Annotated in this window: 203 protein-coding genes, 5 tRNA genes, 1 pseudogene, 2 riboswitches and 2 other annotated features (2 of these 213 cut by a window edge); of the genes and pseudogenes, 79 read left to right on the top strand and 130 right to left on the bottom strand. The window is 40.7% G+C overall.

Features of this window, described 5'->3' with window-relative positions; translation table 11 throughout:
- From CGICJO_RS05765 to CGICJO_RS05740, 6 genes are all read right to left on the bottom strand, one after another.
- A protein-coding gene (locus tag CGICJO_RS05765; protein WP_486499961.1) for a D-alanyl-D-alanine carboxypeptidase family protein crosses the window boundary here: on the bottom strand, positions 1 to 86 show its start. It extends 1,249 nt beyond the left edge of the window; only the first 86 of its 1,335 coding nucleotides appear in the window; the start codon lies at positions 84 to 86; the stop codon falls past the left edge of the window.
- A gap of 290 nt (positions 87 to 376) precedes the next feature.
- Positions 377 to 2,416, bottom strand: coding sequence for an ATP-dependent DNA helicase RecG (gene recG, locus CGICJO_RS05760; RefSeq protein WP_486499960.1), 2,040 nt, complete (start codon positions 2,414 to 2,416; stop codon positions 377 to 379).
- 80 nt (positions 2,417 to 2,496) lie between these two features.
- A complete protein-coding gene (locus CGICJO_RS05755; protein WP_087378977.1) occupies positions 2,497 to 4,158 on the bottom strand; it encodes a DAK2 domain-containing protein in 1,662 nt (553 codons plus the stop codon).
- Positions 4,159 to 4,410: 252 nt separating this feature from the next.
- Positions 4,411 to 5,187: a TIGR00282 family metallophosphoesterase gene (locus tag CGICJO_RS05750; protein WP_087378979.1), complete on the bottom strand. Its 777-nt coding sequence runs from the start codon at positions 5,185 to 5,187 to the stop codon at positions 4,411 to 4,413.
- A gap of 243 nt (positions 5,188 to 5,430) precedes the next feature.
- Positions 5,431 to 6,612 carry a sporulation protein YqfD gene (locus tag CGICJO_RS05745; RefSeq protein ID WP_486499959.1) on the bottom strand — a complete coding sequence of 394 codons (1,182 nt, stop codon included), beginning with the start codon at positions 6,610 to 6,612 and terminating at the stop codon, positions 5,431 to 5,433.
- 10 nt (positions 6,613 to 6,622) lie between these two features.
- The gene (locus CGICJO_RS05740) at positions 6,623 to 6,880 is read right to left on the bottom strand and encodes a YabP/YqfC family sporulation protein (protein ID WP_087378983.1); all 258 of its coding nucleotides are present in this window, start codon (positions 6,878 to 6,880) and stop codon (positions 6,623 to 6,625) included.
- A gap of 78 nt (positions 6,881 to 6,958) precedes the next feature.
- Here CGICJO_RS05740 and CGICJO_RS05735 point away from each other — a divergent pair, with 78 nt between their 5' ends.
- From CGICJO_RS05735 to CGICJO_RS05725, 3 genes are all read left to right on the top strand, one after another.
- A complete protein-coding gene (locus CGICJO_RS05735; protein ID WP_486499958.1) occupies positions 6,959 to 8,188 on the top strand; it encodes a hypothetical protein in 1,230 nt (409 codons plus the stop codon).
- 4 nt (positions 8,189 to 8,192) lie between these two features.
- On the top strand, positions 8,193 to 10,028 hold the full coding sequence (asnB, locus tag CGICJO_RS05730) for an asparagine synthase (glutamine-hydrolyzing) (RefSeq protein ID WP_486499957.1): 1,836 nt from the start codon (positions 8,193 to 8,195) through the stop codon (positions 10,026 to 10,028).
- Positions 10,029 to 10,092: 64 nt separating this feature from the next.
- The gene (locus tag CGICJO_RS05725; RefSeq protein ID WP_486499956.1) at positions 10,093 to 10,599 is read left to right on the top strand and encodes a phosphatase PAP2 family protein; all 507 of its coding nucleotides are present in this window, start codon (positions 10,093 to 10,095) and stop codon (positions 10,597 to 10,599) included.
- Here the strand turns inward: CGICJO_RS05725 and CGICJO_RS05720 are convergent.
- Entirely contained in the window at positions 10,571 to 11,308 is a 738-nt protein-coding gene (locus CGICJO_RS05720; protein ID WP_486499955.1) for a tRNA threonylcarbamoyladenosine dehydratase, read from the bottom strand. The genes CGICJO_RS05725 and CGICJO_RS05720 overlap by 29 nt on opposite strands.
- 195 nt (positions 11,309 to 11,503) lie before the next feature.
- Between CGICJO_RS05720 and CGICJO_RS05715 the strand changes: the two genes are divergently transcribed.
- Complete coding sequence (locus CGICJO_RS05715) at positions 11,504 to 12,442, top strand: LysR family transcriptional regulator (RefSeq protein ID WP_486499954.1); 939 nt, start codon at positions 11,504 to 11,506, stop codon at positions 12,440 to 12,442.
- Positions 12,443 to 12,632: 190 nt separating this feature from the next.
- On the top strand, positions 12,633 to 14,975 hold the full coding sequence (locus CGICJO_RS05710) for a cation-translocating P-type ATPase (protein ID WP_486499953.1): 2,343 nt from the start codon (positions 12,633 to 12,635) through the stop codon (positions 14,973 to 14,975).
- Between the two features lie 56 nt (positions 14,976 to 15,031).
- Here the strand turns inward: CGICJO_RS05710 and CGICJO_RS05705 are convergent, their stop codons facing one another.
- From CGICJO_RS05705 to CGICJO_RS05660, 10 genes are all read right to left on the bottom strand, one after another.
- Entirely contained in the window at positions 15,032 to 15,547 is a 516-nt protein-coding gene (locus CGICJO_RS05705; RefSeq protein ID WP_486499952.1) for an HdeD family acid-resistance protein, read from the bottom strand.
- Positions 15,548 to 15,736: 189 nt separating this feature from the next.
- Positions 15,737 to 16,609: a metallophosphoesterase gene (locus tag CGICJO_RS05700; protein ID WP_486499951.1), complete on the bottom strand. Its 873-nt coding sequence runs from the start codon at positions 16,607 to 16,609 to the stop codon at positions 15,737 to 15,739.
- Between the two features lie 39 nt (positions 16,610 to 16,648).
- The gene (gene purD / locus CGICJO_RS05695) at positions 16,649 to 17,923 is read right to left on the bottom strand and encodes a phosphoribosylamine--glycine ligase (RefSeq protein WP_486499950.1); all 1,275 of its coding nucleotides are present in this window, start codon (positions 17,921 to 17,923) and stop codon (positions 16,649 to 16,651) included.
- 15 nt (positions 17,924 to 17,938) lie between these two features.
- Entirely contained in the window at positions 17,939 to 19,117 is a 1,179-nt protein-coding gene (locus CGICJO_RS05690; RefSeq protein WP_486499949.1) for a phosphoribosylaminoimidazolecarboxamide formyltransferase, read from the bottom strand.
- A gap of 32 nt (positions 19,118 to 19,149) precedes the next feature.
- The gene (locus CGICJO_RS05685) at positions 19,150 to 19,866 is read right to left on the bottom strand and encodes an IMP cyclohydrolase (protein ID WP_486499948.1); all 717 of its coding nucleotides are present in this window, start codon (positions 19,864 to 19,866) and stop codon (positions 19,150 to 19,152) included.
- A 14-nt stretch (positions 19,867 to 19,880) separates the two neighbouring features.
- On the bottom strand, positions 19,881 to 20,507 hold the full coding sequence (gene purN, locus CGICJO_RS05680; protein ID WP_486499947.1) for a phosphoribosylglycinamide formyltransferase: 627 nt from the start codon (positions 20,505 to 20,507) through the stop codon (positions 19,881 to 19,883).
- Positions 20,507 to 21,541, bottom strand: coding sequence for a phosphoribosylformylglycinamidine cyclo-ligase (gene purM / locus CGICJO_RS05675; RefSeq protein WP_087376449.1), 1,035 nt, complete (start codon positions 21,539 to 21,541; stop codon positions 20,507 to 20,509). The genes purN and purM overlap by 1 nt, the downstream gene beginning before the upstream one ends.
- 56 nt (positions 21,542 to 21,597) lie before the next feature.
- On the bottom strand, positions 21,598 to 22,095 hold the full coding sequence (gene purE / locus CGICJO_RS05670) for a 5-(carboxyamino)imidazole ribonucleotide mutase (protein WP_087376448.1): 498 nt from the start codon (positions 22,093 to 22,095) through the stop codon (positions 21,598 to 21,600).
- Positions 22,096 to 22,290: 195 nt separating this feature from the next.
- Positions 22,291 to 23,196, bottom strand: a complete 906-nt coding sequence (locus CGICJO_RS05665; RefSeq protein ID WP_087376466.1) for an SPFH domain-containing protein — start codon at positions 23,194 to 23,196, stop codon at positions 22,291 to 22,293.
- 65 nt (positions 23,197 to 23,261) lie between these two features.
- Positions 23,262 to 23,693 carry an NfeD family protein gene (locus CGICJO_RS05660; protein WP_087376447.1) on the bottom strand — a complete coding sequence of 144 codons (432 nt, stop codon included), beginning with the start codon at positions 23,691 to 23,693 and terminating at the stop codon, positions 23,262 to 23,264.
- A gap of 133 nt (positions 23,694 to 23,826) precedes the next feature.
- Here CGICJO_RS05660 and CGICJO_RS05655 point away from each other — a divergent pair, with 133 nt between their 5' ends.
- Positions 23,827 to 24,435, top strand: a complete 609-nt coding sequence (locus CGICJO_RS05655; protein ID WP_158096200.1) for a DUF4364 family protein — start codon at positions 23,827 to 23,829, stop codon at positions 24,433 to 24,435.
- 3 nt (positions 24,436 to 24,438) lie between these two features.
- Here the strand turns inward: CGICJO_RS05655 and CGICJO_RS05650 are convergent, their stop codons facing one another.
- Together CGICJO_RS05650 and secG are read right to left on the bottom strand one after the other, a co-directional pair.
- Positions 24,439 to 24,702, bottom strand: coding sequence for a pro-sigmaK processing inhibitor BofA family protein (locus CGICJO_RS05650; protein WP_087376445.1), 264 nt, complete (start codon positions 24,700 to 24,702; stop codon positions 24,439 to 24,441).
- An 86-nt stretch (positions 24,703 to 24,788) separates the two neighbouring features.
- Positions 24,789 to 25,037 (bottom strand): preprotein translocase subunit SecG, encoded by a 249-nt coding sequence (gene secG, locus CGICJO_RS05645; protein WP_486499946.1) that lies wholly within the window; start codon positions 25,035 to 25,037, stop codon positions 24,789 to 24,791.
- Positions 25,038 to 25,381: 344 nt separating this feature from the next.
- Between secG and CGICJO_RS05640 the strand changes: the two genes are divergently transcribed.
- Entirely contained in the window at positions 25,382 to 25,843 is a 462-nt protein-coding gene (locus CGICJO_RS05640; protein ID WP_486499945.1) for a hypothetical protein, read from the top strand.
- 66 nt (positions 25,844 to 25,909) lie between these two features.
- Here CGICJO_RS05640 and CGICJO_RS05635 read toward each other — a convergent pair whose 3' ends face one another.
- From CGICJO_RS05635 to purC, 11 genes are all read right to left on the bottom strand, one after another.
- Entirely contained in the window at positions 25,910 to 28,162 is a 2,253-nt protein-coding gene (locus tag CGICJO_RS05635; RefSeq protein ID WP_486499944.1) for a DNA gyrase subunit A, read from the bottom strand.
- Between the two features lie 458 nt (positions 28,163 to 28,620).
- Positions 28,621 to 30,609: a DNA gyrase/topoisomerase IV subunit B gene (locus tag CGICJO_RS05630; RefSeq protein ID WP_486499943.1), complete on the bottom strand. Its 1,989-nt coding sequence runs from the start codon at positions 30,607 to 30,609 to the stop codon at positions 28,621 to 28,623.
- A gap of 194 nt (positions 30,610 to 30,803) precedes the next feature.
- Positions 30,804 to 32,786, bottom strand: a complete 1,983-nt coding sequence (gene uvrB, locus CGICJO_RS05625; protein WP_486499942.1) for an excinuclease ABC subunit UvrB — start codon at positions 32,784 to 32,786, stop codon at positions 30,804 to 30,806.
- A gap of 221 nt (positions 32,787 to 33,007) precedes the next feature.
- Positions 33,008 to 33,685 (bottom strand): hypothetical protein, encoded by a 678-nt coding sequence (locus CGICJO_RS05620; RefSeq protein WP_087376440.1) that lies wholly within the window; start codon positions 33,683 to 33,685, stop codon positions 33,008 to 33,010.
- Positions 33,686 to 33,766: 81 nt separating this feature from the next.
- The gene (locus CGICJO_RS05615; protein WP_486499941.1) at positions 33,767 to 34,348 is read right to left on the bottom strand and encodes a hypothetical protein; all 582 of its coding nucleotides are present in this window, start codon (positions 34,346 to 34,348) and stop codon (positions 33,767 to 33,769) included.
- A 2-nt stretch (positions 34,349 to 34,350) separates the two neighbouring features.
- Positions 34,351 to 34,914, bottom strand: coding sequence for an RNA polymerase sigma factor (locus CGICJO_RS05610; RefSeq protein WP_087376438.1), 564 nt, complete (start codon positions 34,912 to 34,914; stop codon positions 34,351 to 34,353).
- A gap of 344 nt (positions 34,915 to 35,258) precedes the next feature.
- Positions 35,259 to 35,891: a uracil phosphoribosyltransferase gene (upp, locus tag CGICJO_RS05605; RefSeq protein ID WP_486499940.1), complete on the bottom strand. Its 633-nt coding sequence runs from the start codon at positions 35,889 to 35,891 to the stop codon at positions 35,259 to 35,261.
- 39 nt (positions 35,892 to 35,930) lie between these two features.
- A complete protein-coding gene (rpiB, locus tag CGICJO_RS05600) occupies positions 35,931 to 36,386 on the bottom strand; it encodes a ribose 5-phosphate isomerase B (protein WP_486499939.1) in 456 nt (151 codons plus the stop codon).
- A 55-nt stretch (positions 36,387 to 36,441) separates the two neighbouring features.
- The gene (locus tag CGICJO_RS05595) at positions 36,442 to 37,719 is read right to left on the bottom strand and encodes an adenylosuccinate synthase (RefSeq protein ID WP_087376435.1); all 1,278 of its coding nucleotides are present in this window, start codon (positions 37,717 to 37,719) and stop codon (positions 36,442 to 36,444) included.
- A gap of 62 nt (positions 37,720 to 37,781) precedes the next feature.
- Positions 37,782 to 39,218, bottom strand: a complete 1,437-nt coding sequence (gene purB, locus CGICJO_RS05590; RefSeq protein WP_486499938.1) for an adenylosuccinate lyase — start codon at positions 39,216 to 39,218, stop codon at positions 37,782 to 37,784.
- A gap of 167 nt (positions 39,219 to 39,385) precedes the next feature.
- A complete protein-coding gene (gene purC / locus CGICJO_RS05585; RefSeq protein WP_087376433.1) occupies positions 39,386 to 40,090 on the bottom strand; it encodes a phosphoribosylaminoimidazolesuccinocarboxamide synthase in 705 nt (234 codons plus the stop codon).
- A 239-nt stretch (positions 40,091 to 40,329) separates the two neighbouring features.
- Here purC and CGICJO_RS05580 point away from each other — a divergent pair.
- Together CGICJO_RS05580 and CGICJO_RS05575 are read left to right on the top strand one after the other, a co-directional pair.
- Positions 40,330 to 40,416: transfer RNA gene (locus CGICJO_RS05580), tRNA-Leu, on the top strand.
- Positions 40,417 to 40,523: 107 nt separating this feature from the next.
- Positions 40,524 to 40,847: a hypothetical protein gene (locus CGICJO_RS05575; RefSeq protein ID WP_486499937.1), complete on the top strand. Its 324-nt coding sequence runs from the start codon at positions 40,524 to 40,526 to the stop codon at positions 40,845 to 40,847.
- Positions 40,848 to 41,035: 188 nt separating this feature from the next.
- Here CGICJO_RS05575 and CGICJO_RS05570 read toward each other — a convergent pair whose 3' ends face one another.
- The 3 genes from CGICJO_RS05570 to CGICJO_RS05560 are packed head-to-tail and all read right to left on the bottom strand — an operon-like array spanning position 41,036 to position 45,041.
- Entirely contained in the window at positions 41,036 to 42,223 is a 1,188-nt protein-coding gene (locus CGICJO_RS05570) for a DHHW family protein (RefSeq protein WP_486499936.1), read from the bottom strand.
- Positions 42,224 to 42,254: 31 nt separating this feature from the next.
- A complete protein-coding gene (locus tag CGICJO_RS05565) occupies positions 42,255 to 43,658 on the bottom strand; it encodes a DHHW family protein (protein WP_486499935.1) in 1,404 nt (467 codons plus the stop codon).
- 18 nt (positions 43,659 to 43,676) lie between these two features.
- Positions 43,677 to 45,041: an MBOAT family O-acyltransferase gene (locus CGICJO_RS05560; protein WP_486499934.1), complete on the bottom strand. Its 1,365-nt coding sequence runs from the start codon at positions 45,039 to 45,041 to the stop codon at positions 43,677 to 43,679.
- Between the two features lie 537 nt (positions 45,042 to 45,578).
- Between CGICJO_RS05560 and CGICJO_RS05555 the strand changes: the two genes are divergently transcribed.
- Positions 45,579 to 46,406, top strand: a complete 828-nt coding sequence (locus CGICJO_RS05555; protein ID WP_486499933.1) for a glycosyltransferase family 8 protein — start codon at positions 45,579 to 45,581, stop codon at positions 46,404 to 46,406.
- Here the strand turns inward: CGICJO_RS05555 and CGICJO_RS05550 are convergent.
- From CGICJO_RS05550 to CGICJO_RS05520, 7 genes are all read right to left on the bottom strand, one after another.
- Positions 46,386 to 46,802: a MerR family transcriptional regulator gene (locus CGICJO_RS05550; protein WP_087376427.1), complete on the bottom strand. Its 417-nt coding sequence runs from the start codon at positions 46,800 to 46,802 to the stop codon at positions 46,386 to 46,388. The two genes, CGICJO_RS05555 and CGICJO_RS05550, sit on opposite strands and share 21 nt — an antisense overlap.
- 119 nt (positions 46,803 to 46,921) lie before the next feature.
- Positions 46,922 to 48,805, bottom strand: a complete 1,884-nt coding sequence (locus tag CGICJO_RS05545; protein WP_486499932.1) for a YgiQ family radical SAM protein — start codon at positions 48,803 to 48,805, stop codon at positions 46,922 to 46,924.
- 93 nt (positions 48,806 to 48,898) lie between these two features.
- Entirely contained in the window at positions 48,899 to 51,661 is a 2,763-nt protein-coding gene (locus tag CGICJO_RS05540; protein WP_486499931.1) for an FtsK/SpoIIIE family DNA translocase, read from the bottom strand.
- 59 nt (positions 51,662 to 51,720) lie between these two features.
- On the bottom strand, positions 51,721 to 52,674 hold the full coding sequence (locus CGICJO_RS05535; protein WP_486499930.1) for an undecaprenyl-diphosphate phosphatase: 954 nt from the start codon (positions 52,672 to 52,674) through the stop codon (positions 51,721 to 51,723).
- 59 nt (positions 52,675 to 52,733) lie between these two features.
- Positions 52,734 to 53,528: a ClpP family protease gene (locus CGICJO_RS05530; RefSeq protein WP_486499929.1), complete on the bottom strand. Its 795-nt coding sequence runs from the start codon at positions 53,526 to 53,528 to the stop codon at positions 52,734 to 52,736.
- 197 nt (positions 53,529 to 53,725) lie between these two features.
- Positions 53,726 to 55,009, bottom strand: a complete 1,284-nt coding sequence (locus CGICJO_RS05525) for an HlyC/CorC family transporter (protein ID WP_242968229.1) — start codon at positions 55,007 to 55,009, stop codon at positions 53,726 to 53,728.
- A gap of 49 nt (positions 55,010 to 55,058) precedes the next feature.
- Positions 55,059 to 55,277, bottom strand: coding sequence for a DUF896 domain-containing protein (locus CGICJO_RS05520; RefSeq protein WP_087376423.1), 219 nt, complete (start codon positions 55,275 to 55,277; stop codon positions 55,059 to 55,061).
- 296 nt (positions 55,278 to 55,573) lie between these two features.
- On the opposite strand from CGICJO_RS05520, the gene ectB reads away from it, so the two are divergent.
- Positions 55,574 to 56,845: a diaminobutyrate--2-oxoglutarate transaminase gene (ectB, locus tag CGICJO_RS05515; RefSeq protein WP_486499928.1), complete on the top strand. Its 1,272-nt coding sequence runs from the start codon at positions 55,574 to 55,576 to the stop codon at positions 56,843 to 56,845.
- A gap of 179 nt (positions 56,846 to 57,024) precedes the next feature.
- On the opposite strand, the gene nrdD is transcribed toward ectB, so the two are convergent.
- Complete coding sequence (gene nrdD, locus CGICJO_RS05510) at positions 57,025 to 57,318, bottom strand: anaerobic ribonucleoside-triphosphate reductase (protein WP_087376422.1); 294 nt, start codon at positions 57,316 to 57,318, stop codon at positions 57,025 to 57,027.
- Between the two features lie 229 nt (positions 57,319 to 57,547).
- Positions 57,548 to 57,789 (top strand) — a binding site (T-box leader).
- A gap of 73 nt (positions 57,790 to 57,862) precedes the next feature.
- Between nrdD and asnS the strand changes: the two genes are divergently transcribed.
- The 12 genes from asnS to CGICJO_RS05450 all read left to right on the top strand — a co-directional run bounded on the left by asnS (position 57,863) and on the right by CGICJO_RS05450 (position 70,422).
- Entirely contained in the window at positions 57,863 to 59,233 is a 1,371-nt protein-coding gene (asnS, locus tag CGICJO_RS05505) for an asparagine--tRNA ligase (protein WP_486499927.1), read from the top strand.
- Positions 59,234 to 59,265: 32 nt separating this feature from the next.
- Positions 59,266 to 60,273: an aspartate--ammonia ligase gene (gene asnA / locus CGICJO_RS05500; protein ID WP_486499926.1), complete on the top strand. Its 1,008-nt coding sequence runs from the start codon at positions 59,266 to 59,268 to the stop codon at positions 60,271 to 60,273.
- Positions 60,274 to 60,389: 116 nt separating this feature from the next.
- Positions 60,390 to 60,488, top strand: a riboswitch (purine riboswitch).
- A 78-nt stretch (positions 60,489 to 60,566) separates the two neighbouring features.
- Positions 60,567 to 61,919 (top strand): uracil-xanthine permease family protein, encoded by a 1,353-nt coding sequence (locus tag CGICJO_RS05495; RefSeq protein ID WP_486499925.1) that lies wholly within the window; start codon positions 60,567 to 60,569, stop codon positions 61,917 to 61,919.
- 203 nt (positions 61,920 to 62,122) lie between these two features.
- Entirely contained in the window at positions 62,123 to 63,202 is a 1,080-nt protein-coding gene (locus CGICJO_RS05490; protein WP_486499924.1) for an ABC transporter substrate-binding protein, read from the top strand.
- A 45-nt stretch (positions 63,203 to 63,247) separates the two neighbouring features.
- Positions 63,248 to 64,246, top strand: coding sequence for a FecCD family ABC transporter permease (locus CGICJO_RS05485; protein ID WP_087376417.1), 999 nt, complete (start codon positions 63,248 to 63,250; stop codon positions 64,244 to 64,246).
- On the top strand, positions 64,243 to 65,007 hold the full coding sequence (locus CGICJO_RS05480) for an ABC transporter ATP-binding protein (protein WP_486499923.1): 765 nt from the start codon (positions 64,243 to 64,245) through the stop codon (positions 65,005 to 65,007). Before CGICJO_RS05485 ends, CGICJO_RS05480 begins: the two co-directional genes overlap by 4 nt.
- Positions 65,008 to 65,081: 74 nt before the next feature.
- The gene (locus CGICJO_RS05475; protein WP_486499922.1) at positions 65,082 to 65,873 is read left to right on the top strand and encodes an FAD binding domain-containing protein; all 792 of its coding nucleotides are present in this window, start codon (positions 65,082 to 65,084) and stop codon (positions 65,871 to 65,873) included.
- On the top strand, positions 65,870 to 66,334 hold the full coding sequence (locus tag CGICJO_RS05470) for a (2Fe-2S)-binding protein (RefSeq protein ID WP_486499921.1): 465 nt from the start codon (positions 65,870 to 65,872) through the stop codon (positions 66,332 to 66,334). Before CGICJO_RS05475 ends, CGICJO_RS05470 begins: the two co-directional genes overlap by 4 nt.
- The gene (locus CGICJO_RS05465) at positions 66,334 to 68,619 is read left to right on the top strand and encodes a xanthine dehydrogenase family protein molybdopterin-binding subunit (RefSeq protein WP_486499920.1); all 2,286 of its coding nucleotides are present in this window, start codon (positions 66,334 to 66,336) and stop codon (positions 68,617 to 68,619) included. The genes CGICJO_RS05470 and CGICJO_RS05465 overlap by 1 nt, the downstream gene beginning before the upstream one ends.
- Positions 68,619 to 69,176 (top strand): nucleotidyltransferase family protein, encoded by a 558-nt coding sequence (locus CGICJO_RS05460; protein WP_486499919.1) that lies wholly within the window; start codon positions 68,619 to 68,621, stop codon positions 69,174 to 69,176. Before CGICJO_RS05465 ends, CGICJO_RS05460 begins: the two co-directional genes overlap by 1 nt.
- 85 nt (positions 69,177 to 69,261) lie before the next feature.
- Positions 69,262 to 69,711 (top strand): YybH family protein, encoded by a 450-nt coding sequence (locus tag CGICJO_RS05455; protein WP_158096198.1) that lies wholly within the window; start codon positions 69,262 to 69,264, stop codon positions 69,709 to 69,711.
- A 231-nt stretch (positions 69,712 to 69,942) separates the two neighbouring features.
- A complete protein-coding gene (locus CGICJO_RS05450) occupies positions 69,943 to 70,422 on the top strand; it encodes a hypothetical protein (protein WP_486499918.1) in 480 nt (159 codons plus the stop codon).
- A 131-nt stretch (positions 70,423 to 70,553) separates the two neighbouring features.
- Here CGICJO_RS05450 and CGICJO_RS05445 read toward each other — a convergent pair whose 3' ends face one another.
- Complete coding sequence (locus tag CGICJO_RS05445) at positions 70,554 to 71,909, bottom strand: leucine-rich repeat protein (RefSeq protein WP_486499917.1); 1,356 nt, start codon at positions 71,907 to 71,909, stop codon at positions 70,554 to 70,556.
- 190 nt (positions 71,910 to 72,099) lie between these two features.
- A complete protein-coding gene (locus tag CGICJO_RS05440) occupies positions 72,100 to 73,653 on the bottom strand; it encodes a transglutaminase domain-containing protein (RefSeq protein WP_486499916.1) in 1,554 nt (517 codons plus the stop codon).
- A 288-nt stretch (positions 73,654 to 73,941) separates the two neighbouring features.
- Here CGICJO_RS05440 and CGICJO_RS05435 point away from each other — a divergent pair, with 288 nt between their 5' ends.
- From CGICJO_RS05435 to CGICJO_RS05425, 3 genes are all read left to right on the top strand, one after another.
- On the top strand, positions 73,942 to 74,526 hold the full coding sequence (locus CGICJO_RS05435) for a helix-turn-helix domain-containing protein (protein WP_087376407.1): 585 nt from the start codon (positions 73,942 to 73,944) through the stop codon (positions 74,524 to 74,526).
- A 36-nt stretch (positions 74,527 to 74,562) separates the two neighbouring features.
- Positions 74,563 to 76,206, top strand: a complete 1,644-nt coding sequence (locus CGICJO_RS05430; RefSeq protein WP_486499915.1) for an AMP-binding protein — start codon at positions 74,563 to 74,565, stop codon at positions 76,204 to 76,206.
- Between the two features lie 71 nt (positions 76,207 to 76,277).
- Complete coding sequence (locus CGICJO_RS05425) at positions 76,278 to 76,595, top strand: helix-turn-helix domain-containing protein (protein WP_486499914.1); 318 nt, start codon at positions 76,278 to 76,280, stop codon at positions 76,593 to 76,595.
- A 53-nt stretch (positions 76,596 to 76,648) separates the two neighbouring features.
- Here the strand turns inward: CGICJO_RS05425 and CGICJO_RS05420 are convergent, their stop codons facing one another.
- The 8 genes from CGICJO_RS05420 to CGICJO_RS05385 all read right to left on the bottom strand — a co-directional run bounded on the left by CGICJO_RS05420 (position 76,649) and on the right by CGICJO_RS05385 (position 85,327).
- Positions 76,649 to 76,987 carry a helix-turn-helix domain-containing protein gene (locus tag CGICJO_RS05420; protein ID WP_486499913.1) on the bottom strand — a complete coding sequence of 113 codons (339 nt, stop codon included), beginning with the start codon at positions 76,985 to 76,987 and terminating at the stop codon, positions 76,649 to 76,651.
- Positions 76,988 to 77,136: 149 nt separating this feature from the next.
- The gene (locus CGICJO_RS05415) at positions 77,137 to 78,585 is read right to left on the bottom strand and encodes a glycoside hydrolase family 1 protein (protein ID WP_486499912.1); all 1,449 of its coding nucleotides are present in this window, start codon (positions 78,583 to 78,585) and stop codon (positions 77,137 to 77,139) included.
- 26 nt (positions 78,586 to 78,611) lie between these two features.
- A complete protein-coding gene (locus CGICJO_RS05410) occupies positions 78,612 to 80,483 on the bottom strand; it encodes a PTS transporter subunit EIIC (protein ID WP_486499911.1) in 1,872 nt (623 codons plus the stop codon).
- Between the two features lie 252 nt (positions 80,484 to 80,735).
- On the bottom strand, positions 80,736 to 81,569 hold the full coding sequence (gene licT / locus CGICJO_RS05405) for a BglG family transcription antiterminator LicT (RefSeq protein WP_486499910.1): 834 nt from the start codon (positions 81,567 to 81,569) through the stop codon (positions 80,736 to 80,738).
- 229 nt (positions 81,570 to 81,798) lie between these two features.
- The gene (locus CGICJO_RS05400; RefSeq protein WP_486499909.1) at positions 81,799 to 83,406 is read right to left on the bottom strand and encodes a hypothetical protein; all 1,608 of its coding nucleotides are present in this window, start codon (positions 83,404 to 83,406) and stop codon (positions 81,799 to 81,801) included.
- Positions 83,407 to 83,443: 37 nt separating this feature from the next.
- The gene (gene ispF, locus CGICJO_RS05395) at positions 83,444 to 83,917 is read right to left on the bottom strand and encodes a 2-C-methyl-D-erythritol 2,4-cyclodiphosphate synthase (protein WP_087376461.1); all 474 of its coding nucleotides are present in this window, start codon (positions 83,915 to 83,917) and stop codon (positions 83,444 to 83,446) included.
- 10 nt (positions 83,918 to 83,927) lie between these two features.
- Positions 83,928 to 84,635, bottom strand: a complete 708-nt coding sequence (ispD, locus tag CGICJO_RS05390; protein ID WP_486499908.1) for a 2-C-methyl-D-erythritol 4-phosphate cytidylyltransferase — start codon at positions 84,633 to 84,635, stop codon at positions 83,928 to 83,930.
- Positions 84,636 to 84,661: 26 nt separating this feature from the next.
- Positions 84,662 to 85,327, bottom strand: a complete 666-nt coding sequence (locus CGICJO_RS05385) for a zinc ribbon domain-containing protein (RefSeq protein WP_486499907.1) — start codon at positions 85,325 to 85,327, stop codon at positions 84,662 to 84,664.
- Between the two features lie 352 nt (positions 85,328 to 85,679).
- On the opposite strand from CGICJO_RS05385, the gene CGICJO_RS05380 reads away from it, so the two are divergent.
- Positions 85,680 to 85,892 carry a hypothetical protein gene (locus tag CGICJO_RS05380; RefSeq protein WP_486499906.1) on the top strand — a complete coding sequence of 71 codons (213 nt, stop codon included), beginning with the start codon at positions 85,680 to 85,682 and terminating at the stop codon, positions 85,890 to 85,892.
- 69 nt (positions 85,893 to 85,961) lie between these two features.
- Here CGICJO_RS05380 and CGICJO_RS05375 read toward each other — a convergent pair whose 3' ends face one another.
- From CGICJO_RS05375 to CGICJO_RS05345, 7 genes are all read right to left on the bottom strand, one after another.
- Positions 85,962 to 87,623 carry a sensor histidine kinase gene (locus CGICJO_RS05375; RefSeq protein ID WP_486499905.1) on the bottom strand — a complete coding sequence of 554 codons (1,662 nt, stop codon included), beginning with the start codon at positions 87,621 to 87,623 and terminating at the stop codon, positions 85,962 to 85,964.
- Positions 87,616 to 88,308, bottom strand: coding sequence for a winged helix-turn-helix domain-containing protein (locus CGICJO_RS05370; protein WP_486499904.1), 693 nt, complete (start codon positions 88,306 to 88,308; stop codon positions 87,616 to 87,618). The genes CGICJO_RS05375 and CGICJO_RS05370 overlap by 8 nt, the downstream gene beginning before the upstream one ends.
- Positions 88,309 to 88,422: 114 nt before the next feature.
- Positions 88,423 to 89,073: a phosphate signaling complex protein PhoU gene (phoU, locus tag CGICJO_RS05365; RefSeq protein ID WP_087376391.1), complete on the bottom strand. Its 651-nt coding sequence runs from the start codon at positions 89,071 to 89,073 to the stop codon at positions 88,423 to 88,425.
- Complete coding sequence (gene pstB, locus CGICJO_RS05360; protein ID WP_486499996.1) at positions 89,073 to 89,822, bottom strand: phosphate ABC transporter ATP-binding protein PstB; 750 nt, start codon at positions 89,820 to 89,822, stop codon at positions 89,073 to 89,075. The genes phoU and pstB overlap by 1 nt, the downstream gene beginning before the upstream one ends.
- A gap of 102 nt (positions 89,823 to 89,924) precedes the next feature.
- Positions 89,925 to 90,719, bottom strand: a complete 795-nt coding sequence (gene pstA, locus CGICJO_RS05355; protein WP_087376459.1) for a phosphate ABC transporter permease PstA — start codon at positions 90,717 to 90,719, stop codon at positions 89,925 to 89,927.
- 71 nt (positions 90,720 to 90,790) lie between these two features.
- Positions 90,791 to 91,648, bottom strand: coding sequence for a phosphate ABC transporter permease subunit PstC (pstC, locus tag CGICJO_RS05350; RefSeq protein WP_486499903.1), 858 nt, complete (start codon positions 91,646 to 91,648; stop codon positions 90,791 to 90,793).
- 134 nt (positions 91,649 to 91,782) lie between these two features.
- Positions 91,783 to 92,691, bottom strand: a complete 909-nt coding sequence (locus CGICJO_RS05345; RefSeq protein WP_486499902.1) for a substrate-binding domain-containing protein — start codon at positions 92,689 to 92,691, stop codon at positions 91,783 to 91,785.
- Between the two features lie 304 nt (positions 92,692 to 92,995).
- On the opposite strand from CGICJO_RS05345, the gene CGICJO_RS05340 reads away from it, so the two are divergent.
- From CGICJO_RS05340 to CGICJO_RS05320, 5 genes are all read left to right on the top strand, one after another.
- Positions 92,996 to 93,370: a GntR family transcriptional regulator gene (locus CGICJO_RS05340; RefSeq protein ID WP_486499995.1), complete on the top strand. Its 375-nt coding sequence runs from the start codon at positions 92,996 to 92,998 to the stop codon at positions 93,368 to 93,370.
- 1 nt (position 93,371) lies between these two features.
- The gene (locus CGICJO_RS05335) at positions 93,372 to 94,211 is read left to right on the top strand and encodes an ABC transporter ATP-binding protein (RefSeq protein WP_486499901.1); all 840 of its coding nucleotides are present in this window, start codon (positions 93,372 to 93,374) and stop codon (positions 94,209 to 94,211) included.
- Between the two features lie 5 nt (positions 94,212 to 94,216).
- Entirely contained in the window at positions 94,217 to 94,846 is a 630-nt protein-coding gene (locus tag CGICJO_RS05330) for an ABC-2 transporter permease (RefSeq protein ID WP_486499900.1), read from the top strand.
- Positions 94,847 to 94,870: 24 nt separating this feature from the next.
- On the top strand, positions 94,871 to 95,554 hold the full coding sequence (locus tag CGICJO_RS05325) for an ABC-2 transporter permease (protein ID WP_486499899.1): 684 nt from the start codon (positions 94,871 to 94,873) through the stop codon (positions 95,552 to 95,554).
- A gap of 101 nt (positions 95,555 to 95,655) precedes the next feature.
- Positions 95,656 to 96,231, top strand: coding sequence for a xanthine phosphoribosyltransferase (locus CGICJO_RS05320; RefSeq protein ID WP_087376385.1), 576 nt, complete (start codon positions 95,656 to 95,658; stop codon positions 96,229 to 96,231).
- Between the two features lie 197 nt (positions 96,232 to 96,428).
- On the opposite strand, the gene CGICJO_RS05315 is transcribed toward CGICJO_RS05320, so the two are convergent.
- The 3 genes from CGICJO_RS05315 to gap all read right to left on the bottom strand — a co-directional run bounded on the left by CGICJO_RS05315 (position 96,429) and on the right by gap (position 97,784).
- A tRNA-Val gene (locus CGICJO_RS05315) sits at positions 96,429 to 96,504 on the bottom strand.
- A gap of 5 nt (positions 96,505 to 96,509) precedes the next feature.
- Positions 96,510 to 96,596 (bottom strand) — tRNA-Leu (locus tag CGICJO_RS05310).
- 177 nt (positions 96,597 to 96,773) lie between these two features.
- Positions 96,774 to 97,784 carry a type I glyceraldehyde-3-phosphate dehydrogenase gene (gene gap, locus CGICJO_RS05305; RefSeq protein ID WP_087376384.1) on the bottom strand — a complete coding sequence of 337 codons (1,011 nt, stop codon included), beginning with the start codon at positions 97,782 to 97,784 and terminating at the stop codon, positions 96,774 to 96,776.
- Positions 97,785 to 98,712: 928 nt separating this feature from the next.
- Here gap and rny point away from each other — a divergent pair.
- A complete protein-coding gene (rny, locus tag CGICJO_RS05300) occupies positions 98,713 to 100,266 on the top strand; it encodes a ribonuclease Y (protein WP_087376383.1) in 1,554 nt (517 codons plus the stop codon).
- 189 nt (positions 100,267 to 100,455) lie between these two features.
- On the opposite strand, the gene CGICJO_RS05295 is transcribed toward rny, so the two are convergent.
- Positions 100,456 to 105,342, bottom strand: coding sequence for a glycosyl hydrolase family 95 catalytic domain-containing protein (locus tag CGICJO_RS05295; RefSeq protein WP_486499898.1), 4,887 nt, complete (start codon positions 105,340 to 105,342; stop codon positions 100,456 to 100,458).
- Between the two features lie 734 nt (positions 105,343 to 106,076).
- Here CGICJO_RS05295 and CGICJO_RS05290 point away from each other — a divergent pair.
- Positions 106,077 to 107,324, top strand: a complete 1,248-nt coding sequence (locus CGICJO_RS05290; RefSeq protein WP_486499897.1) for a leucine-rich repeat protein — start codon at positions 106,077 to 106,079, stop codon at positions 107,322 to 107,324.
- 353 nt (positions 107,325 to 107,677) lie between these two features.
- Positions 107,678 to 108,349: a response regulator transcription factor gene (locus tag CGICJO_RS05285; protein ID WP_087376380.1), complete on the top strand. Its 672-nt coding sequence runs from the start codon at positions 107,678 to 107,680 to the stop codon at positions 108,347 to 108,349.
- Between the two features lie 166 nt (positions 108,350 to 108,515).
- On the opposite strand, the gene CGICJO_RS05280 is transcribed toward CGICJO_RS05285, so the two are convergent.
- The 12 genes from CGICJO_RS05280 to CGICJO_RS05225 form a co-directional block, all read right to left on the bottom strand.
- Positions 108,516 to 109,001 carry a GNAT family N-acetyltransferase gene (locus CGICJO_RS05280; RefSeq protein WP_486499896.1) on the bottom strand — a complete coding sequence of 162 codons (486 nt, stop codon included), beginning with the start codon at positions 108,999 to 109,001 and terminating at the stop codon, positions 108,516 to 108,518.
- 98 nt (positions 109,002 to 109,099) lie between these two features.
- Positions 109,100 to 109,561, bottom strand: a complete 462-nt coding sequence (locus tag CGICJO_RS05275) for an ATP synthase subunit B family protein (protein ID WP_486499895.1) — start codon at positions 109,559 to 109,561, stop codon at positions 109,100 to 109,102.
- Complete coding sequence (gene coaD, locus CGICJO_RS05270; RefSeq protein ID WP_087376377.1) at positions 109,551 to 110,054, bottom strand: pantetheine-phosphate adenylyltransferase; 504 nt, start codon at positions 110,052 to 110,054, stop codon at positions 109,551 to 109,553. Before coaD ends, CGICJO_RS05275 begins: the two co-directional genes overlap by 11 nt.
- 34 nt (positions 110,055 to 110,088) lie before the next feature.
- On the bottom strand, positions 110,089 to 110,643 hold the full coding sequence (gene rsmD / locus CGICJO_RS05265; RefSeq protein ID WP_087376376.1) for a 16S rRNA (guanine(966)-N(2))-methyltransferase RsmD: 555 nt from the start codon (positions 110,641 to 110,643) through the stop codon (positions 110,089 to 110,091).
- A gap of 102 nt (positions 110,644 to 110,745) precedes the next feature.
- A complete protein-coding gene (gene uvrC, locus CGICJO_RS05260; RefSeq protein WP_486499894.1) occupies positions 110,746 to 112,590 on the bottom strand; it encodes an excinuclease ABC subunit UvrC in 1,845 nt (614 codons plus the stop codon).
- Between the two features lie 85 nt (positions 112,591 to 112,675).
- Positions 112,676 to 112,939: an HPr family phosphocarrier protein gene (locus CGICJO_RS05255; protein WP_087376374.1), complete on the bottom strand. Its 264-nt coding sequence runs from the start codon at positions 112,937 to 112,939 to the stop codon at positions 112,676 to 112,678.
- Between the two features lie 252 nt (positions 112,940 to 113,191).
- On the bottom strand, positions 113,192 to 113,956 hold the full coding sequence (gene trmD, locus CGICJO_RS05250) for a tRNA (guanosine(37)-N1)-methyltransferase TrmD (RefSeq protein WP_087376373.1): 765 nt from the start codon (positions 113,954 to 113,956) through the stop codon (positions 113,192 to 113,194).
- Positions 113,946 to 114,458 (bottom strand): ribosome maturation factor RimM, encoded by a 513-nt coding sequence (gene rimM, locus CGICJO_RS05245; RefSeq protein WP_486499893.1) that lies wholly within the window; start codon positions 114,456 to 114,458, stop codon positions 113,946 to 113,948. Before rimM ends, trmD begins: the two co-directional genes overlap by 11 nt.
- A 95-nt stretch (positions 114,459 to 114,553) precedes the next feature.
- Complete coding sequence (locus CGICJO_RS05240; RefSeq protein ID WP_087376372.1) at positions 114,554 to 114,787, bottom strand: KH domain-containing protein; 234 nt, start codon at positions 114,785 to 114,787, stop codon at positions 114,554 to 114,556.
- Between the two features lie 39 nt (positions 114,788 to 114,826).
- Positions 114,827 to 115,069, bottom strand: a complete 243-nt coding sequence (gene rpsP / locus CGICJO_RS05235; protein ID WP_087376371.1) for a 30S ribosomal protein S16 — start codon at positions 115,067 to 115,069, stop codon at positions 114,827 to 114,829.
- Between the two features lie 86 nt (positions 115,070 to 115,155).
- A complete protein-coding gene (gene ffh / locus CGICJO_RS05230) occupies positions 115,156 to 116,541 on the bottom strand; it encodes a signal recognition particle protein (RefSeq protein ID WP_486499892.1) in 1,386 nt (461 codons plus the stop codon).
- Between the two features lie 35 nt (positions 116,542 to 116,576).
- Positions 116,577 to 116,930, bottom strand: a complete 354-nt coding sequence (locus tag CGICJO_RS05225; protein ID WP_087376369.1) for a sigma factor-like helix-turn-helix DNA-binding protein — start codon at positions 116,928 to 116,930, stop codon at positions 116,577 to 116,579.
- A 422-nt stretch (positions 116,931 to 117,352) separates the two neighbouring features.
- Between CGICJO_RS05225 and CGICJO_RS05220 the strand changes: the two genes are divergently transcribed.
- The 7 genes from CGICJO_RS05220 (at position 117,353) to CGICJO_RS05190 (ending at position 123,770) form a co-directional block, all read left to right on the top strand.
- Positions 117,353 to 118,297 carry a PhoH family protein gene (locus CGICJO_RS05220; RefSeq protein ID WP_486499994.1) on the top strand — a complete coding sequence of 315 codons (945 nt, stop codon included), beginning with the start codon at positions 117,353 to 117,355 and terminating at the stop codon, positions 118,295 to 118,297.
- Positions 118,284 to 118,787, top strand: coding sequence for an rRNA maturation RNase YbeY (gene ybeY / locus CGICJO_RS05215; RefSeq protein WP_087376368.1), 504 nt, complete (start codon positions 118,284 to 118,286; stop codon positions 118,785 to 118,787). Before CGICJO_RS05220 ends, ybeY begins: the two co-directional genes overlap by 14 nt.
- 15 nt (positions 118,788 to 118,802) lie before the next feature.
- Positions 118,803 to 119,303, top strand: coding sequence for a diacylglycerol kinase family protein (locus CGICJO_RS05210; protein ID WP_486499891.1), 501 nt, complete (start codon positions 118,803 to 118,805; stop codon positions 119,301 to 119,303).
- A 155-nt stretch (positions 119,304 to 119,458) separates the two neighbouring features.
- Positions 119,459 to 120,364 carry a GTPase Era gene (gene era / locus CGICJO_RS05205; RefSeq protein WP_486499890.1) on the top strand — a complete coding sequence of 302 codons (906 nt, stop codon included), beginning with the start codon at positions 119,459 to 119,461 and terminating at the stop codon, positions 120,362 to 120,364.
- A gap of 118 nt (positions 120,365 to 120,482) precedes the next feature.
- Complete coding sequence (locus CGICJO_RS05200) at positions 120,483 to 120,668, top strand: hypothetical protein (RefSeq protein ID WP_158096196.1); 186 nt, start codon at positions 120,483 to 120,485, stop codon at positions 120,666 to 120,668.
- A complete protein-coding gene (gene recO / locus CGICJO_RS05195; RefSeq protein WP_486499889.1) occupies positions 120,610 to 121,392 on the top strand; it encodes a DNA repair protein RecO in 783 nt (260 codons plus the stop codon). Before CGICJO_RS05200 ends, recO begins: the two co-directional genes overlap by 59 nt.
- A gap of 17 nt (positions 121,393 to 121,409) precedes the next feature.
- Positions 121,410 to 123,770 (top strand): endonuclease MutS2, encoded by a 2,361-nt coding sequence (locus CGICJO_RS05190; RefSeq protein ID WP_486499888.1) that lies wholly within the window; start codon positions 121,410 to 121,412, stop codon positions 123,768 to 123,770.
- A 46-nt stretch (positions 123,771 to 123,816) separates the two neighbouring features.
- Here CGICJO_RS05190 and CGICJO_RS05185 read toward each other — a convergent pair whose 3' ends face one another.
- From CGICJO_RS05185 to trmB, 16 genes are all read right to left on the bottom strand, one after another.
- Complete coding sequence (locus CGICJO_RS05185; protein WP_486499887.1) at positions 123,817 to 125,385, bottom strand: dockerin type I domain-containing protein; 1,569 nt, start codon at positions 125,383 to 125,385, stop codon at positions 123,817 to 123,819.
- Positions 125,386 to 125,607: 222 nt separating this feature from the next.
- Positions 125,608 to 127,023 (bottom strand): DUF5808 domain-containing protein, encoded by a 1,416-nt coding sequence (locus CGICJO_RS05180; protein ID WP_486499886.1) that lies wholly within the window; start codon positions 127,021 to 127,023, stop codon positions 125,608 to 125,610.
- A 3-nt stretch (positions 127,024 to 127,026) separates the two neighbouring features.
- Entirely contained in the window at positions 127,027 to 127,398 is a 372-nt protein-coding gene (locus tag CGICJO_RS05175) for a GntR family transcriptional regulator (protein ID WP_486499885.1), read from the bottom strand.
- 119 nt (positions 127,399 to 127,517) lie between these two features.
- Positions 127,518 to 128,339, bottom strand: coding sequence for a polysaccharide deacetylase family protein (locus tag CGICJO_RS05170; protein ID WP_486499884.1), 822 nt, complete (start codon positions 128,337 to 128,339; stop codon positions 127,518 to 127,520).
- A 61-nt stretch (positions 128,340 to 128,400) separates the two neighbouring features.
- Positions 128,401 to 129,807: a cysteine--tRNA ligase gene (gene cysS, locus CGICJO_RS05165; RefSeq protein ID WP_486499883.1), complete on the bottom strand. Its 1,407-nt coding sequence runs from the start codon at positions 129,805 to 129,807 to the stop codon at positions 128,401 to 128,403.
- Positions 129,804 to 130,439, bottom strand: coding sequence for a serine O-acetyltransferase (gene cysE, locus CGICJO_RS05160; protein ID WP_087376358.1), 636 nt, complete (start codon positions 130,437 to 130,439; stop codon positions 129,804 to 129,806). Before cysE ends, cysS begins: the two co-directional genes overlap by 4 nt.
- Positions 130,440 to 130,563: 124 nt before the next feature.
- Positions 130,564 to 130,799, bottom strand: a binding site (T-box leader).
- A 63-nt stretch (positions 130,800 to 130,862) separates the two neighbouring features.
- Positions 130,863 to 131,456, bottom strand: coding sequence for a CDP-diacylglycerol--glycerol-3-phosphate 3-phosphatidyltransferase (pgsA, locus tag CGICJO_RS05155; RefSeq protein WP_486499882.1), 594 nt, complete (start codon positions 131,454 to 131,456; stop codon positions 130,863 to 130,865).
- A gap of 32 nt (positions 131,457 to 131,488) precedes the next feature.
- The gene (gene rimO, locus CGICJO_RS05150; RefSeq protein ID WP_486499881.1) at positions 131,489 to 132,820 is read right to left on the bottom strand and encodes a 30S ribosomal protein S12 methylthiotransferase RimO; all 1,332 of its coding nucleotides are present in this window, start codon (positions 132,818 to 132,820) and stop codon (positions 131,489 to 131,491) included.
- A 29-nt stretch (positions 132,821 to 132,849) separates the two neighbouring features.
- Complete coding sequence (locus CGICJO_RS05145; protein ID WP_087376355.1) at positions 132,850 to 133,479, bottom strand: regulatory protein RecX; 630 nt, start codon at positions 133,477 to 133,479, stop codon at positions 132,850 to 132,852.
- Positions 133,479 to 134,576 (bottom strand): recombinase RecA, encoded by a 1,098-nt coding sequence (recA, locus tag CGICJO_RS05140; protein ID WP_143256351.1) that lies wholly within the window; start codon positions 134,574 to 134,576, stop codon positions 133,479 to 133,481. The genes CGICJO_RS05145 and recA overlap by 1 nt, the downstream gene beginning before the upstream one ends.
- 140 nt (positions 134,577 to 134,716) lie before the next feature.
- Positions 134,717 to 135,571, bottom strand: coding sequence for a peptide chain release factor N(5)-glutamine methyltransferase (prmC, locus tag CGICJO_RS05135; protein ID WP_486499880.1), 855 nt, complete (start codon positions 135,569 to 135,571; stop codon positions 134,717 to 134,719).
- 19 nt (positions 135,572 to 135,590) lie between these two features.
- Entirely contained in the window at positions 135,591 to 136,586 is a 996-nt protein-coding gene (locus CGICJO_RS05130; protein ID WP_486499879.1) for a DUF1385 domain-containing protein, read from the bottom strand.
- A 108-nt stretch (positions 136,587 to 136,694) separates the two neighbouring features.
- On the bottom strand, positions 136,695 to 138,134 hold the full coding sequence (locus CGICJO_RS05125) for an ATP-binding protein (protein ID WP_486499878.1): 1,440 nt from the start codon (positions 138,132 to 138,134) through the stop codon (positions 136,695 to 136,697).
- Positions 138,135 to 138,180: 46 nt separating this feature from the next.
- The gene (locus CGICJO_RS05120; RefSeq protein ID WP_087376455.1) at positions 138,181 to 138,882 is read right to left on the bottom strand and encodes a response regulator transcription factor; all 702 of its coding nucleotides are present in this window, start codon (positions 138,880 to 138,882) and stop codon (positions 138,181 to 138,183) included.
- 50 nt (positions 138,883 to 138,932) lie between these two features.
- Positions 138,933 to 140,300, bottom strand: a complete 1,368-nt coding sequence (locus tag CGICJO_RS05115; RefSeq protein WP_486499877.1) for a hypothetical protein — start codon at positions 140,298 to 140,300, stop codon at positions 138,933 to 138,935.
- A 26-nt stretch (positions 140,301 to 140,326) separates the two neighbouring features.
- Positions 140,327 to 141,046 carry a tRNA (guanosine(46)-N7)-methyltransferase TrmB gene (gene trmB / locus CGICJO_RS05110; RefSeq protein ID WP_486499876.1) on the bottom strand — a complete coding sequence of 240 codons (720 nt, stop codon included), beginning with the start codon at positions 141,044 to 141,046 and terminating at the stop codon, positions 140,327 to 140,329.
- Between the two features lie 265 nt (positions 141,047 to 141,311).
- A riboswitch (SAM riboswitch) is annotated at positions 141,312 to 141,408 on the top strand.
- A 95-nt stretch (positions 141,409 to 141,503) separates the two neighbouring features.
- On the opposite strand from trmB, the gene metK reads away from it, so the two are divergent.
- Both metK and CGICJO_RS05100 read left to right on the top strand, forming a co-directional pair.
- Positions 141,504 to 142,685 (top strand): methionine adenosyltransferase, encoded by a 1,182-nt coding sequence (gene metK / locus CGICJO_RS05105; RefSeq protein WP_486499875.1) that lies wholly within the window; start codon positions 141,504 to 141,506, stop codon positions 142,683 to 142,685.
- 237 nt (positions 142,686 to 142,922) lie between these two features.
- Positions 142,923 to 145,544, top strand: a complete 2,622-nt coding sequence (locus tag CGICJO_RS05100) for a cation-translocating P-type ATPase (protein ID WP_486499874.1) — start codon at positions 142,923 to 142,925, stop codon at positions 145,542 to 145,544.
- A 45-nt stretch (positions 145,545 to 145,589) separates the two neighbouring features.
- On the opposite strand, the gene CGICJO_RS05095 is transcribed toward CGICJO_RS05100, so the two are convergent.
- A complete protein-coding gene (locus CGICJO_RS05095) occupies positions 145,590 to 147,131 on the bottom strand; it encodes a helix-turn-helix domain-containing protein (RefSeq protein WP_486499873.1) in 1,542 nt (513 codons plus the stop codon).
- Positions 147,132 to 147,512: 381 nt separating this feature from the next.
- Between CGICJO_RS05095 and CGICJO_RS05090 the strand changes: the two genes are divergently transcribed.
- The 9 genes from CGICJO_RS05090 (at position 147,513) to CGICJO_RS05050 (ending at position 154,286) form a co-directional block, all read left to right on the top strand.
- On the top strand, positions 147,513 to 147,950 hold the full coding sequence (locus CGICJO_RS05090; RefSeq protein ID WP_486499872.1) for a hypothetical protein: 438 nt from the start codon (positions 147,513 to 147,515) through the stop codon (positions 147,948 to 147,950).
- Positions 147,943 to 148,575: a zinc metalloprotease gene (locus tag CGICJO_RS05085; protein ID WP_486499871.1), complete on the top strand. Its 633-nt coding sequence runs from the start codon at positions 147,943 to 147,945 to the stop codon at positions 148,573 to 148,575. The genes CGICJO_RS05090 and CGICJO_RS05085 overlap by 8 nt, the downstream gene beginning before the upstream one ends.
- A 117-nt stretch (positions 148,576 to 148,692) precedes the next feature.
- Complete coding sequence (locus CGICJO_RS05080; RefSeq protein WP_486499870.1) at positions 148,693 to 150,555, top strand: TIGR03960 family B12-binding radical SAM protein; 1,863 nt, start codon at positions 148,693 to 148,695, stop codon at positions 150,553 to 150,555.
- Positions 150,539 to 151,189: a TIGR03936 family radical SAM-associated protein gene (locus CGICJO_RS05075; RefSeq protein ID WP_486499993.1), complete on the top strand. Its 651-nt coding sequence runs from the start codon at positions 150,539 to 150,541 to the stop codon at positions 151,187 to 151,189. Before CGICJO_RS05080 ends, CGICJO_RS05075 begins: the two co-directional genes overlap by 17 nt.
- The gene (locus tag CGICJO_RS05070; protein WP_486499869.1) at positions 151,182 to 151,904 is read left to right on the top strand and encodes a YjjG family noncanonical pyrimidine nucleotidase; all 723 of its coding nucleotides are present in this window, start codon (positions 151,182 to 151,184) and stop codon (positions 151,902 to 151,904) included. The genes CGICJO_RS05075 and CGICJO_RS05070 overlap by 8 nt, the downstream gene beginning before the upstream one ends.
- A gap of 55 nt (positions 151,905 to 151,959) precedes the next feature.
- Positions 151,960 to 152,043: transfer RNA gene (locus CGICJO_RS05065), tRNA-Leu, on the top strand.
- A 56-nt stretch (positions 152,044 to 152,099) separates the two neighbouring features.
- Entirely contained in the window at positions 152,100 to 152,600 is a 501-nt protein-coding gene (locus CGICJO_RS05060; protein ID WP_087376340.1) for an HD domain-containing protein, read from the top strand.
- 11 nt (positions 152,601 to 152,611) lie between these two features.
- On the top strand, positions 152,612 to 153,115 hold the full coding sequence (locus tag CGICJO_RS05055; protein ID WP_486499868.1) for an HD domain-containing protein: 504 nt from the start codon (positions 152,612 to 152,614) through the stop codon (positions 153,113 to 153,115).
- A gap of 94 nt (positions 153,116 to 153,209) precedes the next feature.
- Positions 153,210 to 154,286 (top strand): hypothetical protein, encoded by a 1,077-nt coding sequence (locus tag CGICJO_RS05050; protein WP_486499867.1) that lies wholly within the window; start codon positions 153,210 to 153,212, stop codon positions 154,284 to 154,286.
- Between the two features lie 41 nt (positions 154,287 to 154,327).
- Here the strand turns inward: CGICJO_RS05050 and CGICJO_RS05045 are convergent, their stop codons facing one another.
- The 5 genes from CGICJO_RS05045 to murC form a co-directional block, all read right to left on the bottom strand.
- Positions 154,328 to 155,176, bottom strand: coding sequence for a hypothetical protein (locus CGICJO_RS05045; RefSeq protein WP_486499866.1), 849 nt, complete (start codon positions 155,174 to 155,176; stop codon positions 154,328 to 154,330).
- A 31-nt stretch (positions 155,177 to 155,207) separates the two neighbouring features.
- Positions 155,208 to 158,162: a protein kinase domain-containing protein gene (locus CGICJO_RS05040; RefSeq protein WP_486499865.1), complete on the bottom strand. Its 2,955-nt coding sequence runs from the start codon at positions 158,160 to 158,162 to the stop codon at positions 155,208 to 155,210.
- A 190-nt stretch (positions 158,163 to 158,352) separates the two neighbouring features.
- Positions 158,353 to 159,513 (bottom strand): hypothetical protein, encoded by a 1,161-nt coding sequence (locus tag CGICJO_RS05035; RefSeq protein WP_486499864.1) that lies wholly within the window; start codon positions 159,511 to 159,513, stop codon positions 158,353 to 158,355.
- A gap of 615 nt (positions 159,514 to 160,128) precedes the next feature.
- Positions 160,129 to 161,997: a S1C family serine protease gene (locus CGICJO_RS05030; protein WP_486499863.1), complete on the bottom strand. Its 1,869-nt coding sequence runs from the start codon at positions 161,995 to 161,997 to the stop codon at positions 160,129 to 160,131.
- 191 nt (positions 161,998 to 162,188) lie between these two features.
- Positions 162,189 to 163,568, bottom strand: coding sequence for a UDP-N-acetylmuramate--L-alanine ligase (gene murC / locus CGICJO_RS05025; protein WP_486499862.1), 1,380 nt, complete (start codon positions 163,566 to 163,568; stop codon positions 162,189 to 162,191).
- A 277-nt stretch (positions 163,569 to 163,845) separates the two neighbouring features.
- On the opposite strand from murC, the gene rlmD reads away from it, so the two are divergent.
- Positions 163,846 to 165,216 (top strand): 23S rRNA (uracil(1939)-C(5))-methyltransferase RlmD, encoded by a 1,371-nt coding sequence (rlmD, locus tag CGICJO_RS05020; protein ID WP_486499861.1) that lies wholly within the window; start codon positions 163,846 to 163,848, stop codon positions 165,214 to 165,216.
- A 999-nt stretch (positions 165,217 to 166,215) separates the two neighbouring features.
- On the opposite strand, the gene CGICJO_RS05015 is transcribed toward rlmD, so the two are convergent.
- The 13 genes from CGICJO_RS05015 to CGICJO_RS04955 form a co-directional block, all read right to left on the bottom strand.
- Complete coding sequence (locus tag CGICJO_RS05015) at positions 166,216 to 166,758, bottom strand: hypothetical protein (RefSeq protein WP_486499860.1); 543 nt, start codon at positions 166,756 to 166,758, stop codon at positions 166,216 to 166,218.
- A gap of 157 nt (positions 166,759 to 166,915) precedes the next feature.
- Entirely contained in the window at positions 166,916 to 168,007 is a 1,092-nt protein-coding gene (locus CGICJO_RS05010) for a hypothetical protein (RefSeq protein WP_087378832.1), read from the bottom strand.
- A gap of 109 nt (positions 168,008 to 168,116) precedes the next feature.
- Entirely contained in the window at positions 168,117 to 168,524 is a 408-nt protein-coding gene (locus CGICJO_RS05005) for a hypothetical protein (RefSeq protein ID WP_087378830.1), read from the bottom strand.
- 91 nt (positions 168,525 to 168,615) lie between these two features.
- Positions 168,616 to 169,020, bottom strand: coding sequence for a hypothetical protein (locus tag CGICJO_RS05000; protein WP_087378828.1), 405 nt, complete (start codon positions 169,018 to 169,020; stop codon positions 168,616 to 168,618).
- A gap of 64 nt (positions 169,021 to 169,084) precedes the next feature.
- Positions 169,085 to 169,654: a DUF6935 domain-containing protein gene (locus CGICJO_RS04995; RefSeq protein ID WP_486499859.1), complete on the bottom strand. Its 570-nt coding sequence runs from the start codon at positions 169,652 to 169,654 to the stop codon at positions 169,085 to 169,087.
- A gap of 51 nt (positions 169,655 to 169,705) precedes the next feature.
- A complete protein-coding gene (locus tag CGICJO_RS04990; protein ID WP_486499858.1) occupies positions 169,706 to 170,518 on the bottom strand; it encodes a TPM domain-containing protein in 813 nt (270 codons plus the stop codon).
- A gap of 13 nt (positions 170,519 to 170,531) precedes the next feature.
- A complete protein-coding gene (locus CGICJO_RS04985) occupies positions 170,532 to 171,626 on the bottom strand; it encodes a TFIIB-type zinc ribbon-containing protein (RefSeq protein ID WP_486499857.1) in 1,095 nt (364 codons plus the stop codon).
- Positions 171,627 to 171,720: 94 nt separating this feature from the next.
- Positions 171,721 to 172,581, bottom strand: a complete 861-nt coding sequence (locus CGICJO_RS04980; RefSeq protein WP_486499856.1) for a DUF4428 domain-containing protein — start codon at positions 172,579 to 172,581, stop codon at positions 171,721 to 171,723.
- Between the two features lie 62 nt (positions 172,582 to 172,643).
- A complete protein-coding gene (locus CGICJO_RS04975) occupies positions 172,644 to 174,065 on the bottom strand; it encodes an SPFH domain-containing protein (protein WP_486499855.1) in 1,422 nt (473 codons plus the stop codon).
- A 66-nt stretch (positions 174,066 to 174,131) separates the two neighbouring features.
- A complete protein-coding gene (locus tag CGICJO_RS04970; RefSeq protein WP_486499854.1) occupies positions 174,132 to 174,410 on the bottom strand; it encodes a hypothetical protein in 279 nt (92 codons plus the stop codon).
- 18 nt (positions 174,411 to 174,428) lie between these two features.
- Positions 174,429 to 175,316: a hypothetical protein gene (locus tag CGICJO_RS04965; protein ID WP_087378815.1), complete on the bottom strand. Its 888-nt coding sequence runs from the start codon at positions 175,314 to 175,316 to the stop codon at positions 174,429 to 174,431.
- Between the two features lie 189 nt (positions 175,317 to 175,505).
- Entirely contained in the window at positions 175,506 to 175,781 is a 276-nt protein-coding gene (locus CGICJO_RS04960; RefSeq protein WP_486499853.1) for a zinc ribbon domain-containing protein, read from the bottom strand.
- A gap of 5 nt (positions 175,782 to 175,786) precedes the next feature.
- Complete coding sequence (locus CGICJO_RS04955) at positions 175,787 to 176,152, bottom strand: hypothetical protein (RefSeq protein ID WP_486499852.1); 366 nt, start codon at positions 176,150 to 176,152, stop codon at positions 175,787 to 175,789.
- Positions 176,153 to 176,575: 423 nt separating this feature from the next.
- Here CGICJO_RS04955 and CGICJO_RS04950 point away from each other — a divergent pair, with 423 nt between their 5' ends.
- From CGICJO_RS04950 to CGICJO_RS04910, 9 genes are all read left to right on the top strand, one after another.
- Entirely contained in the window at positions 176,576 to 177,925 is a 1,350-nt protein-coding gene (locus tag CGICJO_RS04950) for an ABC transporter substrate-binding protein (protein ID WP_087378809.1), read from the top strand.
- A gap of 12 nt (positions 177,926 to 177,937) precedes the next feature.
- Positions 177,938 to 179,584 carry a LuxR C-terminal-related transcriptional regulator gene (locus CGICJO_RS04945; RefSeq protein WP_486499851.1) on the top strand — a complete coding sequence of 549 codons (1,647 nt, stop codon included), beginning with the start codon at positions 177,938 to 177,940 and terminating at the stop codon, positions 179,582 to 179,584.
- A 159-nt stretch (positions 179,585 to 179,743) separates the two neighbouring features.
- A complete protein-coding gene (locus tag CGICJO_RS04940; protein WP_158096278.1) occupies positions 179,744 to 179,911 on the top strand; it encodes a hypothetical protein in 168 nt (55 codons plus the stop codon).
- 97 nt (positions 179,912 to 180,008) lie between these two features.
- Complete coding sequence (locus CGICJO_RS04935; RefSeq protein WP_486499850.1) at positions 180,009 to 181,124, top strand: hypothetical protein; 1,116 nt, start codon at positions 180,009 to 180,011, stop codon at positions 181,122 to 181,124.
- Between the two features lie 33 nt (positions 181,125 to 181,157).
- Positions 181,158 to 183,071, top strand: coding sequence for a sigma-70 family RNA polymerase sigma factor (locus tag CGICJO_RS04930; RefSeq protein ID WP_486499849.1), 1,914 nt, complete (start codon positions 181,158 to 181,160; stop codon positions 183,069 to 183,071).
- Between the two features lie 121 nt (positions 183,072 to 183,192).
- Complete coding sequence (locus CGICJO_RS04925; RefSeq protein ID WP_486499848.1) at positions 183,193 to 183,381, top strand: hypothetical protein; 189 nt, start codon at positions 183,193 to 183,195, stop codon at positions 183,379 to 183,381.
- A gap of 49 nt (positions 183,382 to 183,430) precedes the next feature.
- A complete protein-coding gene (locus tag CGICJO_RS04920) occupies positions 183,431 to 184,441 on the top strand; it encodes a macro domain-containing protein (protein ID WP_486499847.1) in 1,011 nt (336 codons plus the stop codon).
- Positions 184,442 to 184,521: 80 nt separating this feature from the next.
- Positions 184,522 to 185,175 (top strand): vWA domain-containing protein, encoded by a 654-nt coding sequence (locus CGICJO_RS04915; RefSeq protein ID WP_486499846.1) that lies wholly within the window; start codon positions 184,522 to 184,524, stop codon positions 185,173 to 185,175.
- Positions 185,172 to 186,026: an ADP-ribosylglycohydrolase family protein gene (locus CGICJO_RS04910; RefSeq protein ID WP_486499845.1), complete on the top strand. Its 855-nt coding sequence runs from the start codon at positions 185,172 to 185,174 to the stop codon at positions 186,024 to 186,026. The genes CGICJO_RS04915 and CGICJO_RS04910 overlap by 4 nt, the downstream gene beginning before the upstream one ends.
- Before the next feature lie 135 nt (positions 186,027 to 186,161).
- Here the strand turns inward: CGICJO_RS04910 and tnpA are convergent.
- Positions 186,162 to 186,596: pseudogene (gene tnpA / locus CGICJO_RS04905) on the bottom strand (IS200/IS605 family transposase).
- 559 nt (positions 186,597 to 187,155) lie between these two features.
- Between tnpA and CGICJO_RS04900 the strand changes: the two are divergent.
- Together CGICJO_RS04900 and CGICJO_RS04895 are read left to right on the top strand one after the other, a co-directional pair.
- Positions 187,156 to 188,103 carry a GDSL-type esterase/lipase family protein gene (locus CGICJO_RS04900; protein ID WP_486499844.1) on the top strand — a complete coding sequence of 316 codons (948 nt, stop codon included), beginning with the start codon at positions 187,156 to 187,158 and terminating at the stop codon, positions 188,101 to 188,103.
- A gap of 40 nt (positions 188,104 to 188,143) precedes the next feature.
- A complete protein-coding gene (locus CGICJO_RS04895; RefSeq protein WP_158096251.1) occupies positions 188,144 to 188,611 on the top strand; it encodes a DUF4358 domain-containing protein in 468 nt (155 codons plus the stop codon).
- Positions 188,612 to 188,666: 55 nt separating this feature from the next.
- On the opposite strand, the gene CGICJO_RS04890 is transcribed toward CGICJO_RS04895, so the two are convergent.
- Genes CGICJO_RS04890 through CGICJO_RS04875 form a run of 4 tightly spaced genes read right to left on the bottom strand, consistent with a single transcriptional unit; the run spans position 188,667 to position 192,298 of the window.
- The gene (locus tag CGICJO_RS04890; protein WP_486499843.1) at positions 188,667 to 189,500 is read right to left on the bottom strand and encodes a deoxyribonuclease IV; all 834 of its coding nucleotides are present in this window, start codon (positions 189,498 to 189,500) and stop codon (positions 188,667 to 188,669) included.
- 24 nt (positions 189,501 to 189,524) lie between these two features.
- Positions 189,525 to 190,457: a cysteine synthase A gene (gene cysK / locus CGICJO_RS04885; protein ID WP_087377982.1), complete on the bottom strand. Its 933-nt coding sequence runs from the start codon at positions 190,455 to 190,457 to the stop codon at positions 189,525 to 189,527.
- Positions 190,458 to 190,501: 44 nt separating this feature from the next.
- Positions 190,502 to 191,182, bottom strand: a complete 681-nt coding sequence (gene sfsA, locus CGICJO_RS04880; RefSeq protein ID WP_486499842.1) for a DNA/RNA nuclease SfsA — start codon at positions 191,180 to 191,182, stop codon at positions 190,502 to 190,504.
- Between the two features lie 3 nt (positions 191,183 to 191,185).
- On the bottom strand, positions 191,186 to 192,298 hold the full coding sequence (locus CGICJO_RS04875; protein WP_486499841.1) for an endonuclease/exonuclease/phosphatase family protein: 1,113 nt from the start codon (positions 192,296 to 192,298) through the stop codon (positions 191,186 to 191,188).
- A gap of 244 nt (positions 192,299 to 192,542) precedes the next feature.
- Between CGICJO_RS04875 and CGICJO_RS04870 the strand changes: the two genes are divergently transcribed.
- The 5 genes from CGICJO_RS04870 to CGICJO_RS04850 all read left to right on the top strand — a co-directional run bounded on the left by CGICJO_RS04870 (position 192,543) and on the right by CGICJO_RS04850 (position 198,455).
- Positions 192,543 to 192,791 (top strand): (2Fe-2S) ferredoxin domain-containing protein, encoded by a 249-nt coding sequence (locus CGICJO_RS04870; protein WP_087377976.1) that lies wholly within the window; start codon positions 192,543 to 192,545, stop codon positions 192,789 to 192,791.
- Between the two features lie 63 nt (positions 192,792 to 192,854).
- A complete protein-coding gene (locus CGICJO_RS04865; protein WP_486499840.1) occupies positions 192,855 to 194,528 on the top strand; it encodes a [Fe-Fe] hydrogenase large subunit C-terminal domain-containing protein in 1,674 nt (557 codons plus the stop codon).
- Positions 194,521 to 195,693 (top strand): SpoIIE family protein phosphatase, encoded by a 1,173-nt coding sequence (locus tag CGICJO_RS04860; RefSeq protein ID WP_087377972.1) that lies wholly within the window; start codon positions 194,521 to 194,523, stop codon positions 195,691 to 195,693. Before CGICJO_RS04865 ends, CGICJO_RS04860 begins: the two co-directional genes overlap by 8 nt.
- A 290-nt stretch (positions 195,694 to 195,983) precedes the next feature.
- On the top strand, positions 195,984 to 197,420 hold the full coding sequence (locus CGICJO_RS04855) for a 4Fe-4S dicluster domain-containing protein (RefSeq protein ID WP_486499839.1): 1,437 nt from the start codon (positions 195,984 to 195,986) through the stop codon (positions 197,418 to 197,420).
- A 198-nt stretch (positions 197,421 to 197,618) separates the two neighbouring features.
- Complete coding sequence (locus tag CGICJO_RS04850) at positions 197,619 to 198,455, top strand: HAD family hydrolase (protein ID WP_486499838.1); 837 nt, start codon at positions 197,619 to 197,621, stop codon at positions 198,453 to 198,455.
- A gap of 50 nt (positions 198,456 to 198,505) precedes the next feature.
- Here the strand turns inward: CGICJO_RS04850 and CGICJO_RS04845 are convergent.
- Positions 198,506 to 198,595, bottom strand: a tRNA-Ser gene (locus tag CGICJO_RS04845).
- 158 nt (positions 198,596 to 198,753) lie between these two features.
- Between CGICJO_RS04845 and CGICJO_RS04840 the strand changes: the two genes are divergently transcribed.
- The gene (locus CGICJO_RS04840) at positions 198,754 to 199,686 is read left to right on the top strand and encodes a magnesium transporter CorA family protein (protein WP_486499837.1); all 933 of its coding nucleotides are present in this window, start codon (positions 198,754 to 198,756) and stop codon (positions 199,684 to 199,686) included.
- 43 nt (positions 199,687 to 199,729) lie between these two features.
- Here the strand turns inward: CGICJO_RS04840 and CGICJO_RS04835 are convergent, their stop codons facing one another.
- Both CGICJO_RS04835 and CGICJO_RS04830 read right to left on the bottom strand, forming a co-directional pair.
- The gene (locus CGICJO_RS04835; RefSeq protein ID WP_486499836.1) at positions 199,730 to 200,041 is read right to left on the bottom strand and encodes a rhodanese-like domain-containing protein; all 312 of its coding nucleotides are present in this window, start codon (positions 200,039 to 200,041) and stop codon (positions 199,730 to 199,732) included.
- 120 nt (positions 200,042 to 200,161) lie between these two features.
- Positions 200,162 to 201,472 (bottom strand): glycosyltransferase family 2 protein, encoded by a 1,311-nt coding sequence (locus CGICJO_RS04830; protein ID WP_087377963.1) that lies wholly within the window; start codon positions 201,470 to 201,472, stop codon positions 200,162 to 200,164.
- A gap of 215 nt (positions 201,473 to 201,687) precedes the next feature.
- Here CGICJO_RS04830 and CGICJO_RS04825 point away from each other — a divergent pair, with 215 nt between their 5' ends.
- From CGICJO_RS04825 to CGICJO_RS04815, 3 genes are read left to right on the top strand one after another with little or no spacing between them, the layout of a single operon-like run.
- Positions 201,688 to 202,395 (top strand): response regulator transcription factor, encoded by a 708-nt coding sequence (locus CGICJO_RS04825; RefSeq protein ID WP_486499835.1) that lies wholly within the window; start codon positions 201,688 to 201,690, stop codon positions 202,393 to 202,395.
- Positions 202,392 to 204,488 carry a sensor histidine kinase gene (locus CGICJO_RS04820; protein ID WP_486499834.1) on the top strand — a complete coding sequence of 699 codons (2,097 nt, stop codon included), beginning with the start codon at positions 202,392 to 202,394 and terminating at the stop codon, positions 204,486 to 204,488. Before CGICJO_RS04825 ends, CGICJO_RS04820 begins: the two co-directional genes overlap by 4 nt.
- A 27-nt stretch (positions 204,489 to 204,515) precedes the next feature.
- Positions 204,516 to 204,797, top strand: coding sequence for a DUF6506 family protein (locus CGICJO_RS04815; RefSeq protein WP_486499833.1), 282 nt, complete (start codon positions 204,516 to 204,518; stop codon positions 204,795 to 204,797).
- Positions 204,798 to 204,884: 87 nt separating this feature from the next.
- On the opposite strand, the gene CGICJO_RS04810 is transcribed toward CGICJO_RS04815, so the two are convergent.
- From CGICJO_RS04810 to CGICJO_RS04780, 7 genes are all read right to left on the bottom strand, one after another.
- A complete protein-coding gene (locus CGICJO_RS04810; RefSeq protein WP_486499832.1) occupies positions 204,885 to 206,837 on the bottom strand; it encodes a beta-galactosidase in 1,953 nt (650 codons plus the stop codon).
- Positions 206,838 to 207,192: 355 nt separating this feature from the next.
- The gene (locus tag CGICJO_RS04805) at positions 207,193 to 208,227 is read right to left on the bottom strand and encodes a LacI family DNA-binding transcriptional regulator (RefSeq protein ID WP_087377955.1); all 1,035 of its coding nucleotides are present in this window, start codon (positions 208,225 to 208,227) and stop codon (positions 207,193 to 207,195) included.
- Positions 208,228 to 208,326: 99 nt separating this feature from the next.
- Positions 208,327 to 210,078, bottom strand: a complete 1,752-nt coding sequence (locus CGICJO_RS04800) for an Rqc2 family fibronectin-binding protein (RefSeq protein ID WP_486499831.1) — start codon at positions 210,076 to 210,078, stop codon at positions 208,327 to 208,329.
- 328 nt (positions 210,079 to 210,406) lie between these two features.
- The gene (gene rlmH / locus CGICJO_RS04795) at positions 210,407 to 210,889 is read right to left on the bottom strand and encodes a 23S rRNA (pseudouridine(1915)-N(3))-methyltransferase RlmH (RefSeq protein ID WP_087377951.1); all 483 of its coding nucleotides are present in this window, start codon (positions 210,887 to 210,889) and stop codon (positions 210,407 to 210,409) included.
- Between the two features lie 13 nt (positions 210,890 to 210,902).
- Positions 210,903 to 211,736, bottom strand: a complete 834-nt coding sequence (locus CGICJO_RS04790) for an MBL fold metallo-hydrolase (RefSeq protein WP_486499830.1) — start codon at positions 211,734 to 211,736, stop codon at positions 210,903 to 210,905.
- Positions 211,737 to 211,984: 248 nt separating this feature from the next.
- The gene (murA, locus tag CGICJO_RS04785; RefSeq protein ID WP_486499829.1) at positions 211,985 to 213,274 is read right to left on the bottom strand and encodes a UDP-N-acetylglucosamine 1-carboxyvinyltransferase; all 1,290 of its coding nucleotides are present in this window, start codon (positions 213,272 to 213,274) and stop codon (positions 211,985 to 211,987) included.
- Between the two features lie 308 nt (positions 213,275 to 213,582).
- Positions 213,583 to 215,118, bottom strand: coding sequence for a YifB family Mg chelatase-like AAA ATPase (locus CGICJO_RS04780; RefSeq protein ID WP_486499828.1), 1,536 nt, complete (start codon positions 215,116 to 215,118; stop codon positions 213,583 to 213,585).
- Between the two features lie 187 nt (positions 215,119 to 215,305).
- On the opposite strand from CGICJO_RS04780, the gene CGICJO_RS04775 reads away from it, so the two are divergent.
- Complete coding sequence (locus CGICJO_RS04775; protein WP_486499827.1) at positions 215,306 to 215,887, top strand: sigma-70 family RNA polymerase sigma factor; 582 nt, start codon at positions 215,306 to 215,308, stop codon at positions 215,885 to 215,887.
- A gap of 288 nt (positions 215,888 to 216,175) precedes the next feature.
- Here CGICJO_RS04775 and CGICJO_RS04770 read toward each other — a convergent pair whose 3' ends face one another.
- From CGICJO_RS04770 to ilvB, 4 genes are all read right to left on the bottom strand, one after another.
- Positions 216,176 to 219,097: a lectin like domain-containing protein gene (locus CGICJO_RS04770; protein ID WP_486499826.1), complete on the bottom strand. Its 2,922-nt coding sequence runs from the start codon at positions 219,095 to 219,097 to the stop codon at positions 216,176 to 216,178.
- A 530-nt stretch (positions 219,098 to 219,627) separates the two neighbouring features.
- The gene (gene ilvC, locus CGICJO_RS04765) at positions 219,628 to 220,620 is read right to left on the bottom strand and encodes a ketol-acid reductoisomerase (RefSeq protein ID WP_486499825.1); all 993 of its coding nucleotides are present in this window, start codon (positions 220,618 to 220,620) and stop codon (positions 219,628 to 219,630) included.
- A gap of 59 nt (positions 220,621 to 220,679) precedes the next feature.
- Positions 220,680 to 221,174 (bottom strand): acetolactate synthase small subunit, encoded by a 495-nt coding sequence (gene ilvN / locus CGICJO_RS04760; protein ID WP_486499824.1) that lies wholly within the window; start codon positions 221,172 to 221,174, stop codon positions 220,680 to 220,682.
- A gap of 12 nt (positions 221,175 to 221,186) precedes the next feature.
- Positions 221,187 to 222,809 carry a biosynthetic-type acetolactate synthase large subunit gene (gene ilvB / locus CGICJO_RS04755; protein ID WP_486499823.1) on the bottom strand — a complete coding sequence of 541 codons (1,623 nt, stop codon included), beginning with the start codon at positions 222,807 to 222,809 and terminating at the stop codon, positions 221,187 to 221,189.
- 328 nt (positions 222,810 to 223,137) lie between these two features.
- On the opposite strand from ilvB, the gene CGICJO_RS04750 reads away from it, so the two are divergent.
- The 4 genes from CGICJO_RS04750 to CGICJO_RS04735 all read left to right on the top strand — a co-directional run bounded on the left by CGICJO_RS04750 (position 223,138) and on the right by CGICJO_RS04735 (position 228,299).
- Complete coding sequence (locus tag CGICJO_RS04750; protein WP_486499822.1) at positions 223,138 to 223,524, top strand: NusG domain II-containing protein; 387 nt, start codon at positions 223,138 to 223,140, stop codon at positions 223,522 to 223,524.
- 11 nt (positions 223,525 to 223,535) lie between these two features.
- Entirely contained in the window at positions 223,536 to 224,072 is a 537-nt protein-coding gene (locus CGICJO_RS04745; RefSeq protein WP_486499821.1) for a Gx transporter family protein, read from the top strand.
- A 128-nt stretch (positions 224,073 to 224,200) separates the two neighbouring features.
- Entirely contained in the window at positions 224,201 to 226,432 is a 2,232-nt protein-coding gene (locus CGICJO_RS04740) for an ABC transporter ATP-binding protein (protein WP_486499820.1), read from the top strand.
- Complete coding sequence (locus CGICJO_RS04735) at positions 226,425 to 228,299, top strand: ABC transporter ATP-binding protein (protein WP_486499819.1); 1,875 nt, start codon at positions 226,425 to 226,427, stop codon at positions 228,297 to 228,299. The genes CGICJO_RS04740 and CGICJO_RS04735 overlap by 8 nt, the downstream gene beginning before the upstream one ends.
- Before the next feature lie 268 nt (positions 228,300 to 228,567).
- Here the strand turns inward: CGICJO_RS04735 and CGICJO_RS04730 are convergent, their stop codons facing one another.
- Entirely contained in the window at positions 228,568 to 229,959 is a 1,392-nt protein-coding gene (locus CGICJO_RS04730; protein ID WP_486499818.1) for a dockerin type I domain-containing protein, read from the bottom strand.
- Positions 229,960 to 230,203: 244 nt separating this feature from the next.
- Positions 230,204 to 230,686: the 3' portion of a phosphate propanoyltransferase gene (pduL, locus tag CGICJO_RS04725; protein WP_087377924.1), read on the bottom strand. Its footprint extends 84 nt past the window's final position; 483 of the gene's 567 nt are visible here — the last part of the coding sequence; its start codon lies off the right edge, out of view; the stop codon is at positions 230,204 to 230,206.

Raw genomic sequence — 230,686 nt, 5'->3', positions numbered from 1 at the left:
TATGCTGATACAGACATAAAAGTGCTGCAAAACAACACTGTCAGTATCATGACACAGAAAAATAAACACAGCAATCTTTTCTTCATTTTTTCCTCCTGTTGATAATCTATACACAATTATCATATTATGTCTGTTTGAAAACACTAACATGTCAGAGAAACGGAAAACATAAAACCATAAACACATTACTCTTTCGCACAAACAAATTGTCTGTGACAATCATGCATGATAATTTTTTAACTTTAATTTTCATCCATAGTATTTATCATACAATAATCGTTACTTAATTTCAACAACAATATTTCGATTTTAACCTTTAGTTATCTAAAAAACTGTTTATCAAAGTTAAACCATGTTACCCAATTATATTAAAATATCAGTTAAAATCTATATCCTCAGCTCTTTTCAAAAACCTGTTAACCTGAGTTTTTAAACCCCTGTAAGATTTTTCCGAAAGCAGATTATTTTTTTGTATAAAATCAGAACATTCTTGAGCCTGCAAAAGGATATCCATGTTTTTAAGGCCGGCAATGGTAATTTCTGGAAGTCCGTGCTGGCGGCGTCCGAAAAAGTCGCCGGGACCTCTCAGCTTTAAATCCTCCTCGGCAATTCCAAAACCATCATGCATTGTTTTCATTGTGTTAAGCCTTTTGCCCGCATTTTCGGAAGAGCTGTCGGAAACAATTATGCAGTAGGATTTTACATTTCCTCTTCCCACTCGCCCTCTGAGCTGATGAAGCTGTGAAAGTCCAAACCTTTCGCCGTTTTCAATCATAATCACATTGGCATTGGGAACATCCACTCCAACCTCTATAACCGTTGTGGAAACAAGTACGGAAATCTTTCCCGAAACAAAGTCAGCCATAACGCTTTCCTTGTCGGCGGCTTTCATCTTGCCGTGAAGCACACCAACAGAAATATCGGAAAATTCCCCAAGCATCAAATCCTGGGCAAAGGTTTCCACTGAAGCCACATTCTCGGTTTCGCTGTCCTCCACAAAAGGACATACAATATAACATTGATGACCCTCTGCAATCTGCTGTTTTAAAAATCCGTAGGCACGTTTTCTCTTTGAGCTGTCTATAACAAGCGTTTCCACCTTTTGTCTGCCGGGAGGCATTGTTCTTATCTCTGAAATATCCAAATCTCCGTAAATTATCAAAGACAGGGTTCTAGGTATAGGCGTTGCGCTCATTACCAGCACATGGGGGTCATTTCCTTTTGAATTGAGGGCTGCTCTCTGAGAAACACCGAAGCGGTGCTGTTCGTCTGTAACCGCAAGTCCCAGATTTTTAAATACTGTTTTATCCGTAAGCAATGCATGAGTTCCCACAGCTATATCAACTTCACCGGAGGCGATTTTTTCACGGACAATATTTTTTTGCTTTACAGTCATTGCTCCCGTGAGAATTTCAACGCTGATATCCGTGTTCTCAAAAATCTTTCTAAGGGTATTAAAATGCTGTCTTGCCAAAATTTCCGTAGGCGCCATAAAGGCAACCTGCATACCGTTTTTTATGGCAGTGTGGGCAACTGCGGCGGCAACCGCTGTTTTACCTGAACCAACGTCGCCCTGTACAAGTCTGTTCATAGGCTGAGTGTTTTTCAGCATATCAGAAATACAGTCCCTGCACGCCTTTTCCTGGTCGTCGGTCATAGAAAAGGACAAGAGCTTTTTATACTCCTCAAGATAGCTCTTTTCTGTGACTATAGCGGTTTCCCTGCGCTTTTTCTCTCTGATAACAGAAAGACCCAGCATTAAAACCAAAAGCTCTTCAAAGGACGCTCTGTTTCTCGCCTTAGAGAGATTTTCCTGAGTATCGGGAAAATGTATAGTTCTGATTGTAAAACCCAAATCAGCTAAATCATACTTTTCTCTGATTTCCAAAGGTATAGGGTCGTTGATTTTTTCAGGAAGCATTTCAAGAGCCTTCTTAACCGCCTTTTCAACAGTGAGATTTGAAAGTCCTGCGGTTAAGTGATACACGGGGTTCAGTTCACGTGTATCTGCAGTTTTATAAAACATAGGCGATACCATTTGCAGATGACCGCCGTTTCTTTCAACCTTCCCGGAAAAATAATATTCCTCGCCGTAGCTCAACATACCTGAAATAAACCTGTTGTTAAAAAAAACAAGCTTTAAACTTCCGCTTTGGTCAAAGACACTTACACGGCTTATAGTTCTTCCTCCTGTAATTCTTGTTGTCACAACAGGAGAACATACAGTGGCTTTGATAAGGCATTTGTCCAGACCCTCAGCCCTGCTTATTTCAACCTCTTCACCACGGAAGCTGTAATCCCTGGGGAAAAAATAGATAAGCTCGCCTATAGAGGTTACTTTAAGCTTTCTGAAAAGCTCACCTTTTTTAGGGCCTATCCCTTTTAATTTTTCAATTGGAATTTCAAACAGACTCAAAAAAACACCTCCTTCAAACAATTTAAAAACAACGGGGTGATGCTATCATCACCCCGAATAAATACGCTATTTTACGGTTATTATTCAACACCGAGAATGAAGTAGTAAACAGGCTGGTCGCCCTTTACCATTGTAACGTCGATATGTGGGAACTTATTTCTTACAAGCTCCTCAGCCTCGGCAGCTTCCTCTTCTGTTATTCCCTGACCCCATATTATGGTGATGAAAGAAGTACTCTTTGTAACCATTGATTTTGTCAGCTTGTAAAGAGCCTTAACAGGTGTTTTCTCGCTGATTGTCAGCTTGCCGTTTTCAAGGGCAATTATGTCGCCCTCTTTAATCTTCTTTCCGCCGAATTCAGAATCTCTTGCGGCAAAAGTAACGGAACCGGAGCTTACACCGTATGCAGCGTCCATTATTACCTCTCTGTTGCTCTCAGGACTCATTTCAGGGTCAAAGGAAAGCATAGCCGTAAGACCCTGTGGAATTGTTCTTGTAGGCAAAACAATTACCTTTCTGTCGGTAACAATAGCAGCAGTCTGCTCAGCAGCCATAATAATGTTTTTATTGTTTGGAAGTACAAAAACATTCTTAGCAGGTGTAGCCATTACTGCCTCGTAAATGTCGTCAGTGCTTGGGTTCATGCTCTGACCGCCGCTTACTACATTCTGACATCCCAAATCCTTGAAAAGCTCTACAACACCGTCGCCGGCTGCAACAGCCACGAAGCCGTACTCCTCTGTAGGCTCTGCCGGTTCAAAGGCCGGTTTCTCCTCTGCCTGAGCTTTTTTCTTGTCGTTTTCTTCTTTGGCAGCCTTATGCTGTTCTTTCATATTTTCAACCTTAACAGTCAAGAGAGAACCGAACTCAAGACCCTTCTTGAGAGCGTCTCCCGGCTGTTCAGTGTGAACGTGTACCTTAATAATCTCGTCGTCGTCAACAACCACAACGCAGTCGCCTATTGTTTCAAGGAAGAGTCTAAGCTCGTTAGGCTCTGTCTTAACATCAGGGTTTCTGCCCACAATAAACTCTGTGCAGTATGTGAAAGTGATGTCGTCATCAAACTCTGCGGCGGCGCTTCTGAACTCGTCAACCTCTTCTGTCTTAACCTCGTCACCATTGTATTCGATAACTTTTCCGTCTGCAAATACAGAAAGCATACCGTCAAAAATCACGCACAAACCCTTGCCGCCGGCGTCAACAACACCTGCTTTTTTCAAAACAGGCAAAAGTTCAGGAGTTGTATCCAATGCGTCGTAAGCTGCTGCGCAAACCTCTTTCCAAACATAAACCACGTCACGGCTTTCCATAGCGGCTGTAAGACCCTTTTCATAAGCAACTCTTGCAACTGTGAGGATTGTGCCCTCGGTAGGTTTCATAACAGCTTTGTAAGCGGCGTCAACGCCAAGTCCCAGAGCCTTTACAAGGTCAAGTCCGTCGGCTTCCTCTTTTCCCTCAAGGCCTTTTGCAAAGCCTCTGAAAATCAGGGAAAGGATAACGCCTGAATTTCCTCTTGCTCCTCTAAGCATAGAGGAAGCAGTCTTAGCACTGACTTCTCCGACGGTAGAAAATTCCTTTTTCTCAAGCTCCGTCTTTGCAGCGGTTATGGTCATAGACATATTTGTTCCTGTATCGCCGTCAGGAACAGGGAAAATATTCAGATCGTTTATCTGAATTTTCTGCAAGCAAATATTGTTTGCACCTGATATAACCGCATTTTTCAGCATACGACTGTTTATCATACAAAACACTTCCTTCTACATTTAATTTTGCCATATCTAATCCGCCGGGCGGATATTTTTTTAATCAATTAAGCGTCCACTTTCACGGACATACAAGTTTTTTAACATACAAACCAATGTAAATAATTTTTTTCTTAAAATTTACAAAAGCATATATCTTCTATATTATAACATATTCCCTAACTAATTCAATAGTTTTCAATTCTTAATAAACAAATATAACTCAATTTATTTTTGTGGAAAATAACCACCTTAATCACGAACAGATAAATGCTCGGCGGATATGCATTTTCCTGTTTTTTCGTCGATTTCAAACAACACACAGTCCATTCTGCAATCGCCCTGAGCCAAATCAAATCTTGCAGGCATACCGCTTCTGAACTTTTCAATAATGATTTCAGGCTTTACGCCCAAAATAGATTGAATGGTTCCTGTCATTCCAACGTCGGTGATGTAGCCTGTGCCTTTTGGCAAAACCTGAGCGTCCGCAGTCTGAACATGGGTATGAGTTCCGAAAACCGCAGAAACCTTTCCGTCAAGATAAAATCCCATAGCCCTTTTTTCGCTGGTGGTTTCACCGTGAAAATCAACTATTATAACCCTTCCGCACTCCTGTTTTAAAAGATTATCCATAGTTTCAAAAGGACATCTGAGCGTGTTCTCCATATGGCTGTTTCCCATAATATTTATAACCGTTACAATAGTTCTTCCCATATCCACATGAGTAATTCCCTTTCCCGGTGCAGAGACAGGGGGAAAATTTGCAGGTCTTACAATATACGGTTCGTTTTCAATCATTTCATAGGCTTCTTTTCGTCTGAAGCTGTGATTTCCAAGGGTAATAACATCTACGCCGCTGGTAAAAAGATGCTGTGCAGACACGGGAGTTATACCGTTTCCGTCGGCGGAATTTTCCCCGTTGCATATAACAAGGTCAACGCCGTGAAGCTTTTTTACAGAGTGAAGATGCTTTCTCAAAAAGTTACATCCGACGCTTCCCACAACGTCGCCTATGCATAGTATTCTCATAAGATTTATTCCCCTTTAAATTCCTTATCAGATTTTATTTATTATTATATCATATTTTACCTTTCATTCAAAGAAAAAGCATATCTAAATTTTTATTTTACAAAACGACGGCGCAATATTCTATTTCCCGACAAAAACTTTTTCTTTATAATATTTCCCCGCAAAGTATTTTCACTTCTTAAACCAAAAAACATTTCCGTATTTTTTATCCTTTGATAAATCATTTCCCGACAGATATTTACATTACTGCTCAATCTCCAAAGGCGATGTCAAAGCTATATCCTCAATGCAGGAATAGGCGTTTTTTCTCACAGCTTTTCCCTCTTCACTGCTTTCATAGACATTTCTGCCTGTAATTACAGCGTCCTGCATTTGAAAGGTTTCGTACAAAGCTTCCTTTATCTCCAAGGCTTTATCAATCATCTCGTCGGTTCGTTCAACCTGAGTTTTTTCATAGACATAATTTTTTTCACTTATAAGACTTACCGGAAGAGAAACGCCGTTTAGTACAAGGCAGTTTTCTTCAAGCACCCTGTAATAATTTATTCCGTCAATCTGATTAAGGGTGACGGGAAAATCAGCTCCGTAAAAGGATATTCCCAGACGGCTTACAGCCTCTTCCCTTGAGGTTATAAGCCCGATATTTTTATCTGCGGAAAACTCCGTAATCTCGGTGGTTTGAGCGGTTATTTTTGACTGAGCTCTTACAAACCGTGTTTCCTGACCCTCAATCTCTATGGCTGAGCTTACCAAAAGCTCCCCCTCCAGAACAGACTGGCCCAGTGTTACAAGGTTTGTACCGTCACGGGTTTCCATAGCTATTATGAAGCCGTCCTTCTCCGCCACAATGTTTGCAGGTGTTGAAATATCCGGTTTATTTTTCTCCTGCCCCTCTTTTACAATAACGTCAACATTGCTTCCGTATATGTTTATTGCAGACCAGGTTATCATGGGATATTTGTGGGAAAGCTGGCGTTTTGCCCACTGCACATCTATTGAGGAAGACCAAGCACCTTCATAAACCCCGCAGTCTTTCAGCAAAGTTCGTATTTCATTTTCGCTGATATTTGAAACACCCTCCACGTCTATTGTCCACACGAAAGAAGACATGAAGAATATCATTATAAAAAACACAGCCGCACCAACTAAAAGTCCGGCTCGGTTTTTATTTTTATGTATAAAAAAAGGCAGACCGTGTCTTTTTAAAACCTTTAACCTGACGCCTGTTTTTCTTGCCTTTGTTCTGCATCGTTTGTAATCGCCTACGTACATCTTTCCGGTAACTTTGCCGCCTGATGATTTCTGCGACCAGATTTTAACACCGGATTTAAAAGCGGAATTTAGAAACCTTTCTGGGTATTTTCCCGACACTGAAAAATCCACATAACCTCTTATCATTCTTAAAATCATAAGCTCGCTAAACATTTCAAACACCTCAGTAAGTAAACTGAACATCGTTAATAAAGCCGCCTATTTCCAGCGTGGTGGTATTAAGGCTTTTAAGCTCCAAGTTTTTCCCGAAAAAGCTTACAATAAGACTTCCTGTATTCACTCTTATAACGTCCTCGCCGTATTCGGCAACACCTTTGCATCCGTAAATTACGGCGTTTCTGTTTCCGGTAAACTCAATTACCGGCTGTCTGCAATCAAAATCCCTCAAAAATCCGCCTCCGTCTTTGTTTCTCTTATTCATAAAACCATCCCTTGCTCACATAAAATTCATTATCAAATCTGCGCAACAGGGCGCATATAAATAAATCGGTGATACTAAATGATATATGTAAACGGGAAAAATAATAAAACCATACAAGGTGAAAAAAACGAATATTTACAACAGACAAAGGTTAAAAAAAGCCATGGAAAGCTTTTGGCAATGGCTCTATCCCTTTTATTCTTTTTACTGCTTTTGATGTTTCCCGCCCAATCCTCAAAGGGAACTTTACAGGGAATAAATCTGTGTATCGAAACACTTTTACCCTCCCTGTTTCCCTTTATGTTTGTAAGCGCCCTGTTTTCCTCATCGGTAAGCACAAAAAACAGCCATAATAAACTCGACGGCTTTTTTCAGAAGCTTTTAGGAATTGATTTTTCCTGTGTGCAATCTCTGCTTTTAGCCGCTTTCGGAGGTTATCCCGTGGGAGCGGTGACGGTAAACAATCTCTACAAAAAAGGCGTCCTTACGGAAAAGCAGTCCCGGCTTATGATATACATAGCTTTCGGAAGCGGAATGGGATTTCTTGTATCCTATACGGGAGCTAACTTGCTTTCCTCCCGTGAAACAGGAGTTTTGCTGTTTTCAGCTCAGTTAATCACAATTTTGTTTATGGTTCTTTTATCACGAATTTTTTTAAGACCACTGGGAAAACAGATTAAAGCTGAAAAAAATTTTACTTTTCCCGAACACAATGAAAAAAATCACAGTAATATAGACAGGGAAGAAAAAAGTCTGTTTTCCCTGATTTTTCAGTCCGCTTTAACCGCAGGGAAATCAGCTTTCCGCATGTGCCTTATAGTGGTTTTATTTTCCGCAGTATCGGGAATAATCCTGCCTCTTCTGTCATATAACAGTTTTTTAAGGGATAATTTTTTAGCTCTGTGGGAGGTAAGCGCCGGAGTAAAGAATTTTGCAAACTCTGCGCCCCTATGGTTTTTGGGGTTCATAACAGGCTTTGGGGGAATCTGCGTCCACTTGCAGGTTTACTTCGCCGCAAAGGACATAAGCTTCTCAAAATCACTGTTTTTTATTTTCAGAGTGATGCAGGGATTTATAAACGGCTGTGTAATCTATGTTTTGACAATGTTCTTCCCTGTTTTTGAAAACACAGCCGGTGTTTTTTCCTCGGTTACGGAAAAACCTCTGCCGGAGGATGCAGAAAACCCGTTAAAATTTATCATTCTCATCTTTGTTTGTTTCTGCTTTTTATTTTCTTTGGGGCAGAAATTTTGTGAACCAAAACACATAACACAATTAAAAGAAAAACTCAATTTCAGCAGGAGGTAAAATTATGTGCGGAATTGCAGGCTGGCTTGACAGCGAAATAGATTTTTACACAAAAGGAAAAGAAATTGCCGCTGTGTCAAGGACTTTAAAATCACGAGGTCCTGACCAGAAAGGGGAATATATAGGCAGAGGCTTTGCCCTGATACACAGAAGGCTTGCCATTATCGACATAGAAAAAGGCCGCCAGCCCATGACCTTTTCATATCACGGAAGAAAATACACCATAGTGTACAACGGCGAACTTTACAACACCGAGGAAATACGAAAAGAGCTTGTCTATGCAGGCTTTCAGTTTTCAGGACACAGCGACACGGAAGCGGTTCTGAAAGCGTATATCCACTGGGGCAGCGACGTTGTGACAAAGCTCAACGGCATTTTTGCCTTTGGAATTTATGAGGAGAGAGAAAAAACTCTTTTCCTCTGCCGTGACAGAATAGGCGTAAAGCCCCTGTTTTTCTCAGACTACGAAAAAGGCTTTGTTTTCGCTTCGGAGATAAAGGCTATATTTGCCACGGGAGCGGTAAAACCTCAGATTGATGAAAACGGACTTAACGAAATATTTTTCTTAGGTCCTGCACGAACCTGCGGCAACGGAGTTTTCAAAAATATAGAGGAGCTTAAGCCTGGAGAATACGCATTCCTCAAAAAGGGAAAGCTTACAAGAAAAACATATTTCAAACTCCGTGCCAGACCTCACACCCACAGCCCTGAGGAAACGGAAGAAAACGTCCGCTATCTTTTGCAGGACGCTATAAAGCGCCAGCTTGTCACAGATAAACCCATGTGCTTTTTCCTTTCGGGAGGTTTGGACAGCAGTATAATTGTCAAAACCGCTTCCGACTACTACAAGGAACAAGGCAAGGGAAAAATTTCCACATACAGTGTTGAATACGAGGACAACAGAAAATATTTTCAAAAGAGCCTTTTCCAGCCCACAGCCGACTTTGAATACATCGGCATGATGAGCCGTGAAGCCGACACTCTCCACCGTGAAATAATTCTTTCCAACAAAGATTTGGCGGAAGCTTTGGAGGACGCAGTATACGCAAGGGATTTGCCGGGCATGGCGGATGTGGACTCCTCCCTTTTGCTGTTCTGCAAAAAGGTCAGGGAAAATTTTGACGTAGCTTTATCAGGAGAATGTGCCGATGAGCTTTTCGGAGGCTACCCCTGGTATCACAACAAAGAAATCCTTTTCGAGGACTGTTTCCCCTGGTCAAAAGACCCGTCAATAAGACGAAGCATCCTGAAAAAAGACGTTCTGCCAAAGGGCGAGGAATACGCAAGGGAAAAGTATCTTGAAACAATAAATTCAGTCGAAAAGCTGAAAACCGACTCTCCGCTTGAAAGCCGAATGAGGGAAATGTTCGCCCTGAATTTCTACTGGTTCATGCAGTGTCTTTTGGACAGAAAAGACCGCTGTTCCATGTACAGCGGTTTGGAGGTTCGTGTTCCTTTCTGCGACTACAGAATTGTTGAATACGCCTTTAACATGCCATGGGAAATAAAGGCTTTAAGAGGAAGAGAAAAAGGAATTGTCCGCAAAGCCTTTGAAAAGCTTCTGCCGGAAGAAATCGTCTGGAGAAAGAAAAGCCCATACCCAAAAACCCACAACCCTGAGTATATGGAGCTTGTTTCAAAAATGGCAGTAAAAGCCTTGGACAGCGGTTCTCCTATTTCCAAGCTTTTGGACCGTGAGGGCGTCATGTCAATAATAGAAAATCCAGATAAGATTTCTTCACCTTGGTACGGACAGCTCATGCGTGCTCCTCAGATTCTTGCATATATAGCTGAACTGGAAATGTGGTACGAAAAATACCAGCCGGAAATTCTCATATAAAAAAATCCCTTGTTATGCTTTCAATAAAATGTTAAAATCAAAGCATAACAAAGGGGATGATATCTTGAAAAGCTTCTATCAGAAAATCCACAAGTTTTTTTCTAAAGGAATACAGTTTAAAATTCTGAAATTCATATATAAAAAAATTCCCATGTTTATGGCGGCTTCATACCTGCTTTTGCTCGGTTTTCTCGCCATAACATGGGATATAAAAATTATTCTTGCAGTGATCATACCGGCGTTTATCTTTCTTTCCGTCACTGTATTCAGAAAGCTTTTTAACTTTCAAAGACCATACGAAAAAATGGACTTGCCGCCGCTGATTTCCAAAGATAAAAAGGGAGAAACCTTTCCCAGCCGCCACTGCGCCAGCGCCTTTGCAATATCCGGAGCATTTTTCTACACAAATATTTATCTGGGAATTTTTTACACCATTTTAGCCCTGCTTGTAGCTTTGAGCAGGATTTTTGCAGGTGTACATTTTGTCCGTGACGTGCTTGCCGCCGCTTTGTATTCCTGCGCTTTGTCCTCTCTTTATTTTATTATTCCTTATTTTCTGCCTCTGCAATAATATCCTTTACAATTTCGCCGCCCATAATAAGTCCCATTACCGACGGAACAAAAGCAAAGCTTCCCGGGATTGCCTTTTTGCTTTCGCTGTCGATTATTGGGTCAATGGGCGTTTTCGCCTCTTCCGTGGAGTAAACCACCTTTACGTTTTTTATTCCACGTTTTTTAAGCTCTCTGCGCATAACCCTTGCCAAAGGACACACGGAGGTTTTGCTTATATCGCTTACTTTAAAGGCTGTTGGGTCAAGCTTATTTCCGGCGCCCATTGCGGATATTATTTTTACCCCGGCTTTTTTACACCTTGTAATAAGCTCAATCTTTGCGCTGACAGTGTCCACGGCGTCCGCTACATAATCGTATACCGACAAATCTATACTGTCCGCAGTTTCCGGCAGATAAAAAATCCTGTGTGGGTTTATTACCACATAAGGGTTTATTTTTTTAGCCCTTTTTTCCATCGCTTCAACCTTAGGAATTCCCACTGTTTCACAGTCGGCTATAATCTGACGGTTTATATTTGAAACGGACACAACGTCCTTGTCGAAAATATCTATAGTTCCCACTCCGCTTCTCACAAGAGCTTCAACCACATATCCGCCTACTCCGCCCACACCGAACACGGCAACACGGGAGGAATAAAGCTTTTCCATGGCGTTTTGTCCCACGGTCATTTCACATCTTGAGAAAATTTCCTTTTTCTGAAAATCCATATTACCAGCCTTTCTGATTTTTCATATTCTTTGTTTATTTTATAGTAAGGTATAAAAAAAATCAATACCGCTCAATATTCACAAAACCATTGACAGACTTACAAATAATTTGTATTATATTTGTAAGTCATTAAATTTCGAACAACGATTGAATGTAAACATTTAAGATTGTAATTATTGAACGGAGGTTTTTAAGTGAATGTAACTTACTTTAAATATGCATTGGAAGTTGAAAAAACCGCCTCAATAACTCAGGCGGCAAACAATCTCTACATGGGACAGCCTAATCTTACAAAAGCGATTAAAAAGCTTGAAGCCTCTGTGGGCTTTGCAATATTCAAGCGCACACAGCACGGCGTATATCCCACAAAAAAGGGTACAGAGTTTTTAAGCTATGCCAGAAACATCATTTCTCTTATTGACGAAATGGAAGCCCTTTATTCACAAAACAACTCCAACATGGTAAACTTTAATATCTGTGTTCCAAGAGCAAGCTACATAACCTACACCTTTTCCAAATTTATAAACGAGCTTGTAAAGAAAAAAGAATTGAATGTAGATTTCAGGGAAACAGGTTCAACGGAAATTATCAACAACGTGGCTTCCGGCGAGTATAATCTGGGAATTATCAGATACAGCAACAGGCACGAAAAATATTTTAAGAGCATAATGGCTGACAAAAGTCTTCAGCGCAAACAGCTTTGGGAGTTTGAGTACCTTGTGCTGATGTCAGAGGAAAACCCACTTGCCAAGTCAAAGGAAATCCGACTTGAGGATTTGGAGCTGTTCACAGAAATAACCCACGGTGATTTTTCTGTTCCCTCTGTAAATCACACACAGCTTTACAAAAACGACTCACAGCCGAAAAACCAAAGCAGAATTTACATATATGAAAGAGGAAGCCAGTTTGACCTTTTAAACGGAGTTCCAACCACATATATGTGGGTATCTCCCCTGCCTGCGGAAATTCTAAAGGAACATAAGCTGGTTCAAAGAAGATGCGTAAATGTAGGCGATATGTGCAAGGATATACTTATCCACAGAACCGACTATAAGCTCAGCAAAACTGAAAAAAGCTTTTTTGACTGCCTTAACCAAACCATAGAAGAACTTTCGGCAGAAACATATATTTAATTTTGAACTATACAGAACCAAGCAAAGGGTAACATGGATTGTTTCCCTGTTTGGTTCTGTTTTTTTATATTTTTAAAATGTATATTTGTACTAATTAACATAATACAATCACATTTTCATCACATAAGTTTTGTAATATTCAAACAGATATTCAATTCCTTTTTTCTTATATAATTGGACGGTGATTTAATTGGAAGTAAATCTCAAAGGTCTTTCCTCCCGGGAGGTGGAAAGCCGTGAAAAAAAGGGTCTTGTCAATTACGATACAGATGTCAAAACAAAATCAATAAAACGAATACTGACGGAAAATATCTTTTCCCTTTTCAATATTATAAACTTTATCCTTGCCGCCGCTATTATTATGGCAGGCTCCTATAAAAATGTGCTGTTTATGGGCATAATAATATGCAACACACTTATAGGAATTATTCAGGCGATACGCTCAAAGCTTACGGTTGACAAGCTTTCCATTATGGTTTCCAGCCAAGTAACGGTAATGCGTGACGGCACTGAAAAAGAAATAGGAATAAATCAAATTGTTCTTGACGACATTATAATTCTTAAAAGAGGAAACCAAATACCCTCAGACAGTATTTTGCTTGAGGGCAATGTAAGCGTAAATGAAAGCCTTTTGACCGGCGAGTCCGACCTTGTATCAAAAAAAGCCGGAGATATGCTGTTTTCAGGAAGCTTTATCTCCTCGGGCGAATGTGTGGCAAAGGTCGTCCACGTTGGAAAAGACAATTACGCCACTAAAATTAACAACAGCGCCAAATACATTAAAAAGGTCAAATCGGAAATTATGACCACCCTCAACAAAATAATCAAGTTTGTTTCTTTCGTAATTTTTCCGGTGGGAGCCTTGCTTTTCTGCAATCAGTATTTCCGTGGCGGGGTTGAATTTAACGACGCAATAGTCAGCACCGTTGCCGCCCTTATAGGAATGATTCCCGAGGGACTTGTGCTTTTGACAAGTACGGTTCTTGCGGTGGCTGTTATCCGTCTTTCAAAATACAAAGTTTTGGTTCAGGAGCTTTACTGTATTGAAAACCTGGCGAGGGTTGACGTGCTGTGCCTTGACAAAACAGGAACTATAACCAACGAGGAAATGGAAATCGAGAAAATACATATCCTCGGCAACACTTCAAAAGAAAAGCTGGACTTTGCGTTAAGCTCAATCGCCAAGTACACAGACGATGACAACGCCACAATAATGGCTTTTATAAATTACTACAAAGACAAAAATATAAACGCCCAAAAGCCCCAGCGTTTCATAAGCTTTTCTTCCGAGAAAAAATGGTCGGGCGCAGTTTTGTCGGACGGAACAGCTATAGTTATGGGCGCAGGAGAATTTATTCTCAAAGACCGATATTCCCTTATTTCAAATGAGATTGAAAAAATCGGCGGAATATACAGGGTTATCACCGTAGCCACCGCCAAAGGCTTTGACGACGATGGCAATATTATCGGTGAGCCTGAGCCGATAGCTTTGGTTCTTATTATGGACAAAATAAGACCGGAAGCACCTCAGACAATAAAATACTTTACCGAGCAGGGCGTAACCTTAAAGGTTATTTCCGGCGACAATGTAAAAACCGTTTCCAACATTGCCAAGGCCGCAGGTATTCCCAACGCCGAAATGGCGATTGACGCCACAACCCTTGAAACCGACGAGGACATAGACAACGCTGTTGAAAAATATTCTGTATTCGGAAGAGTAACACCTCATCAGAAGCTAAAATTCGTAAAAGCTTTACAGCACCACAAACACACAGTGGCAATGACCGGCGACGGCGTAAACGATGTTTTGGCTTTGAAAGAGGCTGACTGTTCCGTGGCGATGGCTTCGGGAAGCGACGCCGCAAGAAATGTGGCACAGCTTGTGCTTATAAACAATGATTTTTCAGCCATGCCCCGTGTAGTTGCCGAGGGTCGCCGCTCTATCAATAATATTCAGCGAAGCGCATCCCTGTTTTTTGTGAAAACACTTTTCTCAATGGTTTTAAGCGTAATGTTTATTTTTGTAAATATTCGCTATCCCTTTGAGCCAATTCAAATGTCGCTATTCGGAGCTTTTGCAATAGGAATACCCTCATTTGTGCTGGCGCTTGAACCAAACAAAGAGCGAGTTACAGGAAACTTTCTTTTAAACATTCTGTCACGTGCAATCCCCGGAGCTGTGACAATAATCTTAAACATAATATTCCTGTGTATTGCTTCTGAGGTCTGGCATATAACGGACGAACAGATTTCCACAATCGCCACCATAGTGACCTCATTTACGGGAGTAATTCTCATAATACGAATCTGTATCCCCTTTAATCCTATAAGAACCGCCCTTGTGGCTTTCATAGTGTCGGGACTTGTGATAGGAATGACTGTATTTTCAAATCTGTTTAATATAGTTCCATTCACCACCACAACTTTGACTATTACCGTTTCGCTGATTGTGGTTTCATTTGTAGTATTTAATCTCCTGTATAATTTTGTGGGAAGCAAGCTTGACCAGCGTTACAAAAAGAAATACTTATAAAATTAAGGCTGTCACCTAAATTTTGTGACAGCCTTTTTAAGTAACGTAATATTCAATTAGAACCTATCTCTGTTTACGGCAATAACAATCATGTTTACACCCTGCATAATGAGGTTGAAAGCTATTATGTAACCAACGGAAATCATTGTAAGGAAAGGATGTCCGAAAGCCAAGAATCCACCGATTACTGAAATAACTCCGCAGATAATAGAAATCACGCCTGCGCCTGTAGAAATCTCCTTTTTCTTCCAGCCCGCAACAATCTGGAAAATACCATAAAGAATCAAAGCGCCGCCGATCAGGTAAACCATCATCATATCTGTAAGGAATCTCAAAATTCCGCTGAACAAAAGGAGAATACCTGCCAACACAATCAATGCACCTAAAACAATTTTACCTGTGTCCTTCTTTGGCTGTGAAGCAACACCGTCAGCAATCGACTCAACACCGTTTACAATTATAAGTACCGCAATAACCCAGGATATTCCGAGAAATACTCCAAGCGGAACACAAAAAGCGTAAACTCCCAACAGTGCAGTTATCACTCCTAATACAATACCCGCAATTTTCATTATACCACTCTCTTTCTGTTTTTACTTGCTATATATAGCGATATGTAAATTATAACATCGCTTTTCCAAAAGTCAATAAAAATTTTTAAAATATTTTTAAATATTCTTTTTTTAGCATTTACAAACATCAAAATATATGAAGGTGTTTTACAAAAAATAAAGGAGCAGAAATCTGCTCCTTTATGTTATTTATTGTTCATTCGGTACTAAATCCACTGTTACAATTTCCGGAGGATTGTTGACACGGAAAAAATATCCGGTATCCCCAAGTCCTGCCGAAACCACAAGTTTAAAGCCGTCAAAATCGTAAATACCCTTGTCGTATTTCGGAAAAAGTCCCTGGGACGGCGCAATCACACCGCCTATAAATGGAAGTCTCACAAGACCTCCGTGGGCATGTCCCGAAAGCATAAGATCAAACTTGTAGTTTAAAAACTCCTTGCATTTGACCTTATAGCGGCTCTTTGCATATTCAGGGTAATGACACAAAAGTATTTTATAGTCATCTCCCTGACAGAATTTATTTAACAGCTTTATTTCTTCCTGTATCTCAGGCGAATTTATGCCGTTTTCCGATAATTCTTCATACCAGCTAAGACCCAAAAATTTCAGCTTTGAGCCTTTCACCTCAAGGCAGGCGATTTCATTGTCCAAAATCACCGTACCCGTTCTTTTGATTTCCCTCAGTATCTCATCGTTGTAATCTTTCAGGTAGTCCAGTTCATGGTTTCCCAAGGCGTAGTACACCGGAGCGGTTTTCACAACCTCCTCCAAAAGATGAGTTATAGGCGTGTAATCCTTATTTCCTCGCCTGCACATATCACCTGTCACAACCACCACATCCGGGTTTTGCTCAGAAATCTTTTTGGTAAGCTCCCCGTTAAACTCCCCGAACTCCTTTAAATGCAAATCACTCAGGTGAACAATCCTTATCTTTTTCTTTATTCTTTTGTCACTGACAACATAATTGCTCAACGTAATTTTCTGCATTGCAAAATAATTGTACACACAATAAATCATCGCCAAAACAAAGACGATAACAACCGCTGTTGCAAATTTCAATTACAAATCCTCTTTTCAATGGGAATTTGGAAAAGGAAATCAAACAATAACAGGACAAGTTCCGATGTCTTTTCTGTAATGTGCGCCCTCGAAGCTTATTTTTTCAACAGCCTCATAAGCTTTTTTCAGTGCGCCCTCAAGGGTGTCGTCAACTGCGGTAACGCCCAATACTCGTCCGCCGTTTGTGTAGAATTTGCCGTTTTCCAGTTTTGTGCCCGCATGGTAAACTATTGCACCTTCTACCCCGCCTTTCTCATCAAGGCCGCTCATCTCTATACCCTTTTTGTAGCTTTCAGGATATCCGCCGCTTGCCATAACAACACATGCAGCTGCTCCCTTTTTCCACTTAATATCAAGGTCGCCAAGTGTTCCGTCGATAACGGCTTCACAGATATCAACCAAATCGGTTTCAAGGCGTGGAAGCACAACCTGAGTTTCAGGGTCGCCGAAACGTGCGTTGTACTCTATAACCTTCGGACCCTTTGGTGTGAGCATAAGGCCGAAATAAAGACATCCCTTAAAGGTTCTGCCCTCTTTGTTCATAGCTTCGATTGTAGGTTCAAAGATTGTCTTTCTGCAAATCTCAGCCATTTCATCTGTGTAGTATGGGTTCGGGCTGATTGTGCCCATTCCGCCTGTGTTAAGACCCTTGTCGCCGTCCAAGGCTCTCTTGTGGTCCTTTGAACTTACCATAGGCTTTACACACTTTCCGTCTGTAAATGAAAGAACGGAAACCTCTGGGCCTGTGAGAAATTCCTCGATAACTACACGGCTGCCTGACTCGCCAAATTTCTTATCATCCATTATTGAATGGATTGCAGCCTTTGCGTCCTCAACTGTCTGGCAGATAAGCACGCCTTTACCCAAAGCAAGACCGTCGGCTTTTACTACAACAGGAGCCATATTGTTGTTTACAACATAATCAAGGGCGTCCTTTGAGTTGTCGAAAACCTGATAATCAGCTGTTGGAATACCGTATTTCTTCATAAGATTTTTAGAGAAAACCTTTGAAGCCTCGATTTCTGCCGCAGCCTTCTTAGGACCGAAAGCTCTTATGCCCTCAGCCTCCAAAGCGTCCACCATACCTGCGGCAAGCGGGTCGTCAGGAGCTACAAAAACCAAATCTATTTTATTTTCCTTTGAAAAATTCACAACGCCCTCAATGTCCATTGCGGAGATATTAACGTTCTCAGCGTCGCAGGCGATACCGCCGTTGCCGGGAGCGCAGTAGATTTTCTCTACCTTTGGACTTTCAAGAAGCTTTTTGATAAGGGCATGTTCTCTTCCGCCGGAACCTATCATCAATATTTTCATACAGCGCACCTCGTATCAGTGATGGAACAGACGAATTCCTGTAAAGCACATAACCATGTTGTACTTGTTGCAGGTATCTATTACGTTGTCATCTCTTATAGAGCCGCCCGGCTGTGCGATAAACTCAACGCCTGAACGCTTTGCTCTCTCGATGTTGTCGCCAAATGGGAAGAATGCGTCAGAGCCCAAGGAAACACCCTTGAGTGTCTTGAGCCATTCTTTTTTCTCTTCTCTTGAAAGAGGCTCTGGCTTTGTTTTGAAGAACTGCTGCCATGTTCCCTCTGCCAATACATCCTCGTAATCGTCGGAGATATAAACGTCGATTGTGTTGTCACGGTCAGGACGTCTGATATCGTCAACGAAAGGAAGATTTAATACCTTCGGATGCTGTCTGAGGTACCAGATATCAGCCTTGTTTCCTGCAAGTCTTGTGCAGTGGATTCTTGACTGCTGACCTGCGCCAACGCCGATAGCCTGTCCGTCCTTTGCATAGCAAACGGAGTTGGACTGTGTATATTTAAGTGTGATAAGAGCTATAAGCAAATCTCTCTTTGCTTCCTCTGTAAACTCTTTGTTCTCTGTAACAATGTTCTGCATAAGCATTGCTTCGTTTATAAGAAGCTCGTTTCTTCCCTGCTGGAAAGTAACGCCGAAAACATCCTTATGCTCTACAGCGGCAGGCTTGTAGTTAGGGTCAATCTTTACAACATTGTATCTGCCTCCTCTCTTTGACTTGAGGATTTCCAAAGCTTCCTCAGTGTAGTCAGGGGCGATAATTCCGTCGGAAACCTCTCTTTTAAGGAGAGTTGCAACGGAAGCGTCACAGGTGTCGGAAAGTGCAACCCAGTCGCCGTAAGAGGACATTCTGTCTGCGCCTCTTGCCTTTGCGTATGCGCAGGCGATTGGAGAAAGCTCCAAATCGTCAACAAAGTAAATCTTTTTAAGAGTGTCGGAAAGCTCTGTGGCAACAGCGGCGCCGGCAGGGCTTACATGCTTAAAGGATGCGGCGGCAGGAAGTCCTGTTGCCTCTTTAAGCTCGCAGACAAGCTGCCAGCTGTTGAAAGCGTCCAAAAAGTTGATATAACCCGGATTGCCGTTTAAAACCTCGATTGGAAGGTCAGAACCGTCTTTCATAAAGATTTTTGATGGCTTCTGGTTCGGGTTACAGCCGTATTTTAAAAGCAAATCGTTCATTTCACTATCCCCTTACTTCATCAAACTATATATTATACATTCTTATTTATAATTCTTGACTCAAAGCATCCTGTTTCAATATCGATGTATCTTACAAACAGTGATACCTTATTTTCCTCGTTCAAAGCGTTCCAAATTTTATTTGCAAAGCTGTCGATATCGTCGTTGCCGATTTCAACAAGAACAGGCTCGCCCTCGAAGCTTGGGAGAGGATTTCCGTCGCTCATGTATGTGTGGATAAGTCTGCCCTCGCCTGCCAAAGGAGCTGAATAGCTGAATGTGTATCTCTCGCAGCAGTCAGGATTGCCGTTTGCGCTCTTGAGAATTGACATAGCATAGTTCATCTTGCCGCCCTCTGCCTTTACAATACCGGAAATTCTCGGTGTGTAGTTTGGTGCGTCCGGCTCAAACTCACGTGTTCTCAATGACTGCTCAAATGTCATCTGCTGATTCATAAGCTCGTAGATTGTGTCGGTCTGGTCACCGTTTGTAACGATAGTCTTGTTTCCGAGAACTCTAACCGGCGCATAAATGATAAGAGAAGGGTCAACAAGCTTGCTCTCGTCAAAAGCCTGTGTGCGGATACCGTCTTTCTCCTCAACAAAAATTCTGTTTCTGCTGTTCTCGCTTCTGCCCATGATGAAATAAGCGATTACAGCCTTTTTTCCGTCTGCGCTTTTACCGAGCATAATTCCTCTGCCCGGATATGGATTAACACTCAAATATTTTTCTGCTGAAACGGGTTTCATTTGTTGTTTCCTCCTCAATCTTTAATTATTGTTCTGCTGCCCTGCACCGAAATTTTTTCACTGCAAAAGAGTGATACCGCCTTTGGAAGTATCTTCCACTCAGCCTGCTCCATAACCTTTCTCTGTAAAGTTTCCGCAGTATCGTCGTCGGAAATCTCCACAGCCTTTTGAAGAATTATAGGGCCGCCGTCGCAAATCTCGTTTACAAAATGCACGGTAGCTCCTGTCACCTTAACTCCCCTTGCAAGGGCGGCTTCGTGGACTTTAAGTCCGTAAAAGCCTGCTCCGCAAAAGCTTGGAATAAGGGACGGGTGTATATTTATCATTCTGTTTTCAAACTGTTTTATAACCTTGTCGCCAAGAATTGTCATAAATCCGGCAAGCACAACCAAATCCGCCTTTTTCTCCAAAAGCAGAGCGGTCAGCGCCTCGTCATAGGAATCAAGGCTTTCATAATCCTTGCGTCTGATAACGGCGTAATCTATGTTGTGTTTCTTTGCTCTTTCAATGGCGTAAGCATTTGGGTTTGAAGAAACAACGCAGGAAATTCTGCCGTTTTCGATTTCTCCTCTTTCGGAAGCGTCAATAAGCGCCTGAAGGTTTGTACCTCCTCCGGATACCAAAACCACAATATTTTTCATTACTCAAGCACCACTCCGTCGCTGCCCTCGGCAACCTCACCGAGAATAACTGCAGTTTCACCGATGTTGTTAAGTATCTCTATAGCCTTGTCAGCCTGACATGCAGGAACAGCGGCAATCATACCGATACCCATATTAAATGTGTTGAACATATCTCTTTCAGGGATGTTGCCAACTCTCTGAATTACCTTAAAGATAGGAAGTACAGGAACTGCGTCCTTCTTAATTCTTGCTGTAAGTCCCTCTTTCATCATTCTCGGAATGTTCTCATAGAAGCCGCCGCCTGTGATGTGGGAAATAGCCTTAACGTCGATATTTTCGATAAGGTTCAAAACAGCCTTAACATAAATCTTTGTAGGTGTGAGCAAGGTCTCGCCCAAAGGCTTTGAAAGCTCCTCGTAAGTGTTGTGAATTGTTTCCTCGTTGATGTCGAAAACCTTTCTTACAAGGGAGAAACCGTTGGAGTGAACACCGGAAGAAGCAATACCGATAAGCACATCGCCCTTTTCGAGTCTGCTTCCGTCGATAATCTTTTTCTTGTCAACCATACCAACGCAGAAACCTGCAACGTCGTATTCGTCAACAGGATAAAATCCCGGCATCTCAGCGGTTTCGCCGCCTACCAAAGCGCAGCCTGACTGAACGCAGCCATCTGCAATACCTGAAACGATCTCTGCAACTCTCTCAGGAACATTCTTTCCAACTGCCACATAGTCAAGGAAGAACAAAGGCTTTGCGCCGCAGCATACAACGTCGTTTACGCACATAGCAACAGCGTCGATACCGATAGTATCATGCTTGTTGAGAAGGAAAGCAAGCTTAAGCTTTGTACCTACACCGTCAGTACCGCTTACGAGAATAGGCTCTTCCATTCCTGCGATATCCGGCTTAAAAAGACCGCCGAAACCGCCGATACCTGAAACAACGCCATCAGTTGTTGTTCTTGCCACATGCTTTTTCATAAGCTCAACAGCTTTATATCCGGCAGTTACGTCAACGCCTGCCGCCTTATAGCTTTCAGAAAAACTCTTCATCCGAAACACTCCTGTATTTTATTTTTTATATTAGTTGAGTATATACTGTTTACAAATTATAACTGAGCAACCTTTTCCTGCAAAGCCTCGTCCTTTGCCAGAACTTCCTGCTCCATTGTCTTTTTCATGTTTTCAAGCTTTGAAGCCAATTCATCGTCGCTTAAAGCCAGCATCTGAACTGCCAGAATACCTGCGTTTCCTGCTCCGTCAACTGCAACAGTTGCAACAGGGATACCTGTAGGCATCTGAACTGTGGCAAGCAAAGCGTCCAAACCGTCAAAGTTTGCTGATTTTACCGGAATTCCGATAACCGGAAGAGTTGTATGTGCTGCAAGCACGCCTGCAAGGTGAGCAGCCATTCCTGCTGCTGCGATTATAACGCCGAAGCCGTTTTCCTTTGCCTTTGAAGCAAATTCAGCCGCCTGGAAAGGTGTGCGGTGTGCGCTCATTACGTGAACCTCATAGGGAACACCAAATTCCTTTAACTTCTTAACGGCTTTTGAAACAACACCGAAATCGCTGTCGCTTCCCATGATTACTGCAACTTTTCTCATGTCAATCTCTCCTTTGTTTTAATCCGCAAAAATGTAGGCTCTTAAAGCAAAAGGCTACGGTAAACCGTAGCCTGAGCATACAACATTACTTGTATTTTATTATAAGTGAAAACAGATTAAAATTCAATAGATATACCTGTGAAAAATGATTTTTTCCTATATATTGGGTATATTTCCTTTAAAAAACCTATTTTTTTACTTTGAAACAGGTGCGTCGCTGTTCCAAACCTCTTTAAGAGATGTGGCAAGTCCGGCAATACCCTGAATTTCTGACGGAATAATAATCTTTGTAGCTTTTCCGTCTGCTGCTTTCTGGAAAGCCTCAAGGCTCTTAAGTGTGATAACCTTGTCTGTAGGATTAGCCTCGTTGAGCATTCTAAGAGCGTCTGCATAAGCCTTCTGAACAGTCAAAATAGCTTCAGCCTCACCGGCTGCCTCTCTTATCTTTGACTCCTTAATAGCGTCTGCCTTGAGGATTGCAGATTCTTTCATACCTTCTGCAACAAGAATCTGGCTTCTCTTTTCACCCTCTGCGTCGAGAATTCTTGCACGTCTTTCACGTTCAGCCTTCATCTGCTTTTCCATAGCGTCCTGAATTTCTCTTGGCGGAAGAATGTTTTTAAGCTCAACACGGATAACCTTAATACCCCATGCGTCTGTAGCCTCGTCAAGGATAATTCTTATCTTGTCGTTTATGGTATCTCTTGATGTCAAAGTGCTGTCAAGCTCCAAATCGCCTATGATGTTTCTAAGTGTTGTGGCGGTGAGATTTTCAATAGCGCTTATAGGTCTTTCAACACCGTAGCAGTAAAGCTTAGGGTCTGTAATTTCAAAATACACAACTGTGTCAATCTGCATTGTTACGTTATCTCTTGTGATAACCGGCTGAGGCGGGAAGTCCACAACCTGCTCTTTAAGGGTAACATTTTGATGAACCCTGTCTACAATCGGTATTTTTATGTGCAAACCTGTTCCCCATGTGGTGTAGTATGCGCCGAGACGCTCTATTACATAGGCGTGTGCCTGAGGAACAATTCTGATGTTTCTTACAACTACGATTATAACTATAAGTACAATAATTGCCGGAACCAAAAATCCCATCATGTTTGGCAATACCTCTTCAAAAAATTCCATATTAGTACTCCTCTCATTAAAGGCTTTAAGCCTTAGATTTTTTCTACAATAAGTTTGACCCCTTCAATGGAAATAACCTTTACGCTGCTGTTTTTCGGGATAACCTTTCCGTCAACGGAACGTGCTGTCCAAACCTTTCCTCCTACAGTTACGGCGCCCTGGCTCATTCTGTTGTCTATGTCGCTGGTGACAACCGCAGTTTTTCCCACTGTAGAGTCAAGATTTGTTTTAACTCTCCCGAATTTTGTAATTTTTTTCACGAAAGGTCTTGTTGCCAAAAGACTTGCAAAGGAAACAATCAAGAAAACCGCTATCTGTATAAATACATTATCTGTAAAAATACAGCTTACAGCCGCCGCCAAACCACCTATAACAAACCATACAGACACAAGCTGTGCGGTGGATGCTTCGATTATTCCCATAACAAGAGCTATTGCAATCCATATATAAGGCATATACTCCATAAAAGCGCCTCCCTTCTTAATGCATAAGATATCACAAACCTTAAAAATAGTCAAGTAATTTAAAAATAACCTACACAAAAGGAAAATTTTGTGTTATAATTATAAACATAGTAAAGCTAAAGAGGTTATGTATATGGCGCAAAATAATATTTTTGACACATTTGACGAGGGAATAATCCCCGGCGGTATGAGAACAAAAACAGAGATCAAAATGCTCATCTGTTATATTTTCCGTGCGGTCAAAAAGCCCTTGAGCAAAGAGCTGGTGGTAAGCGCAATTTTAGAAAAAGCTCTCGCCAATTATTTTGAAACCTGCTCCTGCTTTGACGATCTTGTAAAGCTGGGAAATCTTAAAAAAAGTGAAAAAGGAGAAAAGCTTTTCGAGCTTACAAAGGACGGCATGATGATTGCCGACCAGCTTGAAAACAATCTCGCCTATTCGGTTAAGGAAAAGGCATACGCCTGCACATTAGAGCTTTTGGAAAAGCAGAGAATAGAAAAGGAAAACAAAGTTACAATAACACAGACCGAAAACGGATGTTATGTAAACTGCTCCATATCCGGCGGCGATATGAACCTTATGAATTTCCAGCTTTATGTTCCGGACATCAACCAGGCTCGTCTTGTAAGAAAAAATTTCCACAAAAGCCCTGAAACCGTCTACAAGGTTATGGTTGCCCTTATGACCAGAAACAAAGACCTTATTGACGAAGCTTTAAGCAACATAGGAAGCCTTTTGTAAAATTCAAACTATTATAAACTGCATTACGCACAAAAGTATTGTGCCGGGAATTCCCCCAACACCGGATATTATAAGTGACCAACAGCTTATGGGTAGGTTTATACCTGTATAAGCCGAGGTAAGGTTTACCGCAAACAAGGAAGCCACTCCAAAAAGCACGTACATAAATCCGGTTTTAAGGGGTTTTTTCTTTAGAAATAAAGCGTTGATTATTCCGAATAAAACCACGGTGCAAAGCAAAATCATAATTACAACAGCAGTGTTCATACACTCGCCCCCATACGCAAAAAAATAAACCGCCGGTAAACCCGACGGTTAATTTTATGCTTTTATTAAGGCAATAATGCTTGTGATTATTTTGCAAAGAACATGAAGATGTTAAGTGCAATAACAAAAACAACGAAGCCGATTGCAATAATCTTTGTCCAGCGTGAAAGGAAAGCGTCGATTGAACGAGCCTTATTCTTAGAGAAGAAAGAATCTGCGCCGCCTGTAACAACACCGATACCCTGCTGGTTGCCCTCCTGGAGAATGATTACGATAATCATAATAATTGCAAAAACAATAAGAAGAGCGCCTAATGCGATTTCCAAACCTGACATTTATTTTCGTCCTTTCAATTCATATTATCTTTGCGGAAATATCTCCGAAATCCCACAAAGCATATTTCTACATTCATACATCGTATTTTACCATATCATAGATGTAAATTCAAGCATTTTTTAATATTTTATCCTAAAAAAGATTTCCCGAAAACATTTTAGTCACATATAACAATCTTGATATCAAAAATTGTAAACCCACACAAACACTTTATTTATTTTTAAACAAAAATACATAGATTTTTTTGTTTCCATAATTCACAAAACATATTGATTTAAGTTAAAGTAAATGATATAATTATAAAAACAAACAATATTATTATAAGTATTAGGGGGTGTCTTTTATGGCTATAACTGTTAAACAACCTACCGCATACAAAACGGCAGTATTTTTTTTCTATCTTTTTATAATTTCGGGTTCTTTGCTTGTATTTAACATCACAGATTGGTATGAATATGTTCCGCCGGAGGCACATTTCAGCTTTCACCTGGCAGCTTTATTCTATACTCTGCTGATAGTACTTTTCTACTTCATGTACCACTGCAAAATCTCAAAATATGCTTTTGACAAAGATGAACATACAACCATTCCGAAACTCATTATGTACGACTCCAATGCCTCAAAAGACGCTTTAGACAATGATAAAAAGATATCTGTTCCCATATTCATATTATTCTGTGTCTGTGCATCTGCGATTTACATTCTCGCAATGGTACTAAAACAAAACAATATTTTAAATCTGTTAGAAATACTGGTTTTGATATTATCCGGTATTTTTGGATACATAGCCAGACATGCAAAATGACAGACAACACTAAATAAAACTTGCGCCTGCGTCCTTTACGGATGCAGGCGTTCTTTTTTAGTAAATTTATTTTTCACCGTCGGAAACCAGGGAAAGCTGTTCCCCCTGTTCCTCCGCTGTGGGTATTGCTCCCATTGAGGGGATTGTCTTTATTTTGAAACGCTTTTCGTTTTTAAATGTTCCGGCTTCATACTTTTTAACGGACATAAGTCTGTGACCCTTTTTCTGCTTCATAACCGCAACGCCCTGTGTGGTTCTTGAGGTTTTAAGGGCAATATCTGCGGTATTCACTATAAGCAGTCTGCCTGAGGAGGACTCCAAAAGCATTTCTCCCTCTTCCGTGAAAAACTCCATATCAGCAAGAGGCGCTTTGTCACTGTAGGCGTTTGCAAGCTTTTTTCTGTTGGTCTTTGTGGCATAGCTTTCAAGGGGAACCTTTCCAAGCTTGCCGTTTTCATAGCCGAAAATCAAAAATCCCTTGTAATCCTTTGTTACAACCATCTTGACAGCGGTTTCACCCTCGTCCATGGAAAGCTTTGCAGGGATATACTCGCCCAAAACGCTTGCCTTTGTATCGCCGAAGTCGTTGGCTTTCGCCTTATAAACCTGACATTTATTTGTAAAGAACAAAAGGTCACAGCCGTTTGTTCCCTCTATAACCTCGGAAACCTCGTCGCCCTCTTTAAGCTTCTGCTCTCCGCTCATTCTCAGAGAAAGGGGGGTTATTTTTTTGAAATATCCCTCTTTTGTAAAGAAGAAGTTTACCGCATAGTCCGGTATTTCCTCAGCATCTTCCACATAATTTGTTTCGTCCTCATAGATTATAAGGCTCTTTCTTGGCTTGCCGTACTTATCCGCAACCTCTTTAAGCTCTTTAACGATTATGTTTTTAATCTTTGTCTTGCTTTTGAGAATTGACTCAAGCTCAGCAATCTCCTTTTCAAGGTCTTCAATCTCTTTGGTTCTCTTCAAAATGTACTCACGGTTCAAATGGCGAAGCTTGATTTCCGCCACATATTCCGCCTGAATTTGGTCGATACCGAACCCAATCATAAGGTTTGGCACAACCTCGTTTTCTTCCTCTGTTTCTCTTACAATTTTTATGGCCTTGTCGATATCAAGAAGAATTACTTCAAGACCTTTCAAAAGGTGAAGCTTATCTGTTTTCTTTCCAAGCTCAAAATATGTGCGTCGTCTTATACATTCCATACGGAAAGCCGTCCACTCGTTAAGCAAATCCTTAACGCCCAGCACACGTGGAACTCCGCCGATAAGCACATTGAAGTTACAGGAAAAGCTGTCCTCCAGGGTTGTAAATCTGAAAAGCTTTGCCATAAGCTTATCAGGGTCAACTCCCCTTTTCAAATCAATGGTGATTTTTAAGCCCTCTCGTCCTGTTTCGTCACGTATATCAGAAATTTCCTTAGCTTTTCCGCCCTTTACCAAATCTATAACCTTTTCGATTATAGCTTCACAGGTAGTTGTCGGCGGTATCGCTGTTATATCGATACAGTTTGCGCTTTTGTCATACTCATATTTTGATCTTACCTTGATACTTCCCTTACCGGTTCTGTAGATATCATCTATAGCCTTTTCGTTATAAATAATCTGTCCTGCGCCTATAAAGTCAGGAGCCGGCAATGTGGATTTTATATCGTGGTCAGGGTCTTTTATGAGGGCGGCAGTGGTTTCACAGATTTCTCTAAGGTTAAAAGAACAAATACTTGAAGCCATACCAACCGCAATACCCGTATTTGCATTTACCAAAACAGACGGGAATGTTGCAGGCAAAAGGGTAGGCTCTTTCATTGTATTGTCGTAGTTGTCCATGAAGTCAACTGCGTCCTTATCTATATCACGGAAAAGCTCGTTGCATATCACATCAAGCTTTGCCTCTGTATATCTCGAAGCCGCCCATGCCATATCACGGCTGTAAAATTTACCGAAGTTACCCTTTGAATCCACATACGGATGAAGCAGAGCCTCATAACCACGGGACAGTCGCACCATAGTATCATAAATAGCCGCATCACCGTGGGGATTTAATTTCATTGTTGCGCCCACAATATTTGCGGACTTGGTTCTTGCTCCTGTAAGCAAGCCCATTTTATACATTGTATACAGCAGTTTTCTATGTGAAGGCTTAAAGCCGTCTATTTCCGGAATTGCACGGGACAAAATAACGCTCATAGCGTAGGGCATATAGTTTTCCTGAATTGTAGAAACAATTTTCTGTTCCACAACCATACCTGCGCCCTCAATAATACCCTTTATACGTTCCGTATTTTCTTTATTTGAACTTCTTTTTCGTGAAGCCAACTTACCTTCCTCCTATTTTTCTTTTATAGAAATATCTCGTAGGGGCGGATTATATATCCGCCCGGTAATACAATGGCAGATAATAAAATTACGCCTGTTTATGGAGATGATGTTAAATACTAAATCAAACCTAAACCATATTTTAAATTTGTGAATATGGTTCATCTTATTATGAAATTCATCATTATAAACGAACTTATTTTTATAATAACACTCACTGCGACAGGGCGGATATATAATCCGCCCCTACGGCAGTATAACAATCTTACTTCAAAATATTTCCTGCAAAATACACCTAAATGTAAGAATAGCCATCCAACCGCCAAAACAAACCTTTACCCGCCGCACAAACGAACACTAACCTCTAAAGGGAAGTCTTCCAAGGCGGAACTAAAATAACCGCCGCATAACGAACGGTAACCTCCAAAAGGAAGTCTTCCAAGGCGGATATAAAATAATCAGCTTACGTCGAGCTCGTCGATGTATTCGTTGCCGTGTTCTACTATAAATTCTTTTCTGCCCTGTAGGTTGTCGCCAAGAAGAATGTCGAAAATTTCCGCTGTCTTTTCCACATCGTCGGGCATAACCTTTATAAGTCGTCTGGTAGCAGGGTTCATGGTGGTAAGGCTCATCATGTCCGCTTCGTTTTCACCAAGTCCCTTGCTTCGCTGAACGGTGAATTTTTCCTTGCCTATCTGATTGAGATACTTTTCCTTTTCAGCCTCAGTATAGGCAAAATAAATTTGATTTTTTGTGGTTATCTCGTAAAGAGGTGACTCTGCAATAAACACTTTTCCCTCTTTAATAAGGGTCGGGGTAAGACGGTAAAGCATGGTAAGCACCAGAGTTCTTATCTGGAAACCGTCCACGTCCGCATCGGTGCAGATTATAACCTTGTTCCACCTTAAAAGATTTATATCAAACACAGAAAGGTTCTTGTTTGACTTTGTCTTTACTTCTACGCCGCAGCCCAAAACCTTCAGCAAATCGGTTATAATGTCGTTTTTGAAAATTTTATCGTAATCCGCTTTCAAGCAGTTCAATATTTTACCTCTGATTGGGATTATAGCCTGGAAATCAGGGTTTCTCGCCTGCTTACATGCGCCAAGAGCCGAGTCACCCTCAACTATGAATAGCTCTCTTTCCTTTACATCCTTGCTTCGGCAGTCAACAAACTTCGCCACACGGTTTGTTATGTCCATGTTGCTGGTGAGGTTTTTCTTTATGTTAAGCCTTGTTTTTTCCGCATTTTCACGGCTTCTCTTATTGATAAGCACCTGGTTGCAGACCTTTTCAGCTTCCAAAGGATTTTCAATAAAATAAATTTCAAGCTGGTGGCGCAGAAACTCCACCAAAGCATCCTGTATGCCCTTATTTGTAATAGCCTTTTTGGTCTGGTTCTCGTAAGAGGTCATTGTGGAAAAGGATGATATAACAATAACCAAACAGTCCTCAACATCGGTAAAATTTATCTTGCTTTCGCTTTTGTTGTACTTGCCGTTTTGCTTCAAAAAGCTGTCAATCTGATATACAAAAGCGTTTTTTACCGCCTTTTCAGGCGCACCGCCGTATTCAAGCCAGCTGGAATTGTGATAGTATTCACTGCAAGCCACACGGTTTGAAAAAGCGCAGGCAACATTTGCCTTGAATTTGTATTCAGGCTTGTCGTCACGGTCACGGACGCTTCTTTCAGTCTGCCAGTTCTGTACAGATGATATACCGTCGTCGCCAACAAGCTCTTTAACATGGTCTAAAATACCGTTTTCATAATTAAAGTTAGTTTCCTCGAAAGACTTGCCTTTCTGCTCTCTGAAAATAAAATTTATTCCCGCATTGACAATGGCCTGTCTTTTCATTACATCGAGAAAATACTCGCTTTTAACATCTATATCAGTAAAAACATCAAGGTCAGGCTTCCATTTTATTTTAGTACCTGTGTCCTTTTTGTTGTATGTTTCCTTTTTAAGACCGCCGATATTCTCACCCTTTTCAAAGTGCAGAGTGTAGCGCATACCGTCACGTCTTATATCTACATCCATATATTCGGAAGCAAACTGGGTTGAGCAAAGACCCAATCCGTTAAGTCCAAGGGAAAACTCGTAGTTTTCACCCTCGTTATTGTTGTATTTACCGCCTGCGTACATTTCGCAGAAAACCAGCTCCCAGTTGTAACGCTGTTCGTTGTTGTTAAAGTCAACAGGAATACCTCTTCCGTGGTCTTCAACCTCAAAAGAGCCGTCGCTGTATTTGGTAACTACTATTTCCTTACCGTAACCCTCTCTTGCCTCGTCTATGGAGTTTGAAAGTATTTCAAAAACAGAATGCTGACAGCCCTCAATACCGTCAGAGCCAAAAATAACCGCAGGTCTTTTTCTGACCTTATCGGCGCCTTTTAAGGCTGTAATACTATCATTGCCGTATTCGGCATTCACCTTTTTCTTCGCCATACTTACCTTCCTTATTTTTTAATTCCGACTTGCAAAGCTTTCTTCTAAAAATAAACTTCATTTCAAGTCGGGCGAAACGTATTTTTTATTCCGACCTGCATGGGTTGATCTTACAAATTAGGTTCATAACAGGTCGGGCGAGACCTTTTCCTTATTATTGGGAATGGTTCGCTCTCGATTAACTTATTTATAATTTATTTCTTCTTTCCTTTTTTATCGGAAATTCCCTGTAATTTCATTATCTTATCTCTCAGATATGCGGCGTGTTCAAATTCAAGCATTTTTGCCGCATCCTTCATCTCTCTTGTAAGCTCGTCAATAAGCTTTTGTTTTTCAGCCTTTGAAAGCTTACCAAACTTCTTCTCGGTTGTTTCTCCCTTTGAAGAAATTTCAAGCACATCTGAAACCTTTTTAACTATTGTTTTCGGAACAATTCCATGTTCCTCGTTATATTTATTCTGAATTTCACGGCGGCGGTTTGTCTCTCTTATGGCGTTTGCCATAGAGTCGGTAACACTGTCGGCGTACATTATAACCTCACCGTGAGCGTTTCTCGCCGCACGTCCTATAATCTGAATAAGTGACCTTTCACTTCTCAAAAATCCCTCTTTGTCTGCGTCAAGGATTGCAACCAGAGAAACCTCCGGGATATCCAGACCCTCTCTCAAAAGGTTAATTCCCACCAAAACGTCGAACTCACCCAAACGCAAATCACGGACAATCTCCATTCGTTCCACCGTATCTATATCGTGGTGCATATACCTTACCTTTATGCCCATGGTTTCAAAATATGCGGTCAAATCCTCCGCCATTTTTTTGGTGAGAGTGGTCACAAGCACTCTTTCCTTTTTCTCCGTTCTCATGTTTATCTCGGAGATAAGGTCGTCAATCTGACCCTCAACAGGACGCACGGAAATAAGCGGATCCAAAAGTCCTGTGGGTCTGATAATCTGTTCAGCAATAACAGAGCTTTTTTCCTTTTCCAAATCTCCCGGAGTTGCGCTGACAAACACAACCTGATTTATTCTGTCGTAAAACTCCTGAAAGTTCAAAGGTCTGTTGTCAAAAGCCGATGGCAGGCGGAAACCGTACTCCACAAGGCTTTCCTTTCTCGCTCTGTCACCTGCATACATTCCCCTTACCTGAGGCAATGTAACATGGGACTCGTCCACAAACAACAAAAAGTCCTTTGGAAAGTGGTCTAAAAGGGTAAAGGGAGCAGAACCCGGCTCTCTGCCGGAAAGCACTCTTGAATAGTTTTCAATTCCTGTGCAGAAGCCTATTTCCATAAGCATTTCAATATCGTATCTTGTTCTCTGCTCTATTCTCTGAGCCTCCAAAAGCTTTCCCTGTTTTCTGAAAAATTCCAGACGCTCCTCCAGCTCTCTTTCCAGCTCTTTTACAGCCGTCTGCATTTTTTCCTTTGATACAATATAATGGGAAGCCGGATAAATTGCGGCGTGCTTCAAAACCGAGATAAGCTCTCCGGTCAGAGGATTTATCTCGCTTATTCTGTCTATCTCATCCCCGAAAAACTCCACACGGATTATTTTATCTCCGGACGAGGCGGGAAAAATCTCCAGCACATCCCCACGTACACGAAACTTATTTCTCACAAAGTTTATGTCGTTTCTCTCATACTGGATTTCCACAAGTTTTTTTATAATTTCGTCACGGCTTTTTTCCATACCTGGACGCAGAGAAATAACCATGTTTCGGTAATCAATAGGGTCGCCCAAGCTGTAAATACAGGAAACCGAAGAAACGATGATAACGTCACGTCTTTCCGCCAGAGCAAGTGTGGCGCTGTGGCGAAGCTTGTCTATCTCATCGTTTATAGAGCTGTCCTTTTCTATATATGTGTCCGTGTTGGCAATATATGCCTCCGGCTGGTAATAGTCGTAGTAGGAAACAAAATATTCAACAGCATTTTCCGGAAAAAACTCCTTGAACTCTGAACAAAGCTGAGCCGCCAAAGTCTTGTTGTGGGCAAGCACCAGTGTAGGGCGGTTAACTTTTTCAATAATATTAGCCATTGTAAATGTTTTACCGGAACCCGTAACTCCCAGCAAGGTCTGTTCCTTGTGTCCATTATTTATGCTTTCCACAAGTTTATCTATAGCCGCCGGCTGGTCGCCGGTTGGTTTATAAGGTGAATGAAGTTTAAAATCGCCCATATTCGCACCTCTTTTTATAGTTTAGGAACAATAGTTCGTTTATTTCTATAATACACCCCAAAAAAGACATTGTCAATGTTTTAGTATATCACAAACAATAGTATTTTACAAACTTTTATTTTTTATGAAACTTCTTGAAGGACAGTTGATTTATAAAAGAAAAAACGGCAGGATTGATTCTGCCGTTTTTATATTTAATAAATTGTAAATAAATTACAGAATTAAATATAACTTTTAATATATAATTCTGTATGCTGAGTACCGCTTCCTAAATAAATCTGGGTTCCATTAACATAAGAAAAATAGTCTCCCTCACCGGTCCATAATAATGTTCTGCCACTATCAATATGTTGAACTGTTGGAGATGGTGCTAAAAACCAAATTGGTTGATACATATTAGATGAACATGCAGCATGAACTACACTTCCCCATATAGTATTACCATAAAAATCTTTTATAGTGTAGGCCTCTGCAATTGCAGTTGCATAGTTAATAGCTCTCCTTGCTACTATTGTATTATTTGACATTATTGAATTTTTTACTAAACCATCCTTATTAACCACATTTTCTTCAACATTTTTCATAATACTTAACGCTTCCTGTGTTTCTTTTTCAAACTCAGGCATTTTTATCTCTGCTATATAACGTAAATATTGTTCTAAATCATTAAGCTCTGAAGAAGATAATTTCTGTGGAATAGTCTTTGGAATCCCATAATATTCTAACTCGCTATCAGATAATATATGAAAGTTTGTTCCATATTCATTATTAATATCATTCAGAAGTAAACTAAGTTGGTCATCATTATTTGCAGCTATCTCTTCTGCAACAACACTAGACGAAAACATAAAAAAACACATTAATACAGTTAATATTTTTATCATTTTACTTTTTTTCATAAACAATCACCTTTCGTAATATCATAATTAAAACTTATTCTTCTATACTATCACCTTCATTTCATATCTTAAAATAAAAACCTATCTCTTCAAATTCACATAATATTTATCACCTTCCTTATTTATTATAAGATGAATTTCATATAATATGTCCTTCTCAAAACCAGAAACAAAGAAAGATTGCTCGATTGGCGTGTTATCGTATTCGTTAGGTACATAAAATATGTAATTTTGTGTGCTGTCGTCTGCCATTTTCAATATTTCTTCCTCAATTCCGTCATAATCACCTTCCGAAACAATTGCGACCGCTGACGGAACATTTTTATCCGGTTTATCATAAGAAAAAACAAAACCTTTCACTCCTGATTTTGTTTCAAAAAGGTCAATCGGTATTTTTTTATCTATTTCCATATCAATTGCCTGCACTTCCCCTTTTTCACTTTCTCCGTAAACTTTTAAAGAAAAAGGCAAGCTATGATTTTGAGTATTAAAAAACGACGCACAACCCAATATTGCAGATAAAAATACTAAACAGACAGCTATTTTCACGATTTTATTTTTTAGCAGCTTATCTGACCTTCTAACTGTTTTATGGAAAATTGCGTCAGAAATGAAAATATCATCAATATAATTCAATGATTCAAGAATTTTGATTTCTCCCATGCTCAATATCCCCTCTCTTTCAAATAAGCCTTTAGCCTTTTTCTTGTATGAAAAAGCATTGATTTAACCTTGCTTTGACTGAAACCGTATTTTTCCGAAATGCTCTGTATTGAGTCCAAAAACCAATATCGTCTTATAAAAACATTCCTTTGGGTTTCTTTTTCTTCTTTTAAAAACTCACTGATGATACTGCCCAGCTCTTTATTTTCTATTGTTTCAGTTACATTTTCAGATGAGATTATATTTTCCAGCTCTGACAACGCTGTCACAAGTTCCGGAGAACGCTTTTTTGCGTTATTATAGTCAAGTTTTTTCAATGAGAGATTTCGAGTTAGTTTACATATAAAAGCAGAGAAATTAAGAGGCTTTACCGGCGGTATAGTGTTCCACAAATTCATATACGTATCGCTTACACACTCTTTTACATCCTCTTTATCATTCAAAATATTTTTTGCCACTGAATAGCAAAGCTGACCGTATTTTTTATCGGTTTCATCAATAGCTTTTTCGTCACGCTGAAAATACAAATCAATTATTTTTACATCCTCCACATCATCACCCCTCATCAAGCGACAATCCCCTTACATCTATTAAGTACGTTTTTTCAGCAAAAGGTTGCTCCCCAGAGGACTCTGTCCTCCGAACCTCCTGCCAAAGGAACGGTGGTCCCTTTGGAATCCCGGGTTTACTCACATACAGGTCTTACTTAGAAAATAAGTTCATCATACTTTGGTGTTCTATACTATTTTTACATCAAAGCTAACTGTAGCATAACCATTCCAATTTTCAAATCAAAACGTCTCGCCTGCCGTGTAATCAATCCCCATTTCTATATGTTCCCCCTGCACGGCAGATATAAAAAATAAAACGGCAGGGGTAAGCTGCCGTTTTTTATTTATGGATTAAAAAATTATTTAGTTCCGAAAATTCTGTCGCCTGCGTCGCCGAGACCCGGGAGAATATAGCAGTTCTTGTCAAGTCCCTCGTCCTTTGCTGCGCAGTAAACCTGAACGTCAGGATGAGCTGAAGTCAAAGCTCTGATTCCCTCAGGAGCTGCCAAAATGCAGAGGAATTTTATTGACCTTGGCTTGCTCTGCTTGATGATGGAAATTGCGTCAACTGCGCTTCCGCCTGTTGCAAGCATTGGGTCAAGTACAAAAACATCTCTCTCTGAAATATCAGAGGGCAGTTTTTTGTAATATTCAACCGGCTGATGTGTTGTTTCGTCTCTGTAAAGGCCGATATGTCCAACCTTAGCAGCAGGAACCATGCTGAGCATTGCGTCAAGCATTCCGCAGCCTGCTCTGAGAATAGGAACAAATGCAAGCTTTCTGCCTGCAATTACCTTTGAAGTTGTAGAAGCCATAGGTGTTTCGATTTCAACCTCTTTTAAAGGCAAATCCCTTGTAGCCTCGTAACACATAAGCATGGAAACCTCTGAAACAAGCTCTCTGAAAAGCTTGCTGCCGGTATTTTTGTCCCTCATAAATGTAAGTTTATGCTGTATAAGTGGATGGTCAAAAACAGTAACCTGATTTTCCATAAATTCACGTCTTCTTTCTGTCAAAACTTGAATGATAACTTAATCTTTATCCTCAAAAGTACCGTTTTCGATTTCAGTTATCATGTTAACTCTGTTTTCGTGTCTTCCGCCATCGAAATCAGTGGTGAGGAAAATTTCCGCAAGTCTTACAGCCATATCGGATGAAATTACTCTGCCGCCCATGCAAAGAACATTTGCATTGTTATGACGTCTTGTCATCTCTGCGCAGAATTCATCGCTTACAACAGCTGCTCTAATCCCCTTAACCTTGTTTGCCGCCATAGAAATACCTATGCCTGTGCCGCAGCAAAGAATACCAAGCTCGCACTCGCCGCTTGAAACAGCCTTTCCTACCTTATAAGCGTACAAAGGATAATCTACGCTTTCCTCGCTGAAACAGCCAAAATATTTGTATTCAATGCCCTTTTCGTCAAGATACTTTCTAACTGCGGACAAAATTCCGTAACCGCCGTGGTCACACCCTAATGCTATCATCTTTACCTCCGTCGGCTTACAGCCGAAAATTAAATCAAAATTTAAAATAACAAAATTATCTGTAGATTATGTGGTCTCTTGAAGGACCGTTGGAAACCATACCGATTTTAATGCCGATTTCCTTTTCTGCAAACTCAATGTAGTTTCTGCAGTTCTCCGGCAAATCCTCATACTTCTTAATATTTGAAATATCACATTTCCAGCCCGGAAGAACCTTCAAAACAGGCTTGCATCTCTTAAGCTTTGTTGTTGATGGGAAATAGTCGATAACCTTTCCGTCAAGCTCGTAGCCAACGCAAACAGGGATTTCATCAAGATAACCCAAAACGTCGAGAACTGTAAATGCAACTGTTGTTGTACCCTGAACACGGCAGCCGTATCTTGTTGCCACAAGGTCAAGCCAGCCCATTCTTCTTGGTCTGCCTGTAGTTGCGCCGTACTCGCCGCCGTCGCCGCCTCTTCTTCTAAGCTCGTCTGCTTCTTCGCCGAAAATTTCGCTTACAAACTCGCCTGCGCCTACTGCGCTGGAATAAGCCTTAACAACAGTTACAACCTCTTTAATCTCGTAAGGAGGAATACCTGCGCCTACTGCACCGTAGCCTGCGATTGTGTTTGAAGATGTAACCATCGGATAAATACCGAAGTCTGTATCTTTAAGTGCGCCCAGCTGACCCTCAAGCAAAATGTTTTTGCCTGCTTTTACAGCCTCGTAAACAATGCTGAATGTATCTGCAACATAAGGAGCCAAAGCTTCCTTATACTCCATAAGCTTGTTGAAAATCTCGTCAACTGTGATTTCAGGCTTGTTGTAGAGATTTCTCAAGGTAGCGTTTTTGATTTCAAGAGCGTGAACAATCTTTGCCTTGAGGCTGTCCACATCGTCAAAAAGCTCGTTAACCTGGAAACCAATCTTTGAATATTTATCTGAATAGAAAGGAGCGATACCGCTTTTTGTAGAACCGAAAGAATTTTTACCAAGTCTTTCCTCTTCATAGCAGTCGAAAGCCACATGATAAGGCATAACAATCTGTGCTCTGTCGGAAACAACGATATTTGGCTTCGGAACTCCTCTCTCCTCCAAGGATTTCATTTCTTTAACAAAATTCTCCACGCTGAAAGCAACGCCGTTGCCGATAATATTTAAAATATGCTGGTGGAAAACACCGGATGGAAGCTGATGAAGTGCAAACTTACCGTAATTGTTGATTATGGTATGACCTGCGTTGCTTCCTCCCTGGAAACGAATAACAATGTCGCTTTCCTGAGCTAAAACATCGGTAATTTTACCTTTGCCCTCGTCGCCCCAGTTAGCGCCAACAATAGCTTTTACCATTTTTTCTGCTCCTTAACAATATATTTTTCTTTATCTTTTGGATTAAATAAAATCCTTATAACTTACACGTTAATTTCTGCTTTCTCAAGCTCAACATCGCTGTACTTTGCAAGAGCAGGCTCTACTACATCTCTCAAGAATTCCTCTGTCTGCTCTTTTGCTCTGCCTGTATACTTTTCAGGCTGCAAAATACTTTCAAGTTCTTCCAATGTTACGCCGAAAGCGGGGTCAGCGGCAATTCTCTCAAGAAGGTCGTTTTCTCCGCCCTCTTCCTTGATTACCTTAGAAGCTGCCATTGAATGAACTCTTATTCTCTCATGGAGAACCTGACGGTCTGCGCCTCTGTACTTAACTGCGTCCATCATAATATTTTCTGTAGCCATAAACGGAAGCTCTTTTCTAAGACGCTGTTCGATAACCTTTGGATATACAACCAAACCGTCTGCTACGTTTGCATAGAGATTCAAAATTGCGTCAACTGCAAGGAAAGCCTCAGGGACGCTCAGTCTCTTGTTTGCGCTGTCATCCAAGGTTCTCTCAAACCACTGTGTGGCTGTTGTAAATGCTCCGTTTAAAACGTCAACCATTACATATCTTGAAAGTGAGCCGATTCTCTCGCTTCTCATTGGGTTTCTCTTGTAAGCCATAGCAGATGAACCTATCTGATTTTTCTCGAACGGCTCTTCAATTTCCTTGAGGTGCTGCAAAAGTCTTATGTCGTTTGAGAACTTTGCTGCGCTCTGTGCTATTGAACTTAAAACATTGAGAATCTGTGTGTCAAGCTTTCTTGAATATGTCTGACCTGAAACAGGGAAGCAGCCCTGATATCCCATCTTCTCTGCTATCTTCTTGTCAAGAGCCTTAACCTTTTCGTGGTCGCCCTCGAAAAGCTCCAAAAAGCTTGCCTGTGTACCTGTTGTTCCCTTGGAACCCAAAAGCTTAGCCTTTGAAAGCTGATATTCAACATCTTCCAAGTCCATCATAAGTTCCTGAATCCACAGAGAAGCTCTTTTTCCCACGGTTGTAGGCTGTGCAGGCTGGAAATGAGTGAAAGCCAAAGTTGGCAGAGCCTTGTACTTGTCAGCAAAAGCAGAAAGCTCTCTGATAACATTTACAAGCTTATTTCTAACAAGCTTCAAAGCCTCAGTCATAATGATTATATCTGTGTTATCGCCAACATAGCAGGAAGTTGCGCCCAAGTGGATAATACCCTTTGCGTTTGGGCACTGAACACCGTAAGCGTATACGTGGCTCATAACATCGTGGCGGACAAGCTTTTCTCTTTCCTCGGCAACCTCATAGTTTATGTCGTCCTTGTGAGCCTTGAGCTCATCAATCTGCTCCTGTGTTACAGGCAGACCAAGCTCCATTTCAGCTTCTGCAAGGGCAATCCAAAGTCTTCTCCATGTGCGGAATTTCATATCCGGTGAAAAAAGATATTTCATTTCCTTGTCGGCATATCTTGAGGACAAGGGTGATTCATAGGTATCTCTGGCCATTTTTACTCCTCCGTAATTTTCAAAACTCTGTGATGAAAGGCTATAAGTTAAATAAAATTCACATTAGATTGAAATTATTCAAAAATTTATAAAACCTTAATTAACAAGTACAAGCGGCAAGTTAAAAACTTTGCCGCCTGCCTTTACAGACAAATCGTCCGATAATATTATAAACCAAGTCTTCTCATCATTTCGGCATAAGCCTCTTCAACGCCGCCCATATCTCTGCGGAAACGGTCCTTGTCGAGCTTCTCGCCTGTGTTGATATCCCAGAAACGGCATGTGTCAGGTGAAATCTCGTCAGCAAGAAGGATTTCGCCGTGGAATCTGCCGAACTCAAGCTTAAAGTCGATAAGGTCAACATTGCACTCTTTGAAGAACTGAACCATGTAGTCGTTTACCTTCAAAGCCATCTCAGCAATCTTGTCAACCTCTTCCTTAGTTGCAAGCTCAGCTGCCAGAATGTGATACTCGTTAACGATTGGGTCGCCCAAATCGTCGTTCTTGTAGCAGAACTCAAGAACAGTAGTCTTCATAGGTGTGCCCTCAGGAAGACCAAGTCTTTTTGAAAGGCTGCCTGCAGCCTTATTTCTAACGATAACCTCAAGAGGAACAATTTCAACCTTCTTAACAACTGTTTCTCTGTCGTTGAGCTCCTCAACGAAATGTGTCTTTACTCCAACCTCTTCCAGTTTCTGGAACATGAAGTTGCTCATTCTGTTGTTAACAACGCCTTTGCCAACGATAGTGCCTTTTTTGAGGCCGTTGAAAGCTGTTGCATCGTCCTTGTAGGAAACTATGCAGTAGTCAGGGTTGTCAGTTGCATAAACTTTCTTTGCTTTACCTTCGTAAATCATTTCTGCTTTATTCATTACAATTCCTCCTAAAGCTATAGCGGCATAATAGTACGCCGAACTTCATATGTTTCTGCCATACAGTTAACATTATAATATAAATCCCAATTTAAAGCAAGACATAAAGGCATAATAAATGTCAAATTTTTTAAAAGCGACGGGATTAACAGTAAAAATGAAAAAAATACGGTAAAAAAGAAAATTAACACTTGATTTTTTGAAAACAATGTTGTATAATAACAGCTGTTACACGACATGCCGGTGTGATGGAATTGGCAGACGTAGTGGACTCAAAATCCACCGGTAGCGATACCGTGCCGGTTCGAGTCCGGCCACCGGCACCAAACTGGAGTGACATTTTGTTACTCCAGTTTTTTATTTTACGAGTTTCTATAGTTTTGTACGGTTTGTCTAAAAAATAACATGTAATTTATTCGAAAGGAGTATTTAAATGAGTAAAGATAGTTCATTCAACGCTGTTAAAGATTTTATAGGAGAAAGAGAACGTTATTATGGTAAAGTTGACACAACAGTAATAACCACAGAAGGTGTTTATATCTATAATGACATTGAAATTCAAATACATTACGATATTCCGTATATGCAAATGAAACTTGATATTCTGTGGGAAGAAGATACTTCACAACCATTTTATAAATCTTTGGGACTCCATGGTACATACAATACAAATTACCAAAATTTTATTTTTTTTAATAACAGTCTTCAATGGGAAGATGGGGATAACAAAATTATAATTAAGAAGATTTCAAATTAGAAAAACATTTAAAAACCTGTTATCCTGTTATATATTATATTTTTATTTTCTTGATATTCATCTTATTAACTCTTCCAATACCGACAAACTTTTAATGCTTGTCGATTTCTTAAAGTTTTCTATAATTATACCAAACTATAACAAAAAAGCTGTGCTGAAAATTAAAATTCAACACAGCTTTTTATTTATCAGTTAAACATGTCGCTCATAAGCTCCGAAGCGCTTGTATTTGTCATAGCGTCGGAATTATTTATGAAGATAACATCATTTACATTGTTTTCTGTTACAAGCTTATACACGCTGTTTTCATATTCCGGATAATCGTAAAAATATCTGTAGTCAACAATGTATATATGCTCGTAGTGGTCTGCAAGGAAAGGAATAAATGCATTTCCGTAGGACTCCTTTATAACCACGCAGGACTCGCCGTTATCCACATTAGGATTGTCAATCTGGGCGTAAATCTCATCGCCTGCTGCAAAACAGCTGTAATATGAGGAATTATCCCAGCCTGTAACATCCATTATAATATTCCACTGAATTTCCTCAAGGTTTTCATTCACATACATCATGTCGTTGGTGGTCTTTGGAATATATGCTGTCAAGGTATCGGGATTTTCAGCCAAAGCTTCCACTTTGTCGCTTTCATAGTAAAAGCTTCCTACAAAGTCTGTAAACTCAATGGTTTCATAATCTTCCAAAGGAGTAGGTTCTATTCCCTTAGCGTTGCAGTACTGAACATAGGCATAATATGCGCCTAAAGCTGTCCAGTGGTGGTCTGTTCTGAAATAGATATACTCGCTGTTGTGATTTTTCAGTGTGCTGAAAACATCAACTGTCTTTATATTGCTGTTTGTTTCGCTGATACCGGAATATATGTAGTCTATTGCGTCACCCTGATTGCTTATGCCCATTGCTTCCTGACTTTCATCGTCCAGCATAATTCCCACGCTGGTAGGCACAAGTATGTCATATACATCTGCAATGCCGTCAAGCTTTTTCTGGGCTTTGTCAATCATTTCAACATACACATCGGCTGCGCTTTCACTGAAATAGTATGCGCCGAAGCCTGTATCTCCTGCCACATAAACGCTTCCTGCCGCCTCGGGCACAACATGAAGAGAGCCGTCCGGAAGTGATTCCTCAGTGTTTTCCTCTGTGGTTTCGGCGGTGGTTGAAGTCTGGTTATTGTCATTCCCCTGGCTGTCTTTATCGCCGAAAATTATTTCAGGATAAAAAGCCACAACCACACCGGCTATAATTATAATAGTTAAAATAGTTATGATTGCCGGAAGAAAATTTCTTTTTTTCTTTTCAGGCTTTACAGGAGCTTCCTCACTGTAACGTCTGTTTCCATTATTTTTAATTTCACTCATAATACTTCTCCTCTGTGAAATTTAAAATCATCTAGTTGAACATATCGCTCATAAGCTCTGCGGCGTTGGGGTTTGTCATTGCGTCAGCGTTGTTGATGAAAATAACGTCATCTACATCATTTTCTGTAACAAGCTGATATACGCTGTTGTTGTAATCCGGATACTTATAGAAATAACGATAGTCAACAATATAAATGTGTTCGTAATGGTCTGCAAGGAAAGGAATAAATGCGTTTCCGTAAGACTCCTTAATAACAACACAGGACTGTCCGTTGTTTACATTAGGATTATCAATCTGGGCATAAATCTCGTCACCTGCGGCAAAACAGCTGTAAAGTGAAGCTCTGTCCCATCCGGTAACGTCCATAATGATATTCCACTGAATAGTAGAAAGGTCTGAGCCTATATAGTACATATCATTTGTAGTCTTTGGATAATATGCGGTAACTGTATCAGGATTTCCCAAAAGTGACGGAGCCTGGTTACTGCTGGAGTAGAATGTACCTACAAATCCCGGGAATTCTATTGTTTCATATTCATCCAAAGGAGTAGGCTCAATTCCCTTAGCGTTGCAGAACTGAACATAGGTATAGTATGCTCCCAAAGCTGTCCAGTGGTGGTCAGTTCTGAAATAGATATACTCACTGTTGTGATTTTTTAGTGTATCATATGCATTTACTGTGGTGATATTATCATTTACACTGTTGATGCTTGAGTAAATATAGTCAATGGCTTTTCCCTGATTGCTGGAACCGATTGCCTCCTGAGCATTCTCATCAAGCATAATTCCAACACTGGTAGGAACAAGGATATCGTAGACATTTGCCACACCGTCAAGCTTTTTCTGAGCCTTATCAATCATATTGACATAGGCGTTTGCACCGTCGGTGCTGAAATAGTAAAGACCAAAAGCCGTATCGCCTGTTACATAGACATTTCCGGAAGCCTCCGGTATATCATGTATTGCGCCGTCAGGAAGCTGCTCTTCTGTAGTTTCTTCTGTTGCCGCTTCTGTTGTGGCTTCTGTTGTAGCTTCCGTGGTTTCATCAGATGAAGGAACCACCGGTGTATCAGGAATATCATCACCGGTTTTGTCGGAGTTTCCCACAAGCTGTTCGCTTTGCAGTCCATAAAGTCCTTTAACTGCTGAATTGGCGGTAAGCAAAGCTTCTCTGAAAGGGAAGGTGTCGGCATACCATGTTGAAATCCCGTTAAAGTATGTTCCGTCAATAAAACTCTGCCAGGTAAATTCCGGGAAAGTTGTAAGTGTTCTTTTTTCTATTGTGGAAACTGTTGGTCTTAAAGGAATTATTATACCCAAAACAGCCACAAGGAACAAAACACCGAAGAAAACATCCCTTTTAATTTTAAGATAGGATTTAAAAGCCTTTTTTCTTTTCATATCCTGTTTACTTATTTTCGGATTATTATTCACAATATCGCCTCCCTTTCTTTAAAACTGGAAGTAAAGGAACGGGTTGTAGCTGTTGCCTACAAGAGCCATTGTTGAAAGAATAAGCATAGCAACAGGAGCTACTATCTCATATCCGTAAACAAGATACGGAACTGCATTCCTTTGTTTGTACCACTTTATAACTCCTCTTCTTATAATTGCAAAGATTGGAGTTACTGCCAATACAGCAAAAATCAGGAAGAAAATATTATTTCTGAAGGTAAGACCTACCTGAAGTCCGCTGAATCCGTTTCCGTTAAGTCCGAACATTCCCTTTAACGCTGTGCCGAGGCAGTTGAAGTCCTCGAACTTAAACAAAATCCATCCGAAATATATAACCACAAGGGCGTACAGATGGCTGACAATTCCGGGAAGTGTCTTGAATTTTTCCAAAAGGAAATTCTTTTCCAAAACAAGGAATACGAAAAAGTAAAGTCCCCAGAGAATGTAGTTCCAGCTTGCGCCGTGCCACATACCTGTCAAAAACCACACAACAAAAAGGTTGAAAACAAGTCTGCTCTTAGAGCATCTGCTTCCGCCCAGCGGAATATAAACATAATCTCTGAAGAATGTGCTCAAGGAAATATGCCATCTTCTCCAGAAGTCGGTAACAGAATTTGCAAGGTAAGGATAATTAAAGTTTTCCTTATAATGGAAACCAACCATAAGTCCCATACCTATCGCCATATCCGAATAGGCTGAAAAGTCAAGATAAATCTGCAAAGCAAAGCAGAATACACCCAGCCAAATTCCCATTGCAGGGATTTTTGCAAGAGCAGCTGCGTCACTTGTAATCAAGAATGTATCGGCAACAACTGCGCATCCATTGGCAAGTATAGCTTTTTTTGCAAGGCCTATGCAGAAACGCTTGATACCACGGTCAACCTCTTTTTGTAAAACAATTCGGTTTGAGATATCGTGTTCAACGTCCTTGTATCTTACTATAGGGCCTGCGATACACTGGTGGAAAAGACTGGCGTACAAAAGCAGAAGCCAGAATTTTTTCTGAGGAAGAACTTCTTTTCTGTAAACGTCAACAACATAAGAAAGAAGCTGGAATGTGTAAAAGGAAATACCTATAGGCAGAGCAATTTCCGGAATAACCTCGGGTATACCGGTAAGAGCCTTAAAGCTGCCGAGCATAAATCCGGCATACTTAAACACGCCCAAAAGCCCCAGCATAATCACACATTCTATGACCAAAAACAACTTTTCGTGTTCCCTGTAAGTGTGTATACACAACGCCATTATGTAACTTACAAAGGTCATCGACACAAGCAGCAGCAGATACTGCGGACCGCCCCATGAATAGAAAATCAAAGAAAATACAAGCATTACTATGTTCTTTGATTTAATATCACGCATCCTTGAATAAATCAAGAGATTCAGCGCGAGAAAAAAGTAGATAAAAAACAAACTTGAAAATACCATACATACGCTCCTAACAATAATTTTACCTCTTTTTTAATTCTTAAACAGAAAAAAATTAAAATACACTTGCCAAGTTCATTATATAATGAGGACTTTCTAAATTCAACAATATTATCAAAATTGTTACCATAAGCGACGAAACTGTTTCGATTGTTACAACATATGACATGTTAAATAAATAAAGCGCATAAAGAAAAAAATCGGATACAAAACTGTTGTCCGATTTATATTTTTATTTCTGTTTATATTAAAAAATTTCAATATATTTTTTCAGTATAAACCATATAATGATGTATTTTTACAATATTCTCCAAATAAAAATATATTTCTATTTTTTAAGGAAATATTATACATAAAAGCAAAATTGTCTATTGTTTTTTTCCCATTTTTGCAATAAAATTTCTCAATAACAGTAGTGATTACCTTTTTCAAAAAGGCAGCAATACAATCAAAAAATAAAGGGGAGATATTTTGCAACCGATAAATATACTGGTAACTTTAGATGAAAACTATATGCCTCAGCTCAGTGTAATGCTAACCTCTTTGTATATAAACAATCCGGGCGAGAAATTCAACATATACCTTATTCACCGAGGCATTTCAAAAAATCGTCTTTCCGGAACTGAAAAGACAATGGAGAAATTCGGTTATGGATTTTTCCCTATTTTAGTAGACGAGAAATATTTTCAGGACATACCAACAGGCAAGCTCTATCCTCAGGAAATGTACTACCGCCTTTGCGCTCAAAAACTTCTCCCTGAGGACCTTGATAAGATAATTTATCTTGACCCTGATCTGCTTATTATAAATCCTCTCCGTCCCCTTTGGGATATGGATATGGGCGGCAATATTTTCGCAGCCGCCGCTCATACAGGAAAAACCGATATATCAAACAGCGTAAACAAACTTAGACTGGGGACAGCAACCAAATACTACAACTCCGGCGTACTTCTGATAAATCTTCCTATGGCAAGAAGAGAAGTAAATCCCGAAGAGATTTTCAGATTTGCCAAGACCCACAGCCGTGAGCTTATACTTCCCGACCAGGATATTTTAAACGTCCTTTACGGAAATAAAATTCTGGAAATCAACGATTTTATCTGGAATTACGATGCAAGAAACTACAGCAGTTATCTTTTCCGAAGCGGAGGAACAGCGGACGCTGACTGGGTTATGAGAAACACCGCAATACTTCATTTCTGCGGAAAATCAAAACCCTGGAAAGATGTGTACCGCCACAGATTCGGACTGCTTTATAAACACTATATGCAGATTGCCTTAAGACTTTTCACAAATTGAGGTTTCACCATCTGCAAAACCGTTTCTAAGTTTATTTTCGGCGGTAACAACTATTCCGTCGTAATTATTTATTTTTACATCCAGCCTTTCAATACACTTTTGTATTTTTTCAAGCTGCTCAACAAGCTTTTGACGCTGTTCTATCAGGATATTTTTTCTTTCATCTTTTGTTGCATCCCCCTGCTGGAACAGCTTGACATATTCCGCCAAAGCCTCTACCTGTACGCCGGCATCTCTCATGCACCTTATAAACTCAACCCAACCACAATCCTCGGAGGAATAATCCCTTATACCTCCCGGGGTTCTGCGGACAGGCGGAATAAGTCCTATTTTTTCATAATAGCGGAGAGTGTCGGCACTTATATTGTATTTTTCGCTGACTTGGGCAATCGTCATAAAGAAAACCTCCATCCTTTTTTTAATTTATGATAACACTTGAAGATAACTCCAAGTCAATAGTCTCCCAAACATTTTAGAAAAACAACCTCGGAATAATATTCCGGGGTTGTTTTTTTCTATCTTTTCTTTTTGTTTGATAATTTTTTATTTTTGGAAAGCTTACTCTTTCCGCTGTTTCTGTTCTTTTGCTGATTATTTTGTACAAAAGACCTATCGGGAGTTACAAGGCAGTTTTTGCCAGTTCCTATCAAATCGGTTCTTCCGGCAATTCTAAGAGCTTTTATTACAAGGGCTTTGTTCTTCGGGTTAAAATACTGGAGCAAAGCTCTCTGCATCGCCTTTTCCTCGGGAGTTTTCGGAACATAAACAGGCTCTAATGTGTAGGGGTCAAGCTCTGTGTAAAACATACAGGTTGAAATTGTTCCCGGCGTTGGATAAAAATCCTGAACCTGTTCGGGATGTATTTTTTCCCTTTTCAAAAACAGAGCCAGCTCCACAGCGTCTTTCATTGTAGAGCCTGGGTGAGAACTCATGAGATAAGGAACCAAATATTGTTCCTTGCCTATCTTTTTGGTTGTCCTGTAAAATTCATCCTGGAATTTTTTGTAAACCTCAATATGAGGCTTGCCCATCTTGTCCAAAACCGCCGCCGAACAATGCTCGGGAGCCACTTTAAGCTGACCACTTATGTGATGAGCTACCAGCTCTCTGAAAAACTCACGGCTTTCATCCTCCATAAGATAGTCAAATCTTATTCCGCTTCTTATAAATACCTTTTTAATTTTCGGCAAAGACCTCAGCTTTCTCAGCATTTCAATATATTCGGTATGTGAAACCTGAAGATTTTTACAAGGTGTAGGAGCAAGACATTTCTTGTTTTTACAAAGACCTGCTTTTTCCTGCAATTTACAGGAAGGCAGGCGGAAATTTGCTGTAGGGCCGCCCACATCGTGTATATAGCCCTTAAAGCGCGGGTTTTCAGTAAGTCTTTTCGCCTCGTCAATAACGCTTTCCATACTTCTTACAGTTATAGCTCTTCCCTGATGGAATGCTATGGAGCAGAAATTACATGCGCCGAAGCACCCACGGTTGTGGGTTATGGAAAACTCAACCTCCTGAATACCCGGAACGCCGCCCACGGCCTCATAGGACGGATGATAATATCTTTCATAAGGAAGTGAATAAACCCTGTCCAGCTCCTCTGTAGTAAGAGGCGTCATAGGCGGATTTTGTATAAGAATTTTTTTACCGTGACGCTGAATTACCACACGTCCCCTTACAGCGTCGGACTCCTCAAGCTCTTTTCTTGCGGCTATGGCGTAGTCCTTTTTATTTTCCTTTACCCTTTCATAGGATGGCAAGTCCACCGCCGGGCCCGGAGTGTAGTCCTTTGTGTCCACAGCATAGCATATGCCCCTTATGTCGTAAAGGCTTTCAATGGGAAAACCTCTGTTTAATCTGTCGGCTATTTCAACAGTTTGCTTTTCGCCCATTCCGTAGGACAAAATATCAGCGCCGCTGTCAAAAAGAATAGATGGGCGCACAGCGTCATCCCAGTAGTCATAATGGGCAAATCTTCTCAGAGAAGCCTCAAGACCGCCGATTATAACCGGAGAGTCGGGGTATATTGACTTAATTTTCTGTGAATAAACAATAACCGCCCTGTCCGGACGCTTGCCGGCCTTTCCGCCTGCTGTGTATGCGTCGTCGCTTCTCTTTCTTTTGGCGGCGGTGTAGTGGGCAACCATGCTGTCGATGTTTCCTGAAGAAACCATGAAACCCAGTCGTGGCTGTCCGAACTGTTTAAAATCCATGTCGCTGTTTACGTTTGGCTGAGGAAGAACAGCCACTTTGTAACCCTCAGCTTCCAAAACTCTGGATATAATAGCAGTACCGAAAGAGGGGTGGTCAACATAGCTGTCGCCTGTAACAACTACAAAGTCAACGCCGTCCCAGCCTCTTTCTCTCATTTCTTTTCCATTTATAGGTAAAAAAGCCATTCTAAACCTCCGCAGCAGTCTGTTTCGTTTTTTCCATTATATCATATCTTTTAAGAAAACTAAAGCCTTACATATAAAAGGAAGAGAAAAGCCTTACGACGTTTCCTCTTCCTCGTTGTTTACGGCTCCGCTTTCGGGAGCTCTGTCAAATCTCAAATTGCTTCGTTCCAGCCACTGATTATATGTCATTAGAACCTCTCTGGGCTTTGAACCCTGATAAGGGCCTACAACTCCCATCTGTTCCATTTCGTCTATCATTCGTCCGGCTCTGGCATATCCCACTTTCAGTCTTCTCTGAAGCATAGAGGTTGAAGCCTGACCGGCTTCAAGAACACATTTAATCGCTTCCTCTATCATTGAATCGTGGTCGTCGTCACTTTCCGAATCAACCGTCTCAGAGGATTTACCCTTGGAGTTTATCTCTTCGGCGGCAATTCTTCTTATTTTCTCTTCGATTTCTGTGTTATACGCCGCTTTATGCATCTTCTTGGTGTAGGCTGTTACCCTGTCGATTTCGTCGTCGGAAGCAAAACAGCACTGCACACGTATTGGCTTTGCCGCACCTACAGGCATATAGAGCAGGTCGCCCTTACCTATAAGCTTTTCTGCGCCGCCCATATCCAGAATTGTTCTTGAGTCGGTATTTGAACCAACCTTCAAGGCAATTCTTGATGGAATGTTGGACTTGATAACACCTGTGATAACGTTTACTGTCGGTCTTTGTGTGGCGATTACCAAGTGCATACCTGCGGCTCTTGCCATCTGTGCAAGTCGGCATACAGACTCTTCAACCTCGCCGGGAGCAGCCATCATAAGGTCGGCGAACTCGTCAATGGCGATAACTATCTGAGGGAATTTTTCCTTTGGAACGGGCAGACCGTTTACTTCCATTGGACGTTCTTCCTCGTCAGTGCTGTTTTCCTCCATAAACTTGATGTTTGCTTCTACAAGCTTATTAAAGGAATATATGTCCTTGCACTCAAACTCTGAAAATACCTTGTATCTCTGGAGCATTTCGGAAACCGCCCAGTTAAGTGCGCCGGCGGCTTTTTTGGCGTCTGCCACAACCGGAATAAGCAGGTGTGGAACTCCCTTATACTTTGAAAATTCAACCATCTTCGGGTCGATAAGTATAAGCTTTACCTGGTCTGGAGTAGCTTTATAAAGTATACTCAAAAGCAGTGCGTTTACGCATACAGACTTACCGGAACCGGTTGTACCTGCAATAAGCAGGTGGGGCATTTTTGCCAAATCAAGGGTTACAATATCTCCGGTGATATCTCTTCCCAGCACACAGGTGAGCTTGCTTTTGCCCTTTCTGAACTGGTCGGAGTCGATAAGCTCACGTATTGAAACCATGTTTACAACCTTGTTCGGAACCTCTATACCCACAGCTGCTTTGCCTGGAACAGGAGCTTCAATTCTTACTCCGTCTGCGGCAAGGTTTAGTGCTATATCGTCGGCAAGGTTTGTTATTTTACTTATTTTAACGCCGGGAGCCGGTGACAGCTCGTATCTGGTTACTGATGGTCCACGGCATATATTCACGATTTCAGCCTTTACTCCGAAGCTTTCCAAGGTGGAAATAAGCTTTTTGGCGTTGCCCTGAAGCTCCTCCATTGCACCCAAATCGTTTGAGGATGCGGGAGGCTTCAAAAGCTGAACAGGTGGAAGCTTATATTCTACAGTCTGATGAGCTTCACTTTCCTCCTGACTATTTAGAACGGCGGTCTTGCTGACCCCTGCAAAAGGGTTTTCTATACCGTCCGCCAAAGGCTGGGAACTGTCTGTGTTAAAGGTTTCATCCTTCTGTTTTTTTCTGGTGATTTCTTTTGCTATATCGGAAACATTTGTCCTTTTGTTTCCCTTTCTCACTGCTTCAACCAGCTGAGAACCCAGATTTCCGCTGTTGTCCCTCTGTGTTTTCTGCGGAGCTTTTCCCTGAGATGACATTCCATCCACAGGAATATCTATGCTTCCAACTCTTTGGTCAACAGGCATATACGGATTATTTGTATACTGAGGTTGAGTTTCCTCATAATATTCGTCGTTATATCCGTATTCATCCTCATACTGAATATCCGGCGGATAATCGCTGTAATACAGGTCTTCTTCCTGCTGTCTTTCAATAGCCTTTTTCTGACGGTGCTTTTCCTTGGCTTCCTTTGCCATATCAAAGGTTTTGCCCACAACAGCATTTGACTTTTTGCCGGCTTTCTTTACAGCTCTTCCCACATCAGAAATTGAGCTCTCGGTGATTAGCATAATCAAGACAACCAAAGCAAGCACATATATGAGAATTGTGGGAACATAACCCATGTTTTGAAGCATGGGATATCCCAAAAGTCCGCTGAGAATACCGCCTCTGCATGTAAATATTGTAGCTGAGGAAGCTGACTGCATGTAAAGGTTTTTCATAGCTGTGAAAAATCCCGTTTCCAAAAACTGTTCCGAACTGAACAGATAGAAAAAGCAGTCCAGCACAAACACAATACCGGCAACAAGCCACATTTTCATGCTTCCTTTAAAAAGCGTTCTTTCCTTTGTGGTTATGTATGCCATGTATCCGAGAAACGCCGGAAGTCCTATGGACGCCACTCCGAATATACCGAAAAGAACACTCCTGAAAAATCCCCATACAAGACCGCCCTGTATCAGCAAAAGCATAGCTGATACAACACAGGCGGCAGCATATAAAATAGCCTTTACTCTGGGGCTCATGCCCTCTCTTTGGGACTGATTTTTTGTATTTTTTCTTTTAGAAGTTTGGGTCTTTGAAGCCGTTCTGCCTTTTGAAGAATTTCTGGAAGATGCGGAGCTTTTTGATTTTCCGCTTGTTTTTTTAGTCGCTGCCAATCCCCTCACCTCCGATTTTTTATTCCTGTCTTTTAATTATTTAAATTAAACACCAGGCTTTAAACGATTGGCATACCGGTAAACACGTTTACACCGGTGGATATTTCAATAATACTTATTATAATTACAGCAATACCTACAATAGCTGTGTATGCAATAAACACAATCATCTTGTCTGTTTTAAGAAGCCACTTAAAGAGAACTATTGAGAGATATCCCACAATAGCTGCGGCCAGCATTCCGGCAATAATTGCACCAACGCTTACATTTCCTGTAAGTCCGCCATCTGCACCCAAAGCGTCTTTAAGCTCCAATACAGCAGCTGCAAGGATTGAAGGAATTGCAAGAACAAAGGTGTAATCAAGCATTTTCTGCTTGTTAAGTCCTCTCATCTCACCTGCGGCAAGTGTTGAACCTGAACGTGAAAGTCCGGGGAATACAGCTGCACAGCACTGAGTAAGACCAACAACTATTGCGTCGCCCACTTTAAGTCTGCGTCTGCCTGCGCCGTCTGCACGAAGCTTTCCGGCTTTCTTGTATCTGAGAGTTGTTTTCTTGTTTTTAATATCTCCCAAAGTGAGAAGAACTGAGGTTGCAAGAAGTGCAAAACCTACAATTATAAAATACTTTTGACCTGTCCAGATATCTGCAAGGTCTTTTCCGTTGACTCCGGCAAAAGGAATCGGAACAAACAGCAAGAACAGAGGCAAAAGACCGATTATGAGCATCATAATCATGTTGCGCTCTTCGTTCATCTGTGACCACTTAAACTTGCCTGTGAATACATCCTTTACAAGTGCGAAAAACTCCTTGATAAGTCTCCAGATAAGCTTGTGGTAAAACACGCATACCGCAAACAAAGTACCGATATGCAGCATTACGTTAAAGAAAAGATTATTGTCGGTAACTCCCAAAATATGCTGAGTTATGGAGAGATGACCGCTGCTGGATACTGGCAGAAATTCTGTTAATCCCTGCACGATACCGTTGATAATCGCTTCAAAAATTGACATTATGTACCTCCGTTGTGACTGCCGCACAAAGGACTTTCCCTTATGCGGCATTTCTGACCTTAATTGTTTTCTTTTTCCTGCTTTGATTTTCTTTTTGTCCTTGAGCTTCCTTTTCCTATCATGGAATAAAGGCACTCCATAGCATCGCTGACGCTTCCCACGCTGTCTATAAGACCTTCTTCCACAGCGTCCTCGCCCTCAAGAATTGTTCCCACATCCATCACAAGCTCTCCAGTATTCAGCACAAGCTCGCTGTATCTTTCCTTTGAAATATTGGAATTTCGGCAGACAAAGTTATTTATCCTGTCCTGCATTCTCTTGAAATACTCAAAGGACTGGGACACTCCCAGGGTTATCCCGTTTGTCCTTACGGGATGCACGGTCATGGAAGCGCTTCTTGCGATAAAGCTCTTTTTAGCCGCCACAGCCAAAGGGATTCCGATTGAGTGTCCGCCTCCCAAAACAATAGAAACCGTGGGTTTTTTCATTCCGGAGATAACCTCTGCAATGGCAAGACCCGCCTCCACATCTCCCCCCACGGTGTTTATAAGTATCAAAAGTCCGTCAACATTCTGATCCTCCTCCACCGCTACAAGCTGAGGAATAACGTGTTCGTATTTTGTAGTTTTGTTCTGAGCAGGCAATATAAAATGACCTTCTATCTCCCCGATAATCGTAAGACACCTTATATTTTTCCCCTTGTGACTGGCAGCTATCATGCCGCAGTCCTCCATTGGAGCCGGCTGGGGACTGTTTTCCTCTTCCTCCTGAGCCTGTTCCACCGGATTTTCCTCTTCGGAAAACGCCTGTCGGAGCTTTTTGCTCTTTGTATTTTTCTTTTCAGCTTTTGCCATTTGAAAACACCTCCGAGAAAATTATTCCCGAAAAAAGCCTCAAAATGCATAGCTTTAAATTTGATTATAACATTATTGCAACACTTGTTCAACTGTTTTTTAGTCTTTATTTTAAGCATTTTCACATTGGAAATTTTTACCCTAAAAAATAAAAAGGACGCACAAAAATGCACGTCCTCTATGAAAATTTTTAGTTTTTATTTTTGTTCTTCAGCAGGTTCTTCCTTATCTGAATAGCCAACAAGAAGAGTAATAATTCTCTGGTCCTCTATTTCCATAACGGTAATCTTCAGGTCGTCAATCTCCAAAGAATCTCCCGCCTTTGGAATTTCACCCTTTTTATCAAGGAAAAATCCGCCTATTGTTATACTGTCCGTATCAAGATTTCTTGTGCTTACACCGAACAGTCCGAACACCTCTTCCAACGGCATGTCGCCGCTTACCTTGTAGGTTCCGTCCTCGATTTTTGTGAAGAGCTTTTCTTCCTCCTCGTCCTCGTCCCAGATTTCTCCAACGATTTCCTCAAGCAAATCCTCCATTGTGATAAGTCCCAATGTTCCGCCGTACTCGTCGATTACTATTGCCATATGGTGCTTGTTTTTTCTAAATTCGGTAAGGATATCGGAAAGACGCTGGTTCTTGTAAACAAACTGGGCAGGCTGAATAAGCTTTTTAATATTTGGCTTTACGCTCATAGCCATTTCCTCAAGGAAATCTCTGCTGTGGATTATACCTATTATATTATCGTAATTTCCCTGATATACCGGTATTCTTGAAAAACGCTCCTCAAGGATTGTCTTTTTCATTGTTTCATAATCGCTGTCTATGTCAACTGCGGTCATGTCAACTCTCGGTGTGAGGATTTCAAAGGCTGTCTTTTCGTCAAAGTCCAAGGCTGACTGCACAAGCTCTTTTTCCTGCTGTTCCAGAACACCCTCTTCCTCAATACTATTTATTATGTATTTAAGCTCATCTTCTGTAACAGATGGTGCGTCGTTCTTTATTCTCAGCATCTTTATAACTATACTTTTCAGTCCTATAAAGAACAGCGCAATAGGATAAAGAACAAACATAAATACTCTGAGTATTCCGGCTGTATAAAGGGCAATAGTTTCACTGCTCTCTTTTCCTATACATTTAGGTATAATCTCGCCGAATGTCAAAACCAAAAATGTGGTTGCGCCGGTAGCGATAGCCGCACCCATGTCGCCCCAGATATTCATACACAAAACTGTGGCAAGTGAAGAACCGCCCAGGTTTACTATGTTGTTTCCTATAAGAATAGTGGTAATAGTCTTGTCATAGTTGTCGCAGATATAAAGAGCGGTCTTGGCACGCTTTGCCTTTTTACTGCCGCTGTCTGCATAGCTTTTAAGTCTTACCTGATTTACTGTAGAAAAAGCTGTTTCTGTACCCGAAAAAAATGCGGAAAACAATATACAAATGAATATAACAATACCCATTATTGCGTTTTCGTTCAAAAAAATCACCTCAAATTATCTTTCTATAAATAATATTCTGCCCCATCAATTATAAATCTTTTTTTCTGTTAAACTCCTTAAAAGGAATAACCTTGCCGTCGGGAGTTTTTACACTTACCGAATCAAGCTGCTTGTCGAAATTCTCACGAAAGTTTTTGAGATAAACCGCATAGAGAGCCTTTTGCTCATCCTGCTCTTCTTTTGTAAGCCCCTGTTCTCTTTTCTTTTTTGCAAGTTCGTTAATTCTCTTGAGTAAATCGTCCTGCATATAATTTTCTCCTGCTCCTAAAATAAGATATTTATACAGCGCACATGCTTTTTTATCAATATTGTTTATGTTTTTAAGTATGCAAATGATGTCATACCCTCTAAGCACTGTATGAATGTATTCTACCACAAATCATTTGAAATTGATAGATATTATGCATAATTTTTTAAACTTTCCAGCCTTAATATTTTATTAAGGAATAGTCCTGTTTTTGTTGACTTCATTAACAGGTAATTGTATAATGGCAAATGAATGAAAACTTGTATATGTATAGTTATCAGAAAGGAAGTATCGGTTTGAATACTTTAGCATTTGAAAAATACGAGTCCGAAGTCCGTTCATACTGCAGACATTTCCCTACTGTTTTCACTAAATCAAAGGGAGCTTTCTTCTTCGATGAGGACGGAAATAAATATATAGACTTTTTCTGCGGAGCAGGTGCTGTAAACTACGGCCACAACAACGATTATATAAAGGAAAAAGTTCTCGACTATATAGCAAACGACGGTATAACTCATTCACTTGATATGTATACCACAGCTAAAAGAGATTTTATAGAATATTTCGAGGAAAATGTTTTGAAGCCAAGAGATTTGGACTACAAAATCATGTTCCCGGGTCCTACAGGCACAAACGCTGTTGAAGCCGCTTTGAAGCTTGCAAGAAAGTACACAAAGCGCAGAACTGTTTGGGCTCTCATGGGCGCATTCCACGGAATGACATTGGGTGCTTTGGCTCTCACCACTGACAAAGCCTCAAGAAGAGGCGCAGGCGTTCCCCTTGACTCAAATGTAGTTCACATTCCTGCACCTTATATGTTCCCTGAGCTTGACACAATCAAGTACATGGAAACACTTCTCACCGACGACCATTCAGGCGTTGAAAAACCGGCCGCTTTTGTTATTGAAACAATTCAGGCAGAGGGCGGAATTCAGGTATTCGATGTTGAATGGCTGAAAAGAGTGAGAGAATTCTGCACAAAGCACGAAATTCTCCTTATAGTTGACGATATTCAGGTTGGCTGCGCAAGAAGCGGAACCTTCTTCTCCTTTGAACGTGCCGGAATTAAGCCTGACATCTTTACACTTTCAAAATCAATCGGCGGCTACGGCTTCCCTCTTGCTTTGACTTTGTTCAAGCCTGAGCTTGACGTATTCTCACCGGGCGAGCACAATGGAACATTCAGAGGAAATCAGATTGCCTTTATCACTGCAAAAGCAGGTCTTGAATACATGCTGAGCCATAACATCGAAGCAGAAACAAGAAGAAAAGGCGAAATCGAAAAAGAATTTATTGAAAAAGAAATTCTTCCTCTTGACAGCAGAATTAAAATGCGTGGCATAGGACTTATATGGGGAATTGATTTCTCCGAAATTCCTGTAAAGGGCTTTGCCGATAAGGTTCAGGATTACGCTTTTGCCCATAAGCTCATAATCGAGGGCGCAGGCAGAAAGAACGCTGTTTTGAAAACAATGCCTCCTCTTATTATCGAGGACGAAACACTTCTTGAGGGTCTCGGCATTTTAAGAGACGCAATCAAAGAGGTTCTCAAAGAAGAAAACAAATAATAAATACATCTGTTTTCTTAAATATACCATAAAAAATTAACGCCCCGAGTTTTCGAGGCGTTGTTTTTATTAAGGAAGTTTTAATGAAAGCGTTATTAAAGAAAAAAAGCCTTGATTTTTATCAAGACTTTTGCCGGATATCTATTATGTTAAGGATAGTGTTTAACTAAGGAAAAATTTTAAGCGATTTCTTCCATTGAGCAGGAGCAGCCCAAGCTGTGCTTTACACGGTCGTTTACTTCTGCTTTCTTTGCATTGTTGAAACGGTCAACAGTTCCTACAAGATAGCCTGTAATTCTTCTGATTCTCTCAAAAGGAACAGGGTCATACTCATATCTCATATCAACAAACTCGCCGTCAACTTTAAGTTCTACAGATTTTATATATTTATCAGGATGATTTGCTTTAAGCTGTTCAACGTATACATTTATCTCTTCCTGGGAAAGATTTCCGCCTACTACATTTATATTCATAAGTTAACCTCCATTACTAAATATTGTGTTTCTCTTTGAGTGCACACATATTTTAGCACCATATATAGTAAAAGTCAATAGTGATTACTGATTTTCAAAAAATATTTTTTTATCCTTAAAAATCACATCAAATACTTGACATAAGTTTTTATAAAGCATATAATGATTAAGTAATCTGCGCTTTGTAAAGTCATTTTGCAGAGCTGATAATAAAAATTTAACAAAAGCCTTAAATGCTATGATGAAGAGAAGTAGCAAAAGAATTCGCTTACAGTGAGTACGGGACAGTGTGAACCGTACAGCAGAGCTTTCGTGAATAACACTTCGGAGCAGCTATCTGAACAGGAATATCCCCAAGTAGGTGATGCCGTTGACTGTGCGTTAAACAGGATGCTTTTTTATGAAGCTTAGAGTGACCGGTTTTCCGGTAATATAGGTGGTACCACGGGTTTACAGCTGCTCGTCCTATTTTTAGGGCGAACAGCTTTTTTTATTAAAATCTATTAACCTTTAAAATAAAACAAGCAATACAAGGAGAAAACTTATGAAACACATCGACATTAAAGACATTCAGACAAAAGCTGAATATGTAGACACAGACGTCACAGTATGCGGCTGGGTAAGAACTTCCAGAGATTCAAAAAACATGGCTTTTCTCGAGATGAACGACGGAACAAGCCTTAAACATCTTCAAATCGTAATCGACAAGTCAGCCCTTGACAATTACGACTTTGCTTTAAAGCTTGGAACTGCTTTAAAGGTAACAGGTACAGTAGTTCCTGCAAGACAGGGCAGTGTTGAGATAAACGCTAAGGAAATCACACTTTTGGGCGACTGTCCGGCAGATTATCCTTTGCAGAAAAAACGCCACACCCTTGAATTTTTGAGAACTATGCCTCACCTCAGAGTAAGAACCAACACATTTAACGCTGTTTTGAGAGTGCGTTCTGTTATGGCTGCTTCAATCCACAAGTATTTTCAGGACAGAAACTATGTATATATCAACACACCTCTTCTCACAGGAAGCGACTGCGAGGGCGCAGGTGAAGTATTCAAGGTAACTACAATCGGTTATTCCGACCAGTACAAATCAGAAGAGGAATACTACAGCAACGACTTTTTCGGCAAGAAAGCAGGTCTGAGCGTTTCAGGTCAGCTTGAGGGCGAGGTTGCCGCAATGGCAATGGGCAAAATCTACACATTCGGTCCAAGCTTCAGAGCTGAAAACAGCAACACACCAAGACACGTTGCAGAGTTCTGGCACATTGAGCCTGAAGTTGCTTTTGCAGAGCTTGACGACATAATCGAAATTGCCGAGGACATGATAAAATATATAGTAAGAGACGTTATGGAAAAATGCCCTCAGGAGCTTGCTTTCTTCAACCAGCATTTTGAAAAGGGTCTTATCGACAAGCTTCAGCACCTTTTGGACAGCGAGTTTGAAATTCTCGATTACACAAAGGCTATCGAAATCCTCAAGGACGCAAAGAAAGAGTTTGTATACCCTGTTGAGTGGGGCTGCGACCTCCAGACAGAGCATGAAAGATACATCACAGAGGAAGTATTCAACAAGCCTGTATTTATCACAAACTATCCTAAGGACATCAAGTCTTTCTATATGAAGCAAAATCCGGACGGAAAGACAGTTGCCGCAACAGACCTTCTTGTTCCCGGCGTAGGCGAAATCATCGGATGCAGTGAAAGAGAAGCTGACTATGACAAGCTGGTTGAGGCAATGAAAACAAGAAACATGAACATGGATGAATATGCAGATTACCTTGAGCTCAGAAAGTTCGGCTCTGTTCCGCACAGCGGCTTCGGTCTTGGCTTTGAAAGAATTATCATGTATGTAACAGGTATGAGCAACATCCGTGACGTAATTCTTTACCCGAGAACAGTAGGAAGCATCAGATAAGGCTTTCTAACACTACGAAAGGATAAGAAAACATGAAAAATCTTATAATTCCGGAGAACTACTCCTCACCGCTTACTTTGAGAGAAACTCAAAGTGCGGTAAAATACATCAAAGATACTTTCCAGAAAAAGCTTATCGCAGGACTTAATCTTGACAGAATTACCGCTCCCCTTATTGTTTTCAGCGACAGCGGAATAAACGACGACCTCAACGGAGTTGAGCGCAAGGTTTCTTTCTCAATGAAAGAAATCGACGGCACTGCCGAGGTTGTACAGTCCTTGGCAAAATGGAAAAGAATGGCTCTCCACCGTTACGGATACCAAAACGGCGAGGGTATTTACACAGATATGAACGCCTTAAGACGTGACGACGATGTTGACAACACACATTCAATCTTTGTTGACCAGTGGGACTGGGAAAGAGTTCTCACAAGAGAGGACAGAAACACAGATTTTCTGAAAAAGACAGTTGAAACAATCGCACATGCAGTTGTTGACACTTTCTATGAGGTAAAAGCAAAGTATCCTAAAATCCAGGGGGACTTCAACAGAGATGTATTCTTTATAACATCTCAGGAGCTTGAGGATATGTATCCTGACATGACCTCAAAGGAAAGAGAAAACGCAATCACAAAAGAGCACGGCACTGTGTTTATTTCTCAGATTGGCTCTGTTCTTAAAAGCGGCAAAAAGCACGACGGAAGAGCACCTGACTACGACGACTGGAGCTTAAACGGCGACCTGTTCTTCTGGCACAATGCATTAAACGCTTCCCTTGAAATTTCTTCAATGGGAATAAGAGTTGACGCTCAGTCACTTATGAAGCAGCTTGAAATCTGCGACGCTACAGAGAGAACAAAATTTGAATATCATAAGATGATTTTAAACGACGAACTTCCGCTTACAATAGGCGGCGGTATCGGACAGTCAAGACTTTGTATGCTTATGCTTGACAAAGCTCACATCGGCGAAGTACAGGTTTCCCTGTGGCCTGCCGATATGGTTGAAAAATGCAGAGAGGGCAACATTATTTTACTGTGATTTTTTGTCAAAACATGACATATGTAAAGAAAATTTCCGGGATTTTCGTACAATAATACGAAAATTCATAAAGCCGTCACTTTTTGGAGTTAATGCCTTTAAAACTCCGCTAAAGTATGTTAAAATTTAAAAAAATGCGTATATTTCAGCATAATGGGCTGTAAGTCTCTACCCTTTATCCGTAATAAAGGACTACGCAGGAATAACGGCAGACGTCATTTTAAAAATGGCGTCTGTTTCCCTGCCTGCCTCATATTATGCCGAAAAACGCAAATAATATGAGGAGTTTTTTTATGTCAAATCAAGTAAGCAACATTTACAAGCTTGACGGAAGAGTACCTCTGTCAAGGGCAATTCCTTTGGGAATTCAGCACGTTCTTGCAATGTTTCTGGGCAATGTTTCCCCTCTGCTCATTGTCTGCGGTCTTATTGAGATGGACCCGGCTATGAAAACAATGCTTATTCAGAACGCAATGTTCATTGCAGGTATCACAACCCTTATTCAGCTTTATCCAATCTGGAAAGTCGGATGCAGACTTCCTGTAGTAATGGGTACAAGCTCCGGATTTATCGGAACCTGCAAAGCCATAGGTGTAAACTACGGCTACGGCGCAATTTTGGGAGCTTCCCTCATAGGCGCAATTTTTGAAATTTTCTTAGGTTTCTTCATCAAGCCTTTGAAAAAGCTTTTTCCTCCGGTTGTTACAAGCCTTGTTATCATGTCAATCGGTCTTTCACTGCTTCCTGTAGGCGTTAATTATTTCGCAGGCGGCTCAGGCAGCGCAGATTACGGCAACTGGAAACACCTTTTGGTAGGTACAGTTGTTGTTCTTACAATCGTTTTCTTTAAGCAGTTTACAAAGGGATTTTTGAGTGTTTCCTCAATCCTTATCGGTATTATCGTTGGATATATCCTTGCAATCTGCCTTGGAATGGTTGATTTTACTCAGGTTACAGAGGCAAGCTGGATAAGCCTTCCACACCTTATGCCGGTAGCTATGGACTTTAACTGGCAGGCAATCGTTGCAATGCTCATCATGTTCGTGGCAACTGCCGTTGAAACTGTCGGCGACATTTCAGGTATCGCCAACGGCGGACTTGACAGAGAAGCAACCGACAAGGAGCTTTCCGGCGGCGTAATCGCTGACGGTTTCGGAAGCCTTTTGGCTGCTGTGTTCGGTGTTCTTCCAAACACATCATTCAGCCAGAACGTAGGTCTTGTAGCTGTTACAAAGGTTGTAAACAGATTCTGCATTATGACCGGTGCAGTTTTCCTCATTCTCTGCGGATTTATTCCAAAGCTTTCCGCTATTCTCTCAGTAATGCCTCAGTCAGTTTTGGGCGGCGCAGCTGTAATCATGTTCGCTATGATTTTGGTTAGCGGTATGCGTTCACTCCAGAGAGAGAAGCTCACAGGCAGAAACGAAATCATCATTTCCCTTGCTCTCGGCTTGGGCGTTGGTATCGGTATGGTTCCTGAGTCACTTAGTCTTATGCCTGAATGGGTTAGCCAGATTTTCGCACAGAACGGAATTATCATGACTTTCGTAATCGCTACCGTATTCAATCTTATTCTTCCAAAGGACAAAGAAACAGACGACGAAAAGGTTTCAAAGGTTGTCCGTGAGGAATACAAAGACAAATAAGAATATTTGAGTCCTTAACGACAGGATTCCCGGGGCTGTCTTCAATGCCGGGCGTGTTTAGCCCACATTGAAAGACAGCCCTTTTGATTTGACATTTTTCACATAAATAAAACCTTAATATATAATAAAAAACACATTAAGCTATCGACAAGGCTTACGCCTTTTTGATAAAATAAAAATAAAAAAGAAAGGAAAAATTCGAAATGAAGAAAAAACAGACACTTGCTTTTCTCTTGGCTTTGGTTATGATGTTCTCTGTTTTCGCAGGATGCGCAGGAAACAATGATACCACAACAGAAGAGCAGACCACAGCAGCACAGGAAACAACCGCAGAAACCACAGGCGAAATCACAATTACAGACCATATAGGCAGAGAGGTAACCCTCGAGGCTCCGGCTGAGAAAATCGTTTCCGCTTACTATCTCTCCTCTTCCCTGCTCATCGCACTTGGCGCAGAGGATAAGGTTGTGGGCATCGAGATGAAAGCAGACACAAGAGGACTCTATAAGCTCGCCGCTCCTCAGTTCCTTGATTTGCCGGCAGTAGGCTCAGGCAAGGGCATAAACGTTGAGGAAACTGCCGCTTTGGAACCTGACCTTGTTATCATTCCAAAGAAGCTTTCCGACTCTGTAGAGCAGTTTGAGGCTTTGAACATTCCGGTAGTAGTTATTGACCCTGAAACACTTGACAGCTTCCTTGAAACAGTTGACATTTTGGGCAAGCTCACAGGCTGTGAGGAAAAGGCACAGAGCCTTATCGACGATTACAACCAGGTTATCACAGAGGTTTCCGAGCTTACAAAAGACGTTGAAAACAAACCTCTTGTTTACATTGCAGGCAGTGACATGCTGAGAACAGCCGGAACAGGCATGTACCAGAACGACCTTATCGAGATTGCAGGCGGCACAAACGCAGCCGCATCCATCGAGGACAGCGCATGGGTTGACATAACAGCAGAAGAGCTTCTCTCATGGAATCCTGAAAAGGTTTACGTTGTATCCTACAGCGATTACACAATGGACGAATTTATCGCCGCATATCCTCAGCTTACAGCAACACAGTCACCTGAGGAAAATGTAACGGTATTCCCAGGAGCTATAGAGCCATGGGATTATCCGACAGCTTCCGCACCTTTGGGCGTTTTGTGGCTTGCAAACGACCTGCACCCTGAGCTTGTTTCCGATGAGGACCTTGAAACAAGAGTAACAGAGTTCTACAAGGAGTATTTCGACATCGACGTAACCCTTGAGGACGTAAACAACTACGAAACAGCTGCGGCTTAATTTTCTGTAAACAAAAATATAACAATAACAACGGGAGATACCGAAATGAAAAAAAGACTTTTGATAACAGCGCTATTATGGGTGGCTCTTATACTCGTTTCCGCCTGCGTCGGAAGATATCCTTTATCACTTGAGGATATTTTTCTGATTATAACAGGCAGACATGAGTCAGCCACTGCCGTTTCCCTGTTTTGGGAAATAAGGCTTCCCCGTGTGCTTTTGGTGGCATACGGCGGAGGAGCTTTGGCTGTTTCCGGCGCAGTTTTTCAGACTCTTTTTTCAAACCCACTGGTATCTCCCGATGTTTTGGGCGTCACCAGCGGATGTTCCGTAGGTGCAGTTTTTGCCATGCTTTTCCTGCCCTCAGCTATGTGGGCGGTGCAGGGCTCTGCCTTTGTTTTCGGACTTTTGGTGGTAGCGTTTGCTCTGTTTCTTTCCTCATTTGTAAAATCAAACAGGATTTTAGGCATGGTTTTGGCTGGAATTATTGTCAGCAGTGCCGCTTCCGCCGTGCTTATGATTTTCAAAATGGTGGCAGACCCGTTAAACCAGCTCCCAGCCATTGAATACTGGCTTATGGGAGGATTTCAAAACTCAACAAACAGCAAGCTTATACTTGTTGTATCAATCACAATAATCCCTTTGATTTTAATGTATCTTTTGAGATACCGCCTGAAAGTTTTGTCCCTCGGCGACGAGCAGGCGCAAAGCTTGGGAATTTCTCCCCTTAAAACAAGGATATTTTTTATAGTTTTAGCCACTCTGCCTGTTTCCGCAGTGGTATCTGTTGCGGGCGTTGTGAGCTGGATAGGACTTATCGCTCCCCATATAGTCAGACTTTGCATAAGCCGTGACATAAGCAAAAATATGGGTGCTGTTTTCTTTACCGGCGGCGTGCTTTTGATGGCAGCCGACCTTTTCGCAAGAAATATTTCGGGACTTGAGCTTCCTATAAGTATATTCACATCACTATTCGGAAGCGTGTTCCTTACATTCCTGCTTATAAGAAGATTTTTTGATAAAAAAGGAGGAAACAGACTGTGAAAATTCAGGTAAAAGACCTTACAGCCGGGTTTCATAAAAATCCAATACTTGAAAATGTTTCCTTTGAAATATCAAAAGGCGGAATATGGTTTCTTTTAGGGCCTAACGGCTCGGGAAAATCAACTCTTATAAAAACTCTTGGCGGATATATAACGCCGGAAAAGGGCGATATTCTTTATGACGACGTTTCCCTTAAAAACATACCGATAAAGAAAAGAGCAAAAATAATCGCATACATGCCCCAGAAATTTTACTCACAGTCAATGACCGTTGAGGACTTTGTAACAATGGGCGCCACCCCTTACCTTTCCCCTTTTCAGCAGCCTCAAAAATGCCACAGGGAAAAGGCAAAAAAATATATAGATGAAATGGGTATTTCCCACCTTTCCCAAAGAAGCACAGAGGAAATAAGCGGAGGAGAGCTTCAGCTTGCCTGCCTTGCCAAAACCTTTACCCAGGAAACCGACTACATTCTGCTGGACGAGCCAACCTCGGGACTTGATGTAAAACGCCAGCAGGATTTTATGAAAAAGGTCAAGGCTCTTTCAAAGGAAAATCAAAACAAGCTTATAATACTCAGCGTTCACGACCCCAACCTTGCCCTACAGTACGGCGACGGCATCTTGCTTATAAAGGAGAAAAAAGTGGACATCATACCAAAAACGGATGAATTTGCAAAAAGCCTTTTGAAAAAACTTATACCCGTTTATGGAAATGACCTTAATTTGTCGGAAGAGGGATTTTTATATTGGAAAACCTGACATAAAATGATATAATTAAACATAATAAAACAAAAAATAAAAGGTCAATTCTGTCAGCAAAAGGAGGAATTATATTGTTTAAGGCTCAAAATTATATTAAAGCTTCAGACCTTCAGGAAGCCCTTGAACTGAACAAAAAAAGAACCAACAAAGTTCTTGGCGGCGGCTGTTGGATGAAGATGGGAAAAAAGAACATCAACACACTGATAGACCTCAGCGGTTTGGGACTTGATAAAATAACAGAAACCGACGACGAAATAACAATAGGCGCTATGGTCACTCTCCGTGACATTGAAACAAGCCCTGTTATAGAAAAATATTTTGGCAATTACTTTAAAGATGCATTTACACACATTGTAGGCGTGCAGTTCCGCAACTGCGCAACCATAGGCGGAAGTGTTTTTTCACGCTTCGGATTTTCAGATATTGTCACATCTCTGATTGTTTTGGGTACAGAGGTTGAGCTTGCCGGCGGCGAAACTGTTTCCATGGAGGAATACTCCCAAAGAGATTACGACAACGATATTGTTGTAAACATACACATCAAAAAGGACGGCAGAAAAGCCGCCTATGAAAGCTTTAGAAACACACAGACCGATATCCCCGTTTTAAACTGTTCCCTTGCATATGACGGCAAAAAGCTTTATGCCGCTGTTGGCGCAAGACCAATGAGGGGAAAAGTTTCCACAATGGACTGTTACGATGTGGAAAACTCTGAAGAAATTTTTAAATTCTTTGAAAAAATCCAGACTGAAACAGAGTTTGGAACCAATACAAGGGCGTCAAAGGAATACAGAAAACATCTCTGCCTTGTACTTTTGAAGCGTGCCTATAAAAAACTTGTCTGTAAGGAGGGCGAACAATGATTATTACAGTTAAAATAAACGGAAAAACCTACAAGGACGAAGTTGCCCCCGATACAGTTCTTTTAGATTATCTGAGAAGTCACGGCTGTTACTCCGTTAAAAGAGGCTGTGAAACCTCTAACTGCGGACTTTGCACCGTTCATATGAACTCGAAGCCTGTGCTTTCATGCAGTGTTTTGGCAGTTCGTGCCGACGGTCAGGAGATAACCACACTTGAGGGACTTCAAAAGGAAGCGGAAGAGTTCGGAGCTTTTCTTGCGGACGAGGGCGGCGAACAGTGCGGTTTTTGCAGTCCGGGATTTATTATGAATGTTTTGGCAATGGTAAAAGAGCTTAAAAATCCAACAGACGAAGAAATAAAAAAATATCTCGAGGGCAATCTCTGCCGCTGTACCGGATATCAAAGCCAGATGAGAGCCATAAAGAAATATCTTGATTTTAAGCAAAAGGAGGAACAATAATGAAATACGTCAACGCTCATATAAGAAAAAAAGACGCAATGAGCCTTGTGACAGGCAAACCTGTTTATACAGGTGATATTGTTCCCCAGAACGCTTTGGTGGTAAAGCTTTTGAGAAGCCCCCACGCAAGGGCTGAAATTATTGACATCAACACTGCGGCGGCTATGAAAGTTCCCGGCGTTGAGTGCATACTCACCTATAAGGATGTTCCTAACTCAAGATTTACTACAGCCGGACAGACATATCCTGAGCCAAGCCCCTATGACAGACTTATTCTTGACAAGCTTCTGCGCTGTGCCGGCGACCCTGTAGCTATTGTTGCGGCGGAAAATGAAAAGGCGGCTGACAAGGCTTTAAAGCTTATAAAGGTAAAATACAATGTACTTGAACCACTTTTGGACTTCACAAAAGCAATGGACAACCCTATAATTGTTCATCCGGAGGACAATTTCAAGGCTCTTTGCAATGTGGGAACAGACAAGAACAGAAACATTTGCAGCAGCGATGTTTTTGAGGTGGGCAATGTTGAGGAATCCTTAAAAAACTGCGATGTTGTACTTGAGAGAACCTACAACACAAAAGCCAACAGCCAGGCAATGATGGAAACATTCCGCACCTTTACCTATATCGACGAGTACGGAAGACTTAACGTGGTAAGCTCAACACAGGTTCCTTTCCACGTGAGAAGAATCCTCTCCAACGCTTTGGAAATTCCAAAATCAAAAATCAGAGTAGTTAAGCCACGTATCGGCGGCGGCTTCGGCGCAAAGCAGAGCGTTGTAAGCGAGCAGTTCCCGGCAATCGTAACAATGAAAACCGGAAGAGCCGCTTATATTGTTTACACAAGAGAAGAGAGCATGACCAACGGTTCACCACGTCATCAAATGCAGATGAAAGTCAGAATCGGCGCAGACAGGGACGGAAGAATTAAGGTTATGGACCTTTACGCCCTTTCAAATGCCGGAGCTTACGGCGACCACGGCCCGACAACTATCGGACTTGTAGGACACAAATCTCTTTCACTTTACGGAAATCTTGAAGCGGCAAAATTTGCCTGCGATGTTGTATACACAAACACAATGGGCGGCGGAGCCTACAGAGGTTACGGCGCTACCCAGGGAATTTACGCCATTGAAACTGCCGTAAATGAAATTGCGGCAGAGCTTAAAATGGACCCATGCAAAATCCGTGAAATGAACATGGTAAAAGAGGGTCAGACAATGGAAACCTACTACGGCGAGCCATGCAACAGCTGTACCCTTGACAAATGTATGGCTAAAGCCAAAGAGATGATAGACTGGGACAGCAAGTACCCGGCAAGAAAGCTTGATAACGGTCACATAAGAAGTGTGGGCGTTGCCATGGCTATGCAGGGCAGCGGTATTTCCGGTGTTGACATAGCAAACGCAGAAATAAGGCTCAACGACGACGGCTTCTACACCTTGCTTATAGGCTGTACCGATATGGGAACAGGCTGTGACACAATACTTTCCCAGATGGCGGCGGACTGTCTTGACTGTGATATAGACAAAATCGCTGTAAGAGGCGTTGACACAGACCAATCCCCTTACGACACAGGCTCTTACGCATCATCCACAACCTATGTTACCGGAATGGCTGTTGTAAAAACCTGTCAGGAGCTTAGAGAAAAAATTCTCGAAACAGGCTGCAAGCTTTTGGGCATTGACAAGGAAAAAGGCGACTTCGACGGAGAAAAGGTGTTTGACCTTGAAACAGGCAAAAGCGTTTCACTTTCAGAAATCGGTTACGCCAGCTTTGAGGGACACAACAAGAGTCTTTCCGCTTCCTGCTCTCACTCCTCCCCGATTTCACCTCCTCCGTTTATGGTGGGAATTGCGGAAATCGACCTTGACCCTGAAACAGGATATGTTCAGGTGGTTGACTACGCCGCAGCAGTTGACTGCGGAACAGTTGTAAACAGAAACCTTGCCCGTGTACAGACCGAAGGCGGTATAGTTCAGGGAATAGGAATGGCTCTTTATGAGGATATTCAGTACAACGAACAGGGACGCATGATAAACAATTCATTCCTGCAATACAAAATCCCAGCCAGAACAGACTTAGGAACTATCAAGGTTGAATTTGAAAGCAGTTACGAACCTACAGGTCCTTTCGGAGCAAAATCCATAGGCGAGCTTGTAATAAACACCCCGTCCCCTGCAATCACAGACGCAATCTACAATGCAACAGGACTTTTCTTCCGCACACTTCCAATAAAGGCGGAGCAGATAGCCTTGGCGCTTTCTGAAAAAGAGGACAAATAATGATTACGGAAATTATTCTTCTTGCCGGCGGAGCTTCCAGACGCTTTAACGGAAACAAGCTGACATCTGAATTTAAAGGCAAAAAATTATTTTTATACGCCTTTGATACTGTTTCTGTTTTTAAAAACAGAGCTGACTACAGGGTTTCCGTGGTGACGTCCAATAAAGAAATCGCAGAAAAAGCGGAAGAATACGGATATAAAGTTATAGATGCCCCTCCCCCTGTGGAGGGCATCGCCGCTTCTGTGAGAGCCGGAGTAAATTCAGCAGATGCAAACCACATTCTATGCTTTTTTGTCTGCGACCAGCCACATTTTAAAAGCGATGAATTTTTAAATTTTACGGAAGAGTTTAAGAAAAGCGGAAAATCTCTGGGTCGTGTATATTCAGAAAACAGCTTCGGAAGTCCCACAATATTCCTGCCAGCTGAAAGAGAAAGACTTTTAGAGCTTACAGGCGACTGCGGCGGCAAAAAGCTTTTTAAAAACAGAGAGTCTGAAACCTTTCTCTTTAAAGTCCCCGAAATATATTTAACTGATTACGATATAAAATTTTAATATGATTTTATCATATTCCATTGACAAAATTGTACAATTGTATTAGAATTTAGTAACCAATTATTATATGAAATGGGGTATTATTATGAAAGCAATGAAAAAAGTATCTGCTCTTCTTATTGCTGTTCTTTTGTCAGTGGCAATATTTGCAGGATGCGGCGGAACAGGAACAAGCGACGAAGACGCAATCAAAGAGGTTGTAGCACAGTTTGAAAAAAGTGTTCAGACTCAGAACATTGACGATATGCTCAAATGCTTCGACCCTGATTCATCTGCCGAGGTTCAGACAGTAATTGACCAGGCTTCTGAATTTGGAATGACTAAAGATGAAATCGCATCAAGCTTCTTTGCACAGCTCTCCTCAAATCCAAGTTCAGCAAAATTCACCACTGAAAACATCGTTATAGACGGTGAAACCGCAACAGCCGATGTTACACTTAACGCCGATGATGTAGAAGACTCCACAAGCGAGCTTACATTTAAAAAGATTGACGGAACATGGTACATTGACGGAAGCGGCAGCGGTCTTGCATAATAGAAATTACAGAAATTTCCTGTTGTTATAAGGCGACGGGAAATTTTTTTAACCTAAAAACAAAATAATTATATTTGTCCAAACAATTACTAACCTCTTATATTTCAACCACACTAAAACAACACATTTATAATTTATATGTTATTATATTTAAGTTTATTAAGTGTTGACAAAACTGCACAATTATATTAGAATGTACTCACCAATTATTATACGAAATGAGGTAGTAAAATGAAAACAATGAAAAAAGTATCTGCTCTTGTTCTGGTACTGATTATGGCTATGACTGTTTTGGCAGGATGCGGTGGAAATTCAGGCAGCGCAGACGAACAGGGAATCAAAGATGTTACAGCTAAATTCCAGAAATGCATGAACGATATGGATATCTTGGGAATCTACGATTGCATCGAGCCTGAAACAGGTGCTCAGGTTAAGGAACAGCTTGAAACATCCCTCGAGGCTCTTGGAATGTCAATGGACGACTTCAAAAACAGCGAGTACTACACAGCAATTATTGAGCAGTTTGAGTCAGCAATGCCTTTTGATATCAAAACTGTAAAGCTTGAAGTTTCAAACATCAAAATTGACGGTGACAAAGCTACAGCAGACGTTCTTGCAAAAGCAGATGGTGTTGAAGATGAAACACAGTCATTGAGCTATGTAAAGGTTGACGGCAGCTGGTACATTGACTCTTCCGCTTTGGGAATGTAATTTAATCTTTAGTACATACAAAACCGACGGTAATCCAAAATCGGAAAACCGCCGGTTTTATTTTTGCAAAATACAAGGGAGAGGCGTGAACCTCTCCACTTTTTACATTTGACTTTTCAACGTCTCTGTAATTATTTATTTACGATTTTAATTTGAACTAATGTTGCGTCATAAATGCTGATTTGACCGTCTTCGTTTACATCTGCCAACTCAACATTAAAGTTCTCAACAGGCATTCCTACAATGTACATCTGAATCAATGTAACGTCGTCAATAGTAAGTTCGCCGTCTCCGTTTACATCACCTAAAATTCCGCCTCTCTCATAATCATCGATTGACATGAAATTAATATGCGGATATTTCTTTGTATAGCTCTGAGCAGTCGATTTTTCTTCGCCAACCATGGTAATTCCCTCAATCTTTGTCTTTTGGGAAATTTCCATAAATCCGAAAGCTGCTGTATAAGCTCCAGCTCCTGCACTTGGTATATATGTATTTTTGCCTCTGATTATTACAGTTTTCAGAGCTTCACAGCCGATAAATGCGTTGTTTCCTATATCTGTAACAGTTGCAGGAATATCGATTTTCTCCAATGATGAGCAGTCAAGGAAAGCACTTGTTCTGATTTCAGTAAGATTCTGACTCAGTTTAACAGTTTTAAGAGAAGCTATACCTCTGAAAGCATGCTGGTTTATAAGCACTACTGTATCAGGCATCTCAACACTTTCAATCATAACGCCTTTGTCGTAAGCTTCTTTAAATACTGATGTGCTTGTACTCATTGCACCGATAGAGGAAACTGTTCTTCCGTCTATTGTTTCAGGAATAACAACATTTACATCTGTTCCGTTGTACTTTGTAATTCTTGCAGAATCAGTGCCTACTTCTTCATACTCCCATACAGAAACTTCTGACGGCTCTTCGGTTCCGAAAACTCTGAACTCTGCGGCACAGATAAAGCTGTTAGGATCTCCGTCATTTTTTGTTGAGCCTTTAACTGTAATCTTTATCATTCTCCAAGGCTTAGGATCAGCAATCTCTACTGAATGACTTTCTGTACCTTCGCCGGATGTTCCATAAGTCCAACCGTTTACGGTTGTAATCAAAGACCACTCTGCACTTTCTCTGTCTGTGTCCAATGTTCCGTAAAGTTCAAAATCTGTAATCTTACCGTTCTTGTCAGCTCTCTGCTTCGGCACATACTCGAATTTATCTACAAAATATTCTGCACCCAAATCCAAGTAATAGCTGTTCTTTGTGTCTGTTTCAAAGTTAACTTCATTGCTGTTAAACTTTGTATGCCAGAAAGTCTCGGTATTTCCGTCTACTGCGTCACCCATCACACGAGTTGGGTCCTCACTTTCCGCATATCCGGTTACACCGGTAATTTGAGGCGATTCAGCAGCACTTGCGGATGTGAAAGAAACCGCAAATACACTGAGAAGCATTGATGCCGCCATAAGAACAGATAACATCTTTTTTAACATCAAATATCAACTCCTTTTTTATTATAATCTGTTAAAGCTTACATATAAAATTGTACCATTTATTCGTATATTTTTCAATACTTTTATAATAAATCAACAAGTTAATATTTTATCAACCGCTATAATCAATTATTCATACAAATAAAAAACGGACAGGATTTTCATCTCCTGCCCGTCGCTTATTAAATCGTTAAGCCGCCAGTCCTGCGATAACCTTTTGAATGACTGTACAGTCGGCAATTGTAATAAAACTATCTCCGTCTATATCTGCAAGGGAAATATCAATTTCTACACTGTTTCCCGCAATATAACTTTGAACCGCTGTTACGTCTGCAATGCTTAAAATATTATCATGGTTCACATCTCCCATTTCATATTCAGGAGCTGTACCGCTGTTGAAATCATATTTGTATTCAACAATTGTCATAACACTGGTAGGTGTTTTTCCGTATCCAATGTAAATTGTATTGTCGCCTTTTTTAAGTCCGTAAATGCAGTTTGATTCTTTGATATCATCCGGAAGCGTGTAGACAACCTCCTGCTTGCAGTCATTTACATTGACTCTCATAACAGTGGTTGAATTATTAAAGTAAAGGTAATCCCCTTCTTTAAAAAGTCTTGTGTAATTTCCTGCATAGAAACCTGTTCCGGCACTCCAGAGGTCTTCGGTTTTTGCAAGCTGTGTTTTATTTCCGCTGTCATCTATCTGTGTAATAATTCCCATCTTACTTCCGGCAGATGTATTGCTTGACATATCCACATAGTAAATTTTTCCGCCGTCAAATATTACCTGGGACTCGGTATCAAGCCAGTAATAATCGCCGCTGTCGTATTTTGTGCTTTCTGCTGAATAATTTGGAGCCCATGTTCCATGGTTTTCACTGCTGTCGTTTTCTGAAAGCTTTTTGTCGCTGATTAAGAAATACTTATGCAGCACTCTTCCGTTAACATCGCTTACCGGGTCATCAAAGGTCGCATCAATATGGTACCAGTTGCCGTCAAGCTTAACCATATTCCATGAATGAATTGTATTTGAAACAATGTGAATATCCTGTATTCCGGCAAGTCTTACAAGGTACTCATAAGCCAGTGCATAGGACTGACAAACGCCTGTGCCCTCTACGATAGCTCCGTAAGCGGTATAAATTGACTTTTCATATTTTCCCGGGCTGTTTTTGCTGTAGGACACATGACAAACCAGAGCATCGTGAATAGCAAGAAGCTTTTCCTCATCGGTCATAGACTCATCTACACCTGACAAAAGCTGCTGGGTATTCTTATCAAAAGCCTCCTGCATTTTTCCGATTTCGATATTCTGCTGAGCTATTTCCTGTTCTGTATCCTCACCGGGATTTTTATTTGATGTGATATACTGAGGGTAAATATAAAAAACCTCGTCCCCTGCATAACCATACTTTAAATAAGTAAACACGTAGAAAAACTGAGGATTATCAAAGAGAATACTCATATAGAAATCCTGCACGTTATCTCTTGTAACTCCCATGCCCCTCACATCAATTTTTCTCTGCAAGGATTCAAGACCGGAAATCACAGTCATTTTTGCTTCATACAAATCCTCTACTATTTCGCCGATATTGTCATCGTCAGGATTTGAAAATGTGATATATTCGCTTGTTGCATAAGAAATCTCCTCTCCTTCCTGAGCGCTGACGGCCACGGAAGCCAAAGAAATAACCATGCACAGTGCAAGAAAAGCAGATATAAATCTTTTTCTTAAATTCAAGAAAGTTCCTCCTTTGTTTTAAATTCTATAAATTACCTTTATTATATCAGAACAAGCCCATATAATCAAACACTATTTTATTATATGTAAAACAGCGCAAAAATCCATACATTATGTAAATATACACAGTATTCCTTAAATTAACGTGGATTATTCACTGTATTTGTATTTTTATGCACAATTTCCTTCCAAGTTTTGAGAAATTAGCTTGACACCTGAACACAGGTGATATATACTTAAAAAGACAATATTTACAAATATAGACTATTTTACCGACGGAGGGATATTATGGATACAAGTATTATTGAAATAGCAGAGCGAATTAAAGGCCTGAGAGAACTCAGCGACTACACACCCGAAGAAGTTGCCGAAGCTGTAAATGTTCCTTTGGAAAAATATCTTGAATATGAATCAGGAACATGCGACTTGAGCTTTACTTTCCTCAACAATGTAGCTGCAAAGCTTGGAGTTGACATAGTAGAGCTTCTCACAGGAGAAAATCCTCACCTTTCCAGATACTGCGTTGTAAGAAAAGGCAAGGGCCTCAACATTACACGCCGTAAGGGATTTAAGTATGAGCATCTCGGCTACCGTTTCAAAAACAAGCTTGCGGAATGTTTTCTTGTAAAAGCTCCGTATATTGAAGAAGAGCAGGACAAGCCTATTATTATGTCAAGACATGCCGGTCAGGAATTTGACTACATTATAAGCGGTTCTCTTAAATGTCAGTTCTGCGGACAGACAGAAATTCTCAACGCAGGGGACAGCGTTTACTACAATTCCGCTGAGGACCACGGAATGATAGCAACCGGCGGAGAGGAATGTGTATTCCTTGCAATCACAATCCACGGTCCAAACAAAGAAAACAAGTAAGTCTTTAAATAAATAACAAAGAGGTATCAAGTAAACATGATAAATATACACCAGAAATTTTGCCGTGAAACTTTCTTTGACGGTAAATTGGTAGATTTCCAGCCCGTATACGGGGAAAACTTTAACTTTGCATATGATGTAATCGACGAAATTGCAAAGGCAGAGCCACAGAGACGTGCGATGCTCTGGACAGACGATTTCGGCAACGATAAGACCTTTACTTTCGGCGATATTTCAAGATACAGCACAATGGCTGCAAATATGTTCACTTCTTTGGGAATTGGACGTGGCGACACAGTTGTGCTTGTACTTAAAAGACATTACCAGTTCTGGTTCTGTGTTTTAGGTCTTCATAAAATCGGAGCTGTAGGAATTCCTGCAACAAATCTTCTCACAAAGAAGGACTATGTTTACAGATTTAACGCAGCCCATGTAAAGGGCATAATTGCCACTACAGACGGCGACGTTATCGAGCATGTTGAATCAGCATTGCCCGACTCACCTACAGTTAAGGTAAAAATTTCCGTAAAGGGCAGCCACGAGGGCTGGACAGATTTTGACAGCGAGTTGGAAAAATATCCTGACACAATGGACAGAATCGAAACACTCGCCACAGACCCAATGCTTCTGTATTTTACATCAGGTACAACAGGAATGCCAAAGATGGTATGGCACGACCACACCTATCCAATCGGCCACATTGTAACAGCAAAATACTGGCACAATGTAATTCCTGACGGACTTCACCTGACTATCTCCGACACAGGCTGGATGAAAGCCATGTGGGGTAAGCTTTACGGTCAGTGGTTTATGGAGGCAGGAATTTTCGTATGTGACTTTAACAAGTTTACACCTGCCGAGCTTTTGCCATTGTTCGCAAAATACAACATAACCACATTCTGCGCACCTCCTACAATGTACAGATTCTTCATCAAGGAAGATTTGGACAAGTACGACCTTTCATCTATAAAGCACGCAACTGTTGCAGGTGAGCCTTTGAACCCTGAGGTTTACAACAAGTTCTTGCAGTCAACAGGCTTGAAGCTTATGGAGGGCTTCGGTCAGACAGAAACAACTCTTACACTGTTCAATATGGTTGGAACAACACCAAAGCCAGGCTCAATGGGCAAGCCGTCACCTGCATATAATATCGACCTTATCGATTACGACGGCAACAGCGTTCCAACAGGTTCCGTAGGTGAAATTGTTTTGAGAACAGACAAGGGCAAGCCATGTGGTATGTTTGACGGATATTATGAAAATCCGGAGCTTACAAAAACAGTTTGGGACAACAACATCTACCACACAGGCGACACCGCATGGAAAGACGAGGACGGCTATTTCTGGTATGTGGGAAGAACAGACGACATCATCAAGTCATCAGGTTATCGTATAGGACCGTTTGAGATTGAATCTGTTATCATGGAACACCCATGCTGTCTTGAATGTGCAATCACAGGTGTACCTGACCCAATCAGAGGCCAGATTGTAAAGGCAACAATCGTTCTTGCAAAGGGCTATACACCAAGCGAAGAGCTTAAAAAGGAAATTCAGCAGTATGTAAAGGTCAACACTGCACCTTATAAGTATCCGAGAGTTGTAGAGTTCGTAGACGAACTTCCTAAGACAATCAGCGGAAAAATCAGAAGAACAGAAATCCGTGGAGATAAAAAAGCCTGATTTTTCATTAAATAAAATATAAAAGACTGCGGAAAATCCGCAGTCTTTTTCCTTTATATGAGGTGATAGGAATGAATGATAAATTTATCCGTGACAGAATATCAATCCTGCGGACTAAAAAGGGCATATCCGAATATAAAATGAGCCTTGATTTAGGACACAGCAAAAGCTATGTGCAGAGTATATCGACAGGCAGAGCTCTCCCCTCTCTTTCCGAGTTTCTGTATATCTGCGAATACTTGGGAGTAACCCCAAAGGAATTTTTTGACGAGGAAACAAAGGACCCACAGCTTGTCCGTGAACTTTACAATATATCTTTATCCTTGGAAAAAGAGGACTTAGAGGTGCTTTTATCCATGGCGAAAAGACTTAAAGAAAAAAATAAATAATATTTAAAAGGTCAAATGGAAAGGAAAGTTAAATCCAATCCATTTGACCTTTTTTATTCCATAAGCTCTGCAATATTTTTTATTATATCCAAAAGCTTGTCCTGTTTAGATTTAGGAAGCTTTTCAAGGATTTCTTCCACAGTCTTTTTATCTCCCTCAGACTTGTTCTCCTTTTCGGAAAAAGTAATAATGTCAGCCACAGGAACCGAAAGAGCGTCACAGATTTTAAAAACCGTGTCCAAAGTGGGGCACTTTTCCCCTCTTTCCAGACGTCCCAAATAAGCCGGATGAATACCGGCACGCAAAGCTAAATTTTCCTGACTGAATCCCTTTTCTAAACGAAACTTTTTTATATTATTGCCAAGATTTTTGGCTATATCTTCTCTCTCCATATAAACCGCCTTTCTGCACTATAGGCTATATATTTTTTCATAACAAATTACAATTACATTATATCATAAAACCAACCCCTGCGCATTTAATGCGCAGGGGTTTCTTCAGAGATTGTTTGAAATATATGAAAGAGATAAAGGAGTAAATCTTATTCTTCAAAAAGGGCTTTTCCCTGAGATTCTATTACTTTTTTATACCAGAAAAAGCTGTCCTTTTTGTATCTGTCAAGGCTTCCGCTGTCTGTTTCGTCACGGTCAACATACACAAGTCCGTAACGCTTCTGATAGCCGTTGAGCCAGCTTAAAAGGTCTGTAAATGACCACACGCAGTAGGAAATAACCTCACAGCCCTCGTCCAAAGCTTCAGCCAAAGCCTTTAAATGCTCTTTGAGATAGGCTATTCTGTAAGGGTCGTGGATGCTCTTGTCCTCTTCCTGCTTGTCAAAAGCTCCCAAGCCGTTTTCAGAAATCACTATTGGAAGATTATATCTGCTTGTGATTTCACGGCAGCAGTATTTCAAGCCGCTGGGGTCTATTGTCCAATCCCAGTCAGTGGTTTTAAGGAATGTATTTGCCGGATTTTTATAAACTCCAGGAATTCCCACAACTGCACCTGTTCCCTTTTTGCCTGTTGTGTTCATTGTTCCGTAAGGTGTAACGCCATCAAGAGGATTGTACTCGCAGACACAAGACTGGTAGTAGTTCACGCCCATAAAGCTGATTTTTGAAGCGGCTTCTTTGAGTATTTCCATATCGCCCTGCTGAATATCAGGGGCAAATCCTCTGTCCTGCAAGTATTTCATAGCGGCTTTCGGGTATCTTCCGTAAGCGTAAATATCCATCCACCAGAAATTTTTTAAATCGTCGTAGTTTACCTTTGACATTGCGTTTATAGGGTCGCAGTTGAGAGCGTAAGAAGGTGTATAGGCAAAGCTTGCGCCTATCATTCCGGTAAATCCCATTTCCCTGTAGGCAATAACGGTCTTTGCGTGAGCCATGTTGGCGTGGTGGTTTACCTGATAAAAAGTCTTTTGGTCGTCGAATTTTCCCGGAGGATGCATAGCTGTAAGCCAGCCCAGAGATGTAAATATATTCTGCTCGTTTAAGGTAATCCAGTATTTTACCTTATTTCCGAAAGCTTTAAAGAGTGTTGTTGCATAGTTTACAAAATCATCAACAATCTTTCTGCTTTCCCAGCCGCCGTATTCATCAACCAAAGCCTGGGGCAAATCCCAGTGATATATGGTAATCATAGGCTCTATGGAGTATTTAAGACATTCATCTATAATATTGTTATAAAACTCAATACCCTTTTTATTTACTTCTCCTCTGCCGTTTGGGAAAATTCTTGCCCATGCTATTGAAAATCTATAGGTTTTCAGTCCGGCTTCTGCCATAAGAGCGATATCCTCTTTATATCTGTGATAATGGTCAACAGCCACATCGCCGGTTGTTCCCTTAAAGGTTTTACCCTCTATTCTTACGAAATTATCCCAGTTTGTAAGGCCTTTTCCATCCTCCAGATAAGCTCCCTCAATCTGATAAGAAGCGGAAGCCGCTCCCCATAAAAAGTTCTGGGGCATTTTCAAATTTTTCATCAAGGTCACCTCAAATCAAAATCATTTCAGACAACTGTTACCAAAACATCCTGTCTGCTAAAAATATCCTTTTGTGACGGCACAACGTCCATGTATTTTTCCTTTTCCTGAACGCTTATGCCTACAAGAGCATTTTTCAAATCATTAGTATTTATTTTTCCTATTTCTTCCCCTGCTGACATATTGTCGCCTGGGTTTTTCTTTATTTCAAAAGCATTTTTACTTCCGAAAACATTCAAAGTTACTTTAAGTCCGCTTCCTGCTTTTTCCATTTCAATAACTTTTCCGTCCTGAGATACTTTCAGAACTTTTCCCTCAAAAGGAGCATAAACGGTTTCTTTATCAGGACTCATCACCATATCGAAATTTTTTGAAAACTCTGACTGTTCCTGATTTTTAAGGATTTCTGACTTAACCGCAGTTCCCTCAACAGGGCTTACAACCTTGTCAAACTTGCTCTTTGGCTCTACAATCTTTGCAGGCTCCGGTGATGGCATATCATCGTCATCCTCGTCTACAATGTCCTCAAAGCCTATAATCATTGTTGCGATAAATGTTACAACCACTGTGATGAGAATTGTCAAAGCGGCAATTACAAGGCTCATTGCGTTGCCCGGTTCTGCATACTGAACTATTGTTACAATAGCAGGAGTTGCGATACCGTAGCACTTCATCTGCATAAATCCGCCGAAAAGACCGCCGGCAACTGCACCGATACATGCTCCGAGCATTGGTTTTTTAAGTCTTACTGTAACACCGTAGAGTGCCGGCTCTGTGATACCTGCAACAAGGGCGGAGAATGCGGAAGAACCTGCAACCTGCTTGAAATCCTTGTTCTTTGTTTTAACTGCAACTGCAAGAGCTGCTGCACCCTGAGCCATATTTGAGCAAAGCTCGGCAATACAGATAAATGCTTCGTATCCGCCTGTAGCAATCATTCCCAGCTTAATAGGTGTAAATGCGTGGTGCATACCAGCCATAACAACAAACGGGAACACACCTGCAACAATTCCCACAGCGATAAATCCAAGCTTATCATGAGCAAAGTATACAATCTTTGAAAGCCATTCGCCGCAGATAGCTCCGAGAGGTCCTAAAACAATAAGTGCAATAGGAGCTGCAATAAGCACAACAAGCATAGGCTTTAAGAAGTTCTTAGTGATAACCGGAGTAATCTTGTCAACCAGTTTTTCAACATACTTGAGCATCCATACGGAAAGTATAATCGGAATAACCGAATAAGCATAGTTTGCGTATGTAACCGGAATTACTCCCAAAAACTTAACGGTCTGTTCCGCTTCGTTAGCCGCACTCATAAGGCTTACAAAGTTAGGATGCAGCATAATTAGTGCAAGGCTTGCGGCATAATAGGTGTTTGTGTTGAATTTTCTTGCCGCAGAAATAGCTATAAGCACAGGCATAAAATAGAAAGCTCCGTCGCCTATAACACTTAAAATCTGATAGGTTTGACCTTCTGTATTCAGCCAGCCAATCATAGGCAGCAGTGTCAGAAGAACCTTTATCATCGCCGCACCGATGATTGCCGGAATTACCGGTGACATAATACCGGAGATAGTATCCATCAGCATAGCCGGAATACTTTGTTTTTTCTTAGGGGCATTGTTTGCTTTCTGAGGTGCAGGCTGGCCCTTAAAGTTTCCAAGCTTGCACAGCTCTTCATAAACATAGGCAACGTCGTTTCCTATAATAACCTGATACTGACCTGCCTTTCTTATAACACCCATAACGCCCTTTGTTCTCTTTACCAAATCGTCGTCTACAATAGACTCATCTTTCAGAGTAAAGCGCAGTCTGGTCATGCAATGTACAAGACCCAGAACATTGTCTTTTCCTCCTACTCTTTCCAGGATTTTTTCCGCTGTTCTTGCGTAATCCATTAAAACTCCTCCATTCTGATTGAATTTACTTTTATATTTTCCGAACCAAATAAATTCATTCAGCTTTTCAGCCGGAGATATTTTTCAAAATTTGTACCCTTGATTTCATTATTCAAATTAGCTTTCATAAATGGCTTGAAAAATTCCCGTTACTGTTTCTGAAGCAGTCACAAAAGATTTGTAAAAATCTCAGGCGCCTTGAAATTTTTATATTTCTTTTGTGATTTCATTGCCGGTTCGGCAACCGACTGTTTAACAGGCGCTGACAATTCTCTGAATATGTATTATCAGATACATCTGCTCTGATTCTGTCAGCTTGTACATATATTCTTCCTCAATAAACTTTTTAATCTCATTCATGCAGTCATAACACTGTGGATATTTTGTTTTGAGGAATGAGAAAAGCTCCTCTTCATCATCGTTATAAACCGTATTGCACAGAATTCTCTGGGCAAAGAATTTAAGATGAGTTATAAACCTGTCGTAATGAAGTGACTCTTCATTGTACTCTATATTCATATATTTTTTAACGATATTTAAGATGTTCTCCACAATATGGGTCATCTCCGCCACATTGTTCATGCCTCCGTCAAGCTCTGCATTTACAATGTGATAAGCTATATATCCGGCTTCGTCCTTGGTAAACTCAACACCGAACTTATCCTTAATCAATTCAAGAGCACGAACCGCAACCTCATACTCTTCTCTGTATATTCTTTTTATCTCGTTAAGCAAAGGATTCTCAATTTCAAATCCCTTTGTATATCTTTCAACTGCGCTTTGGATATGTTCAGTAAGGGATACGTAAATTATATCGTGTACCTTTTTGTTGTATTCCTTGCTGAGAATTGAAACAACCTTTTCTGTAATATCCAGATATTCGCCGGGTATATTTGCTATAACTTCTTTCATTTTTGAGTTGAGGGACTGGTCCTGGTTGGAAAAAACCTGCGCACCCGGCATTAACTCTACTTTTTGACCCGCTTTCTTTTTAAAACCAACGCCTCTGCCCATGACGATAATTTCCTTGTTGTTATCGTCCAAAGCCACAAAAGCGTTGTTATTCAAAACCTTTGTTATAATCATTTACTGTTCCCCCTGTATAAAATACCTGCACACAAAAAGCATAAAAAAAAGGCAAAACCCACGTTAGATACCTAATGGAGTTTTGCCTGCATTACCAGTTACAATCTTCAATATAAATTATTTCCTTGTGTTATTAGTATATCACAGGAATCTGTCGTTGTAAAGGATTTTTTAATTTTTGTATATCTGCACATCACAAGATAACTATTTTTATCTAAATTAACCAAAATCAATACCCAAGCTGGCTATTTATCTCATCGGTTATTGTTGTTCCTCCGGCTTCTGAAAGCTGGCGGCTTAATTCGTCAAGACCTGCGTCAATTGTTTCATTGTTTATAAATGATTCGCCGGTGGTTTCATCGCTTTCGGAAAGTATTCCGTCGTTTGCGAAAATGTACGGCTGATCTTTTAGAATTTCTTTCATTTTTTCATCTACAGCCATTATTTCATCTTCGAGGGACTGGAAGTCCACAGCATCTATACAGAACTTAGACTCAGGAGCCTGCTCCTTTGCCGCAGAATAGATTTCCTCCATTGTGAGGGTGTTGCCCTCAAGGTCTGTGTAGTTGTAGATGTTGTTCAAGTCCTCGTCCATTTCCATAAATGGAACTGCATATGTTGGATTAAGTCCCTTTCTCGGATGGTCTTCAAGATATGTAAGATAAGATTCAACAGTCATATCTTTATCGCCGAACATTACAATCCTTTTGAAATCCTCGTCGCTGTATACAAGGTTTATAAACTGCTCTGCCCAGTCCTTGTGCTGTGTATTCGCTGAAATGCAAACACCGGAAGTTGGTCTTTCCTTTGAGTAGCTGGAAATCACGTCGCCTATAGGCAGAACATAATAGTATGAGTTCTCCTCGTCATCCGAGCCGCTTTTCTCCATATATGGCTCAGGATAAACAGCTATATCAAAAGTAGCCTGTGCATTCTTTGATGTTCCTGTTGTGTATCCCTTGTCGGAATAGGAGTACATTGTTTTTAAATAATCTCTGACTTTTTCCTCTTCGTACACATTTACCGCTTCGCCTGTTTTCAAATCTATTGCGGTTGATGCGCTTATGAACATGTAGTCCCTCATGTAATCCATAACAGCAGGCTTTGTGGTTTTGTAACCAACCTCTACATAACCAACTGTGCTGGCTGACTGGTCAACAAAAAGAAAAGCGTCGTTTTCGTTGGCTTTGTAAAGCTTTTCAAAAAGCTCTGCGCAGTCCTCAAAGCTTTCCAATGCTCTCGGCTCAAAGCCTGATTTATCCAGCAGTTCTTTTTCGATTTTAATACCTGCACTTACGGGAATCTGCACATTGAGAGGAAGTGAATAAACCTCGTCACCCAATTCAAAACCGTAATTTTCCAAAACTGCGGCGGCGTCCTTTAATCCGCCATCAAGGCTTTCGCTGAGATTAGCGGCATAACCGTCGTCGATGAGAGCGTTCAGCACATCAATAAGTGTTGCCTTGTTATCTCCCACGGTGGAATAAGGAGCGGCATAAACTATATCGGCTTCCTTCAGATTTTTATATGCGTCACTGTCCCTGAAATTTTCATCTGACAGCTGTATGCCGGAAAATTCAACCTTGTATTCACAGCCCATATTGTCAAGATATGTGTTTATCTCGTTGACAACAGCCTGGTTGAACTCCACATTCTTATCCGAGTCGTAGTAATTTACAATAGCGATTTTTAAAGCTTCCTTATCCGGATATTCGTCCGGCTCCTGTGAAACACAGCCTGAAAATCCCAGCACCGTGCATGCAAGCATCAAAGCTCCCATCGCCAAAGAAATCCCTTTTTTCAAGAAAGAAGCTCCCTTTTTTCTTTTTTTATGCATCTTCAACTATCCTCCGTGGTCAGAAATATTCTGATTATTATTCTTTTATCAAAAGACAAACACTGTGGGCGGAAATGCCCTCCTGTCTGCCTGTAAAGCCAAGCTTTTCCTCTGTGGTGGCTTTAATATTCACCCTGTCAGTGTCAACACCGCAGGCCTTTGCCACATTTTCACACATTTTAGGTATATAATCCTTCATCTTTGGCTTCTGGGCAATAACCGTTGCGTCGATATTTGAAACACGGTAGCCCTTTTCAGCCGCCTTTGCGCAGACCTCTTTTAAAAGCATAAGGCTGTCTGCGCCCTTGTATTTCTCATCGGTGTCGGGAAAATGTCTGCCGATATCTCCAAGAGCTGCCGCTCCCAAAATTGCGTCGCTTATGGCGTGAAGCAACACGTCTGCGTCGCTGTGACCCAAAAGTCCCAGCTCCCAGGGAATTTCCACTCCGCCGATTATAAGCTTTCTGTTTTCCACAAGGCGATGAACGTCATAGCCGTGACCCACTCTTATATCCATAAACTCACGCCTTTCTTCTGCTGCGCATAATATTTTCCGCTGTGGTTATATCCTCGGCGGTGGTGATTTTTATATTCTCTCTGCTTCCCTCCACAACCTTTACATTTCTTCCGGTTGCTTCAAAAATTGCGCAGTCGTCGGTAAACTCCGCCTCTTTTCCCTTTGACTTCAATTCGTCCAAAGCGGATATATAGTCCTCAAGTCTGAAAACCTGTGGAGTCTGAACCGCCACAAGCTTATCCCTATCCGGTGTTGATGTTATAACACTGTCTTTTCCTATAACCTTTATGGTGTCTATTACCTTTGTTCCCAAAGTAGCTCCGCCGTAGCAAAGACCAACATCAACCACGTTTTCTATATCCTCAGTGGTAACCAGCGGTCTTGCGCCGTCATGAATAGCCACATGGGTGGTTTTTTCATCACACTGGGCAATACCGTTTCTAACACTTTCGCTTCTGGTTTTGCCGCCGGTCACTATCTTTTTAACCTTTTCAAAACCGTTTCTGTCTATTCTCTTTTGAATTTCCTCACGGTCACAATCTCTGGCAACAATGACAACCTCGTCAATGCTTTCGGCATTTTCAAAGGCGTTTAAAGTGTGCTCTATAACAGATTTTCCCAAAATACACATAAGCTGTTTGCTAACGTGACCGCCCATTCTGGTGGAACTTCCTGCGGCAACGATAATCGCCGTTACATATGTTTTTTCCATATATTATCCTTTCGTGACAATTGCTTTTACAGTCTTTCTCCGCATCTGAGACAGATTCCCTGGTTTGCGTCAAGCTCATATCCGCATACTGGGCATATTTTCTTTGCGGGAGCCGGTTCCTGAACATTCTCTGTATTGTTGACAGGCTGGCCGTCCATATTCATTTTTGGCTGACCGTTAAAAGGCTGGCCGCCGTATGGAGGCTGATAAGGTGGCTGTGGTTGAGGTTGAGGCTGTGGCTGTGGTGCAGCATTTCTTGGCTTTCCGCATTTTGTACAGAAAGAAGCGTTTGGCTGTAATGTGGCTCCGCAGAAAGCGCAGCGGTTGTCCGGCTCCTGACTTCTGAGCTTTTCACCGCATCCGTCGCAGAAGAAAGTGTCGTTTCTCACTGTTTTTCCGCATTTCGGACATACAGCGTATCCGTTTATTTTTCTGATTTCTTCCTGCATATTCTTTATATTGCCCTCAAGCTCTTTTATCATATTCACTTTATCGGCAACCTCAGGGTTAGGATTTTCTCCGTATTTATTTACATAGAAATTGCCTATCTCTCTGTATGCCATATCGATTTTATTTTTGCAGTCATTTATAGCTGAATTAAGTCTGGAGGTTTCAGCCATTGCTTTTGTTTTATTGACAGCACCCTGACTGGTCTCGCTGATTTTCTTTCCCAAATCATTAAAAAAGGACATCTATAACACTCCTTTAAAAAGATAAAACTTTTAATCTATTCTTCTAAATTATATCTTCCTTATCAATACTTGTCAATAATTCACAACATAACTTGAGATTTTTCAGTAAACTTTCACCTTTCGATATATAGTTATTAAATTCAAGCTTTAATAACCTATTATAATAAAAAACGCCGGTTAAAAAAATCCAAAATCACTATATCTCGACCCTTTATTTATATAATTTATAATTACAGAATTGTAATTTGTATTGACATTCCTTCCCAAAAATGATAAATTAAACTAGTGAAAAATATTCACATAATGTATTGATATATTCACATCTTATTATCATACTGTACGGGGGACGAACATGTATTATCGGGCTATCAGGACTGTCCGCAAGGACAGGATTTCATATGGCATAGTTGCGGTTAGGGATAACAAAGAATTTCTTAGGTTTGAAGACATAACAGAGGATTTTGAAACTATTCTCAAAATGACAATGGAATTTAACACGGAAGAACTTGACCCTATACATCTGGAGGAAGTGCTTGAAGTATTTCTGGAAACACTTGAATATTAAAAAACAGACGTCCGAGGACGCCTGTCTTTAAACCAGCAGCAACCAAAAGAAAACTGCCATACATCTTTATTACTTTTTCGGAAAACTTATTGTAATTACAGTACCTTTTCCCGGTTCGCTTTCCAGGGAAATATCAGCATTGTGATAAACGGCGCCGTGCTTTACTATTGAAAGACCAAGGCCTGTGCCGCCGATTTCCCTTGAATGGCTTTTATCAACACGGTAAAATCTTTCAAAAACTCTCTGTCTGTCGGCTTTTGGTATACCTATACCACTGTCGGAAACCACAACCTTTGCACAATCAACATCATCAATCACATTAACGGTGACATTTCCCCCGTCTACGTTATATTTGATACCGTTGTCGCACAGGTTAAAAATCATTTCCCTGATTACTTTTCTCGAACCCATAACTGTCGTATTTTTTCCCTGAAGCTCCAAAGTGATGTTTTTCTTTTCAGCAGGTATTTTAAGGCTTTTCAAAATATCCCCCGACAATTCAAACAAATCAACGCTTTCCTTTTCGTCGCTCAAACCTCCCTCATCAAGGGCTGAGAGGTTGAGAATATCGTTTACAAGAGTGATAAGCCTCTGAGCTTCGTCGTAAATGCTTTCGGAAAAATCCTTTATATCTTCCGGCTTTACCATTCCGTATTTCATAAGCTCGGCAAAACCTGCTATTGATGTGAGGGGAGTTTTAAGCTCGTGAGAAACATTTGCCGTAAACTCACGTCTTAGCTCCTCTCGCTTTGCCGTTTCGGTTATATCAAGAATAACTATAACGGCGCCCACAACCTTGCCGTCGTTTTTCACGGGGTCAGCAACAAGCCTGCAAAATCTTCCCTCATTTTCCAGCACCTCAGTGCAATGCTCGCCGGCAAGGGACTTTTCTACGCAGGAGGAAAACTCTGTGCTTCTGTTTAAAATAAGCACACAGCAGTGGTCATAAGGAACATCGGAATTTAAAAGACGCTTTGCGGCGCTGTTGCAGGTAATAATATTTGACTTTGTGTCAATGAGTATAAGACCTTCCAGCATGTTTTCCGTGATTACCAGAAACTCCTCCTGCTTTTGCTTTGCTTCTTCAAGCTGTTCCCTGATTGTGCGGTTCTGTCTTGAAATTTTTGTAACCAGCGGAGCAAGCTCCTCATAGATTTTGCCGTTCTCCGGAGCGTCCAAGTCAATACCGTTAATTGGCGCCACAATGGCTTTTGAAGCACGTGAAGCGCAGAAAGCGGCAAGCACAATCATTATAATTATTATAACTATAATAGGCTGTAAAGTGCCCATGATTATAGTAAACAAAGAATACTGTGTATCGCTTATACGCAATATACTTCCCTCTGAGGTTCTCACCGCATAGTAAACCGTCTTTTCCGCAATGGTTGTTGAAAAACGGGAACTTTCGCCAAAACCATACTGCAAAGCTTCTGATACCTCTTCTCTGCCAAGGTGATTCTCTATGGAAGTAATATCGTCCACAGAGTTGTCATACATGACAGTTCCGTCGGAAGCGATCACAGTTATTCTTTTGTCTGTTTTAGGCATTTCCTCTATAAAGTCAATCCCGTTTTTATCCATAACATAAGCCAAAGCCTGAGCTTCGCTTTTCATTTCGTAGTTTAACTCGTTTTCAAAATGAGTATAAAGCACACCGACGGTCAAGGATACCGAAACAACAAGTACAATACATGCCACAATGCAGATGGCTCTGAAAATTCGCTTACTCATCGTTTTCTCCTTTTATACAGTAACCTATACCCTTTACGGTTTCAATTAAGTCCGCATAATCTCCCAGCTTTTGTCTTAGTTTTCTTATGTGGACATCAACGGTTCTTGTTTCTCCGTCAAAATTGTATCCCCAGATTTTTCTAAGAAGCTCTTCACGGGAAAGGACATTTCCACGATTTTTTGCCAAAATTTCAATAAGGTTAAACTCTTTAGGGGTAAGAGATATTTCATCGCCGACAACTTCAATTCTGTGGCTTTGACCGTCAATAATTATAACTCCGTCTATATTGTATGTAGAGCTGTCACTTTTAATTGCATGACCGGCTCTTCTTTTTACCGCTTTTATTCTTGCAACAAGCTCAAGTGGTGAAAATGGCTTGCACACATAGTCGTCGGCTCCGCAGTCAAGGCCGATAACCTTGTCAAACTCCGTGCCTTTTGCGGTAAGCATTATAACAGGAATACTTTTTGTGACATTGTCGTTTCTGATTTTTCTTAAAATATCCATGCCGTCCTCCTGAGGAAGCATGATATCAAGCAAAATCAGCTCCGGAAGCTTGTCGTTTCCCATTGCCTCCCAAAAATCAGAGGGTAGTCCAAAGGACTTAACATCCATGTTGTTGGCGTTAAGTGTGTATTCCACCAGTTTTCTAATATTTCCGTCGTCTTCCAAAAGGAATATCATTTCAATTACACCTCTTGAGCAAATTTATATATAAAATTAAAATTTATAAACAATACAGGTCAGACTCCATACTATAGCCTGACCTGTAAATTATATCACGAAAATCCGCTTTCATCAATTGATACTTGAGTTATGCTTTCCTGTAATTGAATAGCATACCCAGCCTGCAATATTTGTTGCGTGGTCGCCGATTCTCTCGAAGTATTTAGCAATCATCAAAAGGTCCAGATAAAGCTCGCCGTTCTCCGGGTCTTTTGCGATATAGTCTGTAAGTTCTTTCTTAACCTTAGCAAAAAGATGGTCAACCTTATCGTCGTACTTGATAACGGCGATGGCTGTATTGTAGTCCTTTTTAACAAATGATTCGATACTGTCAGTAACCATCTGAATTGTAGCTCTTGCCATATCGCCTATATGAAGCTTACTGGGAACATTGAATTCCTCTGTGTACTTCATAATCTCAGCGATATCAGCCGCCTGGTCGCCTATTCTCTCCATATCGGAAATCATTTTCAGAGCGGATGAAACTGTTCTCAAATCCTTAGCTACAGGCTGCTGCTGAAGCAAAAGTCGCATACAGATTGTTTCAATCTCACGTTCTTTTCTGTCTATAGCGGAATCGGCCTGAAAAACCTTGTCCAAAAGATTTTTTCCGCCCTCAAGCATATATGTTGCGGCGCAGGAAATTGCGTCCTCGCAAAGTGCTCCCATTTTGATAAGCTCTATGTTTAAAGTTTCAAGCTGCTTGTCGAATTGTACTCGCATTAACCGAACCTCCCTGTAATGTAATCCTCTGTTCTCTTGTCCTTAGGAGTTGAAAACATTTTTTCTGTGTTGCTGTACTCAATCACTTCTCCTAAAAGGAAGAAGGCGGTGTCGTCGGCAATTCTGACAGCCTGCTGCATATTGTGAGTAACCATAATTATTGTATATTTTTCTTTAAGCTCGACAGCCAAGTCCTCAATTTTTGTAGTGGAAATCGGGTCAAGGGCGCTGGTAGGTTCGTCCATGAGAAGAACCTCAGGGTTTACAGCCAAAGCTCTTGCGATACAAAGTCTCTGCTGCTGACCGCCGGAAAGTCCCAATGCGCTTTTGTTAAGTCTGTCTTTAACCTCATCCCAGATAGCTGCGTCTCTCAAGGATTTTTCAACTATATCGTTGAGCTTTGACTTTGACTTAATTCCGTGAGTACGTGGGCCGAAAGCTATGTTGTCAAACACGCTCATAGGAAATGGATTAGGCTTCTGGAAAACCATTCCTACACGTTTTCTCAAAAGGTTTACGTCCATACCGCCGTAGATGCTCTCACCGTCAAGAAGCACGCTTCCGTCAATTCTGCATCCCTCAACCAAATCGTTCATTCTGTTAAGTGATTTAAGCAATGTTGACTTGCCGCAGCCGGAAGGTCCGATAAAAGCTGTTATTTTCTTTTCCGGAATTTTAAGATTTATATTTTTAAGGGCTTTAAAGTCGCCGTAATACAGATCAAGATTAGAAACCTCAAATTTAGGCATAGAAGAGTTCTCAGCCTCAGAAACAGGGGCGGAACTGCTTACATTTGTCTGTGAAGTAGTATTGTTCATTACAAAAGATTTTAAGCTTTTCATCAGTACCTTTTACACCTTTCCCACTTTTTTTGCAATAAATCCTGACAATGTGTTGATGCCAAGAACCAAAACCAAAAGAACTACGGATGTTGCATACGCCTGTTCCATGTAAAGACCCTCGGAAAGCAATGCGTACATGTGAACGGAAAGAGTTCTTCCCGAGTCCATAAGATTTTCCGGAATACCGGTAACGGTACCGGATGTATAAATAAGGGCTGCTGTTTCGCCCACAATTCTTCCTATTGCAAGGATTACGCCGGCAAGGATTCCCGGAACAGCAGATGGAAGAACCGCTCTGAAAACTGTTCTAAGTTTGCCTGCGCCCAAGCCAAAGCTGCCTTCACGGTAAGAGTCAGGAACCGCAAGCAAAGCCTCTTCCGTTGTTCTTATAATAAGGGGCAGTATCATTATAGCAAGGGTTATTGCACCTGAAAGGAAGGAATAACCCCATTTAAAGGTTACATTGAACATAAGGAAACCAAACAATCCGTAAACAATTGAAGGAATACCTGAAAGTGTTTCTGTGGTAATTCTTATTACAGAAACCAGCTTGTTTCCTTTCTTTGCATATTCTACAAGGTAGATAGCAGAGAAAATTCCTACTGGCACAGCCATTAACAATGTGAGGAATGTCATGGTAATCGTATTGATTATCGCCGGCATCATGGATACGTTTTCAGAATTGTATTCCCACTCGAAAAGCTCCGGCTTGATGTTTGGAATACCGGTTATAAGAATATAAGCGATAAGATACAGCAGTGTACCTATTGTCAAAATTGCGCCTAAGAAGATAATCAAAAGCATTACAAAAGACAGGGGGTGCTTTCTGTAGGTTTTGAGTTTCTCCGAAAAGGTAACTTTGTTAATGTAATGGTTCAAGTCTTATTCCTCCTTTTAAGCATAGAGAAACAGAGATTTATTATAAGGATGAATACAAACAGTACAACTGCTGTTGCTATAAGCGCATCTCTGTGCAAATCGCTTGCATATCCCATCTCCAAAACTATATTTGCGGTAAGGGTTCTTACACCGCTGAAAATACTGTCAGGTATAATCGCCTGGTTTCCTGCAATCCATGTTATAGCCATTGCTTCACCGATTGCACGTCCAACACCTAAGATAATACCCGCTGTGATACCGGATTTAGCCGCAGGCATTGAAGCTCTGAAAATACTTCTTTCCTTTGTAGCTCCCAAAGCCAATGCGCCTTCGTAGTACTGAGGAGGCACAGCTCTCAAAGATGACTCTGTAACACTGATTATTGTTGGCAATATCATAATTCCCAGCAATATTGAAGCAGTGAGGATGCTTTTTCCGCTGAATCCGTCTCCTACAAGGTTTTGTAAAATCGGCACGATTACAACCAAGCCAAAGAAACCGTATACTATGGAAGGTATTCCGGCAAGAAGGTCAACCGCCGGCTTTAAAAATGTATAAAGTTTTTTAGGACAGTAACTTGCGAGAAATACTGCGCAAAGCACTCCTATTGGCACGCCTATTATGATTGCTCCTGCTGTTACATACACGCTTCCCAAAATCATCGGAAGTATTCCGTATATATCATTTCCCGGACGCCACGTTGTGCCCAGCAGGAAGTTAAGAGGCCCTATCTCGCCTATAGTAGGTATGCCGTTTGCAAAAAGGAAAAGACATATAAGCAAAACAGCCACTATAGAGATACAGGCAGAAAGCAGGAACACTACTTTCATTGCAATTTCTGAAAATTTCTTCATTATCTAACCATTCTCCTCTTGCTTGAGTACATCTTTCGAGAGATTATGCTATTCTAAACTATAGCTGTAGGCAAAGGTTTACCTACAGCTATGTATTTTTTAATGGGATTTTATTTGAACTAACTGAATGTAGATTACTCGATCTCGCCCCAGTTTGTGATTTCGCCTGTGTAGATGCTCTTTACCTGCTCTGAAGTAAGGTCTGTTACAGGGTTCTCAGGGTTTGCGATTACTGCAATACCGTCGATAGCGATTACTGTAGGTGTAAGGCCCTTCTCAAGCTCGCTGTCCTTGAGCTCTCTTGAAGCCATACCGATGTCACAGCTGCCCTCTGCTACTGACTGGATACCTGTTGATGAGTCGTTCATCTGAATGTCAACGCTTACGCCCTCGTTAAGAGCTTCATAAGCCTCTGCAAGCTTCTCCATTACTGGGTTTACGGAAGAAGAACCTGCAACTGTGATTTTACCTGTAACACCGCTTGGTGTGTATGCCTCTGCGTCAGAAGCCTTGATGAAACCTTCTTCTTCAACAACTGCCTGGCCGTCTGAGCTGAGAATGAAGCTGATGAAATCCTGAGCTGCTTCGCTTACATCTTCTCTAACTGCGATGTTAAATGGTCTTGAAACCTTGTATGTACCTGCGTTGATGTTCTCAACTGTTGGCTCTGCTCCGTCAATCTTCAAAGCCTTTACCTTTGATTCATCAAGTGAACCAAGTGAGATATAACCGATTGCATTCTTGTTGCCTACGATTGTTGTAATCATAACAGATGTGCTGTTTGTGATTTCAGCTGTTGGGATTGTCTTGTCAACCTTCTCGCCACTCTCGTCTTTCTCTTCAATTCCAAAAAGCTCGATAAATGCGGTTCTTGTACCTGAACCGTCTTCTCTTGAGCAAACTGTGATTGCTGAGCCTGTTGAGCCGCCCTCTGTTGCACCGTCTGTTGTACCTTCTGTGGTTGTGTTATTGCCGCCGCAGCCTGTGAAGATTGCTGCTGACATCATTACTGCCATCATAACAGAAATTACTTTCTTAAACATTTCTTATTTCTCCTTATTATTTTTAAGTTTAGTATTCGGGCTGTTTCCCCCGCCCTCAGGGTACACATAGATTATACGTTAAAGCCTGTTAACTGTGATATCTGCTGTATGTAAAATCCATGTTAACTTTCCCTCTTTTTTATATAAAAAATTTAAAACGCTTTTCTCTGTGTAAAATCTATGTTAACTTTAGGCTTTAATGTAAATTTTGTATGTAAAAAACCTTTGTAACCTATTGACTTTTTTGTTACAACTGTATATACTGTATATATACAGTAAGAACGATTTAAGGCTGGTGATTCATATAAATATAGTTATAAGCAATAAAAAAGATGCACCTATATATCAACAGATGTACGACCAAATCAAAAATCTTGTTATTTCAGGCGAATTATCACCGGGAGAGCCACTTCCCTCCATAAGAGGTATTGCAAAAGATTTGAAAATAAGCGTAATAACCACAAAGCGAGCCTATGACGAACTGGAAAAGGACGGCTACATATATACAGTTCAGGGAAAAGGCTGTTTCGTGGCTGAAAAAAACAAGGACCTTATAATGGAAGAAAATCTTAAAAAGATTGAAGAACACATCGCCGAGATATATGAAATTGCCGACATATGCGGACTTGAACAAAATGAAATAATAAAAATGTTTATTCTATACGGAGAGGAGCGGTAATATGAACGCTATAGAAATCAAAGACGTAAACAAAACTTTGGGACAGTTTTCAATGAAGGACATAAATCTTAACCTGCCCACAGGCTGCATCATGGGACTGGTTGGAAAAAACGGAGCCGGTAAAACCACCCTTATAAAGCTGATTTTGGGCATAGCAAAAGCCGACAGCGGCACTATTACCGTTTTAGGCTGTGACAACAGAAAGCATTTTAAATACACAAAACAATACATAGGCTATGTTCCCGACAGCGGAATATTTGATGAAAACTACACACTGATAAAAATAAACAAGCTTATGGGCGGTATTTACAGAGAGTGGAACGAACCTCTTTTCCTTGAATATGCCAAAAAGTTTCATCTTTCCCTTGACCAAAAGATAAAGGAATTTTCAAAGGGAATGAAAGCAAAGCTTTCCATAATGACAGCCATCTGCCACGGCGCAAAGCTCCTTATCATGGACGAACCCACAACAGGTCTTGACCCTGTAGCCCGTGACGAAATTGTAAATATACTCTTTGAATTTACCCGTGAAGAGGATTGCTCTGTGCTTATAAGCTCACATATTGTAAGCGACTTGGAAAAACTCTGCGACTACATCTGCCTTATAGACAACGGACAGATACAGTTTATTGAAGAAAAGGACGAAATTCTTGAAAAATACGTTCTCTGCAACTGCACAACGGAACAGTACAACGATATACCAAAAGAAGCCGTAATCAGCGTGGAAAACACAAACTACAGCTTGAAGCTTATTTTGGACAAAAGCAAGTTAAACGGTATTGACTTAGAAACAGAGAAAACAACCTTGGAAGACGTGCTTATTCATATGATAAAGGAGTGATTTCCGTGAACAGCATTTTGAAAAAAGAATTTAAAGCCATATTGCCCGGCATATTTTCATTTTTACTCTTAACATTTATTATTTTTTCAACGGTACATATAGAACAAAGATATGACCTTTTAATATTTCTCGTTCTCTTAGCTTTGTTACCTTTTATAAATATAATAGACAAAGACAACTCCTCAGGCTGGAGCAGCTTCTCATTAGCTCTGCCAATCAAAAGAAAAGACATTGTACGTGCAAAATACACTCTCGCCCTGTGTATAGCTTTGTTTACAGGTATATTCCTTGTATCATGGGGATTTGCCGGTTCTATGGCATCTGGTTCAAACACTGAACCGTCAGCAATTATCGCTGTTGCTATGATTGCTTACCTTACGGCGGTGGTATCCCTTTCAATATCACTGCCTGCCGCCATAGGTATGGGAATTAAAAGTGCTGCGGCTATGTTCTTCTTGTTATTTGCAGTTATTTATCTCATGTTTACATTGCAGGCAAAAATTTTAAATCCTGCGGCTGTTCCCTACCAAGGCTACCCCATGGCATTTTATATTTCAGTATTTATAATGAGCATCGCAATCATGTTCATATCCTATCTTGTAACCTGCCATTTATTTGAAAAACGTGATTTTTAAAATTTTTAGGAAAGGGGAATTTTTATGAAAGCTTTGTTGATAAAAGATTTAAAATATATCGCCTTGCCTGTATCTGTACTTTTATTTATTGACGCTTTAGTTTTGACAGCTCCTTTAAGCAGTGACGCCATGAAAAATCTTATTATATTATTTTGGCTGCCCACAATTGCAATCTACGGACTTTTTTCAAACGAGTATAACTCAGGCTGGAATAAATATGTAAAGTCCCTTCCTTTATCAGAAAAAGAAATCGTGGGAGAAAAATTCATTATATCAACAGGTTTAATCGTATTGATACAAATCACCATGCTTTTCTTTGGAAGTATCCGAGTTATTCTCGAGTCAAATACTGCCGCATATTTTGATTTAATTCTCTTTTCATCTTCTGCCATTCTTTTTATCTGCATAACCGTAGCTGTATTTATCCCCTGCGCTTACTCATCAAGCCCTTTAAAAGGAATTTTTATTTCATTGTTCGCCTTTCTGTGCGTGGTCTTTCCTATATATTATGCCTGTATTTCACAGGCGCACAATTATATTTACTATGATGAAGGAGGCAGCGCTTACCGCTATGTCAATTATTACGGGGTATATATGGATACAAATACTTTAATTACAATATTCTGGATATGCAGTATACTTGGTTATCTGTCATTATTTATATCCTACTGGTGTTCTTTGAAAATATTTAAAAATAAAGACTATTAAATCTTTCAGATAAAATTTCATAAACAAATAAAAATAATTGTATTTCCCGTCGAGATGTGATAAAATATAGTGTATATTCACTTCTGGGGGTTACATGTCTTATGGAAATTTTGAAACAGCGAATTTTAAAGGACGGACACATAAAAGCCGGAAACATTATAAAGGTTGACAGCTTTTTAAATCATCAAATGGATATACAGCTTCTCAATCAAATTGGAGAGGAATTTGCAAAAAGATTTGCAGACGAGAAAATTACAAAGATTCTCACCATCGAAGCTTCAGGCATCGGAATTGCCGCATTGACCTCCGGTCACTTCGGATATGTTCCTGTTATCTTTGCAAAGAAAACCCAGTCAAAAAATCTTGACGGAGAACTTTACAAATCCAAGGTTCACTCATTCACCAAAGGAATTACCTATGACGTTCAGGTATCAAAAAAATATCTCAGCCCCGAGGACAATGTTCTCATAATCGACGATTTTCTGGCAAAAGGACAGGCTTTGCTGGGACTTATTGACATAGTAAAACAGTCAGGCGCAAAGCTTGCCGGCTGTGGAATTGTGATTGAAAAAGGTTTCCAGGACGGAGGAAAAATCCTCAGAGAAATGGGAGTGCGCCTTGAGTCACTTGCAATAATAAAATCCGCCGACCCTGAAAACGGCGTAACATTCTTATAATTACAAAAACCCCGCTGAAAAGTCACAGCGGGGTTAATTTTTTAATTGAGCTTTAAATACTCTGTATAAAATACAGAATAAGCAAAACAGTTCTTTAACTTTTTCAAGGACTAATATGGGCAAATGAAAACCTTTATCACTTATCCATAATGTTTAATTAAAACAAAAAAAGAGAGAATACAAAATGTACTCTCTCTTGGTGGGAACAATAGGGCTCGAACCTATGACCCTCTGCTTGTAAGGCAGATGCTCTCCCAGCTGAGCTATGCTCCCATAATTGGTGCGGATAACAGGACTTGAACCTGCATGAACTTGCATTCATATGGACCTGAACCATACGCGTCTGCCAATTCCGCCATATCCGCATATCACAGGGTCGTTTCCGTTACCGTGCTTGATTATTATAGCAAAGTCACACCTGTTTGTCAATAGTTTTTTCAACTTTTTCAAAAAAATTTGAAAAAATACGATTAAAAAAACATGGGCAGGAAAACTCCCGTTTTCCCGCCCACGTGGGTATTAAAAGGAATTCAAATATTTAATTAGAGTTCTGCGAAATATTTGATTGTTCTAACCATCTGGCTTGTGTAGCTGTTCTCGTTGTCGTACCAAGAAACTACCTGAACCTGAGATGTGCCGTTGTCAAGATTTGTAACCATTGTCTGAGTTGCATCGAACAATGAGCCGTATCTCATACCAACGATATCAGAAGAAACGATGAGGTCTGTGTTGTAGCCAAAGCTCTCAGACTGAGCAGCCTTCATAGCCTCGTTGATGCCATCAACAGTAACTGTACCCTCAACAACAGCTGTGAGGATTGTTGTAGAACCTGTTGGAACAGGAACACGCTGAGCAGCGCCGATGAGCTTGCCGTTGAGCTCTGGGATAACAAGGCCGATAGCCTTAGCAGCACCAGTTGAGTTAGGAACGATGTTAACTGCACCAGCACGAGCTCTTCTGAGGTCACCCTTTCTGTGAGGACCGTCGAGGATCATCTGATCGCCTGTGTAAGCGTGGATTGTAGCCATGATACCGCTCTTGATAGGAGCATAATCATTCAAAGCCTTAGCCATAGGAGCGAGGCAGTTTGTTGTGCAGGAAGCAGCAGAAATGATTGTATCGTCTGCTGTGAGAGTCTTCTCGTTAACGCCGTAAACGATTGTCTTAAGGTCCTTACCAGCAGGAGCAGAAATAACAACCTTCTTAGCACCAGCGTTGATGTGAGCCTGAGCCTTATCCTTTGAGCAGTAGAAACCTGTGCACTCGAGAACTACGTCGATGCCAAGCTCTCCCCAAGGAAGATTGTTAGCGTCTTTCTCAGCATAGATTGTGATCTCTTTGCCGTCTACAACGATTGAATTCTCTTTAGCTTCAACCTTATCAGCGAGAGCATAACGGCCCTGAGCTGAATCGTACTTCAAGAGGTGTGCAAGCATTTTTGCATCTGTCAAATCGTTGATAGCAACTACTTCATATCCTTCAGCGCCGAACATCTGTCTGAAAGCAAGACGGCCGATACGGCCAAAACCATTAATACCAACTTTAATTGCCATTTTTAATTCCTCCAATACAAAATATGGTACTTATATAATATTACATTTAGCGTAAAATTTCAAGAGCTTATACGAAAATAAAGAAAAAAATTTTTAAATTTTACATATTTTTAATAAAATCCCTTTAAGCGACAAAAACGGTTATTAAAAATTATTATATTTGTTCAAATCAATGATTTTTACGATTTATTTTTACGCATATTTTAGTTTTGACCATTTCCCCATTTTTATCACATAAAATTTTTACCTTTCGTACTTTAAAAATTTAATATCAAGTCCGTTTAAACCTTACTTTAAATAAAATGTGACTTATTTACAAGGTTTTATCTTGACAATGTACACAAAATATATTACTATATATGGTGAGGAATACGAGCAAGTACAGTATGTATTGGTTGTAAATGCTTTTTTGCATATTATTTTTAACAATACAAATTGTATTATTTTTAAAACTCTTTTCCTTTTAGGTCAATCAATATTGTCTTGTACTGAAAAGCGTCTGTATCGGCGTTTTTATTTGCGAATAAAGAAAATAAATAAATTGAATGTCGTTATTTTCAAATAGGAGAATGGCTGTTATAGGAAATTTTATTCCTGTGAATATTGATTTTTAGGATATTTTATTGATATAAATCTCGCCTTTTGAGGCAGACTGATATACATATAAAAAATATTTTTAAAAAAAGAATATGTTTTGGATTAAGAACAATACTATTACTCATTTGGGATAACTTGCAATGACTATCCGTACATTTGTGTATATGTGTTGTTTTCTTTTCTATTTCGGACATTTCCAAATTCTGACGTTTTTTATTTATTTTTTGTTATCCCAAAAGTACTTGAGCTTGATTGCTTTTAATTATTCTTAAATTATATTTTATTCGAAACTTGAAAATTGAACAAAACTTATCAAGGAGGTGTCCATTCTATGCCGTTTTGGTTAGCCATTGTGATTGCAGTCGCAGCTCTTCTTATAGGTATATCCGCAGGTATTTACCTTGGTATACAGAGAAGAAAAAAGATTGCAGAAGCAGAAATTGGCAGTGCCGAACAGGAAGCAAAGAGAATTGTTTCCGAAGCGATAAAGACCGCAGAAGCTAAGAAGAAAGAAGCTGTTCTTGAGGGAAAGGATGAGCTTCATCGTCTGCGCAGTGAAAATGAAAAAGAGATTGCTGACCGCCGCAAGGAAGTTCAGCGACAGGAACGACGCATACAGCAAAAAGAGGAAACCCTCGACAAGAAACTGGACAACTTGGAAGCTAAGGAAGAAAAGGTATCCAAAAAACTCAAGGATGCAGATGCAAAGCTGGAGGAAATCGAGAAGATTAAGAGCAGCCAGTTTGAAATGCTTGAGAGAATTTCAGGATACACAGCAGAGCAGGCAAAAAGCTATCTGCTTTCACAGCTTGATTCCGAGCTTACCCATGAGAAAGCCACCAAGATTATGGAGTATGAGCAGAGGCTGAAAGAAGAAGCCGACGCAAAGGCGAGAAACATTATCACACTCGCAATCCAGAGATTGGCTGCTGACCAGGTTGCAGAAGCCACTGTTTCCGTTGTACCTCTCCCCAACGATGAAATGAAGGGAAGAATCATCGGAAGAGAAGGCAGAAACATAAGGACAATCGAAACCCTTACAGGCGTAGACCTTATTATTGATGACACACCTGAGGCAATCGCACTTTCCTGCTTCGAGCCTGTAAGACGAGAAATTGCGAGAGTTGCCCTTGAAAAACTTATTTCCGACGGAAGAATACATCCTGCAAGAATCGAAGAGACAGTGGAAAAAGCAAGACGTGAAGTTGAGCTTGCCATTAAGCAGGACGGTGAAAGAGCTGTCATCGAAGTTGGTGTAAACGGAATTCACCCTGAGCTTATAAAGCTTTTGGGAAGACTTCGCTACAGAACAAGCTACGGTCAGAATGTTTTAAACCATTCAATAGAGGTTGCTTATCTGTGCGGACTTATAGCCACAGAGCTTGGACTTGATCCTACTGTTGCAAAAAGAGCGGGACTTCTTCACGATATCGGTAAGGCTCTTGACCACGAGCACGAGGGAAGCCATATCGAACTTGGTGTTGAAGTTGCAAGAAAATACAGAGAAAACGACGCTGTTATCCATGCCATTCAGGCTCATCACGGCGACGTTGAGGCAAAAACAGTTGTTGCCTGCATAGTACAGGCGGCAGACGCAATATCTGCTGCAAGACCTGGCGCAAGACGTGAAAATCTTGAAAACTACATCAAGAGACTTCAGAAGCTTGAAGAGGTTGCTTCTTCATTTAACGGAGTTGAAAGATGTTTCGCAATCCAGGCGGGCAGAGAGATCAGAATAATGATTAAACCTGAGGTTGTTAAAGATGAGGGTATGATTCCTCTGGCAAGAGAAATCTGTAAGAAAATTGAATCCGATTTGGAATATCCGGGTCAGATTAAAGTAAACATCATCAGAGAATCCAGAGCTATAGATTACGCAAAATAATCTTGTTCTAAAAATACATTTTCGACTGAGAAAATACAGAGCTGATTTAAAATTATTGGTTTTAAATCAGCTCTTTTTATTTTGTCTTATAGAATTGTCTAATTAAAAAGGCTGTCAGCAGAGGTTTATAACGTCTTTGCTGACAGCCAATTTTATGACCGTTAAATCTTATTTATACTTTTACAAACATTAACTGCGGCCAAGCATTATCTGTATTTCTGTTGCGTCGGTTACTGTGATTACGCCGTCACCGTTTACATCTGCAACCTTTTCATCAAATATAGTTTCTCCTAAATCAATTTTAACTATAAATTTCTGAATTAAGGTAACGTCCTCTACATCCGCTTTTCCGTCCTTATTTACGTCGCCTTTTACGGACTGTGAACCGGTAGCATAGTTATAAACTGCCGGCAGAGATTTGTTTCCTGCCTCGTCAACGGCAACTATTCTTATGCTGTAGGATGTGCCATCGATTACGTCAAAAATAAACTCTGTTTCCTGGGTTTCAGCAGTCTTAATACCGTTGATATAAACTTCATAAGTAATCACGCTGCCCTGTGGGTCTGTGGATTTCTCCCAGGTTATTTTAGCCTGATTTGCTCCGGAAATTTCAGTAACAGCAAGTCCTGTAACCTGTGCAGGAGCTTCGTTGTCGATTGGAGCCGCTGTTGTTCCCTTTACGGTCAACGGAGTTTCGGAAGCTTTTCCGTTTCTGTTTACTCCGTAAACTTCAAATACATATTCTGTATTCGGGTTAAGCTCATTTATCTGCAAATAGCTATTCTCTGTCTCAGCTGTCTTAACCTCTGCGCCCTCGTTGTCCTTTACAACAACCTTATAGGACACTGCACATTCGGCTTTATCCCAGATAAGAGTAACCTTGTCGGACTCTATTCCTGAAACTACAGCCTTTGCGTCCTCTGCAAATTCAGGGGCTACAATTTCCTGCTTGTCAAGCTCTTCGCCTGCTTTGTTCAGATTGTCGGCAAGTGTCTGTACCTGCTCTGCTGTTGTTTCACTGCTGTTCATTCCCTCTACAGCAGCTTTCATTGCAGCCTCAAAAGGAGCCCATGCTTCCTGTGTGTACTCGGCTTCTGTTCTGTCGCCGTACTTTTCTATTGCTTCCTGAAGCTGTGATTTATCAACAATCTCTTCAGATGGTTTGTAAACCTTGAAATAGTCCATATTTACGGTTGTATTTCCGTCAACTGCGGCAACTGTAAATGTGATTGTGTGCTCTTTATTTTCCAAGCCAAGCTTTGAATAAACAAGCTGCTGGTCTTCGCCGCCCTGAACAGTACCTACAAGGCTTGCTTCTCCTGCGTCCTCACCGTCAAGAACAACTGTGTACTTGCCGTATTTCAGGTTCTTCTGAGCATACAGCTCTATTCCTGTTCCTGTAAAGGTGTAGCTAAATGAACTGCCGGCTCTTGAACCGTCTGTCTTTGTGCCGCCATGGTGTCTTGTGGGTTCGCCTGCCCATGTTGACCATGAACCGTTCCAAGTAATAGCAGGGTTCGGATTTTTCTTATTTACGGAATCCTCTACTATTTCATAGTTATCATTCTCTGTTGGAATTGCAACTGTTATATCTACAGTTCCGGCTATATTACCGTTGTTCTTCATAGCCGCCTTGACTGTTACAACGCCGTTTTCACCGTCAAGTGTCAAAAGTCCGTTTTCGTCTATCTTTGCAGTTGTGTTTCCGCTCTTTGTTTCAACAGACCATACAACGCCTGTGTTTTCTGTTCCCTCAGGCATACTGTAAGCCTTCATCTGAAGCTGTGTATCAGCCTTGGAAACTGTAGTCATACCGTTTGATGACACAACCTTCAGTGATTCAGGATAGACCACTGAATTGTCAAGTACATTAAATCCGTCAAACTCAAGCTTTGCCTTTGAACTCTGAGCTGAATGTTCGCCTGTAGCTGTAAGTGTGATTGTGTGTATTCCGTACTCCAAGTCATCCTTAGAGAATATTTTAACCTGTCTTTGTGTTGTAGGAGAATATGTATCGACTGTTCCCATGTCAACTCCGTCGATATCAACCTTCATTGTTCCTCTGTCGTGGTTTTTGCAGGTGAGAACCTCAATACCTGTACCGCAGAAGGTAAGGGAAATTGTTTCACTGCCATTCGGTGTTTCAAGGAATTTGATTGTTCCCTTGTAGTTGTCGGCGTCCCCTGTCCAGTTGCCCCAGTTTCCGCTGTAAACTATTCTGGAATCCTGGTCGTCCATCATTCCTGCCATGTTTCTCATGTCCATAACAGAAACTGCATCGCTGAGTTTTGTTTCCTCACCGTCTATAACGGCAGAAACCTTATAGGACAAGGTTCCCAAAACATCGTAAGCGTCAGTATCCTTAAAGCTCAAATCGGAGATATCTGTTCCGATAAGGTACCATTCGCCGTCGTTAATCTGTCTGTATACATTGTAAACTGCATTTTCTGCGTCAACAGCGTCCCAGAGGATTTCTGTCTGTCCGTCTGTAAGCTTGTATGCCTTGATATTTGCAGGAGCTTCTGCCTTTTCTTCCTCAGCAGGGATTGATGAGATTGTGTAGCTCTTTCCTGCCTCTGTTTCAAAGGAAATTCTGTTGTCCTTTAATACTTCAAAATCAACATAGTTGCCGTCGCTGTCTTTAACTGTTCCAAGGGAAATTCTGTCAGCCTGTACTATAGCTTCGCCTCCGTTATTTGAAAGCAAAGTTGCAGTCTGAATTGACTTGTTTTCCCAGTTCATTGTGATTTCAAAATTGCCTCTTGCAACAAGACCGCTTACGCTGCCGTCTGCCCATTCATCAGGAAGAGCCGGCAAAAGATTTATGTATCCGGCGTTGCTCTGAACAAGCATCTCAGAAACACCTGATGTCATACCGAAGTTACCGTCAATCTGGAAAGGAGGATGTGTATCCCAAAGATTCATGTAAATACCGGATTTAAACAGGTCTGTGATAAGCTTATGAGCTCTGTTTCCGTCGCCAAGTCTTGCCCATGTGTTTATTCTCTGGCCCATACCCCAGCCTGTGCTGGAATCGGTTCTCATATTCATGGAAACCTTTGCAGCCTCGAACCATTCAGGTGTATCCTCTGTAATAAGGTCGCCCGGGAACAAACCCAGCATATGGGAAAGATGTCTGTGACCGTAGCCCTCGCCCAATGTGTTTCCGTTTTCGTCCTTATTAAATGAAGTTTCTATGTACCATTCTTTAATCTGTCCGTCGTCACCTATTTCGATAGGTCCTTTAAGATTATCCTGCTTTTCCTGCCACTGGGCGATAACCTCTTCGTCCTCGCCTACAAGCTTTCCGGCAGTTATTGCATCTTCAAAAAGCTGCCAAATCAATGACTGCTCGTATGTATTTCCTGCTGTGTAAGGTCCCTGCTCAGGAGAATATGTTGGTGATGAAACATATTTTCCGTCCTCGTCCTTTATAAGCATGGAGTTGTAGAGCATTGCCTCTTCACGAAGCATTGGATAGATATTATTTACCATGTAATCATAATCACCGGTGTACTCGTAATACTCCCAGCAGTTCTGCAAAATCCACGGAACAGCAGCCGGTGACCATCCCCAGCTAAATGCCCATCCGGGACAAGTCCATCCGAATGGTGTGTTCTGGGTATGAGCCATAAAACCGTTTTCTTCCCCTTCTTCACTTACAACACCTGCATAAATAGCGGCTGTAACTCTTCCCGGCTCTCTCAGTGAATCCACGTATCTTATAAGGGGGTCTGCGCACTCTGCAAGATTTGTGGAATATGTAGGCCAGTAGTTCATCTGAAGGTTTACGTTCATATGATAGTCTGAACTCCACTGAGGATTGTTCACATTATTCCACACACCCTGGAGGTTTGATGGAAGTTCAGAATTTTCTCTTGAAGAAGCTATTGTCAGGTAACGTCCATACTGGAAAAGCATAACTTCAAGCTGTCTTTGCTCTTCTTCAGTTGCTGTTCCGTTGTTGTAAGCTTTCAAAAGTGCGTCTGTTGTTTTGTCTGAAACAGACTGTCCCAAATCAAGCTCAACCCTTCCGAAAAGGTCGCTGTAATCCTCAACATGTGTGTTTTTAACCTCTTCATGTGGTTTTGCGGCGGCATTTTCCACTGTAGTGTTTACCTTTTCGTGGAGTTCTTCCGCTGTTTCACCTGTTCTGTACTTAGGATACTCGTTTTTATAGTCTGTATCTGCGCTTACATATACAGTGAGCTCCTGGGCTCCGCTTACAACAAGCTTATCTCCGGAAGCGTCAACCTTTCCTGTTTCTGTTACAGCTTTAAGAACGGAGTCATATTTAAGCTGGTTGTCGCTTACCTCACCGGCAAGGTAAAGGCTGTTGCCCTCTGCCACTGTCTTTCCGCCCTGGTTGGATGGGAAAGTTATCTCCATATTAAGCTTGTCCGAACCCTCTGCTGTGAAATGAGCCACAAGAACATTGTCCGGGTTGCTTATGAAATATTCTCTTGTATAGTGTGTTCCGTTTGAATCAAATTCAACACTTGCGATTGCATTATTCAAATCCAAATCACGAACATAACCTGTAATGTTGTTTTCATTAAGTCCTGTATGGTTGAAATAGATATTGCCCCATGACTGATAAGAGCCGTATCCGTCACTTGTGCCAACCAATTTATTGCACAGGCTTGAAGCTTCAGCGTCTTTTCCCTCTGCGAAAAGCTGCTGAATTTGTTTCATTGTTTCGCCGTTCTGACCGTTTTGAGTAAGATTTCCGCCGTTATAATCCGGTCTGCTTTCACTTGGGCCGCCTGTCCACAGAGTTTTTTCGTTAAATGTAAGCCTTTCGTTTACAATTTCTCCGTAAACATTTGCACCGATATCTCCGTTTCCGATTGGGAGAGTGCACTGCTGCCAAATGTCTTTCTCTCCGCCGGCTCCGCATTTAGAAGATGGTGCGGTATACCAGAGTCTGAGAGCGTCAGATTCGCTGTTTTCCTGAACGGAGGAAACAAGCGGCTCCTTTTCCTGTGCGGAGAAAGCCGGTACCGATGATAAAAGAATCATTCCGGCAAGCGCTGCAGACGCTATTTTTCTCCATTTTAAATTTCCAATTTTCACTACTTTTACACTCCTTTTCTAAAAAATTAAATATATCAAATAGATAAAATTGGCTTATTTAAAAAAACTTTTTATAAAGTTTCGTAAAAATAGATTTTTTTATAAAAATCGCTGTTCAGCATTAAAAATAATATTTTGTTCTTATTAAATAAAAAAGCATAATTGCCAGTTGGATAAATATTTTATTACATTTAGATTAGCGAAAAGATACAAAGCAATAAAATCAAATATATTTTAAATATATATAATTATTTTTATATTTATATCGTTTCATAAAATATAAACAAAATATAGTTTTTGTCATAAAAATAATTGTACAACAAAATCAATATACAGTATATCAATTTTCAATTTTTCTTATCAATTTTCGCCAAACCTTAAATAAAGCATAAATTCACAAAATTTCTTTTTTCTTAATATAATTTTATTAAGAAAACGCTTTTTGCTCCATTTAAAAGTTTCATCTCCTTATTTATGGAAAACTTTCACCATATTTACAGGAATGTTTCTTTGTTACTCTTTTGACAATTAAGTATCATGTTGTAATCTTTAGATTATTGTCTGTAACCTTTTCCGATACAAGTGGGTAATACGGCAAAATATTTATTACAATATTATAATTTTTATTGCATATCAATTAAAATTATGCTATACTACAAATATAGAAAGAAACTATTAATTCTTTTTATAATATATGACTATAAAACACGTTTTGATGGAAAGAAGGGAAAGATATGAAACAGAATTACAAATTCAGACCTTTGCGCTTTGCTTTGGCAGTTTGCCTTGCAGTTTTTATCACTGCATCGGGAACAATATTCGCTTTCGGTGAGGAAAATATCCAGCCGGATTTAGCATCCGCTTCTGAATATGCTTCACGAGAAGATTTTACATATACTGTTGAAAACGGAGCTGTAACGATAACAGGATATACAAATGCTGAAGGTCATGTTTCAATTCCTTCTGAAATAGATGAAATGCCTGTTACCGCAATCGGAAAAGACGCTTTCTTCTCTAACACTGATATTACGGAAGTCACCCTTCCCGATACCCTTGAAACAATCAAAAGCGGAGCTTTCTACGGATGCGAAAATCTTAAAGAAATAAATATACCGCAGAGCGTTACAGTAATAGAAAACAATGCATTTACAGACTGCAAATCTTTGGAAGAAATCACAATTCCAAAAGGCGTTTTGAAAATTGAACCTTGGACATTCAGCGGATGCACGAGTCTTGCAGTGATAAATATCCCGGAAAGCGTAACTGAAATCGGATATGCAGCTTTTGAAAATACCGCATATTTCAACAACAGGAACAACTGGGATAATCACATGCTCTATTTGGGAAATCACCTTATAGCTGTTGACAAAGATATTGAACACGCAATCCTTAGAGATGAGACCAAAAGTATTACAAATTCTGTTTTTGCCGAGTGTAAAAATTTAACTGAAATAGAAGTTACTCCAAATATTGAAATTATCGGAATTTGCACTTTCGACGGCTGTACAAATCTTGAAGAAATAATTATTTCCGAAGGTATTAAAACCATTGATAAATCAGCATTCCAGTGCTGCGAAAATCTTACAAATGTAACTATTCCTGAAACAGTAACATCTATCGAGTTCAACGCATTTCAGGGATGTACAAACCTCAGCATTATATACATACCCGAAAATGTAACATATATCGATGAAACAGCTTTCGATAACTGCCCCAACCTTACAATTTATGGTGTTAAGGGTTCATACGCAGAAAGATATGCAAAAGAAAATAATATCAAATTCATCGGAGAAAGCATAATCACTTTAGGCGATTACAGCGATGACAATGTTCTGAGCATAGAAGACGCAACTCTTCTCCAGAGAAAGCTTACAAAGAAAGAAGCGTATGACACTCTCAGCATAGCAAACTATGACTTTAACGGTGACGGTGAATTTAACGTGATTGACGTAACTGCAATACAGCTGGCAGTAGCGAAATAACTTTATTATTTCCCTCTGTATTATTATAATAAAAAGTAAAAGCAAGGGCTGATTCGACATTCTCTGTTGAGTCAGCCCTATTTTATATTTTCCTTTTTGTATATTTTCCAGCGAAATCAAGTCAAAAAAAACCTAAAGAATAAATATACATGAGATACGCATACGTAATGAATGGAATTTTTTTGATTTTCGCAAAAAAAAGGATAAAACTACACGTTTTTTCAATATTGTTTCGATTTTTTATGGTATAATTAAAAATAAAATAGCGTGTTTAAATGCTATAGACAGGACGTAACAATCAATTATGTCTTACCTTATTACAATCATATTACGAAATGGAATGGGGCGGGATCATGCGATTACTTCTTATCGAAAACGAAAAAAGCCTGTCAGATGCACTGGTCAAAACTTTTGAAAAAGAGAACTTTCTAACCGATTGCGCACATGACGGCGAGTACGGTTTGGACTGCGCTTTAAGCGGTATTTATGACGCAATTATTTTGGACTCTATCCTTCCAAAAATCAACGGACTTGAACTGCTGATACATTTGAGGGAAGGAAATATAAATGTTCCGATTATCCTGATTGCATCACAAGCCGAGCTTGAGGAAAAACAGCAGTCACTCAGCGCTGACGCAGACGACTATCTGACAAAACCTTTTGAACCTAAGGAATTGCTGAAAAGGGTTCGCACGTTGATAAGAGCAAGAACAGCCATTGACTCTGACGACTCTGTCTCCTTCGGTGATCTTGTTTTAAACACAGCCACCGGCGAGATAAGCTGCAACGGGCAAAAAATTAAACTTGGCGGCAAAGAGTATCAGCTCATGGAATTGCTGCTTCTCAACAAGGAAAAGATTATAACAAAAGAACAAATAACGGAAAAAATATGGGGATATGATAACGAGGCAGAATACAATAATTCGGAAGTGTATATGTCCTTTTTAAGAAAAAAACTCAGCAAGCTAAATTCTAAGACAAAAATCAGAGCAATCAGAGGATTAGGCTATACTCTTGCATACTGAAATCATCGCTTAAAAACAACATTACTTCAGACAATTCAACCCTTCTGTTCCCACGTATCATAGCTTTGCATATATATCGACAAAAGGGGTTCTATATATCCGGACACAAAACAAAGGACATTCGAGATAATCGAATGTCCTTTGCCGTTATTTAGTATTTGTTTATTTATTCCTCAGCTGCAAATTTATCAAGGCTTTCACCTGCAAGACGATATGTAGTCCACTCGTCCATTGGAATTGCGCCAACTGATTTATAGAAATTTATACTTGGAGTATTCCAGTCGAGACAGCACCACTCCATTCTCCTGCATTTTCTCTCCACTGCGATTTGGGCAAGCTTTTTAAGCAATGCTTTTCCGTAGCCCTTGCCTCTGTGTTCAGGCTTTACAAACAAATCCTCAAGGTAAAGTCCTGCACGTCCCACAAAGGTTGAGAAGTTGCTGAAAAACAGTGCAAAACCAACTACCTTGCCGTTTTCCTCGGCGAAAAGCACATCAACAAGTCCCTTTTGGAAAATCCACTCGTCTAAAAGCTCTTCTGTAGCCACAACCTGGTCAAGCATTTTTTCATACTCGGCTATATACTTTATAAAATCAAGGATTTTTCCGGTTTCCTCTCGTTTAGCCGGTCTTATAACAAAATTTTCTTTCATGGACAAACAATCCTCTTTTCAATTCAGAATATTATATAAAATAAAATTCCCGCAAACGCACATCCTTTGCGGGAATTATTATTATCTTTCATTGTAAATTATTCCTGGGTCTTCTGAATGGATTTAATCTGCTGTCTTACATTCTTGATGTCTGTGTAATAGCCTGTGATTGAATCGTCAACCTTCTTGAGCAGGTCGTCAACATACTTGTTAGTAACAACCTTCATCTTTGCGTTTTTGTCCTTGGCGTCCGCAATAATATCGTTTGCCTGCTGTCTTGCAAGTCTGATAATCTCGTGCTGATTAACCATAGCCTTTTTGCGCTCCTCAGCAGCTCTGATAATCTCCTCTGCCTCTCTCTTGGCGTCTGCAATTATCTGATTTCTGTCAGCAACAATAGACTTTGCCTGACGGAATTCCTGTGGAAATTCCTGCTCTATTTCCTCGATGATATCGAGAACATTATTTGTGTCCACAAGAGCTTTACCGCCGGAAAAAGGCATACCCTTTGCTGTTTCCATAATATCTCTGAGTTCAGTAATCAATCCATCAACCTTCATCTTTCATCTCTCCTTGCGATAATCTTTTTAATATTTCGCCATGTATGCATGACGGAACAAAGGTGCTTATATCTCCCCCCAGCGATGCTACCTGCTTGACTATGCTGGAGCTGAGATACATATTCTCCTGACTTGTGGTCAGAAAAACGGTTTCCAGATTTGGATTTAATTTTTTATTGATAAGGCACTGTTGAAATTCATACTCAAAGTCAGAAACGGCCCTAAGACCCTTTACAACAGCCGTCGCATTTCTTTCTTTAGCATACTCGGCAAGCAGTCCCGTAAATCCTACAATTTCAACATTGTCGATGCCCTTTGTGGCCTTCTTTAAAAGTTCTATTCTCTCTTCGATTGTGAAGCTTGGCTTTTTAGCCAGATTAGTGAGAACCGCAACGATAACGTGGTCAAAAAGTTTTGAAGCTCTTGTAATTATATCCAAATGTCCCAAAGTAACCGGGTCAAAACTTCCCGGACAAATCACTGTTTTGCCCATTATATATCCTCTCTTTTCTACCCGTCAGCAAGAATTACTCCTCTGTCAGCATATCCTTGTGGCGGTACATGGTAACCTTAATTTTGCCGTAACGGTAAGTTCTGTCCACGGTAAAATCACCGCAGTTCTCCGGCAGTTCCTCATCAAGAGGACTTTCGCAGACAATAACTCCTGTCTTCTTAACCGAACCTACAACAAGCTCCAAAGCTTTTTGAAGCAAACCGGTTCTGTATGGCGGGTCAAGAAAGGCTATATCAAATTTACCGGATTTCATCTTTAAAAAACCTATGGAATCCATATTCATAACAGAAGCATTTTCCATAAGTCCGGTGCTTTGGAGATTTTTTCTCACAACGCCGGCGCTTTCTCTGCTTTCATCCACAAAAACTGCGCCTGCAGCTCCTCTGCTGAGGGCTTCAATTCCCATTTGACCGCTGCCTGCAAACAAATCCAAAAACAGTCTTCCCTCAATTTCAAACTGCAAAGCGGAGAAAATAGCCTCCTTAATTCTATCCGCAGTAGGTCTTACATCTTCTCCAGTAAGTGTTTCAAGGCGTCTGCCTCTCGCCTTTCCGGTAATTACACGCATATACTTCTCCTTTATACCAATGCATACTACATGGGTTATTATAGCACATAAAAATAATTATTACAACAATTTGTTCCTGTCTATTTAAAAAAATCTCATTTTTTATACATTTTCATCCTCGCTGTCACGATGAAAATAATTATAAACTGACACCGCCGCATTTTTATTCATTTTTGGAGCATTTTCAAGCTCTTCCAAATCTGCTTTTGAAATATTGGAAATTGTTCTAAAATGCTTTAAAAGGGCTTTTGCTCTCATCTCGCCTATTCCGTCGATATCAGTAAGGGAACTGTGGAATGTTCTTTTGCTTCTTTTTCCGTGCATAAAGCTTATTGCAAAGCGATGAACCTCATCCTGAACAGAGGACACAAAGTTAAAAACACGCCTGTTGTTTCCTATGGCAATTTCCTCGCCGTCGGTGGTTATGGCTCTTGTTCTGTGCTTGCTGTCCTTTACCATTCCGAAAACAGCCACGTCAATTCCCAGATTTTTAAGCACCGGTAAAACCGCAGAAACCTGACCTTTGCCGCCGTCCAGCAATATCAAATCCGGAAGTCTGCCGAAGCCTTTTCCGCTTTTGTCTGAAAGATATTCTTTAAAACGTCTTTCCAAAACCTCGCTCATTGAGGCATAGTCGTCCTGTCCCTCAAAGCTTTTTATGGTGAATTTCCTGTATGCTGACTTTAATGGCTTGCCATTTTCAAATACAACCATTCCGGCCACATTTTCGCTTCCTCCGAAATTGGAAATATCATAGGATTCGATATACTGAGGGATTTTATCCATTCCCAGTATCTGCCTTAATTCCTCCAAAACGGAATACTCTCTGCCTGTGGCTCCCTTTATCTGGGCGATTCTCTCCGCCGCATTTTGGCGGCACATCTGGGCAAGCTGCGCCTGTTCTCCCCTTTGAGGAACTGTTATATAAACACGGCTTCCTCTTTTTTCCGAAAGCCATTTTTCAAGGATTTCATTGTCCTCCGCTTCGCCGTCAAGGGTAACATTTTTCGGCACAAAATCCCTCATGCCGTAATAGCTTGTTATAAATTCGGTTCTCGCCTCTTTTTCCTCGCCTGGGTCGTCGATTATAAAATGCTCTCTGTCAACAAGCCTGCCGTCGGAAAATCTGAAAACCTCGAAGCATCCCTTTTTTCCGTCGCTCCAGAAGCCTATTACGTCCTGTTCCTTTACGTTCATACTCACAACCTTTTGGCGGTTGTTCATGTTTTTTACAGCTTTTATTCTGTCCCTGATTTTTGCAGCCAATTCAAAATCAAGATTTTCTGCCGCTGTATTCATTCTTTCGGTGAGAAGCTTTAAGGAAGTGTTTGAACCGCCCTTGAGAAACTCCAAAGCCTCGTCAATGCTTTCGTTGTAATCCTCCAATGAAACCTTTCCTGTGCAGACTCCGCTGCACTGCTTTATATGAAAATTCAGACAGGGTCGCTTTTTGCCGAAATCTTCCGGAAATTTTCTGCTGCATGTGGGGATTTTAAAAATCTTTACTGCTTCGTCCAAGGCGTTTTTTACATAGAAACTGCTCGTATATGGGCCTATATAGGTACAGCCGTCGTTTTCCTTTTGAAAAACCCAGGACAGCCTGCGCCATTTCTCATTTGTCACCCTTATATAGCTGTATCCCTTGTCGTCCTTTAAAAGAATGTTATAGCGGGGCTTGTTCTGCTTGATTAAACTACATTCAAGAATAAGTGCTTCAAACTCGCTGTCGGTGATAATATAGTCAAAGTCAAAAACATTTTCAACCATTCTTCTTACCTTTTCAGGATGGTTGTTTTGTGAGCCGAAATACTGGCTAACTCTGTTTTTCAAAGCTTTCGCTTTTCCTATATATATTATCTCCTGCTTTTTGTTTTTCATTATATATACGCCTGGCTGTAACGGCAGTCCCATGGCTTTTTTTCTCAGTTCTCCCATTTTAGGGTTCATCTTCTCACCTTCCTTTCAAAAACGCTGTAAAAAGAAAAACGGGACGGATAATGCTCCGTCCCGGTAAGTCTTCAATAAAATAAGATTACTCAGCAAAACCAGACTCAACAAGAGCTACAAGACCCTCAACAGCATCTGTTTCGTCAGAACCGTCAGCGCTGATCTTGATTGTTGTTCCGCCGATAATTCCAAGAGAAAGTACGCCGAGAAGGCTCTTAGCATTTACTCTTCTCTCTTCCTTTTCTACCCATACAGATGACTTGTATTCATTTGCCTTCTGGATGAAAAATGTAGCAGGACGTGCATGAAGTCCGGCTTTATTCTGTACTAAAACTTCCTTAACATACATGATAGGACCCTCCCTGAAAATTTAAAAATTCATGTTAAAATATCCTAAATGCTTTAACTTTATTTTCCAGCATTACTATTATAACCGCATTATTTGACAAGGTCAACAGATTATCGTTAAATTCGTACCCATACACGATTAGCAACAAAACGCTGTTGATTTTCTTGTGCAACTCAACCAAAATATTTTTTTAATTTCCATTTATTGAAAAATTACACATTCTCCCTGTCGATAAATAAGGAATATACTCCTTTAATCGGTGTTTATTTGTGTTTTTGACGCCGTTTTTTCCTCGGCAAGACTGTATATTCTTTGCTTTTCTTCCGGTGTTAAATCCAGTTTTTCAAGCAAATCAGGCCTTTTTTGCGCAGTAGATATTAAACTTTGCTCATATCTCCACTTATCCACCTTGGCATGGTCGCCGCTGATTACTACCGGCGGAACTTCAACACCACGCCATGGATTAGGTCTTGTAAACTGGGGATATTCCAGCATGCCGTTGTAGTGACTTTCCACCGTGAAGCACTCGTCGTCGCTTAAAACTCCCGGAGCCATTCTGCTTAAAGCGTCCATAAGTACCAAAGCCGGAAGCTCGCCGCCTGTGAGAACATAGTCCCCTATTGATATTTCCTCATCAACATATGCGTCCAGGACACGTTGGTCTACACCTTCATAGTGTCCGCAAAGAATACAAATATTCTCGTTTTTTGATATTTCCTTTATTTTCTGCTGATTTAAAACCTTACCCTGAGGTGACATATATATAAAGTATGGTTTTTCCCCCACCTGTTTACAAATATCCTCAAAGCACAGGGCAATCGGTTCAGCCATAAGCAGCATACCCATTCCGCCGCCGTAAGGTGCGTCGTCCACTCTTTTATGTTTGTCAAAGGCATAATCTCTAAGCTGGTGACATTCTATTTTTAATGCTCCTTTATTTTGCGCCCTTCCTATTATACTCTCCGACATTACATTCTGACACATCTCGGGAAAAAGAGTTATAAGATCAATCCTCATCGTCAAAAATTCCTTTCATGGGAATAATTTTCACAAAACCATCCTTTGGATTTATCTCCTTAACCACATCGTCGATTACCGGCACAAGATATTTTTTATTTTCATTGTCTGTAACCTCGTAAACATCGTTGGCTCCGGTTTTAAAAACATCTGAAATTTTCCCGTAAACACTGCCGCTGTCCATATCAACCACATCAAGACCGATTAAATCCACGATAAAGAAAGTGTCTTCCGGCAAATTGGCATGTTCTCTGTCCATGTAAACAACCTTGCCAAGATATTTATCGGCAGCTTCTATGGTATCTATACCTGCAATTTTCATTATTGCTATATTTTTATGGGGACGGCTTTTTACCAAAAGCTCTGTTTCGCCGTTTTTAAGATAAACCTTTTTAAGCTTGCTGAAAAACACCGGGGAATCGCACCAGGTTTCCACCCTTACTTCCCCTTTAATTCCGTGTGTTCCCACAATCTTTCCGGCTTCCAAATATTTTTTAAGCATAATGTAATTCCTTTCCGCCCTAAGGGCAGACATCAAAAGAATTTTTCCACGGTGATAACAAAAAAGAGCAAAGCTTTTTCTTTGCTCTTTTAATATCAGTCGATTTCCACCATAACCTTCTGGTCGTTTCTGATAGCCACGCTGCGTGCTACTGTACGGATAGCCTTTGCAATGCGGCCCTGCTTACCGATAATTCTTCCCATGTCGTCCTCTGCAACGTGGATGTGATAAACCACTGTGCCGTCCTCTTTGGGTTCGTCAACGGTAACGCTAACCTTCTCCGGCTCGTTTACAAGTCCTTTGGCTACGGTCAGCAATAAATTCTCCATAATTTATCTTCCTTTCGGTCAGATGAATTCTTTTCCGAATTAAAGGATGTTGTTCTTCTTGAGGAGAGCCTTTACTGTATCTGTTGGCTGTGCACCGTTTGCAATCCACTTCTTTGCAGCCTCAGCGTCGATATTTACCTCAGCTGGCTTTGCAACTGGATTGTATGTGCCGATTTCCTCGATGAAACGTCCGTCTCTTGGATATCTTGAATCTGCTACTACTACACGATAGAAAGGAGCTTTCTTTGCGCCCATTCTGCGAAGTCTAATCTTTACTGCCATTTGAATTACCTCCGAATTGAGTATTTTTTATTTTAAGATTTACAATTTATATATCCATCCGGATAAAACTCCGGCTGAACTGCTTTTTACATTCCGGGGAAACCGCCGTTTCCGCCGTTATTGCCTCCGTTGAAAGGCATACCGCCAAGTCCCGGAAGTCTGCGGGCTTTTTTCTTTGTTCCGCTTTTTCCGCTGAGCTGGCGCATCATTTTCTGCATCTGCTCGAGCTGTTTCAAAAGTCTGTTGACCTCTTCAACTGTTCTTCCTGAGCCTGCCGCAATTCTTCTCTTTCTTGAAGGATTGATAAGGGAAGGATTTGCTCTTTCCTCAGGTGTCATTGAAAGAATTATTGCCTGTGTCCAGTCAATCTGTCTTTCGTTTATGTCCATGCTGTCTATCTTCTTTTCCATGCCCGGCAGCTTTGAAAGGATTCCCTTTATCGGGCCCATCTTCTTAATCTGCTCGAACTGACCCAAAAGGTCGTTGAAGTCCAGCTTGTTTTTTGTCATCTTCTCTGCAAGCTCCTCCGCCTTTTTGCGGTCAAACTTGCTTTCAGCCTCTTCAATAAGTGTGAGCACATCGCCCATACCTAAAATTCGGCTTGCCATTCTGTCAGGGTGGAAAACCTCCAAGTCCTCAAGCTTTTCGCCCACACCCACAAACTTTATAGGTCTGCCGGTAACTGTCTTTACTGAGAGAGCCGCACCGCCTCTGGTGTCGCCGTCCAGCTTTGTGAGGATTACGCCGGTAATGTCCAAAAGGTCATTAAAGCTCTTTGCCACATTAACTGCGTCCTGACCTGTCATGGAGTCTATAACAAGAAGTATCTCGTTTGGATTTACCTCTTTTTTGATGTCTTTAAGCTCATTCATAAGAGCTTCATCTATATGCAGACGGCCTGCGGTATCCAGAATAACAATATCGTTTCCGTGGTCCTTTGCATATTTTATTGCCTCTTTGGCAATTTTAACGGGATTTGTTTTTCCCATTTCAAATACAGGGGCGTTTGCCTTGTTTCCCACAACCTTCAGCTGTTCAATAGCCGCAGGTCTGTAAATATCGCAGGCAGCAAGCAATGGTCTGTGACCCTGTTTTTTAAGATATATGGCAAGCTTACCTGAATGTGTGGTTTTACCTGAACCCTGCAAGCCGCACATCATAATAACTGTAGGCGGCTTTGACGCAAAATCAAGTCTTTCGCTTTCTCCGCCCATAAGCTGTGTAAGCTCTTCATTTACTATTTTAATTACCATCTGCGCAGGTGTAAGGCTTTCCATAACATCTGAGCCTATTGCACGTTCAGTAACTTTGTTTGTAAAATCTTTTGCAACCTTGTAGTTTACGTCGGCTTCCAGAAGCGCCATTCGCACTTCTCGCATAGCCTCTTTAACGTCGGATTCTTTAAGCTTTCCCTTATTTTTAAGACGTTTAAACGCATTGCCAAGCTTTTCTGACAAACCCTCAAAAGCCATCTGTTACGCCTCCCGCTGTTCATAGTAGATTTTAATCAAAATTCTTCAACAATTTTTTCCGCAATCTCCTCAATCTTTTTTGCGTCCTCCTGAGGACTTTGTGAGCTTTCAGTAATAATCCTTTCGGAAATAGTTTTTATTTCCTCAATACCGGATTTCACATTGTTGAATCTTTCAAAGAGTTTAAGCTGGCTTTCATATTCCAAAAGCCTCTGTTCTCCTCTTTTTACCAAATCTCTGACGCCCTGCCTTGTTATTCCCATTTCCAGAGAGATTTCAGAAAGGGACAAGTCGTCGTTGTGGTATAAATCCACGGCTTTCCTGATTTTATCGGAAAGCACAGGGCCGTAGAAATCAAACAAAAGGGAAATTCTAATGTCTTTTTCCATTAAAAGCCCTCCCGTTTTTCATGCTGTAAAGTTTTTTTCATTACACCTTGAAGATTATACTATGTTTAGGTGTCTTTGTCAAGCTTTTTTCTTTACTGTTAAACAATAATAACCGCTGAGATACAAAAAAATTCAAATTTACGGAACTTCTGTTAAACAAGGCTTAATTTTTTACACATTGACCATAGTGTTAAAAAAGAAAATAACCAAAATCAGAACAAGTACCAAAAATAAACAACAAAAACAACACTTTTAACATAATACTTTGTGCTAATATACGAATTTTATGTTTTATAAACAAATTTTTTCATTTTTTACTGACAGAACCCTTCAAGTGTGCTATACTTTAACCTGTAGAACTGTTTAAAATTCTTGTGTAATGGAGTTGTTTGCTTACGGAACATATCATCAATATCGACAGAATGGAAACAGCAGTTGCCCTTTTCGGAAGCTTTGACCAAAACATAAAAACCATCGAAAAGGAATATAATGTTTCCGTTTTAATCAGAGACAGCGAACTTAAAATTTCCGGAGATGCCGAAAACGTAATGAAAGCTGCCAAAGTCATAGACGGTCTTCTTTCCTTTATAAATAAGGGCGAAGCCCTCAACGACCAGAATATCAGATACTGCATGTCCCTTGTAAACGAGGGAAGCGACGAAAAAATCGAAACACTCGCCGGTGACTGTATCTGTATCACAGCGAAGGGCAAACCCATAAAGCCGAAAACTATGGGTCAGAAAAATTATTGCTCTTGTATCAAAAACAACACCATAACCATCGGGGTAGGCCCTGCCGGAACAGGAAAAACCTACCTTGCCGTTGCCATGGCAGTTACTGCTTTTCGTGCAAAAGAGGTAAACCGAATTATTTTGACAAGACCTGCCGTAGAAGCAGGTGAAAAGCTGGGATTTTTGCCCGGCGACCTTCAAAGCAAGGTTGACCCCTATTTAAGACCTTTGTACGACGCCCTTTTTGATATGCTTGGCACGGAGGGTTATCAAAAGTATTTTGAACGTGGAAACATTGAAGTAGCTCCTTTGGCATATATGAGGGGCAGAACTCTTGATGACAGCTTTATCATTCTTGACGAAGCGCAGAACACAACACCGGAACAAATGAAAATGTTCTTAACCAGACTGGGATTCAACTCCAAAATGGTTATCACCGGCGATATTACCCAGATTGACCTGCCGTCCGGTGTGCGAAGCGGACTTAAAGACTGTATAAGGGTGCTGAGAAATGTTGACGACATAGCAAGATGCAACTTCTCCGAAAAAGACGTTGTAAGACACAAGCTTGTTCAGGACATTATCAAGGCATACGAAAAAAACGAGGAGGCAAGGAAAAGGAATGACAGACAATAAAATCAGAGTTATCATCACAAACAAACAAAAAGACATTAAAATCCCCACCGGACTGAGAATGCTCATTCGCAGATGCTGCAACGCAGTTTTGAGAATGGAAAAGTTTGAAGGCTCGGTGGAAGTAAGCGTTACCTTTGTAAACAACGAGCAGATAAAAGAATATAACGCTCAGTACAGAAACAAAAACATTGAAACCGACGTTCTGTCTTTTCCTATGGGCGAAAACGGCGTTTATGACGTAAACCCGGAAACAGGTGCCAAAATTCTCGGCGATATTGTTATCTCCATTGAAAAGGCTCAGGAACAGGCAAAGGCATACGGCCACAGCCTGCAAAGAGAAGTCGGATTTCTCACCGCTCACAGCATGCTGCATCTTCTCGGCTATGACCACGAGAACAACAATCTTGAGCGTGTTAGAATGAGAGAAAAAGAAGAGCTTGTTATGGAGCAGCTGGGACTTCCCGCCTCTTCCAGCTATATTGAGCCTTAACAAATTCCCACTGAAATGAAAAAGCAGTTAAAAAGCTTTAAGGTTTCGGCAGAAGGAATACTGTATACATTTTTAAACGAGGGACACATGAGGTTTCACCTAGTGGCGGCTGTATATGTTCTTGTCTTTGCAAATTTCTACGACATGACAAAAACAAAATGGGCGCTGCTGGTGACGGTGATTTTCCTTGTTATGGCGGCAGAAACCTTCAACACCGCCATCGAAACACTGTGCGACTACTGCACAAAGGAATATCACCCCATGATAAAATCGGTAAAAGACGTCGCTTCCGGCGCAGTTTTGCTGGTATCAATAGGAGCTGCGGCTGTGGGAATTATCCTTTTCTGGGATATTGAAGCATTTAAAAGAATTATTTTTTACTTTGCAGACAATCCCCTGCTTATAATTCCCCTTGCTTTATCGGTTGTTGTTTCCCTTTTGTTTATATGCTTTTTTCCAAGACTGTTTAAAAATAAGAATTTGGACATAGCTCAAAAGCGGGATAAAATCAGTTGACAATTTTTTTCATATAACTAACTCCTTAAAAAGGCTGTTTCTGCACATTACATTTTTGCGGAAACAGCTTTTTTCTTGATTTTTTCTATGATATATCTTAAAATAATACATAAAACAAAAATACAAATTAAATATAGATAAAGAAAGGACTAATTATGCAGAAATCAGCATTTATAGCCATAGTAGGAAGACCAAACGTGGGAAAATCTTCAATCCTCAACGCAATGATAGGACAAAAGGTTGCCATAGTTTCAAATAAACCCCAGACCACAAGAACAAGAATAATGGGCGTTCTCACCGAGGGTGACGACCAGCTTGTTTTCATAGACACACCGGGTATGCACAAGCCAAAAACATCTTTGGGCAAATACATGGTTCGTTCCGTAAACGAGTCCGTTTCCGGCGTTGACGCCTGCTTGCTTGTGACAGAGGCCGACAGAGAACCCACACAGACAGAGCTTATGCTCATCGAAAAATTCAAGTCACTTGACCTTCCGGCAATTTTAGCCATTAACAAAATAGACACCCTTAAAAACAAAGAGGTTTTGATGGCGCAGATTTTAAAGTATTCAAAGCTTTACGACTTTGCGGCTATCGTTCCTGTTTCCGCCCATGACGGCGACGGAATAAACGAGCTTAAAGAAGCTTTAAAGGAATTTGCTATGGAGGGCGGTCATTTCTTTGAGGAGGATGCTCTCACAGACCAGTCTGAAAGAAACCTTGCCGCAGAAATGATAAGAGAAAAAATTCTCCGCCTTACAGACAGAGAAATCCCCCACGGCACAGCTGTTGTAGTTGAAAAAATGAGAACCCGTGACGACGGAAGCGACATTATGGATGTTGACGCAACAATCTACTGCGAAAAGGACAGCCACAAGGGTATAATCATCGGTAAAGGCGGTTCAATGCTTAAAAAAATCAGCAGTCAGGCAAGACAGGATATGGAAAACTTTTTTGACTGCAAGGTAAATCTCCAAACCTGGGTAAAGGTAAAAGAGGACTGGAGAAACCGTGAGGGACTTTTGAAAAGCTTCGGCTTTGACAAAAGCGACTTTGACTGATAAATCACCCTTATTACAAAATAAAAGCTTTTAAAACAATAAGGTAAATAAAACCAATACAAATAAATCCCTTAATCCTCATGACCTGTGAAGTATAATTATATCACGAGGTGATGATATGACACGGGATAAGAACTGGGAAAGGTTTTGGAATACGGGAAGTGTGCTGGATTATCTGGCATATAAAGGCAAAGAAGAAAACAAGGATTTTTCAAATGCCATTTCCTGTATAACGGAGGCAAAAAATGAGGTTGACCACACATGGTCTGATAGTAAAGGAACAGACAGTAGGAGAAAAGGATAAACTTGTAACCGCAGTAACAGCCGACATGGGTCTGATACGTGCTTTTGTAAAAGGCGCAAAAAACATCAGAAGTCCCAAGGGAGCTGCAACCCAGCTTCTCTGCTATTCACAGCTTGTGGTGTACAGCGGAAAAAACAAGGATACATTTATAATTGACGAAGCAAAGGTTGTAGATATGTTTTCAAAGCTTCGCAGAAACGTAGAAAACATGTGTATGGCACAGTATTTTTGTGAGCTCGCCATGCACATCTGCCCCCATGGACAGCCTGCGGAAAATCAACTCAAGGTTATTTTAAACGGTCTGTATCTTCTCTCCGAAAACAAACGTCATCCTCTGCTTGTAAAAGCCTGTGTGGAAATGCGCCTTATGTGCTATGCAGGATATCAGCCGCAGCTTACAATGTGCAGCGGCTGCGGCTGTTACGAAAGCGACAATATGTACTTTATACCAAGAGAGGGCATATTGACCTGCGACAAGTGCATAAGTCAGGAAAAGCTCCCTTACGCATTACTTTTAGGAAAAGGCGTCACAAGGGCACTAAGGCACACAATTTACGCCGAGGAAAGCAAGCTTTTTTCCTTTAATCTTCCTGAGGAAAGCCTTATTCTTCTTAACACAGCCACCGAGCAGTTTATGAGTTATATGCTTGAAAGGGATTTTCAAACCTTGACCTTTTACAAATTTATGGCTGGATACTCCAAAACTCCGCCTAAAGTAATATGAGAAATAAAGAGGAAAATATGAACAGACATTATAAAGCCCTTGAGCTTGATAAAATATTAAAAATGCTGGCTGATGAAACCACCTGCGAGGACAGCAGAGTTTTGGCAGAACAGCTTGAACCTGAAACAAATTTGAAAAGAGCGTCTGCACTGTTAAAGGAAACAGACGACGCCTATGTACTCATCGGACGTTTCGGCACTCCATCATTCGGAGGAGTTAAAAACGTCACAAACTCTTTGAGAAGAGCGGAAGCCGGCGGATGTCTTACCGCCTCAGAGCTTTTGAAAATCTCTGAAACACTGAGAATAATCCGTTCCCTTAAAGAGTGGAGAAGCAAATCTGCGGGAATAGAAACAAGTCTTGATTTCCGCTTTGAGGGACTTTCTCCAAACAAGTTTTTGGAGGACAAAATCAATACCTGCATTTTGTCAGAAGAGGAAATTGCCGACAACGCATCCTCAACACTTTATGATATAAGAAGAAAAATAAGAACCGCTTCATCAAAGGCGAGAGAAATTCTCGACAAAATAATCCACAGCAGTACCTATCAAAAGTACTTGCAGGATTTCATAGTTACCCAGCGTGACGGAAGATTTGTTGTACCTGTTAAAGCCGAATGTCGTGGAAACGTGCCGGGACTTGTTCACGACACATCATCCAGCGGCGCTACAATCTTCATAGAGCCTATGGGCGTTGTTCAGGCAAACAACGATATAAAGGTGTTGCAGGGAAAGGAAGCCGACGAAATCGAGAGAATTTTATTCGAGCTTTCCGCCCTTGCAGGAGGTTTTGCGGACAGCATTTCCGGAAGCTACCACAATTTGGTTGATTTAAACCTTATCTTTGCAAAGGCAAATTTAGGCTACAAGATGAACGCCGTTGTGCCGGAGCTTAACGACCGTGGAATAATTGATTTGAAAAACGCACGTCATCCCCTTATCGCCAAAGATAAGGTTGTACCAACTGATATTTCTCTGGGAAAGGACTTTGACACCCTTGTTATCACAGGTCCAAACACCGGCGGTAAAACAGTTTCACTGAAAACAATAGGACTTCTCTCCCTTATGGCAATGTGCGGACTTATGACCCCATGCCGTGAAAACAGCAAGCTTTCAGTTTTCAAAAAAATCCTTGTTGATATAGGCGACGAACAGAGCATTGAACAATCCCTGTCCACATTCTCCGCCCACATGACAAACATTATCGACATAATCAAGGTTGCCGACCGTTCAAGCCTTTGTCTTGTGGATGAGCTGGGAGCAGGAACAGACCCGGTTGAGGGCGCAGCTCTTGCTATTTCAATTCTTGAAAAGCTTCGTTTCTGCGGTTCAAAAATCGCCGCAACCACCCACTATGCTGAGCTTAAAGCCTACGCATTAAAGACAAGAGGCGTTGAAAACGGCTGCTGTGAATTTGACGTAGCTACTTTAAGACCAACATATAAACTTTTAATAGGCGTTCCCGGAAAGAGTAACGCTTTTGCAATATCAAAAAGACTGGGACTTGACGCAGATATTGTGGCACGCGCCAAAGAGCTTGTTTCCGAGGAAAGCAGAGAGTTTGAAACATTTGTTGAAACTTTGGAAAACCGCCGTCAAACTCTTGAGCAGAAGATGAAAGAAGCCGACAGGCTGAAATCTCAGGCACGCCGTGAACGTGAAGAAGCAATAAAGGAAAGAAAGCTGATTCAGGAACAGGCGGAAAAGGAAATCGAAAAAGCAAAAGCGGAAGCCCAGGCTATAACCGCCAAAACAAGAGCGGAAGCCTACGCCCTCCTTGATGAAATCGAGAAAATCAAGAAGCAGAAATCCGCAGCAGACGCCGAAAGCAAGGCAAAGCTCAAAAAGAGCATAAAGTCCATGGAAGACCATGCAGACCCAGTGGCAAAATCCGCCGACAACAGCGGCTACACTCTTCCAAGACCTCTGAAAGTGGGCGATACAGTTCTTATTTACGATATAGACAAAAAGGGAACTGTTCTGTCACTGCCTGATAAAAACGGAAACGTACAGGTACAGGCTGGAATCATCAAAACCAGAGTCAAGCTTTCAAATCTGCGACTTGTAGAAGAAGCAAAAGTCACCACAACCCAGACCAGAAAGCCGAGAACCGTCACTAAAAATGTTGATATCCACGCTTCAACGGAAATCGACGTAAGAGGAATGACGGCGATAGAGGCGATAATGGAGGTTGAAAGCGCAATAGACTCCGCCCTTCTTTCAAATGTAAACACCTTGACCATAATACACGGAAAAGGAACCGGTGTACTCAGAAAAGAAATTCAAATGCACTTAAAGAGAAACAAATACGTAAAATCCTACAGATTAGGCGTTTTCGGCGAAGGCGAAAGCGGTGTTACAATAGTAGAACTGAAATAAAAGAAACCCCACGCATTAAATTGCGTGGGGTTAATTATTAGGTTAATCAGTTACTTTCAGATAACTTTATCTGCAATGCTGTTACATCCAAAATTGAAATATCTCCGTCGTTGTTTATATCTGCGGCGTCTGCATTAAATTTCTCGAGAGAAATTCCTGCAAGATACATCTGAATAGCAGTTGCGTCGTTGATATTCATTACTCCGTCCATATTAACGTCGCCCTCTACAACATCATCTTTTCTTACTACTTTCAAAGTAAATGAATCTGATTTTCCGTTGCCGAAATCATAGTTGTAGTCAACATTTGAGATACCGTCCCTTACGGTTAAAATATTTCCCTCTACAGAGCCGCCGTACCAATCGCTTGCCTTTGAAACGTCAAAGCTTCCCGGAAGAGTTGTAAGGTCAAATTTTCCGTTTACAATCTCTATTGTATACTGATTTCCGTAGCCGGACAATGACTTCAGGGCTGTATTTTTGCTTAAGTCAAGGCTTGTAATGTTATTTAAAGCGCAGGAAAGGTCCTCCAATTTTATATTATTGCTTACATCAAGACTTGTAATCTTATTTTTATCACAATAGAAATCTATTAAATTTGTATTATTTGTCACATCAATATCTATAAGACTATTATTCATGCAATATAAGCTTTCCATATTTTTGTTTTTACTTAAATCAATATTTGAAAGCTTATTGTCATTGCAGTTTAGAAAGGACAGCGCAGTGTTGTCGCTTAAATCAAGAGAGGAAAGCTGATTGCTTCTGCAATCCAAATCTGTAAGCTTGTCAAGATTGTTTACATTAAGATTTGTGAGATTATTATTCTTGCACATTACGCTCACTAAACCTGTATTTTTGCTTAAATCCAGAGAAGTAAGCTGGTTCTTGTCACAAAGGAAATTGGTGAGAACCTGGCTTGAACCCATATTTAATTCTGTAAGCTTATTGTTAGTGCAGTTGAAAAAATCAAGCTTATTGCAGTCGCTTAAATCCAGAGAAGTGAGCTGATTATTTCTGCAATACAGCTTTGTCAAATTAACACAGCCCTCAAGATTTAAGCTTTCGAGATTATTGCTGTCTAATGATAAAAACTCAAGTTTGTCAGCGTTTACTATCTCAATAGATGTCAGCTTGTTGTTCATCAACTCTATATTCTCTATAGGAGCATTTTCGTTGAATTTGATATTTTCAATTTCATTATCATTGGCGGTAACTGCTTCCATCTTGGAATTTTGGCTTAAATCAAGCTCTGTAAGCTTATTATATTGGCAAAGAAGTCCCAAAAGCGCAGTATTTTTACTTAAATCCAGGCTTGTAATATTGTTATTGTTACAGTTGAGAGATATAAGTTTTGTAAAATATTCAATACCGGTTAAATCAGATATCCCCATATTTCCTACATTCAGGAAAAACACCAGATTTATCTCGTCCTGAGAAAGACTTCCGTTTTGGTCTTTGTCAATGTTTTCGGAAACATAGCTTCTGAAAGCCTCATCCGGGAAATTTTCAGCATTTACATCCACTTCTCCCTCAGCCGCAAGTGAGTATGCAGGCATAGCTGACAAAAGCAAAACTGCGGTCAGCAGCACCGACAGAATTTTTTTCTTTTTCATTTTTAAACCTCCATTTTTGCACGGACGCTATAGCACGAAGCATCCATACTAATTATAACTGTTTATATATGATATCATCATAAACAATTCAAGTCAATGAGGGTTTAACTTTCCTTTATATTATTTGTCAAAAAATATTTAAACTAACAACATTTCATAAAAATTTAAGCCTGCACAGCTTTAAACCATGCAGGCTGAATTTCCCGTAACGCTTAATAGGATTTATGCTTTTACCGCCTCCTCAATAAATTCAAGGGTGTTTTCCATAACCTCTTTATCGTCAACGCCGATTATATATATCTTTTCACCGTCCCGGTCATTGGTGGTAATCCAAAGAAACTCATCACCGGTTGGGTCAAGACACACATTGCAGGAGCCGTAACCCTTTACATTGAACTGTCCTTTATAAAGCTTATCCATATTGGAACCTATAATTTTGTTCATTGATGGCAGGTCATTTGTCACATCATAAGAAACAATATCCTCAACGGGTATTTCGTATTCCTTTACAACATGAACTACCTCTATGCTATTTTCTGTGGTTTCAATTTTAATAGGTGTAAATTCTTCAGTCATAAGCCAGATACCCAGAATTGGCATTGCCAAAATACACAGCACTGAAAATCCCATGAGGATTTTACCGGCAGGCTTTGCCATATTCATTGTGGTTCCTATTCCTATACGGGCGTTGACTACATTGTGGACATCGTTGGGATTGTAGTAAAAAAGACCGCCAATCCACTTGTCGTCATCGTCAAAATATTTTTCATCCACGGCAGTTTCGGAAATCTTCTGCTGAGCCTTTCTAACCACCATTTCACATCGTATTGCAAAATACATAAGCAAAATTGTGTACAATATTGAAGCTATTATAAAACCAAGTCCGGCATAGTTAAGCTTCATAAATATATAAACTGAAATATTGTAAAGGGCGGTAAGCCATGCGCAGACAAGCCACATTTTAGTCTGGTTATATCTTCTCACACGGGTAAGTAAATTTGTAATGTTTACATCCCTGTTTATTGCGTCCTTTTTCTGTCTGTTTATAAAATGATAAAACAAAGGGCAAAACAAAACCGTGAGAAACATTGCTGCACATACGCTTATGGAAACAATGCCCATTATATCACCGTTTGACTTTATTAAATCCCATATTCCCAAAAGTACAGGGATAAAGGAAAGCACTGTAGGCGCAATAAACCATTTCATGTTGAGAATTTTTATTTCACCCACTGCGGCTTTTGTATCAACCGCAACCTTATTCATTGAATAACCGTTCCAGCCATTTTCCTTTTTCAGCTTTATAAGCTTACTTCTATACTTTACATATACAGAAAAAGGAACAATCATAGCCACAACAAGCCATACCATAGCGAACGTAAAAAACACAGACGTGTAATTAAAGAAAAACATTGCCAAGGAAAGCAGCGTAAGAACAACAAATGATATATCCATAGCTTTTTTATATTCCTTTACAATGTTCTGAACTTCTTTTCCGTCACGTTCCCACATGGGAATTGTAGCTCCTATCAAAAGATTTTTCTTAGGTTTCGCCTCGTTTCTAAGCATACCGTACATAATAGGCAAAGCCATATAAAAGCAGACAAACATCACTATTTTAAATACTATGTCACTCATAAACTACTCCTTTTCCTGAAAAATCTCACGGCATATATTGAGAAATTCTTCTTCTGTAACGCCGTTGAGTTTCATTTCGGAAATTACAAGCTTTAATTTTTTTATTTGTTCTTCTTTCTGAGCCTGAGGGGAATTTATATTTGGATTAACATAAGCTCCGTTTCTTCTGTCGGTGATTATGTAACCCTCCTGCTTTAACAGTGAATATGCTTTATTGACCGTCATCATATTCACACCGGCCTCATCGGCAAGACCCCTGATAGTGGGAAGCTTCTCGCCTGCCCTCAGTTCCCCTCCGGCAATTCCCACCACGATACTGTTGCGTATCTGCATATAAATAGGTATATCACTTGAAAAATCCAACTCCAAAAGCATATTATCACCTCTTTCTTGTATTCTCTGTATTACTAATTATAATACAGAGAATACAAAAGATAATTATTTTAAAGAAAATTATAAAATAAAACCGTGGCTTTAAAACCACGGCTTTGTTGTTATGTACTCTCTTTTGTTATTTCGGCTGTTGTGCTTTCCGTTTTGGCTTCGGGTTCTGCCGGAATCATTGTTCCCTTATGGTCTGTTGTGTAATCACATTTCAGCAAAAGCTCCGATATTGGAACAAACTCATAACCCATTTCTCTAACCGCATCAATAATCATAGGAAGAGCCTCCGGGGTATTTGTGGCGCCGTTGTGCATTAAAATGATTGAGCCGGGGCAGATTTTGCTTTTTATTCTATCCACCATATCCTGAGCTGTGGGGTCTTTCCAGTCCAGAGAATCCACATCCCACTGTACACAGTACATTCCGCAGGAATTTACCGTTTCCACAACTGAATTGTTGTAATCACCATAGGGCGGTCTGAAAAGGGTTACTTCTTTTCCTGTAAGATTTTTAATAAGGCTGTTGCAGTTTTCAATCTCTTCCATCATTTTATCCCTCGAAAGCTCCGTCATTTTCGGGTGAGTACTGCTGTGGTTTCCGATATCGTGCCCAGCGGCGGCTATTTCCTTAACAGAGTCCGGATATTTTTCCACCCAGTCGCCCACAAGGAAAAATGTGGCCTTAACATCTTTTTCATCCAATATATTCAGCAAATCCTCTGTCTGTTCGTTGCCCCATGCGGCGTCAAAAGAGATTGAAACCACTTTTTTATCTCCGCAGTCCACATTATAAATAGGGATAATTCTTTCACTTTCGGCGGTTTCCTGAGTTTTTGTCAATCCCAAGATACTCACTGCCCCAACGGAAACTGCCAGAACCAAGCAAATTGCCGCAGTAATAATATTCCTTTTTGTAAGAACAAAAATTTTCATAAAAAAATCACCCCATAATAATTATGAGGTGACCTCTTTTTTAATTCTGTTTATTTAACTATTATTCCTCGTATTTCCACTTAATGCCCTGAGGTGTGTCCTCAATAACAATGTGTCTAGCTTTCAGCTCATCTCTGATTCTGTCAGCGGTTGCCCAGTCCTTATTCTTTCTTGCCTCTGTTCTCTCAGCGATAAGAGCTTCGATTTCCTCGTCAAGGCTCTTTTCCTCTTTAATTGTGATAACGCCGATAACGTCGTTAAGCTCGTTGAACAAATCAAGTGCATACTGGCAAAGTTCCTTTGAAGGAGCGTTTGAAGCCGCTGTGTATGTGTTGATATCTCTTGCAAGCTCGAAAATAGCGGAAATTGCGTCGGCAGTATTAAGGTCATCATCCATAGCCTTGATAAAGTCGTCACGGTGAGTGTCAAGCTTTGCCTTTATCTCTGCTTCACCCTCTTTTTCACCGCTTTCAGCCTTTGAAAGTGCGAAAACAAGGTTGTCATAGCAGTTGTGAAGTCTTTCCAAAGCCGCCTTGCACTGCTCAATATTTTCTACGGAATAGTTTATCGGGCTGCGGTAATGAGAGGAGATAAGCAGATATCTGATAGGCTCATAGCCGTACTTCTCTGCAACATCTCTTACGGTAAAGAAGTTGTTAAGGCTCTTTGACATCTTTACGTTGTCAACATTGATGTAGCCGTTGTGCATCCAATATCTTGCAAAAGGAACACCGTTGCAGCATTCGCTCTGTGCAACCTCGTTTTCATGGTGAGGGAAAATCAAGTCCTGGCCGCCGCCGTGAATATCGATTGTTTCTCCCAGATATCTTCTTGCCATTGCGGAACATTCAATATGCCAGCCCGGTCTGCCCTTGCTCCAAGGGCTTTCCCAGTATGGCTCGCCCGGCTTTGCAGCTTTCCAAAGTGCAAAGTCCATTGGGTTTTCCTTAACTTCGCCAACGGAAATTCTTGCTCCTGCTTCCAAATCCTCAATAGGCTGGTGGCTCAATTTGCCGTATTCGTCAAATTTAAGAGGGCTGAAGTAAACGTCGCCGTTTGATGCAACATAAGCGTAACCCTTTTCAATAAGCTTGCTTACAATAGAGATAATCTCGTCGATGTTCTCTGTTGCTCTTGGGTGAATTGTTGCCTCTTTAACTCCGAGACCCTGAGCGTCCTTTTTATACTCTGCGATATATCTCTCGGAGATTGTCATATAGTCAGTGCCTTCCTCGTTTGCCTTGTTGATGATTTTATCGTCAACATCTGTGAAGTTCTGAACAAAGGTAACTTTCAATCCTCTGTACTCCATGTATCTTCTGAGAATATCAAAGATACAGAGAGGACGTGCGTTTCCTATATGGATATAGTTGTAAACTGTAGGGCCGCAGGCATAAATTTTTGCCTCGCCCTCTTTCAAAGGTACAAACTCTTCTTTTTTTCTTGTCAGCGTGTTGTAAATTTTCATTTCTTTAACTCCTCCAATTCAGCTTTAAGGTTTTCTATCTCATTTTCAAGTATATTTATCTTCTGTGCAATCGGGTCGCAGATATGAATCTGGTCGAGATTTTCATTCATTCTCACATCGCCGATTTTTACTATTTTAGCCGGAACACCAACCGCCGTTGCGTTTGCCGGAACCTCGCTTAAAACTACCGCACCTGCGGCAATTCGTGCATTATCGCCCACATTAAATGGGCCCAAAACCTTAGCGCCCGAACCGACCATTACATTATTTCCAAGTGTTGGGTGACGTTTTCCGTGTTCTTTACCGGTACCGCCCAAGGTTACGTTTTGATATATTGTGCAGTTATCACCGATAACCGTGGTTTCTCCTATAACCACGCCCATGCCGTGGTCAATAAACAGACCTTTTCCTATGGTAGCTCCCGGGTGAATTTCAATTCCCGTCTTATGTCTGCTTCTCTGTGAAATATATCTTGCTAAAAACTTCAGGTTGTGTCTGAAGCACCAATTTGCTTTTCTATATGCTCTAACCGCCTTAAATCCCGAATAAAGGAAATAAACCTCAAGTCTGCTTCTCGCCGCCGGGTCTCTGGCGATTACAGAATCCAAATCCTCTTTCAAAGCCTTAAACACACTCTCACCTCTTTTTTTATTTCCGCCGTGTTTTTTATTTCCAAAGTGAACCCTTGCCCCGCAGCACTAACCCAAAGCTTACATCACCCTATCCGGCGGCGGATATAAAAAATACCGTCCCTATGAAAGGGACGGTTTGTAGGTTCAAATCGTGGTTCCACCCAAGTTCAGCGTATACTATATATAATATAGTATGCACCCTTCTGCGTCATATAACGGTGACTGCCGTACAGAGATACTCTTTTCCCCCTGTCTGCTCACGGGTGCATTTCCCGAAACTCCTCATTAAAGCCATTTCAGCATACAGGCTTCTCTCTGTAAAGTCTTGTTTTCGGTACTTCTCCCGGTCACTGCATTTATAATACTATATGTACTTTGAGTTAATTATATAACAAAGAAAATCCAAATGCAAGATTTTTCTTATTACCAGTCCTGAATTACATGTTTGTTGTCCATAACATAGATAACGCCGGAGATAACGGCAAATATTGTGGACACCCAAAGGAAAATCTGATCCATTACCATAAATCCGGAGCTAAACTGCTGATAAACTTCCGATGACACAGAAATAATATTAAGGTCCATAAGCTCCAAAATATAACTGCTGAACATTACAGCGCAGATTGCAATAATCTGGCTTACGGTTTTCACCTTGCCCCAAATATTTGCGGCAACAACCTTTCCCTGGGATGCCGCCACAAGACGTATTGAGGTTACGGTAAACTCTCTTATCAAAACTATTATTACCATTACAGGGTCTGTAATGCCCAAAGCTATGAAACAGACAAAACCCGAAATAACAAGGATTTTATCCGCCAATGGGTCGGCAAACTTTCCGAAATCCGTCACCAGGTTTCTTTTTCTTGCAAGCTTTCCGTCCAGGCAGTCTGTCACAGACGCCATAATAAAAATCAGACAAGACACCAAATAATGGTGCGGAAAAGGAATTAAAAGGGATGCCACAAAAAACGGAACAAGCAAAATTCTAAGCACCGTAAGTTTGTTAGGCAGGTTCATAAAAATCATCCTCTACAATTTTTTAAAATTGCTTACTCCACCATTTCCCCTATGGGGTCGCAATTAAGAAAATCATCAATTTTTACTTTTACAAATTCACCGGGAGCAGGTTTTCTGCCTGTTACAGTAAAGAACACGCTTCCGTCAACCTCCGGAGCGTCCCAAGCGCTTCTGCCGAAGAAGCACTCGGCGTACTGGTCATATCCCTCAACAAGAACTTCTATGGTTTTTCCGTCAAGCTTCTGGCAGAACTCCTCCATGATTTCCTGCTGATTTTCCATTATAATTTCTGCTCTTCTTTCCTTAACATTCTCTGGAATCTGTGGTTCAAGCTTTGCCGCAGGTGTGTTTTCTTCCTGTGAGTAGGCAAAGCATCCAACTCTCTCAAATCTCACCTCTTTGGCGAAATTCTCAAGCTCTGCAAATTCCTCTTCTGTTTCTGTCGGGAAACCTGCAATAAATGTGGTTCTAAGCACAATTCCCGGAACCTTTTCTCTTATCTTTGCGATAAGCTCTACAAGCTCCTCTTTGTTTCCCTTTCTGTTCATGGTCTTCAAAACTCTGCCGTTGCAGTGCTGTAAAGGCAAATCCAGATATTTTACAATCTTTTCTTCCTCTGCCATAACCTGCAAAAGCTCGTCTGTGATTTTGTCCGGATAGCAGTACAAAACTCTTATCCATCTGATACCGTCAATTTCACAAAGCTTCTTCAAAAGCTTTGCAAGCATAAGTTCGCCGTAAATGTCCTTTCCGTAAAGGCTTGTATCCTGAGCTACAACCACAAGTTCTTTTACACCCTTTTCTGCAAGATGTTTAGCCTCTGCGATTATATCTTCCATTTTACGGCTTCTGAATTTTCCTCTTATCATTGGAATTGCGCAGTAGGTGCAGTGATTGTCACAGCCCTCGGCAATTTTAAGATATGCGTAATAATAAGGTGTGGACTGTATTCTGCCGCCCTCCAAAGGAAGCAAAAGCTTATCCGGGAAGCACTGCTGTTTCTTACCCTGCAAAACCTCGTCTATAATTTTTACAATGTCGTCGTTTGCGCCTATTCCCACAACTGCATCGGCTTCGGGAATTTCTTTCATAACTTCCTCTTTGTAACGCTCTGCCAAACAGCCCGTCACAATTATAGCCTTAATTTTGCCCTCTTTTTTAAGCTCTGAAAGCTCTAAAATTTCTTCAATGCTTTCCTGCTTTGCGGACTCTATAAATCCGCAGGTGTTTATAATAGCCACATCCGCCATCGCCACATCCTCGCAGAGCTTGTAGCCTGCGTTTCTTATGCGGTACAACAGCATTTCTGCATCTACCCTGTTTTTTGCACATCCAAGAGAAATAATACCAACTTTATACGCCATTTCAGTATCTCCAAATTTATTATTTTTCCTTAAAATTCCTCTGCGGGAAACTCCTGTTCATCGCAGAATTCATTCAAAACTCTCTTTATATCACCGTAGCGGTAACCCATTCTTTGAAGTCCCGCCACGGCTCTTTTTCTGCCTTTTTCGTCATTTAAAGCATTTTTATATTTCTTTTCTATCACAGCATAAATCTGACTGTCGCTTTCCGGCTCAAGCTCTTCGGCAATTTGTGATGCGGTTTCCTTGTCAATTCCCTTTAAGCAAAGCTTATAGATAACCGCCGATTTCGCAAGCTTCTTATTTTCATAAAGCTGTGAAGCATATCTTCTTGCAAAATTTTCGTCGTTTATCAGTCCAAGCTCTTCCATGCGTTCAACCGCACCCTTTGCCGCTTCCCTGTTGCAGGTTCTGGAAATTTTGTCCTCCAGCTCTCGGCTTGAGTGGTCACGGTAGGATATAAGCCACAGAGCCTTATCCTTTGCCCTCTGCAAATCAGACTGCTGTATCAAAAAGTGAAGCTGTTCATCGTCAATATCTGCGCCCACCTTCACCCTGTTTTCCAAAATTGTTTTGGTGTCAAGCTTTACGGCAAATTCGCCGTCGATATATATTGCACTTAAACCTTTTTTTCTCGGTTCAATTCCTGTTATAATCATCAGTCTTCAACCAGAATGTCCAGTTTATCCTGAGATGCAGGAGCAGCCGAAGGAGCAGAAGCCACCGGAATCACAACAGGATTTTTCTTTTCCTTAGCTGTCTTTGTTGGGTTCAGCTTGTCGATATTTTCCCAAAGCTGCTTTTCAATCTCGTCGGCGATTTCCTTGTTGTTCTTGAAAAATTCCTTTACATTTTCTCTGCCCTGTCCAAGTCTTACATCGCCGAAGCTGAACCATGCGCCGGATTTCTGAACAACGCCTGCCTTAACCGCCAGGTCAACCAATTCGCCCTCTCGGGAAATTCCCTGACCGTACATTATATCGAACTCAGCCTCTTTGAAAGGAGGGGCAATTTTGTTCTTTACAACCTTAGCTCTTGTTCTTGAACCGACCATTTCGCCGCCGGACTTCAATGTCTCAACTCTTCTTATGTCAATTCTCACTGAGCTGTAGAACTTCAAAGCACGTCCGCCCGGTGTTACCTCCGGATTTCCGTAAACAACGCCAACTTTTTCTCTAAGCTGGTTGATAAAGATTGCCACGCAGTTTGATTTTGAAATTGCGCCGGCAAGCTTTCTCAAAGCCTGTGACATAAGTCTTGCCTGCAATCCCACATGGCTGTCACCCATGTCGCCCTCGATTTCCGCCTTAGGAACAAGAGCGGCTACAGAGTCCACAACGATTACGTCGATAGCTCCGCTTCGGATAAGAGCTTCCGCAATTTCCAAAGCGTCCTCACCTGTGTCAGGCTGTGACACAAGCAAAGAGTCAACGTCAACGCCCAAAGCCGCCGCATAAACAGGGTCAAGAGCGTGTTCAACGTCTATAAAAGCTACGTTTCCGCCGTCCTTCTGACCCTCTGCTATACAGTGGAGGGAAAGTGTTGTTTTACCTGAGGATTCAGGTCCGTAAATCTCAATGATTCTTCCTCTTGGCAACCCGCCTATACCCAAGGCGATATCCAAAGACAAAGAGCCTGTGGAAACATGTCCCACGTTCATATGCTCATTTTGACCAAGACGCATAACTGCGCCCTTTCCGAATTGTTTTTCTATCTGCATTAAAGCTGTTTCTAAAGCCTTGTTTTTATCTGCCATCTTTACTTCTCCTTTTCTTTCCTCTAAATTAAACGTCATATATTCAATACAAAACGGCTTACACTGCCGTAAGACAATTATAATTCAGAACAGAAAAAAATTCAATGATTTTAAAGAAATTTCTCGAACTAATTTTCTAATTATTTTTTATAAAAACCGGAAATTGCTCTTTCCACCCCGCCAATGTCAAGGCTTGAAGAGATATTTTCAAAGCCTGCGTCGGTCATCATCTTTTTTACATCCTCAAACTGATCTTCGCCAAGCTCATAAACTAACATTCCGTCTGTTTTGAGAAACTCTGTGTATCTCTTTGTAATAAAGGAATAAAAATCCAGTCCGCTTTCTCCCCCGTCCAGCGCCATTTTAGGCTCGTACTGAACTTCACTTTGAAGTGTGGGAAGCTCTTCTCTTTTAATATACGGAGGATTTGAAACTATTATGTCAAACTCTTCATCCTGCAAAAAATTCTCAGGATAAAAAATATCGCATTTAACCGCTTTTACATCCGCTTGATTTATATAAATATTTTTTAAAAGATACTCGTAAGCCTCGGGAGATTTTTCCACAGCAGTTACCTTTGCATTTTTGCAGTATTTGGAAATTGCCACAGATATAGCTCCGCTTCCAGCGCACAGGTCGAGAACCTGCATTTCCTTTTCAGGATTTTCCTTTATCCTTTTTATACAGATATCCACGCACACCTGAGTATCTTCTCTGGGGATAAGCACCCCTTTTCCCACTGCAAAGGGCAAATCCATGAAATACCACAGTCCCATAACATACTGCAAAGGCTCTCCGGCGGCTCTTTTCTTTGCCATATTCAGCAGTTTTTCTTCCTCACGGTCTGAAATCACATCGTCACCGTAAACTATAATTTTGTTTCTGTCATAGCCTGCAATTTCTTCCATAAGATAGGAAGCCTCAAAGGACGGGTCGCTGACTCCGCCCTGAGATAAAATATTTTTTATTGTGAGGTATAGTTCTTTAACAGTCATTTTTATCCCACACTAATTTTTATTTTCCGGCGGTAAGAATATCGCTTCCATCCTCCGGTATTACCTCTTTTATAGCGGCGATTGCCACTTCAATCATGCTGTCGTCAGGCTCTTTTGTGGTAATTCTCTGAGCCCACATTCCCGGAGCTGCAATAATTCTTGTGGCAAGGTTGTCGTATTTGCCACAAAGCTTAATAAGCTCGTAACCAATTCCGCAGGAAATAGGAAGCAAAAGAATTTTTATAACAGGTCTTAAAACCGGTATTCCGAAAGGTGCAACCGGAACAAAAAGACCTACGATTATTCCCACAACCAGCATAAGCACCATAAAGCTTGTACCGCATCTTGGGTGAAATCTTGTGTGTTTTCTCACGTTTTCCACGGTCAGCTCCTCGTCGCTTTCATAGCAGAAGATTGTCTTGTGCTCTGCTCCGTGATACATGAAAACTCTTTTCATATCTTCCATTCCGGAAACCAGAAGTATGTATCCCAAGAAAATTACTATTTTTAAAATACCTTCAAAAACAGATTTATAAAAAACTACATCCTTTCCGTCGCCCTGAAATGCAGGAACCGCATTTGAGGAAAGGTCAAACAAAAAGCTTGGTAAAAAGAAGAAAAGCAAAACCGCCAGCAAAACTCCGACTATTCCCGCAAACCACATAAGCACGCTCATCATCTTTTCGCCGAATTTGTCCACAAGCCATTTTTCAAAACGGCTTTCCGGCTCTTCCTCCATAGCGTCCCCCATGGCTTTGTCCGCAGAAATAGCCAGTGATTTATAGCTTAACTTCATTGAATCTATAAGACCCACAATACCTCTTATAAAGGGAAGTCTGAAAAACTTGCCCTTTGATGAAATTGTAGTGTAGGCCACATCCTCTTTATAAATCTCATCCTTGCCGGTTCTCACGGCAACCGTTGTTTTTTTCGGGCCTCTCATCATTATTCCCTCAATAAGTGCGCTTCCGCCTATTGAGGTGATTTTTTTTACATTTTCCTTATGTTTTTTCATTCTTATACCTTTCTATAATAAAAATAAACCACCGTTAATTTTAAAACAAGATTGTGATTTTTCTGTGACACCGCTGTGTTCTAACAGAGATTATAAATCTTTAAAATATCACTGGGGATTTCCCGAGTCTGAGCTTTTCTCCTTTATAAGGGGCAGGGTTATTGTAACTGTTGTGCCTACTCCCAAACTGCTCTCGATATCAAGTGTACCGTTGTGCATGGAGATTATCTCGTCGGCAACCGCAAGGCCTATTCCTGAACCTCTTACAGTCTGATTGGCTTTATAGAATTTTTCCTTTACCTTCGGCAAATCCTCCGGAGAAATTCCCACGCCGTTGTCGGTAACCTTTATCTTTACGTTATCCTGGTCGGCGCTTACCTCTATTGCCACAACTCCGTCAGCAGGAGTATATTTCAAAGCGTTGTCAATAATATTAAAGAACACCTGTTTCAGCCTGTTTCTGTCGCCGAGAACAGGGCCTACATAATCAGGCTCATCGTAAAGGAGATGTTTTCCCTCTGATGAGGCTCTTTCCTTTAGCATATATATGGACTCGTCCAGCTCTGCCAAAATATCGGTTTTATCCATCATAAGCATCATTCTGCCGTTTTGCAGTCTGCTGAAATCCAAAAGTTCCTCAACAATTCCCGTAAGTCTTGACGCCTCTTTTATAATTACGCTCATGCCCTTGTCAAAGGTTTCCTTGTCGGAAACTCCTCCGAGCTGCATGGTTTCCGCCCAGCCCTTAATGGCTGTCAAAGGCGTTCTAAGCTCATGGGAAACGCTGGAAATAAAGTCGTTTTTCATTTTTTCCGCAACACCCAGCTCCTGAGCCATATTGTTTATGGCGTCGCAAAGGTCGCCGATTTCGTCGTCGTGAAGCTTGTCGATTTTTGCATTAAAATCGCCCTGGGCAATTCTTTTAGCCGTAACCGACATCTTTTTAACGGGATTTACAATAGACCTTATAAAGAAAGAACCGGAGAACAGCACAAGCAGAATAATCACAACACCGGAGGTTATAAATATAGCCACAAATGCCATAACCCTCTGGTTTGCCATTTCAAGGGAAACGATATATCTAACCGCACCCAGATAGCTTCCCTGAGAATTTGTGATAACCCTGGTAAGAGCCATTACCGGCTCACCGGAAACAAGGGTTCCGCTCCAGGTGGCAACTCCGCCCGATGAGCCTTTTGCCATTTCATAGTCAGGCATAGGCTGGCTTTCATCTGGAGGAAATCCCGTTGAGGTTATAACAACTCTTCCTGCGGAGTTTATAACCATAAGCTCCATAAGCTCCTTATCGGGAAAGTTTTCAACATATTCCGTTGCCATTGTTATAAAGTCCGTGGAACTTTCCGTGGTGTAGCTTCCGAAAACATTTATAAGCTCTGTGCTTCGTCCGCTGATTGTCTGTTCAATGCTGTTGTAGAAAAACACTTTAATGGCAAAAGAAAGACAGATAACTATTACAATAACTATGGCAGCAATAACTCCCAGTGTATTTATAAGCCATCTTCTGGTAATACCCTTTACTCTTGTCATCCTTTCGCCTCCCTGATTTTTGTTTTTAATTTACCTAAGCTTTTTATCAAGCTTCCCATTTATAGCCCATACCCCATACTGTTACAATATATTTCGGGTTTGAAGGCTCGTCCTCCACTTTCATTCTCAGTCTTCTTATATTTACGTCAACAATTTTTTCTTCGCCCACATATGCATTTCCCCAAACATGGTTTAAAATATCGGTTCTGTCAAGAGCAACGCCCGGGTTTGAGAAAAAGTATTCCATAATCTGGAACTCAACCTGTGTAAGCTCTATAACCTTATTGCCTTTCATAAAAGACCTGTTTCTAAGGTTAAGCTTGAAAATTCCGCAGGTAAGCTCTTCTTTGAAATTATTTTCGCTGTGAGCACGTGCCAAAGCAACTCTTCTGTAAAGGGAGTCAACTCTTGCGGTAAGCTCGCTGGGGCTGAAAGGCTTTGTCACATAGTCGTCTGCGCCAAGCATAAGACCTGTAACCTTGTCCATTTCCTGTGTTCTTGCGGAAAGCATGATAATTCCGATTGTGCCGTTTTTATTGCGCAGCTCCTTGCACACGTCAAGGCCGCTGATTCCCGGCATCATAATATCGAGAATAGCAACATCAAAATCGCCGTTGTGCTCCTCGTATTTTTTCAAAGCCGCTTCACCGCAATCCGCCTCAACCACGTCATATCCGGCTCTTCTAAGGTTTATAACCACAAAATCTCTTATAGCAGTTTCGTCTTCGCAAACAAGAATTTTTTTCATAACTTCCTCCATCTATATTTCTCAATATTATAATCTGTCAATTCAGCCGGTTAAAATACCGTTTCTCCGGTTCCGGCAGCTCTAAAGGAATTCAAAATATCCTGTTCTTTCGGGATATAAGCGCTGTCACCCATTAAAACATAACCATATGCGTTACTTTCGTTTTTCAGTATCAAGGAATAGCCGTCCATGTCTGCCCCGTCAATCCATTCGCCTACAGGATACTGTCTTAATGCGAAAAATGCTTCTCCTATAACTCCGTCGCTGTATTCCATAAAGGTCATGGTTCTTCCGTCGTCTGAAATTACGGCAGTAACATGTCCGTACCATTCGTCGGGGATTATATAGTAATATCCGCCCTTATTGTTGTATACAACAGTTCTGACTATCTCAGTATTGTTGTCAGTGGTTGAGTAGTTGCACCATGAAATAAGTCCTGCGTACTCCATACCCGTTGACGATGAGTCAGAAGGCATTTTTGTGCATACCGGAATTTCCACTATTCCGTCACCGTTGATATCCTTTGATACAATGGCGGTGGATTTAAGATTTATGGAATCGTATTCGCTGATAAGTCCGCTCTGCACCGTTTCGCTTTTCAGCTGGAACTGAGGAACATCGAAATAGATAACCTGTGTGTTATATCTCAGTCCCGTAACACCGTCGGCAAACACCGCAAAGGTTCCTGTGCTGTCAACCTTTCCCGAGGTCACATTAAACAGCCTTGTGACTTCCGAATCCATAGCAGCTTCTGAAACCAATGTGATTTTTTTATCGTTGTCGTTGTAGCAGTAAAGAGAAGCCGCTGCACTTTTTTCCGATGTGCTTAAATTTATCAGCACAATGCTGTCAAATCCGCTTTGGGTAAAATCCCCCACCGCAAACTCGTAATATATTTCATCGGAGGACATCTGAGTACACTGGTTGTTATCATAGCTGTACACCGATAAAACATTTGTCATTGTGCTGTTGGCGTTCCAGCCCACTATAATCTCGTCAATTCCGTCTCCGTTGAGGTCGGCAAAATCAACCTCTGTAACTTCAGGAAAGGCTGTGGTAAACTCACCAACAATCTGCCACTGCTGTTCTTCCTCTTCTCCCACCTCGTCTATTACTACCAGATGAGTCTGAGGGTTTTCGTCTTTTGTTCTGTAAAGTCCTATAGCCTCTTCGCTTCCGTCGCCGTTCATATCATAAAGTATAACTGCGCTTCGGTAATTACCGCTTTGAGGATATTTAAGTGTATATTTCTGATTTCCTGCATTTTGCTCTATAAGATGCTGAATCTGAGCTTTGTCTCCTGTAGGTCTTGGCGGACGCATAAGGTCTTTGCTGTCAAGATTAGCTATGGAGCATCCGCTCATAAGCACCGCCAGCAGTCCCGCCGTTAAGCAGGCCAAAAACTCCTTAATCTTCATTTTTCCGCCTCCCTTTTTAATGAAAATTATTCGGAAACTTCCTTTTCGCCGTCTTTCTTTTCCGGCAAAACGTCCTTTACTGCCGTGCAGTATTTAATTTTAATACCTTCCTGGGAAAACATTCTCTCGTGTTCAGTCATAAAGTTTTCCCCGTAGATTTTTGAAAAATCGCTGTTGTGCAAGTCCCTTGTTATATAGTCAATTCTGAAACCGCACTCTTCAAAATATTCAAGGCTTTCCTCAAAAAGCTCGTCATCGTCGGTTTTAAAACGGATTTCTCCGCCCTCTTCGAGAAATTCTCTGTATTTCATAAGCTTCAAAGGGAAAGTAAGTCTTCTCTTCTTGTGCTTTCCTCTTGGCCATGGATTGCAGAAATTTATATAAATTCTCTCTATTTTATCTTCCGGAGAAATTATTTTTTCAATCTGCTCCACATTCCAGGCAACCAAAGCGATATTTTTTACATCATCAACGGTTTTTCCTGCCTCCTGAAAGAACTTTACAATATTTCTTCTTCCCACGCCAAGCATATCGCTTTTTATGTCAACGGCAATAAAGTTTACATGGGGATAAGCCAAAGCCGCCCGGGCAACAAAGCTTCCCTTTCCGCAGCCAAGCTCCAGATGCAGGGGCTGCTGTTTTTCAAAAACTTTGCTCCAGTTTCCTCTTGTTTCTGCCGGATTTTTTATATAAAAATCGCAGGCGGCAAGCTCCGGTTCCGCCCAAGGTTTCTTTCTTATTCTCATTATTTCACCAAACAATTCTTTATTTTAATTTTCAAATAGGTATACTTTTTGACTATCTAATTTATTATACCAAACAATATGTCCATTTGCAAACACTTTGATAAAAAACGGTAAAATAAACTGATAAAATCTGAATTTTTCCTAAAATTTGATAATTATTCCATTTATTATGTTTTTAAGGCAATATTTTTACAAAAACTGCTGTTGACTTTTTTCCCCGCTATGGTTATAATACATTACGAACTACAAAAAAGAGAATAATTACTGCTTATCAAGAGTGACTGAGGGAACAGGCCCTGTGAAGTCCGGCAACCTGCTTAATGTAAGGTGCCAAGTCCTGCGGTAAATCCGAAAGATGAGTTTATACCCGCTGTTCGGAACACCGACCGGCGGTTTTATTTTTTTATAAAAAGTTTCATCTTATTTTAGATAATAAAAAATCGGAAGGAGAAAAAACATGGCAAAGAGATTTTTCACATCTGAATCAGTAACAGAGGGACATCCGGACAAAGTATGCGACCAGATTTCTGACGCTGTTTTGGACGCAATATTGGAACAGGATAAAAACGCCCACGTAGCCTGCGAAGTAACAGCAACCACAGGCATGGTACACGTAATGGGTGAAATCACCACAGATTGTTATGTAGACATTCCGGCTGTTGCCAGAAAAGTTATAAACGATATAGGATACAACACACTTGACTGCGGTTTTGACGGAAACAACTGCGCAGTTCTCACCTCAATCGACTCTCAGTCACCGGATATCGCAATGGGCGTTAACGCTTCTTACGAGCTTAAAAACGGCGAAGAGGATGTTTTCAACTCCACAGGCGCAGGCGACCAGGGTATGATGTTCGGTTTTGCATGCGACGAAACACCGGAGCTTATGCCTTTGGCAATCTCCCTTGCACACAAGCTTGCAAAAAGACTTACAGAGGTTAGGAAGAACGGCACTCTCCCATATCTCAGACCTGACGGCAAAACTCAGGTTACAGTTGAGTATGACGACGACAAGGTTGTAAGAATTGACACAGTTGTTGTTTCCACTCAGCACGAGGAAACAGCAACACTTGAGCAGATTAGAAACGACCTTACAGAAAAGGTTATCAAGGAGATTATCCCTGCAAACCTTTTGGACGAAAACACAAAGATTTATGTAAACCCAACAGGCAGATTTGTTATCGGCGGCCCTGTAGGCGACAGCGGTCTTACAGGAAGAAAGATTATCGTTGACACATACGGCGGATATGCCTGCCACGGCGGCGGAGCTTTCTCCGGAAAAGACCCGACAAAGGTTGACAGAAGTGCTGCTTACTATGCAAGATACATTGCAAAGAATATCGTTGCAGCAGGACTTGCAAAAAGATGTGAGGTTCAGCTTGCATACGCAATCGGCGTTGCAAAGCCTGTTTCAATCCTTGTAAATACATTCGGCACATCTTCCTACAATGATGAGGCTATCGCAGAGGCAGTTAAGAAAGTATTCGACTGCCGTCCTGCCGCAATCATCAAGAATTTGAAGCTCACAGAAACAAAATATCTCCCTCTCGCCGCTTATGGTCATATGGGCCGTGAGGATTTGGGCGTTCTCTGGGAAAACACAGACAAAACAGAAGAGCTTAAAATGGCATTGGCATAATTAAATCATCTACAGGCGTTTGGCAATAAGCCGGATGCCTGTTTTATTTTATAATTTTTTTCTAAATGGAAATAGAGTGGGTAAAATATCCCAAAATAATAAAAAGCAAAGGAAAGGTCAATTGAAAAAACTGTGTAAACTTTGCCGTATTTTGATGACTTATGACATTTATTTTGTTATAATAAAAAATAATCCAATTTTAGGTATTGTTTTTTAGTTTATGAAAGGATGTACAAAATGGAACAATATTTCTCTAAAACCCCTCAGCAGGCTTTGGACGATTTAAAGACCACTTCCGCCGGACTATCCGAGCAGGAAGCTTCAAGCCGTATTGAAAAATTCGGCGAGAACAAACTCTATGAGGGAAAGAAAAAATCTGTAATTCAGGTATTTTTAGAACAGTTTAAAGATCTGCTGGTTATTATTCTCATTGCCGCAGCGCTGATTTCCGCTTTTTCCGGAAATCTTGAAAGCACAATAGTTATCATAGCAGTTCTTATCCTCAACGCTATACTGGGAACAGTGCAGTATTTTAAAGCTGAAAAATCCCTGGAAAGCTTAAAAGCCATGTCATCACCAACGGCAAAGGTTCTCCGTGACGGCAAAAAGATGGAAATCCCATCCGCACAGATTGTGCCAGGCGATATAGTATTTTTGGAAGCCGGCGACATGGTTGTTGCAGACGGAAGAATTTTAGAAAACTTCTCCCTTAAAGTTAATGAAAGCTCCCTCACCGGTGAGAGCGAGGGCGTTGACAAAACAGTAGATGTTATCAACTCTGAAAAGGTTGCACTGGGCGACCAGAAAAACATGGTATTCTCCGGTTCACTTGTAACATACGGACGAGCAACAATAGTTGTAACCGCAACAGGAATGAACACAGAGCTTGGTAAAATTGCCGCTTTGATGAACCAAACTCAGCAGAGAAAAACACCTTTGCAGGAAAGCCTTGATAAATTCAGCGCAAAGCTTGCGATTATCATTATGATAATTTCCGCTCTTGTTTTTGCATTGTCAATTTTCAGAAGCGGAATGGGAATTTTGGATTCCCTTATGTTCGCAGTAGCTTTGGCGGTTGCCGCAATTCCTGAGGCTCTTTCCTCCATTGTAACCATAGTTTTGGCAATGGGAACACAGAAAATGGCTCAGCAAAATGCCATCATGAAGGATTTGAAAGCCGTTGAAAGCTTGGGATGTGTTTCCGTAATCTGTTCCGACAAAACCGGAACACTGACCCAAAACAAGATGAAGCCTCAGAAAATCTATGCTGACGGAGTACTGTTCGACGGAAAAGAAATTAACCTTGCAAACGATGTGCAAAGACTTCTTTTGAAATCCGCAATTCTTGCAAGCGACGCCACCCACGATGCTGAAAAGGGCACATCAATCGGCGACCCAACAGAGGTAGCTTTGGTTATGCTGGGCGAACACTTTGGTGTTGAAGAGGAAGTCTACAGAGAACAGCACCCACGTTTGGGAGAAATCGCCTTTGACTCCGACAGAAAGCTTATGAGTACACTCCACGACATTGAGGGAGTTCCAACACTCATTACAAAGGGCGCAATGGACGTGCTTCTTGACCGTTCAAAATATCTTATGACAAGCAAGGGCAAGGTTCCTATGACAGAGGAAAGAAAAAGCGAAATTGCCCGTATAAATATGGAGCTTTCAGAACAGGGGCTTCGAGTTCTGGCTTTTGCAGTTCGTGAGCTTGACAGCGTCCGTCCTCTCACCTTGGAGGATGAAAAGGAGTTTACCTTCTTAGGACTTATCTCCATGATTGACCCGCCAAGACCTGAAGCTATACAGGCTGTAGCAGACGCAAAACGAGGCGGTATCCGCACAATAATGATTACCGGCGACCACAAGGTGACCGCAACAGCCATAGCAAAACAGCTTGGTATTTTCCGTGAGGGAGATGAAGCCCTTTCCGGTGTAGAGCTTGACTCCATGAGCGACAATGAGCTTGACCAGCGTCTTGAAAAGGTTTCCGTATATGCCCGTGTTTCTCCGGAACACAAAATTCGCATAGTAAACGCATGGCAGAGAAAAGGCAACATTGTTTCCATGACCGGCGACGGAGTAAACGACGCACCGGCACTTAAAAAAGCCGATATCGGCGTAGCTATGGGAATCACAGGAACAGAAGTTTCCAAGGACGCCGCTTCCATGATTCTTTCCGACGACAACTTTGCAACTATTGTTAAGGCTGTTGTAAACGGAAGATGTGTTTATACAAACATCAAAAACTCAATAGGATTTTTGCTTTCAGGCAATACAGCGGGAATTTTTGCCGTTGTTTATGCGGCTTTAATGGCTTTGCCTGCTCCTTTCGAGGCTGTTCACCTTTTGTTTATCAACCTGCTTACAGACTCACTTCCGGCAATCGCCATAGGTATGGAGCCTGCCCGTGACGGACTTCTTGACCAGAAGCCACGTGACCCGAAAGAGCCTATTTTAACACGTGATTTCTTATCTAAAATAGGTGTTCAGGGCTTTCTTATCGCCGTTGTCACAATGATATCATTCTATATCGGCTATCAAAACGGCGACGCCGCTTTGGCTTCCACAATGGCATTTGCAACTCTTACAATGGCACGTCTTTTCCACGGATTTAACTGCCGTGGAAGCAACTCAATATTCAAGCTTAAATTCTCCACAAACAAATATTCAAACCTTGCATTTTTCGGCGGAGTTATCCTGCTTTTGCTGGTTCTCTTTGTACCGGGACTCAACGGCTTGTTTATGATTTCCCCTGCTTTCGGCATTAAGGAACTGGGCATTGTAGCCTTAATGGCATTTATCCCAACAGTTTTGATACAGATTTTCAAAGTTATAAGAGATATGAAAAAACACTGATAAAAAATAGAGGCGTATGGTTTTTACACCATACGCCTTATTTTTTTAATCTGTTAAAGTTAAATCATATTCGATTATTACAAGTCTGTTGTAATGCTGACTATATTTAAAAAACATAAGCTTATAATTTCCCGCTTCAGTAATTGTTTTATTTATTTCCCCGTCGGTCGCATTGAAAAATGTATAATAATCGTAGTTGTATTGATTTATTTTATCAAAAGAATAGTAGAAATATTCAGGTAAATCCGAAATTTGTGTTTTCCATTCTTCGCTTTCCGCAAGGTATTTTTCAAATTCTGCTATTCCCTGATCATCAGTAAAATCCACATACAGACTGTCTTTTTCAATTAAAAGATAATGCATAAAACTATCTATGTCAATTCCGGAATATGAATACAGCGTATCTTTTGAGCTGTCTTTTATAAAAGCTTCGCCGCCGTCGGGAAAATCAATTCCTGTTACGGTTTCTATCTCCTGCATACGGCTGTAATCTGTTTGAACATAATTCTCAGAAAACGCCATGATGCTTAAAAATCCAATAGCCCCATAGAATGTCAAAATTCCGCTGACAACAATATATCCGACAGTTTTTAAACCCTTTGATTTTCCGAAAATTGCGGTTGCAAGTGAAGCCAATGAAAAAATTATAAATGCGCCCGAGGCAATCTTCAGGGATTGTAAACCTTTGTAGCCGTCTGCGAAAAACATAAATTTTATAACAAAGACATTTGCTGATACAATCATCAAACAGAACAAAGTCCAGTTTATCCTTTGGAAAAGCTTTATTCTTTCTTCGCTCATACTGCACAAAGGGTATTTATAAGCCACATCCTGAGAATAAAAATATCTTATATTATTTATAAGCATTTTTAATATAACATCTTTGTCACCCTGAATATCATCCATGTTTACTGTATACAGTTTTCGAGCGTATGAAATAACCAGCCGTTTTTTGCTTATGAACACACCGTTAATCTCATTGTAATATGCGAAAAAATTTCCGTCGTATTCGTCCTGACGCTCTGTTGAAAATCCTATTCCCTGCCTGTAAAAATAAAGCTTTTCAATACTGTCGCTGTCCTTTATGGACTTAAAGCTTTTATGCCTTTTATACAGGGATAAAGCAAGCGGCACCATAAGTCCCAAAGCTACAAATATGAAAGGTACAAAAAGAAATATGGGATTTAGTCTGCTTCTGTCAAACAGCATAAACATACACGAATTAAACAGATAAATTAAACCTATTGCCGCTATTACACATCTTGATAAAATATTTTTGCGGTAATAAAGCTTTACGCCTTGCTTTTTGCTTTCATCATCTTTAGAAACTGCCGCTGTTCCTATATGAAGTTCCTGTACAGGCTGACGGCTGTTATCGGCTGGCTGTGCCGCTTCCCTGCCCAAAAGCTCGTCAACCGTAACTCCCAGTATCTCGCTGAGTGCAACAAGGTTTTCAATTGACGGCACTGTTTTGTTCTCTTCCCAAAGGCTTACGCTCTGTACGCTTACGCCTATTTTCTGAGCCGCATATTCCTGAGAAATACCTTTTTCTTCTCTCAGTCTTTTAATGTTTTCACCTAAATTCATAAGTCCACCCCTTTTCTATTTTTCTGTAAATTCACAGATGTGCAAAGCTTTTTTCTAACAGAATTATCCGATTAAATAAACGCTAAATTTAAAATATTCTTTTTATTTATTATAACAATTTTAAACTGCCATGTCAAAGAAAAATATAAATTAAATATATTTATATTTTAAAAGCATGTATAAATTCTTGCAGAATTACGGTACAAAGATAAACAGATAATGAATATTTGAAGAAAATTATCACTGAACTGCACACATGGCTAAAAAACCAATAAGAAATTAGAAATCATTTCGGGTTACAATTCCAACTGATAACTCTATTCTTCATAAAACACACATCGTTATCATAAAATTAAATAATACGATATCGGGGGGATTTTTGTGGACAGACGAGATTTTTATGACAGCGACGATGAGCAAAATAACCTTTACATAAATCCGGAAGAATACAGAAAAATGAGGTACTACAAAAACTATCAGAGTTATGAAAATTATCCCCAGGACTATAATCAAAATGAAAACGAAGAGCCAGTACATGAGAAAAAACCTATCGCCCATCCTATTTTAATCTTTCAGGTTATTGTCTGCCTTTTGGCGGCTATCGCAGTTTTTACTATAAAATCAATAGGCGGCGATTTATACGACACGATAAAAAAATACTACAGCCAATTTATAAATACGCCGGATGTGATAACCGATTTTATATCGGAAAACCAGTTAAATATGGCACAGCAGGAGAACACTGAAAATTCTTCTCAGCCGACAGAAGAAACAACACAGGAAACCTCAGAAACCGCTTCCGGTGATGAAAATGAATAAAAGAAAAATCAAACTGCGGGAGAAAATAAGTTTCAGTTTTCCCGCAGTAGCTCTCTTTGCCCTTTCCCTGCTTTTGGACAAAACCGGAGGAATTACCGCCTGCTTTATAAGTGCCGCTCTTCACGAGCTTGGTCATCTGTTTGCCATGGAGATTTCCGGTTATCCCTCTGAGAAAATAAAAATAAGGATTTTCGGCGGAGAAATCGTAAAGAAAAATCAAATTTCCAAACCTCTTTCCAAAGAGCTTTTTATAATCTACGGCGGCATAATTTCCAATCTTTTATTTGCTTTTGCTTTCGGCGGATTTTATTATCTTTTGAATAATGACTTTTTAAAATTGCTTTGTTTCACCAATTTAGGTTTGGGATTTTTCAACCTTATGCCTGCCTGTACCCTTGACGGCGGCGTGGGGCTGGAAATACTTCTTTCAAATTTTTTCGGCGCAGACTTTGCCGCCAAAGCCATAAATGTATTAACCGTTCTTTTGATAATCCCAATATTTACTCTGGGATTTATTGTACTTTTCAACTCACCCTATAATTTATCCCTTTTATTCATCGGGATTTATCTTACCATGTCTTTATTTATATCAGGAAAAAATAAAAGCGAAAAGTTTTCCACATAGAGCCTCTGCCATGTGGAAAACTTTTTTGCCTTGGGACTACAAAAATATTATTAAATATGGTATTATTAAATGGTTAAATTATAAGTATCACTGTATTTTTAAAAACGGAGGAAATAAATGATCAGCAAAGAAGTAGAAAAGCTTTTGCTTAAAGTTCAGAAGCCGGGACGTTACGTTGGTGGCGAACTGAACCAGGTTATAAAAAACAAAAAAGACGTGGAAATAAGATTTGCTTTCTGTTTTCCCGACACATACGAAGTGGGTATGTCCCACTTGGGCATGAAAATTTTGTACAGCCAGTTTAACTCTGTTCCATATATCTGGTGCGAAAGGGTTTTTGCCCCTTGGCTTGATATGGAAGAGCTTATGATAAAAAACAATATTCCACTTTACGCTCTTGAAAGCGGCGACCCAATAAGCGATTTTGATTTTATCGGATTTACCTTGCAGTATGAGCTGAGCTTTACCAATGTTCTCAACATGCTGAAGCTTGGAAATATTCCTATTCTTACAAAGGACAGAATGGATTTAGGACTTACAAATATTGTGGTTGCCGGAGGCCCCTGCGCCTGTAACCCTGAGCCTATCGCAGACTTTATCGACCTTTTCTTTATCGGCGAGGGTGAAGAGGTTGACCTTGAGGTTATGGAGCTTTTCAGAAAATGCCGTGCTGAAAACAAGACACGTCAGGAATTTTTAGAGCTTGCCGCTCAGATACAGGGCGTTTATGTTCCATCACTTTACGATGTTGAATACAACGAGGACGGAACAATAAAAAGCTTTACCCCGAAAAACAACGCACCAAAAACAATTCATAAAAGACTTATTATGGATATGGACAACCTCTATTATCCGGACAACTTTGTTGTGCCGCTTGTTGAGATTGTCCACGACAGAGCAGTTCAGGAAATTTTCCGTGGATGCATAAGAGGCTGCCGTTTCTGTCAGGCAGGTTTCCTCTACAGACCTGTAAGAGAAAAATCTCCGGAAACCATTGACCGCCAGTGCCACTTGCTTTGCCGGAACACAGGCTACGACGAGGTTTCCCTCTCTTCCCTCAGCTCCAGCGACTATTCAAAAATCGTTGAGCTTCTCACAAAGCTTAACAAGTGGTCACAGGACGAACAGGTCAGCATTTCCCTGCCATCTCTGCGTGTTGACGGCTTCACAGATGAGATTATGAGCAAAATTAAAACCGTTAGAAAAAGCGGTTTGACCTTTGCACCTGAGGCAGGAAGCCAGCGTCTCCGTGACGTTATCAACAAAAACGTACAGGAGGACGAGCTTTTAAACACCTGCACCGTGGCTTTCGGCGGCGGCTGGACTACAGTTAAGCTCTACTTTATGATTGGACTGCCAACTGAAACCTTTGAGGATGTGGCAGAGATTGCAAACTTAGGACAGAAGGTTGTTGACGCTTACTACCACTGCCCCAACCATTCAAAGGGTAAGTCAGTAAGAGTAACCGTTTCCGCATCTTCCTTTGTTCCGAAGCCTTTCACACCTTTCCAGTGGGAGCCTCAGGACACAATCGAAATGCTCAGAGAGAAACAACAGCATTTGAAAAACAGTATCACCACAAAGAAAATCACCTACAACTACCACGACTCCGACACAAGCTTCCTTGAAGCTGTTTTCGCCCGTGGCGACAGAAAGCTCTGCAAGGCAATGGAAATCGCAGCAGAAAGAGGTTTTCATTTTGACGGCTGGTCTGACTGCTTTGATTTGCAGAAATGGCTTGATATCTTTGAGGAAATCGGCATAGACCCTGCATTTTACGCCAACAGAAAGAGAAGCTTTGATGAAATTCTCCCTTGGGACCACATAGACTACGGTGTTACAAAGGAATTTCTCATCAGAGAATGTAAAAAGGCTTACGAGGACACTCCGACACCTCACTGCCGTTTAAAGTGCAGTAACTGCGGAGCAGCAAAGTATAAGGGAGGCGTATGTTTTGAAAAACGTGAGAGTATGGTTTGAGAAAAAAGACCAGTGCATATATATTTCCCATCTTGATTTAAACCGCTGTATGATTAGGGCAATTCAAAAAAGCCGTATTCCAATATGGCACACAGAGGGCTTTAACCCCCACCCCTTCATCACTTTCCCGATGCCCTTGTCTTTGGGTTTTGTAGGCAAAAAAGAATGTATGGACATGCGACTTTTAGAGGATAATTTTTCTTTTAAAGAAATTATTGACCGTCTCAACGACTGCCTGCCAAAGGGAATACGAGTTTTTGACGTGACCGAACCGAAAATGAAAGCGGGAGTTATCGACAAGGCTCTTTATGTATTAAAGCTGAACTGTGATGAAACAACACCGGAGGAGCTTCTGAAAAAGACAGAGGAGCTTTTCTCAAGGGATGAAATCATGGTGGACAAAAAATCCAAGTCCGGAATTAAACAGGTAAATTTAAAGGAATACCTTACCGACTACACCATTTCACTGGTTGACGATTATGTAAAGATAAAAATTATGCTTCCTGCCGGAAGTACATTAAACGTGAACCCTACCCTTTTGGTTGATGCTCTGGAAAAGGAATATTCACTTGAGATTTTCCCAAGAGTGACAAGACTGAATATTTTCAATAAGGACGGCGAGGAATTTGCCTGATACACTTAAATATCCGGTTGTCCTTATGGACGCCGACGAAACATTGCTGGACTTTAAAAAATCCGAGGACTTTGCAATTAAAAACGCTATGAAAGAATTTCGTCTCCCCTTTAAAGAGGGGGACGAAAAGCTTTACAGCCGCATAAACAAAGGAACCTGGAAATCCCTCGAGCGAAAAGAGATTACAAGGGAACAGCTTAAAACTCTGCGTTTCAGCCGTTTTTTTGAGGCTCTTGGCTATGATTTTGAAGTGGACTGCCACAAATTTCACAACTGCTATGTGAGCAATCTCTCCCGTTTTGGATTTATGCTTCCCGGCGCTATGGAATTTTTGCAGGAGATTTGCAAAATTGCAGAGGTTTACGTGGTGACAAACGGACTTGCCGCCGCTCAAAAAGGAAGAATGAAAGACAGCGGAATTGATAAGATTGTTAAAAAGGTTTTTATCTCCGAAGAAGTGGGTTTTCAAAAGCCTGAAAAGGAATTCTTTGATAAGGTTTTTGAGGAAATCGGACTTTGTGATAAATCAAAAGCAATAATCTTAGGAGACAGCCTCACTTCCGATATGCAGGGCGGAAAAAATGCGGGAATTGCCACCTGTCTTTATTTAGGCGATAATGATGATGTAGCTGATGAAAAAAATCTTTGTGATTTCAAGATAAAGGATTACAAAGAATTTTTCAGCATAGTGAGATACGACAGGAAAAATCCTTAAAAAATATTGATTTTTACGCCTCGCTGTAGTATAATAATTTGGTAACAATTTAAAAGCGGGTGTGGCGGAATTGGCAGACGCGCCAGATTTAGGTTCTGGTGGCAACACCGTGCAGGTTCAAGTCCTGTCACCCGCACCAAAATAAAAAGCCGGTGCGGACCGGCTTTTTATTTTTATTTGAAGGGATTTTATAACATGATAAATAACGAAGCTAATCTTTTATACAGTGTTCTGCTTTATGAAGAAGGTCATGTCAGACGTACACAACATATTTTAAAGGTTTATTCACTGTCGAAACTGCTCGGAGAAAGAGAAAACATTCCTGAGGAGGAACAGACTATATTGCAGGCGGCAGCTATTTTACATGATATTGCCATAAAATATTGCAAAGAACATTACAACGGAGATGCAGGTCAGGATAAACAAAAACGAGAAGCTCCGCATCTGGTTCAGAATTTTTTGAAACAGTCCGATTATTCTCCCTCATATATTCCAAAAATAACAGAACTTGTCATAAGTCATCATGACTACGATAAACCACGAAACAAGCTTTTACAGCTACTAATAGAGGCTGATTTAATAGTGAACTGTTATGAAAGCCACCCAACCCCTGAAAAAATTGAATACATAAGAAGAATTTTTCAAACTGAAACAGGTTCAAAATTGCTTGAGCTTTGCCTGAAATCCATTACATAATCGGAGGATTTATGAAACACTCGGAGATAATTGATAAACTTGAAAGAGAAATGATATTTTTTAACAGAAAAGACCCTATGAGAATACATCATCTTATAAAGGTACACCGCTTTGCCCAGCTTATAGGTCATATGGAAAACTTAGATAATCATACTCAGTTTTTGGTTGAATGTGCCGCCTTGGTTCATGATATAGGAATAAGACCATCGGAAGAAAAATACGGAAAATCCAACGGAAAACTACAGGAACAAGAAGGCCCTGCATATGCAAGAAAAATGCTGGAAAAACTCGATTTTGATGAGCCTGATATAGAGCGCATATGTTATTTAGTTGGTCATCACCACACATATAGCAATATAGACGGTATCGACTATCAAATTCTGATAGAATCTGATTTTCTTGTTAATTTTTATGAGGATTCAATAGAATATGACGCTATAAAAAATGCTTATCAAAAGATTTTCAAAACTGAGTCAGGAAAAACACTGTGCAGTGCATGTTATTTTGGTAACTGATAAATACTGTGAAGCATTTGTAATTGTACTGACAGAATTTATAAAAATCAAAAGCCTTTGGGATAATAAAATATCACGAAAGCAGGTGAATTGTATGAATGGTTTTAAAAAGATTATTTCCGCTGCAATGGTTTTGTGTACCGCCTCAATGATATTTTCCGGATGTGTCACCGACTACGAGATAAGCGACATTGAAAAGGAAATTTCGGAAAATATCGGGGTTAAAAACGCTATTGTTTTTCCGGTATATACGGAATTTAAGGGTGAGGACGGCTACACGGACAGAATATGGACAGCAAAAATTCCCGACTCAGGAATAGAATTTCACGTTATTGACGACTATCACTGGGGTATGGAATCCGTTACCAACTATCTAAAAAACGATTACGACGAAGCCGTGCTGGCATATATAGAAACTCAGCTTCCAAAGTTTGAATATATTAAAACCTCAACCTACAAAAAGGACGGTATTTTCTACGGTGAAATCACAGGAAAATATGAAAATCTCCAGGAATTAAAAGCCTGTCATGATGAGCTTGAAAATATTAAAAAGGCTTTTGAGGATTTAGGATATGATAATTTACAGATAGCCTATCAAATCGAGTATATTCATCCTTTGAGAAATATCACAGATTATGTTATTGACGATGGTGATGCTTGGGGAAACACGAAAAGTATAGACTCTTTTGAGGATATGAAGAAAGAATATATAACCACGGTTCTCGATTATAGATATGAGGATTTACAGTCCTTTTCCCCAGAGGAGATAAAATCATCTCTTGATAATTATATGTACCCCGTGGGAATATACCGAGGGAATCAAACAGACAAAAGTCTTTATGATGAAAGAGATATCGACTATTACGATGATATCATTGCCAACAAGTACGCATATGGAATTAGCTTTGGTTCACTATACGAAATTCTAAAACGTGAAAACATGAATCCGGAGGGTGACTATTGGCATTACTCCTTTACAGGAGCTGACGGAAGCGTCTATGAAATCTCCTACGATTTTAATGACTACCCATTTACCGACTCATACTCCGAAACAAGAAACGGCTATTACTACATAAAAGACGGAGAAAAGGTTCCTATGAACTATTATTTCTACAATCATTTCACCGAATCTGAAGTTTACAATATGACAGGACTGAATATTATTTTTTAAAGAAAAAGAAGTCAGCATTTAAAAACTGACTTCTTTTTCTTTTATAGCTGTATTGCACTTTGTTTGTCGTTATCTTCCCTGTCTTTTTCAATGTTTTTCAATCTGTCCAGCATATCGTCCATCTCTTCGCTTTCTTCCTCAGAAAGTCCCAGATATTCGGCAAAAAGGCTAAGATAATCCTCATAAATATTTATATACTCCATAGATTTTTCTTCTACTATCTCAGTACTGTTTTCCCATACATACTCATCTTCGCTTACACTGCACCATTTTAAATCCTTATCAAGCTCTTGTAAAAGATACTCAACCTCTTCATCGGTTCTGTCTACAAACCAATAATTTATATTTGCATAGTAATAATAATCCCTGTTATTTTCCTGTATGAGCCTGTCAATTTTTGAAACAAATATGAGATTGTTTGTGTTAAACTCTGAATTGTACTCTACATCGTTTTGAAGATAGTAATACAGATAGCTCAGGTTTTCTATATAGGTGCTTAAATCCTGTGTTCTAAAATTTATAAATACTTCAAATTCTTCCGGATATATTCCGTATTCTTTTAGAATGTTTTCTATATCCTCATCAAGGGTTTTTTCTTCAATTTCAGATTCAGACTTTTCCAGCTCTGAGTATGCCTGCACAACTGCGTCTATAGCCTCCTGCTGTGTTGCCTTGCCGTCTGTGTAGTCGCATACTGTCTGGACAGCATTGCTGTAAATATATCCGTCGTTATCCATGGGCAGTAATGCCTCTTTAAATTCATCAACAACTATTGCAAAATCTCCTACCCTTGCTCTCAATGAGTCATCTCCGGATGGATTGTCAGAGCATCCTGTAAAAACCGACACAGCAATAACCGCAAATAAAAATACCGATAAAAGCTTTTTCATTATTATATCCCCTCTTTAAATAATAACTGCCTTATTGTATTTTAAAACCCTTTTCTAACATTCCCGCCTCTGCGTCTTCCAGGTCACGCAGTGCATAATTCATGGCGACCTCTACCTCATCTATGTTTTGTTCTCCGATTTTTACTGTTGTAAAATAATCACGGAACATATCAGAATACTGACTATCGTTTAAAAAGCTGCTGATATCATCGGGAGCCATGTTTAACAGAAAATAATCCAGCTTATAAAAACAGTATTTAGCATAACAGTCAAGATAATTTCTGTATATCTCCACTACTTCATCCCTTGTTTCAGCTGTTTTATAGGGACTGTCAATATCACAATAAATATATTCGAGCCTTGAAAGACCGTTTTCCATTGTAATTTTCATTTCGTTGGGCATTTGACAAAGCTCTTTTAAATATTCAATTTCCAAATCCGGATTTTGAACAATAAGCTCTTCCAAAACATCGGCTTTTAGCGTTGAAATAGGCAAAGACTCCATATTACTGTAGGTCTGGTCAATAAGCTGAGAAAATTTTACATTTTCATCAGGGTATGAATTTAGCATAGAGTCGGAAGACGCCTCTTCCAGCACATTTCTTTGAGCTGTCACCTGAGAGCTTAATATACCCATATTGTACTGCAAAGTAAGCAAAGCTCTTTTGACATTTGTTTCGTATTCATCCCCGTACATGCTTTTTTCAGCAGGAACACTTCCCCCTGTTCCGTACATGTTTACAAGTATTCCTCCGGCAACAGCAATAATAATAGAACCTGCCACGATACACAAGACTGCTTTTGTACCTGCGGTTTTTCTCTGTTTGCTTATGTATGTTTTTTTATTCTTTTCTGAAAAAGAAACAAGGCAATCTAAAAAACTTCCGTGTACAAGCTCATATCCATTGTTGGCGTTTCTGACTATAAGTCCGAGCTTTCCTGCAAGCTGTTCATTTACCGAGAAATCAAACCATTCGTCACTGTTGTGTATTTCAGAAAGCATAAGCCTTGTTTTTCCCAGATACTCGGGAAAAGCTTTTCCGAAATTTTTACTGTGAAGCTTTTTATAATTTTTATTTACGACCTCGTACATCTCCTCAAGGGTAAGACAAGGTCGTTTTTTTCTGTTCATTTCCTTTGCAATATCCGGAAGCAAATGATAAAAAATATATTTCAGACAAAGCTGCATAGACCTGTTGCCCGGGTCAACTTTCAGCTGCGCCGAATACATTTTATTTAGATATACACAAACAAGTCCGTCAACGTCCTTTACGCTTTGAACCTTAGGAAAAAACTCCTTAGAATCATTTTCCGCCGACAGTATCTCCTTATAAAGCTCCAGCATCATAGGATTTTTCAAGAGCTCTCTCAGCTTCTGATTTTCAGGTATCTCAAGATTTTTTCTTTTAAGCTCTTCAATAACGGTTTCCTCTTCCAATGGCAAAAGCTCTGCAACCTTAAAAGAGCTTAGAGCGTACTCTGTCACATCCTTTGTTCTGTCAGTCACCAAAATTCCAACAGACTGCTTTTTACCGATTTCTTCAATTTCTCTTATAAGATTTTCCTTTCGGTTTCCCGCTTCGCTTAATCCGTCCAAAAGCAAAACTACAGTGGCTTTTCCGGTCTGCACTCCGGTTTCCTTTCCGTCTATAAGCTTTTCAAGTTCATAAAAAGCCGCTGTTCCGCTTTGAGTCTTAAAATTAAAGCTCAGATTTTTCAGCAGGCTTCTTCTTATATATCCGGTCTTATCTGAATAGTCGTTGTACTCCTTTAAAGAAACATAACAAAATACCGGCGCTTTCGGATGATAGGTTTTCACCCCTTCGCCCCAAAGCTTATGGAGTATAAAGGTTTTTCCCAAGCCTCCTGCGCCCTTTAAAAGAACCTTTCCTCCGTTTTCAATTATGGAATTAAGCTCCTGTAAGCCTATGACATATTTGTCCTTTGTCATAATCTTTCTGGGAAGAAATGTTTCACTGAAATTTTGCTTTCTGAAAAGCATATTGCTGCTTTCCCAAAGAGCAGCCTTTGATATTCCTTTTTTATTTATTCTGTTGATAAGCTCGTCTATATCCTTTTTAAGCTCATCTAAATTTTGATATCTTTTTCTTGAAATAATATGAAGTCCTTTTGTAATAATCTGGCAGGTTTTAAACTCCGCAGATTTTGCCTCACGGGTCAATATAGGTATGCCTTCTGAAAGCTTCTTTATAATACCGTTTCCGTAGATATCGTTTTCCGTAAGCCTGCACCCTGTTACCATTTTGAAAAACACTGCGCATATGGAATAAATATCCGCAGGAAATCCTATTTCAGAAAAATTTCTAAGGGAAATTTCCGGCGCAGTATAGCCTGCTTTTTCCGAAAACGCATAATCCTGCACGTTATTATCTTTCATATTCCAAACGCTGTTGTAATCTATCAAAAGCACCTGGTTTTCCATAAACAGAATATTATCAGGACTTATGTCCAGATGAAGCAAGGATTTTTTATGAAAACACTCCAAAGCGGAAATTATCCTTTTCATTATCACTGCCGCTTCAAGAAGCGTAAGGCTATCTCCCTTGCGCTCCAAAAGGCTTTCCAGATTTTCTCCGCCGTGGAGGGACAAAACAGAATAATATGTACCGTAAGCTTCAAAAGAGTTAATATTTCCGGAAACCTGAGAAGGCATCTCCGTCAGCAATTTAAGATTTATCTGATTACCCTGACGAAATTTCTGCTTGCTGTATTTCATAAGGTCAGAGCCGTCATTTATCCCAACAATGGAACCGTCCTTTTCACGATATACATACCCCTTGGGATGCCACGGAAAAAGCTCCTTTATATAAACCTGATGACTGTGCTCTGTATTAAGTCCGTCAGAATAGCTGGCCTTGTAAACGATAGAACTGCCTCCGAGTCCCTCTACACCGTCTATACGATATGAAACGCCGCCCAAACTTATATACTCACCGTTTTCTCTAAGCTGACGTTGGTAAGACATTTATCGTTACACCTCCGTTGATTTTATCACAGATAAATTAAAGTTTGCTTAACCCATATACCTAATAGTTATATTACCTGTCAAACAACACTAATAAATTTTAACGGATAAGGTTAAATATTTCTGCAACTTTTTTCCCTTTTTCAGCACAACAATAAAAATCTATTATACATTTGATTTTTTGACAATATTATTCATTTTCAGAATCATAAAAAAAATCATCCTTATTTTTATCGTCACCAAACAGCTTTCCAAGTGCTGTTTCTATCTTTTCGCTTATAGCGCTGTCACCGTATGCGGCACGCAGTCCGTACAGTGTAAGACAATCAAAAGGATTTCCCGGATCAAGAAGGTTCATTCCATACAGATTCAAAAAAAGGTTTATCTGTCTTATACGAACCTCTAACCTCACATCAGGATCGTAATCCATTAAATCCTCATAGGTATAAGCGCTCTCCTTTGTTTCCTCTGCGGTCATAAAATCTTCAGTAACAAGAAACAACAGCAGCATTGCTTTTCTGCTTACGTCTGTTTTCCTGTTTTTCATGCTTAAAATTTCTTTTTCTGTTGGCCAGTTTTTCTTTATAGCCCTTTGCAGATAACTAAACCCATTCAAAGATCTGGTCTTTGGAATATGCATTCTAAGATATTGGTCAACTGTTTTTTCAATAGAATACAGCTCCTCATCTGTTCCCGGCTTTTGCAGATAATTCAAAAGCTGTATAAATTTTCTGTACGCCGTTTCATGGATTACTCCCAGATTTCTGCTGTAGTTTTTAAAAAAGCTTTCCATTTCACTTTCATTTTCTACCAAAGAAAACTCGTCTTTCAGCTGTTTGGTATAGACTATATCAGAGTCCGTTATAAAATCTTTCTCCTTGTCCTTTGTTTCATCAATATAGATTTTATTCATTTTCTCATACAGTTCCAAAGCTTCAGCATATGGCTTTCCCTTTCTAAGGCAAAAAGCATAGACTATCTCTCTGGGATTTCTGTAGTGGATGCCTGTTTCCGAAGAGCTCGCAATAAGCTTATTGGCCAATTCCTCATTCAAATTCAAAATAAAGCAAATCTGAAATAACTGCTCTCTGTTTTGCGGTACATTACTGCCCTTCAGCCAGTTTCTCACCTTTCTGGAAATACTGTCCTCGTCTTTGCCGCTTATTTCGGTTAAACCATGTACCAGCTTCTCATTTAAGTCATCACCAGGATAAACCCATTTAATCAAATCTGCAAAACTTCTGTAAAGAGCACCGTTTTTTAAGAATTCCACTATTTCCTCTGGTGTCATATCATTTTTAGTTATTTGAATTATATTTGTCTTTGAAATGTGAGTAAAATAACGATCCATCCTATTTCTCCACCATGTATAAAAATAAAACAACAGGCGGTTTCTGCTGTCCTAAAATAAACATAACCGCTGAAAGATAAAACAAAAGAAATTTTATAAATATATATAACATATATATAACAATACATATTTCTACCTAAAAACACAAATAAGGCAATATATTTGCATTATACCACATATACCCCCTTAACTCAACATGTTTCTTTCATCAATTATACAATTATTTTATTTATTAGATGTAATAATAAGGATTAAACCTGTATTTTGCAAGCTCTTTATATACAAATTACATAAAAAGTTTACAGTTGCTATTTTATTTTAATATTTATTATAAATGTAAAAATCAAACATAAATACTTATATTACATATAAATATATTTAACCTTCCGCTTGTTATTTTAAGGCATATCTTTTAGTATTATATCATTACTAAATATATGATATGGCAACTTTTTTCCATAAAAAAGAACGCCGGTCACATATATGACCGGCGTTCTTCTGTGCTAAAAAACATAAAAGGAAGTAATAAAAATGAGAAACAAATTTAATCTATGTAAAAGAACATATTATCCGCTGTTAAGATTATATGTTCATCGTTAGTAAGTTTTCTTTAAATCAATTAAAGAAATAGTAGTAATAATCATCGGCACTTCCTGTGCTGTCGTAAGGATTGTAATCGTTGCCGAAGCTGTCTCTGATTCCGTTTGAACCGTCTGACTCGTTGCCGCTTTCGTTCTGTGCAGCTATATCCTCAGGCACTGCCTCTTCAAGAACCAAGCTCAATGTTCCTGTTCTGCCGTTTCTTTCAACTGTGAATTCAACGGTATCACCTACTGCCATTTTACTTATTTCTGTTTCAATATCTGAAGAGGTTGAAACGCTTGTGCCGTTTACGCTTGTAATGCGGTCACCGCTCTGGAAACCTGCATTTGCGGCATTTGAATTTATCTCAACGCTGGATACATAACATCCAGGCTCTGAAACTCTGTACATCATTGCTGTCTGTGCGTTTGTTATATCAACAAAGGACATTCCGAGACTTACTTTGCCTCTTACATATCCGTAGTTCATAAGGTCCTCAAGAATATCTGATACATCGTTAATCGGAATTGCAAATCCGATACCCTCAACGGATTCATTAACTGATTTTGCAATTATAATTCCAACCAGTTCTCCTCTTCCGTTAAAGAGTCCGCCGCCGCTGTTTCCGGGGTTGATAGAAGCATCCACCTGCATTACGTTGTGAGAAACACCGTCAATCATAACATCTCTGCTTACAGAGCTTATAATTCCCTGTGTAACAGAACCGCCCAGCTGTCCGAGAGGATTTCCGATTACAACTGCCTTGTCACCTGCCTGAGTTGTGGAAGAATCTCCTATCTCTGCCGGATCAAGACCTGTTGCGTCTATCTTAATCAAAGCTACGTCCAAATCTGCGTCAGTTCCAACCAGCTCTGCGCTGTAGCTTGTACCGTCTGCCAAAGTAACTGTGATGCTTGAAGCGTCCTCGATTACGTGGTTGTTTGTAACAATATATCCGTTTTCCGAAATGATTACGCCGCTTCCTGCGCCTGATTCAATGTACTGCTGTAAGAAGCTGCCTGTTTTTACAATTTCTGTTGTAATTTCAACAACGCTGTTCTTTGTAGAGGCTACAATATCGCTTGTGCTCATTTCACCGGTTGTTGAGTTTGTTTCTTCTGCTGTTGTAACAACCTTATTGATTGTCATTCCGTTTCCGCCGGAGCCTCCGCCGTTTACGTAATTAGCAACCATTCCTCCGCCGAAGCCCAACACTGCGGAAGCCAAAAGACTTACAGTCAAAACCAGTGCTGAAACTCTTACAGTCTTTTTCTCCTTCTTTGCCTTAGGAGCTTTCTTTTTCTTTCCTGCCGGATTTACATAGGAATTATTGTAATATCCTGCCTGCTGCTGGTTATAGTTTTGATTGTTTCCATAGCCGTATGCGCCGCCGGAATTCTGTCCGTATGTTCCGTTTGTTCCGTTGTTATTGTTATAGCTGTTGTTTGTGTTTGAGCTATAACTGTTATACGGCTGACTGCCGTATCTGTAATTGCCTGCTGAGTAGGAGTTTGAGGAATAAGAACCGGAATTATTATTGTTGCTGTAGCTTCCTGCGGTATATTTTCCGCTGTACTGTCCGTTATTCCATTCATAAGAGGCAGTACCGCCGTTATTTCCTGATGTTGTTGTATAGGAATTTGTGCTGTTGTATCTGCCTGAGGCTGAATAGTCAGTTGTTTTATATTCATCAGAAACATCTGTTACCTTGCTGTCATCAGCGGCAGAAGCGGTCTCTTCTTCTGCAAACTCAACATCCTTTAATATTTCTTCTGCGCTCTGTTCTTCTGAGCTGTATGTGCTCTCGCTTTCAGAAGCTTTATATTCATTTTTCTCTTCGGAAAGGTTTTCCGTTTCATTTTCTCTATTATTCAAACCGTCAAAGTTATTATAGTCTGACATATCTTTTCCCTCCGTAATAATATTATGTTATCGGCGTTTGCCGTTGTTCTTTGCTATGATTTAATAATATTCTTATAAGGTGACAATAAATTGAAATAACATTGAAACAAAATTGAAACAACTCTGAAATAAAAGCGACACAAAAAACGGCTCGGAAATCCGAACCGTTTTTCTATTATTTGATTATTCTGTTATTCGTATTTGTTCTTCAAAGCTGTCATTATCATGTTGGCGCACTTATACACATCTCCGCCGCCCATTGTAAGAACCAAATCACCAGGCTTTGCCTCTGAGCAGATATACTTGGTTATATCCTCAAATTTATCTATACATTCAGCGCCAGGAACCTTTTTGCCCAAGTCTGTGGAATAGATATTATAAGTATTTGTTTCTCTTACTGCAAGGATTTCTGAAATAACAACCTTATCAGGAATTGAAAGAGCCTTTGCAAAATCATCCAAAAGCATTGCAGTTCTTGAGAATGTATGAGGCTGGAACACAGCTATAACTCTGTCAAATCCCATTTCCATAGCAGCTGTAAGAGTTGCTGTAAGCTCTGTAGGATGATGAGCAAAGTCGTCGGCAACTGTTATTCCGCCTGCTTCTCCTAAAACCTCAAATCTTCTGTGTACACCGCCGAAGTTATGGAGATGCTCTGATATCTCCGCAGGAGTTGCACCGAGGAAATGAGCTGTTGCAGCAGCTGCCAAAGCGTTGTATATGTTATGCTTTCCCGGAACGCTGAGCTTAATTCTTGTAAGGAATTCACCTCTGTACATAAGGTCAAACTCTTCCTTAACACCTTTGCTCTCTGCAATATTTGCAGCATAGTAATCGTTTGTATCCATAAAACCGAAAGTAATTTTCTCTATCTTTGCTTCGCTTACACATTCAAGAGAATTAAGGTCGTCGCCGTTTACCACGATAACACCTGTGGTGAGAGCCACAAACTTCTTAAATGACTTTTTGATGTTCTCAAGATTTCCGAAATAATCCAGATGGTCTGCATCAACGTTGAGGATTATTGAAATATAAGGAGCAAGCTGAAGGAAAGTATCCACATACTCACATGCCTCACATACAATTATATCGCTTTTTCCCACATAGCTGTTGCCGCCGATAAATGGGAGCTTTCCTCCGATAATTGCAGACGGGTCAAAACCGCTTCCTATTAAAAGCTGAGAAAGCATAGCTGTGGTTGTTGTTTTTCCGTGAGTACCGGAAACAGCAATGCTTCTGTTATAACGTCTTGTAACTATTCCAAGCATTACGCTTCTTTCAAGACAAGGTATCTTTCTTTTTCTGGCTTCAACGAGTTCCGGATTATCTGATTTTACTGCCGCAGTATATACCACCATATCAGCACCGTCAACATTTTCTCCACGGTGACCCATATGAACTTCTATTCCCTCTTGTTTTACTCTTTCAAGTGTGTCAGACTCGTTGTTGTCGGAACCTGAAATTTTAAAACCTTCACTTCTGAGAATTTCTGCCAGCGGACACATTCCGCTTCCGCCAATACCGATAAAATGTATGTGTTTTACGTTATCTAAACAATTATTGTAATCCATACAGACACTCCTTACCCTTGATAATCCATTATACTCTGAACATATTATATTGCTAAAACACAAAAAAATAAAGTCTTTTTCTTAATTTTTTTCATCCTTTTTACTTTTTCCAAATTTATAAATTTTTCGTCAACATATTCTGTTGAACATTTAGAAAATCTTTCCCTTTTAGCCGCAAAAACATAATGGGACACAAATATTGAAAAGAAAATATCTTTATGTTAAAATTGTTTAAAAACATATTTATATGTAATCTATTATGCTTACGGAGAATGAAATGGAACTTAAAAAAAATGATATAATTGAAACTCATATAGAAGCGGTAAGCTCAGAGGGCAACGGAATTTGCCGTGCGGAAAACGGCGAGGTAATCTTTGTGCCAAACTCCGCTGTGGGCGATACACTAAAGGTAAGAATTGTCAAAAAGCTGAAAAAATATTCCTTTGGAAAAATTGAAGAGCTTATCTCCCCTTCCCCGGACAGAATCGAAACAGACTGCCCATGTTTTTATCAGTGCGGCGGTTGTGTCTACAGACATATTTCCTACGATACAGAGCTTAAAATAAAAGAACAGCGTGTCCGAGACGCTGTTGAAAGAATAGGTAAAATCACCGATGTAAAGGTTGATAAAATAGTAGGGTCTGAGCTTGAAGAAAGATACAGAAATAAAGCCCAGTACCCTGTTGGCAAAAATCAGTCGGGAGAAATCATCAGCGGATTTTACGGACTTCACAGTCACAGAATAGTATCCTGCGACGACTGCCTTCTCCAGCCTGAAATCTTCTCACAGATAAATAAAACTGTTTTGGATTTTATGAAGTCAAGCAAAAACGATGTCTATGATGAAACAACACACAAAGGAAAGCTTAGACATATCTATTTAAGACAAGGAGAAAAAACCGGCGAAATAATGGTATGTCTTGTGGTAAACGGAAACGGACTTAAAGACGAACCAATCCTTGTAAAAGAGCTGACGGAAAAATTCCCTCAGATAAAAAGCATAGTCGTAAACTCCAACAGGGATAAAACTAATGTTATATTAGGAAAAAGAAACCGTGTTGTATTCGGTCAGGAATACATAACCGACCAGCTGCTGGGCGTAAGCTTTAGAATATCCCCACATTCTTTCTATCAGGTCAATAGACGCCAGGCGGAAAAGCTGTACAGTATAGCCGCAGAATACGCACACCTCAGTAAGGACGATGTTTTGCTTGACCTGTACTGCGGCACAGGCACAATAGGCCTTACAATGGCGAATAAGGTAAAAGAGCTTGTAGGCGTTGAAATTGTAGAGGATGCCATAAAAGACGCAAAAATAAATGCGCAGATTAACAATGTGGAAAACAGCAGATTTCTCTGCGGCGACGCCTCTTATGCCGCCGACGAGCTAAAAAAAGAGGGAGTCCGCCCCGACGTGGTAATAGTAGACCCGCCGAGAAAAGGCTGTGACGAGAAGCTGTTAAATACAATAAAAGAGATGTCACCAAAAAGAATAGTATATGTATCCTGTGACCCGGGAACATTGGCAAGAGATTTAGCCATTCTAAAAACCTTAGGCTATCCCCCACAAAAAATAACCCCAGTAGACATGTTCCCCAGAACAGCACATGTGGAGACGGTAGTTTTGATGTCAAAAACCGAAAAATAAAGCCTGATTTACAACGTTTTCCGGCACATTTCAGAACGGAGAGCAATTCCCCTCACCAGACTGTTTCTGTTGAGGGGAACATTTCTAAAGAGCAAATTTGTTATTCAAAACCATGCCACAACCTACCAGTGAGCAAATTAGATATTTTGCCTTGACAGCAGTTTAGTCCACTCGACGGTCAGAGTGGTGTCTGGGCAATGGGATAGATGTTGAGAAAGTAGGGAATACCTTTGGGGCGTGCAAAGAAAAAAAGAGTAGCAAGAATGATAAAGCATATGTTTACCAAAAACTCTATTAGAGCAAAGATGGGAAAACCTATATTTTTCACTTTGACTCACTATGCAAAGAACATCCTTCAAAAATGCAAGATTAAAGAATGTAGTATTCTTTAGAGGAGGGATGTCTATGATTAGTAATATCTTAACGGTTTTATCTTTTATTATATTATTGTTGAGCTCTTTAGTTAATTGTAACTTCCTATCCCGATTACTCGGGGTTTCGAGCAGTTGAATAAGATTAACCCCCCTCTTAACCATCACGGTTGAGAGGGGGTTCGTGCGTTTATGAGACTTTATCTTTCAATTTTAACATTGAGTCCCGACTTAAGTTCCACTATGAAATGGTCATCGTAGACAGTGAATTGCTTGCCCCAGGTGTCCATAGCGGTTTACTGTTTCAGTTCCCTAAGCCGTGAAATTTCATCGGCAACCAAATAGAAGTTTTTCTTATTGTTCGCCTTATGAATCAGCTCTATAAGAATTTTATTATCCACCGCCAGTTGAAACGGCGGTTTTGTCATGCCTATTCTGCGGACAATGAAGCACCCCACCTGTTAGATAGTAACTGTCTAACAAATGGGGTGTTGTTCAAAAGAGATGATAACGGTGCTTTTATTTGCAATGTAATCCAAACCACACTCACTTATGCAATATCAACGGAGCATGAAGCGGTTTCTTAATCAATTTTTCATAATCAGTATGCAAGCACAGACTATTTCATTTATTTGGATATTTTAATGCTGGCTATTATAGCCTGAACATCTGCGTCTTCAAGGCTTATCTTATCCCCGTTTTCAAGGCATATCGTAACCTGTATCTGATCTGATTCTTCTTCTCCTGTCCAAAGGATTGCGATAGGTGTACCTATACTCTTTCCTGTGAATCCTTTCCAGGTATAGTCACCGATAGTAACAGGCTCAATGTCGGCGGTTTCTTCATACAGCTCTTTCATAGGCTCCATCATAGGATTATCAGATCCAAAATAGCTTATCATAACATAAGGTGTTGTAAAAAGATCCCAATCACTTTCCGCACCTTTAGCGATTTGAATCACATTAGGATCGTAGCCTTCTTCATACTCATCAAAGTAATCTGTGCCGTGAAAACCCATCCATCCGTCGGGAACAAGCGCACTGATATTTCCGCCGTCAAAGGTTTCGCCTTTAATTTCCGCAGGTTCCTTTACAGCAGGGTCACCGGAACAACCGGCAAAAAACGCTGTTAATATTGCAGCTACAAGTATAAATACAATATTTTTCTTCATAGTAATTCCTCCTATTTCGTTACTATTTGTTTTGCTCAATTCTTACTTTCCAATAGGTAAAATCCCGTGTTTTGTCAAAGGATCATATTTTTTCAAAAGAACCATTTCATAGTCATACAGCAGACAATACCGCCGTTACCGTTTTATATTACTGTTATTATCTAACATTTTTTCGCTTTTTTATCACAAGTAAAATAACTACTACGGCAATGCATCCTATTACCGGAACAGCAATAACGGCTGCGAGCCACCACGGGAAATCTGTTTTCTCATCATTGCCGAGATGAGTCGGCTTCATAATGCTTTCGCTGTTATTATCCTGTTCAGCGGTATTATTTGTTGTATCGCTTTCCTGGGTAATGCCGTTATATTTTATGTTCTTTACCTTTATTGCTTTACAGTTAAGGCAGGTATAAACCTTTTCGCCGTCAGCTTGTGCAGTAGGTTTTTTGGTTATTTTCCCTGAGTCCCAATTATGTCCTGCAGAAGGGACTTCCGCACGTTCCGTAACACCGCAGTCACATTCCCGTACCGTTATGCCACTCTCTGTGCAGGTTGGTTCGGTTATTACCTCCCACTCTCCGAAATTATGGGTATGGGCAGTTGTACTCTCCTGAAACTCCGGGCTGTATTTTACCGGTTCAGTCCTGGTTGCTTTACAGTTAAGGCAGGTGTAGACTTTTTCCCCATCCGATTGTACAGTAGGTTTTTGGATTATTTTTCCTGAATCCCAATTATGTCCTGTAGCAGAAACTTCCGCACGTTCCGTAACACCGCAGTCACACTCCCGTGCCTTTATTCCAATCTCTGTGCAGGTTGGCTCCGTTATTACCATCCAATCACCGAAGCTGTGGGTATGGACAGTGACCCTTTCGTAATATTCTACACGGATAAGGCGGCTGTATACCGGTTCGCTTTCGGCTCCTCCTGATACATTCCACGCAGCATAACAGTACCATTTAACGCCGATTTCCTCCGGCACCTGATAGCTGTCACCTTCCGCACCAAAAACAGCACGGAGCATTGCCATATTTTCCGTATCGGCAACGTACCACTGATACCTCAGTGTACCTCCGTCAGGCACAGTTGCGTTGGCATACAGAACAATACTTCCACCGCCAATTTCCATGTAGCAATCCGGCATTTCTGTCTCTATCACCGGCTTTTCCACGCCTGCTGCACAGACTGCGACGACAGAAAAACAAGCAAGAGTCACTACAAGAATAAAAACGGAAATGATTTTTTTCATACCTATTCTCCTCTCAATTGTTTCGTTGTCTGTTATCTTTTTACAGCCGAACAAGAGACAAGCTTCCTTTAAATAACGCTGTTTACTCTGTATATACACATAAACAGATTCAGGCTCTTTCCAGAAGAATTGTTCCGTAACCGTAAACAAGGTATCCATCCGTTGTCACTGAAATCTCCGCAAACGGATCTATTTTTTCTCCGAAAACTTCTCCCTCTGTCTTTGTATCGTAATAGAACTTTCCATTTTCTTCTTTCCACTTTGTGCTGTCAACAACGGCATAACCGTCATCACGGATAACAGCTCCCTGAGCTTTTGCTTGTTCTCTCATTTCCTCCGGAACAAATAGGAGTGTGTTCAGCACGCCGTCCTCGGCAAATTCAGTAGTACACTGCATCATTCGAGCAATATCATCAAATTCTTCCTTATCAGGTATATTGTCCGGCGTAAAAACCTTCTCACCTTCCGGTGTCGGCATACGAAGTTCTTTTATTTTCCAAATTCCACGGATATCCATATTGTTTTCTCCTCATTAAAATTAGGTTTATTTTGGAAAAGGCTTGCCGTAACAAGCCTTTTTCCGGGGTATGGATGATTATACAATGTACTTATTTCTTGTTGAACACAGCGCCGATTATGTAAAGAATCGGAAGAACAAGACCTAACACCAAAGAAAGTATGCTGAAGGAACCTCCGCCTGCTGAGTTCAGTATTGTTCCTGCAATACAAAGCACTGCTACAATAATGCCCCACGCCATACATACTCCGGCTTTTTCGGGCTTCTTGCAGTTTACTACACCGATAATTCCGGCAACCAGCTGTGCAACTGCACTGACAACCATCAATGCAACGGATGCATAAAGCATTGCTGAAGAAGCTTCTCCGTCACTGATATAAACAAGGGCGGCAACTCCAAGTACTGCAATAATACTAAGAATGATAGAAATTCCTCCGCCTATGATCATCAAAATACCTGTCACTTTCAAAAAACCTGATCCTTTTGTTTTTTCCATTATTAAATCCTCCTAAATAATTTTTATCTAAAGCGGACAAGTTACCGCTTTAATCCATTTTAACTTAAGCCCATGGGTCGGCAGCTTTCGGTGTTCTCACTCCTGTCAGCAGATACTGCTCCCATAAAAACCACTTGCCGTCAGAGCCACGCTGGCGCAGCTTAATGGGACGAGGAGCGTCAGCACCGCCGCATGGGATAAACAGCTTCATATATCCCTGTTCCTCACCGGATACGTGATTACTTTCTATAACGATAGTATACGGTATTGACGGAGTGTAGTTGTTGTCGGGCTTTGAGCCTGCAAAATAGGTAAAGGGCAGATAGGTTTTGCCGTCACGAAAGCGGTCGTTGAGAAAAGAAATATCCTGTCCGTTCAGAGGACGTGGGCCTCTAAGCCAGTTCAGCATTTCCGCACCTATGTTTTTGTCCGCAGCGTAGGCACAGAGAGCAAGGACAGTGAGTGCCGCCGTTTTAAAAGGTGTATCGAGGCTTGCCTCCGGAAGCGCCTGCATTTCTGCAAGACTCTCCGGCAGGGAAGAAAACGTAAACGTTTCCCTCTTGTTTCCGATGGACTGAGCAGCGGTGTTTACCGTATGCATGGCTGTATTTTTAAGTTTGTCAAATATACCCATAGTTTCAACCTCCTCTGATATAAATTTTATAGCTGTATAATTTTCGTACCCTTAGAATTTACCTCCTCCGCCGCCGTGTGTCGAGCCTGAGGAAGATGTATGGGTACTGCTTCCTCCGGAGCTGTTATTTTTCGGTCTTTCAGTTCGGGTGACGGTGTTGTACAGGAACAGGTCACGGCTTTCCGTAATATTCAGACTTCCGTTCTTTATATAATTTCTTGCTGCCGCTTGAAAGCGCACCGTTTTGAGCTTTGCTTTCATTGTTCCGATTATGAGAAAGGACAGACATATGCCGATTGCCAGGGAAATGGGAATCCAAATCAGCGGAAGAGGCTCACGTGGCAGATTACCGATATCATAGGGTGCACCGGTTCTTGCCTGGGTTATAAAATCATCGCAAAGCTGTGCATAGGTGTTAAAGGCTTCTGCAAAATTACCGCCTGATAAATCCTCTTTCATTTGTTCTCCGATATATTCGATTCCTGCGTCGGTAAACGCCGTAATTCCATAACCGCAGGTGGATATGTACCAGTCATTGTCCTCCGTGCTTATTAAAAGGAGCAGTCCGTCTCTGTTTGCACCGTATCCGAAATTTGCGTAATCGTATATATCGTCGGCAAAGTCACGGGGTGTAGACCCCTCCAGCGTATCTGTGGTCAGTACAATGATATCCATTTTCTGACGCTCGCTTATTTCATCAAGCTTGGCGGTAAGTGCCGCTTCCTCGCTGTCGGAAAGAAGCTCTGCCAAATCCTGTACACGTTCGTATTCATCCGCAAACCCCTCATTTTCGGCAAAAGCAGAGACCGTACCGCAAAGGCAGAGAACAAAGGAAATCATAATAACAAGTATTTTCTTTTTCATTTCCTTTCCCTCCTTACAGCAGTCCGATTAAGTATAACAGCCATGCGCCGCCGTAGACTGCCGCCGAAAAAATTGACGCCAACATAATCGTCCATCTGGTTACAGCGCCCTTATCAACAGGCAAATCTCCAACGAACTTTCCGGTCTGTCCGTTCATAGCAAAGGTGTATTTATTGCCTTTCCATGTGGTATTGAGAAGCCAAACAGGATAAAGAGCATAGCGTGCTTTTCCGCCGTGAAGCTGCACACTGGTGTTTTCCGGTATAACACTTGTATATCCCTTAACCGTTTTGGCAAAAGCCTCCTCCGCTGAACGCTTGATACGCTGATTAGCACGGTCAATGCTTTCCTCAGCTGTCACATCATATTTGTCCGCCAGATATCCGGCAAGATAAGCCGTCTGAAAATCCACTGCCTCAGAAAATTTAAAAGGCTCGATGGATTCCATCAAATCGTCTGCCATTTTGGATGAGCCGTCAACGGGAACATGCTCAAAGCCGACGCTGCCGGCTCTGTGAACCATAAAGTAGCTTGTTTCGGTGTAGTTATAGCCGCTGTCGCTCCATTTACGGACTTTGGTGGCACGGTAGCGTATTCGTGCGTCAACATCAGTATCAAACAGCCAGAAAGGCACATATATTCCCTTGATTTCATCAATGTGGTTTTGACTCTTGAAAATCTTCGGCAGGAAACGCTTGCCTGCCAGGTGATTCATAAGCCCTGCCTTTGCCGCCTTTTTGTCAAGCTTAAACGGTATCACAAGATCGGGCTTTAAATCCCCTGAAAACTGACCCATCATCACCACGGGGTTGCCGCAGAAAGGACAGGATGTGGCTGCCATGTTGGCGTCGCCTACAATTTCACCGCCGCAGGATTTGCACACATAGGAGCGCAGACCGTCAGTCTCTCCCTCCTGCCAGCTTCCGCCGGCTGATGTTTCCCATTCCATTCTGTCCGATTGTTCTCCCTGCAGCGCATCGTCATATCCTTTCAGCGAGTCCATTTCGAACTCGGTGTCACAGTACGGACACTTCATCTTCTTAAGCGTACTGTCAAAGGCTATGGCGCCGCCGCAGCAGGGACATTTGTATTCCTGCAAGGTTTTCATGAAAAACACCTCATCCTTTCTGATAATAAACTGATATTTTTACAATGCGAAATATCTTCGTCAAAACTCAAGCGTACTGAAATATAAAAGCTTTTCATTTAATGAGGCTGCCGCACTCCGGACAAAACTTCGGAGGTTTACTCTGGTATTCCACAGTTCTTCCGCAGGAGGCACAGCCGATTGTATTTGAAACAGGCTTTTGTTCTCCGCAGTTTTCGCAGAATTTTCCGCTGTTCTGTGTTCCGCAGGACGAGCATATCCATAGGCTTGTTTCGGCAGCAGCGGATGCTGCGATTTCAGGATTATCCGGACATACCGCCCGAACACAGGTATCGTCCGTAATTATAATATTTTTCCCTTCAATTCGCTGCATCAGCAAATCCGTTATATACTCCATATCGTCTTTATATATCCTGTAAAGCTTAGAACCGGGGCTGTCGGGGCGGTGTCCTTCGCTCAGCTCAAATTCTATCTCGTCGAACCAAGGTGAATCCACCATAATTGTCATATTGAATTCGTAATCATATTCGTAGCGGGGAGGAGTATAGCTCTTCTCATTCCCCTCGGAATCCTCATAAAAAATTTCTTCCTTATTTTCTCTGACGTCGGTAATAACATTGGTTACCTGAGAAAGTGATATGATATCCGGATTGCCGCTGCGCCAATCTGAAAGCCCGGTAACAATAAACTGCTTGTTGTCAAAATCAAAACAAATCTTTTTTTCGGCTCCGAAAGTATAGTCACTCTTAAAATTCTGAAGCTTTGTCTTATTTTCCTCACGGTAGGCAAGCTGGCGCTTTATATCCTCCACCGTAGAGCGGCGGCGGCCGCTAAAAAACGGAGAAAGCTTTTTGGCACAGTCCTTGCACAGATTTCCGTTTTCCAGCTTACGGTTGCCTAAAAAACCTATCTTTTCTCCGCAGACATCACAGTATTTTTTATCAAACAGTCCCATGCTATGACCCTCCTTCTTTTTGCCGTATATTTATTCAATTGCGGATATCAGCAATTGAATCGTTATTGCCTGTCATTATCGTTAAAAATGTCACCGCATTCCGGGCAAAACTTCGGTGGATTCTTTGGGTCTTCCGGCTCCCAGCCGCACTTGTTACAGCGGTAAACCGGCGTACCTACCGGTCTCTTTGTACCGCAGTTACGGCAGAAATTACCTTTATTTACGGTACCGCATGTGCAGGTCCAGCCCTCTGTGTCCGCAGGCTTTGGAGAACCGCACTCCGGGCAGAATTTACCGGTAGCCGTGTTGCCGCACTTGCATTTCCATGAGCCTGCCACAGGCTTCTGTTCAGGCTTTTTAGAACCACAGTTGGAACAGAAATTACCTGAGACCGTATTTCCGCAGCTGCATTTCCATGATTCCACTTTTCCGCCGTCCGCAGAATACTGCTGAGAAGCCTTAGCCTGCTCCTGCTGTTGCCCCATGGCGTACAGGTTCTGCGCATTCATACCGCTGCCTGAGTTCATCGCCATGCCCATACCCATAAAGCCTGTCATAGCTCCGGCAGTGTTGCCTGCCGCTGTTTTCATTGCGTCTGCCTGAGCGCCAACAAGAGTAGCCGCCGCCATTGTAGGGTCACGCATAATCGCTGTACGCTGAGCCTGCTTAATCATCTCGGCGTCTTCCTCCGGCAGGGTGACAGAACCAAGGGCAATGCTTACAACCTTAAGACCACGAAGTGCACCCCATTTTTCGGACAGCGCCGTGTTCATAGCATTTTCAAGGTCGGTATTGTGGGTGACTATCTGATTTGGACGAAGCTCCAGGTCTGACAATCTGCCAAATGCCGGCTGCAAAGCGCTTATAAACTCTGCTTTAAGCTGGCCATCCAATTCCTCACGTGAATATTCCTGCTCTACATTTCCGCATACATTGGTGTAAAACAACAGCGGATCTGAAATTTTATAGGAATATACACCGGAACAGCGTAACGACACGTCTAAATCCAGTCCGATTTTTGAGTCAACTACACGGAAAGGAATTGGGTTAGGCGTACCAAATTTATTGTCGATAAGCTCCTTAGTGTTGAAATAGTAAATGCGCTGGTCCTTGCCTGTGTCTCCTCCGTAAGTAAAGCGTTTTCCCACAGTTCTAAAGGTTTGCTTTATGCTTTCTCCAAGACTGCCGGCAAAGATTGACGGCTCGGTGGATGTATCGTATGTAAACTCACCGGGCTCTGCACATACCTCCACAACCTTGCCTTGTTCTACTATAATCATACATTGACCGTCAGCTACGGCAATGCCGGAACCGTTGGAAATAATGTTATCGTTTCCTTTTGTGTTGGAGGAACGTCCGGTTATGCGCTTTTGTCCCTTTGTTACAAGCACATCCTTAGGCATAGACTCGCAGTAGAAAAATTCCTTCCACTGATCGGCAAGCGTGCCTCCAAGTGCACCGATACCTGCTCTAATAAGTCCCATTATTATTGCTCCTTTCTAATTTTATAAAAATAATTTCGCTGTATATTTTCGGCATACGCCGTTAAATTACGGTTCATTTTTTTCATTTACCACAGAATACGGATTTTTATTTTCCTTTGGGACATCCTCTACCGCTCCGTATCTGTTTGCAAGGTACATAACGGCTGTCCACAGAACAACACACAAAACCCATATGGCAAATGCTATTGCCGACCACCACAGCGATATTTTCAGCCAAAAATGCAGAACCAGCAAAACAGCCGCCGGAATAATTCCCAAAATACTTATCAACATATTAAAAATCAAACAGAGGAAAAAACCGCCGCTTCGTTTTGTATTGCGCATTTATATCATCCTTTCGGTTTATCCGGCTCCCATAGTCGTCCATGTACCGTCCATTTCATCATAGACATATATAAAATTGTCACATACGCCGTAATAGTGCTCTCCGACAAATTGTTCTTCATTATCCGTTCCCAGAGTAAAAAGCAGACAGGCACGGTCATTTATCACCTGCATATCTCCGGTATACATAAGGTACATTCCCTGCTCCATGTAAGACTTTACCTCGTCGGTTTCCATTAGAATTTCCATTGCAGCGTGTATCGAATTGTCGTCGGGAAATTCCTCGTATACCGAAAAATCGTACACTCCGGAGATTTTTGCCAACCTGCCGTTTTCCATGGAGAGCTCAGGACGAAATTCAACAGAATTTACGCCGTCGTCGGCGGTGATAAGCACATTTGAATAAATCTCGCTTAGATTACACCTAAGAAGAATAATCTCTCCGGGCTTTCCCTCATAAAGAGGATTGCTTTTGTCATCTGCATATTCGCCGTATTCCGTCATAGCAGACGGGTACAGAGTTATTCTGCCTTTTTCATTAGCCGGAATTATGGCATACAGCTCCTGTCCCTCGGTCATAAAAAGCGATTCATAAAGGAGGAAGGGATATGTTTGACCGGCTTCACTGAGTTCAATATAAGCAGACAAATCGGCTTCGTTAATTTCGCTGTCTACATAGCCAATAAAAGCCACACCGACTGTACATCCCCTTTGACGGATTTCCTCTTGCAGTGATTTCAAATCGTCGTTCTCAGTTTCAGTATTTTCCGGCTCAGTCACAGAATTACCGTCTATGGTTTCTTTTTCGCCGGAATCAGGCATGTTGATGCCCGGCAATACCACACATCCACTCAATAAAAAGATAACCAGTATCGCTGTACAAAACAGGAAAAGAATTCTTTTCATACGGTTTTCCTCCTTGTGTTTATTTTAATATTCATATCGGAATGCACGGTATACAAATCTTTTCGGGTACAGGGTGCGTCGGCTGTTACTGCTTTCGCACCCTTAAATGCATAACCCAAATAGAAAGAAGTATGACTATTTTATGTTTAAATTTCTCTTTGTGCTGACAATGAACAACCACCGAACAGCTTAATCTCCCGACACTTTCAGATACAAAGAATTTCCGCAATGGGGACAGTATCTCGAATCATCGGCGAGCACCGTGCCGCATTTGTCGCAGCAGAGGTGTCTTTCACGGTAACGGTCGTACAATGTTTTTGTAAGCAGTCTCATACCGCAATCCGGACATACTCTGTGCTCGTTGTCTACCACAGTCCCGCAGTGAGGACACACTTTCATGCTCTTCATTACTTTTGGGCCGAATCCACATTCCTCCAGCCAGCTTAATTCCTCTTTCTCTGCCACGAATGTCAACCTCCTTCATAATGTAATTTCTTTTTGCACACGGGACAGAACCTTTCACCTGCATCAACATTGATTTTTGCGCCGCATGACTTGCAGTACCTTGTTTCATACTCAAAGGGAGCGCAGTCGGTGCACTCAAAAACCACCGGATTATACACCGCATCGATAATCCATTTGCCGCATTTTCGGCATTTGTTAAAATGCTGTCTACCTTCCTTTTCCCATGCCAGCATCAATTCCTCTTTAGGTGTATCCGCATGATAAGGCTTTGTTATGCATACCAGTGCGCCTGAAACATCACAGTAAAAACGATAGCGGTTGCCGTCAGCCTCTGAAGTGATTTCATATGTAGCCGTTTTTCTTTCTTCCATCTCATTTTATCCCTCCTTTTTAAGTAAAAATATGAGCTACAGTTCACTAAAAAGAAATCACGTTTTACCGTTGATTGAGCCAATATTATATGATATAATATATAATAATATAAATAAATCACATGATAGTCAGGGCGGAACTCTACACTTCGTTGGCACGCAGACAGAGTTCTTTCTATCGGAAAATATTCCTTATAGAAAAGGGTACCCCGTTAAAATTCTTATAGAACAGCAAGACTGTATACCCTCCTTAAGTACTCTTGCAAATAAATTATATAGAAGATTTCCTATTTTGACCCCGTCAAAAACCCTCAAATTGATAGGTTAAGTTGAAAAAAATATTGGTTTTTTACTTATTTTAGGTAATTTTGATAGGAAACCAGATAGGAAGTCTGTTGTAGTATCTACAACGAGGAGGAAATCATGAAAAAAACACTATCTTTCTTTTTGGCAGGGCTGCTCCTGATTTTCAGCATTACCGGTTTTTGTTTAAACATGACAGGCTGCAGTTCAAAATCAAAACTTGATCCCGATAATCCGGTCACGCTGACCATGTGGCACGTCTACGGCGAACAGTCCGACTCCCCCATGAACCGGCTGATTGAAGAATTCAACAAAACAGTGGGAGCGGATAAAGGCATAATCATAAATGTCACAATGATGTCCAACGCTTCTCAGATCGGACAGAAGCTGCTGGACGCTCAAAACGAAGTTCCGGGTGTTCCGTCCATGCCGGATTTATTTTTCTGCCACAGCAGTAATGCAGAGGAACTTGGCGTTTCTAATTTACTGAATTGGAATGACATATTTACCGAGGAAGAATTAAACAATTATGTGCCGGACTTTTTGGAAGACGGAAAAATAGGAGATACCCTTGCGGTATTTCCTGTTTCTAAGTCCACCCATGTTTTGTATGTTACAGGTACACAATTTGATTGTTTTGCAAAGGACATGAGCGTATCCTATGACGATCTATCCACTTGGGACGGTTTCTTTGCCGTTGCAGAAAAGTACTATGAATGGTCGGGAGGCAAACCTTTCTGTGCATTGGATTATCCAATTCGCTGTGTTGAACTGAATGCGCTTTCAAAAGGCGCTGAAAACTTCTACACCGAGGAAGGTTGGTATGATTTCGATAATCCTATCCTCAAAGAGTCGTGGCTGGAATTTGCCGAGGCAATCTCCAAAGGACACATTGTTGTTTCCGACCTTTATTCCAATACCATGGTGATGACGGGCGAGGTTATTGCCGGTATCGGTTCGAGTGCGTCCATTCTTTATTACAACGATGTCATTACATATCCCGATAACACAACTGAACCGATGAATTTGCAGGTTGTACCGCTTCCGAAAACAAAAGGCTCAGATCTGCTTGTAACACTTGCCGGCGTGGGACTTTGTTCGTACAAGACTACCGAGCAGAAAGCAGAGGCTGCTGCTGAATTTGCACGCTATATCACGGAGGAAGAACGGAATCTTGAATTTGTAGCATCAACGGGATACATGCCTGTCAACAAAGGTTCCTTTGAAAAAATCAAAGATTACGATTTCGAAAGCAAAGCATATGAAAACCTTTATACAACGCTTTTAGAGGTGAACGAAACGGCAACCGCTGTCAGAGAACCTTCCTTTGCCGGATATTACGAAAGAGTCTACGCTTTGTATGACAAGCTTCGGGAGATGCAGCCACAGCTTACTGAAAGATTTGCAAACGGCGAAGACGCCGCAAAGCTGGCTGATGAAACATGGGAATTGTTTCGCTCGATAGAGTAAGGCGGTGGCGGAATGAAATTGTTGTCCGGTTTTACAGGTAAAAAGCAGTCCATGAAGCGAAAGCTCTTAGCCTATATGTTTATTCTTGCGGCGCTTGTCCTGACATTGCTGTTTTCCGGACTGCTGTTATTAGGACAATTTACAGGCGCAGAGCAAACAACTTTTGAAACTTTGGATTTCCAAGCTGATGTTTTTCACAGACAAATTGAATCACATTTTGAAGGATTGGCTGTTATGAGCATTCAATTGTCTGTCGATACTGCCGATGCTATTGAAAATTACCTTTCAGAAAATCATATTGATTTTTCAGATATCAATGATTCAGAGGAAAACATTGCCGCTGTTCAGGAAGCAACTTTCGATATACTCAGGCAAAAGCTTCTTGAAGCCAACTGTTCAGGAGCCTTTATTGTTCTGAATGCAACGGTAAATGCGGATGCGGATAATGCCGAAAACTCTCACACGGGTTTGTATTTGCAGCGCAGTTCTTTAGATTACTCGGATACCGGTATTTTGCTTTATCGGGGACTCACACAGCTCGGAAAAGAACACGGCGTTATGCCTCACAGAAAATGGCGGTTGGAGTTTAATACTGATTTATTTCCAAACTACAACGAGCTGACGGACAGTGCCCAACTTCCCCTGACCAGCGCATATCGCATCTCCGATATATTTACTCTTACGGGAACATCGGAAAGAGTTATGTTAATGACAATCCCGATTACAGGCAAAGACAAAACAGTATACGGACTGTGCGGGTTTGAGATCAGCGAGAGTTATTTCAAGCACACATTCAGTCAGCCATCCAAGCTGGATCACGCTGTATTTACGATTAACAAAGGCAGAGAAAGCATTATAAATTATGCAGACAGTTTCAGCTGCGGTATAACGGATGGATATTATTTACCGCCTGACGGAGTATACATTCCCTCTCCTTTCGGAAGTGGGCTGACTTTATTTCGGGGAGATACTTCATCTTATATCGGTGTTATAAAGCAAGTTAATCTATGCAGGAACAGCGACAGCTTTTTTCTGACGACTCTTATCCCCAAACAAGACTTTGACAGATGGGTTTTTGATGATACCCTGCGTATTTTACTGCTTGTTCTGCTTATTCTTTCAGCAACGATTGGATGCAGTTATTTCTTTACACGCAGGTACCTGTCACCTATTAAAAAGAGTCTGGAACAGCTCAAGCAAAAAGAATACGACAGACATTCAGGCATTTTGGAAATAGATGACCTGTTCGCTTTTCTTGCCGAACAGGATCGTATCAATGAAGCTGCACTTGACGAAATAAAAAGAGAAAAGGCGGATATGCTGACTTCTCTTGAAAAAATTCAGAACGCACACAATGAAACCGTTCAGCAGGTGGAGAGGCTGGCGTATTCCAGAAAGAACGAAGTCGATCCGTACGATTATGAGGATTTCAAGAACGGTCTTAAATTCCTTACAGAAAGAGAAAAAGAGATATTAAATCTTTATATTTCCGGAAAAACCGTAAAGGAAATTGTGAATTTGTTAGGACTAAAGGAATCCACGGTTCGTTTTCACAACAGAAATATTTACACAAAGCTTGGCGTACATTCCCTGAAACAGCTTTTGCGCTATTCCGCAATTATGAAGCAAGAGGAAGAAAAATCAAAGGATATTGGTTAACAGAGCTAATCAGATTAACAATAAAAGAAAAAACATTTTAAGACAGATATATCAGTTATATTAACTAATTGATATATCTGTCTTTTTTTAAAATTTTTTTATTTTTTAAAACCTAACCCACATTTTTTACGTCTATGAAGTAAAAAGAGGTGATGAAAGGTGGGTACAGATGATTTTTACAGACTATTTGAAGGTTTTATAGAAGAAAAACAGCTTGACCCGATAACGGCTAAATGGCTTTTGGAAAGAATTTTAAGTATATTATTTACGAATTCTGAAAATCAAAAGCCCAAAAAAGAAAAAAACAATACGTCCGGTAAGCATTAACACAGCGTGATTTCAGTTGCTGTAAATATTAAAAAACACCTTTTTAATATTGCCGGCAAATTTTAATCTTATTTTAAATAATCAGGAGGAACAGAAAATGAAAAAGACAAAAATATTATTTTTAACAGCAGCAGTTATTATGATTTTAGGATTGGCAGGATGTGGAAACACTAAAATTGATTTGATGGATTATGTGACAGTTGTATTTTCAGGTGTAGACGGACAGGGAAAGGCTGTATACAATGTTGATACTGTAAAGCTTGAACAGGATTTAGCCGGAGATAAGAACGGACAAATTTCAATGGACGAATTTGAAAAAATAGGATGGATATCACAATTTGAAACAACTATATCTTATCAGCTCGACAAGGAAATCGGTCTTTCAAACGGCGATGAGGTTACGGTAAGTGTAACCTGTGACGAAGAATTTGCAAAAGAAAATAAAGTAACAGTATCCGAAAGTCAAAAAACATTCAAAGTAGATGGTTTAAAGGAACCCATTGAAGTGGATGCTTTTTCTGAAGATATTTTTAACACAAAAAACGGCGTTGTTTTAGAGTATTCCGGCACTTCCCCATATGCAGAATTGAAAATACAAAACAAATTCACCGGCGAACCCTATTCATTGATAACCTACCGTGCGGACAAAGAGTTCGATATAAAAAACGGAGATCAGATTAAAATTACCGCAGAGCTTCCCAAAGACGCTGCAGATAATGGCTATATTTTAAAGGAAACAGAGAAAACAATTACCGTAGAGGGTTTGAACTCTTATGTGGATAATCTTTCTCAAATCAATGAAGAGGACAGAACAGAGCTTATCAGCAAACTTGAAAAAGCATTTTCAGCAGAAACAGAAAGACGTGTAAGATTTCATGACAGTCAGGGTACAGAGCTTGATATGAGTACAAACAGCACAGATTTTTCCAATTTCACCTTATCAGAAGATACTTATGAAATTGCAAAGAAAGAATTTACAATCATTCCTTTTACAGTTGACACAACAGGCTCTTATTACTGGTTGGGCCGTGAATATTTTGAAAATCAAACAGAAAAAACTTTTACAGGCGCCAGCGGATTTATTGTTGCAAAGTATTTGACAATCGATTCCAACGGTAATTTAGTAGATAATAGTGTATACTTTGAGGTCGGCGGAATTTATGAGGATAAATCGAAAATGGAAGCTGACATAAACGCTGATTATGGTGTATAATATCCTTAATCATTAAATTCAGGAGGGGAAAATATGAAATGCTTTAAATGCGGCGCCAAACTTGAGGCAGATTCAAAACTCTGTCCAAAGTGCGGAGAACCACAGGGCTTTTCATTGAATTTGATTGAAAATGCTAAAAATGGAAATCAGAACGCCATTACGGAATTATATAACCGTACATATAACAATGTTTATTTCACCGTAAAAGCATTGATAAAATCGGAAGATACTATTTTGGATATTGTTCAGGATTCCTATGTAAAGGGCTTTAAAAATCTTTCTCAATTACAGGACCCGGACAAGTTTAGAGCCTGGATAAAACGAATCGCTCATAACAGTGCAGTCGATTATCTCAGAAAAACTAAACCTGTGATGTTCTCAACAATGTCTACAGAGGATGATTCTTTTATAGAATTTGAAGATGACAGAACAGAAAATTTGCCTGAGGTTGTAATTGACCAAAAAGAAACAACAAGACTTGTAAAAGAAATTCTCGACTCTTTAAGCGATGAACAGAGACTTGTAGTCGGCATGTTCTATTATGAACAAATGAGCGTAAAGGAAATAGCTCAGACTCTTGGTATCAGCGAGAACACTGTAAAATCCAGACTTTCTTACGGAAGAAAGAAAATAGAAATGCAGGTAAAAGAGCTGGAAAAGAAAGGTACAAAACTTTACAGCCTTGCACCTCTTCCATTCTTGCTGCTGCTCTTCAAAAATATGGATGCACAAGCCATGGAAATCCCCAATACTGCTGTTTTGCAGTCTATCCAGCAGGAGTGTACTGCTGTTTCAGGAGCAGGCGGAACTAATACAGCAAATGTATTAAAATCATCAACCAAGCCCGCAGTAAAAACAGCGGGAGGAACAGCCGCTAAAGGTATCGCCGCAAAGATTATTGCCGGTATTACAGCCGCTGTCATAATTGGAACCACTGTAGGAATTGTGGCGCTTAATCAGAAAGAAGAGCCACAACAGGAAACACAGCAAATCACACAGGAGACTCAGCAGATTACACAGGAAACTCAGGAAGTAACGGAAAACGAAATAAAATTATCTCCGGAAGAGATTTACAAACCAATACTTGATGAGTACAGCCTTGCAATGGGCGCTGACCATAACGATGAAACCGCAGAATTTCCAAATATAAACTATGTTATGATGAATTATTATTATCAATACGGCGGTTATGACGGAACATATTTCACAGGATTTTATTACGATTACTACGATATAGACGGAAACGGAACAGACGAATTATTGATAGGTTACGGCTCTAAATTTAAAGACGTTGTAGATGTGTACGGCACAAAAGACAACAAGCCGCAAAAGCTTATTGACGAATATTCCTTAGGCGAGCGCTCACAGTTATATATTTATCCTGACGGAACCATGCTCCTATTTGGTTCAGGAGGAGCCGAACTTAATGTAATTGACACTTATAAAATTAAAGAGGACGGCGTATCATTGTCTGTAGAGTCAGAAACATATGAAGGAGACTTTAACTTAGATTCTGCTCTTGCGGAAAAGTCAAACAATCAGGAAGCCGTTGAGGACTTTGGCTGGAAACCTATTGATACAAAGTGGGATACAGAAAGCTCCGGAAATTCTGAAGAATATATAGGTCAGTATATTAACGGAAATGACTGGAACGCCGGAATTATAACCATTGAAGCAAATGACAGCGACTCTGTAAAAGTACGCCTGGAGGCTTTCAGAAATAGGTCCGACCAAGAACTTTCAATAATTTTCGAGGGTACAGGCTATGCTGTGGCGGACGGATTGGTTGTAGATGTTTCAGGAAAACAGGTCAAGCTGATTAAAAAGGATATTGGCTTTATTTTGGATGCGGCACTGTCTTTAAAGATGGAGTGGGACTTAGACCCGTATATCTACACCGGTGAATATGTTTCTATAATGCCCATGGAAGACGACAGCTATTTTTAAACTGATTGTATACGATAATTTTTACAGGCACATAATTCAAACTCAATAGTTGTATAAACCTCAAAAGTGGTGTAAAATAAAAGCAGCACTTTTGAGGTTTTTTAGTTATGTGGTGATAAAAATGAACGAATATTTTAAAACAAACAAATACGACAAAAACTTTATTTCCGAAAATATGATGGGGCCTAATTCTCTTAAAATTTTAGAGGAGTTAACAAATGACATTCCTTTAAAAAGAGATATGATAAAAACCGACGGCGGAAGATATATGAATATTATATCCGTTACCGGAAATTTAAAGCAGAATTAAAATTACCTATAAAGTATAATGATTACACTTATTTATGGGAGGTTAAAGTATGCCGTTTACTATTGTCAGACAGGATATAACACATATGCAGGTTGACGCTATTGTCAACGCCGCAAATACAGAGCTTTTAATGGGCGGAGGAGTTTGCGGAGCTATTTTTAATGCTGCCGGTGCAGTTCAGCTTCAGGCGGCATGTAATAAGCTTTCCCCTATAGAAACAGGAAAAGCCGCTGTCACTCCCGGTTTTAATCTTCCTGCCAAGTTTATAATTCACGCCGCAGGGCCTGTATACAGCCGCTGGCACAAGAAGAAAAGCGAAGAGCTTCTACGTTCATCTTACACTGAGTCATTAAAACTTGCTTTGGAAAACAACTGTGAAAGCATTGCCTTTCCCCTTATCTCAAGCGGTATTTACGGATATCCAAAGGACGAGGCTTTAAAGGTGGCTGTATCGGCTATTAAAGATTTTCTTAATGACCACGACATGGATGTTTATCTTGCCGTATTCGACAAATCGTCCTTTAATGTGAGCAAAAAGCTTTTAGGCGATGTTAAAAGCTATATCGACCAAAAATATGCCGACGCACATCATCAAGAACGAAGAAGACTGCTGGATACAGAGAGCAAAGCTATATACAGAGAGCAAAACCCACCGACATTTTCCTCTTTTATGCCTGCTTCCGCCCCAAAAAGACTGGACGATATGCTTATGGAAATGGACGTACCTTTCAATATCACTTTACTTGGTCTTATTGACAAAAAAGGAAAGACCGACGCCGAAGTCTACAAAAAAGCCAATATTTCCCGAAAGCTCTTTTCAAAAATCCGCACAGGAAACGGATATATGCCCAGCAAGCGCACAATTTTGGCTTTGGCTATAGCCTTGGAGCTTTCACTGAGAGAAACCGACGACCTGCTGGAGAGAGCCGGCTATGCCCTTTCCCACAGTCAGAAATTCGATGTAATTGTGGAATATTTTATTATCAACAAAATATATGATATATTTGAGATAAACCAGGTTCTGTTTACATACGACCAGCCCCTTCTGGGCGGAAACTAAATGATGTCGCTTTGAAAGCGACCAAAAGGAAGTCACTTTGCTGTATTATATAGACACAGAAAACAAAGGGGGACTTCATTATGAAAAAGAATTTGACAGAACTTGTATTTATACTTGATAAAAGCGGATCTATGCACGGACTTGAGAACGATACAATAGGCGGTTTCAACTCTATGCTGGAAAAGCAGAAAGAGATTGACGGAAGCTGTGTTATCACAACAGTGCTTTTCGACACATATTACCAGCTTCTCCATGACCGCATAGACATCCGTGCAGTAAGCCCAATCACTGAAAAAGAATATACAGTGGGCGGCTGTACCGCATTGCTGGACGCTATGGGAAAAACCATTGAGAAAATCACAGCTGTACAGAAAAACACAGCCGAGGATTACCGTGCGGAAAAGGTTATGTTTGTGATTATCACAGACGGTATGGAGAACGCCAGCCGTTTTTATAACGCCTCACAGGTTAAAGAGATGGTAAAGCTTCAAAAAGAGAAATACGGCTGGGAGTTTATATTCCTGGGAGCTAACATCGACGCAGTGGAAACAGCAGGAAGATTCGGTATAAGCGCAGACCGTGCGGTGGACTATGTTCCCGACAAACAGGGCACAAGGCTTAATTACGAGACAATATCAAATACCGTATCAGAGTACCGTGTATGCGGTGTTGTTTCCCAGAGCCACTTAGACAGAATAAGAAAAGACATGAGAAAGAGAGGTAAAGGCAGATGATAGGAGCAATCGTTGGAGATATTGTAGGTTCAATCTATGAGTGGGACAATATCAAAACAAAGGATTTTCCGCTTTTTCAGGATGACTGCTTTTTCACAGACGATACGGTTATGACCTGCGCTGTGGCTGAGGCAATCATGGAGGGCGGCAAGCGTGATAACTTTATCGACGCTATGAAAAAATACGGCAGAATGTATCCCGGCGCAGGCTACGGCGGAAAATTCACTTCATGGCTTATTTCCGATACACGTGAGCCTTACAACAGCTTCGGCAACGGTTCCGCAATGCGTGTTTCACCCTGCGGCTGGATAACTGACTGTGATTGTTATGATAAAACAGGAAAAATTCCGGAGGAGGTTGAAGATATTGCAAAGCTTTCCTCCGAAGTGACACACAATCATCCTGAGGGCATAAAGGGAGCAATGGCAACCGCAGACGCAATTTTCCTTTGCCGTTACTACCGAAAGAAAGATGCAAATACCATTGATGACTGCAAAAAGGCTGTCAAAGAGCATATCGAGAAAAAATACGGCTACAATCTTTCTCAGACCCTCGACGAAATCCGACCGGGCTACGACTTTGACGTTACCTGTCAGGGTTCCGTTCCTCAGGCAATAATCGCTTTTTTGGAGAGCACAGACTTTGAGGACGCCATAAGAAACGCCATATCTATAGGCGGCGACAGCGACACAGTTGCCGCTATAACCGGAAGCATAGCAGAAGCCGCATACGGTATTCCGGATTGGATTAAAGAGAAAGCTCTCTCCTATCTCGATAAACCGCTTATGGATATAGTAAACCGCTGGGAGAAAGAGAACGCAGAGTTAAGAAAACCTTATCAAAACATTTAATAAAATAATGATCCCCCGGCAAAGCCGGGGGTATTTCATAGACGGGTATAACCCTTTGTTCCCAGCCACGTGTCACGTCACGTTGGTACGATCTGACATTTGCATATTTTGTTACTTGCTACTCGTAAACGAGTTTTAGAAATTAGGCATCGTCAGTTGTTCTCCTGCCTTATCTTCTTCTAACTGATGCTTTATATATTCCTCTATTTTCTTTGCATTTTTTCCAGCTATATCTACATAATATCCTCTACACCAAAATTCTCTATTTCTGTATTTGTACTTTAATTCCGGAAACTTTTCGTATATCATTAAACTACTTTTTCCCTTTAAGTATCCCATAAAACTTGATATTGATACTTTCGGCGGTATCTCTACCAACATATGTACATGATCTGGGCATACTTCTGCTTCTATTATTTTTATTTTTTTTCACTCACATAATTGCCTTAATATTTTTCCTACTTATATTCTTTTTTCTTTATAGAACACTTTTCTTCTATACTTCGGCGCAAACACTATATGATATTTGCAATTCCATTTCGTATGTGATAAAATGTTCATGTCATTCATTTGAATGTCCTCCTTTTGTTGTCCTTGCAGCTGCCAGACCGCAAGCTTATTTTACAACAAAAGGAGTTTTATTTTCTACATCACCGGCTGTCGCCTTCTTTTGAACCACTCGCCTAGCGAGTGGTTTTCTATATACAATAAGGAGCAGTCTTTGTTGACTGCTCCTTGTTTTTTATACTGCAAATCAAAAATCAGAAATTATCTGACAGCAAAAATCTATTTTAAAATTTTATTATTCTGAGCTGTTAAAAAAATTTAAGGTTTATACAAAATGCGGCAGGCTTACTTTATTTAAATTGTGTATTTATGTCAACATAATTTCAAATTTCAGTTAATCAACAGATTTTAATATGCTAATACTGAAAAATAATTAAATTTTCTCTGATTTTTCGCCCCATTTTTATTGATGTTTTTTAAGGTAATTCTGTTGATTTTATTTGTATCATAATATATACTTAACAATAAAACAGTAAACAATTGGGTAAACCTGCTCATTTAAAAACGATGGTTTGTTTATCCTTTATCATACCTTTTTCTCATTTATAAAGGAGTAATTTTTGTGAACAAAGAATCACCAAGTGACAAAAACAAAAGACGAAAAAGAAGGTACAAAAAAGAGCCTTTGAGTCAGGAAAAAAAGGTTGCCGTTTTAATTGTATGTGCCATTGCATTTGTGGCAGTTATTTTCGGAGTAATATGTTTAATAAGCGGAAATCTGCTTTCTGTAAATCCGGAAACAACATCCACATCGGAACAAACCTCTGAGTCTGAAAGCACCTCAGAAGAAACAACGGAAGAAACCACAGAAACCACAGAAGCAACCACAGAAGAAACTACAGAAGCAGCATCAGAAACAACTACAGAGCCGTCATCATCCTCTTCAGACGGCAGTTACGATTATTCCTCACCTGTTCCCCAGTCGGCACCTGTTGATGACAGCTATTTCAGCGATGCGGTATTTATGGGAGACTCAAGAACAGAGGGCTTTGCACTTTTCTCAGGCCTTAACACAATGACTACATATGCAAGCCGAGGACTTAACGTAAGCACAGTATTTACAGACGCCACCATAGACCTTAACGGAACAATGGTTACAGCTATTGACGCATTGAGAAGCACATCTTTTTCAAAGCTTTACATAATGTTTGGATTAAACGAAGCAAGCTGGCCTTACAGCGAAGTATTTATTGATGAATACGGCGATATTATCGACGAGACAAGGGCAATAAACCCCAACGCTATAATTTATATTCAATCAATTCTCCCTGTTACAAAAAGCTCTTCCGACGCCAGCGAAAGCTTCAACAAAACCAAAATAGACAGCTTAAACGTAATGCTTCAACAGCTCGCCGCTGAAAAACAGGTTTACTATATAGACTGCGAAAAAGCCGTTGCCAACTCCGAAGGATATCTGCCGGAGGAGTCATCCACAGACGGAATACACTTCGGTGTTCCGGAATGTGAAGCATGGCTTGAATATCTCAAGACACACACTGTGTCACCTTGAGAAAACATAAAGGACTGAAATAATATAAAGGAGAATGAATATGAAAAAAACAATCAAAAAGATTATCTGCCTTGCAATGTGCGCTCTTACACTTTTTGCTTTTGCAGGATGCTCAGGCAGTGAAAACAAGGAACTTGATATAGAAAAATTATCAGGCGATCTTCTGGCTCAGGTTCAGTTTAAAGATACACTGACAAAGATTGACGACGATATGATATCAAAGCTTTACGGCATAGATTATGCTGAAGAGCAGATAGTATACGTAAGCACAGGAGCTACAGCAGAGGAAATCGCTCTCTTCAAGCTTAAAGACAGTGCAGACGCTCAGAAAGCTTACGACGCAGTAAACAAAAGACTTGACTATCAGAAAAACAGCTATGAGCTTTATATTCCTGAGGAAATGGTAAAGCTTGACGCCGCTGTTATAGAGCTTTACGGAAACTATGTTATCTTCTGTGTTTCCGACGGTGATACTGCAAAAACAATTATCGAAGAATACATAAAGTAATTTTACCAATACAAAACAACACCGCAGACTTTTGAATAGTCTGCGGTGTTTATTTTTAATCTCTGTAAAGGCTTCTTAAAAGCTTTATTTCCTCTGCATGACCTGCTTCATCAAGGGGAGTTTCCAGATAGAAAGGCAAATCTCTCAAAAGGGGATGATTTATTATTGCGGTTATAGCCTCGATGCCTATTCCGCCCTTTCCTATACACTGGTGTCTGTCCTTGTGACAGCCCAGAGTATTCATGCTGTCGTTTAGGTGTATCGCCTTTAATCTTTTTATTCCTATAATTTTGTCAAATTCCTCAAGAACCTTATCTAGGGAATTTACAATATCATAGCCTGCGTCAAACACGTGGCAGGTGTCCAGGGTAACGCCAAGATATTTCTCAAGATTAGTTTTTGAAATTATCTCTGCGATTTCCTCAAAGCTTCTGCCAACCTCTGTTCCCTTGCCTGCCATTGTTTCCAAAAGCACGGTGGTTTTCATTCCCTCAAAAAGAACTCTGTTTAAAAGCTCTGAAATAAGCTCTATTCCCTTTTCTGCGCCCTGTCCCACATGGCTGCCCGGGTGAAAGTTGTAGTAGTTGTTAGGGAGCAGTTCCATTCTCTTTAAATCGTCGCTCATGGTTTCAAAGGCGAAACGCTTTGTTTCCTCCTTTTCCGCCGCCGGATTTAAAGTGTAGGGCGCATGGGCAAGGACGGGAGCAAAGGAGTTTTCCTCCATTATTTTTATAAGTCCCTCTATATCCTTTATGTCTATTTCCTTAGCCTTTCCGCCTCTGGGATTTCTTGTAAAGAACTGGAAAGTGTTTGCGTCCATTTTCAAAGCCTGCTTGCCCATGGCGGTAAAGCCCTTGGCAACAGACAGATGACTTCCTATTTTTAACATTTATTACCTCTTTATTTTAGTTTATCAGTCGCCGTCAAAAAGCGGTGTTGAGAAATATCTCTCTGCTGTATCAGGCAAAACAGTTATAACTGTCTTTCCCTTTCCCAGCTTTTTGGCAAGCTTCAATGCGGCGGCAACATTTGTACCGCTGGAAATTCCGCACATTATACCCTCTTTTGAGGCAAGCTCTTTTGCTGTTCTTATTGCCTCTTCGTCGCTTACGATATATATGTGGTCGTAAATGCTCTTGTTGAGATTTTCAGGGATAAGTCCGTCGCCTATACCCATCTGGAGATGTGTTCCCACATTTCCTCCTGCGAGGATTGCGGCATTTTCAGGCTCTACTGCCCATATCTCAATGTCCGGATACTGAGCTTTCAGCACCTCTCCGATACCTGTAATAGTACCGCCTGTGCCTATTCCTGAACAGAAACCGTCGATTGGGTCTTCAACCTGCTCCATAATCTCAAGGGCTGTTCTTCTTCTGTGAACCATTGGGTTTGCAGGGTTTGAAAACTGCTCAGGCACGTAAACCTTTGGATTTTCCTCTGCCATTTTCTTTGCTGTTTCAACGCATTTTGCAATGCACTCGCCGATATTTCCATCGTCGTGTATTAAAATAACCTCTGCTCCGTAATGATGAACAAGCTTTCTTCTCTCAACACTTACGGAGTCAGGCATAATTATAATTGTCTTATAGCCTTTAACAGCGCCGATAAGGGCAAGGCCTATTCCCTGGTTGCCTGAGGTTGGCTCAACAATTATTGTGTCAGGCTTTATAATGCCGTCCTTTTCGCCCTGTCTTATCATGTTGTAGGCTGTTCTTGTCTTTATTGAACCGCCTACGTTTAAGCCCTCGTATTTAACCAGCACTCTTGCGCTGTCCTCGTCTACCATTTTATTAAGCTGAATAACCGGGGTCTGTCCCATAGCCTCCAGCACATTATTATATACCATTTTATATTTACCTCTTTCTCTGTTTTTATTTTGCACTGTATCTATTATATCACAACAGGAATTTGTGACAAGAGCGAAATGCTGTTTGGCGTAACATTACAGGTGTAGGCGAATATTTCAATTCCCGCTTTCTGCACCTCTTTAAGCTTATCTGCAAATTCCGGATGTGTTTTTCTATTGGGTGTAAAATACTTTGCCTCTTTTAACTGCACAACAAACACTACACAGCCTCCGTATCCGTTTTTCACTGCGTCTTCAAGCTCTGTAAGGTGCTTTACACCTCTTTCCGTTGGTGCGTCGGGAAACAGCACCACTCCCTCATCCTCAAGGGTAACGCCCTTAACTTCGGCAAAATATTCTTTTCCCTTTCTTTTAAAATAAAAATCAAACCTGCTGTTTTTATACTTTCTTTCCCTTGCAATATATTCTATGCCGTCTTTAAAGCTTCCGTCATGGATAAATTCAGAAAAAGCTGTGTTAGGCGCCTGACTGTCCATATTTATGAGAAGCTTTCCCTTTTCCACCGCCACAAGGTCATAGGCGGTTTTTCTTTTGGGATTGTCGGATTTTTCACAGTAAACCGTTGAACCCGGCAGAAGCAGTTCCCTGCATCTTCCTGTATTTTTTACATGAACCACCTGGACTTCACCGTCTATTTCCACATTGGCTATAAACCTGTTGGGACGGCTTATAAACTTTCCGGCGGCTATATTTTTGTAAAACATAAATCACTCTTCCTCAAGCTGTGCGGTCAAAACTACCGGATTGTGGTCTGAATTTTCAAATCCGCAGTCCAAGGTTTCCACACTTACGGACTTTACATTTGGTGAAAGTATAAATCCGTCCAGCACATAATACTGGGTGTTTTCGCTTTCAGGATTGTAAGGCTCGTTTAAAAGTCTTGAACTTGGCACATCGTCGTCGGAAACTATCTGCCATCCCTCGGGGAAAAGGCTTGTGTCCACAACTCCGGGAACAAAATACTCGTCGTTTATAATTTCGTACTGTTCACCCTGAACACCCGGAAAGGTCTGGTTAAAATCTCCGCCGGCTATTACATAGTTGCCCCTTTCGTATTCATTTTTCAAGAAATCTGAAAGTATCTGGGTTTGAAGCTTTTTGCCCTCTCCGTCGTCGTAGGCGTCAAGGTGAAGATTTACAAGCACCAGCATTTTATCGCTGTTTTCTATTGGCACATACTCAACAAGCAGACATCTTTTAAGCTGACAAAGGCTTACAGGCCAGGAAAAAGCTGTTGGGAAACCAACTCTCAATGCGCTTTCGTTTGCTGTAAATTTATTGAATATAGCAACGCCCGATTCAACCTCGCCGATTGTGGGCAGAGGATAGGGCACATATTTTACACGGTAATTTGTGGCATAGGCGGCGCTGTAATCTTCAAGGCTTTCCGATATTGAGGAATACTCGTTGACATGGTAAGAGCGTTTTGAGGACTTGTCAACCTCCTGAATAAAGTTTACGTCCGCATCGGCTTCCTTTATGGTGTTGATAATGCCGGAAAGGTTTTTCTCGATATTTTCACGGCTTTCTGTGTTTACGGTTTTTCCCCCGTCCATAAAGAAGTCGTGGTCTTTATCGTTGGCGCAGTAGCCTATATTGTAGGACAGCACGGTGAGAGTGTCACCTGCCGCAACTGTCTTTTCTGCGTTTTCTGCTTTTTCCACAGCTACGCCTTCATACTCTGAGGGCTTAAACTCAGTGGCTGTGAGATATCCCGCCAAAGCAAAAAATCCTATTACAAACACAAGAACCAAGGCAAGAATACCTTTAAGAATCTTTACAGGCAAAGAGGTCTTTTTATCTTTTTTCTTTTTCGCCATAACTTCCTCCAATATCATAAAGCAATACATTTTAACAGTCGTTAATCTAAAAATTTATTATACAATTATTTTTAAAATTTAGCAATATTCAAACCTTAAATGGACATGCATTTTCTAATTTCACTGTTAAAAAGTTAAATTATCGCTTGTTGATAGTTGAAAAACGTAGAAACTTATTATATAATTAAGAAAGTTACTGTATACATTTAATAAAAACAATAAATTTTGATTATAGGTGATACTTATGGATATATTTGTATGCATCGGCAGTTCCTGCCATCTCAAAGGCTCTTACGATATTGTAAACCTTATGACAAAAAGCCTTGAGGAAAACGGTCTTACCGACAAGGTAAATTTAAGCGGCGCTTTCTGCTTCGGTAAATGCTCCGGCGACGGTGTTACAGTTAAAATCGACGACGAAATAATAAGCGGCGTAAACAAAGAAAATTTCAAAGAGATTTTCAACAGCTATGTACTTAGAAAATTCAAATAAAAAATCCACCTGTGATTTTTAAATATATCGACGGAACTTAAAAAATAAAAGGAGAAAAAAGCGATGAATTCTTGTATTCAGTTTAAACCCTCTAACTGCCGCAACTGTTACAAATGTATAAGACATTGCCCTGTAAAATCCATACGTTTTGAAAACAACCAGGCGCATATTGTCCATGACGAGTGTATCCTCTGCGGTGAATGTTTTGTAGTCTGTCCCCAGAATGCAAAGGAAATCAGAAACGATGTTGACAAGGTAAAGGAAGTTATCAAATCCGGCAGACCAGTTTACGCCAGCGTTGCTCCTTCCTTTGTGGGAAACTATGACGGCGCAAACATCACCATGTTTGCAAACGCTTTGAAAAAGCTGGGCTTTACAGATGCCGAGGAAACTGCTCTCGGCGCTAATATCGTTAAAAACGAGTACGAAAGAATGATTGAAAGAAATGACAGCAACGTTATTATCTCTTCCTGCTGTCATTCCATAAATACACTTATTCAAAAATACTATCCTGCGGCTCTGCCTTTCCTTGCCCACGTTATGTCACCTATGCAGGCACACTGCAAGGAGATTAAAAAGGCACATCCGGACGCATTTACAGTATTTATCGGCCCATGCATTTCCAAAAAGGACGAGGCTGACAAGTATCCGGAATTTGTAGACGCAGTTTTGACCTTTGAAGAGCTTACCGGCTGGTTCAACGAGAAAGAAGTTAAAATAGAATACTGCGAAGACCAGTCACCTAAGGGCAGGTCAAGACTTTTCCCCACCACCGGAGGAATTCTCCGCTCTATGAAGAGAAACCACGACATCTGCACATATATCTCCGTTGACGGCGTTGAAAACTGCAAAAACGCCATCCAGGACATTATAGACGGAAAGGTAAACAGATGCTTTATCGAGATGTCAGCCTGTGTGGGAAGCTGTATCGGCGGCCCAGCTATGGATAAGAGAAAATCCCCAATCGGCGACTTTATGCGTGTTGACGAATACGCAGGCAACGACGATTTTGTTATGGATATTCCTGCATCCGAAGAGCTTACCAAGGAAATGAAGTACATAGGCATCAACAGACAGAAGCCGGGCAGCAAGGCTATTGAGGAAATCCTCAAGAAGATGGGCAAAAACAGTCCTGCCGACGAGCTCAACTGCGGAAGCTGCGGATACGAAACCTGCCGTGACAAGGCTATGGCTGTTTACTTCGGAAAATCCGACATCAACATGTGTATGCCTTATCTTATAGAAAAAGCGGAGTCCTTCTCCGACACAATTATTAAAAACACTCCTAACGCTATTTTTGTTTTGAACGAGTCTTTGGAAATCCAGCAGATGAACAAAACAGCAAGAGAGATGTTCAATATTAAAAATATTCACGATGTGCTCAACGAGCCTGTAGTGAGAATTTTAGACCCTCTCCCATTTGTAAACGTATTAAACGACGGCGTAAACATAAGGGACAAAAAGGTTTACCTTGCAGAGTACAACAAGTACGTAGAACAGACAATAATACTTGACAGAAGCTACCACATTATGATTTGCTTTATGAGAGATGTTACCGAAGAGGAACTCCAGAAAAACAAAAAGGAAACCATGAGCAAAAACACTGTTGACATAGCCGACAAGGTTATTGAAAAGCAGATGAGAGTAGTTCAGGAGATAGCTTCCTTGCTGGGAGAAACCACTGCGGAAACAAAAATTGCCCTTACCAAACTTAAGGAGTCGTTGAACGATGAATAATCTTTGTACCGATATAGGTTTTAAAAGCGTCAACAAAAAAGGTGAGCAGCTTTGCGGCGACCACATGGAGATAGTGGAACAGGGAGAAAACTCCTTTGTTATGGTTTTGGCTGACGGTCTTGGAAGCGGCGTAAAGGCGTGTATTCTTTCCACCCTCACATCAAAAATCATCTCCACTATGATGGCGAACAACCTTACAATCGAGGACTGCGTTTCCACAATAGCAAGCACCCTTCCTGTGTGCGAGGTAAGAAAGGTTGCCTACTCCACCTTCACCATTATACGTGTTGTAAACAACGAGTATGCGGAGATTATCCAGTATGACAATCCTATGGTTATACTTCTCCGTGACGGAAAAAATTACGACTACCCCACCACCACCATGGAAATCGGCGGTAAAACAATATATAAATCAAAGCTCGACCTTCATGAGGACGATGTTTTCCTTGCCATGAGCGACGGCGCAATTTATGCCGGAGTCGGTAAGTACATGAACTTCGGATGGCAGAGGGACAACATAATCACCTTTATGGAGGGCATATACGAAAAGGAATACACGGCAAAAACTCTTGCCACAATTCTTTTGGACGAATGCGAGCGTCTTTACGGCTTTGAGCCGGGCGACGACACAACAATCGGAGCTATTAAAATCCGTGCGAGAAAACAGGTTAATCTGATGATAGGTCCTCCGAAAGACCCGGCGGACGTAAACAAAATGGAAGCTCTGTTCTTCTCAAAAACCGGAAAGCACATTGTCTGCGGAGGAACCACCTCCACTCTTGCTGCCCAGTATCTTGGAAAGCCGGTTATTCCTGTGCTTGATTACCTTGACCCTGAGGTTCCGCCAATCGCTAAAATCGAGGGCGTTGACCTTGTTACAGAGGGTGTTATAACCATGAGCAAGGTTTTGGAATACGCCAACGACTATTTAAGCGACAATGCCCTTTATTACGACTGGAGCAACAAAAGCGACGGCGCTTCACAGATTGCCCGTATGCTTTTCGAGGACGCCACAGACATAAATTTCTTTGTTGGACGTGCGGTAAACCCTGCCCACCAAAACCCAAATCTTCCCATAAATTTCAACATTAAAATGCGCCTTGTGGAAGAGATTTCCGAATGTCTTAAAAAGATGGGCAAGCGCATAAAGGTAAGTTATTTCTGATATTTTCAAAGTCGGAAAAAAACGGATTTTTTCCACAAAATTTTCTTTATATTAACAAAAATCCATTAAATTTTCTGTTTCAATATTTGCTTAAATATGTTATACTATGAATATACGACAATATTAAAAATTCGGCTTGCAATAGCGGCAATGTCAATGTATAATATAGTGCGTCGGTCATACATGTAAAATTGTATATGACTTGTAGAATAATTAAAATCCCTTTTTGAAATTTCCAAAACAAAAAGTGAGGAAACGAAAATCAACTGAGAAGGAAGGCGGTTTATTAAATGAGAAAATTTGATACTAAGGTTCAATATCTGAAGTATAAGGTACTCAGAGAGGTTGCAAGACACGCCTACAACGATACCCTTGTAGAGAGCTTTAACGATATTGCAAAGGTTATTGTTAAGGACAAGCCTACAATGCGCTGCTGTATCTACAAAGAGAGAGCAATCGTTGCAGAGAGAATTAAGCTTGCAACAGGCGGCGACAAGAGCAATCCTAACGTAATTGAGGTTATCTCCATTGCCTGCGACGAGTGTCCTATGGGCGGTTACGAGGTTACAAACGCCTGCCGTGGATGTCTTGCCCACAGATGTGAAGACGTATGTAAGAGAGGCGCTATCACATTTGACGACCAGAAGAGAGCTATTATAGATAAAACAAAGTGCGTAGAGTGCGGACAGTGCGCTAAGGTTTGCCCATACGGCGCTATCCTCAACTTTAAGCGTCCATGCGAGAGAGCATGTAAGGTTAAGGCTATTTCAATGGACGAGAACAAGGCAGCAGCAATCGATAATTCAAAGTGTATTTCCTGCGGCGCCTGCGTATATCAGTGCCCATTCGGCGCTATTATGGACAAGTCCTTCATCCTTGACGTTATCAAGATGATAAAAGAGTCCCAGGCAGACGGCAAAACAAAGGTTTACGCTGTTGTTGCTCCTTCAATCGCCAGCCAGTTCAGCTATGCAAAGCTTGGCCAGGTAATCACAGGTATTAAGGAACTCGGTTTCTATACAACAATCGAGGCTGCATTGGGCGCAGATATGGTAGCATATGCAGAGGGCGCAGAGCTTGCAGAAAAGGGCTTCCTCACCAGCAGCTGCTGTCCTGCTTTTGTTGACTACATCCACAAGAGCTTCCCGGGCCTCAACGATAAGATTTCACACAACCTTTCACCTGCTGCTACAATCTCCAAGTACATCAAGAACATTGATGAGAACGCAAAGATTGTATTTATCGGACCGTGCACAGCAAAGAAAATGGAATTCCAGCTTGAGCATGTAAGACCATACATAGACTCCGTTATCACTTTCGAGGAGCTTCAGGCATTGTTCGACAGCAGAGATATCGACATCACAACACTTCAGGAAACTCCGCTTGACAACGCTTCCTACTTCGGAAGAATCTTTGCAAGAAGCGGCGGTCTTGCAGACGCAGTTAAGCAGTCCCTCAAGGAGCAGGGTCTTGACGAAAACTTCCAGCTTAAGGCTGTTTCCTGCGACGGTATCGAAGAGTGCAAAACTGCACTTCTCAGAGCTAACAAGGGTGTTTCACCTTACAACTTTATCGAGGGTATGGCTTGCGTAAACGGCTGTATCGGCGGCGCAGGATGCCTCACCCACGGTGAAAAGAACAAGAAGCTTGCAGACGATTACGGCAGAGAGGCTTATGAGAAGAGCATTTCTGACGCTATCAGCGTGCTTGACAGATCAAAGTTCTAATTAACCAGAATTTATAATCTTGAATAAAATAACAGCGGCACAGTCTAAGGCTTTGCCGCTGTTATAATTCTGTTGTTTTATGTGATATTACAAAGGGTATTTACAGTTTGTTTTAAATTATATTATAGCATCACATAAACCAGCAAATATTAAAATTTATGTCCGAAATTTCTGCGGATAAAAAACGGAGGGAGTCCCATGAAAATTAAAGCTGTTTTTTCAGACCTTGACGGAACACTGCTCATTGACAATTTTAAAACTTCACAGGAAAACATCGACGCCATAACTGCGGCTTTAAACAGCGGTATTGATTTTATACCCACAACCGGCCGTGCAATATCCGATGTTCCCCAACAGTTAAAATCCGTGGAAAAAATCAGAAATTTCATTCTCACCAACGGCGCCACCGTATTTGACAGACAGGAAAACAATATTCTTTATAAGAATTATATTTCCTGTAAAGACGCCCTTGAGCTTATGTCCTCCGAAGGGGCTTCTAAATGCTGTGTAATGGCTTTTCTTGACGGTCAGGTACATTATCAGAAGGACTGGGAAAAACGTCTTGCAGGCTCTCCGGTTTGCCCTGTTGTGGCAGAGTTTTTAATGTACGGCTGTAAAGAGGTTGAAAACCTTTACGAGTACGTAAAAAACAGAAATAAAAGCGTTGAGAAAATAACCTTCTTCTTCACCGATTTGGATAACAGAATAGATGTAATAAACAACACACTGCTTTTAGAGGAATTTGAGCTTTCCTACACCTTGGAGCTTAACCTTGAGATAACAAACAAAGGCGTAAACAAAGCCAACGGCATAAAGGAATTCTGCAAAATAAAAGGTTACTCAATGGACGAAATAGCTGTTATAGGCGACAGCGGAAATGATATTGAGATGCTTTCACTGACAAAAAATTCCTATGCTGTGGAAAACGCCGTGGAAAAAGCAAAGCTTGCGGCAAAATTTTCTGCGCCAAGAAATACAGAAAGCGGCGTTGCTTGGGTTATAAACAAAATATTAAAGGAAAACACACTTGCTTAAACAAGTGTGTTTTTTAAAATAAAAAAACCGCTGAAAAATCAGCGGTTTTATGGCGGAGAGAAGGGGATTTGAACCCCTGGTACGGTAACCCGTACACATGATTTCCAATCATGCTCCTTCGGCCTCTCGGACATCTCTCCATCAGTGGCTTACTCGCCTATTATACACTAATAAACCACTATATGTCAAGTGTATTTTTATTTTTTTATTAAATATCTTATAATCCGAATTTTTTACAGGATATTTACAGCTCAATCGGAAAAGCTGTGCTATAATTATAAAAAAGGGCGTGATAAATATGACCGAATATATTTTCAATACAAACGAGGGAACACTCTCCGGATTTCCTCAGGAAGAGGATTTTCCAGCTCACAGAGCAAACAAAAGAGTTTCTGTGATGAGCTCAAAGGAATTTAAAATTATAAGCGAAAACTACCCTCACTGTGATTACCTGCTGTCGGACGTGGAAAATATAAAGCATTGCAGGTCGGACGCCTTTTCCGACTGTATTTTGGGAACAATCAAAACTCCCACTTTCCCCTATGATGAAAACCCTCAGCAGACCTTCGGCTTTTATTTGGGCAAGGATGAGATTATTTTCATCTCGGACAATCAGGAAATAAACAGCATATTTTTACGACTGGAAAAACACACCTTTGGAAAAAGCTCACTTGTAAAATTTTTCTTGGGAGTTTTGGAGTACCTGATAAGAAACGATTCCATCTATCTTCAAAATATAGAGGACGAGCTTTCAAAGCTTGAAGAAAGTCTTTTAATCACTATCCCCCAGAATTTTTACGAGGACATTCTCAGATACAGAAAAATTCTTTCAAAACTTCATGCCTATTACGACCAGCTCACCGACTTGGGACAGGACATGGAGGAAAACTTCTCCGGCATACTTTCACCGGAGGAATGTGCCTTGTGGCAGGTGTACACAAACAGAACCGAAAGACTTCATAATCACACGGAAAGACTTATTGAATACCTTTTGCAAATACGTGAGCTTTATCAGTCCCAGCTTGCCGCACAGCAAAACAAGGTTATAACCTTTCTCACCGTTGTCACAACCATCTTTCTCCCCCTCACCCTTATTGCAGGATGGTACGGTATGAACTTTTCCAACATGCTTGCCTTTAAATGGAATTACGGCTATTTGGCAGTGATTATTCTAAGCGTCATTATAATTGTGGCAGAGATAATCTACTTTAAGAAAAAGAAAATGCTTTAAAAAAAGGGAAACAAGGCTCTGCGTCTTGTTTCCCTTTTAGTTATTATCTTTCTATATTTCCTCTGTAGCTCATGATACCGCCCGCATTGATACAGTCATAGCCATGTTTTTTCAGATATCCGCAGGCAACTGTACTTCTTGCGCCGCTGTGGCAGTAAACATAATATTTTTTAGATTTATCAAGTGAAGCATTTTCCAGGCTGTCAAGCGGAACATTTACTGCTCCCGGAACTCTGCCGTCGAAAAACTCCTCCGATGTTCTCACGTCGAGAATAACACCTCTGCTGTCTTTTCTTGCCTCGTCTATAATCAAATCAAAATTATTGTTTCCTCCGAATATATTAAAAAATCCCATATTTACACTTCCTTTTGCTTTTATGGGTAAATTATACACAAAATCCGACGGATTATCCGTAACCGGGTTACAAAAAAAGAGCTGCGTTTTTGCGCAGCTCAAATTTTTTATTATTTAATTTTAATCTACCCTTACAGAAGCAATCTTTCTTGATCTTCTCTGTTCCTGGCTTTGCTTTGCAGCTTTATACTGTTTTTTATTTACAGATCTGCTGTTTTCATTTCCGGTATGGTCTATCTGCTTCCAGGTTGTTGTGCGCTTTATTGCACAGAAAATCTGAATAGGAATCCATGTAGCCATAAATATCCAGAAGCTCAATACCCCTTTGGTTATTCCTATAGCCATTCTCGGTTTTATAAAGGAAAGAATTACGCATCCAAAAGAAAGTCCCGCATAGGAAAACGCCAAAGGAATTCCTACAAACTCAAGAATTTTCTGGAAGCCGTCGGGCTTTGTAAAACTATCTATAATAACAGGCAATGCGGTTACCACTGCAAGGAACATTGAAAGCAGCTGCACATAGGGCAGACAAAGCACCAAAAGTGCGTCCAAGAAAGCAAACTTCTTTTGTTTTCTAAAAGCCTTGAAAAACTTCGGTATGTAGAGGGCAGATACATGTAAAGTTCCGCTGGTCCAGCGTTTTCTCTGGGTAACTGACTGGCCGAATTTAACAGGATGTTCATCATAAGTTAAAGCGGCAGGAACCCAGTGTACCTTTTCCCCTGCAAGAATACAATGAACAGAAAACTCAAGGTCTTCTACCAATGTCTTTGTATTCCATCCACCGATTTGATTGATAAGGTCACAGCTTACGGCAAAACCTGTACCGTTTATAAGTGCTGAAAGCTTAGCATTTGACCTTGCTCTGTTTTGAATAAAGTTTATCATTTTATAATATAACGTGTAAGAACCGGACAACCAGTTTGTGTATGGGTTTTTACTGTCTCTGTAACCCTGTGCGCATTTTGCGCCTGCACAAAAAGCGTTGTTCATCTCCGCAAGAAAGTTTTCGTCAACAATATTGTCGGCGTCAAAAACACAAATTGCGTCAAAACCGTTCATTATCTTTGGCAGCGCATGGTGAAGCACCTCTCCCTTTGTCTTTACGGGAACAGTGCAGTGAACAATCTCGGCACCATGTCTTCTTGCCACCTCTTCCGTATTATCAGTACAATTATTAGGAACTACAAAAATTTTGTAAAGTTCTTTGGGATATTTTTGCGAACACAAACTGTCAACCAACTTGCCGATTACAGCGGCCTCATTTCTGGCTGCAATAACAACGGCAAATTTCTTTTCAGGCGCTGAAGCTTTATACCTTACTTCTTTTTTCAAGGAAAATAGAGCTACGATTAAAAAGTAAAAGCCCATAACAGTAAGAGGTATCCCTATAACCATTGCAGCGTCCACAAAAAAATCGACCCAATTCATCACCTTGTCCTCCTTTTCTACAGTATATTATTCCATAACCACCATTATAATAATAATTTCATAAGAAATCAACCTTAATGTACTTAATTTATCAAATATCTAAAAAAAGTCATCTGTTTTTCAAAAATTTAATAAATTCTTAATAATTGCAACCTTTAAACATACACCTGTTAAGTGGTATAATATAATCAAACAAAGCAAAGGAGCATTCTTTTATGTACAATATTTTGATTTGTGACGACGATAAATATATTGTAAAGGCGTTAAAAATATACCTTGACAATCCAGAATATAACATTTTTGAGGCTTTTAATGGAAAAGAAGCTCTTGAAATTATAGGCAGAAATGAAATCCATCTTGTGCTTATGGACATAATGATGCCGGTTGCAGACGGACTTCAAACCGCCGAAAAAATAAGAAAAAAGTACAACATGCCAATTATTTTCTTAACTGCCAAAAGCGAGGACAACGACAAGATAACAGGCCTTGAAGCCGGCGGAGACGATTACATAACAAAGCCTTTTCAGCCTGCGGAGGTCTGCGCAAGAGTTCGTTCCCAGCTTAGAAGATATCTGCGGCTGGGCGGAATTGAGAAAAAGCCACACACCATAACAATAGGAGGAATTACCCTTGACCCGGATTCAAAGAAAGTGACAGTTGACGGAGAACCGGTACAGCTAACCTCCACACAATATACTATATTAAAACTCTTTATGGAAAATCCCGGAAAAACATTTTCCTCAAAAGAAATTTATCATCATATCTGGAACGAGGACACATCCTCTCCCGGTCAGACAATAGCAGTTCACATAAGACATTTGAGAAAAAAGATAGAAATAAATCCGGAAGAGCCCATGTACATAAAGGTTTTATGGGGACATGGGTATGTATTCGGATTTGACGAAAGGGGAAATAAAATATGAAGAACTTTGTTTCCAACTCCGCTGTAAAAATAATATGCGTAATTCTCACTCCTGTTATCTCCTATATGGCTATATTCTCCATAATCGCCACAATGACAAACATAAATCAGGATTTTTACAATGATGATGCAACCTCCGAACAATCAAATTACATTACAAAAGAGGATTACCAAATGCATTCTTTTTTGGAAAGCGACCAGTGCATGGAGCTTTTAACAGACGATGCTTACAACATATGCTCTTTGTTTTCAGCATATCAAATGGTGGATTCCTCTTATCTTGCAAGCTATTCAGCGGATAGATCCAATTTGCAGGTACTTGTATATTCAGCTAAGGATAATACCAACACATCCCTTTATTTTAACAATCGTCTTCAAATTTCAGAAGGTCTGTCCACCGTGGTTGAAATGACAGCTTCCTACGACCCGGAAACAACCATTATCACAAAGCTTGTTCTTGACAGAGAGCTTAAAAATGACGACAAATACAAAGCGGCGTTTGAGTCCTATGCCTATATGAAGGATTACCACAATGTTTTTGTTGCTGCTTCTATTATCTTTTCACTTTTGTTTATTGTTCTTTTGATTTTCCTGTGTGCAGGAGTAGGCCACAAAAAGAACAGCGATACCATATTTCTCAATTTTTACAACAGAATACCAATCGAAATAATTTTAGCAGTATACATAGCTGCGCTGTTTTTCACAGCAAGGGGAATCGCCGAAATTTACATGATGCCATACCGTTACGACGGATTAAAACCACTGCTTCCCCAGACTGCGCTGCTATCGGTTCCGCCTTTTCTTATTGTAAATATTATACTTGTGCCATTTATAGTGTCCATGGCGGCAAGAATAAAGGCGTCCACAAACAAGGTTCTGCCATTCTGGAAAAATTTCCTTATTCCCAGACTTATTCATTTTATATGTGTACAGGCAAAGAAAGCGGCTATTTTTATTGTAAAAAATTCTTCCGCCGTGTTTGTGGGAATACTCGGTTTTCTTATCTACATAATTGTAAATATGTTTTTAATATTTTCGTTGGCAAGCCTAAAAGGAGTTTCCGTATTTCTCACCATTGCCTTTAATATAGGCGTTTTGATATTTATCTGTCTTTTCCTTTCAAACCTGGACAGACTGAGAAAGGAAACCCAAGCCCTGGAAAAAGGAGAATACGCACTTACAGACAGCAATTCCTATATGCTGTTTTTCAGAAAATTTGCCGAATCCCTTAACCACACAAAGGAGGGAATGTCCGTCGCTCTTGAGAAAAGCATAAAAAGCGAGCGTTTTAAAACTGAGCTTATAACCAATGTTTCCCACGACCTGAAAACCCCGCTGACCTCTATAATAAATTATGTTGACCTTATGAAAAATGAAGACCCAAACAGTCCCAAGTCAAAGGAATACCTTGACATTCTGGACAAACAATCAAAAAGGCTCAAGCATCTTATTGAAGACCTTATAGAGGTTTCAAAAGCTTCTACAGGCAACGTAAAGGCAGAGCTTTCAGAAATCGACATAGAGGAATTTTTATCTCAGGTAAACGGAGAATTTTTCGACAGATTTGAAAATTCCCAGCTAACCGCAGTTACAGAACACAACGTTAGAAATCTCAAAATAACCGCAGACGGAACCCTGCTTTGGAGAGTTTTCAACAACCTTTATTCAAACATCTGCAAATACTCTTTGCCGGGAACAAGGGTTTATATATCCACAAGACTGAACGGAACAAATGCGGAAATAACAGTAAAAAATATCTCCGCACAGCCTCTAAACATAACCGCCGAAGAGCTTACGGAAAGATTTGTGCGAGGTGACAGCTCAAGAAATACCGAGGGAAGCGGCTTGGGACTTTCAATAGCCAAAAGCCTTACGGAAACCCAAAACGGAACCTTTGAAATAAAAATCGACGGCGACCTTTTCAAGGTTGTACTTAACTTCCCTGTCTTTGCCGTAAAAAACGAGCCGGCACTTACAGAGGATTACGAGCTGTTGGGAGAAGAAATCAAAATATCAAACTCCAAATCCCATGAAAAGAATATGGATTTCATAGAAATAAACAACGATGATATATGGACTAAAGACGGCTTTTAAGCCGATGTTCTGAAAGGATGATAAAAAATGAAATTTGCTTTTATAATAATGGGAGATTTCGAATATCCAAAGGATAAGCAGTCAATTCATCAGGGAACCGCCCGGATAATCGGCGTTAAAAATCTTCAGGAAGCCTGTGAGGAAAGCAAAAAGCTTTTACAAAATGGCATAGACTGCATAGAGCTCTGCGGAGCTTTTGGAGAAGATGGCGCAAAAGCGGTGATAAAAGCCACCGAAAACCTTATTCCCGTTGGATATGTAACCCACCTGCCCATGCAGGACGATCTTTACAAAAAGACTTTTTCCTAAACCAAACATACATGAAATCAAAGCGCCGCAGGTCACTGATCTGCGGCGCTTTGATTTTTATGAGGTTATTCAAATATATTTTATAAATTACTTAATAGGTATAATCTTTGTTTCAAAGGCTTCAAGCTTCATTCCATCCACATCAACTTCAAAATCGTTGTGGTTGATTATCATTTTAATCTTTCCGTTTTCGTCGCCTCTTACAGCTATTTCTATATTTTCAGGTGATACAATGTATTCTATATTTTCATCACGGATAATGTTTTCCATGATTTTTTTAATTGTTTCTCTGTCAGGAGTGCATCCGAAATAGTATACGGTTCCCTTGCCGTAGCTGTTTTTTGTCACTGCGGAATATTCGCTGTAGAATTTATCGCCGTAATTATAAAGGGATTCTGCGCCTTTGCAGACAAGCATATCTCTGAAAACTCCGCCTGTTCCCTTTTCGCCAAGGTATTCACCATTTCCGCAGATTTGGAAAGCGTCATAGCTTTGCAAACTCTCTGTTTCCTCTACATACACGCCTGCAAAGTCATCAAAGTTCACCGGTAAAATTTTGTTAAGCACAAGGTTGTTGTCCTTATCCTTTACAGCGGTTCTGTATGTCATAACCACTGTACCGCCGTTTTGGGCAAACTCTCTCAGCTTCTTTTCAAACTCTTCCTTATACACTATCATCTGAGGAACTATAACCACCTTGTAATCGCTTATATCCTCTCGTGCATTTATAACATCAACATTTATATTAAGCTCATAGAAAGGTCTGAAAAGCTTTTTCATCTCCTCCATATTGTTCAGTGTCTGGCTTTGACGCTGTATTCTAAAGGCTGCCAAGGAATCGTAATCGTAAAGAATTGCCACATCGCTTTTTATAGGTGTAGTAAGTTCTTTTTCGTAATTCTTTACATCCTTAAAAAGACTCTGAACTTCATAGAACTTTCTTTTCTTTAAATTGTCTGCGTCTATTATTCCGTAGCAGAACTGCTCTGCGCCCTTTGTAGCGCCTCTGTATCTGAAATAGAGTAATGACTCACAGCCTCTTGCCAATCCCTGATATGACCACATTTTAGCCTGGTTAGGTCTTGGCAAAAATCCTGTTATGTCGTGACCCTGTGCGCCCATAATCGCTTCTGTAATCCAGAAATTCTGTCTTTTTAAACCTCTTATATAGTCCAGCGCAAAAGCTATCTCGAAAGGAGCAAGAGGTTCTTTCTGTCCGCCCCACACCGGATAATTATTGTAGGCGACAACATCAAGATTTTTAGCAACCTCTGAATAATCCATATGCTTTTCAAGACCGCCGCCGGGGAAATCGTGAATAACAGTTACATCGCCGCAGATTTCTTTAAGGAGCTTAACCTGAAATTCAGCATAATTTACTATGCTTTTGTTTCTGAATCTCTCCCAATCCATTCTCAAAGATGGGTTGTGTGTAGTGATTGTTGCCATAGGTGTTGGAATTTCTGAAAAATCGTTGTATTCCTGTGACCAAAAAGCTGTTCCGTAGGTTTCGTTGAGCTTGTCTATATCACCGCCAAACTTATCGGAAAGAAACTTTCTGAAAGCTTCCTGACAGTTTTTGCAGTAGCACACGTCGCTGCCCTCATGGCCAAGCTCGTTATCTATCTGCCATGCAATTATGGCTTCCTCGTTCTTGTAATGATTAGCCATTTCACGGATAATTTTTTCTGAATATTCATAAAGAATCGGACTGTTAAAGCAGTAAACGTGTCTTCCGCCGAAAACTCTCTTCTGACCGTTTTCAAACTCGGAAAGAATATCAGGGTGTTTCTTTGCAAGCCATGCGGGGATTGTAGCGGTAGGTGTTCCCATAATCACCTTTATGCCCCTGGCTTTCGCCTTTTCAATAACCATATCGAAGAAAGAAAAGTCGTATTGTCCCTCTGTTTTCTCCATAAGATGCCAAGCAAATTCGGCAATTCTTATGACGTTTCCGCCCATTTCCACGATATTGTCCAAATCGCTGTCAATCATAGATTTATCCCACTGCTCAGGATAATAATCAACACCTAACCACATAATAAAGTCCTCCTTTTCTGCTTTTAGAGCTGTCATAGTTTATCACCTATATATTACAAAACAAATCACTGAAAGTAAAGTAAAACGTAAATCATTATAATTACAAAAATAATTTTTCATCGCTTTGTTTAGTAAATATTTTACCATATTCAACCGCCTATTTACAGGTTGAAATCAGTATATATCCTTTGTTTTAATATACAGTAAGCAGCACACGCTGTAATTTACATAAGAATAATACCACAAAGCTTTTTATTAGTCAATGGTTTTGAACTAAATTATTTACTAAATTTAGTAAACTTTTTTTCAAAAGAAAAACCGCAGTTCAAAAAATGAACCACGGTTGCTTTGTATTTTATCCCTGAACATCAGAAATAAAACGCACGCTATTTCTGTCTATAAGCTCGCAGGGAATTACGATTTTCTGGACATGATTGTCGCCGTTCCACAGCTTTTTCATGCATGAAATAGCGGACTTCACGTTATCTCTTATATGAACCTCGATTGAGGTAAGGGGCGGGTCTGCAAACTCGGAAAGACTTGTATTGTTAAATGTTATTATACTTAAATCCTCCGGAATTCTCAGTCCCTCTTCCTTGATAGCCTTTATTGCACCTGTAGCTATTGCGTCGCTGGCAATAAACAAAGCTGTTGGCAGATTATCCCTATTGCGGACGATAAATTCTTTCATTTTTTCATATCCGCTTTTTGAATTCATCGCCGAATCTATTATCATATTTTCATCATAATATCCGCTGTCTATCATTGAAAAACGATAATAATAAAGACGGGAGTCAAGTGTCGGTTCCTTAGTATCTCCGTAAGTATAGTTTTCTCCAATAAAAGCTATTTTCTTATGGCCGTGCTCACGAAAATGGCGCATGGCAAGTCTTAACGCCAAATGGTAGTTAGGAACTATACTGTAATACTTCTGCTCGTCGTGGGAGGAATCCAGAAACACGATTTTATCCGTGTATTCGTAAAATCCCTCAACCTCGTCCGGCGTAAATTTGCCTATTGCGATAATTCCGTCGATTTTATAATCATCGGTTTTTACAAATCTTCTGGTGAGGTCACGGAACATTGTAACCGTATTTATTTTTTCAGAAAAACATTCCTCTTCAAGGGCGTTTTTCATAATAAGATAATAGACATCCTCCATCTGCTCGGAAATCTCAAACATCTGGGCAATGCCTATACGTCTTGCCCCAACCTCAGCTTCCACAGAATATCTTTGTCCCACCGTTTTATAGCCAAGCTGTGCGGCGGCGGCAAAAATCTTTTGCTTTGTATCATCAGATACGCTGAGTGTATTGTCCTTATTTAATACCCTCGAAACAGTGGAAACGGACACCTCTGCTATTTTCGCTATATCTTTTAATGTTGCCATAACAATCACCTTACTTCTTAAAAAGCAGTCTCTTTAAGTTCTATGAAAATTATACTACATTTAAAAACAACACTCAATATTTTACTAAATAAATTTATTTTATTTTTCGTCCTCGCCTATTTTTGACTTCGGTTCAACATAAAGAGTTTTGTTGTTTACATATATAACCATTCCCGGCTTTGCTCCTGCCGGTTTCTTTACATATCTTACCCTTGTATAATCTACAGGAACCTTTGAGCTTTCCCTTGCTTTGCTGTGATATGCCGCAAGGCTTGCCGCCTCAACCAATGTTCTATCGGGAATTTCCTCTCCGTCGGACTCAATTATAACATGGGAACCGTGTATATCCTTGGTGTGAAGCCACATATCATTATTGTTTGCCTGCTTCAAGGTAAGCTGGTCGTTTTGCTTATTGTTTCTGCCCACAAGGATTTTATAGCCGTCGGATGATTTATATTCCAAAGGCGGCAAAGCTGCCGGCGGTTTTCTCTTGCCTTTAGGCTCTTTTATATATCCCTGTTCTGAAAGCTCCAAACGAATCTGAGAAAGCTCCCTTTCACTTTCCGCTCTTGCAAGCTCGTCGGAAACTGCGTCGATATACTCAAGCTCTTCCATTGCCTTTTCAATATATTCTTTCAGATATTTTTCCGCTGTTTTCGCCTTTCTATAATCACGGTAATATCTCTGAGCATTTACCGACGGTGACAAAGCCGGGTCAAGCTCTATTGTAATAGGCTTCATTTCCGGGTCGTAGAAATTTTCCACTGTAACGGAATTTGCGCCCCTTTCAATTCTATAGAGATTAGCCTGGAGCAAATCGCCTTTTATTCTCAGCTCTTCTCTATTTTCGCACTGCTGAAGCTGAGCTTTTTGCAGATTGATTTTCTTTGAAAGTCTCTCCGTAATATTCACAAGCAGTCGATGCAAGTCCTTAGACTTCACCTTCATGCGTTCTGCGCTGTCACGTGTGCTGTAATATGTGTCCAGAAGCTCACCGAAGGACTGACACTTTTTTATTTCCACTGCGTCCCCGTACTGCTTTGGACACATAAAAGAAAAATCAAAAGCGTTATTTCCCTCTTTTATCAAAATATAAGGTTCACCGCTGACATTTTCTGCAGTATTTTTCAAATCCTCAACGGCATTTACAAGGCTTTGAAAATTCTTTTCCTCATAAAGGCTTCCGGAAAAGAAGTCGCCGAAAGCTCTATACTCAACCTCTCGGCTGACAACAGGTGAAATACCCTGAATTGAAGCGATAACCGCCTTTGAAACAGAACCGCCTGAATAATTTTCCTTTATTCTCTCGCAAATCTTTTCCGCTTCACTGCTCAAAATATTGAGCTTATCCTGAGGCGGCGGAAGCTCGTATCTCAAGCCCGGCAACACAAGTCTCTGAGAAGAAACGGTCATATCAACCCTTTTTAAAGAGTCAATAATAATTCCATCTTCATCTATTATTATGACGTTACTGTACTTACCCATAATTTCAGCCGCCACGGTGATTTTCACCTTATCGCCCAGCTCATTTACCGCCTCGAAATCAAGGAACAGTATTCTTTCCAGTTCCGGTTGGCGCACGTCTACAAGCTTACCGCTTCCCAATTTCTTTCTAAGAAGCATACAAAGCATAGGCGGAACCGGAGGATTTTCCGGCGCAAAGCGTGTAAAACTCACTCTCGGCGAATTTGCCCTTGCGGAAAGGAGAATTTTTCTCGTTCCCTCCATCGTTCTTATTGCCATAATTATTTCATCTCTATTGGGCTGGTGAATCTGTGTAATTCTTCCGCCCAAAGCCTGGTCTTTTATCTCTTTAGCTATATGTCGTAAAAATATACCATCCAGTGCCACACTTTCCCCTCCTATTTCTTTTATATCCGACGGGGATAGGTTCAGCTTAAAATAGGCTCCCGTTTTCCGTCGGGCGAGACCTTTTCCTCTATCTTTGGAATGGCTCGCACTTATTTAACTTTTTATTTTTCTTTTATGTAATTATCTATCACGGTTGGGTTTATTTTTTATTTAACATCATAACATACCAACACTTTAAATTTATATCAAAAAATCAAAATCAAACGTAAATGAAAGAATAGCAATCTCCATGACAAAACAAACCTCTATCCGCCGCACGAACGACCGGTGACTGTTCAAGAGAAGCCCTCCAAGGCGGAGCTAAAAATCATTTGTGGTATTTGGTGTGGGAAGAGATTTGGAAGGAGCGGTAGATTTGTTCCGTGAGCATTACACGGGCGAGCTGGTGAGGGAAAGTCATTCTTCCCATGGAAATTTTAGCGTTGCTGAGACCTTTCAGCTTTTGGCTTATTCCCCACGAACCGCCTATGATGAAATCTATTGAGCTGAAACCCTCCACCGAGGCTTTTTCAATCATCTGAGAAAGCTCCTCGGACGATATTATTTTCCCCTCAATACACATTGAAACCACAAAGGAATTTTTCTTGAGCTTGCTTTCTATTCTTTCACCCTCGTGGACGATTGTGTTTTGAATTTGGCTGTCAGATGGGTTGTCCGAGATTTTCTCTTCGTTTACCTCTATGATATTAAACTTACAAAAAGCTGAAAGCCTTTTTTCATATTCGGCAATGGCCTGCGTCCAGTATTTTTCCTTGAGTTTTCCTACACAAATTATGTTAACGGTGAGCATAAAACACCTCTTATCAGTATATGAACTTCTTTCCCATTGTAACTTCCGGAGCAACGTCAAGGGTAAAGTCCTTGTCCGGTTTCATTCCCATCTGTAAAAACTCGCACATTGCGGTTTGATAGGCAAGCTCGGGAGTATTGTTTTCACGGCTTAAATGAGCAAGCAAAAATCTCACTGTTCCCTTTTGGGCTAGGTTTGCTATTTCCTGAGCGCAGGAAATATTTGAAAGATGACCCACATCGGAAAGTATTCTTCTTTTCAGCACATAGGGATAAGGACCGCATCTCAGCATATTTATATCGTGGTTGGACTCAACAACGCAGAAATCGCTTTCGCCCAGCTTTTTTCTCACATCATCTGTCATATATCCCATATCTGTAGCGACGGTGCAAACTCTGCCGTCGGGAGCTGTCACTGTATAACAGCAGCTTTCTGCGGCGTCGTGAGGGGTGTTTGTCCTCTCTACAAAAAATCCGCCGGCTGCTTCTCCTGTTTCAATCACCTGAGTTTTAACTCTGCCGGTAATCTTTCCGGAATTTCTCAAGGCTCTTATTGTTCCGGCGCTTCCGTAAACAGTAAGACCTAGCTTTCTTGCAAGCACGTCAAGTCCGGAACAGTGGTCGCTGTGCTCATGGGTAATAAAAACGCTGTGTATTCTTTTTACATCAATATCGTTGTCCTCAAGGGCAGTAACTATCTGTTTACAGCTTCGTCCTGCGTCAATGAGTATTCCCTCTCCGGAACACTCTATACAATAACTGTTACCCTTACTTCCACTAAAAAGCGGCACAATCTTAGCCAAATACTTTTCACCTCTATTTTTTAGTTCCGCCTTACAAGGGTTCATATATCATATTACTTCCTCCATGCGGCGGATTTATGTTTGGTATATCAATTATATTTCTCTATTTTAACCCTATCGCTTTGTCGTGTTTGTTTTATCATAAAAGGTTTATGTAAGCAATATGGGATTCCAAAGGGACCACCGTCCCTTTGGCAGGAAGTTTGAAGGACGGAGTCCTTCATGGAAATCTTTATAAAATTAAAAATAGGGATACAAACGTATCCCCGGAAATCACATAAATATAAATTTAATTATGCGGTCACAACAACCGTTTCAGGGTCGAACTTTTTCCTGATATCAGCTCCAAGGCTTCTGAATTTTTCCACTACCTCTTCGTAACCACGTTCAATGTATTCGATATTGCTTATTTCTGTTTCGCCGTCGGCACAGAGAGCGGCAATAATCAAAGCGGCTCCTGCACGCAGGTCGGTGGCTTTTACAGGCGCAGAGTTAAGCAGTTCTCCGCCCTCAATTATAGCAATTCTTCCCTCAACAGTTATGTTGGCGCCCATTCTAACAAGCTCGCCCACATACTGGTATCTGTTATCCCAGACGCTTTCCTTAATTGTGCTTGTTCCGTCAACAGTTGCAAGCAAAACTGCAAACTGAGGCTGACAGTCTGTAGGAAATCCCGGGTGAGGCATTGTCTTTATATTACAGACACGAAGATTTCCTTGGGTTGCATCCACAAGAACAGCTTCGTCATACTCTGTAATTTCAACGCCCATTTCGGAAAGCTTTGCGGTGATAGAATCAAGGTGTTTAGGAATAACATTTTTAACGAGGACCTTTCCTCTTGTTGCAGCAGCTGCTGCCATGTATGTACCGGCCTCAATCTGGTCGGGAATAATGGAGTATGTAACACCTTTAAGATAGTTTACACCTCTTACCTTAATAACGTCTGTACCGGCTCCACGGATATTTGCGCCCATGGAGTTCAAGAAGTTGGCGAGGTCAACAATATGAGGTTCCTTAGCCGCATTTTCAATTACGGTAAGACCCTCTGCCTTTACTGCCGCCAGCATAATATTCATTGTAGCACCTACTGAAACCACGTCCAGATAAATATGTGCTCCGTGAAGTTTTCTGTCTGAAGAGACCTCAACAATAGCTCCGTTCAATGTCTGAGATTTTCCGCCCATAGCGGCAAAGCCCTTGAGATGCTGGTCAATTGGTCTTACACCGAAATTGCAGCCTCCCGGCATAGCAACAGAAGCTTTATGAAATTTTCCCAGTAATGCGCCCAAAAGATAATAAGAAGCTCTCATACCTCTTACTGAATTTGAAACCGCAACCGGATATTTAATATTTCTTGCATCTATATCTAAAACATTCTTACTGACACGGGTAACATTTGCGCCCATCTCACAAAGAATTTTACCTATAAGTCTTACATCACTAATGTTTGGAACATTTTCAATTCTGCAAGGCTCGTCACAAAGAATTACTGCAGGGATTATTGCGAGAGCCGCATTTTTCGCTCCGCTGATTGAAACCTCCCCGTTAAGGTGGCATCCGCCTTTAACTATAAACTTATCCAATTGTGCACACTCCAATACTCATTAACATGGATAATGCTGTATTTTAAATTACCGCATTGCGGAAATTAAAACTTTTTCGCTGGCAGATAACAGCAATATATATACCTATAAATACCAAATTAACATCTATATAATAAAAATAACGACAGCTTATATATTCACAACACTTATTACGCATAGATAAATACATAAACCTGTCCTCGATACATAATAATATAATTATATGCTTTTGTCAATATGAAAAAGTCCGTTCGAACCTAAATTTAGCAACTTGCACTTAATTGAGGTTTTCAATTTCCGTTTTTTATTTAATCGACAATCGAAAAACGGTACTTTCTGTCTAAATTTCTGTACTGAACCGCTTCCGCAATGTGCTTTGCCTTTATACATTCGCTGTTGTCCAAATCAGCAATAGTTCTGGCAACTTTCACTATTCTGTCATAGGCTCTTGCGGAAAGCCCCATTGTTTCAAAAGCTTTTCTCAACAGGTCGTTTCCCTTTTCATCTATAATACAGAATTTCCTAAAGCTTTCTGCATCCATTTTTGCGTTGCAGGTTACTTTTGTATTTTTGAATCTTTCGTTTTGAATTTTCCTGGCGTCATTGACTCTCATCCTGATTTCCGCCGAACTTTCACATAAAACAGAGGAAGTGAGGTCATCGTAGTCCACCGGAGGGACTTCAATATGTATATCGAACCTGTCCATAATAGGGCCTGAAACCTTGGCGGCATATCTCTGTATAGCTTTTTCAGAGCATGTACATCTTTTAGTGGGATGTCCGTAATAACCGCAGGGACAGGGATTCATAGCCGCAACCACCATAATTGAACATGGATATTTCACAGTTCCCATAACCCTCGATATTGAAACATATCCGTCCTCAATAGGCTGACGAAGCACCTCAAGCGCTGAACGGGAAAACTCTGGAAATTCGTCCAAAAACAGAACTCCGTTATGGGCAAGAGAAATTTCTCCCGGATGAGGTATTGACCCTCCTCCGCTGAGTCCCACCGCCGATACGGTGTGATGAGGGGACCTGAAAGGACGTGTGGTTATAAGGGGAACATTTTCAGGCATCGTTCCGGCTATGGAATGGATTTTTGTAACCTCTATCATCTCGTCAAAGGTCATATCGGGAAGTATGGAAGGTATCCTTTTTGCCAGCATACTTTTTCCCGAACCGGGAGGACCAATCATTAAAACATTGTGTCCACCTGCGGCGGCGATTTCCAATGCACGTTTCGCCTCAAACTGCCCCATAACATGGGAAAAATCCGGAAGATTTATCCCTATAAATTCTCTTTTTCTTTTGTACTTTACGGGGACTATCTCTTCTTTTCCTATTAGATGTCTGAAAAGAGAATAGAAATCCTTTACGGGATACACGCTTATTCCCTCAACCACGGAGCCCTCCATGGCGTTTCCAACAGGGACAAAAACTCTCTTTATTCCCTTTTCTTTTGCTTTCATCACCATAGGCAGAACGCCGTTTACACGCCTTACCTCTCCACGCAGGGAAAGCTCACCCACAAATGCACAGTCGTCAATGGGAGCTTTTATGGCTCCGGTAACTTTAAGAAGCGCCACAAGTATAGGCAAATCGTAAAGCGGACCTTCCTTTCTTATATCAGCAGGGGCAAGGTTTACTGTTATTCTTGTTGTAGGAAATTCAAAACCACAGTTTTCGGCGGCGGCACGAACACGGTTGCGGCTCTCCTTTACCGCAGTATCCGGCAAGCCAACAATATCGAAAGCAGGAACTCCGTCGGAAACATCTGCTTCAACCTCGACCATAAAACTGTCCATTCCGAAAAATCCCATGCTGTTGCAGGAATACATCATAACTACCACTCCACAAACTGAATAGCTGTACAAAAATTTATAAGTCTGAACTAATTTTATCATATTTTTCATTATAAAACAATAGATTTGATTATTAAATATTTTTTAAAAGAAAAATTTTTCTTAAAGTTGACTCAGTTTATCTTTTATGGTAGAATAAAATGTAAAATTGTATTCGGAGGAAATCATGTCAGAAAATCAGCATGAAAAAAATTTAAGGGAACTGAGCGACGCCCAGCTTGCAAAGCTTATCCAAAATGGCGACGAATCAGCCTTTAACGAAATTTTCAAAAGATATATAAGACTTATATTCTCTATAGCCTCAAAATATTCGGCGGAAAGCTTTGAAAAGTCAGATTTTGTTCAGGAAGGACTTATCGGTCTACTTTCAGCTTGCAGAACATTCGATGAAAACGCAGGGGCTTCATTTAAAAACTACGCCTCTCTTTGTGTTGAAAGAAGATTTATTTCAATAATAAAAAAGGCTTCACAACGCAAAGATACCGCACAAAACGGAGTTGTTTCTATTTACGATTTGGAGTTAACCGCAGACAGCTCATCCGACCCGGAGGAAATCGTGCTTTCAAAGGAATTTTTGCAGTCATCCTATAAAAAATTCCGTGAAAAGCTTTCAAAGCTGGAATATGAGGTTTTTTTGCAGTATATGAGCGGTGCAAAATATGCGGAAATATCAGAAAATTTAAATATAACTGAAAAAGCCGTTGACAACGCCTTGCAGAGAATTAAAAAGAAAATATCTGAAAACTAAACTGTCGGTCACTGAATCTGTTTCAAACCGGCAGTTTTTCTCTGTTTACAGAAAATTTACTTCTTTTTGATAGCAATTAAAACATAGTTTCCATTATAATAAAGACAACACGGGATAAATTCATACTTTCCCTGTATATTTAAGCTTATAACTTATATTTTTGAATAGCCAGAATGTTTCAACATCGAAAACCAGCCGTCCTTTGCCGGCTGGTTTTCTTTTATAAAAATATCCGTGGTTCAGCAAAACTGACATCCACGGATATTTTATAAATTAGTTAATATAAATTCATTTGCGAGATGTATATATCTGAATATATGTAGCGTCTATAATGCTGACTTTGCCGTCCTGGTTATAGTCGGCAAGAGATTTGTCAAATTCATCTGACGCCGATACCAAATTTACCAGGAATTTCTGAATTAAACTTACGTCCAAAATATTTATCTCTTCGTCCATATTTACGTCGCCCAGTTCATAATCATCGGGATTTTTTGTGGTGACCTCTACAACATAAACTTCAGACATAAAGGAATGATATGTTGCCTGAAGAGCAACTCCGAAACGATATTTTGTACCCGGAGCTAAATCTGTGAAAACAGGTGATGGCTGCCATTCAGACTCCGGAGAGGATGAGTACATTGCACCGTCAATGCTTTGCAATGTTACAGAGGTGGAAGAAATCTTTTCCACATTTACTTCCGGTATTGTTGGTCGCTGAGGAACCTCAAGATGATAAATCTGGCTTTTAAAATCATTATATGTAGCATTTCTTTGGATATATAAATCAACTCCCGGCGTCAGCAGAAAATCTGGCTGTTCTATAATATAAACAGCGTCAGACATATCCGGGTTTGTGCTTACCATGTAGTTTCCGTCAAATACTTTATAGATTATATTGTACATGTAGGCTATACGCAAAGGCTCAATTTCAAAACGGCTGGGGATAAAATTAACAAACTCCTCCCCGCCGTCAGCAGGAGTTACTGTCAGCAAGGTCGCTTCATCGTTTTTTATCATATCGGAAACAGATGAATCGGAAGCGAGTATATTTCCATTTTCATCCTTAACAGTATAGGCGTCCCGGTCATAAATAATAGTCTCATTTTCATAGTCAAAGGATATTTCGTTTTTGTATATGTTAAAAACATATTCTGTAGGATTTTTACCCTCTGCTTTAGATACAATTTTAACTGTTGTTTTTCCCGGTGAGGTAAAGACCTTTTCATTCCAGTCGGCAGAATTAACTTCCTCTCCGTCCAAGAAAATTTTATCTGTACCCTGAGCCATAAAACTCACTTTGTCATCAAATTTAGAAAGATAAATGTTCTTTTCGGTGAAGTCCTCTGTTTTATAATATTCTTTTTTGTCGCCGTACTGCACAGCTAAATCAGTAAGCTCTGAGGAAGCCTTTGTGTATTCTTTTTCCACTGTATTTCCTCGGTTTCCCTGGTGGTCAACGCCGTATGCGTACAGTGTCACATTTTCGCCGACGGTGAAATCTATTGTTATTGGAGAAGTGTATTTTTCATAAGAAGAATTATCAAATGAGTAATAGATTTCTTCTGTTCCGTTGGCGGAAAGGGAAATTTCAGTTCCGTCCGGAACAGGGCCTTCCATTTCTGAAAATCTTACGGTTGATACAGCCGAGTCGGAATCAGGCAATGGGTTTGTAAAGCCTTTTATGCATACGTTTGTCACATAAGCGTCATCTGCCATAGAACCGCATATGTCAAACCATTCACCATTTACAAATGCATAGCTCTCTCCGCCGTTTCCAAGATATTGCGGCACATAGTCAGGTGTTGGTGTTATACACAATTCAATGGCTACAGGAGATGTATAGTTTGGGTTTTCAAGCTCTATGACAATGCTGAAGCGTTCGCCTTTGTTAAGCTTTACAGGATGGTCAAGCTCTATTGTGTGATATCCTGAATATACCTCTGTTCCGGTTTGGTTTTCCAGCTTTAATGTGCCGGACTGAGGCTGACCCTCTTCCACTCCTGTAAATATAGAAATGGAATAGGAAGTTCCTACGTCTGTTGTGTAGAAAGACACGGCTTCAAGCTGCTCGTCATTTTCAGCGGTGAAAATATTGGCTACCGTGGCTGATTTTGGATTTTCTGCATTCGTCGGCATGGAATATGACCATCCCACAGTGTCGTACTGGTAGTTATTTGAATAGTTGTCCGCTTCTTCCAATATGTATGTATTGCCGGCTACAGTGGTTTTGTCCTCGTATGAAAGCCAGAAATAGCCCTCATCTCCCCAATCTGTTCCCCAGCTGTTGCGGACAAGCCATGCGCCGTCGTTTTCCGGCTGCTTGTTATCGTTAAAATTCTCTTTAGGATAATTATCATCCCAGCCAACAATAGTTACAACGTGGTTTGTGTTTTCATACTCATCGTTATACCATGCGTAAGTTAAGGGATTGTAGTTTTCGTTGTTTGCACTGTAGAAAATTGCAACAGAACCATAATTGAGGATTACATCTTTAGTTATATCAAGAGGAATACCACTGTCTGATGAACCGTAAATACCTGTCGGCATGTAATATGCATCCTGCAAATGATAATCCGCTGTATAGCGCAGTTCTTCATCAGGGTTTTGAGGATTTACACCGTCAAAAGGAGCTTTTTCACTAAAAATTGGGCCTTTCCATGCAGCCATTGTGCCCACTGCAAATCCGTTTGAACCGCCCTGCATATACGGGTCGTTGGTTTGGTAAAACTCTTCTTCCTCATCTCCTCTGTATGAAAACCATGCTGTATGGAGAGATGAAAAACTTGTGTTAGGGAATTGGTCTAACAATGAGCTTTCAGCTACTGAATTTGCAGACACAGCCCAGCAAACTCCCAGCAATTCCTGATTGTATACCGGAGAAACCTTTCCGGTATCTCTTAAATCATATTTTTCCGGCAGTTCCTGGAGAGCAGAATAATTCTGTCTTGAAAAATATTTTGTGTAGCTTTCAGAAAGATAGGAAAAGTCCTGCATACTTGGGGCAACTCCCTGACTTCCGTTTTCCAGCCACTCTATGTACTCCGGATTTATATCTGACTCGTCAAACAAATCAGAAATAGGGCTTGTCCTGTTTTCAGGATTTGTTTTATTTTCATCTTCGCTTTCCGACGCATAAGCAGATATTGTGCCTAATGCAAGAACAGCCGATAAAATAATACTTACAGCGCCTTTTAACATTCGTTTTTTCAAATAACATCTCTCCTTTTTAATAACTTCCTTATAAATAATTTTACAATAAAAAGACCGATAAGGCAAGGATAATACAATTATATTGACTATATAATGTAGAAAAAATATAACCTTTATGTAGACAAGCCATTCCAAAAATCAAACCGAAGGTTTCGCCCGCCTTGAAATGAACTTAATTTCTAAACAAAAGCTTTGCAAGGCGGAAATAAAAAACAAAACGTGGCTTGCGAAATACAAACCACGTTCTTTGTTTCATTTAGTAAAAATACACTCTGTATGTAGGCGAGCCATTCCAAAAATCAAACCGAAGGTTTCGCCCGCCTTGAAACAAACTTAATTTTTAAATAAAAGCCCTGCAAGGCGGATAAAAAATAAACGTGGCTTGCGAAATACAAACCACGTTCTTTGTTTCATTTAGTAAAAATACACTCTGTATGTAGGCGAGCCATTCTTAAGATTAAACCGAAGGTCTCGCCCGCCTTGAAACGAACTTAATTTTTAAATACAAGTTTTGCAAGGCGGAACTAAAATTATTCTTCGTTCCAGGAGTACATTTTGCGGAGTTCCTTGCCCACTGCTTCGAGCTGGTGCTCTGCTTCAATTCTTCTGCAGGAGTTGAAGTGTGAACGGCCAACCTTGTTTTCGTTGATCCACTTGGAAGCGAATGTACCGTCCTGAATCTCTGTGAGAATCTTCTTCATTTCCTTCTTTGTCTCGTCTGTGATAAGACGCTTGCCTGTCTCGTAGTCACCGAACTCAGCTGTGTCGGAGATTGAATATCTCATCATGCTGAAGCCGCCCTTGTAGATAAGGTCAACGATGAGCTTCATCTCGTGGATGCACTCGAAATATGCATTTTCTGGAGCGTAACCAGCCTCAACAAGTGTTTCAAAACCAGCCTTCATCAAAGCTGTAACGCCGCCGCAGAGAACTGCCTGCTCACCGAAGAGGTCTGTTTCTGTTTCTGCCTTGAAGGTTGTTTCAAGAACACCGGCACGGCTGCCGCCGATACCTGCTGCATATGCAAGACCGATGTCACGAGCCTTGCCTGTAGCGTCCTGATAAACTGCGATAAGGCATGGAACACCTTTGCCCTCTACATACTCTGAACGTACTGTGTGACCCGGGCCCTTAGGAGCAATCATGAATACGTCAACGTCTGCCGGAGGTACAATCTGCTGATAGTGAATATTGAAACCGTGAGCAAAAGCAAGAGCTTTACCCTCTGTGAGGTATGGCTCGATGTCTTTCTTGTAAAGATCAGCCTGCTTCTCATCGTTGATAAGAATCATAATAATGTCTGCATTCTTTGCAGCGTCTGCTGCTGTCATAACTTTGAGACCTGCTGCCTCTGCCTTTGCCCAGGACTTTGAACCGTTGTAAAGACCAACAATTACATTTACGCCGCTGTCGTGAAGGTTAAGTGCGTGTGCATGACCCTGGCTGCCGTAGCCAATGATTGCAACTGTCTTATCCTTGAGAAGGCTGAGATTACAATCTGCCTGATAATAAATTTTCGCCATTTTAAATTCCTCCTTGCCGTATACGGCATATAAAAAATTCTATATGTTGATTCGTGAAATTATTTTGAAGGCTCTGATGCGCCCTTTTCAATAGCGATTGTGCCGGTTCTTACAACTTCACGGATACCATATGGTTTAAGTAATTCCAGCAGAGTAGAAATTTTCTCCACTGTTTCGCAGTACTCAAGGGTAACTGTGGTGTTTGCCACGTCAACAACCTTTGCCTGCATAAGCTCTGCAATTTTGATTATCTCAAAACGCTTTACAGCCGAGCTGTGAACCTTTATAAGACACAGTTCACGGCTTACAAACTCACCCTCCACAAGTCTTTTTACTTTTATTACAGGGATAAGCTTGTTGAGCTGTTTTTCAATCTGTTCAACGACATATTCGTCGCCGTTGGCAACAACTGTAATTCTTGAAACTCTCGGGTCGTTGGTAACACCAACAGCCAGTGAGTCTATGTTGTAGCCTCGTCTTGAAAACAAACCGGAAATCTTTGAAAGCACACCGGCTTGGTTTTCTACAAGTATGTATAATGTATATTGCTGCATATCTTCACCTCATTATATTGACGGTGTATCGGGATACACATTACAAACAAGAATAAATGGGCCGTCTGTTTTAAGCATTTCCTCGGCGTATTTCTCAGCCTCTTCATTGGATGAAGCCATTGCGCATGGGATATCGTAAGCCTCTGCAATTTTCAGGAAATCCGGCTTTGTGTCAAGGATTGTAGCTGAATGTCTGTGGTCGTAGAGCTTGTCCTGAAGCTCTCTAACCATACCCAAGCGTGTATTTCTCATAATAATGATTTTAACGCTTATGTTGTTTTGAACGATAGTTCCCAGCTCGTTCATGTTCATCTGGAAACTTCCGTCACCGCATACAGCCATAACCTCTCTTGTAGGTCTTGCGATTTTTGCGCCCACCGCAGCAGGAACGGAATAACCCATTGTTCCCATACCGCCTGTGGTCAAAAATCTTCCTTCTTTTATCTTAAAGTTGTTGGCGCACCAGATTTGGTTTTGTCCAACGTCGGCAACAAGAATTGCCTTTGAAGGCAGCATTGAACTGAGCTTTGAAACAAAGGCTCTCGGCTCTACAAAGCCTTCAAATGTTGGGGGAACTCTGTAAAGCTCCTGTTTCCAGCGGCTGAGTGTTTCGCTCCATGCGTTGGAAACGTGGTAATCTCCGATTTCCTCCAAAAGCTTGTTTATAACATTTTTCATATCGCCAACAATCGGAATAGTTGTTTTAACATTCTTTCCGATTTCAGCCGGGTCTATGTCGATATGTATAATCTTTGACTTTGTGGACATCTGGTCGGGAGCGGCAACGGCTCTGTCGCCCAGTCTTGCTCCGCAAACCATTACAAGGTCAGCCTCGTGCAAAGCTCTGTTTGCTGTGGCTTTTCCGTGAGTTCCCAACATTCCCAGATAAAGCTCATGGTCGGATGGCATAACGCCTATTCCCATCATGGTGGAAACTACCGGAATACCGGTTTTCTTTGCAAACTCCACAAGTTTTAACTTTGAACCTGAGGAAAGCACGCCGCCGCCTGCAACGATAACAGGTCTTGAACTGCTTTTCAAAAGTTCAATAGCTCTTTTTATCTGAACCTGATGACCTCTTGTGTTTGGCTTGTAGCCTATAATATCAACAGTTTCCGGGTAAACAAATTCTTTTATCTCGTTTTGCTGTATATCAATAGGAATATCGATAAGCACCGGGCCGGGTCTGCCTGTTGAGGCGATGTGAAAAGCCTCTTTAAAAACTCTTGGCAAATCCTCAGTTTTGCTGACAAGGTAGCTGTGTTTTACAAAAGGCTCGCAGGCGCCTGTTATATCTGCTTCCTGAAAAACATCTCTTCCCAGTAAATCGCTTCTTACCTGTCCGGTGATTGCAACCATAGGAATTGAATCTGTATAAGCAGTGGCAATACCTGTAATTAGGTTTGTAGCGCCCGGCCCTGAAGTTGCAACACAAACGCCGGGTTTTCCGCTGGCACGGGCATAGCCGTTAGCAGCGTGTGCAGCATTCTGCTCCTGTCTTACAAGAATATGCCTTATTGATGAATCATATAAGGAATCGTAAAAGGGACAGATTGCCGCTCCGGGATATCCGAACACTACCGAAACGCCCTCAGCTTCAAGGCATTTTACCATAATGTCTGCACCGTTTATCATTTTTTTCTCTCCCGTTATTAGTAATCTGCTTTTCCGAAGCGGCAAGTTTTTTCCTTTAAAAAACGTTTCCACATCGGTATTTCAATGCAATTTAACTTATTATAATATAAATCAACACAAAAGTAAAGTAATATGGGCTATTTTACCTCAAAAAAATTTAAAAAGTTAAAGCGGTAAAACAGTAACGCAAGAAAATATCCTATTGTTTTTCTCTTTTTCTCATAATTATTTTTGTATAACTGTTCAGTAACCCAATAAAATATTGAAAAACCTTTTCCTTTATAATATCATATTATTGTAATATTTTAAGTATACAGAAGTGATGTTTATGAACAAAAGAAAACTTTTTGCACCATGTGATTTTTTGATAATAGTTGTAGTTGCACTGATAGCTCTTTGCTTTACTTTGTTTTTATTTTTTCAAAATGACGCATCAAGCTCTGTGGCGTGCATAAAAATCAACGGGGAAGTCTACAAAGAACTAAGGTTAAATCAAACCCAGGACATTGACCTTGAAAACAACGGTCATCACGCCTCTATACATATAGATAATGGCGAGGTTTATTTCTCTTTTTCTGATTGCCCCGACAAGCTCTGTGTAAATCAGGGTGCAATCTCAAGAAACGGCGAAAGCATTGTGTGCCTGCCGGGAAGATTTTCCGTATCAATAATATCATCGGACAAGGAAAACGATTTTGATGCAGTAATAAACTGAGGTACATAGATATGAAAAAGAAAAATCTTACATTAAATCTTACACAAAACGCCCTTATGTGCGCCTGCGCCATTGTGCTTTCAATATTTGAGAGCTTTATTCCCGACCTGCCCTTTATTATACCGGGCATGAAGCCGGGACTTGCAAATATTGTTACTATGACGGCTATTGAGGGTTTCGGTTTCTCATCTGCTTTATATGTAACCGTGGCAAAGTCCGCTTTTGTGTTGATAACAAGGGGATTTACCGCATTTTTGATGAGCTTTTCCGGAGGTCTTGCCAGTATGCTGGTTATGTACCTGCTTTTAAAAAGCAAAGCCTTTAGTTTTGGCTGTATCGGAACAGGAATTGCCGGAGCCTTTACCCATAACATAGCGCAGCTTGCAATGGCTTCATTGCTTACGGATACGCTTATATTCTTCTATCTTCCGATAATTTCCCTTATCTCCTTTATCACCGGGACAATCACCGGAACGGCAGTTTACTTTATTTTGCCGCCGGTTTTAAATGCCTTGAAAAAGGACAAAAATTCAGCAAAATACACTTAAAAAAATTCATTTTCTTTTCACACAGTTATGAACAAACAGGGTATCCTTATACATTGCCATATGAATATTGGAAATGTATAATATTATAAAACTTTGCAGACAGCAAAGCTATACAACAGGAGGCGTTTATGAAACAAGTATTGAATCATCTTAAAAAGTACACACTTCCCATTCTCGCCTGCCTTGCTTTGCTCTGTGTTCAGGCATACTGTGACCTGTCACTGCCGGAATACATGAGCAACATTGTAAATGTAGGTATTCAGCAAGGCGGTATCGATTCCATTGTCCCTGAAAGATTAAGGGCAGAGGATATGGAAGCTTTAGAGCTGTTTATGACCGCTGACGAAAAGGAAACTATTCTCAGCTATTACAGCCAGGAAGAAATCAACGGCGACCAGATGTATGTGCTGGGCAACGTAAAAACAGAGGAGCTTGAAGAGCTTGAAAACACTTTAAGAAATCCGATGGCTGCTTTGTATCTTATGCAGAACTACAACTCTCAGACCGAAGGTGAAGCTTCCGAAAGCGGAAATCTCACCGACAGTGTTCTGGGAAATGAAACAGAATTTACAATTCCCGAAGGCATGGACATAATAGATGTTATATCCGCAATGCCGGAAGAATCGAGAATGGCAATCAGAGATAAAATCGACGAAGCCATAGAACAGCTTGAAACTCTGGGCGGCGACACGGTTGACCAAATGCTGACCGTTTACGTTCAGGACCTTTACAAGCACGCAGGCGTTGACACGGATTCCATAAGAAACATCTATCTGATAAAATCCGGTCTTATTATGATACTCTACACCCTGTTTATGGCGGCGGCAAATATTTCCACCGTATTTTTCGCATCAAGGGTGGGCGCCGCTTTCTCAAGAGATTTGCGCAGAAGCGTATACACGAAGGTTATACGTTTCTCAGGAAAAGAGTCATCAAAATTCTCTACAGCGTCACTTATCACCCGCTGTACAAACGATATCCAGCAGATACAGATGGTTATTATAATGTTTATAAGAATAGCCTTGTACGCTCCGATATTGGGAATCGGCGCACTGGTTAAGGTTCTTTCCTCAGACGCCGATATGTCATGGGTAATTCTTGTAGCTGTTTTGGCGGTATTCCTTGTGGTTCTCATGCTTATGATATTCGCAATGCCCAAGTTTACCAGCCTGCAAAAGCTCATCGACAAGCTCAACCTTGTTTCCAGAGAAATCCTCACAGGCTTGCCTGTAATCAGAGCATTTTCAAGGGAAAGATTTGAGGAAAATCGTTTTGACAAAGCCAACAAACAGCTTATGAAAACAAACCTCTTTGTAAACAGAATGATGGCTGTAATGATGCCGGCAATGATGTTTATAATGAACGGTACCAGCGTACTTATTATCTGGGTGGGCTCAGGATATGTTGACGGCGCAATGCAGGTTGGCGACATGATGGCGTTTATTCAGTATACAGTTCAGATTATTTTAAGCTTCCTTATGCTTTCTATGATGAGCATTATGCTGCCGAGAGCTTTTGTTTCCGCAAAACGTGTCGGAGAGGTTTTGGAAACAGAAATCTCCATTGCAGACCCCAAAGCTAAAGACCTTCACGCTTTCGACGAAACAAAGAAAGGCGTTGTTGAATTTAACCATGTAAGCTTTAAATATCCGGGCGCAGACGAATGTGTTCTCAAAGACATAAACTTTACGGCTTATCCTGCACAGACCACAGCCATTATCGGAAGCACCGGTTCAGGAAAATCCACTTTGATAAATCTTATTCCAAGATTTTACGATGTAACGGAAGGCTCAATAAAGGTTTCCGGCGCAGATGTCAGAAATGTAAAAATCCATGACCTCCGTGACAAAATCGGCTATGTACCTCAAAAGGGATTTTTGTTCAGCGGAACAATAGCCTCCAACATTGCCTACAGCGACGAGGAAATGGATGACTCAAGAATTGAAAAGGCGGCAGAAATCGCTCAGGCTAAGGAATTTATAGACAGCAAGCCTCACGGCTATGAGTCAGTAGTTTCTCAGGGAGGTACAAACGTATCAGGAGGACAGCGTCAAAGACTTTCCATAGCCCGTGCGGTTGCAAAAGACCCGGATATCTATATCTTTGACGACAGCTTCTCAGCCCTTGACTTTAAGACCGACAAGGAGCTTAGATCCGCTTTGAACAAAGCCACCAAAAACAGCACAATACTCATTGTTGCCCAGCGTATCTCCACCATACTCCACGCCGACAACATCATTGTTCTTGACGAAGGAAAAATTGCCGGAATGGGCACTCATGGGGAGCTTTTGAAAAACTGCGAAGTCTACAGACAAATCGCATCGTCACAGCTTTCAAAGGAGGAATTGAACAATGGCTAACAATCACAGAAGAGGCAGAGGCCCTATGGGAGGCGGTATGCACGGCGGAATGAACCCTGCCGAGAAAGCCAAGGATTTCAAGGGCACAATGAAAAAACTTTTCCATTATCTTGGAAGCTATAAAATCGGTCTTGCGGCTGTTTTGATATTCGCCGCCGCCAGCACCATATTCACCATTGTAGGCCCTAAAATTTTAGGTAATGCCACAACGGAAATCTTTAACGGCGTCATGAGTAAATTCTCCGGCGGAAGCGGAATCAACTTCGGTGCAATAGGTCAGATTCTTATTTTCCTTATATGCATTTACATTCTTTCCGCTGTTTTAAGCTTCATTCAAGGTCTTATAATGTCAACCATAACCCAAAAGGTCGGCTATAAAATGAGAGATGAGATAAGCAAAAAAATCCATCGCCTGCCTATGAATTTCTTTGACAAAAGACAGACCGGTGATGTGCTTTCCGTTATAACCAACGACGTTGACACATTTACCACAGGTCTTAACCAGTGCTCGACACAGCTTATAACATCCGTCACCACAATCATAGGTATACTCATTATGATGTTCTCAATGGATGTTATTCTCACACTTATTGCCCTTATAACACTTCCTATTTCATTCTTTATAATTTCAAAGGTTATCAAGAAATCTCAAAAGCACTTTACAAATCAGCAGAATTATCTGGGCGAGGTCAACGGACAGATAGAGGAAACATTCAGCGGTTCAATAGTTGTTCAGGCTTTTAACCACGAGGAAGACAATATAAAGGAATTTGAAAATTCCAACAGCAAGCTTTACAGCTCCGCATGGAAGTCCCAGTTCCTTTCAGGTCTTATGATGCCTATAATGCAGTTTATAGGAAACCTCAGCTATGTTGTAATAGCAGTTTTGGGCGGTTATTTCGCAATAAGCGGAAGAATTACCGTAGGTAACATTCAGTCATTCATTCAGTACGTAAGACAGTTCACACAGCCTATACAGCAGATTGCTCAGATTTCCAACATGATGCAGTCAATGGCTGCGGCGGCAGAAAGAGTTTTCATTTTCCTTGAGGAAGAGGAAGAACAGCAGACCGCCGAAAATCACGCAGAAATATACGAAAACGGAAGTCACAGAAAAGTAACTCCCTATGATATCATAGGCAACGTAACCTTTAAAAACGTATGCTTCGGTTATAACCCTGATAAGATAATCATAAAGAATTTCTCATCACAGGTTAAACAGGGACAGAAAATCGCCATTGTAGGCCCAACCGGTGCCGGCAAAACCACAATCGTTAAACTTCTTATGCGTTTCTACGATTTAAACAGTGGTTCAATCTACATCGACAACTACAACGTAACCGATTTTGACCGCAGTGAGCTCCGTGAAGTTTTCGGAATGGTTTTGCAGGACACATGGCTTTTCAACGGTACAATTATGGAGAACATCCGTTACGGAAATCTCAACGCATCCGACGAAGAGGTTATAAAAGCGGCAAAGGCAGCCCATGTACACAGCTTTGTTCAGACCTTGCCTGACGGATACAATATGGTTTTAAATGAGGAAGCCTCCAACGTATCCCAGGGACAGAAACAGCTTTTGACAATAGCACGTACAATCCTTGCCGACCCGAAAATCCTTATTCTGGACGAAGCAACTTCATCTGTTGACACAAGAACCGAAATACAAATCCAGAAAGCCATGGATAACCTTATGCAGGGCAGAACAAGCTTCATAATCGCCCACAGACTTTCCACCATTAAAAATGCCGACCTTATCCTTGTTATGAAGGACGGCGACATTGTGGAACAGGGCACACACGATGAGCTTATTGCAAAGGGCGGTTTCTACGCCAACCTTTACAATTCACAGTTTGAAGCAGCTTGATTTTTATATCCGCCTTGGAGAGGTTCTCCTGAACAGTCACCGGTCGTTCGTGCGGCGGGTAAGGGTTTGTTTTATTCGTGAGATGGCTATTCTTTCATTTATGGTTGATTTTTGATAAATAAAAATAATCCTGCATGGTGGCGGATTAACATGTCCTCTGACTGTGCAGGATTATTAAATAAAAAATATTTTGTTCATTATCTGTTTTTTAAAAAACTGACGGCGGTATCAAAAAGATACCGCCGTTTATTATTTTATAAATTTTTTATTATACATTTTTTGCAAGCTCAAGCTGAATGCATGTTGCGTCAGAAATATCAATTTTTTCGTCCCCATTAAAGTCTGCAAGCTCAAGGTTGAAAGTTCCTTCTATTGGCTTGCCAACCAAATAGTACTGAATGGCTGTTGAGTCATCTACATCGATTTTTCCGTCCATATTTACATCGCCCAATGCAAATGTCTTTTCCTTTACGTTAAGTGTAAAGTTAGCAGTAAGGTTTCTGCCTGCGTCATAGTTATATGTAACCTTTTCGGCGCCCTCATCTACTGTAAGGATATTTCCGCTTACTGTACCGCCTGTCCAGCCGCTTGCCTTAGTAACATCAAACTTTCCGGGAAGTGTTGAAAGGTCAAATGTACGGGTTTCGTCAACCTCAATGTCGTATTGGTTGCCTGTAGTCTGAATATTTGCACTTTCAAGACAGCCGCTTACATCCAAGCTTGTAAGAGCGTTATCTCTTAAATTGATATAACCTGTATTTGTAACGCCGCTCAAATCAACCTCAACAATGGCATTGGTATCAAGAGACAGGTTTTTCAAATTAGGATAGCTGTTGCCCAGATAAACATTTACAAGTCCGCCGTAGCTTGCGCTTACATTCTCAAGAGCTGAATTATTTCTCAAATCAAGCTCTTTCATAGCTTCAGTATATCTTGTATCAATTTTGGTAAGCTTTGTGCACTTTGTAATATCAAGGCTTTTCAAGGTACGGTTGTTGTTTACATACAGCTCCTTAAGCTCTGTATTATTTGTAAGGTCAAGATTTACAAGCATATTGTTTGAGCATGTGAGCTTTTCAAGAGCTGTGCAGCCGCTGACGTTAAGTTCTGTCAGCTTATTATTGTAGCAGTTAAGCTCTTTAAGATTTGTATTGTCGCCCAAGGTCAAAACAGAAAGATTATTAGAGTTCACCTTTGCTGTTTCAAGCTTTGTGTTGTTGCTCAAATCCAATGCTTCCAGTTTATCTCCGGAACAATCAAGTGTTACAATCTCTGTATTTTTGCTTACATCCAGCTTTTTCACGCTGCTATTGCTGCCACATTTCAAAGTGGTAAGCTTAGGGAAAATACTGCAATCCATTTCAGTCATAGAGCTGCTGGAAATACTCAGAGTTTCCACATTGGTGAAATATTCAAGACCTGTCATGTCTGCCAAAGGAGCAGGATAGGATGAAAAGCTCATAGAAGTAACAGCCGCTATCTCTTCCTGAGACAAAACACTGTTCTTATCCTTGTCTGCTTTCTTTACAACATAACGCACACTTTCATCCGGGAAATTTGTTTCGTTTATCTCCACATCTCCCTCAGCTGCAAATGAATACACCGGAAATGCCGAAACAAGCATTATTGACGCCAGCAACCCTGTTAAAACTCTTTTCATTTAAAATCCTCCTTTTTCTCCTTTTAAAAATCTTACAGTTTTAATAAATTAATTAAACATAAAATATTTATAATTGTTTATATTGTTCACTTAGATGATAGCATAAGATTTTAGGTTTGTCAATTATTTTTGCAGTGGTTTTTAGCTATTCATTAAAGCATATAAAAAGAAATCCAGCCGAAAAAAATGCTTTTCACGGCTGGATTTTTGTTTTATAATATGTATTGAAACTTAAGAGGAAAAATCAGAGGATAATCTCTCCGTCAACTGTTCCTACGATGCCTGCTGCATTGGACTCGTCTGTATCAATGTGCATTGCAGGAGCGAACTTCTCGCTTACTCTTACAACTACATCGCCGAATACAAGGCTTCTGCCGTTTGTATCAATTTTAACAGAAACAATCTGCTTATCCTCAACACCGCACTCCTTGGCGTTTTCAGGTGTGAAGTGAATATGTCTCTTTGCTGCGATTACGCCCTTGTCGATGTCATATTCTCCGCATGGGCCAACAAGCTTGCATCCGGGAGTTCCTTCGATATCGCCTGACTCACGAACAGGAGCAGCAACACCGAGTTTTCTTGCGTCTGTGAGAGCAATCTCAACCTGACAAGCATTGCGGAACGGTCCCAAAATTGACATTGTCATATCGCCCTTAGGACCTACAACCTTTACTTTCTCTGCGCAGGCAAACTGTCCAGGCTGGGAAAGGTCTTTCTTGTTTGTAAG

The sequence above is a fragment of the Candidatus Limousia pullorum genome (assembly GCF_057405065.1).
Note: the sequence above shows the minus strand (reverse complement) of the source record. Positions and strands in the feature narration are given on the sequence as shown.

Bases quoted from the DNA above. Each gene is read 5' to 3' on its own strand.
- CGICJO_RS05650 (WP_087376445.1), bottom strand. From the start codon at position 24,702: ATGAACACTGCTGTTGTAATTATGATTTTGCTTTGCACCGTGGTTTTA.
- CGICJO_RS05490 (WP_486499924.1), top strand. From the start codon at position 62,123: ATGAAGAAAAAACAGACACTTGCTTTTCTCTTGGCTTTGGTTATGATG.
- CGICJO_RS05660 (WP_087376447.1), bottom strand. From the start codon at position 23,693: ATGGAGTATATGCCTTATATATGGATTGCAATAGCTCTTGTTATGGGA.
- era (WP_486499890.1), top strand. From the start codon at position 119,459: ATGCAGAAATCAGCATTTATAGCCATAGTAGGAAGACCAAACGTGGGA.
- CGICJO_RS04780 (WP_486499828.1), bottom strand. From the start codon at position 215,118: ATGATGTATTCCTGCAACAGCATGGGATTTTTCGGAATGGACAGTTTT.
- rimM (WP_486499893.1), bottom strand. From the start codon at position 114,458: ATGCTTAAAAAATATTTGGAAGCCGGAAAGATTGTGGGAACACACGGA.
- ilvN (WP_486499824.1), bottom strand. From the start codon at position 221,174: ATGCAGCAATATACATTATACATACTTGTAGAAAACCAAGCCGGTGTG.
- CGICJO_RS05520 (WP_087376423.1), bottom strand. From the start codon at position 55,277: ATGCAGGACGATTTACTCAAGAGAATTAACGAACTTGCAAAAAAGAAA.
- CGICJO_RS05290 (WP_486499897.1), top strand. From the start codon at position 106,077: ATGAAACAGAATTACAAATTCAGACCTTTGCGCTTTGCTTTGGCAGTT.
- CGICJO_RS05720 (WP_486499955.1), bottom strand. From the start codon at position 11,308: ATGGATTTTCAGAAAAAGGAAATTTTCTCAAGATGTGAAATGACCGTG.
- ilvC (WP_486499825.1), bottom strand. From the start codon at position 220,620: ATGGCGAAAATTTATTATCAGGCAGATTGTAATCTCAGCCTTCTCAAG.
- CGICJO_RS05530 (WP_486499929.1), bottom strand. From the start codon at position 53,528: ATGGCAAAAGCTGAAAAGAAAAATACAAAGAGCAAAAAGCTCCGACAG.
- CGICJO_RS05375 (WP_486499905.1), bottom strand. From the start codon at position 87,623: ATGAGTAAGCGAATTTTCAGAGCCATCTGCATTGTGGCATGTATTGTA.
- uvrC (WP_486499894.1), bottom strand. From the start codon at position 112,590: ATGAACCCTAAAATGGGAGAACTGAGAAAAAAAGCCATGGGACTGCCG.
- CGICJO_RS05735 (WP_486499958.1), top strand. From the start codon at position 6,959: ATGATATATGTAAACGGGAAAAATAATAAAACCATACAAGGTGAAAAA.
- CGICJO_RS05050 (WP_486499867.1), top strand. From the start codon at position 153,210: ATGAATGGTTTTAAAAAGATTATTTCCGCTGCAATGGTTTTGTGTACC.
- CGICJO_RS04735 (WP_486499819.1), top strand. From the start codon at position 226,425: ATGGCTAACAATCACAGAAGAGGCAGAGGCCCTATGGGAGGCGGTATG.
- ispD (WP_486499908.1), bottom strand. From the start codon at position 84,635: ATGGAAAAAACATATGTAACGGCGATTATCGTTGCCGCAGGAAGTTCC.
- pstC (WP_486499903.1), bottom strand. From the start codon at position 91,648: ATGAAGAAATTTTCAGAAATTGCAATGAAAGTAGTGTTCCTGCTTTCT.
- CGICJO_RS04860 (WP_087377972.1), top strand. From the start codon at position 194,521: ATGAATAATCTTTGTACCGATATAGGTTTTAAAAGCGTCAACAAAAAA.
- CGICJO_RS05495 (WP_486499925.1), top strand. From the start codon at position 60,567: ATGTCAAATCAAGTAAGCAACATTTACAAGCTTGACGGAAGAGTACCT.
- CGICJO_RS04995 (WP_486499859.1), bottom strand. From the start codon at position 169,654: ATGGGTATATTTGACAAACTTAAAAATACAGCCATGCATACGGTAAAC.
- CGICJO_RS04820 (WP_486499834.1), top strand. From the start codon at position 202,392: ATGAAGAACTTTGTTTCCAACTCCGCTGTAAAAATAATATGCGTAATT.
- CGICJO_RS04850 (WP_486499838.1), top strand. From the start codon at position 197,619: ATGAAAATTAAAGCTGTTTTTTCAGACCTTGACGGAACACTGCTCATT.
- CGICJO_RS05200 (WP_158096196.1), top strand. From the start codon at position 120,483: ATGACACGGGATAAGAACTGGGAAAGGTTTTGGAATACGGGAAGTGTG.
- CGICJO_RS05040 (WP_486499865.1), bottom strand. From the start codon at position 158,162: ATGTCTTACCAACGTCAGCTTAGAGAAAACGGTGAGTATATAAGTTTG.
- CGICJO_RS05620 (WP_087376440.1), bottom strand. From the start codon at position 33,685: ATGAAAAAAAGTAAAATGATAAAAATATTAACTGTATTAATGTGTTTT.
- CGICJO_RS05255 (WP_087376374.1), bottom strand. From the start codon at position 112,939: ATGTATGTTAAGGAAGTTTTAGTACAGAATAAAGCCGGACTTCATGCA.
- CGICJO_RS05465 (WP_486499920.1), top strand. From the start codon at position 66,334: ATGAAATACGTCAACGCTCATATAAGAAAAAAAGACGCAATGAGCCTT.
- CGICJO_RS04990 (WP_486499858.1), bottom strand. From the start codon at position 170,518: ATGAAAAAGAAAATACTTGTTATTATGATTTCCTTTGTTCTCTGCCTT.
- nrdD (WP_087376422.1), bottom strand. From the start codon at position 57,318: ATGAATATAAATGTAGTAGGCGGAAATCTTTCCCAGGAAGAGATAAAT.
- CGICJO_RS05400 (WP_486499909.1), bottom strand. From the start codon at position 83,406: ATGCATAAAAAAAGAAAAAAGGGAGCTTCTTTCTTGAAAAAAGGGATT.
- CGICJO_RS05445 (WP_486499917.1), bottom strand. From the start codon at position 71,909: ATGTTAAAAAAGATGTTATCTGTTCTTATGGCGGCATCAATGCTTCTC.
- CGICJO_RS04980 (WP_486499856.1), bottom strand. From the start codon at position 172,581: ATGGGACTGTTTGATAAAAAATACTGTGATGTCTGCGGAGAAAAGATA.
- CGICJO_RS05010 (WP_087378832.1), bottom strand. From the start codon at position 168,007: ATGAAAAAAATCATTTCCGTTTTTATTCTTGTAGTGACTCTTGCTTGT.
- purB (WP_486499938.1), bottom strand. From the start codon at position 39,218: ATGGCCAGAGATACCTATGAATCACCCTTGTCCTCAAGATATGCCGAC.
- CGICJO_RS05550 (WP_087376427.1), bottom strand. From the start codon at position 46,802: ATGACGATTGCCCAAGTCAGCGAAAAATACAATATAAGTGCCGACACT.
- cysS (WP_486499883.1), bottom strand. From the start codon at position 129,807: ATGAAAATTTACAACACGCTGACAAGAAAAAAAGAAGAGTTTGTACCT.
- CGICJO_RS04835 (WP_486499836.1), bottom strand. From the start codon at position 200,041: ATGGGATTTTTTAATATATTCGGAGGAAACAATAATTTTGATTTGATT.
- rlmH (WP_087377951.1), bottom strand. From the start codon at position 210,889: ATGCTCACCGTTAACATAATTTGTGTAGGAAAACTCAAGGAAAAATAC.
- cysK (WP_087377982.1), bottom strand. From the start codon at position 190,457: ATGGTATATAATAATGTGCTGGAGGCTATGGGACAGACCCCGGTTATT.
- CGICJO_RS05640 (WP_486499945.1), top strand. From the start codon at position 25,382: ATGGCTATAACTGTTAAACAACCTACCGCATACAAAACGGCAGTATTT.
- CGICJO_RS05740 (WP_087378983.1), bottom strand. From the start codon at position 6,880: ATGAATAAGAGAAACAAAGACGGAGGCGGATTTTTGAGGGATTTTGAT.
- CGICJO_RS04870 (WP_087377976.1), top strand. From the start codon at position 192,543: ATGGATATATTTGTATGCATCGGCAGTTCCTGCCATCTCAAAGGCTCT.
- CGICJO_RS05560 (WP_486499934.1), bottom strand. From the start codon at position 45,041: ATGCGTGATATTAAATCAAAGAACATAGTAATGCTTGTATTTTCTTTG.
- secG (WP_486499946.1), bottom strand. From the start codon at position 25,037: ATGTCAGGTTTGGAAATCGCATTAGGCGCTCTTCTTATTGTTTTTGCA.
- CGICJO_RS04830 (WP_087377963.1), bottom strand. From the start codon at position 201,472: ATGAATTGGGTCGATTTTTTTGTGGACGCTGCAATGGTTATAGGGATA.
- upp (WP_486499940.1), bottom strand. From the start codon at position 35,891: ATGGAAAATCAGGTTACTGTTTTTGACCATCCACTTATACAGCATAAA.
- CGICJO_RS05745 (WP_486499959.1), bottom strand. From the start codon at position 6,612: ATGTTTAGCGAGCTTATGATTTTAAGAATGATAAGAGGTTATGTGGAT.
- CGICJO_RS05055 (WP_486499868.1), top strand. From the start codon at position 152,612: ATGAAACACTCGGAGATAATTGATAAACTTGAAAGAGAAATGATATTT.
- CGICJO_RS05000 (WP_087378828.1), bottom strand. From the start codon at position 169,020: ATGGAAAAAACAAAAGGATCAGGTTTTTTGAAAGTGACAGGTATTTTG.
- asnA (WP_486499926.1), top strand. From the start codon at position 59,266: ATGAAAAATCTTATAATTCCGGAGAACTACTCCTCACCGCTTACTTTG.
- CGICJO_RS04955 (WP_486499852.1), bottom strand. From the start codon at position 176,152: ATGGAAGAAAGAAAAACGGCTACATATGAAATCACTTCAGAGGCTGAC.
- CGICJO_RS04925 (WP_486499848.1), top strand. From the start codon at position 183,193: ATGAACGAATATTTTAAAACAAACAAATACGACAAAAACTTTATTTCC.
- CGICJO_RS05060 (WP_087376340.1), top strand. From the start codon at position 152,100: ATGATAAATAACGAAGCTAATCTTTTATACAGTGTTCTGCTTTATGAA.
- rpiB (WP_486499939.1), bottom strand. From the start codon at position 36,386: ATGATAGCATTAGGGTGTGACCACGGCGGTTACGGAATTTTGTCCGCA.
- CGICJO_RS05345 (WP_486499902.1), bottom strand. From the start codon at position 92,691: ATGTTTAAGAAAGTAATTTCTGTTATGATGGCAGTAATGATGTCAGCA.
- coaD (WP_087376377.1), bottom strand. From the start codon at position 110,054: ATGGGCAAAACAGTGATTTGTCCGGGAAGTTTTGACCCGGTTACTTTG.
- phoU (WP_087376391.1), bottom strand. From the start codon at position 89,073: ATGCGAGTACAATTCGACAAGCAGCTTGAAACTTTAAACATAGAGCTT.
- CGICJO_RS04890 (WP_486499843.1), bottom strand. From the start codon at position 189,500: ATGTTAAAAATAGGAAGTCATCTGTCTGTTGCCAAGGGCTTTACCGCC.
- CGICJO_RS05415 (WP_486499912.1), bottom strand. From the start codon at position 78,585: ATGAAAAATTTGAAAATGCCCCAGAACTTTTTATGGGGAGCGGCTTCC.
- asnB (WP_486499957.1), top strand. From the start codon at position 8,193: ATGTGCGGAATTGCAGGCTGGCTTGACAGCGAAATAGATTTTTACACA.
- CGICJO_RS04875 (WP_486499841.1), bottom strand. From the start codon at position 192,298: ATGGCGAAAAAGAAAAAAGATAAAAAGACCTCTTTGCCTGTAAAGATT.
- CGICJO_RS04865 (WP_486499840.1), top strand. From the start codon at position 192,855: ATGAATTCTTGTATTCAGTTTAAACCCTCTAACTGCCGCAACTGTTAC.
- CGICJO_RS05430 (WP_486499915.1), top strand. From the start codon at position 74,563: ATGATAAATATACACCAGAAATTTTGCCGTGAAACTTTCTTTGACGGT.
- CGICJO_RS04815 (WP_486499833.1), top strand. From the start codon at position 204,516: ATGAAATTTGCTTTTATAATAATGGGAGATTTCGAATATCCAAAGGAT.
- CGICJO_RS04935 (WP_486499850.1), top strand. From the start codon at position 180,009: ATGAAAAAGACAAAAATATTATTTTTAACAGCAGCAGTTATTATGATT.
- CGICJO_RS05015 (WP_486499860.1), bottom strand. From the start codon at position 166,758: ATGAAGAAAAATATTGTATTTATACTTGTAGCTGCAATATTAACAGCG.
- CGICJO_RS05435 (WP_087376407.1), top strand. From the start codon at position 73,942: ATGGATACAAGTATTATTGAAATAGCAGAGCGAATTAAAGGCCTGAGA.
- ffh (WP_486499892.1), bottom strand. From the start codon at position 116,541: ATGGCTTTTGAGGGTTTGTCAGAAAAGCTTGGCAATGCGTTTAAACGT.
- CGICJO_RS04950 (WP_087378809.1), top strand. From the start codon at position 176,576: ATGAAAAAAACACTATCTTTCTTTTTGGCAGGGCTGCTCCTGATTTTC.
- CGICJO_RS05175 (WP_486499885.1), bottom strand. From the start codon at position 127,398: ATGCTTTTGGAGTTGGATTTTTCAAGTGATATACCTATTTATATGCAG.
- CGICJO_RS05450 (WP_486499918.1), top strand. From the start codon at position 69,943: ATGAAAACAATGAAAAAAGTATCTGCTCTTGTTCTGGTACTGATTATG.
- CGICJO_RS04895 (WP_158096251.1), top strand. From the start codon at position 188,144: ATGAAAAAAACAATCAAAAAGATTATCTGCCTTGCAATGTGCGCTCTT.
- CGICJO_RS05705 (WP_486499952.1), bottom strand. From the start codon at position 15,547: ATGAAAATTGCGGGTATTGTATTAGGAGTGATAACTGCACTGTTGGGA.
- CGICJO_RS05130 (WP_486499879.1), bottom strand. From the start codon at position 136,586: ATGAAAAAACATAAGGAAAATGTAAAAAAAATCACCTCAATAGGCGGA.
- CGICJO_RS05610 (WP_087376438.1), bottom strand. From the start codon at position 34,914: ATGAGGGGTGATGATGTGGAGGATGTAAAAATAATTGATTTGTATTTT.
- CGICJO_RS05170 (WP_486499884.1), bottom strand. From the start codon at position 128,339: ATGAAAATTTTTGTTCTTACAAAAAGGAATATTATTACTGCGGCAATT.
- CGICJO_RS04855 (WP_486499839.1), top strand. From the start codon at position 195,984: ATGAGAAAATTTGATACTAAGGTTCAATATCTGAAGTATAAGGTACTC.
- uvrB (WP_486499942.1), bottom strand. From the start codon at position 32,786: ATGGGCGATTTTAAACTTCATTCACCTTATAAACCAACCGGCGACCAG.
- CGICJO_RS05095 (WP_486499873.1), bottom strand. From the start codon at position 147,131: ATGAATTTAGGTGAAAACATTAAAAGACTGAGAGAAGAAAAAGGTATT.
- CGICJO_RS05425 (WP_486499914.1), top strand. From the start codon at position 76,278: ATGAATGATAAATTTATCCGTGACAGAATATCAATCCTGCGGACTAAA.
- ybeY (WP_087376368.1), top strand. From the start codon at position 118,284: ATGACAGACAATAAAATCAGAGTTATCATCACAAACAAACAAAAAGAC.
- CGICJO_RS05280 (WP_486499896.1), bottom strand. From the start codon at position 109,001: ATGAAAGAAAATTTTGTTATAAGACCGGCTAAACGAGAGGAAACCGGA.
- CGICJO_RS05615 (WP_486499941.1), bottom strand. From the start codon at position 34,348: ATGGGAGAAATCAAAATTCTTGAATCATTGAATTATATTGATGATATT.
- CGICJO_RS04975 (WP_486499855.1), bottom strand. From the start codon at position 174,065: ATGGGACTTATTAGAGCAGGTATCGGTGCACTTGGAGGCACGCTTGCC.
- asnS (WP_486499927.1), top strand. From the start codon at position 57,863: ATGAAACACATCGACATTAAAGACATTCAGACAAAAGCTGAATATGTA.
- CGICJO_RS04730 (WP_486499818.1), bottom strand. From the start codon at position 229,959: ATGAAAAGAGTTTTAACAGGGTTGCTGGCGTCAATAATGCTTGTTTCG.
- CGICJO_RS05035 (WP_486499864.1), bottom strand. From the start codon at position 159,513: ATGGATCGTTATTTTACTCACATTTCAAAGACAAATATAATTCAAATA.
- CGICJO_RS04750 (WP_486499822.1), top strand. From the start codon at position 223,138: ATGAACAAAAGAAAACTTTTTGCACCATGTGATTTTTTGATAATAGTT.
- CGICJO_RS05275 (WP_486499895.1), bottom strand. From the start codon at position 109,561: ATGAAGGTTGATGGATTGATTACTGAACTCAGAGATATTATGGAAACA.
- CGICJO_RS05485 (WP_087376417.1), top strand. From the start codon at position 63,248: ATGAAAAAAAGACTTTTGATAACAGCGCTATTATGGGTGGCTCTTATA.
- CGICJO_RS05045 (WP_486499866.1), bottom strand. From the start codon at position 155,176: ATGAAAAAGCTTTTATCGGTATTTTTATTTGCGGTTATTGCTGTGTCG.
- CGICJO_RS05460 (WP_486499919.1), top strand. From the start codon at position 68,619: ATGATTACGGAAATTATTCTTCTTGCCGGCGGAGCTTCCAGACGCTTT.
- CGICJO_RS04965 (WP_087378815.1), bottom strand. From the start codon at position 175,316: ATGAAAAGAATTCTTTTCCTGTTTTGTACAGCGATACTGGTTATCTTT.
- CGICJO_RS04945 (WP_486499851.1), top strand. From the start codon at position 177,938: ATGAAATTGTTGTCCGGTTTTACAGGTAAAAAGCAGTCCATGAAGCGA.
- CGICJO_RS05320 (WP_087376385.1), top strand. From the start codon at position 95,656: ATGGAAATTTTGAAACAGCGAATTTTAAAGGACGGACACATAAAAGCC.
- CGICJO_RS05665 (WP_087376466.1), bottom strand. From the start codon at position 23,196: ATGGGATTTTTGGTTCCGGCAATTATTGTACTTATAGTTATAATCGTA.
- CGICJO_RS05750 (WP_087378979.1), bottom strand. From the start codon at position 5,187: ATGAGAATACTATGCATAGGCGACGTTGTGGGAAGCGTCGGATGTAAC.
- CGICJO_RS05325 (WP_486499899.1), top strand. From the start codon at position 94,871: ATGAAAGCTTTGTTGATAAAAGATTTAAAATATATCGCCTTGCCTGTA.
- CGICJO_RS05575 (WP_486499937.1), top strand. From the start codon at position 40,524: ATGAGTAAAGATAGTTCATTCAACGCTGTTAAAGATTTTATAGGAGAA.
- CGICJO_RS04910 (WP_486499845.1), top strand. From the start codon at position 185,172: ATGATAGGAGCAATCGTTGGAGATATTGTAGGTTCAATCTATGAGTGG.
- CGICJO_RS05080 (WP_486499870.1), top strand. From the start codon at position 148,693: ATGATCAGCAAAGAAGTAGAAAAGCTTTTGCTTAAAGTTCAGAAGCCG.
- CGICJO_RS05455 (WP_158096198.1), top strand. From the start codon at position 69,262: ATGAAAGCAATGAAAAAAGTATCTGCTCTTCTTATTGCTGTTCTTTTG.
- pstA (WP_087376459.1), bottom strand. From the start codon at position 90,719: ATGCTTTTGATTATCTTCTTAGGCGCAATTTTGACAATAGGTACACTG.
- CGICJO_RS05185 (WP_486499887.1), bottom strand. From the start codon at position 125,385: ATGAAAAAGAAAAAAATTCTGTCGGTGCTGCTGACCGCAGTTTTGCTT.
- CGICJO_RS05535 (WP_486499930.1), bottom strand. From the start codon at position 52,674: ATGTCAATTTTTGAAGCGATTATCAACGGTATCGTGCAGGGATTAACA.
- rimO (WP_486499881.1), bottom strand. From the start codon at position 132,820: ATGGCGTATAAAGTTGGTATTATTTCTCTTGGATGTGCAAAAAACAGG.
- CGICJO_RS05655 (WP_158096200.1), top strand. From the start codon at position 23,827: ATGGCGCAAAATAATATTTTTGACACATTTGACGAGGGAATAATCCCC.
- CGICJO_RS05030 (WP_486499863.1), bottom strand. From the start codon at position 161,997: ATGTCAGACTATAATAACTTTGACGGTTTGAATAATAGAGAAAATGAA.
- pstB (WP_486499996.1), bottom strand. From the start codon at position 89,822: ATGCCTAAATTTGAGGTTTCTAATCTTGATCTGTATTACGGCGACTTT.
- CGICJO_RS04985 (WP_486499857.1), bottom strand. From the start codon at position 171,626: ATGAAAACCTTGCAGGAATACAAATGTCCCTGCTGCGGCGGCGCCATA.
- CGICJO_RS05420 (WP_486499913.1), bottom strand. From the start codon at position 76,987: ATGGAGAGAGAAGATATAGCCAAAAATCTTGGCAATAATATAAAAAAG.
- CGICJO_RS04740 (WP_486499820.1), top strand. From the start codon at position 224,201: ATGAAACAAGTATTGAATCATCTTAAAAAGTACACACTTCCCATTCTC.
- CGICJO_RS05470 (WP_486499921.1), top strand. From the start codon at position 65,870: ATGATTATTACAGTTAAAATAAACGGAAAAACCTACAAGGACGAAGTT.
- CGICJO_RS05240 (WP_087376372.1), bottom strand. From the start codon at position 114,787: ATGGAGAATTTATTGCTGACCGTAGCCAAAGGACTTGTAAACGAGCCG.
- purE (WP_087376448.1), bottom strand. From the start codon at position 22,095: ATGAGAAAAGTTGCAGTAATCATGGGAAGCGACAGCGATTTCGGTGTT.
- trmB (WP_486499876.1), bottom strand. From the start codon at position 141,046: ATGAGAATAAGAAAGAAACCTTGGGCGGAACCGGAGCTTGCCGCCTGC.
- CGICJO_RS05370 (WP_486499904.1), bottom strand. From the start codon at position 88,308: ATGATATTCCTTTTGGAAGACGACGGAAATATTAGAAAACTGGTGGAA.
- CGICJO_RS04745 (WP_486499821.1), top strand. From the start codon at position 223,536: ATGAAAAAGAAAAATCTTACATTAAATCTTACACAAAACGCCCTTATG.
- CGICJO_RS05225 (WP_087376369.1), bottom strand. From the start codon at position 116,930: ATGGAAAAAGACATTAGAATTTCCCTTTTGTTTGATTTCTACGGCCCT.
- CGICJO_RS05120 (WP_087376455.1), bottom strand. From the start codon at position 138,882: ATGAAAAAAATTCTTGTTTGCGAAGACGAAACTGCTATAAGAGATTTT.
- CGICJO_RS05005 (WP_087378830.1), bottom strand. From the start codon at position 168,524: ATGGATATCCGTGGAATTTGGAAAATAAAAGAACTTCGTATGCCGACA.
- rlmD (WP_486499861.1), top strand. From the start codon at position 163,846: ATGGAACTTAAAAAAAATGATATAATTGAAACTCATATAGAAGCGGTA.
- licT (WP_486499910.1), bottom strand. From the start codon at position 81,569: ATGATTATAACAAAGGTTTTGAATAACAACGCTTTTGTGGCTTTGGAC.
- CGICJO_RS04810 (WP_486499832.1), bottom strand. From the start codon at position 206,837: ATGTGGTTAGGTGTTGATTATTATCCTGAGCAGTGGGATAAATCTATG.
- pgsA (WP_486499882.1), bottom strand. From the start codon at position 131,456: ATGAACCTGCCTAACAAACTTACGGTGCTTAGAATTTTGCTTGTTCCG.
- purN (WP_486499947.1), bottom strand. From the start codon at position 20,507: ATGAAAAATATTGTGGTTTTGGTATCCGGAGGAGGTACAAACCTTCAG.
- CGICJO_RS04840 (WP_486499837.1), top strand. From the start codon at position 198,754: ATGACCGAATATATTTTCAATACAAACGAGGGAACACTCTCCGGATTT.
- CGICJO_RS05385 (WP_486499907.1), bottom strand. From the start codon at position 85,327: ATGTCCTTTTTTAATGATTTGGGAAAGAAAATCAGCGAGACCAGTCAG.
- CGICJO_RS05085 (WP_486499871.1), top strand. From the start codon at position 147,943: ATGAATAAAAGAAAAATCAAACTGCGGGAGAAAATAAGTTTCAGTTTT.
- CGICJO_RS05210 (WP_486499891.1), top strand. From the start codon at position 118,803: ATGAAAAAGCAGTTAAAAAGCTTTAAGGTTTCGGCAGAAGGAATACTG.
- rpsP (WP_087376371.1), bottom strand. From the start codon at position 115,069: ATGGCAGTAAAGATTAGACTTCGCAGAATGGGCGCAAAGAAAGCTCCT.
- CGICJO_RS05145 (WP_087376355.1), bottom strand. From the start codon at position 133,479: ATGATTATAACAGGAATTGAACCGAGAAAAAAAGGTTTAAGTGCAATA.
- purD (WP_486499950.1), bottom strand. From the start codon at position 17,923: ATGAAAATATTGATGATAGGTTCCGGCGGAAGAGAACATGCCCTTATC.
- CGICJO_RS05690 (WP_486499949.1), bottom strand. From the start codon at position 19,117: ATGAACGATTTGCTTTTAAAATACGGCTGTAACCCGAACCAGAAGCCA.
- CGICJO_RS05190 (WP_486499888.1), top strand. From the start codon at position 121,410: ATGAACAGACATTATAAAGCCCTTGAGCTTGATAAAATATTAAAAATG.
- purM (WP_087376449.1), bottom strand. From the start codon at position 21,541: ATGAAGAGTTTTTCTGAAAGCTATAAGGCGGCAGGCGTTGACGTAACT.
- CGICJO_RS04915 (WP_486499846.1), top strand. From the start codon at position 184,522: ATGAAAAAGAATTTGACAGAACTTGTATTTATACTTGATAAAAGCGGA.
- CGICJO_RS05115 (WP_486499877.1), bottom strand. From the start codon at position 140,300: ATGAAGATTAAGGAGTTTTTGGCCTGCTTAACGGCGGGACTGCTGGCG.
- CGICJO_RS05685 (WP_486499948.1), bottom strand. From the start codon at position 19,866: ATGAAACCCGTTTCAGCAGAAAAATATTTGAGTGTTAATCCATATCCG.
- trmD (WP_087376373.1), bottom strand. From the start codon at position 113,956: ATGAGGATTGATCTTATAACTCTTTTTCCCGAGATGTGTCAGAATGTA.
- sfsA (WP_486499842.1), bottom strand. From the start codon at position 191,182: ATGTTTTACAAAAATATAGCCGCCGGAAAGTTTATAAGCCGTCCCAAC.
- CGICJO_RS05570 (WP_486499936.1), bottom strand. From the start codon at position 42,223: ATGAGTGAAATTAAAAATAATGGAAACAGACGTTACAGTGAGGAAGCT.
- purC (WP_087376433.1), bottom strand. From the start codon at position 40,090: ATGAATAAAGCAGAAATGATTTACGAAGGTAAAGCAAAGAAAGTTTAT.
- CGICJO_RS04970 (WP_486499854.1), bottom strand. From the start codon at position 174,410: ATGCGCAATACAAAACGAAGCGGCGGTTTTTTCCTCTGTTTGATTTTT.
- CGICJO_RS04930 (WP_486499849.1), top strand. From the start codon at position 181,158: ATGAAATGCTTTAAATGCGGCGCCAAACTTGAGGCAGATTCAAAACTC.
- prmC (WP_486499880.1), bottom strand. From the start codon at position 135,571: ATGACTGTTAAAGAACTATACCTCACAATAAAAAATATTTTATCTCAG.
- CGICJO_RS04920 (WP_486499847.1), top strand. From the start codon at position 183,431: ATGCCGTTTACTATTGTCAGACAGGATATAACACATATGCAGGTTGAC.
- rsmD (WP_087376376.1), bottom strand. From the start codon at position 110,643: ATGCGTGTAATTACCGGAAAGGCGAGAGGCAGACGCCTTGAAACACTT.
- CGICJO_RS05285 (WP_087376380.1), top strand. From the start codon at position 107,678: ATGCGATTACTTCTTATCGAAAACGAAAAAAGCCTGTCAGATGCACTG.
- ilvB (WP_486499823.1), bottom strand. From the start codon at position 222,809: ATGATAAACGGTGCAGACATTATGGTAAAATGCCTTGAAGCTGAGGGC.
- CGICJO_RS05125 (WP_486499878.1), bottom strand. From the start codon at position 138,134: ATGACAAGAGTAAAGGGTATTACCAGAAGATGGCTTATAAATACACTG.
- CGICJO_RS05100 (WP_486499874.1), top strand. From the start codon at position 142,923: ATGGAACAATATTTCTCTAAAACCCCTCAGCAGGCTTTGGACGATTTA.
- CGICJO_RS04825 (WP_486499835.1), top strand. From the start codon at position 201,688: ATGTACAATATTTTGATTTGTGACGACGATAAATATATTGTAAAGGCG.
- rny (WP_087376383.1), top strand. From the start codon at position 98,713: ATGCCGTTTTGGTTAGCCATTGTGATTGCAGTCGCAGCTCTTCTTATA.
- CGICJO_RS05220 (WP_486499994.1), top strand. From the start codon at position 117,353: ATGGAAACAGCAGTTGCCCTTTTCGGAAGCTTTGACCAAAACATAAAA.
- metK (WP_486499875.1), top strand. From the start codon at position 141,504: ATGGCAAAGAGATTTTTCACATCTGAATCAGTAACAGAGGGACATCCG.
- CGICJO_RS05380 (WP_486499906.1), top strand. From the start codon at position 85,680: ATGTATTATCGGGCTATCAGGACTGTCCGCAAGGACAGGATTTCATAT.
- CGICJO_RS05755 (WP_087378977.1), bottom strand. From the start codon at position 4,158: ATGATAAACAGTCGTATGCTGAAAAATGCGGTTATATCAGGTGCAAAC.
- murC (WP_486499862.1), bottom strand. From the start codon at position 163,568: ATGGATTACAATAATTGTTTAGATAACGTAAAACACATACATTTTATC.
- CGICJO_RS04790 (WP_486499830.1), bottom strand. From the start codon at position 211,736: ATGAACCCTTGTAAGGCGGAACTAAAAAATAGAGGTGAAAAGTATTTG.
- recO (WP_486499889.1), top strand. From the start codon at position 120,610: ATGAGGTTGACCACACATGGTCTGATAGTAAAGGAACAGACAGTAGGA.
- gap (WP_087376384.1), bottom strand. From the start codon at position 97,784: ATGGCAATTAAAGTTGGTATTAATGGTTTTGGCCGTATCGGCCGTCTT.
- CGICJO_RS04805 (WP_087377955.1), bottom strand. From the start codon at position 208,227: ATGGCAACATTAAAAGATATAGCGAAAATAGCAGAGGTGTCCGTTTCC.
- CGICJO_RS04775 (WP_486499827.1), top strand. From the start codon at position 215,306: ATGTCAGAAAATCAGCATGAAAAAAATTTAAGGGAACTGAGCGACGCC.
- CGICJO_RS05595 (WP_087376435.1), bottom strand. From the start codon at position 37,719: ATGGTAAAAGCTATTGTTGGCGCTAACTGGGGCGACGAGGGCAAAGGT.
- CGICJO_RS05335 (WP_486499901.1), top strand. From the start codon at position 93,372: ATGAACGCTATAGAAATCAAAGACGTAAACAAAACTTTGGGACAGTTT.
- CGICJO_RS05545 (WP_486499932.1), bottom strand. From the start codon at position 48,805: ATGGCTTTTTTACCTATAAATGGAAAAGAAATGAGAGAAAGAGGCTGG.
- CGICJO_RS05180 (WP_486499886.1), bottom strand. From the start codon at position 127,023: ATGAGTGACATAGTATTTAAAATAGTGATGTTTGTCTGCTTTTATATG.
- CGICJO_RS05410 (WP_486499911.1), bottom strand. From the start codon at position 80,483: ATGGATTACGCAAGAACAGCGGAAAAAATCCTGGAAAGAGTAGGAGGA.
- recA (WP_143256351.1), bottom strand. From the start codon at position 134,576: ATGGCAGATAAAAACAAGGCTTTAGAAACAGCTTTAATGCAGATAGAA.
- CGICJO_RS05630 (WP_486499943.1), bottom strand. From the start codon at position 30,609: ATGGCGAAGAAAAAGGTGAATGCCGAATACGGCAATGATAGTATTACA.